We start from the raw sequence: 230,686 nt of genomic DNA, 5'->3' as shown, positions 1-230,686 counted from the left end.
TCCTATTTACAGCTTTTTGTCTATAAACAGACCTAGATATTCTGTCATTTTCGCATACATATCCAATATTTCTTTATCCGGGATTTCTCGCACTACTTCCTTCGTCTCTTTATCAATGACTTCTACATAATAGCGATCCAATTCCTCATGGAGTTTGAAGACGACCGAAGTGAATTTCGGTTGTAAAAATTCATTCATCCCTTTTACGATATGTTCTACCTCTTCTTTTGAAAGCTTGCCATTATGCTCTTCTTTTATTTTGTCCTGATGTCTGTCGTGATGTTGTTCTGATTGTCTTACTCGCCCTGTTCGGTTAGTTGGTATCTCCTTTAAACCAGCAGAAGCTGTAAGAGAAGATGAATTCGCAGTAAGGGAAACTCCTCCAATATTCATAAGAACAACTCCTCATTTTTATCCTAATTATTATATCGGACAAGAGAAGAGAATTTTTAAGTATTATTAGGATATCTATTTCCAAGTTTTAATTATTTATCTTGCACCAATAATAGCGGCACTCCATTTTGGTATTTTATATTATAGATAAATCTTTCAGTTACTATGGTATTGCTCTGTAAATTTAAATCCCTTGAGCTCTCGAAAACTCTGTTTTTCATTACAAGGTCAAACAAATTAATAAAATCAGCGTCCAAACCATGACTCGTTGATCTAAATGTTTTTCCGTCTACTTCCCCCTGACCGATTTGAATAAACTTACAGCCCTCAACCTGTTCGCAAAACTGCTTCTTAACATGATGATTAATTAAATTATCATTTGTGCCATGAAAACAAATGATATTACAGTTATTGTCTACTTGTTTATAAAGGTCTGGCAAATACAGGAGTCCTTTATCGAAATCCAATCTTGAAGCGAGGTAAGAGAATTCCGTATTTACTCTCATTTGTCCAATATTACTAAATAAAAAACGAGAACTCTTTAGATACTCGGGGTATAACCAAGAAGAATTATCAATTAACAAAGTAAATAGATTTGGTGCGAAGGCATTACAAAGGTAGCATAAATATGCCCCATGCGAGTGACCGTACAATATAATTTTTTTTGTATTGTATGGCAAATTGTTCTCTTTTAAAATTTGGACTATATAAGACAAAGATGTCACGTGATCCAAGGCTTGCATAATCCCCATATCATTAAAATTTTCAATTTTCTCATCTAAATCCTCATTAACATTGAGCTCTATATTATATTTACTCCCCACCTGAAGAAATTTATCGCTATTAAAACCTTGTCCAAAAACTTGCTTCATCTCAATTGAGGTAAAAATATTGCTAACTTCTTCTTTCGAAATTTGAGTTGTAATTCGGTTACTTCCTTGCATAAATTCTTGTCCAAAATAGTGACATTGTATGGTGATTAAATTGTATTCATCAGCAAATCTAGTACGCATTTTTTTGTATACATTGGATTGTGCATTTGCTCCAAAACCGGGTATAAGCAAGAGCAAACCTGTGTTTTCATTCACTATCTCTGGAAATGAAAAGTAAATTTTCATCTCCCTCTGACTATTATTGTTGTATATATTTGGGTGCGCCGGAACATTCATTTCATAATCTGTTGACATATTGCTACCTCTATTCTCAATCAAATTTCCAAGTCTACCAATAGGTATTTTTATTATTGATAATGATTAATCACTTTTCGAACAGCCTCAATAACTGATTGCACATCTTCATCAGACATTTTCGGAAAGAGAGGAATCGTTATGGCAGATTCGTACCATTCTTCCGCAATCGGACAAAGACCTTTTTCATACCCTAGCCCCTGATAATATGGATGGTGATAAACGGGCAGATAGTGGACATGTACACCGATATTTTCTGCCCGAAGAGCTTCAAAAATAGCTCTTCGTCCAGCCTTAAACTTCGATAAATCCAACTGGAGCATATATAAATGCCAGCTCGAATCCGTTGACTGCAACTGATAGGGAATTTGCACACCGTCAAGTTTAGAAAATTCTTTGTTGTAATTAGCAACGATCATTCTTCGTCTCTCGATAAAAGAATCCAGTTTCTTCATTTGCGAAACACCTAGAGATGCCTGTAAATCGGTCAAACGATAATTGTAGCCTAACTCAATCATCTCATAATACCAAGGGCCTTCATCCTTAGATAAATGAAGGTTGGTAATCCCATGTGAACGGAACCGTTTTAATTTCTCTGCATACTCCTGCGAATTCGTGACAATCATTCCTCCTTCGGCAGTTGTCACGTGTTTGACTGGGTGAAAGCTAAACATTGTCATATCAGCAAGCGTTCCTATCTTTTGACCTTTGTAACTTGCACCTAATGAATGAGCCGCATCCTCAATAACGACTAGCTTATGTTCTGCTGCTATTTCTCTAATAGCGTCCATATCTGCAGGTTGTCCCGTAAAATCAACAGCAACAATGGCTTTTGTATTTTCAGTAATAGCCCTACTGATTTTTTTTGGATCAATATTGTACGTGCGTTCATCGATATCAACAAATACCGGTCTTCCTCCACAATAAAGAACACAATTACTGCTTGCTGCAAATGTAATAGGGGAAGTAATCACCTCGTCACCCTTCCCAATTCCGGCTGCAAAACAAGCTCCGTGCAAAGCTGCTGTCCCATTAGAAAAGGCAACTGCATACTTTGCGCCAACATATTCGGCAACAGTACGTTCAAATTGTTCGATTGCAGGTCCCTGCGTAATAAACGCTCCCTTCAATGTATCGACAACGATTCGAACATCCTCTTCATCAATCCACTGTTGACCATAGGATAAATAGTTGGCTCTCACTGGTTGACCACCAAAAATAGCAAGTGTCATAATGTCTCCTCCAAAAAAGTCACCCTTAAATAAGGTGACTCGTTTTAATCCATTGTTCAGTTCGGCGCAATCCCTCTTCGAGACTTACTTTTGGCTGCCATCCTAAAAGTTTGTTTGCTTTTTCATAGTTACACAGTAGCTTTTGAATTTCACTTTGAGGATGGATATGCTCCACATGTTCAATTCTCGCTGAGTCTTCAACAATTAATTTCGCTAAATCATTGACTGAAATATCTCTGCCAAGGCCTGCATTGACGATTTCTCCATTCACCTGCTCCGAATAACCAGTTTGGACAACAAAATCAGCACAGTCATCTACAAAAAGTAGATCTCTTGTTTGCGTACCTTCGCCATAAATGCTTAATTTCTCACCAGCAAGCTTCTTCTTAATAAAAATGGCGACAACACCACCTTCGCCTCCTGTTTTTTGGAAGGGACCATATGTGTTAAAAGGCCGTATCACCACAGTCGGCAAGCCGTAAGCATGATAATAGGACAATACCATATTTTCGGCAGCAATCTTCGAACCAGCATAAGGTGAAGCTGGTTTAATAGGATGCTTTTCCGTAATTCCTGTCTCATCAAAACAACGATCATAAACCATGCATGTACTCATAAACACGACCTTGACGTTATGCTTTCGGCATTGTTCCAGTATGTAAAAGGTTCCTACCGTATCATTATTAAAAGTTGTACGAGGGTCATCGATTGAATCTTGGACATTAATGGACGCACCAAGATGATAGCAAATATCAAAAGCGTTCTTGGAAAAGATCTCTTTCAGCAACTGTTCATCTTTAATATCCCCGATGATGAATTGTTCAAGTTCCTGTTTAAATTCTGCGATATTCTCTTCACGCCCATTCGACAAATCATCTAAAATCCAAACTTTATGCCCATCTGAGAGTAGTTTTTTCGCAACGGCACGACCGATAAATCCAGCTCCACCAGTAAGTAACACGTTCATTTTTGTCCCACCTTACTTTATACAATGTCCCACGATAATGGGGTTCCTTTTTTCACATCTACTTTCGCCTGTTTTCCTAATACATTTTTGTAATGCTTTGGAGGCAGACCAAATCCTGGTCGGATAGCACGAATATTGTCCTTCGTCAACATTTCACCCGCTTTTATATCGTTGACAACGTATAATGAACGGCGATCTTTTAACGAACGCTCCTCCGCTTTTGTTGGCCCATAGCTAATTTGACCAAGACTTTGCCATGCTTTTTCAGTCTCTTCTACGAGTGCTTGCATTTCCTCTGGCTCCATAGAAAACGCAGCATCTGTTCCACCTTCAGTTCGAGAAGTCGTGAAATGTTTTTCGATCACAGTTGCACCTAAAACAACGCTCGCAACGCCAACTCCTATTCCCATCGTATGGTCGGATAAACCAACCTCACATTGGAATAACTCTTTCATGTGAGGAAGAGTCAACAGATTCGAATTCTCAGGAGAAGCCGGATAAGTACTCGTACATTTTAACAGGATAATATCTTTGCATCCTGCAGCGCGGGCAGCACGAATAGATTCATCGAGCTCAGCTACTGTTGCCATTCCTGTAGAGATGATGAGTGGCTTTCCAGTAGAAGCTGCCTTTTCAATAAGAGGGATATCCGTATTTTCAAAGGATGCAATTTTATAACATGGTACATTAAGCTCTTCAAGAAAATCCACTGCTGTCTCATCAAAGGGAGAACTAAAAGCAATAAGTCCTAGCTCCTGACATCTCCGAAAAATCGGTTCATGCCACTCCCAAGGGGTATAGGCTTCTTTATATAGGTCATAGTAAGACGTTCCCTTCCATAAACTTTCCGGGTTATCTATATAAAATTCTCCTTCTTTTATATCTAAAGTCATAGTATCTGCTGTATATGTCTGCAATTTCAATGCATCAACCCCAGTCTTAGCTGCTGCTTCTACAATTTGCAACGCCTTTTCTAAAGACTGGTTATGGTTCCCTGACATTTCCGCTATAATAAAAGGCTTATGTGCAGAACCTACGAGACGCCCTCCAATATTAATCGCCATTTCCAACCTCCATAATTGCTTTAACAACAGGGTGTATTTCATGCTTTCGATTTGCTTGCATGAGTAATGTTGATTTCGCTGAAAGCTCCCTTAATTTCTCAGGGGATTCCATTGCTCTATTTATTATATCGACAAGTTCCCTTTCTTTTACACCTTCATGCCAGCCCAGACTCCATATTGCTCCATACTTAGCTGCTGCAACGGTAGACTCCAGTTGGTTTTCAGCAACAATCGTCACAATCGAAGGCACCCCAAGATAGCAGCGTTCCCACATCGTAACACCTCCGGCCCCCAACGACAAGTCGGACTCTCTCATTAAGTCGGCAAGATAATTGATTTGTTCATAATAGCGGAAGCCTGATTTCTTACATATTTTTGCAATTAAATCTTTCTTTAGGTTTGATAGTCCAACTACTACATGAACCTGGACATTCCCCTGCACTAACTGACTAAGGGCATACAGCGCCTTCACCGTTTCCCCTGTCGGGTCAGAGCCACCGTAAAAAACTAAAATATTGCCAACCTGAGCATTTGTCCGAATCCTATTTTCTTTATAGAACTCCGGTCTGAGAAGTAAATAGGATGGTCCCAATAACTTTTCACATTGCTTTGGCACTAAAGCATCGTATCTGCTCTCAAAATTCTCTTGATAATTCTGATCTAAAAGAAGATCGCAATCATGCTTGCGATTCGCCAAATCATCAATCACCATAAGCTTAAGCTTACTTAATTTTCTTTTTAAAACACTTTCCCATTTTTCGTCTATTTGATAATGATCAACAATCACTAGATCACATTCTTGTTCTTTCAATATGGCTACTGTACGCATAGCATCATACTCAAATTTCCCACTAACAGCAATCACTTCAAAACCGAAAGACCTCACGTACTCGATCATATTACCAGCTAGCTCAGCACAAATAAAAGTAACCCTGGCTCCATTCCCCTTTAAAAAATTGGCCAAGGTAAGACAGCGCATCATATGTCCAGTTCCTATTGTAAACGAAGCATCTACGCGAAAAAAAATATTCATCTCTACACGACCGGTTTTTGCTCGATATGAGCGTTAATTTTCGCAATTTCAGGATGGTCTAAAAGAAAACGTACGACCTCTACTGAAGGTACAAGTAAATCCCCTTTGAAATGCTCAGCAATCTGCTGACATAGTTCATAGTCTTCTTCTGTGTCTAAGGTAATTCTAAGATGAGGATGGCTGAGCCCTTGAGGTAGAGCTACATAAGACCACGAAAACTCATGATGCTTTTCATACGCATAATAAGTTACATGTTCTATATGACGCTGCTCCTTACCATGCTTCTCAATATATTTCAGTGCAGCAAATGAGAATAATTCAACTGCTAACCCTCTTGGCAATTCTCCTCCAATTTTTATAAAATCACTCGGAAATTCTTCCATTCTCATAATCATCTCTGATGCTAATTGAAAATCAACATACGGACAATCAGCGGTTACTCTAATAACATAATCGGGATTATATCGTTCCGCTGCTTGCACATAACGAGAAAGGACATGTTCTTCAGAACCACGAAAATAGGCAATATCTTTTTGTTTACACCACTCTTCCACAATATCGTCTTGTGCAAGGGTGGACGTTGCCACTACTACATCACTCACTCCGTTCATTTTTTTACATCGCTCGACCACATATGAAAGAACATCTTTTTTGCCTAAGGGCTTTAAAATCTTACCAGGCAATCGGGAAGAACCCATTCGTGCCTGAATAATGACCATTGTTTTCATAAGCCGCCACACCTATCAAATAAATTTATTGTACTTCTGGAATATAGTTAGAGAATTTGCTTCCGCATGTATCCCACATATTTTTCGTCATCTCATATATATAAACATGATGATATTTGTTATATTTAAAAATATGTTCTGAAAAATACCCCACTTCTCTAGCACCCTGTTTCAAATGAAGCTTTCTGACTCCCTCGTTTTCTTCCATTACTTCTCCTACAAGCTTATTCAATCCCATCGTTTTAAAAGCGTAATTATAGACATACGGACCGATAAAGCCACCTAACATACTAAACTTCGGATTCCCAATATAAAAGTTCCAATAAGCTCTCTTATCACGAGAATGAATATCCGTTATGGAAACAAGTCCGATCGGCTCGTCTCTATAGATCATAATCCAATAATAACTGTGAGGATCTTTTTTAATGGACTCAAACCAGCTTCTCTGTTTTACTAAATCATACTCAATGTCGGTATACATATACCTCGTTACAAATTCGCTCGTCCGCCAATTTAAAATTAATTCTAAATGTTCTTCTTTAATAGAAACAAATTGCATAATATCACCTAATAACAAGTTCTCTAGTAAAATGCATCATTAAATCATAGCCATCCCAAACTCCTCCAAAAGCTAATGACTGTCCTACAGGTACAATCCGGTCAATACTCCTATTTTCAATAGCGTTTGCAAAATCTATCAACGCCTCTCGCGTAAAACCAAAATAGGATAAAGTCTGATCCTTATCATCAAGTAGAGAATTTAAATCCTTTAATTTCGGTAATTCTAATTCATAAAATAGTCCCCCACCGCAATGCCTTTCTTTCATTTCCCTATTAATAGCTTCCAATTGGACACGAGTGAAATTCTGTTGATGCATAAAAGAAGTCGTTTCATTATCAATACTTAATAAATAACCTGTCGTTAATTTCTGCACCTGCATTGCTGCCGATAGCTCTTCCAGATGAGCATCTAAATGGTCATTTAATTCGTTCCAAAAACGCTTTTGTGCAAGGGCAATTAAATCTGGACTTCCAATCCATGCGATCAAGCGAGGGGATGAACAGGCCATTTGCGAAAACCAAAAACCATCATTATAAAACTGATGAACAAATTCTTTCATATCGGACTCATTTGCATTAATGACTTCCTTTGCCTCAAAGGCAGACAACGAAAAACGATCGGGAAAAACCAACTCAGTGGCTAATGGCGCCAGCGGTATAGAACGAATTTTCCGCACCGTCTCATCTCCGCCCCAAACAATTCTGATATGACAACGCTCTGATAAAAAACGGGTAATTTCATCATTATGTTCATAAGTAACAATTGCAGTTCTACTAGCAACCTCTGGATACTGAGCAATCTCTTTTAATATTGCCGCAATAAGCAGATCAGTTTGCTGCTGTTCACGTCCGGAAACTCGCAATATATTGTTATTTCCCGCAAGCATCGAAAGCACCCACGAATAAACAAATATTGTATCAACATTGGAAGGGGCAAAATGCAATGCAACTCCCCGTGCCCGTAACAGTCTATTGTCAGCTCTTTTTAAAAAGGAAGCTTTCATTTCCTCGATATGTGCCCTTCTCAACCAATAGGCGAGTGTAATTAATTCTGGGTATCTTCGATAAGTATGATCCTTTAAGATCGTTTTTGATAATGATTGCAGAAAAGCAACCACTCTTTGATCAAATGGTTTTAGTGGCTTCATCTGGATAACAGACTCTATCTGGGTTTGCCATCTTTCCGAGGTAGCTGGCCAATAAAATCTCATATCGTCTTCCCCACCTTTTTGTCGAAAGCGAATGTATCACTACATCCGCGTAGCTCTGCTTTTGGTATTCTACCTGCGACAGAAAAATACTTTCCCTTCCAACCGCATGAGCAATCATCTTCACCATGAATGGTCCCTAAATCTTCTGTCAACAAACTGTGCCCTGGATAACTTTTTGGTAAAGTACTCAGCACTTGAATCAATCCTTGTTCACCAAAGGGAAGCGGCTGAAAAGAAAGGGGATCTCTTATAATAACATCTGCATAAACGGGTGTATGAAGATGCCCCTTTGGACATTCTACAAAAATGGAGCCGACTTGCTCGACCATTCCATAATAATTATGAATCGATTGAATACCAAATTGTTGGAAAAGCATGTCCTTAAATCTCTCATTACTAACAGACTGATCTTTTAACTTTTTCCAACCGCCACCATGAATCAGCACACTGTCTTTTAAATTTAATTTAATTCCTTTGCTTAAAGCAGCTTGATAAAAATATTGCCAAATCATAAATGTAAAGCCAAATAGAAGAACCCTTTCATCCTTGTGTTGTTCCAAAAATTCATTTAAACCGTCCCAATCGATCGTCATATCATCATGGAGCAAGTAAAAATGCCTTCTTCCAAAATTGGAAAATCCTAAAATCCCTGCCCCTCTGGCACTAAATGATTTTCGGTCCTTTAAAACATTTTTTGTGTCAATCATAATCATTGGTAAGCGTTTCTTGCCAAGCAAGGGGGTCATAACTTCTACAAGAGCTTTAGTCTGTGCCTTAGCTGTGTCTTTATCTAAATATATTTTGGATACTTGCTGACCTGTTGTACCGCTTGATGTTAAAACCTTAAAAATATCGTTCTCTTCAATGGAGTGCAATGCCAGCATTTTAAAAAGTTGAACTGGCAAGAAAGGAATCTCCTCTAAGTTTGTTACTTCTAAAGCATGATTCGATTTACTTAGCATTTGTTTATATGGTTCACAGTGACTATAATGAAATTTCGTCAGCTCATTTAATTCTGCTAATAAGTAATTCTGTTTGTCAGCACTTTTCGTCATAAAAGGTTCCACTATAACATCATTTCCTTTAACACTACATAATTTACTTTACCATTCGCTAGTCTTGGGATATCCTCCACCACTTTAACTTGAAAAGCACTTCTATGTAGCTTATATAAATCTTCCATTAGCCTCTTTATCTCTTCCTTCAATTCCATCACATCGGTTACTACGAATAATTTATCATCCGTACCTACACAGAAAACGTCCTTTCGCAAGGTTTTTTCAAGCTGCTTTTCGATCTCGTCCAAATTTAACCGTAGCCCAAATAATTTAATAAATCGCTTCATGCGGCCCTTAATGTAAAAGTAACCATCTGCATCGACTTCCGCAATATCTCCCGTATGCAGCTTGCCGTGTAGCTCATCACCTCTTGCTAAATCGTTAAAATCTTTGGCATAGCCCAGCATCACATTAGGACCCTCATAGATTAATTCTCCCGTTTCTTCATCAATCGTTAACTTTCCATTTGGGATCGCCTTTCCTATGCTTCCTATTTTGTTAAGAATCTCTTCTGGAGGTACATAGCTAATCCGTGGTGCTGCTTCAGTTTGACCATACATCACATAGAATTTTTTAGCAAATCTACTCGCATACTCAGCATAAACGGAAATGAGTTTTTCGCTTAACCTTCCCCCCGCTTGCGTAAAGTATCTCAAATGAGGCAGCTCCATTTTTTGAAAACCAATTCTCAAAAGTGTTTGATAAGTATAAGGCACCCCTGCCAGTGAAGTGGCTTTCTCATTTTCAACAAACTTCCAAAATTCTTTCGAAATGATGCTATCATTGGTTAATAAAATGGATGCTCCTACGTGAAGGTGGCTATTTATGATGGAAATACCGTACGAATAATGGATGGGTAGGTTAACCAAGCCTCTGTCATCTGTTTGTAGATGTAAATATTCGGATATCGATTTTGCATTAGCAGCAATATTTTCATATGATAATTTCACAAATTTCAAGCTTCCAGTAGTACCAGATGTACTTAATAAAAGAGCGACATCTTGAAAAATCTCATAGTCTGGAGCCACACTTCTTCTTAAAATACCAGCTTCAATTGACTTATAATCTTCATGATGAACATCACCAATTATATATGCCGGCTGATACGAATCAATAATCGTTTGTAAAAGGCTTTCCTCCAGATCTGCATTAACTAACATAACTGCATCTTTATTTTGAAGGACAGCCAAATAAGAGACAATATACTCATAGTTGTTTTTGGCCAAAATCAGAATTAGTTGTTTATAAGAGGCTCTTATTTTCTTTTGCAATCTCTCCATATCCTGTTGTAATTCACTGTAAGTATATGCCTTACCTACCTGTTCGACTACAGCAACGCGATCCTTATATTCATTGAAATTATTCCAAAATGTATGCATGATTTCTCACCTGTCTATTTACGAATTATATTAGATTTTAAACTATCGCGACTAAAGAATCTCCATTCTTCTTTTTCATCGGCCAAAAATAAAAAAAGTGTAGATAAGGAGCCATTAAACGACCATGCCCCCATCTACACCGATCACCTGCCCAGTAACATATGAAGATAAATCTGACGCTAGAAAAAGAAAGACGTTCGCCACTTCTTTCGGCTCTCCAATTCGCTTCATTTTAATACTCTCGATCACTTTTTCCAATCTTTCGTCTTTATAATGACCTATTAAATCCGTGTTTATAAACCCAGGTGCTACCGCATTAACTCGAATATGATACGGTGCTAATTCTTTCGAAACCGATTTTGTTGCACCTATCACCGCAGCTTTGCTTGCTGAATAAGCAGAATTTCCTTCAATGCCATTCGTCCCTGCTATTGAACTGACATTTATAATAGAACCTTCCTTTTGCTTCATCATGATACGCGATGCATACTGCATATGGTACAAAACAGAATGTACATTCGTTTCCATTGTTTGCCCTATAAGCTCATCACTAACCAAACCAAGCAGTGATTCATTCATCACACCTGCATTATTAATAAGTACATCAAGTCTGCCGAACTCTTTCTTGATTGCCTTAAAGCTATTTTTTATGCTCGGAAAATCTTTAACATCATAGGTTAGCACATACGGACTAATTGAACTAACTTTCGCTACCTTCTCTATTGTCTCCGTTAAAGAAGCTGCATAGCGAGCATGCAATATTAGTCGTGCGCCATGCTCCGCAAATAAAAGAGCTGCTGCTTGTCCTATTCCTCTCGAAGCTCCCGTAATAAAGACTACTTTATTCTTTAATAACATTTGCATCGGACCTATTCAAATCGAATATCATACTTTTGTAGAATTTCTTTTGCTTTTGCAAAGGAACTCAAATCAAGTACATCATCCGTATCAAGCATAATATCAAACTGGTCGTCAATTTCTGCTACCAACGCCATATGAGCAACTGAATCCCATTCGGGGATAGTATTGTAGGCTAGAGTATCTGTTACTTGGCTTTCTTCAATACCTAATGCTTCTGCAAAGATGGATTTTAGTTTTTGCTGGTTCATAATTTCCCTCACTTCTATTCAAATGTATTTAAGTTCATCTAAGAACAAATTTTTTCAATTCAAAAAGACACTTAAAGCTATTAATAGTTCTCTATACCAACTTATTTTGAATAACTTAGAAGAACTTTCCTTAGTTCTCTCCAAGTAAATCGAAAATTTCCCTCTTCATTATTCATGAGAATTCTTAAATTTAATTCAGCATCCATATAACCTGGAAAAAGTTTTAAAGCTCGTTCAAATAATTCCTTTGCTTTATTTCTTTCACCCGTATAAATATACAATATACCTAAATTGTTTACTGAAGCACCATGCGAAGGTTCACATTCTAAGGCTTTAATTAAGCAAGCTTTTGCCTCAACATAATTCTTTTTCTTAATATAATAAAGCGACTTTAAAAAAAACACACTATCTCCCGAATGATAATCTAATTTAGAAAATTCTTCAAAAGCCTCTTCCCATTTTTCTAGTCGATATAGCATTGAAATATAGTCTAAACGATTTCTATCTTTAGTCTGTCTTCTATTAAATAATGCGCCTTTTATTTCTGTTAACTCGAATTTCCTTAAAATATCTATCTCTGCATTTGCCGTTTTATTAAACTCATTCGTTGTATTATTAGGATGCCTCCTTACCTTTACTAACGGCTTATCAACATAGGCAAAACCCCATTTTTTTGCTAACCTCAGCCATAAGTCCCAATCTTCATTATATTTTAGTTTTTCATTAAATCCCCCAACATCCATCAGTGCCTTTTTATTAATTAAAGCTCCTGAGGGTGTTACAATTTGATTCCTAAAAAGTTCATAACCAAATATTTCGCCAGTGCCATATTGCTTCCCTCTTAAAATTCTGTCCAAACTTTCTCCGTTTTCATTTATTTGTAAATAAGCAGGGTGAACAAGAGCCCACTTATTGGGACTGCTTTTTTCAAGCTTCTTCAAATATTTGATTTCTTCCTCCACTAGAGTGGGATGAGCAATATCGTCCGCATCCATAAAAAGTAGCCACTCACCGTGTGCAGTTTCTATTCCTTTATTACGTGCTGTTGAAACTCCCAGATTACGACTTTGCCTAAGTATCTTTATACTTTTATCAGTATTTGCATATTTTCTTATAATTTCTAAAGTGTTGTCAGTACTACAGTCATCAATGATTAAAATTTCGTCTAGTTTAATACTTTGCCCAATTAGGCTCTCTATTGATTCATCAATATACTTCGAAGCATTATATGCGGGCATTATCGCTGTTATTTTCATTATTAATTTCTCCCTTTATGAATATAGTTCTAGGAAGATATCTTTTTCAAATTCTTTATTGCTCTTATACAAAGGATAAATAAAAATATTGTTATATTTTTTTACTAGCTCGTCATAAATTTCACTTTCATAAGCCTCTGATGAAATAATAATCACCTTCGGGTTTAGTGTTTGAATCATATTTTTAGGATAAATTTCTAAACCCATGATTCTCTTTCCATGTTTTTGTTTATCATTATCAATAATTCCAATAATATTAAGGTTTAAATTACTTACTTTTTCTAATAAACACTTTGTGTGTTCACCAGCTCCAAAAATAACCATTCCTTCATTTAAATCAACTCTATTTATAATATCTCTTTTGATAATAGATTCTAATCCACAATAATCTCTATTAAAATGATTAATGATATAATTTGGCAGCTCAATTTTCTGATTTTCAACAAAATGAATTATAGCATCACTAGCTCTCTTACTTGCTGTTCCATCAGCAAACTTATAAACAGCATTAACTGCTTTTTCACGTTTTTGCTTTTGAGTTTTACTATCTATAAGAGCAACTTCTATATTTTCTATTAGTTCCTCAGGTTCATTACAATTCACACCAACATCTGCATGTTCCCAATATCTTAAACCATGTTCTACGTTTCTTCGATACCATGGTGCATTTAAGACTACAACCGGCCGATTCGTACTGGCAAACTCATAAAGAGTTGACATATGATCACAAATGTAAAGATCCGCTCGAGTTAAAACTTCATGAAAATTTTTAACAATTTCGAATCCTAGTTCTTTATAATGTGGAATGAGTTCCTCTATCATTTGGGGATGACCATGACCCAATATTTCCCATCCGCGTTTTTTTGCTTCTAAAGCTAACTCTGGTAATGCCTTCTGAAAATGTGGAAATGAGGTTCTTGTCTCTGGTACAAGCATGCGGTCATAATGAAAGGAAATAGCAATTACTGTTTTCTCATTTTTATTCTTTTTAAAATTTGTATGCCAATAATCCAATTTAGGGCACCCTACAACTGCCACATTATTATTTTGATAAACATGCTTTATAATACTTGCAGTATAATCATTTGGTAAAATATCCAATATTACATTTTTTCTTAGCGGAAATAACAAATGTTCTTTCCCTTTATAGTATTGTCCTGCTCCATGCTCTACTAAACCGATCGGTCTTTTTAATTTCTCTATAAAACCATCAAAAATACTTGCTGTAATTAACAATTGTTGACTCTTTTCCAAATAATCCAATACACTATTTAAATCATCAAACTTTTTAATAGAATACTCTTCTTTTGACAAGTTATAATCTGAAATCGAGTGCTTATAATTATAGATAACAAATTCTCCTTTATACTCCCAAGGGATTTCTTTCCAAATAGGCAGTAAATGATCAAAATGATGTGGTCTCCACGCAAAGAAATCAATAATCTTGTTCTTATCATTCATTTTTCCGCACCTCAAATAATTAATATGGATCACTAATTACAACAAGAATCACAAATAGAACTGTGTCATACTATATTTTCTTACCGTCTCTTCCAACCTAGATTAAAATGTATCGACTCGATAAAGTTTAATTTCTCAAGTTGCAATTTAATTTCTTCATAGTACATGCTAGCAACCAGTATATAGATTTCTTTTTTATTTTCTGTTGCTAGTTTTTCCAGACCATATATCTTTTTATTATAAAACGTACTATTCCATTGTTCTTTGTTGTTATCCACATAATATTCTATACTATGTCCAAGGCATATTAATCTCTCTGTAAGTAACTGACTCGCTTTGCCTGTTCCAAAAACCACTAGTTTTTTACTTAATAACTTTATCATTTCCTTTTTTTCAAGTGGTTCATAGTTTTTCCATCTACTCTTCCTCAAATACCTTTCATATACATCTGAAAAAGGTTGTATGCTTAAATAATGCCACGGTTTAGAATAACCAGTGTAGTGAAGTATTGCTAACTCATTTTCTCTCTCACTAAAAATATTCTCATTACTTAATTTAAAAGAATCCATGAGCTGATATTTCGAGGTACGTTGATTCCAATAATTAGGAAGAGGCAGCCAAGCTTTATCAACAAGTACAGCATTGAAAGCATCTTGATCATGAAGTTTAATCCTGCTAGACATCTCTACCAAGTAATCCAATGCTTTTTCCGACACTTTATTCTCTCGCCACAGTTTTAAGTTAATCAGCATTACTCCAGAATTGAAATATTTGGAGGTTTTTGCTATCTTTATTTCGCCATGTCTATTAAACTCAGGTTCAACTACAGCTGCCAATATGTAATTACTAATATCAATGTCCCATAAACCTTTAATATCTCGATTTACAATTAAATCACAATCTAAAAACAATACTTTATCATTCAAAAAATGAAGTGCCTCTGGTATTGACAGTTTATAATATGCTGCATGACTCATGTTATCCTTTACTGCCAATTCTTTGTACTTTTTTTTATCAATTTGAACAAAAAAAATGTCTGAACCATATTCTTTCACTGTCTCAGTCAAGTAACTTTTATTGATAGACGAGATACCTCCATCAATTATATAAATTGAAATTAACTTTCTTGAGGTGGTTTGTTCAAATAAAGATATTAACATTACACCTAAATGTTGCGCATAATTATCATCAGAAACAGCAACTATTTGAATTTTTTCCATTAAGTTCTCCTTATAATTTAAATAGATTTTAGGTTACTTTTTTCACCAGATTTATTGTTAAAATCACTCATAAAGTATCAACTCTTTAATTCCAAAATTATATCTGTGTGGAAATTCTTTTCTAAAAGAATTTCTCTTATTCTCTTCATTTCACGAACTATTTCATTATTCATATCAAAAATTGAAATCCAAAATGTTTCAGCAAGATATCTTAGAAAGTCCTCAGCGTTTACTTTATTTAATTCCAGTAACCTTTTATCAAACTCTATATAACCAGTAGCTTTTTTAACCTGTGATAGGATATTTTTCATACCTTTAATTACTTCATACTCAAAACCTTCAACGTCTATTTTGAAAAGCAATACTTTCTTCTCACTATCATTTTTAAGCAAATCATCTACTTTAATTGTTGGTATAACAACTCTTTTATGATTATCAAGTGTTTTAAAAGCTTTTGATTCCCCTGAAGAATATGTATTAATATAAAAATCTTGAGTTTTTCTTTCACTATTACCTGCAAGAGCATTAACTATATGAACATTTTTCCTGTTTTGAATTTTTATAGTTCTCTCTAAATACGGAATTAACTCTGGATTAGCTTCAATACCATATACTTTACAATTAAAATCATATTCACTAGAAAGAATACATTCTCCATAATTTACACCTATATCTAACACTAGATCTGGTTTTATTTCAGTAACCTTTTTTGCCCAAAATTCCATTAATCTCTTTTGAGATGGGAATTCCTTAGTTAAAAGATTAATAATCCTCTGGTCAGCTAAATTCACAGCAAAAGGCTTCCCTTTCAAGGTAATTTCAAAGGGATACTCTCCCCATTCACCGTTGCCACCAAAAAAATGAACATTGTGTTTAAATCCCATTTGCGATAGTTGTTCCTTAATTTCTTCATGAAAAGAACTTGATATAATAATTAGAGTTTGTTTTACATCAATTTCTCTTAATTCTGTAGGTGATTTTATTACAGCACCATCTATTATTTTACCCCATTTTTTACTATCGTTATCTACAAAGAAGCTAACTGTTAGTCCAAATTTATTGAGTTTTTTTTTCGCTTGTTCTCCAAAACTAGATGCTCCAAACAATACGATATCTTTATTCTTATCAATCATTTTTATTTCAGCTCCAACACATTATTTATTGTCAAAATGGGGCGAAAACCAGTAGTACTTAAAACTTTGTTTGATAAAGAGTTTTTAGATGTAATATAGTACGGCCTTTTTAACATTCTTCTCATTTTTCTATTTTCGGTGCCCTGGATAGGAGAATTTGTCCACGAAGCTATATCTTTTATAGTACTATTTTGAAAATGCCAAATATCATCTCTTCTTGGAAATACACCATTTTCATCAGATACTAAATACTTATCCCAATCGTTATTCTTATCATTCTGAGATACTCCACCAGTCATTAATTTCACTTTTGAACTATAGCCCTTTATATCTTTAAATATTTCCCTTCCATTTGAAGTCGCAATTCCATTTTCATAAAGTTGATCCCAAGAAATACTGTGCTGCACATTTCGATCAGCAATCAATTTCTTTTTACCATCAACCTCATCAACCATAATGAAATAGAAATCTCCATCTGGAAATGCGCTAGACTCAGGTGGAATAAATTCCTTAGTTTCTTTTCCTAAACCTAGAAACTCACCGACCTTATTATATGTAGCTTTATAGTGACAGCGAATTCTCTTGCCAAGTTCTAATTCCTCAATGTTGCTCACTTCATGTACATGGCTGATCCGGCTATTTGACGCAGTTTCTATTCCTGAGAATACGAAATTTCCTTCATCTAACACTTTTAACTCAATAAGGTGTTCTTCATTTTTTAAATAATGCTTTTCAAACAAGATTTGCTTGAAATTTGCCGTTTCAAAATTATGTAGATCTGAATTTCTTACTGAAACCTTTTCTGTGCTCCCGTCAATCGTAATCTCAATTTGTTTTTTTGAGCTGTCTCTTCTCATTGAACCTAAAATTTTTAATGAAGTTCCTTTAAAACGAAATGTTACGGAAGCATTGTTTCTTCCATTCATTTGTTTCACGGAGTAGTCAACAGAGTAACCAGCCGTCGGATTTTGCTTTTCCCATTCTCCAATATAGTGAAAAGCCCCACAATCGCTTGCGTAAAATTTACTTAGCGGCATTTCAACTTTATTCGAAAGTTCCCAATGAACCCTATAGATATTTCCAGCTACCTGTTCTAACGTTTGCTTACATTGGTCTATAAAAGGAAAATACCCTTCTATAATCAACTTTGCTCTCTCAATTTCACTTGTCAGTTTCCGGATATTTGCCGCTTTAATCGTCAATGCTTGAAATTGGGTCCGAAGAATCGGTTGAACAACATAAAAATAGATTTCATTACCAATGAATTTCTTCATTAACTTGTTAAACTTCTCTATAATTTTTGTCAACTTATCTGTTTTTTTATTTTCGACTCTTGCTTGCATTTCTACTAATCCTGAACGAACTTCCTTGTAATCTTTTCGAAACCGATCAATAGAGCGTTCAATTTTTTTACAGCATTCAAGTAGATAATTAAGATCATACTTATTTTCAATCCCTAAATACCAATTCTCGTCCACGACTTCTTTTTTAAATTCTTCATGGATTAACTCTTCTAGTGATTTAAAAATAGTCCCCTTTATAGCTGCTCCGCCTTTAGTTGTATTAAATACTTTTACATTAGGGTATTGGCTAATTTGATTCTCAAGAAATTCCCTCATACTATTAAAAGAAGAATTAGTCTCAACGCTGTTTCCATATACGTCTTCAACAAATAAAGTGAATTGGCGATCCTTCTCTTCTACTTTTATAGAACGATTTTTTTGTTGGTATTCAACATCCTTTGAGTAGTACTGCTCATTTTTAAAAGCCAAGTTTTGCCCGACAAACGCTATAGGATTACATCCTAGTTTTGCTCCAAGTTGGAAAGTAACTGCGGCAATGGTTGGCGAGTCCTGTACCACATCAATTTCGCCCCCATTTGAATTTCTTAAATAATACTTTGCCACCGTGTCTTGACTTGTAACCATATGAAGTTTTGGACCTTGATACATATCTAACGTTTCATAACCAACACTTGTTCCGTAAATCATTGGTATGCTTGTAATCCCTTGTTCAATCATACTTGCAAACACCTGATGATTATGTTTTTGAGGATCATAGGTACAAACAGCATCGGGCATAATATTTTGTGCTACTAACGCACGATTAGCTGAGCCAACTGCAAAAATATAAGCTAGTTTTTTTTCTTTAATATAGCGAAGATGTTCATATTCATCCTCTAAAGAGGGGCCAGCAGATACGATAATTAGAGGCTTATCACGAAATCGAAGCTTAAATTCATCACTTAATATATTGGGAGTATGAGCAGTTTTTGGCAAATTTACTAAGCTATTTAATGTCCATCTTGTACTATAAGCACTGTCTACATACAAAGTTTGTCTTTTAGAAGAAACGGCCGCTTTAAAATTTTCAGAAAATAGCACGAATTTCTCTTTAAATATCTGTTGATAGCTAGGCAAGACTACAAGTAAAATCCGCTCTCGTATATTATGTGTTAACTGTTCTAAAAAAAACTTCCCATCCTCGTTGGAGCTCTCGACAAAGATATTTTTTAATTTGTGAAGGGGAAGCTCTTTTAGTGACTGTTCATTTATAAACTCGTGAAAAATGTCTATACTTGGTTCATAAATAGAAAAATTAAAATTAGGATACCTCTTTAAAAACTCCTTTACATGATAGCCTAGTCCGACACCATAAAATAGCACATGCTCATAATCGTTAATATCAATATTTAGATTAGCTTGATCGATTAGTTGTTCTGCTTCTCTTTCAGGATCATATTTACTATGGACAAGCATGTTGCTTTCATCAAGTGTGATTTGGATAGTCGGCTTCCCTTTTCTTGACTCGATCGTCCGACAGGAAATTTCTTCTTTATTATCCCATCTGTTTTCCAATTTCTTTACTAGCTCAGGGTAGTTTAGTTTTAAAAAGGATAAATTTTCAGCTACCATAAGTAAATCGCCTCCCTCTTCAACAGAAAATCTAAGTTGCTGACGGAATCAACTGTATAATATTCAAATCCACGCTTTTGTAATTCTTCCATTGATAGACAATAACGCCCGTCAAATACAATTGCCGTTTTCATTAATAGCTTCATTTTCGCCAGATCAATTTTTTTGAACTCGTCCCATTCCGTTAAAAATAGACAAGCATCCGCTCCCTTTATAGCCTCATAAAAGGAATCTTTATATTGCACCTCATAAGGAAGAACTGATTTCGCCTTCTCCATTGCAATTGGATCATATGCTACTATTTGAGCACCATGACTGATCAGTTCATTAATAATCTTAATTGAAGGGGCCTTACGCATATCATCAGTATTAGGCTTAAAAGAAAGACCAAGAACAGCGAGTTTTTTATCTTGCAAATTAGAAAATCTACGAAGCACTTTTTCTACCAATTTTAACGGTTGTTTTTCATTGACATGAATGACACTATTCAAGATTTCTAATTCATAGCCATTTTCTTGTCCAATATGCAACAACGCATTCGTATCTTTCGGAAAACAAGAACCCCCATAGCCTATACCTGCATTTAAAAAAGCATGGCCAATTCGTTGATCCATTCCCATGCCCTTTGAAACGTCTGTTATATTCGCACCAACTTTTCCGCATAAATTTGCTATTTCATTTATAAAACTTATCTTAGTTGCTAGAAATGCGTTAGAAGCATATTTTATTAGTTCAGCACTCTCAATATCAGTATGTACTACAGGGAGGTTAAACGGATTGTAAATCCTTTCAACAAAATTAGCAGTTTCCTTTGTATCTGCACCAATGACAATTCTGTCCCCATGAAAAGTGTCAAATATTGCATGACCTTCTCTTAAAAACTCGGGATTCGAAACTATTTCTACTTCCACATTTACCTGAAGATGTTCGATAATTGTTTTCTTAATAGTTCTGTTTGTTCCAACAGGTACTGTACTTTTTGTAATAACTACGATATTGCTTTTTAAATGTCTCGCAATATCCTTGGCTGCCTGCAAAATATAAGTTAAGTCCGCTGATCCATCCTCACTTTGCGGCGTATCTACGGCAAGATAAACTGCGTCTGCATCATCGAGTCCTATTTCATGACTTAAAGTAAACCGCAGTTTTTTGTCAGATATGTTTTTCTTTAACAGCTCCTCTAAACCGGGTTCATAAATAGGAGATATTCCACTGCCTAGTTTTTTAACCTTCTGTTCATCTATATCAATACATGTAACATCATGACCGATCTCCGCAAGACATACGCCGGTTACAAGTCCAACATAACCTGTCCCAATGATTGCAATCTTCATTTTTTTCACCTGCAAATTTTATTAAATTCTCCAGAACTTCAATAACGGTTTTCACTTTCAAAGCATCTCGATTAAAGCAAAATCATTATAGTAGTTTAACCTTTTGCTTAGAACAGACAGCTTTTATAAACGATAGGGCTTAATCTGTGTGAATAAGTGGTTTACTCGAAACCTATTATTTCGGACAATGTCCATTCCGTTCTTCTCCGGACAATCCCTCACATGAAGAACTATTGATTGTCCACGAGTCCTTCTTCTAAAATCCAGCTTCTTAATGTTTCTTTATCAATGGCAGCATCCTCTCTAACACGAGGAGGATTATGAATTGGATGGGCATCCTTGTACGAATGGCCCCCAACATAAGGTGCCTGAATAATATACATATTGCTCGTTTCTAAGCCCACTCTAACTTCATCTTCAGTCATTAATTCTTCAAACATTTTCTCGCCTGGACGAATACCGATTTGTTTGATTGCAACAGCTTTTGATAAGTTATACTTTTGAGTTACCTCTTCTATTAGAACATCAACAAGATCACATAATTTAATAATTGGCATCTTTAAGACAAACACTTCTCCGCCCTTAGCCATTTCATTTGCTTCAAGAATTAGATTTATTGCTTCGGTTGAGGTCATCATATATCTCAACATGTTGGCGTCCGTCACCGTTATTTTATTCTCTTTTAATATTTGTTTAATAAATAGGGGAATGACTGAACCTCTTGACCCCATGACATTCCCAAACCGTACTGAGCTAAATATAGTTTGCTTTGGTCCTTTTTGGTATTGTGCCGCCGATATTAATCTTTCAGCGGTTAACTTAGTTGCCCCATAAGTGTTTGTTGGGGCAATTGCCTTGTCGGTACTAGTAAAGAGAACCTTTTTAACATTTGTTGTCAATGCGGCCTGAATAACATTTTGCGTCCCTAACACATTTGTTTGAACCGCTTCGAAAGGATTATATTCACAAGCAGGAACTTGCTTCATTGCTGCTAAATGGAAAACATAATCAATATCCTCCATTGCCCTCAACAGTCGATTTTCATCGCGGACATCGCCGATTAAATATCTAATATTTTTATGTCTATGAAGCTCTTGTTGCATTTCAAACTGCTTATATTCATCCCTGCTAAAAATTCGGATTACTTTCGGGTTCTGTTCAAGCAATTTTTTTGTCAACCTGCGCCCGATAGTGCCCGTTCCACCTATTATTAAAATGTTTTTATTCTTATACATAGTTGTCCGCATTATCTTACCTACTTCATTGGATTTATTTCACTGCAAAATTTTTCTTAGTCTCGCCATTAATAATCTCAAATTGAGGTAAAATTTCATATTGAATAATGTCTGCTATCAGGATTGAATCTTTATTTTCTATTGCTTCCATTAAGTTCGGTAATTCCACCTCGAAAACAGCAATACTTTTTACAAATTTTCCCCAATTCACAATGGAATGTTTTATTTGATCAATTTTTTTCAATGATTGGTAAAGCCAATCTATCCCATCTAATAAATAAGTTAATGAGAGCCATGTATTTTCAGATGGAATTTGGTAAAATTCATTAACAAGCCTTTTGATTTCAGGAATTGCTCGACTAGTATAATCATCTAACGTAATCAGTACGTCATCAATAAGCTCTTGCACTGTTTTTACTATCGCCTCTATTTCTTTAACATCTTCTATTTTAGCTAGCATATATTCCTCATGATCCTCGTATACTTCTTGACCATCAATGATTAAATGGCTGAAAAACAAGTTCTTTTCAGAGATAATACTATTAATTTTTTCAATAATTTTTTCAGTTACATTTGTTTCGTTGTCAAACATGTATATTTGATCTAATATCGTTAATTTCATTATCGTTCCTCCGTCTAATTAGATACTTATAATATCGACATTTTTCAACAAATGTTAAGACGACTTGATAAGGGAATTATTGGTAGTTATCTTATTGAAAAAATTTAAGAATTTTTTAATTTAAAAAATGAAGCACAAAAAACCCCAGACGAAATTTCGCCCGGGGAATTCAAATAATTAATTATTGAAGTAATTGTAATACTGATTGAGGCTTTTGGTTTGCTTGAGCAAGCATTGCTTGGGAAGCTTGTCCTAAGATGTTTGCACGCGTCATTTCCATTACCTCTTTCGCCATATCTACATCGCGAATACGAGATTCAGCAGCAGATAGGTTTTCAGAAGAGTTATTTAAGTTAGAAATCGTGTGCTCTAAACGGTTTTGGTATGCACCAAGATTAGAACGTTGAGCAGATACAGCTTCAATAGCACTATTGATAACTTCAATTGCTGCCGCAGCATCTTCATGAGAAGCAACACTTAATGCTGCTCCTTGAGCAGTGCTATCTGTTCCGTTAGTAACTCCGCTTGCCGCCGCATAAACAGCTCCATCTACAGCTCCAGTTCCAACATTCAATCTTCCAGAAGCAAGAGATGCACCTTCAGCATGATTACCATTTGCAGTACCTTCAAGTCCTAGAGCTTTAGCACTCATATCATAAATTTTGATAGACATGCTTTGACCATTGTTAGCACCAACTTGGAAAGTAGCAGTAAAACCAGCACCACTTGTATTTAACATTTTTTGAGTGTTGAATTCAGTTGTGTTAGCAATACGGTTAATTTCTGAAGTTAACTCGTTGATTTCTTTTTGGATCTCATTACGGTCAACATCAACGTTTGTATCGTTCGCTGCTTGAGTAGCAAGCTCACGCATACGTTGTAGAATGTTTTGTGTTTCTTGTAATGCACCTTCAGCAGTTTGGATCATGGAAATACCGTCTTGAGAGTTGCGGCTCGCTTGATCTAAACCACGTACTTGCGCACGCATTTTTTCAGAAATTGCTAGACCTGCAGCATCGTCACCAGCACGGTTGATACGAAGACCTGAAGATAATTTTTCCATAGCTTTTGCACCAGCGTTGTTGTTAACACCCATTTGACGGTAAGTGTTTAACGCTGAAACGTTAGTGTTGATAATCATGTATAAGTTCCTCCTTGAAATGGTTTTATCCCACATCCATGTGGTTTTGTATGTTCAATCTAGTCATTTGGTCGGCCGCCCGAATGACTAGATTGGTTACAACCATTATATCGACATTTTTCTTAGGTTGTGAAGGGTTAATTTCATTTTTTTATTTATTTTTTAGTTGATCGGAGAATTTTGTCAAAAGATCCATTGTTGTGTCTATGGCCTGCGAGTTTTCTTCTTGAATTGCCAAATATACTTCTTTTCGATGAATTTCGACATTTTTGGGGGCGTTGATACCAATTTTAATTTGTTCACCATCAACAGAAAGAATTTTGATTTCGATGTCATCGCCGATTTGAATCGCTTGGTTAAGTTTCCTTGTAAGTACAAGCATTGTTTAGCCCTCCTTACCGGTTGCTGCTGCAGTTTGGACTAAAAGATGCTTCGTCGTGTAGGAGCTGTCACTAAGAATCACTTGCTTCCCTAATTTTTTCTTATTGTTGATCACTATAGGACCTTGCAGGTTCGCAGTTGTGTTTTGGAAGGGTTCCTGAACTGTAAGAATAACAAATGTTGCAACATCCTCTGCTTGCGCGATTTCCAGAGCTTCTACTACATGCTCCGGCAACTTTAGTTCATATCCTGGAAAAAACTCAAATGGACTCACGATCACAAATGCAAGACTTGGTGTTTGAATCGATTGTAATATAAAGAAAGGTCCATCATCTGCAAATGGTAATACGTAAAACTGTTTTTCTTCTAAAAAGCTAGGTATACCGCTATTAAAGTGAATGATATTCGCTTGATCAATTTCGATTTCACCATGATACTTCGTTGCAATTTTCATTTTTCGTCACCACTTCTAGATTTTTTGGTCGAGGGCGGCTCCCACCGCTCTTATTTGCATGGATGCCTTTTGTTTTAAGTAAATCTGCAGGTTTCCTGGGTTGTATTTAATGATAGGTTCATTCGGTTTAATATCAATATTGAAATTTCCTCTATGTACTTTTATCTCTATCGTTGATGGCTGATAGCTGAATTTCACCTTATCAGCCGAGGAGGGCATATACCCAATATTAAACTGCATTTGGTCAGGTTCACTGTTCTCCCGGGCAATCTCTGGAATGGCACTTTTGCGCTGACCTTCAATCCTCATGAGACGATTCCCTTCTACTGCATTCTCGGCAATGCTTTGAAGGGCCTTTTGTTTTGCCTTTGCTGCCCACTCTTTCACCACTCTTAGCGGATTCTTTAAGTTGGCATCAGCAAAAGCTTCCGTCTGGTCAATTTCCAATTTACTGTCCGTCTTCATGTATTCTACTTCCGGCTGCGGTTGATTCAGACTCATATCAGCTTTAGGCTGCCTTATTTCAATTGTTGATCGGCTCTTATTTAGACCTAAATAAGCGAGCTGACTATCAATTTCTAATCGAGGTAGCTTCATCGCTAGTCCTCCCTTAAGGATTTATAATTCTATTTTAGCTAAAGATGGTAACAATTAAAACCTTCGTTTTATTTTAAAAAAGCATTGCTATATGAGGCGATATTCATATTTGACTCATCTTTTCGCCTTTCAATTTAACTGAAAGGGGGGCGAAACCATGATTTCACACGAAATGAGCGAAAAATCATTGTATCAACAAAGCCCTTTAAAAAAAGCTACCCCCGAAGGAATAGCTTAGCGTAGAAAGTCCATTAATGTTGGCTGAATGATTCTGGCCCCAGCCGCAAGGGAAGCACGATGGATACTTTCTTGAATAGTTAGGTTAATGATGGCTTCTTCAAAATCCATGTCCTCATTAGTAGATATCGTATTTTTCGCAATTACTCTCTGATCAAGAAGGCGGCTGTCCACCATCTCAGCTCGATTGATTTGAGCCCCTAGCTCTGCTCGTGTTGAAACAATATTATTAAGATAGCTATCAATCGAGTCAAGTGCTTTTGTAATTTCTTCACCTGTGGTTTCTGGGTCTGTTAACATCTTTTTAATGGATTCTAAGCCACTAAACATCTCTATAGAAAATACATCTTGTGAATTAACGTTAATTGGAATTTTAACACCCTTCATGACCTCAATTTCAACTTTTTGCGTGTTGGAGGAAATCGCTCCTATGTTGGAAACAACGAGATCATTTACTTCTAAATCTCTGGTGCTTCCAATCACCGCACCATTGAGACCCTCTTGCTCTTCTAGTTGAAACTGTTTAATCGATGGTGGTGTTGTAGATGTATCAATCGAAATCGTGGCTGGCGGGCCCGTTTCTTCGATCTCATTTCCATTAGCATCAATCGTTTTATACTTAATGTCAGGCTGAACCGTAAATGTTGTCACATCACCGTTCGTAGAATCATATTTATACGTTTTTCCCTTGTAGCTAATCACATAATCATCCACATTGGCAAGATCGCTCGCAAATTTAGTAAAATCGACATTAAATTGGTTTTCATTAATAGGACTTGAGACTGTATCCGTTCCGTTGAAAATGTAATTTTCCCCAATCTTTGTATTCGCTAGCGCGACAATATGCGCTTGCAAGCTACTAATCTCTTTTTCAATATTTTTACGCGCCTCTTCCTCATAGCTATCGTTAGAAGCTTGTACAACCAGTTCACGTATTCTTTGCAAAACTAAGTTTGTTTCATCAAGAGCTGAATCCGCATTATCCATCCAGTTAAAGCCTTCATTTAAATTACGGCGGAACTGGTCAACTTCAACCAAATCAGTTCGATAACGCATCCCTTTCATCGCAATAACAGGATCATCCGATGGTCTCGTAATCTTCTTTCCTGTTATAAGCTGATCCTGCAGCCTGGCTAATTGATTATAGTTTTGACTAATATATTTCAGATTACTGTTTGAAAGCATTGATTGAGTAACACGCATATTCATTCACCTACCTATCTTCCAACTATGCCCATGCCGTTAATCACCTTATCAAGTAATTCATCAATAAGGGTCACCTGTCTTGCTGCCGCATTATAAGCATGCTGATATTGAATCATATTTACCATTTCTTCATCTAAAGAAACACTGCTCTCTGACATGCGTCTTTGTTCAACTGAACCTTTTAATGTTAGTGCGGTTATCGCCATTCGATTTGCTTCAGACGCATTATCGCCAAGCTTTCCAATCATTCCTTGATAAAATGATTGGACATTTGTGAGATTGCCTCCAAAATCAATTAGAGCGTCCTTCACATTTGCCAATGCTAGTGCATTCGAGCCATTTCCAATAAATGCCTCATCTGTAGATTTAACTCCTTCAGCTTTGAAGGTTAAAGACCATGTATCCCCATCCGTTAATGAAGATAATGAGCTTGTATCAAAGTTGATTCCGAATAATTTCACCGTTTTATCCGATGTAGAATGTGTTGCAGTAAACGTATTGCCATCCGCATCAACGGCTGTAAAAGTATAATTCCAAATACTTGGGTCTACATCTGAATCGTATTCGACCTTCACATTTATATTATCAAGTCCTGCTGGCCATGTAACAGTTGCTCCGGTTGAGTCTGTAATTGTTAAAAGGGAGCTATCAGCCGAATCATAAATTCCAGTAAAAGAAGGGTTCCCTACTGCTTTATTATTAGCATTTTCCCTTTTCATCGCACCAGCTATCACATTTCCCTCTGCAGCCGCTGCAATATTTTTTACATCATCAATGATATGGCTCGCAACAGCAATTCTGGAGGCTGCTCCCTTCACAGAAGTGCCAATTGCAAAGAAATCCCCAAACGTATCATTCTGTGCACCATTTTCAATTTCATTCAAGCTCCAGCCTGAACCGTGAACAAGATTGAAATGGGTAGCAAATGTATAAGCCATTTGATCGAGGTCTGCGAGCATATCATTGTATTTTCCCTTTACTTCATCTCCTATTTTATAGCCAAAGCCTTCGATATAGCCTTTTAATGCGCCGTTTGATTTAAACGCATTAAAATCCTCTAAAATATAGCGGGGATTTGTTGACTGATCGGCAACTGTGTTGTTGGCCATTCCGGCAAATCCGCTATCGTTTTCATTTAATTGGAAAAACTTGATTTGGGTCATCGGACTATCAATCTCTGAACGATTTTCAAATTGAATATGGATGCCAGTGGCAATCCCCATTGTTGCATCTACAAGTTTAATAGGTTTCCCATTAGAATCCTTTAAAATATCCCCTTCTGGTGTTGCTAAATAGACATCCAATTTGCCTTCCGCATTAGCAGATGCTAGACCTCCACTTGATTTCGAATCAACCCTGATATTCATATAAGTTGATAATTCATCAAGCAAGCGATCGCGCTCATCGTATAAGTCATTCGGCAAATAGCCATGAGGTTCAATCGAACCAATTTCTTTATTGATGGCATTAATTTGTCTTAAAATCGAATTAATGGAATCTTGAGACGTTTCAATCTCTTTGCGATAATCTGCTTGTATCGTCTTCAAGGAATTAGCCATGTAGTTAAATGTGTCCGCAAGGGTGATTCCCCGCTCACGCACGACTCTTCGCGCACCGTCGTTCTGTGGCTGCACAGCTAAATCCTGAAGAGCATTCCAAAATTGATTCATCGTATTGGCAAGACCGATATCAGAAGGTTCATTCATAATATTTTCCATTTGGCTCAACATTTCGACTTTAGATTGCCAATACCCTAGTTTGCTACTTTCTGTACGAAATTGCATATCGGTAAAACTATCACGAATTCTCGTAATATCTCCCGCCTTCACACCTGTTCCGAGCTGACCTGGAATTTGTGGCCTGTTTAATGATGGAGAAGGGTAAGGTAGGGTCGTTTGCATGTTTACGCGCTGTCTTGTGTAGCCAGGTGTATTCGCATTTGAAATATTATGTCCTGTCGTATAAAGAGCCGATTGTTGTGTCGCAAGTGCCCTCTTCGCAGTTTCTAATCCAAAAAAGGTTGAAGTCATAATAAATATCCTCCATTAAGCGTTGGAATCAAAAATGGACCGTTTCGGATGAGGCGATTCTTGGTTCACCTCAGGACGGTTATAATTAAAAGAATCGATATCCGGCTGCAATAGTTCCAAATTCATCTGAACAAATTGCAAGGATTGTTCTAGTAAATCTTGATTCAATAAATTTTGTTGACGCAAAGCCTCAATTTGAGTTTCAAGCTTCGTTTTTTCTGTCACAAATGACGTTTTATCCTCTACTAACTCGATTACTTTAGATAAGCTAGGAGAATCGGGGAATGCCCCATTTTTTTCTAAAAAAGTTTGTGTTTCTTGTACGAGTTTGCCCTCTGTTTGGCGAATCTGTTTAATATAGAGATTTTCTTTTTTGAGGAGTGATTGCAGACCGTCTAAATCTCCCTTTTTAACAATCTCTGTTTTTTGAAGGGCTATCGTGTGCAAACCTTCATGTAAACTGGTTAATTCCTTTACAGATTCAAGTATTGTTTTCGCAGGCAATGGATTCACTCCTATTTCAAGTCATCCCAATAAGAATACATTTTTTCGGCCACTTTCTTTGCATTCAGCTCGTATTGGCCAGATTGAACTTCCCTTTTAAGCGCATCTACTTTTTCTTGTCTTTCAAGCTCGATATTGCCAATCTTTTGGAGCTTGATTGCCTCTGATGAAATTTCAATTTTGTCTTTCGACTTTGCTTTTTGTGTTTGCTCCAATTTTTCCACTTGCTTGTTATACGGATTAACATTTATATTGCGCAAATGATTGATTTTCATTTTTTTCTCACCTCTTACATACACAGTTCCGTTACTAAGTTTATCATCTATACTATATATCGGCAGCATTTCTAGTTTGTAAAGACCTTATTTAATAAAAAGGCTGCGTGAAACATTATTTATTACTAAAACGATTTTTGCCTCATTTCGTGTGAAACCTTGGTTTCACACGCCTTTCAGTTATAATGAAAGGTTCTCTGATTCCATGAAACGATAGGAGAAAGCGAGATTTCTCCTATCGTTTCATGGAATCAGAAAGAAAATGAGTCAAAAATCAACACCGACAACATCCAACAAAGCTAATAAAAAAGCTATGTGAACAGTATTGTTGCCCAAGCGACTTTAAATCATTTTTAACGTTGATGAGTTCTCGGCACAAAACCCTTAATAAAAAATCATGTATATATATTGATTAAAAGTCCTTGAATTTCCCCTACTTGCTTTAAAATATCAAGTCCATTCTTTTCTTTGTTTAACACATCGTTTGCAAGGTCTATTAGCTTTTTGTCTACTTCCTTTACAATTTTGTAAATCTTTGTGCGTCCCCTGCGATTAAAGCCTCTTTGTTCTTCGAGCTGAAGCCCATTTTGTACCGCTTCTTCCATAAACTCTTTGACCATTTTTTTATATTTACGCAAGTCATCAACCGTGCGGTTCTCTGCAAGAGTCTTCCCTTGTTCCTCAATTTCTTCAACCATTTTAGTTAACTTGTCGTATACTGTTTGTTGACGTCCCTTTGCCATCACTTCCTGAAAGGATACGCTTTCAGCGGGTACGTTATTTTTTGCCTTCACTCGATCAAGACCGGCTTTATTTACTTTTTGGATCTCCATTGATTAATCCATCCTTTTAATTGTGTTGATAGCAATATTTTATCATAACGATTCACTCGATCGAAAAATCTTCTTATCGCATCGCTGTCATAAAAAAGAGAGGAAAGACCTTTACAGATAGCCTTACCTCTCTTGTGAAATTTATCCTTGTAGTAATTGAAGAACACCTTGTGGCAATTGATTTGCTTGAGCAAGCATCGCTTGTGCAGACTGATTAAGGATATTATTTCTAGTGAACTCAGTCATTTCAAGAGCCATATCAGCATCGCGGATACGTGACTCAGCAGATGTTAAGTTTTCATGTGTTACTTGCAGGTTATTAATCGTATGCTCCAAACGGTTTTGCGTCGCACCAAGCTTAGAACGAGTAGATGAAATTTGATTGATCGCTTTTTCAAGCTTGAAAATGGCTTCGTTAGCCGATTTATGATCAAGCACGTTAATTTCGTCAATACCAAGCTTGACAGTGCTTAACTGTGGAACATCAATCATGACGTTTTGGTTTGTGTTAGCACCGATTTGGAAAGCCAATGCTTTGTTCGTTAACGTAAACTGCGTTACGCCTTCAGCCATTTGACTGTCAAATTTAAGTTCCATTCCACCGTGTTTAATAACACCATTTGATGTTGTGATTGTTTTATCAAATGTAATATCCTCGTAGTCTGCACCATCCTTCTTTTGGATCGATACAGTCGCATTATATTCAATTTTTATCTTTGCTGTTCCAGCCTTTGTGATTTTTGATGTGTCAATTTCAATTTGTTTACCTGGTTCTCCGATTGCAATAACACCAGCATTTCCTGAATTCCCAATTTCCGCCGCTTTCGAGCCGATAGAGAACCCGTCTGGATCAAAGACTTCAATCGTCGCACTCATTGTACCGCCTTCAGTAGCATAGTTCGTGACAACAATTGAATATTCACCTAATTTTAAATCTTGTGCTTGGAAATCTGCCAATTCACTACTTATTACAGAGGCATCCTGCACTCCTGCCTCAGGTTGAGTTAATTTTAAATTTAAGGCGATGGAACCAGAAGCCACAGTAACTTGATAGTCACCTGTTTTCATTGAAGCATTCGTTACAACAGGCACATCAACTAAACCAGTCTCATTCGTAAGTGCAAATTGAGTGTCGGCAGCACTTGAACCGTCAAGTAATTTACGAGTGTTGAATTCAGTTTTCGATGCGATGCTGTCGATTTCCAATCGCAATTGGTCGATTTCTTTTTGGATTTGCTCGCGATCTTCAGTCGTGTTTGTATCGTTTGCCGCTTGTACAGCAAGCTCACGCATACGTTGTAGCATGGAGTGAACTTCTGTCATCGCTCCTTCAGCTGTTTGCATGAGGGAGATTCCATCAAGCGAGTTTCTTTCCGCCTGCTTTAAGCCGCGGATTTGTGAACGCATTTTTTCTGAAATCGCAAGTCCTGCAGCATCGTCAGCAGCGCGATTAATACGTAATCCAGAAGATAGTCTTTCAAGGTTTTTAGAAGTTGCCGCTTGGTTTTGATATAAGTTGCGGTAAGCATTTAAAGCTTGAATATTATTATTGATTTTCATTTTTTATGCTCCTTTTATTTTAATATTCTTCAGTTAAAACACTTTTTTCATAAGCAGAAGCTTTCTTTCGAATGCCTGCTGCTGGGTCAGCTGTTTTATTTTTCATTGCCTGATTCCAGGCAGCTGAGATTTCTTCCAATGAATGAAGAACTTCTTTAATAATCTTGACATCTTTATTTAAATTCGCTTCAACAATCTTATCTGCCATATAGTTATAAAGTACATCTAATTGGTCAGCGATGATGCCAGCATCATAATTGAGTCCAGCACCAAGACGTTGAAGGATATCATTCGCGTTTTGGAGCTTTCGATTCGCTAAGACATAATCTTTGCTATTAATAAAATCAATGGCTTCTTCTAAGTTTGTCATACACCCTTCGTATAAGAGCGCGGTTATTTCCTGTGGTGATTTTTGGTGAATAGCTGATTCTGTAAAGATTTCAGTCACCTGTTGTACACCTCCAATTGGTTATCTAACTTATTTATCGGAAAAAGTCGAAAAGTGTTTAATAATTTTTTTCCATTTCCTCGATTAATAGTAAAATTTCGGCCATGACTGAATATAATTGCGGGGGAACATTGTCCCCCAAGTCCATATCCAATAAATTGGCCACTAATGTTGAATCCTCTTGCATATGAACATGATTCCTTTTGGCCAGTTCAATAATTTGCTGCGCAACCTGCCCCTTTCCTTGTGCAACAATGGTCGGTGCCTGATTAGAACCCTCGTCATATTTAATAACAGCAGCAGAAGGGCCATTCATTTCTTTGCGTCTTTTTTGATTATAGAAAGCAGACGATACCATCATATTCTAAAATCCATTCCCTTCTCTGTAAAAATAGGTTTTTGCGGTTTTTGTTCAATCGTTTGATCAGGTTGACTTTGAGTTTTAATCGGTGTCATTCTCGTGAAATGAAGGGCATTGACGTTGTAGCCAATTTCATTTAGCTTATCCTTTGCCATATTCGCTAACGGCTCCATTTTTTCTTTAAAACCTGGTTTATCATTTTTAATGGTAATCGTTAAATTCCGTTCGGTCGCCGAAAGCATGATTCCGACATCACCTAGCTTCTTCGTTTCGATAAGGAAATAGAGATTGCAGTTTTCCCAATCGACCTGCTGGCCTTCGTTTTTAGAGTTGACAAAGACCTGTAAGTTTTCCGGCTTTCCTCCAAGCAGCAACGGCAGGTTAAAGAGCATGTTTTGCATCGTACCAGGCGAATCTGCCTTACTTAATAACTGCTGGCCTGTCAAATTGTTCAGTGCTTGTTCCGCTTGCTGGGCCACACGAGGGTTAGCTTCTTCTTGCTGAAGTTTCATTAAAGCAGCCTTCATATTATTTTGCTGCTCCTGCTGGTTGTGCTCGCCATTTTTAAACACAAGCGAGTTTGCTAAATCACTATCATGGTTTAGCCCAAGCGAGCGAACCATTTCGAACATTTGCCTTCCTGACGGCTCCTGTAAAGAGAAGCCTCTTGCTCCTGCCTCTAAAGGGGCATGGCGATTGTCCATCGCAAGGCTTTCCTTGCTGACAAAATGCATGATCTTTTGTTCTGAAGGCTTGAAATTTAATTTATCAATCAATTCTTTCACTTGTCCGACAATTTTCGAAGCTTCAGAGAAATTGCCTTTTGCTAAAAGTTTTTTCGCATCAGCTAATTGGGAGCTTGCTTGTAAAAGCTGCCTTTCTGTTTTCATGTCCGTAAATAACATTAAATCACTTTTTAAAATCGCATTATCCAGTTTGCTAATAGCAGTCTCCAGCATTTTGCTCGCTTGCGGCTGTGCGCTTCCTTTAAAAGTGTCAATCGTGCGCTGGACACTATCTAAATTTCTCGTAATCTCTCTTTTTAAATCCCTGAATTCATGCGTCGCTTCGGCGAGCTTTTGTGTAACCCTTGTAACTAAAATATCTTTAGATTGAACTTGCATGGATTGAAGAAGCTCATTGACGTCATATTGGCTGTTCATCCCTTGCGTTGGCTCCACTTTCGGTTCTGACAGAGAAAGGGACTTCTGGATTTGGGTTAATTCATTGGCTACATGCTGCCTTGAGGCAATTTCCCGCCCTCGATCATTCAATTGTTGTGCCCGTTCTAGCGCCTCTTCAATTTTTGCGATATTTTTGACATCTATATTTGGATTGCTAGATATTTCTTTTCTGACTAGATTCAAAGCCTTGTCCACATCCGGTTCATTGTGGAATTGCTTTAAAGCCTGCTGCACGGTTTCGCTTGGCAGCTTCGGTATTAGCACGGGCTTCATTTCTCCACCGCTCTGCGATTCAGTTTGTTGAATATTCTGATTTGCTTGCTGGCCAGCTTGAGCGGTTTGCGGCTGCGACTTTAAAGCATTTGCCTCTAATTGCAGCAATAGCTTCGTTAACCGTTCACGCCCCGCCTCGCTAAGCTGGTCTGCTTGATTCAACGCCTTTTCGATATTTCTGGCAATATCCGGATCAATGCTTGGAGATTTTAGCACCTGTTCCTGAAGGACCTTTTTTACATCTTGACCCGCTTGAAGCTGCTCACGTACTTGCTTAATCGTTTCCTTTAATTCAACGGTTTGAGAAGCGGCCCCTTGCTGTGTCTGCACCGTTTTTGCATTAGAAGAATGGTTGAGCTGTGATTCCATGCGGCGGGAATCTGGTTGCACAGTTTCCTGAGAACCTTGCCTTACCGGTGCCGGTGCCTCACTTCGCTGCCCTTCTCTTGATACTGATTCCGCTTCAGCACTGCTCAGCGCTTGAACAATTCGCTCTCTTCCTGCCGACTCCTGACCTGACCTTTGCAGCTGGCTTGCTTCCTGCAAAGCACGCTCGACCTTTTGCGCTATTTCACGATCGATTTTCGGATTTTGGACTACCTGTTCACGCACTTGCTCAATCGCTCTTTGCAGGCGCGGTTCCTGTTGCACCGTTTCTCGTGCTTGGCGAATGACTTCAGAAGGTTTTAAATCAATGGCGTCATGTTCCACGCTTGCCAATGCGGAGCTGAGCACTTCCTTCCCTGTCGTAATCCGCCCCTGCTGCATTAACGCTGTAGCCTCCGTAATTGCTTTGGCAATTCTTCCTGAAGCATCTGCCGAAAGATTGCGATTGTTTAACAATTCCGTTTGAACTTTTTCAATTGATTTTTGCAAATTCGGATTGGAGCTGACTTGATTTCGCAGCTCTCTAACAACTTCACTTAAACTAGCATTTGAAACAGGTCGGCTTTGTTCAGCCCTATTATCCACTGCAACCGCTTTTGGAGCGACCATTTCAGCTTCAGAACGATTTAAAGTCTGAACTAAACGATCCTTGCCGATAGATTGGAGTTTTTCCGCATCAGAAATGACCTTGTTAATCTCATTAACAATCTCTCTATCTATTTTTGCGTTATTGGCAATCACCGTTTTTACAGCCTGAATTGCTTTTTGCGGATCTGCCTCTTTTTCTAAAATAGAGCGAATTTGGCTGACAACCTCTCGAACTGCCGTTTGATTATAGGCTTTTTCGTTGGAAAGAGGGGCTTTGACCACGCTCTCTGCTGCCTTAGCTGTTATGGCTCCTTCTTTCACATTGGAAAAAACAGCCTGTTCTCTTTTACCAGAAGTATCAAGATTCAGTTCCTTTGCCAGATTTGTCAGCACTTCATTTAATGGCTTTCCGTGCAGCGCTTCATGGATAGATCGGAGATGCGTTTGAGTAACCTCCAAGCCCTTATTCACTAGTGCTCTGACTGTATCACTTTTTGTTTCAAACGAGCCTTGCCCTTTTTCAAAAAATGTCTTCAGCTCAGAAACTACTTCTTTTGATAGCGGATATCCCTTATCTAACAATAATCTCGCTGCTTCTCTTAACTCCGGGGCATCCTTTGAAGTTAATCCTACCTTTTGCAATACTGCAGAAAGTTCTGGCGCCTTCAAGTTCAATGATTTAGCTGTCTCACTTTGAATCGCCTTCACATTCAGCTTATCTTCTTGATGACTGGTGACTTGAACCGTTGCTCGCTCTCCAGCTGGTACCTTCCCTTCAAATTCAGCGACAAATTCCTTCCCTCTTATTTGCAGAACAGCTTCTTTATCTGAAATTCGTTGTTTAATTTGCGCAGAGTAAATTTCATCATTTTTAACATCAAATGAAAGATCCATACTTGCTGTATTAGTCAGCCCTTGATTGGTGATTTGCATTTATGCCACTCCCCGTACAAACTTCTAATTCTAATATCGGTTAAGTTGCAGACATATTAATTGGAATGTTTTGTTTACACTACTATTTTTTTGAGTGGCTAGCTTTTTACAGATCAAAAAACCCGCATGCATCAGCATACGGATTCTCATTTCTTTTCATCTAAAGTAAAATAAGTTATTTGTTTTTCTCGTTTTTCTAATTCTTTTTTACGTTCTTCTTCCATATTATGAAGATCCAATTCTTTTTTCAACGTCTCTGTACACGCGTTACAAAGCTTGCCCTTTTGAATCAATTTCCCACATCTGTCACATGGGTAGCCAAGATTCGGAAATTGTGCCAGTTTTAAACGCCCTGTTTTGATGAATTTGAGAATTAGCGCTTCTTCCACCCCTGTGCCTTCTTCAACCTGATGCATCGTGGCCATGCGATTTTCTCGTTTACGAATAAACTGATACACCTTCTCATATGCCGCTTCTTCCTCCTGCCAGCAAGCTTGGCAAATATCACGAAATTTATTTTTAACAAAGATTTCTCCGCATTTTGGACAGTTCGCTAATTGATCCATTTTTTGCTCCCCCTAAAAAGTTTACATCCTTTTGCTACCATTATAGCGTGAAGATCTGTGGAAGAATATGAAAAATTAGAGACATTTGATGGAAATCGTCGAATACTGGCACTGAGCTGCTTGTTCTCGACTAAAATTTCTCTGCTTTTGTGGGCGATATCGGTCTTAAATGAAATATATCGGTCTTTGTTTCATTTTATCGGTCCTTATCAAAATATATCGCTCTTTCGCAACAAAGAGCAACTCTAACTCCGGGCCAAGGTCAGTGCAAACACATAGTCCGCTCCTGCCTTCCTAAGGAGCTTCGCAGCATGCCTTAATGTTGAGCCGGTCGTGTAAATGTCGTCGATGAGGAGAATCCGTTTGCCACTTATCACGAACGAATCAGTTAGCTGAAAAATTTGCGAGAGGTGAATCCTGTCTTCACGCGACTTTTTCGATTGCTTTTCACCATGGGTTCTTTGCAGTAAATGGGTTGAATGGAGGCCGGCTTCGCGCAGGAGGGCTTCTGCTTGATTAAAACCGCGCTCGAATTGGCGCTCTGTGCTCAATGGAATCGGAACAAGATAATCAGCATGCAGCATACGAATGGAGGTTTTAAGCTTTTGAGCAAACACTTTAGCTAATAGATAATCGCCCCGGAATTTATACTGACTAATGATTTCCTTTAAGAAATCATTATATAAATAGATGGAGAGATTTCCTGCTAAATATCCCTGCCATTCTGAATCGTTCTCCCAGCGAACACAGTCGGAACAACGAGTGCCCACTACATATTGAGCATCTATTCTCTCTAAAGGGCGGCTGCAGATATCACATCTTTTCCCCGTTATTTCCTCCAATTGCTCCTGACAAGAGGGGCAAACTAATTCCTCTTCTCTTTTCGAAAAAAAGGTTGACCAACTAATATGCTCAATCAATTCTTCATGACAAAAAAGGCAATATTCACTCAATGTCGATCATCCCTTTCTTTGCCGCTTCCGCATTCATATTTTGAATCTGCTTTCTTGCTTGAAGCATCGCTTCTGTACGTCCAAAATGAAAAAAAGTTATATTGCCAGTAGGATATTGTGCACTCCTCCCAACACGTCCGGCAATTTGTACGAGAGCACTAGCTGTGAAAATTTGCTCCTCTGAACCGAGAACAGCTACATCCAGATTGGGAAAAGTCACCCCCCTTTCTAAAATTGTCGTGGTGACGAGAATGGGAATGTCTTTTTGCCGCATAGATTGAACCTTTGCTTTGCGCTCAGGATCTGCCGCATGCACTGCCTCAATTCGCGAATCAAGCTTCTGTAAAATCGCCAAAAGCTTTGGGATTAACTCAATTTTCGGAATAAAAAGGAGAGCCTGTTTTTCCATATCTAAACGAATTTTTAACCATTTCATTACATTAGGCGGAAGCTTATTCTGCTTCAGCTTCTTGTCCCAATTCCCGCACCACTTAAGTTCTGGAACTGGTAAAGGCTTACGATGATAACGGGCCGGAATTGTCACAAAATTCCTTTTTCCTTGACGACAATCCTTTTGCCATTGTTGATTGGGAGTTGCAGAGAGATAAATCATTGAGGACCTTTCTTTTCGAGCATTTTGGACGGCATATTGTAAAGTTTCATCCATCGAATAGGGAAATGCGTCTACTTCATCCACAATGACAACATCAAAAGCCTGATAAAAACGAAAAAGCTGATGAGTGGTTGAAATCGTTAAGGGGGAATATTTGTGGCGGTCTGGTGAGCCTGCATATAAAGAGGCAACATCTATCTGGGGAAATACCGCCTGAAGGCGCGGGGTTAATTCCTGAACGACATCGGTGCGTGGGGTTGCGATACAAACTCTTTTCTGAAGCGATAATGCATAGCGAATCCCTTCAAACAGCAGCTCAGTTTTTCCTGCTCCACAAACGGCCCAAACTAATAGGTCATCATTTGTAGAAATGGCTTTCACCACTTCGTCTGAGGCAACTTGCTGTCCGAACGAAAGCGTTCCATTCCAAACCAAGTTGGCAGTTTCCCTCGCGCTTTGACACTCAGAGTCACTCCAGCTATAGAGAGGTGTACACGTACTGACTCTGCCCATCATAATGCATTTCCGACAATAAGTGCACAGCTCCCGACACCTTGAGCATGGAAAGCTGGAAAATAAATGGGGTTTTTGATTACCACACCTCTGACAGCGGGGAGTTCCTTTTTCAAAAACAATTCCTTTTCGCAAAGTAATATATCCCTGTTCATAATGTTGATGGATTTCATCTAAAGTATGGGGGATTTCATCAAGGAGTAGTTGTTTTCCAATGAGTCTTTTTCGTACGTCATTACAATACTGAAAATGCAGGTTTCGAGAAGGTTGGGGAATTTCGCCGATTTTGGCGATCGTTTGCGTGGTTTGAGGTTCTGAAAGCAATGGCTCTGGAACAAGCTTTTTGTCAAAAATGGCAAATCGCATGAAAACACCTCTCTATATTGGATTGATTTGGCTGTTTTCCGGAATTGGTGGTCGTTTTTCCGGAATCACTGCTGCTTTTTCCGGAATTATTGTCAGTTTTTCCGGAATTCAAACAAACGAACTATATTTCACAAATGCACCACACTCGCGCTTTCCTATAAATAGCAAACGCCATTCAATATTCATATGAATGGCGTTTGTTCAAACAATTGATCACTTGCAGTTGACCTGCTTATTTTTTCACCCAGCCGAGTCCCATCGAACCTTCGCCAAGATGAGTACCAATGACCGGTCCAAAATAACTGAGAAAGAACTCAACATTTGGTAGCTTCGCTTCTAGTTCGGCCTTCCATTCATTTGCCTCATCCTCACGTTTAGCGTGGATGATGACTGCTTTGTATTCAGCTCCACTTTTCGCATCTTCTTCAAGAAGTTCGACCATTCGCTTCATCGCTCGCTTCCGAGTACGAATCTTTTCGAATGGGACGATCAACTTATTTTCAAAATGCAGAAGCGGTTTAACCTGCAACAAGCTGCCAATGATCGCCTGAGCGCTTGAAAGACGTCCCCCACGCTGTAAATGGCTAAGATCATCAACCATAAAATAAGCGCGGATTGATTGCTTCATTTCCTCTAGCCGTGCGAGGATTTCCTTATAGCTTTTACCAGCTTTGGCCATTTCAGCAGCTTCAATGACGTAGAAACCTTGAACCATGCAACTGATTTCAGAATCAAAAGCATGGACATCAATTCCTTCTACCATTTCTCCTGCCGATACTGCTCCTTGGAATGTTCCACTAATTCCGCTGGAAAGATGAATGCTTATCACAGTATCGTAGTCCTTTGCCAGCTGTTCAAATAGCGTAACAAATTCCCCGATCGCAGGCTGGGATGTTGTAGGAAGTTCTTTTGTTTTTACTTCTTCATAAAAGTCATCTGTTTGAATCTCAATCTCTTCTTTATACGTTTCGTTTCCGAAATTTACACTCAAGGGAATCATATGGATATTTAGCTGTTCGCGCAATTCCTTCGGGATGTACGCAGTACTATCCGTTACAACTGCCGTTTTCATAAATGGGATACCATCCTTATTCATTTTGTCCCAGGCTTTTTCGCATAGATAGTTGTAAAGCTACTTCCTAATTTACTTTTTTGAGAAAAACACAGTATGGAAATGTTAAGCTGATAAGCCGAATTTGTTTTGAACTCTACGAAGCTTAGGCGGCCCGCACACTTCTGGATGGGATTAGGAGGTAAAAACAATTATCTAGTAGAAAAAGAACCTGCTTCTTACTATACGTTTAGTATCCATTTTATATGAAAACGAATGAAATTGCATTAATTTAAATAATCCCTTTACGAGGAAAGACAAAAAGCCTGCTATTAGCTTATCTCTATTCCCCTGTTTTTTAATTCAATATTTAGTAGTTCGATAAAATCCTTCTCTAAATTTTTCTCGATTGCTTTGTAGAAAACCATTTTTAATTGATAATCTGAGAGTATTCGTAAAGAAGTCATGCTAGAATCCTCCTTTAGTCTTGTGTCCTATATCCCATTATCACCTATTTTAATCGAACATGTAAACTGATAACACCATTATTTAACAATTTGTTCATTAATTTATCGTGATTTTTCATTTTCTTAACATAAATAGGCTGAAAATTGAAGTTCATTGACCTAATTTCAGCTTAGTAATCTCGAATTTTTTGTTTGCCGATGTTAATCTTTGACTCCATGAAGCGGGGAGAAAAAACGATTTTTCTCACAGGACTTTTCAACATAACTGAAAATCGTGTCAAACTAAGGTATCACCAGGGGCTAGGGCACTTTTATCTCCCTTTGCCATTGTATAGCTACTCCATTCACTTTGGATAAGGAGAGAATTTAACATAAAATAAAAAAACGCCTTTTTGTCGGCGTTTTTTCATGAATATATGGTTTATCTTACTTCAACCCAGCCATTTTTGATTGCTTCCACAACAGCTTGAGTACGATCGTTAACATTCATTTTTTGCAGGATATTACTTACGTGGTTTTTAACTGTTTTTTCACTTATAAATAGTGCTTCGCCAATTCCGCGGTTGCTTTTTCCGTCTGCTAGAAGCTGAAGAACCTCGCACTCACGACGCGTCAGCAGATGGAGCGGACGGCGAATCTCAACCTGTTGGAGATAGCCGCTGCTTACTCCTGCTGCCTCTACCGCTAGGCGGCGGTATTCTTTGACAAGATTGTGAGTAACCTTTGGATGGAGATAGGAACCGCCATCTGCGACTACCTTTACCGCTTCAATCAAAGCGTCTGCATCCATTTCCTTGAGTAAATATCCGGTTGCACCCGTTTTTAATGCGTGCTGCACATAACTTTCATCATCGTGAATTGATAAAATAATCACTTTTGTTGACGGGTATCTTTCAACTAATTGACGTGTTGCTTCCACACCATTAATTGTTGGCATATTAATATCCATAAGGACTACATCAGGCTGATGCTCTTCTACCAAGGAAATGGCCTCAGTACCGTCATCTCCCTCTGCTACAACCTCAAATGTTTTTTCAAAATCAAGTATTCTTTTAACGCCTTCTCTAAATAATTGATGGTCATCTATAATGATAATCTTCGTAGTCATGCGTGTCGCCTCCCCAAATGATTTCTCTCTCTTATTTTGGTAATGGAACCTTGATGAGAACAGTAGTCCCTTTGCCTATTTTTGAATTAATCGAGAGTTTTCCTCCTAAAAGCTCTACTCTTTCCCTCATCCCGATAATTCCAAAGGACTCATCCTTTCTTTCATCTATATTAAAACCTTGTCCATTATCCTTTACTAAAACAGTTATCTGTTCTTGAGCCATCTCCAGCTTAACTTTAATTTCCTTTGCATTTGCATGCTTTAGGACGTTTTGCACAGACTCTTGTACAAGGCGAAATAGTGCCACCTCGTATTTGGTCGGCAGTCTTTTTTCTTCCCCCACATTTTTATAAGAAATCGATGTTGTACTATGATACTCTTCGATCGTCTGTAAATATTTTTTGAGGGTAGGAACTAGACCTAGGTCGTCAAGGGCCATTGGACGTAGGTCGTAAATGATGCGGCGAACCTCATATAAGGCATTTCTGACCATGGTCTTGAGATTTTTCACTTCAGCAAGCGCTTCAGTGGCACCGTATTCCTTGTAAATTCTTTCAATTAGGTCAGAGCGCATCATGACGTTGGCCATCATTTGCGCAGGTCCATCATGAATTTCACGAGAAAGTCTCTTCCGCTCTTCTTCCTGGGCCTCAATAATTTTTAAGCCAAAATCCTGTTTCAGCTTCGCATCCTGCAGGGCCTCGCCAACCTGTTTTAAGTCACTCATCAAATAATTCATCACGACGGTTATTTGAGAAACAAGATGTTCTGCTCGTTCAATCGTTCGCGTCAGACCGACAAGCCGTCTTTCAATATCATCTCTTCGATCCCGAAGCTGCTTTTCCGTCTGTCGATTCAAGGTTAAATCCATATGAATTTGATGGGCCTTCTCATAAGCTTCCCTTACTTGAGCCTCAGTGAAATCCTTAAAATGCATGCTCACTTCCGAAAGATGTTTTCTCGCTGCTCGTGATTTGATTTCTAATTGATCTCCCTCTTCAATGATTTGGCCAACCATTCTTCGCACATCTTTTAATTCATCAACTAATGATTCATAATCACTTCTACATTGTTCGCCAATGCGAAAAATTTCATTTTTGCTATCACCTACGGTTTCCACCATCTTGTCCAAAATCATATCAAGAGTTTTTGTATCAAATTTTTTAATCATCTACTAATTCCTCCAAGTGAAGCAAAAACCCTTTACATTTTTAAAAATTTTTTTCGAATATTCTATGTCTTTATCCATTGTTCATGTTTGTTTCATTCATAAAATAAAGACATATCTCCATTTTTCCAATTAGAAAAACAAAGCAACTCTTAAATCATTTTACAATATTTTACCTTGAATTGTTAAAAGTTACTATCTTTCTAACTTGAAAATGTTCGAAAACCTGTAAAAAATCGTTAAAAAGAAGGAGAATAGGAATTAATAGACAGGACATTTGACCCATTCCTAATAGGCTCTTATGACCCATTAAAAAGGAACCGTAATTAATGTTATTCTAAAATATCTTTTTTATTTCTTTTCATTATAACATGACAAAAAGACAGGACTGTTAAAGTTTCGTTACAGAGTGATGTTAATTTGAAACCGAGGCTCTTGTCGAATTATAATAGAAATGTCGAATTTTTATGGTAAGCTTCTTTAAACCATATAGTTGATTTGACGGGTTTCGCCTCATTTCGTGTGAAACCTTCATTTCACACGCCTTTTAGTTCGGCTAAAAAGTACCGCAAGAACATGAATCGGAACCGCAATGCCGATCCATTATCAAAATGAAAATGCAGTTTTAGACTCCAATACAAACCAGATAAGGAGTGGTCTTATGCTCCCAAGCTACTTAACCGTTAAAGGGTATGGGGAAAATGAAATTATTATCGATAAATCCCGATTTATCGCTCATGTTTCAAGAGCTGAAACCGAAGAAGAAGCACAGGAATTTATTCAAACGATTAAAAAAGAACATTGGAATGCTACTCATAATTGTTCAGCATACTTAATTGGAGAGCATGATGAAATTCAGAAAGCGAACGATGACGGAGAGCCTAGCGGAACCGCTGGGGTACCCATTTTGGAAGTACTAAAGAAGAGGAAGCTAAAGGATACGGTAGTTGTCGTGACCCGCTACTTTGGCGGGATTAAGCTTGGAGCAGGCGGCCTTATTCGCGCATACGGAAAGGCAACATCTGAAGGAATTAACGCGACCGGAATCGTGGAACGAAAGCTCATGAAAGTGATGCATACAAATATCGACTACACTTGGCTTGGCAAACTTGAAAATGAGCTCAGATCGTCCATTTATAACGTGAAAGAAATCCATTACCTTGATGCAGTAGAAATTGAAACATATGTCGAAGAAAGCCAAACAGACGCTTTTAAAGAATGGATGGTGGAGCTAACGAACGGCCAATGTAAAGTTCGTGAAGGTGAAATATTGTATTTAGAAGAGCTGAAAGAATAGATCATTCTCCCTCATAAACTACCACTGAAGCGTCCATTTTAAAATGTATTTTACGGAATGCAAAAAAAAATGTAAAATAAAATTTATATGTATAGTAATTTAGTCCAATGAGAAATAGAATAAACTAACAAATAATCTTACTTAAGGAGAGTAAATATGTCTGTAAATAGACAAAGCTATAAAGCTATTAAAAAGAAAAAGAAGCGTAGGAGACTTGCGCTATGGGTATTAACTCCTATTCTTGTTCTTATATTAGGAGCAACCAGTTACGGTGCCTTCCTATTCAACAAGGCGCACTCCGTTATGAATGATTCCTATCAGCCGATCGATCGCTCTGAAGCCTCCGGCAGCAAAGTAGACCCAAAGGTTGAAAACACATCTATGCTCATTATCGGGGTAGATGATAGCGACACTCGAAACTTTAATAGCGGCTCAAGATCAGATGCTTTAATGCTCGCCACCTTTAATGAAAAGGCAAAGTCGGTCAAGCTCGTCAGCATCCCTCGCGATTCTTATGTTTACATTCCTGAGGTAGGATACGAAGACAAAATTGCCCATGCCCATGCCTTCGGGGGGCCTGCCGCTACGATTGAAACCGTTGAAGAATTATTTGACATTCCTATTGATTATTATGTCAAAATGAATTTTAATGCGTTTATTGATGTTGTTGACGCATTAGGTGGTATCGACGTGGAAGTACCCTATACGATAAATGAAATGGACTCGAAGGATAGAAGAAATGCGATTCATCTTGAACCTGGCTTCCAGGAATTAGACGGTGAAGAGGCGCTTGCATTGGCAAGAACGCGGAAAAAAGATAACGACATTGAACGTGGAAAAAGACAGCAGGAAATTATTAAAGCAATCGTTAATAAAGCTGTGTCAGTGCAAGGAATTACAAAATACGCTGACATTATCGAAGCAGTGGGAGAAAATTTAGCAACGGATTTAACATTTAAAGATATGAATGCCTTTATCGACTATGCTCTAGCTGGTACAAAGCTAGATATCGATACCATTAACCTTGATGGTGAAGACGATTATATTGATGGAGTGTACTATTATCAGCTGGATGAATTTTCTCTGGATGACTCGAAAAGGATCTTAAAGACCCATTTGGGACGACCGGATATTGCGCAAAATTAACAAAGTTGAGGGGTGTTCTAGCTACTAGAACACCCTTTATAACGGTCTTATTTAGCGACCACCTGTAAATATCCATTCTCTCTGTATACTCCCCCCTGTACTTGTGTGCCACTCAATCTGTGTTCCAACAAACTCGCTGCTTCATCTTTGGATGGCGGATGATTGGTTACCGTAAGTTCAGAGCTTTCTTCCCTTTGATTTTCCCTCCCCGTTTCGGCTAACAGACCATTTCAGAATTGGCTACATAGGTTAGCGACCCGTCTCCAGTGTATTCCATTCCTCCATGCTCATAGAGGTTCGAATCGGTCAGCTCCTATATGAGCTGCGCCTTCCAATATTCTCCCTCACCTTTCGCTTCAATCGTGTTTTATTGAAAGCATCCTGCCAATAAAAATGCTACTATCCATCATTTGATACATGAAAATTCTCTCTCTTTTGAAAACCGAGAAATTTATTTCGGATTTTAACATATCAATTGACTACAAAAAAACCTCGAATCATAAGATTCAAGGCTTCTTGACATTTATTCGCTTTTCTTCTGACTAACCATTTTTAACAATGGCTTATAATCATGGTTAACAAGGCCAATCTTTTCAACAAACACTTCAATAACTAAAACTAAAACAGCGATAACAACTAGCGCTCCCCACATGGTCGCTTGCGAAAAAATGACTGCGGCAAGACCAAACATCGCTGCCATTGCATATATGATGAGCACCGTTTGGCGATGGGAATAACCTAATCTTAGTAGGCAATGGTGCAAATGGGATTTATCTGGCGCTGATAAAGGCTGCTTATTCACAAAACGTCTAATAATCGCAAAAAATGTATCCGATATCGGCACTCCCAAAATGATAACCGGAATAATCAATGAAATCATCGTGACGTTTTTAAATCCTAATAAGGACAGAACGGCGATCATGTAGCCGAGAAATAAGGCTCCTGTATCCCCCATAAAAATCTTTGCGGGATGGAAATTATAGAATAGAAAGCCTAATGTGCTAAATAATAAAACCAAGCCGACAGCTACAACGAAAGGATCCCCTTTTAAAACCGCCATCCCTGAGATCGTGATTAAGGCGATGGAGGAGACACCCGCTGCTAAGCCGTCTAAACCATCAATTAAATTTATGGCGTTCGTAATCCCGACAATCCATAAAATCGTGAGCGGAATACTAAAAATGCCGAACTCAAGCGTGCCGCCAAATGGCAAGTTAATGTATTCAACATTGACACCGCCAAGGACAACCGTAAGAGCTGCAAGCAATTGACCAATCAATTTCACTTTTGCCGATAATTCGAACAAATCATCAAGCATACCTGTGATGATAATAATGATACTCCCTAAAATAATTGGAAGGGCGTATTCATCCTGTGGACGCAAGATCACAATTCCCAAAATAAACGTGATATATATCGCTAAGCCTCCAAGACGGGGCATGATTTTTTGATGAACTTTTCGATTGTTAGGCTTGTCAACTGCGCCAATTTTCAAGGCGAATTTTTTAATGATCGGTGTTATAATTATCGAAGTAATAAAACATATTAACAAGGTAAGGTATAACATGAAGTACCTCCTCAACCATTAGCATAACCAATGAATTATTTTTTAAAATCAACAAGTGCTCTTTTTTAGACTAAAAATGGTTACTGCTTTTCAGCAAAATCTCAATACATACGCTTCAATTTCAATATTATAATGTTTACTTAAGATTTTTTCCAGACATTTTTAATAGATGTAAAGAATTGTATGTACTCCAAAATCTCATCAATCGCATTTTTTCCCCATTTATTTAGACGTAATTCGCCAAAAAAAGTTGCAAATATTGTTAGTTTGACAATCTAAGTAGTAATAGAACTATTAATTTGATAAGATTAATAGTTGTGGATAGTTTACATTTTTCCAAAAATCAAATCATTCGCTGCTACTCCACAAAAAAACGAAAACCATTGACTACGAAGGAGCGTAAAACATGATCACGTTTCTCAAAAATACATTTGGAGACACAAACGAAAAAAGATTAAAAAAATATTACAAAATAGTCGAAAAAATAAATGACTTGGAACAGCATTATGCCTCACTAACTGATGATGAATTAAAAAATAAAACGGTTGAATTTAAAAAGCAATTAAATGAAGGAAGCAGCCTTGATGATATTAAAGTCGATGCGTTCGCAACTGTCCGTGAAGCCTCTAAACGGGTTCTTGGCATGCGCCACTTTGACGTCCAGCTTGTAGGTGGCTTAGCCCTTTCTGACGGCAATATAGCGGAAATGGCTACTGGTGAGGGGAAAACCCTTGTCGCCTCCCTTCCAAGTTATTTAAGAGCACTTGAAGGCAAAGGAGTACACGTTATAACGGTGAATGAATACTTAGTAAGACGAGATCGTGAAATTATTGGACAGATCCATGAATTTCTCGGATTAACAGTTGGGATCAATGTCCCACTGATGCAGCCTGAAGAAAAAGTTCTTGCTTACCAAGCTGACATTACTTATGGTGTCGGAACAGAATTTGGGTTTGATTATTTACGGGATAATATGGTGAGAGACGTAAGAGAAAAGGTTCAACGACCATATCATTATGCGATTATCGATGAAGTCGATAGTATCCTTATTGATGAAGCGAAGACCCCTCTCATTATTGCTGGGAAAATGCCCTCGAGCACAGACCTGCATTATATTGCAGCACGCTTAGCAAAACGGTTTGTGAAGGATGTTGATTATAACTATGATGAAGAAACAAAAGCAACCAGCTTAACGGAAGAAGGAATTGAAAAAGTCGAGAAGGCTTTCGGCGTTGATAACTTATACGAGTTAGAGCATCAAACCTTGTACCATTATGTCATACAAGCGGTGCGCGCCCATGTTATGTTTACGCTGGATGTTGATTATATCATTCGTGATGGAAAAATCATGCTTGTCGATATGTTTACAGGCCGAGTCATGGATGGTAGAACCTTAAGTGATGGACTGCATCAAGCGATTGAGGCCAAAGAAGGGTTAGAAATTACCGAAGAGAACAAAACGCAAGCTTCGATTACGATTCAAAATTATTTCAGAATGTATCCAAATCTATCTGGTATGACGGGAACTGCGAAAACGGAGGAAAAGGAATTTGAGCAGGTTTACGGAATGTCCGTTTGTCAAATTCCAACGAACAAACCGAAAATCCGAATGGACTTAGAAGATAAGGTGTTCAAGACTGCGCACGAGAAATATGTGGCCGTTACTGCTGAAGTAAAGAAGCGCCATAAAACTGGACAACCGGTACTTGTCGGCACCACTTCGATTTTACAATCGGAGAAAGTCGCCGAGTATTTTGATAAGGCAAAGCTTCCATATGAGATTTTAAATGCGAAAAGTGTTGAGCAGGAGGTACAGCTCATTGCCAATTCTGGACAGCGTGGTCATATAACCATCGCTACCAATATGGCCGGACGCGGTACGGACATCATTTTAGGCGAGGGTGTTGCTGAACTTGGCGGCCTTCACGTTCTTGGAACAGAAAAGCATGAAAGCCGAAGAATTGACAACCAATTGCGAGGCAGAGCTGGACGCCAAGGTGATCCAGGTTCAAGCCAGTTCTTCATCTCCTTAGAGGATGACATGTTTAGACGCTTCGCCAAAGATGATCTGGAAAAACTGCAGAAGAGTCTTAAAGTTGATGATAATGGCTTGATCTTGAATAGTAAAATTGATGAATTTGTCACAAGAGTTCAGCGCATTGTGGAAGGCGCCAATTTCTCGATGCGAGAGTATAACTTAAAGCTTGATGACATTATTAATGAACAACGAAGAATTATTTATACACTGCGCAACCGGATGCTTGAAGAAGAAAATCAGGTCGCCATTTTCATTCCAATGCTTAAAGAAGCAGCAGAACATGAGATGGAGCGAATTTGCATCGATGAGCTGGATGCTGACGAATGGAATCTTTCCGAGCTCTCACAAACCATCAATAGCCTAATTGCTGGAGAAGAGATTTCACTTGCAGGAAATGAGTCCATTAGCAAGCAGGAGATTCAAGAAAGTATCACAACAGCGCTTGAGAAGTATGAAAAGATCATTGATAATTATAAAGAGGATGACTCCTTCCAAGATGCGTTAAAGGGAACCATGATTGCCGTGTTAGATTATAATTGGATCCAGCACCTTGAATCGATGTCTCGATTAAAAGAAGGCATCGGACTCCGGCACTATCAGCAGGAGGACCCAATGAGACTGTATCAAAAAGAAGGATTAGAATTATTCACATATACATTCCACAAAATCCAAAAAGATAGTGCTTTGCAAATAGCACAAAGAATTGTTCCAGAATTTAATCAAAGTAAACAAATCTAGCTTTACTCTAAAAGGAGAATGGCAAATGCTTTCTATTTTTAAGAAAAAAGATCCAAAAGATGTAAAAAGAACAGGCTTAGATAGTAGTGTTTCTTCCGATGAACTGATGAACGAAAAAGAAAATTCTGTTGATGAAGAGATCCATACAGAATTATTTGTCCATCCTTCGTGGAAACTAAGTAATGAGGATTCTTATGTACTTCGTTTTTTAAATAATGAATTGCCTCCACTAAAGGCAAACCAGCTTTCCATTTCGGGAATCGAATTAAACCTTGCGGAGGGTGGGATTGAGGCGACCGCTTTCGTACGCAATAGCTTAAATAAAGGAATACGGTTTTCAGACATTGGACTTATCCTGTTAGATTCTAAAAATGAAATCATTGCAAGACATAACTTTGACTTAAGCAGCATTGGAGAATTGCCTGGAAAGAGCAGTTTACCATGGAAATTTTTATTTCCTGCTAACTCGATCAAAAAGTCTGAATTTAGCAAAGAAAATTGGACATTAGCTTTTGAATTGAAAGCAAAGCATGCTCTTGATTTAGATCCAAATTGGGAGTCTGCCCTTCCGCAAGAGGAAAAGGATAAACTTGTGAAGCTTGTCGATTCTTTACAGCCGCCAAAAGATGGTGAAGTGAATTTCATGGGTTTGCAGGCAAGATTTAATGAAAATGGCGATTTACACGTAACCATTCTCATTCGAAATGGCAATGAAAAGACCATCAATCTTCAGCAAATTCCATTAAAAATTGAGGATGCGGCCAATGAACTTGTCGCTCAAGGCGGATTTAAGCTGGAAAACTTTGAGGTGAAAGCAAACACTACGAAACCTTGGACGTTTGTCTTTCCAAAAGAGCTTGTGCAAAAAGACAACCCAGATTTTTCAAACTGGAGAGCGTCGATCGCTCAATAAATGGATTATCCCATTTATAACGGACCTGCCCGCTTAAACAGAACACATACTTACATGGTGTTCTGTTTTTTTATATTTATTAGCTCACTCAGCAAGGGCACAGGCCTCTGGAAGGCTTGTGGACGTTCTCTAGTAGGCGGTACGTGCGCGGGAGTGCGGAGAGGCATGGGAAGACAACACGCTGAAAGTAGCAGATATCGCCAGTTCCTATCAAAGGATATCGCTCAAAAATACAAAAGGAAGTGGAGAAAACGAACTGTTTTTCTCCACTTCCTTTGTTTTAAGGACTGGTCAGAAAGCCCCTTTAGCTTAGTTTGTTTTAAAGAGGACGTAGTAATCCTTCTTCATTGGAGCTCCTTCCGTTGATTTTACGCCTCTTGATATGACGAGACGATAGGCTGTACTTTTCGCATAGCCGTCTTTTGGAGCTTCCACGATGACTGATTTTTTATCAGCAGCAAGTTTTACCGTAGCCGGTAGGCGATTGCCTCGGACATCCTCGACAAAGATCGATTTGCTGTTAACAGATTTTTCATCCAATTCGATGTTAAAAGCGACTGTCCACTTCTTTTCAGTACTAACCGTGCTGGTTGCCTTGCTTGCGTCAAAATAGTTTTCTGTATATGGGGTATGATAGATCGCCTGCAGTTTATCAAAGTAAATGGTTCCTTTATTTTTGTTTGTATCCTTTGTTTCCGCAACATAAATTCGCTCAAAAGAGACAGGATACTTAACATTTTTTGGGATTGTTGCTTGGACAAACTTCCAGCCGATCCAATTTTGCGTGCCCTCTTCTGTGAAGTTAACAATCACTTCTTTTCCTGCTGCATCATATAATCGTCCGCGGATCCAATGATTATTGCCATCACCGTAAACCCATAAACCGATGGAATGAGGCATTCCATCCATTTTAATGCGGCTGGCTGCCACTGCATAAGAAGCTGCTGTACCTTTCTGATTCGTAAAATCATAATTCAATTTTAAGTAACCAGTTCCATCCTTTTGGATGCCGTCTTTCATAAGTCCAATAGATGTTTTGGCACGCACGCTATCAGATTTCCATTTTGCGGTCGATTCAAAGCCATCAAGAAGTGCTGGTTTATTCGTCACGGATACAGGAATCTCTACCTTTTTAGTCCCGTGCTGGGCAATAATGCTGCCGCTTGCCGGAGCAGATGCTGCTTTAAACGCCCCATTGCTTGAGAACGTCCCAACATTTCCTTTTGTAGTCCATTTGACATTGCCTTGATTAATTTTCAATTCTTTTCCACTTGAATCAAAGGCTTTGACTGATAAATTCTGTGTTTGATTGATTCCGATTTTAATAGAACTTGGTTCAACCGTAATTTTGGCAGGGGCCGTAACCGTAATCGGGATTTTCTTTTGTGCTTTTCCATATTTAACGGTGACAGAGCCTGTCCCATCTTTTTCTGCAATAAATTTATTTCCCTCTACTCTGCCAATTCCACCTTCGACCGTGTAGGAAACTTTATCATAATTAACGGTAAGGAGATTGTTATAAGAATCTAAAGCATTTGATATCGTAAAGGTTGTTGAACCACCCATTGCCAATTTCCCACCTGCTGATGAGGCTGCACTAAATGAAACGGCGTCTCCATATGGAGCCGTACTAATAGCTTCTAAAATAGCAGATACAGACCTCTGTCTTCCATCTGACGGCTTATTAATTAAGGTTGCATAACGGTTCCCTGGCAATCTAGCAGCCATCGTCGTAGAACCGCCCCCATCTAAATTGATGGCTTGATAGGCTCCCTTGCTCAATAAGTAATTGCTAAATTCTTTCAGCGTCATCCCTGCACTATGGTTTTTCTGTCTTCCATCAACAGTAACTAAGAAAACACGCTTACCCGTTTTATCGACTGCTACCGCACTGCGTGGCTCTCTTTGCGTCGCACGTGGACTCGTTGGGTTAATACTCATGTTCACTTTTCCGCCTTGAACTAAAAGTGGGCCGCTCGCTAGCATAAATTCAGAGCCTTTCCACTTATCCTCGATATCGACAGTAATCGAGATTGGATCGCCAACCTTTAACGCTCTAATTTGATCTACCTTCGAACCATGGGCCGATATAACAAAACCATTTTTTGGAATCGTCGCACTTGTCGTTCGTCCATAAGGTCTAATAGATGTTACCTTACCCGTTATCTTTTCCCCAAAGGTTGCTCCTGGATCAAGGTTCTTATCCAATCCGGTTACAACTACTTCTAAGCCGGTGGCATTTGTTCTCGTATTGCTGTAACGGAAACTTTTGGTGAAGAGTATACTTTCATTTGGATTACGCTGACGATTGAAATCCGTAAGCTCATAAGTTTTATTATTGTGTGAAATCGATATTTTCAGCTTAAACTTATCAATAATCGCTTTTCCGTTTTTATCGATCCCAAAAGCGGCTGGTGTATACATATACCCTGTATCAGCACCGGAAACAGCTCCTAAATTATTAATCTTATTTTTTGTCGCTAATAAATAAGAAGGATTGCCATTATCCATATGGAAAAAGGAAGCATTAATCGCTCCTACGACATGATGTTTGTCGCGAGTATGTAATTTTGCTAAAGTAGTAACAGGATTTAATTTCGTAATTGGGTCTGATACGCCAAAATTCACGGTCGTGTAAGGGTCATTTAAATTAACATCCAATATATTAACCGACTGTTTCTGCTTAGAAATCGTTGTGCTTTGTTTCGTTAATTTAATTCCGGGCGTTAATTGCTGATTCGTTTCGGCGGCAGCTACATTTGTATTTGTCGGCAGCATAAAAAGTAGTGCAAGACCTAGTATGAGATATTTCTTTTTCATTTGGTGAAACCAACCCCTCTTTTAAACTTCAATAATAAAAACCTATCATTTTCCAATTATAACCTAGTTTTTCATAGATCCCAATACTTCGACAAATTTTTTTACAAAAAGATTTCACGGTGTAATGTTATTTTAAAATTTCGTAACATTCAAAAAATAATTAACAAGATCGGGAATAGTCCTATAAAGACAAAAAGATATCTGCTTTAAGCAAGCAGATATCTTTTTGGCCAGAACCAACCATCGTCCCACATCTATCGCCTTAATGGAAGATATATTACATAACTATTTTACCATATAAGGCATATGTTACAAGATAGAATAAGAAAATTTTTCTTATTTTGGATAAATTATTAGAAAAAAAATGTCTTGCATTTCAGAGATATCTTGTTCTATTAGATTTTGTTATTTTTTTTGAGCCTGCTATATTGACGTAAAATTTTTCTCCTAATTGTGAACAAAAGTAGGAACATGAATTTTTATCTTTTCTTGTTCGGATCGTTAAACCACCTATACTTCATCCTCGACAATAACCTATCAGTTTTTAATATTTCAGAGAAACCGCCTGCTCCTTTTTGGTTAAAGGATGTGCGAAAGTTTGTATTCTTTTTCATGTACTCCTATATCGTGTTCAGGCTCCATTTATCCACCACATTTCTCTCCTAAAAAACATAGGCAGATCGTTGTCTAGTAAATCAAAGCCCTTGACCACATTGAATGGAAAATCTCCTTTTCCATGACCCACCAATTAAAAAACTGACTTCCTGTTTGCTTAATAGAAATTTCAAATGGGGCAAGAGATGACCGCTTTTTTTCTTCCCATCTGTCTTGTCCTTATATTTAAACTTCACGTTCTGATCAGCCTATGCTTCGAGCCGATTCAATCCAATTGCGGGGCGACGAATACGAAATGGAGCTCTTTTGTGGATATCGGTCTTTTAAAAAAAATTTCGGTCTTTTTTCCATTTTTTCGGTCTTTATACAAATATATCGGTCAAAACAGTCCATTTATCGGTCTAGGCATGATGTTCATCAACTAGACATCATAATACAACTGCTTGAAGCACTATGGTATCCCCTCTTATCTTTGAACAAAAAAACCAACTTCAAGTGTCCAAATTGGAACTTGAAGTTGGTTTAGTATAATCAGATCATTCAGCTGTGTTTACATCGACAATACGACCTTCAACTGTAGGATTTACCTCAGTAAAAGTTTGTAAGTAATCTCTAAACATTTCATAATCAACAAAACCTGGCTCACTTACGCGACCATCTTCGTAAGCTGCTTTAAATACATCATAGTTGTCTCCACCCTTAGCAGTAAAGGTATTCGTAGCAACGAAATAGGAAACCGTTTCATCGATTGCAACGTAGCCACCGTTTCCATCACTTACTTCGACTGTGACAACTCTTTCACCTGCAGGCTTGCTGCTGTCATACGTAAATTTCATCCCTGAAACTTGCAGGAATCCACCGTTTTCATTCGGTGCTTGACTAACGCTATGCTCAAGAGCGGCAATAATTTCTGCTCCTGTTAAATTCATAATTCCTAATGTATTACCAAAAGGCATGGTTGTTAAAATTTTACCGAGTGTAATATCGCCTGCTTCAATAGAAGCACGAATGCCTCCACTATTTTGGACAGCAATTACGGTGTTTGGATTAATGCTTTTAGCTGTTGCTAACATACCGTCTGTAATCAAATTACCAAGGTTTGTTTCCTTCGTACGGACATTAGAGCGTTCACCGTCTAAAGTAACAACCGCTTCAACCCCGATTGATTCATTTTCCATTTCCTCAACACCGGCTGCATATGGCGCTAAAATGTTGACCACATCTGCATCTTCTGCTTTCGTACTTACATCAATAAGCTCTCCATCATAATGAGTCACGATTCCAGCTTCATCAAAGACAACATCGAGAACACCGAGGAACTTGCTGTATTCGTTCGCTTGGACAATAACCGTTGGCTCAGTGCCTTCTTTAACGAATGTTGGCTCATTTAATGTTGAATGCGTATGACCACCAACAATAACATCAATGCCATCCACTTGCTTAGCAAGCTCTAAGTCATTATCGAACTCAAGACTATCATCAAATCCTAAATGGGTTACGGCAATAATTTTGTTAATGTCATAATCCTCTTTAAACGTTGAAACCATTTTCCGTGCTTCTTCAATATAATTCGTAAATTCGATAGAACCAGGGCTAGAAATTCCAACCGTTTCCTCAGTTGTTAAACCGAAAATCCCAATTTTCTCACCGTTAACTTCCTTGACAATTCCATCGAAGATTAAGCCGTTGACTTCAGCACTAGCATCACCAATACCAGCTTTGTAAATATCATTAAATAATGGGTCCTTTGAAAAATCAACATTCGCACTAATAAGCGGGAAGTCTGCACCTTTCACAAATTCCGCTAATGCTTTATGTCCATCCTCACTTGAACCTAAATCAAATTCGTGATTTCCAAAAGTCATCGCATCATATTTTAAGTAGTTCATCACTTCAAGATCGGCTTGTCCTTCGTACTTATTGAAATAAAGAGTACCTGAAAAAACATCACCTGCATCTAAAAGAAGGGCATCTTCATTTTCCGCTCTAACTTCTTTAATGGCTGTAGCACGTTTTGCCGCATTTTCTAAATGAGCATGTGTATCATTTGTATGCATAATCGTTAAGGCAAATCCGTCCATTTCTAGTTGGGAAGCTTTATGCAGAAGCAGTGCATAATCGCCACGCTTCGCTGCTTGACCTGTGCCAAAATTTGTTGGGGAAAATCCAACAGAAATGTTGTTTGCAACTAAAGCTTTAACAGCTTGTGCATATCTTTCACTAACATCTGTAAAGGTAATATTCACATCGCCCTCTAGCTTATAGGCTCTATGAAGCCAAATCGCGATTTCACCTCTTGTGATCGTGCTATTTGAATCAAATTTTGTCGCTGTTTTTCCATTTGTAATCCCTGCAGCTTTAAGTGCATTTACAGCACCTACAGCGCGAGACGGAACATCTGTGAAGTTAGAAGCAGGAGCATTTTCCGTATTAAGGCCTAACGCGTTTGATAATAGAACGGCTGCATCCACACGCTTAATCCCCTGATCAATGCCAAAAGATGTTTTAGTTAAGCCGTTTGCCCCTTTGGAAACTAAGAAATCCACTGCCTCTTGGTATCGTTCTGGTACATCTGTAAATCCGTTAGATGAAGCAGAAACACTGGCTCCAACCGCCGTAACCAAAGCTGCAGTTGTAGCAGTGGCTAGGAATTTTTTAAGTAATGTTTTTCCGTTACTCATCCGTTATCCTCCCTTTACCGCGAACGTTTTTTTGATTCACCCACTACAAAACAGTGTAAAATTTTGTAGAGGATTGGCAAATACCATCTATTATTATAGCAAAAATGGTTTGCAAGAGGATAAACTTACTTAAAATTTACACAATTCGCGAAAAAAATTTATATTTTGTTGATATGCTATATTTTTCCAATTAGTACGGTTGCTACATCATTGACAAATACCTCCAGATTTATTCCTCCACTGGGATTATTTACTGATATTCCGATTTGTTTTTTTTTGCTAATATAAATGAGCAAGACAAGCTTCACAAAAAATTACGATATTTCCAGGGGGAAACAATTGAATGCTTAACTCTCATAAAAAATTCATCGCTACAAGTGCAACAGTAGCTCTAGCTACAACTGCGATCGCACCTTTTGCATCGGCTGAAGAAATTAGACAGCATCAATTTACGGATGTCGGTCCTCGCTATGATGAAGCCGTAAGTTTTCTTTACCATTATGAGATTGTTCAAGGGAAAAGCACCACTTCGTTTGGTGTAAACTCAAGCTTAACACGCGGTGATGCTGCGGTGATTTTAGCAAATACCTTAGGTCTAGACACAGAAAATGCTAAGGATGCTGGCTTCAAAGATTTATTCCCAAGAGTAGCCGGTGCTGTTAATGCTTTAGCTGCAGAGGGCATTGTTAAAGGCTTTACAAGCGAAAAATTCGCTCCTAATGAACCGATTTCTCGTGGGGCAATGGCTCAAATTCTTGTACTTGGCTTTGGATTGGAGGATTTTGCGGCTCCTTCTCCTTTCACAGATGCTGGCGGCACTTTCCAAAAGTCGATTGAAGCATTATACGGAACAGGAATTACAAATGGAGTAACAAAGACATCGTTTGGTGCTGTACAAAATATCAAACGTGGAGATTTTGCAAACCTTCTTTATAATACGATTCAGTTTATTTTTGATAACTCTTATTTCTTCTATGCAGAGTCAATGGAACTTATTAATTCATCCTCTCTTTCTATTACATTCGACGAAGAACTTGCGGAAGATTTAACTGAAGAAGATATTGCTGATCTCTTATTATTAGAAATGGAAGTAGCAGGCTCTGATGAAGTAGTGGAGCTATTGCCAACGAAGATTACGATTTCTGAAGATCGCACATCGATCATTGTCGAGCATGCCGATCTTGCTGGAAAAGAAGGAACGATTTTCGTTGACGACATTCAAGCAGCATTCGACTATGCAAAGCCTGTTGCCACAACTGGTTCTGTGACATTAGAAGGTTTTGACACACCATTCACATTTGATTTCGACGGTGCTACAGAAACAACTATTAAACTACCTGCTACTGACGGCGTAGCTAATTTAAACGCTCTTGAATTAGAAGTAGTCGACCAGTTCACAGACAGACAAGAAGTAACAGTCATTCTTGAAAGCACTGACGTTGAAGCTGCAAAGCCTGGTGAAGGTCTAACATGGGGAACATTGGTTTATGAAGATAGCAAGTGGAAGCTCGTTGACCACCCTAACTATGACATCATTCCAGCTGGAAACTATGTCCTACAAGCACCATTCACAGATAAGAGCAACAACACCGTTACTTTAACAATTGACATTACCGTTGAATAAACGAAACTGATTTTTTCAGTTCATACACAGAAAGCGCAGACCCGTGAGCAAATAGGGTCTGCGTTTTTTTATAATGAAATACGGGAGGATGAAAGATGGATGGGTTAGGAGTTAGATTAAATCTTGGTGCGATTGATTCAGTCGGATGCGAGTTTTTTTACTTTGTTCCGCCTCTAGTGTTGCTGCGATTTGAGCGAAAATTCGGGGAGGAGGGTTGACTTCGCTTAGCGTCTAATGCTGCTCTGATTCGGCGGGAACACTGGGGATTGGATTGACTTCGTGTCCAATACGACTTCCATTCGACCGCAAGCTCAGGAGATTGACTGCGATTCATGTCTAATACGACTTCGATTTGACCGCAAGCTCGGGAGATTGACTGCGCTTTATGTCCAATACGTCTTCCATTCGACCGCAAGCTCAGGAGATTAACTGCGATTTATGTCCAATATGACTTCTATTTGACCGCAAACTCGGGAGATTGACTTGATTTATGTCCAATACAGCTCTCATTCGACCGCAAGCTCGGGAGATTAACTTCGATTCATGTCCAATATGACTTCTATTTGACCGCAAACTCGGGAGATTGACTGCGATTCATGTCTAATACGACTCCGATTTGACCGCAAGCTCGGGAGATTGACTTGATTTATGTCCAATACGACTTCCATTTGACCGCAAGCTCGGGAGATTGACTGCGATTTATGTCCAATACGTCTTCCATTCGACCGCAAGCTCGGGAGATTGACTTGATTTATGTCCAATACGTCTTCCATTTGACCGCAAACTCGGGAAATTAACTTCACTTTATGTCCAATACGTCTTCCATTTGACCGCAAGCTCGGGAGATTGACTTGATTTATGTCCAATACAGCTCTCATTCGACCGCAAGCTCGGGAGATTGACTGCGATTTATGTCCAATATCACTTCGATTTGACCGCAAGCTCGGGAGATTGACTTGATTTATGTCCAATACGACTCCTATTTGACCGCAAGCTCGGGAGATTGACTTCACTTTATGTCCAATACGACTTCTATTTGACCGCAAGCACTGGAGATTGACTTGATTTATGTCCAATACGACTCCCATTTGACCGCAAGCTCGGGAGATTGACTTCATTTATGTCCAATATGACTTCTATTTGACCGCAAGCTCGGGAGATTGACTTCATTTATGTCCAATACAGCTCTCATTTGACCGCTAGCTCGGGAGATTGACTGCGCTTTATGTCCAATACGACTTCCGTTCGACCGCAAACTCGGGAGATTGACTTGATTTATGTCTAATACGACTTCGATTTGACCGCAAGCTCGGGAAATTAACTTCGATTTATGTCCAATACGACTTCCATTTGACCGCAAGCTCGGGAGATTGACTGCGTTTTATGTCCAATACGACTTCGATTTGACCGCAAACTCGGGAGATTGACTTGATTTATGTCCAATACGACTTCCATTCGACCGCAAACTCGGGAGATTGACTTGATTTATGTCCAATACGACTCCTATTTGACCGCAAGTACTGGAAATTAACTTCGATTTATGTCCAATACGACTTCCATTTGACCGCAAGCTCGAAGGAACGAATTGTTTCGTGCCTAATCCCTAAAGTTTGTTAGCCAGCCAAGCACCCAAAAAAACCCTTGCAATCTTTAAAAACGGATTCTTGGGGCACGTAATAAGAAAAAGCCAATAAATTGTCAAATGGATGACAATTTATTGGCTTTGTTTGACTTATTTTAAAACGAGTCGATATGGTTCTGTGCTAGCGGAGCCCATCACATCTTCGACTTTGATGTAGTAAGTTCCTTTTTTCAGGTTTAGCGGTAGGACTTCATCGTCGCCTTTGCCGTAATGATCAGCACTTGCGACCGCTTTGCCACTTGCATTGTAGACCGTGACTTTGCCATCTAAATCTGATGGTAATTCTAAAGTAAGGGTGAGCTTAGTATTTTTGCTTGCCACAAACTTGTAGTAATCGACGTCCCCTTTGTTAGAGGTCATGTTCATATATCCGGTTGCGTAATAGCGATTTGGTGCCGGACGCTTAAGTGATAACGGCTTCGATGGGATGTTGTTCTTAACTACTGAACCGCTATCCTCATCCTTTTGATTTGCCTCGGTCACTTTTAGCACGTATGGAGTTAATGAAGAATTGTTTCCATCATAATCGTACGTAACAATGAAGTAACCAGCATTCTTTTTCGCACGGAAGCTTCCACGCTCTTCTTCATTATAAAGAGTGTTATCAATTAAAGTGATTCTGCCCTCTTCATCTGGATCGAGCTTGCCGTTTCCATTCGTATCTTCCACAATCGCTAATACAGGGTCGATTTCTGATTTTTGTGCATCTGGTGCATTTTTATACTTAGCTGGGATTGCACCTGGTGTTACGCTAACCCCATAAATGCCCTCTTTCCCTGGTTTGAAGTAATAAATGTCCGTGTCACCAACAAGTGAATAATTTGCCGTGATTCCTTTTGTTGTAATCTTTGTTGCATTCTCAAACGAATCGTTTGATTCAAATGCATCTGCAACATTTTTAATTTTTGACTTAATCGTGAAGCGATATGGATTGAATACAGGACGGTACATTGGGTCTACAGCCACAAAGTAGTATGTTTCTCCTTCCTGTAAACCTACAGTGAATTTATCTTTATACGTTACCGGACCGTCAAATGGCATCGACATATTTGTATAGAGATAAGTCAAATCTTTCGCATCTGGATCATATTTATAAACTTCCATCCCTACAGGACTGTAGCTGGACGAATTGTTCATAGACAATTCAAAAATAGAGCTTTCCTCTGGAGTGAAGGCAAACCAATCTTGGTCACCACTCATTTGAAGAGAGCCTGTAACTGTTTCATTTTCCTCAAAAGGAATCGCTAAATCCATAATCATTTGCAGTTCTTCATTTACTTCATCATCTACTGCATCTTCTGTATCGAATGCATCTATTGCTTTTTCTCCAGATAAAGCTTTTGAGCGTAACTCAGCTTTTTTCTGTTGATACCCTTCAAAATCATCTTCAAATAAATAATCTTCCGGATATCCCATATCAAATGGAAGACCATCTTCATCTTCTGTTGCTTCCTTATAATCGATGGAAATTCCATAAGGTTTTAAAGAAGAAAAGCTTCTTTCCTTATCGATTACCGGTTCAGCACCAAGAAGGAAGAAGAAATCAGAGAAATATGATCGGTTTGTAATTTCAGCGACAAACTTTTGTCCTGGATAAGCAGTAAATGTCAAGGACTCACCTTGGCCAAATCCTCGATCTGACACCATATCCATTTCATATTGGAATTCCTCACCATCCATTTCTTCAATCGCATGAAGTATAATCGTTGAGTCAATTCCAGGTACGCCAGATAGATCAATTTTCACTAACTGCGGACCAGCTTCTTCACTTCCAGGGATCGTGAATTGGAAAAAGTCAGAATCGCCATTTTCCTCTACTTCTTCATCCAGTTCTTTTTCATCTACAAAGTAGTATTTAAGTCCACTCTTATGCGGAAGACTATCAATGACTACTGGATTATCGAAAGTGTTTGTATCCTCTGGTAATTGCTCACTCTTTTCCAATTGTAGCTTATACGTGTATTGACCATCTTCCAGATACTTTCCGAAGCTATCCTTTACAGCTACAACGAGCGTGCCGTTATCAGGAGCTTTGAATAAAGTCCCTTCTGTTGCTCCCTCAATAGCATCGTTGATTTCTTTCACTTTGGCAGGCTTTGTTTGACCTTCTTTGAAGAACAGAAGCTCGAACTTAAGATCAAATTTCTTTGCCCCTTCAAGGCTAATTTGAACATACTCATCTTTGTTAACAGTCGTTTTATACAAATCTTCTTGCTTTAACTTTGTAATTTTTCCTGTTAAATCCTTCTCTTCGAAATCACCAAGATCTTTTGCTTTTGAAAGTTTTTCACTTTCTTTCACAGAAGGATCTGCGGGAATTTTCTTCGGATCAAATGATAGCATCTTCTCTAAATCTACCATTCCATAACCATACTTTAAGTCATATCCTTTGTCTCCAAGATCTTTAGCCGTCTTCGTTAAAATATAGTTTACTTGGTATGGTGTGAGATTAGGATGTTTCGATAATAAAAGTGAAACCGCACCTGCCACAACAGGTGATGCCATGGATGTTCCGCTCATTTCAACAAATGAAGCGCCTTTATCTGGATCAAATACTGGTGCATAAACCATATGTCCTGGAGCGACGACATCAACTGATGGCCCATATGTAGAGAAAAATGCAAGCTTATTGCTTGAATCAGTTGCCCCAACGCTTATGACTCCATCAAATGACGCTGGATAGTTTTGAATGCTATCTCCATCATTACCCGCTGCCGCAACGATCACAATGCCACTGTCAATCGCTTTTTGAACAGCGTCCTGTAGAATCGGTGATGGCATATAAGTACCTAAACTCATGTTGACAACTTTTACCTTTTGGCGAATGGCTTCTAAAATCCCTTCGGCAATAACATAGTCTGTTACGAACATTGAACGGTTGAACACATCGATGGAGACGATATCACTATTCGGCGCAATTCCGTAACCACCCACTCCATTGTTCTTTTCCGCGCCAATAATCCCAGCGACATGGGTACCATGCGTATCTGCCAACCCTTTTTTCATTGGGTCCATTGCATTTTTATTGGCAACAATCTGATTTTTCAGTTCAGGATGGTTTGCGTAAACTCCTGTATCAATGACCCCAACCTTTACTTTGTTTTTGCCAGCCATTGATTGTGCTTTGGCCACATTTAAATTTTTCAAATGGTACATTGATGATGCTTTTGGATCAACGGTTCCTAAACGCTTGGCGTATGCACTTCTGGAGACAGATGTAACGTTCGGCAGTTTCGCATATGCCTTCGCAACCGCCTCTAGCGTATTTTTCCCCTGAACCTCGATAACATCATAACCTAAGCTTGAGAATCTTTTCACTTGCTTACCGCCAGCTTTGCGATGATCACTAGCAGAAAGAGGAGTTGTGTACTTAATGACGAGCTGGTTATCCGCATACTTTTGCTCTTCACCCTTTGTCACATTGCTAGCTTTCACTTCGTCTTGTTTAAGACCTAAGCGCTCAAGCTGTTCGTAGGTTCGTTCACCAACTCCCTTTTCAGCAGCGAGAGAAATTCCCGGCAGGAATGAACTTATGACTAACGAAGCTGCTAGTCCAACTGCCAGTCCTTTCCCTTTGATAGATTTCTTCATTTTCTAGCCTCCTTGAATGTAATAGATACGAGAGTCCAGAAACAAAAAATGGTTCCGGAATGACGCATACATATAATTATACGTTATTTTACAGTTAATAGTTTCATAAATTTACCTATATTTACTATTATTTTATTTTTTGGTTAAATAGTTTCATTGTTTATCGCTAAAATACTAGTATTTAATTTGGTTTGCATGAGCGTTTCGTGCGGGATTGCGCTGATTCTTGCAATGATTAGGCGTGCTTGGCCCAGAATTGCACTGATTTTCTTGAGGATTGCGCCGATTGACACGGGATTGCACTGGTTTAACGCTCTATTGCGCGCTTGACTCCGGATTACGCTGATTCTCGCAATGATTGCGCATGTTTGGCACCGAATTGCGTCTGTATAATAAATAATTGTGCCGTCACCAATTAAGAGTACGTTGGGCGGCTGACACGACATTGCTCAGAAACAAGCTCATGGGGCTTAGGATGATTTCACACGCAATTTCGTGCACTCACCCCAACAACATCCACTTTAAAAATACTGACGCCCTGACTTTGCCAAGATTCATTCCGCCTACAATAAGGAATAGTAAAAAAAACAACACAAGCTCCATGCTTGTGCTGTTTCTGGACTATTATATTTCACCCCATATGTCTTCTGCCCACTCCGGGTAATCGATGAAGGGATTGCGATTGTGTTGCCATTTTTCATAAATTACATCATTGCGGTTGCGTTCATAGTCATCGACCGGGTCCTGTTCGTGCCATTGCAGGAGAACGGACAATTTCCCGTGGTAAGGCGTTGAACCGTTGTTTAATGAATCATTCAGTTCTAAATCTACCCGATCATCGCTTTCGTAGCGGACAGCCATGTAGAAGAGCATTCGTGCGACATCGCCTTTGACGCGATCAGGGGGTTCCCATGATTGCGATGTGCGCAAGCAGCCGTCGCAGTTTTTAACGGGATTGCCACCATAGTCAAAATCTAAATTTCCTCTTGCGCTGTTGACTTGGACATCTGTCGGGCGCAAATGATGAATGTCGGTTCCCGGTCCCATGCTTGTCCCAAAATTTCCGTGCGATTGTGCCCAAACATGCTCCCTATTCCATTGCCCGACATTTCCGCCATTGCTTGATTTTGCACGGGAAATGCCCGAATAGAAGAGGATAACATGATCCGGGTTGTTCGGGTCTTCATCGGTTTCCTTTAACGCTTCCCAAACCGTACTGTAAGGGAGCATCGTATGATCGTTAATAATATTGTGAAGCGTGGTTTTCAGCTCAGCACCTGTTTTGCCAAAGGCTGCTTGATAGTAGGCAGCTTCCGGTAAAGAAGGAGAGCTAATAAGCTCTCCTTTCGAATCTGTGAACTTAATCGCTTCTGGAGTAGCACCATTTTTGTATTGAATGTGATCGATAATCTGCTCGGCACCGCGTATTTCTTTCACATTCGTTCCGTCAATCATGACCTGCTTTACCTCACTGCCGTTAAAATCGAGAATGGCATTTGGCTCAGCTGGCTGAACGATAATCGTTGTTTCTTTCAAGCCTGCACCTTTTAACTCAGCGTATTGACTGTGTAGATAGATCGCCTCTTTGATTTCTGATGAAGCAGCTAATGTTAGGGCGACACGTTCTGATGAAATCGTTAATTTATTTGTTTTAAATGCCACCAGATGGTACGTTTTTTCTGCCTCAACCATGTCGCCGGCGAGATCCACTTGAATCATAACCGGATCATGATCACTGGCTCGTCCTGCCATATCCGTAAAATCCGCATTGATATGAAGAATATCGACTTCTGTTTTTGCAGCAAGATGATTTGAGACGAGAATATGGTCCAATACTTGTGAGTTCCCCTGATAGACATATGTGTATCGCTCAGCAGCAGGAACCTGATTAATCATGTTCGTCATTAAATCGCCTTCATGAATCTTCAACGACTTGGAAAATGGATAATCATTGAAGTCACCAAGTGAAATGACATTCGCTTGCGGGTCTTTCTCCTTTATGTCGCGGATAAAATTGTAGACTATTTCGGCAATCTGCTGCCTTTGCACTTCGCTTTTATATTCAGGCGGCTGAATGGCACCAAATAACGGCGTGTCACCTGATTTTGAATTCCAATGGTTGGCGATGACGATCACATCTTCACCGTTAAAACGGAATTGGGCTGCAAGCGGCTTTCTGCTACTGTTAAAGGCCGGATTCGTCGGATCAATTCGCCCTGGGTTAAGCGTTAATTTGCCATTTTCAAAGCCGACAGCCGTTGTTGCATCTCCGTGAGGAATGCCATCAACGAGTGAAACTCGTTCAGGATTATACAGGAATCCGACACGGATATTAGCATCTGGTGCGCCCCCATCTTGGTTATTGATCGGGTTAATATTGACGTAATCGTACTCGACACCACCTGCCTTTTTAATCTCAGCGATCAACCGTTGATAACTCTCGGAGGCATCTGAATCCCCTTCGTTTGTCCCGTTGTTATCTTGAACTTCTGTGACCCCGACAATATCGGGATTTTTCATATCGGCAACAAATGCCCGCGCTAATCTCTGTGCTTTATCATTAGAGGTTTGGCTTATGTTGTTGGAAAAATTCTCGAGATTATAAGAAGCCACGGTTAGTTTCCTCGGATCTTTCACAATCGATGTTGTTTCCGGCTCTGTTTCTCCTCTTTCAAAAGCATCTTCCATTTCAGCCAATGAAGTGTAAATTTTGTAATTTTGATAAGAGTATCCGACGACACCTGTAATCGGACCATTGAAGCGATCACTTGTCGCTACTTCAAAATTGCGGGCAGGTCCGTTCGGCTCAAGGCGGAAATGGATGCGATGGGCGTTTTGATCATCTTCCTCGTATAATACACCGCCATGAATCGTATCTGTTGGAGCACTTTCTAATACGGTGACCAAATCGCCATGCTCCTGCGGGGCAACCGCTTTGACGTTGCCAACTTGGACCCTCATCGCCTCAAGACTTTCCCAAAAATCGATCGCATCTACATCTGGGTTAAAGACTTGTAAATGATCACTATCAATATGTTCCGTCGGTAAATTGCTTTCATCAATTAAAATCGGCTCAGGCAACGGAACATTTTTTTCAATGACGTCTACATTTCCGCCGCGATCATCACGAACATTGATTTGCGTCATCTTTAAATCTGTTTCCTGACGATCATTATAACCATCAATGGCATACTCACTGACCGTTCCCGTAACCGAGACTAAATCCCCGACTTCAATCGGCCATTCCTTATTGCCACTGTATAGAACGATGGCCTCAGATGTGGCAGGGTCATCGTCCATTTGGTCATCCGGTGTTTGAATATGATAATAGTTGGAGCCATTTAAAAAGAATGAATACGTGACTACTCCTTCAATTCCTTCCACTGTTTGTCGATCATACTCACTTACATGTCCCGCTCCTTGAATGTCATGTATTCTCAGGGCATCTGTTATGTTGTATTGAAAGGTCTGCACCTCTCCCCATTGCCCATCAACGGTTTTGATAACGGCTTTAAGAGTCGTATCTTCCTGTATGTCTAGTGGAGAAGTGTACTCTATGCCATTTTCAATCGGATCGCTGCCATCCAATGTATAATAAATGGTCGCATCCTTTGTGCTTGTCGCCAGTGCGACCGTTGTGCCGTTCACAAATGTTCCGCTGCCCGGTGAAGCAACTACTGGCTGGATGACCGAGCTATCCTCTACAATATCGGCGATGGAGCGCGGAAGAATTTGATAGCTTTGATTATATTGCTGGACAATTCCAGTAATCGATTCATATTTGTTGCCTTTCATTAAGCCCAAATGATTGTTTTCATCACGAACAAGAAATTCGCCCGTTCCATCTGTTGCCGTAAAATTAACCCAAGCACCGCCGTCATCAACCTCTGTTAACTGGACATTTTTTACGACAACAAGCTGTGATTCTAAGTCTTCGTTCAATTCATTCCCTTCCACCTCAAGTGGTGCAGGAGTTCCGACATTCTCGACCTTGTTAACGATGACAGCGGAATCGAGCTGCAATAATCCACGGTAGTCAGCCAGTTTCCCTGTTACCGTCATTTCATCACCGACCGCAGCATTCAAGCTCGTCGGTCTGACAGCAATTCCACCTGTCTCGTCCTGAATCGAAATCGTATTCTTCAGCTTTGCCGCAACAACTCCCTTAACCGTTACAGTCGAGCCTAATGAACGTTGACGTGCATCTGCAATCGAAAGAATCGCAGGCTGTTCAGGTTCTTCATCCGGATCTTCCGCCCCAAATGTGTGACGACCAAGATTAGAAGCGTCATCTTGAGGAAGAGAAATCCACTCGACACTCGGGTCAAAAGAATCGTCAATGATTTTATCGCCAGTTGTGATATTCGGTTTTCTGACAAGGGTGACTTCAGCCATGTTATTGACTCTTTTCCCAACTTGCCCGATGGAATCGACCACTTCACCCTTTTTTCGAAGAACAACGGCATCATCGCCATTAAAATTTATAACACTTGAATTCTCGAGATCACTAACAGCTTTAATTTCTTGATCTGCAGACGAATGGGATATAACATACGTTTCCCCATTCTCCAGTGTCCCTGATAAAGCAAGCCTGTTTCCGGCTGTTGCAGCACCATTTGAATAAAGTTCCAACGTATAATCACTTAAATCAACCGCCGTGCCTGTCCCATTATAGAGTTCAAGTGCTTTATTATTATGACTTCCCTCAATATACTCCGAAATCAGCAAGTCTTCTGCCACGACTGCTGCGGTTGCGGCGGAGGAATGAACCGGTATGATGAGACTGACCGTGATAACGAATGACAAAAACAAGTTAAAAGGCTTCTTCCATTTCCTTTTGTTCATTTCTCAATCTCCCTCATTTTTTATTAAAAAATGGTTTCTCCGGCGACTGTTACATTTGTCAACTCAAAATTGACCTTATTGCTGAGCTTTGATAAATCGAGATCCCCTTCAACGGTTATATTTGTCAAAGCAAGGTTCGACGCCGCTGTCCCGCTTAGAGAAAGATTCCCTTTTACGAGCGAATGGCTAAGCGAAGCTATATTCGCTAGATTGACGGTGACATCACCGTTATAAATTTTCGGGCTGGCAGCCGTTCCGGAAAAATCGTTACCGGTATAGCTCCCGCCAGGTCGCTCTCCACCTGGATTGCCCGGGTTGCCTGGGATTCCTGGATTACCCGGATTGGTTGGCGTATCTGTCGTTGGTGGTGTTGTGAAAGACAGATCACCCTTTACTGGGAGCAGACCAAAGACGATTAGTTTATAGGTTTCCCCTGGTTTCTGAAGGGATGTCGTTAATTCGACTGTTGTTTCTTCGCGATTGGCGCTAATGCGAGCCTCTTTTACGTCAAGTCCCCCAGTAAATTGAAAAAGGGATGGGCGCACGATCGTCAATTTGCCCTTTATTTTTACCTGTACGGTAGTGCCATTGATTGATTTTAATTCAAGCGGCTGAGCTTTCGAATATTGATTAGCAATGAAGGACTTATAGGCAAGAATAGAGAAATCTCCACGTTTAATCGGAGCGTTTGTGCCAAATTGATGATTTGAAATTCCATTTGTAATCCGATTCGCTAGGAGCGCTGAAACTGCGGATTTGTATCGCGGCGAAACATCTGTGAATGGAGCACTTTCTTCGCCAGTTAACTGAAATCCTTTTTGCAGCCAAAGCGCCAGCTCTCCACGGGTGATCGAATTCGCAGAACCAAAGCTTGTTTTCGTTTTCCCAGAGGTAATTCCCTCTGCCTTCAAGGCATTAACAGCTCCTTCCGCTCTTTTCGGAACATCGGTGAACCCTGAAGCTGGCGCTTTCTCGCTATCAAGCTGAAGCATGTTGGCGATTAATACGGCTGCATCGACTCTCTTAATTTCCTCATTCACACCAAATGTACGCTCAGTCAGTCCTTGTGCGCCATTTTCAGTTAAGAAGCTGACCGCTTCGGCATACTTGGCAGAGACATCGGTGAATGATTGTGCAGATGCCGATTGAACACTTGTAATGAGGAAACCTGCTGCAAGAGCAGAAGCAATGAGAAATCTACTACTCCGGCTTTTCGCATACTTTTTCAAATTCGTTAAACCTCCTTTTCTCCTCGTCGAATTTTTTTCCATGACGTTTGTACAAGATCCATTGCTTATTCTAGCAAATGAACGATGATTCAACCACGATAATTCGAACTATTAATAATATTTTAAATATATTTACTTCGCTGTAAAAATTTCTCATCAATCTTTACTTGCGCTGATCGTATCTATCTATTCACAAGTGTGAAATCGCCTACTTTTGTGCATTCTAATGAAAAGGTATATGAGTTTTTCTATATTATTTTCATGAAATTTGATATAGTTCAATTATACTAACCCGTGGAGGAATTCGTTTATGGAAGGGCGCTCAGCAAAGGCAAAAAAGAAGAGGAAAAAATGGGTAAAGATCATCGGAGTTTTCTCCCTTTTACTTCTAGTTGCGGTGGGAGCATATGGCTATTCTGTGTATAAAGCTTTGACAGACACGGTCGATACGATGCACGAACCTATCGAGCGAGAAGTGTCTGAGAAGAGAGTCGAGGATCTTACTCTAAAGGATAAGGAGCCCTTCTCGGTTTTAATGCTGGGAGTCGATGAAAGAGAAGGGGATCGGGGGCGCTCCGATACGATAATTGTATTAACCGTAAATCCTACGTTGCAATCAGTCAAAATGTTAAGCATTCCCCGCGACACGCGCACAGAAATTATCGGGCGTGGAACGGAGGATAAAATCAACCATGCTTACGCCTTTGGCGGAGTGAAAATGTCGATGGACACGGTTGAAAACTTTTTAGACATCCCGATCGATTTCTATTTGCAAGTAAATATGGAGGGCTTTGAAGACATCGTCGATGCCGTCGGCGGAGTCACGGTTGATAATGATTTGGATTTTACAATTGAGGGCGTCCACTTCCCGAAAAGGGAAATCACCTTGGACGGAGAAAAAGCATTGTTGTATACGCGGATGAGATACGAAGATCCGAGAGGTGATTTCGGGCGCCAATTAAGACAGCGGCAAATCATCGAGGCCGTCATTAAAGAAGGGGCGAGCTTATCCTCCTTGACCAATTATAAAAATATTTTCAATGCACTTGGGGAAAATATCCGCACGAATCTTACCTTTAACGAAATGATCGATATTCAAAAGAATTATAAGGATGCAGCGAAGGAAATGGAGCAGCTGACGATTACCGGTGAAGGAACACGTATCCATTCGATTTATTACCTCATTGTTTCTGATGAAGAGAAAGAAACGATTCAGAAAGCGCTGAAAGAGCATTTAGAAATCGTTGAAAGCAAAAAGAATCCATAATTGACATGTGGCAAAGTGGACGCAAACGTTCCCTGTTTTCAGTGCTTCACTGCTCCGAAGGCTTTTTACCTTAGCGAGTTGGCAACACGCTGAAGCTTGCAAAGTAAATAGGCAAGCTTCTTTGCTTTGCGTGTGTCTTCACTGATGGAAAATGGCTTGAGCCGTCATGTTCATGGTGTGCCTCTTTACACATCGTGTTTCAACAAAGGAAATTCACCCGTTAGCCCCTATACATAAAAGAAGTTTGATATACTTAAATCGTCCATTCGTCATCATTCATTATTCATTCATCCACTTCGCTAGTTATGGACAATTTAGATCGTAAGAGGAGGTTATGTGCGCAATGAAAGTATCAACCATTTTAAAATGGGTCACAGGAGGGCTTGAAGCATTTTTAGGGATACCGATTATCGGTGGTACTATTGTCCTTGCATACCTGTGGACACCTTTAATGCTAATGGGGATATTGCATATTATTACGTTAGTTTTTTCTTTGCGAGATAATGAGAGTAAGCATGGGAGCATTCTTGGCATTGTGACATCTGCGATTGCATGGATTCCGTTTGTAGGAATGGTCATGCATATTATTACTGCTATTTTACTCATGGTTGATGCAGCTAAAGCGAATAAAGCTGAGGCTCTCTAATCCATGTACGCTCTATAATAAGCTCGAAAATCGTCAGCGCTTGATTATCTTGTGATGACTGCGAGATGTGTTGCTAAAAAAACAACCTTTTTGGTTCTTGCTCTCTTTATGTGAGAAGCCATCCCTTTTCTTGAAGGCAAACAAAAGAAGACGGTCTCTATGTTTAATTTCTATAGAGATCGTCTTCTTTTTATTTTTAAAAATTTACTATTTTTGTCACATTTTTACTGTTTCATTTGCTGATTTTTCTTCCAAATAATAGTATTTTGGTATTGAGGTATTTAGACCCATTTTCACTAATTTAGAAGAAAAGGAGTTATTGTATAGGCTAATTATCATATTTTTTAAGAGTGATGATAACCAGTTAAGTGCGGATGGGGCTAATAAATTTAAGGAGGATGAAACCATTGTACTTAAAAGAAAGTTATCGAATATCGCCAAAAATGATCTGTATTTCAAGCATTTTTGATCGACAAGGGAACCACTATTCCCTCGTCAGAGAAGTAGATCGTCTATTTGTTGTCACTCTTCCCCCGCTGAAGGTCATTGATTACAGCATTCGCTGCAATGGCTATAACTTAAAAAGCGCCCTTGATACCGCTAAATGGCTCCTTGGTAAAAACCACCTTTGCCCAATTGTCGTTGACCCGATTGAACAAATTATCCTTTTCCCAACAAGATCGCGATTTCATGAAGATAATATCTGGTTCAACCCTGATCATATTAAACGAACATTCTTTTTACGAGCACGTACATTGATTTTGTTTATGAATGACTTATCATTCTCGATTCCAGGACAGCAGTCTTCTTTCAACCACAAGCTGACGACAGCCGACCAATATAAACGATTAACCGTTGGCCCTGATCGCTACCCGATCACCCAATACTTAGTGAAAAAGCAAAGATTATTGTTAAAGCTGAAAAAGGAAATGAATAAGGCGGAGAAGAAATGAAGATAACGATGTTTATATAGTCTACATATGGAATAAGTTGTGTAAATGATAAGCAATTTAGTTAGTGTTTTGTACAGAGCATGATCACTTTTACATTTGTGATTGGAGACCTTGCTCAGTGAGGTCTTCAATTGTTGTTTTTAGAAGGTTGAAGCATGCGGATATTTTATGTAATTTAGTAGGTTCATGGTGGCAGACTTTTCTAATCAATATTAGTAATGCTATTGGTGTATTTTGCAATAGAAAAGTGCAGATTTGCGCAATCAAAAATGCAGAGTTTTGCCACCCGGGGAGATTACCTTCTTTTTGATAGAGCGTTTGAAAGACGGTAACTTTCCCCCTGAAAAGTGATAATGTGAGCGTGATGTATTAAACGATCAACTAATGAAGCTGTTAGTCTAGAATCGGCAAATATCCGATTCCACTGACTAAATTCTAGGTTCGATGTCAGAATAAGACTTTTCTGCTCGTAACACTCAGAAATAAGTTGAAATAATAGCTCGGCTCCTTCCTTACTAAAGGGTAGATAGCCCATTTCATCTAGGATTACCAAATCTAAATTATGAATTTTATTTCTGAAAGAAGAGAGTCGATTTAACTTCAAAGCCTTCTCCAATTCTTCCACGAGATGTGAGACACGATAGAATCCTACCTCATAACCCATTTCACATGCCTTTCTGCCTAACCCGGTTGCCAGATGTGTTTTACCTGTTCCGGGAGTTCCTACGAGTAAGACATTTTGTTGTTTCTCTATAAAATCCAGCCTGAATAATTCCTCTTTATCAAGATGAGAGGGCATATGGATTTGCTCTGTCCACTCATATTCTTCTAAACTTTTTTTATCTAGAAATCTAGCTTTCTTAATAAGACGATGAGCTTTTGCTATTTCTCTCAAATGTAACTCCTCATCTAATAGATCACTCAAAAACTGCTCTTTCGTATCAAAAGGGATCTGTTCATAGACTTCAGCTATATAAGCTAACCGTAATGATTTACACTTATTTCGGAGTTGCTCGCTCATGGAGTAACCTCCTTACTTGCGGTCAAGGAATCGTAATCTGACCAATTTATCTCGAATGGATTCTCTTCTTTTCCCAGTCGCTCTTCAGCGATTAACTCGTAGAATTCCTCGTTAATACGCTTCATATCATGTGTAACAAGTAAGCTTGCCACTGCCTTTAAGCGTTCTCTTCGTATGACCAAGTGTTCAACAAGTAGGTAACTCTTAACCCTTCCGGGTAAATATTCTTTATACCTAGAATAAGCGACGGACCTCGGCTTATTAATCCACGTTTTAAAAATTGAAATCCACGGAAGCGCCTTTCGCTTTTTCATATAAGGTCGATAGTCATCTAATAATATCTCGCCGTCAGGTGAGATGACCTTGACTGAGTTCCATGTTAATTGAACGTGAAGCAAACTATAATTGGACGCCCTTGGAACATGAACAAGCACCTGATCTAGTTTTATTTCATTGTATTTATTCACTTTCCCCATCTCTTCTTTAAATACGGGATACTCTACTTTCGGGAGCTGCAGTAAGTACTTTTTCTCATCCTCCCACAGTTCATTTATTAATACATTCTTTTCGTAGTGTAGTCGATTTCGGTCCTCAATTAGTTGCTTCTCTAATTGAACGGTTAAATCTTCAAAACTAGTCATGATGGGAGCCTTATTAAAAAAGTTATATCGAATATAACCTACTTTGTTTTCAACATTTCCCTTTTCATGGCCACTTCTAGGATTACATGCCTGAACTTCAAAACCATAATGATTCTGAAAGGCCATGAACTCATCTGTTAGTTGGACTTCCTCTGTTTTTGTACGTACTTTTTTTACGGCAGGTGACAAATTATCAATTCTTAATTTCATTGGGACACCCCCAGCTTGTTTAAACAATAGCTGAAGTCCATGTAGGAAACATTCTTGATTCTCTGCTGGGAGAGGTACTGCAAATCCAGCATTACTATTTGGATAGGACATGATGAGCAATCTTATATCTACTAGTTCCCCATCTTGAACAGCTTCCATTACGCCAAAATCTACTTGTGCTTCCCCTGGGGGATGTTCTAATCGTTCAAAGCCTTTATCTTTTTCATGGTGATGGGTATTGTTCCAATCTTGAACAAAATAGCATAGAGTCCGATAGGACCCCTTGAAACCTAACTCCTGTAGTTCTTGGAATAATTTCTTTTTAGTTCTTCTTTCTTTTCTTCTTAATTTGGAATCCTCAAAAAGCCAATCCGAAACAATTTCTCCTCAGTTCTCATCATGCATCATTCCCTTTTTAGGAGAGATCTTTGTTGTTGGTAATTGCTCCTCATCTGCATACTTCTTTGCTGTTCTCCAGTTTATTTTTAATGTTTGTTGTATTTTGGTAATAGATAAGCCTTTGTTGTTTCTTAAGTGTTTGATACAATTAATATCAGACATTGCTAGCATCCTTTCTTTTCCTCCACTCTAAATTGATTCGACACCAATTACAGTAGAGGGACTTGGGGTGACTGGCAAGTCTTTTTTTATTTTCCCTGCCTATAAAAATAGTGCAGGACTCTGCATTTTCCTCTTGCAAAGCTCTGCACTTCTATTTTGCAATAAACAATTGGCAGTAATAAAGAAAGTCACTATGCCTTTTACCATGTTACTGTTGCTATAAAAAAGATGGAATACGTCACTTACGATTATAAGACAATAACAATCAATGCTGAATTTTTATGAAGTTTTTTCATTATTTTTTTATCAAAATGCCAGAATTTTTATACAATTCCTTAATTTATTGATTTTCCCGATAGAGCATTTTTATCTAAACATTGCTGCAACGAAATTCAAAATGGACCGTCATTTTTCAAAAATGGATTCACTTCTTCAAATCTTTTCCCACATTTACACGCAAAACGGCTTATGTAAAATATCCGTGTGTGACACTCAAAAATCTTTAAATACATGATTTTTTCAAATTCGAACATCATGTACCTTAGATGTTAGTGCCCCACAGTTCACATAGGAATGTTCTTTTACAAGCATTTCACATAGAAGCAATACTTATCCTCTACTATTTCTGTCTTCTTAATGATCACTTCTTCAAATCTAGGTAAAAATATGTTAGAATTCATCATGCACGTATCCCCACTCTATACTTGTTTCTCGTCAATTCAAGTATAAAAGAATGGGGGATATCGTGCTCTTTTTTTGCACAATTAATGGTGTATTAACCCCAACAAATATTATAGAACCATATTATAGAACAAAAAAAATAAAGCTCTGAATAAGAGTGTCCTCTCATCAGAGCTTTTAAAAACTAAGTTTTTTGATTGTTATACTAACCTAAAATTACTCTTTACTTATTTAACATCTACTTCTACAGATTTAGTAGAAACTACTGGCTTAACAGAGTCTGAAGAAGTTTCATCAGTAATTACAAAGTTCAAGTAACCTTTAGCAGGAGTTCCTACAGCCAATGAAGTTTTTTCTGTACCATCAACTGGAGATCCAATTAGAGGTACAAGTGCTCCAGTCGAAGTAGAAGTTGCACTATAAGTTAATTTACCTATTAGTGTATCTCCAGCATCTGCAACACCGTTGTCATTACGGTCAATGTAGATATCTCCAACTTCAAACGTACCTGCTGGTGAATTCTCAGCAATACGAATTGCATTTGCTACTGGTGAAGATAAAGTAATTCCTTTAACGATTGAATCTGTTCCATTAACACCTTCAGTAATATCTAAAACAGTTTTGTAGTTAATTTCTGTTGTGTAATTAATTACAGGAACAGTCTTCCAGTTAACAGAAGTAATCTTAGTAGCAGCTTGCTTAACTGTTACAACTTTAGAATCAACTAACTTACCACTAGCATCAAATACAGATACTGTAGTTGAACCAGCTCCAGTAATTGCTAGATGAATATTTTCATCTGTAGCAGTTAGGGTATATTCGCCAGTTGTATCACCATTCACTGATACAACAGAACCATTAAATCTCACAACATAATCTGTATAATCAGCTGCACCATAACTCTTCACAACTACATTTTCAGAAGTGTAGTCTCTTAAAATGTAAGTTAAAGTATTATCACTAGCTAAGTCAGCATTTAAAATTTCATCTTTAGATTTTGAACTGCTTGCGATAGCTAGTTTTGTAGATGCAACACTATCCTGAGCAGTAGTTTTAATTAAAAAGCTTCCAACAGTAGCCTTAGTATTTGCGTTACGAACCACAACAGTTCCAGATTGACCAGCAGTTGTAGGTGTTCCGATTGCTACAGTAGCTGTTCCTTTAGAAGCTGTAACTGGCTTTGGATTTGCATCGAAACCTGCTACACTTACTGGGGCAACAACTTCTAAATCTGTTACACCATCAAATGGATCTCCATATTGGTCTACTACATCAAAACTTTTAGAGATAGCTCTATTAACAATATGAGTTGAATTAGATGCGTTAACTTTGACAGCTTTTCTTTGTTCACCTTTTACAGTGATTGTAAATGTTTGTGATACCTTACCTACAGTCATAGTAATTGTTGCTGTACCTACACCTTCAGCAGTGATAGATTTCGAAGTTGAATCAACTGAAACTACAGCAGGATTAGAAGACTTATATTCTACGATTGAACCTGTTCCAACTCCACTGATTTCTGTTGCAGCAGAACCCACACCTAGTGTCACTGTACCGATGTATGCTTTCTCACCAATTACAAGTGTTTTACTATTTAATTCAAAATCTTCTGTACTAACTCCTGCAGCACCTTTATCTAAAATGAATTCATATTTAGTTATTGCAGTTGCAGCATTATCAATATTACGGACAGTAATTTTAGCAGCTTCTGAAGTAAGAATTGTAGAGCCTTTAGCAATTACTACAGTTACTGTATACTCACCTAAATTAATTGGACTATTGTTCTTTAATTGTCCTGTAGTGCTTGCAACGTCACCTGTTGTACCAAACAATTCAGTATTTGCAACTTTTCCATCCTTATCATATGCGTTAAACACTACAGAATAACCAGCTGATAATAGGTAATCTACAGATGTTTCCACACCATCAACAAGAACTGTAAGCTTTTGACCATTTGTATCGTCATCAAAAATTGCATCTTTTATAGCAACTTTTTTAGCTTCTAGGGCATAGTTTACAGTGAATTCTTTAGTTACCTCACCAGATTTTACTGTAACCTTAACATCTTTACTAACTGGAAGCGTCCCTCCAAGTGATACAGTAGCAGTTTTACCATCAGTAGAAGATACAGCTGTTACAGTGTTACCCTCAACAGTAATATTCTCTGCTTTAAGCGATTTTAACCCTGTACCAGTAAATGATAAAGTAGTAGGGTTAACCGCTGTTACACCCACAACTTCTGGAGTTGCTGGAGATTGTGCTTGGTCTGCTCTATGTAAGAAGATCGCATAGTCTCCACGCTTAGCGTTGTCAGCTGTTCCGAATTGTGTTGGGTTTTTACCTTGAGTGATTTTGTTCGCTACTAAAGCAGCAACTGCTTCAGTGTAACGAGAACCTACATCAGTAAATTTAATATCAGCTTTTCCTTCTAATCCAAATCCTTTTTGAATCCAGATAGCAAGTTCGCCGCGAGTGATTAAATCGTTAGCACCGAATTTAGTGTCTGATTTACCGTTTGTAATACCAGCAGCTTTAAGTGCATTAACAGCACCTTGAGCACGAGCAGGTACATCAGTGAAACCAGCAGCTGGAGCTTTCTCAGTGTCTAGCTCAAGTACGTTAGCAAGCAATACAGCAGCGTCAACACGCTTGATGTTTTCACTAACACCGAATTTTGTTTCAGTTAAACCTTTTGCTCCTTTAGAAACTACGAAATCTACTGCTTCTTTGTAATTGTCTGAAACATCAGTAAATCCCGCAGCAGCAGCTGGAGCAACAGCAGATGCAACTAATGTTGCAGTAGCAGCAGTTGCTACAAACTTACGGTAAGACTTTGGTTGGTAAGCCATGTAATATTTCCTCCTTGTTTTGCAAAAAAATTATTTTATCAATGATTGCTCATTGACGGGTAACACTAGTTGAGTCAAAATCCCTATTCTACTAAACTATACGGTAAAAATAAGAAATGAAAGTACATTTTAGCAAAAATGGAATGTTTAACATGTTTCCATTCTACCAAAATTCTACTATTTTTCAACTGTTTTTTACAAAATTCACAGTCTGTAAATATTACCAGTATAAAAGTCTAATAGGAAAGAAGACTGAAATAGTGCCATGTACCCAATATATAGGTTGCACTACTATATTATACATATATGGATTAAAAAATGGAAGTTTTTTTATTAAAAAGTTAATCTAGGAAATAAATTATCTATATTTTCCTCATGTATCAAAATATAACACTTTTGAAAATATGCTTGAGAGTGCTTTCAGATCAATAAAATAAGCACCCTAAATGGGTGCTTATTTTAAAAATGTATCCGCTCTTGCTCCTGTTTGTTTTTATGCAGGAAGGCTAACATTAAGCCGGCGGTTAACCAGAAGGTAACGTTCAGCTGCGGTATAAAGATTAAGTTGTTCGACAGGTTTTGTACCATGTAACAGACGCTTCCAACAAATAAACCGATTGCCAGTACTTTTCCTAATAGGTTCTGTTTAAAATACAGCTTGATTAGGGTCAGGAAGTACATGATATAAATAAGAAGAAAAGCGGCTAAGCCGATAAAGCCGGTTTCTGCTCCCACTTTCAGATAGGAGTTGTGAACAGAGTAGCTGTCATGGCCAATATATAGCTCTGGATACTTCTCTACATATTCCTTATAGTTGGCGGTGTAATTTCCCATTCCAACGCCGAGAACCGGGTTATCTCTAAGCATAAACCAGCCCGTTTTCCATAAGGTTGTTCTCGAGACAACCGCTCTGCTTGTCGTCGCATCCTCGATTTCGTCCTCTTCTTCCAGCAGTTCACCATCATCACCTTCTAGGTCTTCCGGATCTCCTTTGGCAATGTTGAGGGAGACGCCGCTAGGCAATAATTTCTCGATTGCATATAAGGCCGAGTTTGCCCGCGACTGAAAGTCCGGTAAAAAGAAGACGACAGTGATTAAAATGACAAAAGAAATGAAAATATGCGGCTTGATCACATTTTTTAAGAACTGCTTTGGAATTAACAGGACCATTAAGATAAAGGCGCAGGCCATTGTGACCCAAGCAGCGCGTGTATACGTTAAGATGACGTTGACAACATAAATGCCATAGACGGCAAAAATGAGCAATTGGACAGTACGATTCTTGAAATAGACAACAGAAAGCAAAATTAATGTTGGAATAATATAATTTAAGAACGCAGAATAATAATTGGGATTAACAAGGGTTGAATCGACTCTTCCCTTTGCTTCTTGCAATGCGTAAAGCCCTGCTGTATTAAGGGAGATGCCAAAGATGTATTGAATAATCCCGAATGCGCCAATGATGACAACAGCGGCACCAAATGCCAGGCCAAAGCCTAAATATTGCTTCTTCGAAAAATCAACCTTCGCGACAATCAGAAATAGAACGACGTAGGATAAGTAGCGCGCTATTTCCATAACGGCTGATTTTAAATCGACCGCATGTATGACGGAGATGGCCGAGATGATGAAAAACAACGCAAATGCTAACGCTAGAGGCAACACCTTGAAATCATTTAAGCGAATTTTCCCCTTTAGAAATTCGTAAATGGCAGCTAGTGTTACAAGTGGAATTAAAATAATCTCAATGGAAAGTGGGATGGGGCCCACATACGTTTTAAAATAAACAATCGGTATTAAAAATAAACTAAGTACTACTAAATAGTAAGTTATCGTGTTTTTATTCTCCATTCTGTTACTCCCTTATTCAAAATCACGCATTTCCTTGTATAGCTTACATGAATTTATGCGTCTAGACAATGATCATTTTTTCATATGTTTCGATTATCTCTCTATATAGATGGTTTAAAGAAAAATGTTGGGATGCGTGATCGTATAGTCTCTCTCCCATCTCCGTTAGTATCCCTTCTTGCCAACGGGCATATGCACTATTGATCGCCGCAGCGAGCGCCTCCGCATCTTTAATCGGAACGATCCAACCTGTTTCATCGGTACGGACGAGTTCACGGACGCCGCCAACATCTGTTGTAATGAGCGGCAACCTTTGATTCGCTGCTTCAAGCAAGGCGAGTGGAAAGCTTTCACTATATGAAGCCAGCAGCGCGAGATTCGATGTCGCATAAAGGGCATCAACATCATCACGAAAGCCGAGGAATTTCACCTCAGTTTCGATATTTAAAGCTTTCACCTTGGCGTGCAATTCTTCCTTAATCGGACCATCGCCCACAAGGAGCAGCTTTACTTGCGGCAATTGCACTTCCTTTAACGCCTGAAAGACGACTTCATGGCCTTTGACCGGATGCAGTCTCGCCACCATCGTCATGACAAAGTCCTCTTCGCCTATGCCCAAACTTTCCCGCTTGATCGGGGTAGCCGACAGTTCGTTAAACTCAATTCCATTATAAATCGTTTTAATTTTCTCGGAAGGGATCCCCATCTTCACTAAATTTTCTTTAAATAATGCCGATACAGCAAAGTAGTAATCCATTCTTTTTAATGCGAGAAGATGAAGCTTTGTAAAAATCGTTCCCTTTAGCCCAGACTTCATGAAGTCGAGCATGGGATCACTGTGAACGGTCGTGACCCATTTAATCTGGGAACGCAATGAAACGTAAATTCCAAATAAATTGGCTCGCGGACCATGGGTATGAAGGATATCAAAGTTTTCCTCTTGCACAAAACGGACAAGGCGGTTCAGGATCGAGAGGTCGTATCGTGAAGACTGTTTGAACACTTCCACTTGGATGCCTGCTTCCCGCGCTTCTTCGGCGAGAGCCCCTTCTTGAAAGACAGCCAATGTCACCATTTCTTTCGGAAATTGTGCAAGCAGCGTGACGAGATGCTTCCTCGATCCTCCGGTTTCTCCACCACTAATGACATGTAATATCTTCATGCTCCCTTTGTCTCCTTATGACGATTGCCGTAAATTTGTTTCTTTAATTCTAAGTTTTTAAAGATTCCCCACAAGAGGGTGACCGCTTTATTAACTTGCTTAAAAAGTTGTGAATAGCGGTGCTTGTCCTTGTCGACCTCTTGAAATTGAGCAGGATAGTGGACAGCTGGAATTTGTAAAAAGGTTTCAACTGCACGAACATTGGCTTCCTTTGTTAGCTCTGCTTTTAGTTTGCTCAATTCAATAAAGCCATCAAAATCAATTGCCTGCGATTGGAAAATTTCCACAGCCTCTTCCTTTTTCGCCAAGGAATCCGTAATATTGACGACAACATTGATTTCATTCGGAGGAATCGGGCAATTGATTTCATATAAACGAACCGACTGAACAGTCGTGCTGTCCTCGCTGGCGAGCACATCGGCTAAGATCCTGCCCGTTGCGACATGATCAGGGTGACAATCCACAAAGGTTGGACAATAAACAATCTCTGGACGAACGTCCTCAAGCAGTTCAAGCATGAGCGTGCGAGAGTCGTCGTTGCTTTCAATCTTGCCATCGGGCAAATCTAAATAGCGGATGCTTTGAAAGCCGAACAGCTTTTGCACCGCTTCCGCTTCTTCCTTCCGCTTCCGGATCAACTCTGCTTTCGCCAAGGAGCTGACGCTGCCTGAGCCATCCGTTATATAGGCCACGGTTACGTGCCCGCCCTTATTCAGATGCTCGTTCAGCGTTCCGCCAAGCCCGATCGTTTCGTCGTCGACATGGGGCGCCAACACCAATACTTTTTCTGTGCCGATCGGTGTGAGAGGTAGGGTTCCCTGATAGAAACTTTTTAATTTTGCTCTTGTAACCGGAAGGACGATTGGCTTTGCTAAATTCAAAACCGCCCTTTTCAGATTCGATGCCATCTCTCATCCTCCTAGAAAGAATCCACATCCGCTGGTGTAATATACCAGTTTTCAATAGAATCTGTCGTCTCTGATTCATGTAAATCTTCATTTATATATTTGCCCACCAAGGACATGGGACTATCCTTATGAACGAAGCGCTGCTGTTTCAGCAATGGATAAAGCTCCGTATGCGGCAATGCCCATGTTTGGATAATGTCCGCTTGGCGGAGTTTTTGTAAAGTTGCACGGATTAACGCATCCCAAACAGCGCGCTTCTCAATCGCCAACAGATCGACGATCGTCCCGTTTAGCACCGTTCCTTTGCCGAACTTCTTTTCCTCTACATGAATAACGGCATAACCGAGAAGTGTGCCATTTTCAAATAATCCGAGCATTTGATAGTTCCGATCTGGATGATTGTGAAAGCGCCAGTTCAGAAATTTCGCATCGCGCTTGAGCAAAATCGGGGCCACATTTTTCGCCTGCTCCCATAGCTGATCAAATTCCGAACCGCAGTGGGTAATCGATTTGATCTCAAATGCTGCAGGAGGCTTCGACTCTTTTACCGTAAAAAAACGATCAAGCAATAAGAAAATCGGTTTTGCCAGCTTTAATAATGGAATTCGATTCATGACTAAAGCTGACAAACGATTAATTCTCATCAGGCGCGGAATTTGCGCTATTTCCGTCGCATCGGTATAACGGATAAAGAGCTTTTTTGCTTTTTCTGCCGGGTAGCCGTATAAATAATCGTAATCATGTTGTTTTGAGGAAGAAATTAATGCCTTGTTCAGGTCGCCATAAATTCCTTTCCCACGAAATTTCGGGGAAACCATTGTGTCATTTCTCGCCCCAAGCTTCACTTCTCGATCATGCCATTTCGCTTCACTTGGAACTAAGGCAACATGTCCAGCTAGTTGCCCCTCTTGCTCATCGATAAGGATGAGGGATTGCTGCAAATGGTTGTCCATAAACTTCCAATTCCAATGCAAAAGGGAGCGCTGTTTTCCAAATACTTCGAAAAACAGCGCATTGATTTCATGTTCGTCGCCTTTTTGATAGAATCGAATCATGCTTTCTACTCCTTAGCGATCCTTTAAAACTCTCCACAAGAATCGAGGTAAATTTAGTTGCCGCTTCAACCTTTTCGGTTCCTTCATGAGACGGTAGAACCATTCTAAGCCAAGCTTTCTAAAGAACAGGGGCGCTCTTTTGACTTTTCCAGCAAAGACATCAAAGCTTCCACCAACTCCTTGAAAGACTTTAACATTGAGCTTAGGCATATGCTCGCGTATCCATAATTCCTGCTTTGGACTTCCTAATGCAACAAATAAGAGGGTCGCACCCGATTGATTGATGCTTTCGACCAGTTTTTCATGATCGGTCACATAGCCATTTTCATAGCCTACAATCTGTAATGATGGGTAGCGTTCTTCCAATTTCCGCTTCGCTTCTGAGACGACTTCCTCTTTTGCGCCGTAGAAAAAGACGCCATGTCCTTCTTGTGCGGCAAACTGGAGCAGTCTTTCCATCATGTCAACCCCTGTGACGCGTTCCTTTAGCTTGCCGCCTTTTAGCTTTGATGCGAGCAAGATGCCAACTCCATCGGGAATTTGAAAGGTCGAGCCGTTAATAAGCTCCTTTACGAGCGGATCTTGATTGGCGACAATCACTTTTTCAGGATTGACGGCAATAATGGTCGACTGCTCCCCTTTGGCAATTCGCTCTTTCGTAGCAGCAAGAATCTCATCGTATGTTAAAAGGGAGACGTCAACGCCTAAATATTGTTCTTTCTCCATATAGAATACTTCCTATTCCTGTATTGTTCTAAGTTCTCTTAAGTTTCCTAGCTTAAGCACTTGAACCTTTTCAGACTGTAAATGCAAACAGTTTTTCGTATCAAATACAACCGCTGTTTTCATCGCAGCAAAGCTGTCCTCGGTCAGCACTTTAAACTCTTGGTGATCAGCAAGGATTAAAACGAGATGCGCTCCCGTTACCGCTTCTTCAAATGAATGTAAATCAAAGCCCACTTGCTCCTGCTTGACATGGGGATCCCATACGTTAATATGAAAACGCGGGTTGCCCATGAGCATTTCGACAATTTCAAGCGCCGGGCTTTCTCGTACATCATCAATATTTCCCTTATACGTTAACCCAAATACCGCAATTTTTGGCTCCTTTAATTCAACCGTCAGCTTCTCCACATTTTCGACGACAAAGTGCGGCATTGAATTATTAATATCCCTTGATAATTTAATGAGCGGAGATTCCTCACGGGCCTTCTCAACAATGAAATAAGGATCAACGGCAAGGCAATGTCCACCAACGCCAGGACCTGGCTGGTGAATATTGACGCGCGGGTGCTTATTAGCCAATTCAATGACTTTATGGGCATTGACGCCAAGTCGACTTGAAATTTTCACCAATTCATTGGCCAATGCAATGTTCACATCTCTGAAGGTGTTCTCCATTAATTTCGACATTTCCGCTGTCACCGCTTCGGTCTCAATCACATCACCTGTCACGATCGTACGATAAACATCCGCTGCCCGCTTCGCTGCTTCAGGCGTTGTTCCCCCAACAATCCTCGTGTTTTCAATAAGCTCAATTAAAATACGTCCTGGAAGTACCCGCTCTGGACAATGAGCTAAATAAATATCATCCATTGTATTGAATCCTGCTTCCTGAAGAATTGGCGCAACGATATCATCCATCGTTCTCGGCGGAATCGTTGATTCGACGATGACGACATTGCCCTTCTCCAAAAATGGGACAATTGCCTTTGTCGCATCGATCACGTAATCGACATTAGCCGAGAGATCTTCGTGAATCGGCGTTGGCACAGCAATAATGAAGACATCTGCTTTCTCCGGTGTTACAGATGCTCTTAATTTGCCTTTTTCGACAACTTCCTTCACCAATTCAGGCAGACCAACTTCTTCTATATGAATTTCACCTTGATTCAACATATTCACTACTCGCTCGCTAATATCAACACCAACAATGTCATAACCAGCGCGAGCAAAGACCGCCGATGTTGGTAATCCAATATATCCTAAACCAACAACACAGATTTTCTTCATCCTTTAGGACCTCTTTTCAGTCAAGTTTCTCTATTCATTAATTTGGTTTTAATCCTAACATAGTATAACAAATTCCGCCAAACCTTGCACCAATTACATTGAATGTCACGTATTCTGATGATAAAATAAAGGTTGGCTTTCTATTGAACTAAATTTATTTTTATCCGTAAGGAGGATTCCTTTTTTGAAAGTTGTTATTTCAGGTTTTTACGGTCTTGGGAACACTGGAGATGAGGCGATTCTTGAGGCAATCGTCGATAATCTTAAGGAAGAATTACCCGATCCAGAGATCACGGTTTTTTCATTGTCCCCAAATAAAACTGCCGAAACTCATCAAGTAAAAAGTGTCTATCGTGGTTGGCGTCATGATTTTAAAGGAAAAGTTAAAGCGTTAAAGGAAGCTGATCTGCTGATTAGCGGTGGCGGCGGCCTTCTTCAAGATACATACCCGACAAAATTTCTGTTCGGGCCATTGCCGTATTATTTATTAATTGTATTCTTAGCGAAACTATGTGGAACAAAGGTCATGTTTTTTTCCCAAGGGATTGGTCCCGTTAATAGTTTATGGGGAAAAATTTTAATGAAGATTTTTGCCAATATGGCTGATTTCGTTACCGTGCGTGATCAGTTCTCGAAAGACTTGCTTCATAAGCTTGGCGTCAATCGCCCGGAATCAAAAGTCACGGCAGATATCGTCTTCGCCTTTAAAAAGAAGGAGGATGACGCCTGCATGAAGAGCCTTCCTTTACGGGGGGATGAAAAAATCTTGGCCGTTTCCGTTCGTCCATGGTTTCAGCACACGGCTCATTATGAGGAAATTGGCAGGGCATTAGACGAGTTAATTGAACAAGACGGCGTTACTCCTGTCTTCGTTCCGATGGAAGGGCATCATGACGTACGCGCATCGAACCATGTGTTAGAGCAAATGAAGTATAAAGAGCATTGTCATGTGTTAGGACCCGATTTTTCACCAAATCAATATTTAAATTTTATTGCCGAGTGTGAGATCACAATTGGATTAAGGCTCCATTCCCTGATCTTTTCTGCTTTAGTAGCTGTTCCCCATATCGGCATTAGCTACGATAAAAAGGTAGAAAGCTTGCTGAAACGTTCAGGAATGTGGGAATATTCCTTCCAACTAGAGGAGCTTGACGGGCAAAAGCTAGTGGATAATGCTCGCACTGTCTTCAGCAAGCGAGCTGTGCTCAGCTCCCGCATCGAAGAACAGGCAGCTAAAATGCGTCAAGACGCAATGGAAAATATCGATTTATTGAAGGAACACTTTTTAAAATAGGGCAGGTTTTTGTGTAGCGAAGGAGGCCGTTTCACACGAACAATACCTGAGGAGAAGATAAAATGAAAATTTTAATTACAACCGTTTTTGATTACCCCCATGCTGGCGGCTTATCTACCCATGTCACCACGTTAAAAGCCGGGCTTGAAGCAAGAGGACATGAAGTGGATATCGTTTCATTCAGCGACGCACCAAGCTGGAAAAGAAAATGGTATGCGCGAGGACCTAGCTTCGTTCTCAATAAATTTAAAAAAGGCAAAGGAATTATTTGGAGCCGTAAAGCGAGACAGAAAATGCTTGAGGAGCTGATTGCAGAGCGAAAGGGTCAAGGCTACGATATTATCAATGCTCAGGACGTCTTTGCTACCTTCGCTTCGATTGAATCAGGGATTCCGACCGTTTCAACGGTGCACGGATATATGGCTTTTGAAGCAGTAAGTGCCGGCTCTGTGAGCGAAAACAGCGATGAGGCGAAATTCCTACAAGAGATGGAGAAAAAAGCCTTTAAAAGCACTAGAAAAGTCATTACTGTCGATCAAAGAATTAAGGACTATGTGTATAACCAGGCAGGCGTCGAAGGAAATGCGATTCGAAATTTCATTGATATCCATGATTTCAAGCCAGCAGTTGAGAGAAAAAGTGAACTTCGCCGCCAATACGGCTTTAAGGAGGACGAGCAAATTTTCTTCGTACCACGCCGTTTAACGAAGAAAAACGGGGTGATTTATCCGGCTCTAGCCTTGCCGAAGGTATTGGAGCAATTTCCCAATGCGAAGCTTGTCTATGCAGGAATGGGCGAAGCATACGAAGAGTTGAAAAACCTGATTGCGGAAAAAGGACTAACGGAGAACGCGCAATTATTAGGGGCGATTCCCCACAGCAAGGTCAAGGATTATTTTGCCCTTTCTGACGTCGTTCTTGTGCCAAGCATTCACTCGGCAGGGGTAGAAGAAGCGACATCGATCTCCGCCCTTGAGGCAATGGGTTCCGGTGTTCCCCTTATCGCCTGCGCAGTCGGCGGCTTAAAAGAAATCGTCGAGCATGAAAAAGACGGTCTCCTCGTGGAGGAACGCAATGTGGAACAATTAAGCGAGGCGATGATCGCTCTGCTTGAAAACCCGACTAAAGGAGCAAGCCTAGCGGAACAAGCACGAAAAAAGATCGAGGAACAATATTCCCATTTAGCCGCAGCGGAGAAGTACGAACAAATTTATCTATCGGCTTTAGAAAAGTAATGAGTGCTTTGGACGTTTCGCCGATATAATTGTTTTTTCGCCGATATATCTTATGTTTCGCCGATAAATCTTATGTTTCGCCGATATATTTTCATAAACGCCGATAAATTCCGTTTTTCGCCGATATATCGAAAATATCGCCGATAACATTCAATTACATGTTTTTTCAAAGGCAGATGAGACGGGGCTAATGCTTATTGGTTGAGGGTGTCCCCTAAAATTTGGGGGACACCCTCGTTTTGAGTGATTAAATACAAAATTTCCCTCGGAAACTGAGTAGGAAGTGAAGGAATTTGCCATCATTAAAAAAATCAGCCCTGCTGATTACTTTATTAGCGATTGTTCTGAAACTGTCCGGATTTCTCCGGGAGAGTATTATCGCCCGCCAGTTCGGGGCGACCGAATATACGGATGCTTACATCCTTGCTTTTTCATTTATCACCCTTGTAATCGCGATGATTAGCGGAGGGTTTAACAACGTCTTTCTTCCATTATATGTACAGAATCGAAAGGAAAAACCAGTAGAAACGGAACAGAACGCAAACGGCGTCATGAATTTAACATTTTTAATCTTCTTAGTCGTGACCGTTGGCGGCTATTTCTTAGTTCCGTATTTTGTTCCTTTTATTTATGGGGACATGAGCCCAACGACTGAAGAGGTGGCCATTAGCATCACGAAATTCTTTTTCCTCTTCATGAGTGCCATTGCCTTAAACGGCATTCTCGATTCCTATTTACAAGGAAGAAGAGTGTTCGTGCCATCGCAAATTTCCAAATTGCTGGCGACTTTGATGGGTGCCGTATTCGCCCTCTTGTTCTCAGAAAGATGGGGCATTAATAGTTTAGCGTACGGTTTTATTTTCGGAACGATACTCGGTTCCGTGATTCAGTTTTACTATTTACATAGAAGTGGATACAAGTGGAATCCAACGCTCAAAGTGGAGAAGGAATTTGGGAAAGCCTTTCTTGTCCTTCTCGTCCCTTCTCTCCTGAATTCTGTCGTTGGACAAATCAATATGTTTGTCAATAAAACATTTGCTTCCGGGACAATCAATGGTGCGGTAACCTATTTAAATAACGCGTCACTGCTCGTCAGTATTCCGCACACGATTTATGGAACGACGATCGCGGTGATCATCTTCACGCTGCTGTCAGAGCAGGTTGACAATCTGAAAAAGTTCCAATCCACTGTTTTCATGGGAATGCAAATCTCTTTGGTCACGTTAATGCCCGTTGCTGTAGGATTATTTCTCGTCGGGGAACAGGCGATTTCCTTTATTTATGAAAGAGGAAAATTCTCTGCTGAGGATACCCATGCGACCTACATTGCACTCGTCTTTTACTTGCCGATGATTGTCACACAAGGGCTGCAATACATTATCTCTAAGTCGATGTACGCAAGAGGAAAAACAGCGATTATTTTCCGAGTAAGCGTAACGACCATTGCCTTGAACGTCCTTTTAAACTGGCTTTTCGTGAAGCCTTTTGGCTATCCTGGGCTGGCATTATCGAGCGCCTTCGTTTCTCTCTATTATTTAACCGTGACGACGTTCATTGTTTATAAGGATTTCGATCGCTCTGAGGCAGTAAAGCTGTTCAACCTAATCATTCGTGTGCTCATTCCAACATTGATCATGGCCGTGCCGTTATACATGCTCCAAAAGATTACGCCAATCGGAGAGCTCTACTCACTTGTTCAGCTCTTAATCCTGATTCCACTTGGTGTTGTCTTATATGTAGCTGGTGTATACATCTTTTACCGAGAAGGCTTCACCCGTTTGCTCGGAATTGTCAAAAAGAAGGCTAGAAATTAAGGTGGTTGTTTTTATGAAAAGGTTCTTTTTATGTTCTTTGTTTCTCGTTTTAGCTGGCTGCCAATCCTCTCCAAAGGAACCTGTTGAGGTTCCACTTCTGGAGGAGGCTTCAATGAGAATTACTTCTGAGGATTATTCATTCGTTGAGGTAAAAAAAGAGAACTCTAGCCTCTTAAACGTATACGATGACATCCGTTACGAGTTTGACGTGAAAAAGGGGAGGAAGGAAGCCGGTTCATTACATGTAAAAGTAAGAACGATCGATAACGGCGATCAACTTGTCTTCCTGCAATTAGAAGGAGAGCTGGAGAAGAAGGAAGTTCCCATCCAAATTCATGTTCCTTTTCACCATATGAACGATTATGAGTTTACAACTTGGGATGCATTTGAATTTGAACGAACCCATGATGGCAATACAGGGATGGATCGAACGACGCAGCCAATCGGCTTGTTTGAACTGTCAGGGGAAGGAGAAGGTGCGCTTCAGCTTGTGTTAAGCAAGCAATACACCTCTATCCCCCTTCAAAAAGAATACGATAATGGGTTGAAAAGTGATGTGCGAGAGCTTCATGATGAATTTGCCGAATATGATCTTAAAACGGAGGATGAGCAACTGACGCTATCTTTCCCTCTAACTGCCAGTAAGGGAGAATTAGCAGAAGGATGGTTCATGCTTGCGAATGAAGAACTGTTTGCCGAGCCGAAACACCATGAAAGCTGGATTCACTACCAAATCGAACAGTATAAAGAGGCAAACGGCTGGCTGACGATTGGCGGGCCGCTCAAAAAACTGCCATGGTCGATTGAGCCCTACACACAGGAAGGATATGGGCGAAATCTTGGCGTGATGGTCGATCGTGAAGCGATTGACCGCTATTTCACAGAAAAAGAAAGATATTTCTATAATTTGTCGGTAAACTCTGTAGCTGATTTATACGAATACCGGAAAGAAAAGGATACTTCCATATGGGAAACAGAGTACACCAGTACCTGGCTCCAAAAAGCCTATGGATTAAATGCGCCATACATCGATACGCGTCATAACGAGTTTATCGCGCTCTATTTACATAAAATGGGCGAAGAGCTGCAAATCCAAGAGTTAACAGATGCCCAGCTCCATTATGGCGACTACTTAATTGAACAGATCGCGATCGAAAATGTTATTCATGCAGGAGACGGCCTCTTTATTTCCGACTATTTTTCCCCTTATGATCCGAGTCAAAAAACTCACGCCTCCTTGAACCATATTTTAGGAGGAGCCAATTTATTGTTAGAATGCTACGAACAAACAAAGGATGAAAAATATTTGCAGGCTGCGAAGGAAATCCGCACAGCGATTGAATATATCGGTGAAGATTGGATCAGGGAAACGGGAGATCTCTGGTATCAAGTCAATCCCGATTTAACTTTTGCCGGCAATGATTATGAACAGTTAACCTTAGTCGATTTACTTAATCATCAAGCAAAATGGGAAAGCATCGGCGAAACAAGAAGCGCGCTTATCGACGTATTAATAAAGTCCAAGCTTGAATACTTAAAATCGGAAAATATCCAACTTTTGGACAAGGTCACGATTCAATTGGAAGCGCAAGGCTTAGAAGAACTGCTGTAGAAATTTACGACATTGTTATGAGCAAGACTCGTATAAAAATTTGAAAAGGAAGTGGAGAAACACAGTGTGACGTTTCTCCACTTCCTTTTTTGAGTTTCACTTTTTCGGGAATACGTTTCTTACGCAATCTTGCGACAAACTGACGCAATCCTGGCCATAATCGGCGCAATTTTCATAAATACAGGCGCAATTCCACACTAAACACACGCAATCTGGAATTGAGCGCGCAATTGAGCGACAAACAGGCGCAATCCAAAACCAAATCAGTGCAATTTTTATGGAAACTCGCGCAATCATCGTGAGAATCTGCGCATTTCCCAATCGAGCGCGCAATCCAAGCAGCGAACTTCCTTCCTTGCAAAAAAAATAGCACAGACCATGCTTTTTGGTCTGTGCTACGAATATTCGGATGTTGTTATCAGATTAGTTGACAGGTAGTTTGTCAACTAGATCGGATCTGATATAGCCATTTACCGTTGTTTTATCATCTGTTAGAACTTTATACCAAACCCAACCATCACTTGCTTTTTCTTCACCAGTTATGATCACTGGTTTGTTCTTTGTATTATAGCGATAAATTAAGTTGGCGTTGCCAAGGCTTGAATTTGCAGAAGAGCGTACGGCTGTGTTATCTGTATTAACCATACCGATTGTCTTGTACTTTCCGTAATCCTTGCTTCCCATTTCTTTATCGATACGATACATATGGCTCGCTACTTTCGCACCCCAATAGGCATCTGATGCGTATTTAACATTGAAGCCAATCATTTTGTTTCCTGGTACTGCGCCATTTGCAGCCCAAGCATTAGGAGGAATATAATTCTTCCCTAAATAATCATTGATTAACGCATCAACACTTGCTTCTACAGAAGGATACGGCTTTGCTGTATTCGTGCTGTCATAAGCGCCGATTCCAAACACGTTATTGTATTTAAACGATTTTTCACTCATGCCGTAGTCACCTTCGTGGAAGGCCATTGCTAAAATAAGCAGCGCATTGACACGATGTGTTTGCTCAACTTGCTTCAAATAAGTGCCAAGACCGATTATTTTACTGCGCTTTGAAGCATCTTTATACTTGCTCAATCCCGTTTTCTCTAAATCTAATAATCTCTTATTGATATATTGATTCAATTCTGCCGCTGTGTACGAAGTTTGCACTCTAGCAGGCAAATATTGAAAATATGAATAGGATTGACCTACATAGGATGTAGACAAGCCCGTTGAATTTGTATAGAATTTATTTCCATCCCAGCTATAGTATCTAGTTCCTTGCTTTAAAATGCTTGGTGCTTTGCCAATAACGATCGAACCATTCATATTGGACGTTTTAGAGTAAACATTCAATACCAGTTCGTTACTGGCGTTGACGCTATAATAATTTTGTTGCTCTACCATTGAGAATGGCACAAGTTCTATGTCCGCTTGCCTAGCAAATAATGTTTGCCCACCAATATACACTTCGACAGCATTTTCATCAGATGAAATATATTTCATCTCTTCCCCACGTTGTACGTACGTAACAGAACCACCACTGAAGCTAGATGTTCTGTATAATTCCGTCACATTTGAGGAAGTACTAACAGAAGGGTTCCCATATGCTAACCCTGAAGCCATTTTAATGATTTTTCCTTTATATGTGATCACTTGCGTACTGCTTTTGTTCCATTGAGCCAGCGCTTCATTGTATGTTTTGAATTCTTTTGCTGGTTCTAATTTCCGATCACTTCCAATGTTTGCAATCGCAAAAGGAGTTTCACCTGGGATTGGAGTTGGAACTTCCACTTCCTCAATCGCATGAATCATGCGAATAATAAACGCTGCCGCTTCAGCGCGTGTCGCTTTATTTTTGGGCGCGAAACGATATGTTTTCCCATCCGCATTCGGGAAACCTACTGTAATGTTTAACGAAACACTGTTTGCAATCGCCGTTCTAGAAATGGACGACGTAATCTCATTAAAATCAGTTAAAATTGTCGGTATTTGATACTCAACATTTACATTTTGAAAAGCTAGTGCATTATTGATCATAATGACCATTTGTTCTCTTGTAATCTCTTGATCCGGACCAAACTTTCCTCCGCCAAGTCCTTGGACAATTCCTGCGGCTGCCGCAGAATTAATTCCAGGAGCCAAATTGGAGTTACGTCCTACATCTGAAAATACATGGTCTGCCTCCGGAAGGTGCAATGCCCTTGTAATAAAGGTGGCAAACTCAGCACGAGTAACTCTGTTGCCTGGCTTATACACACCGTCACCATAGCCATAAAGAATTTCCTTATTAATCGCTTCTCTCAATTCTTTTTCTAAACTAATTCCCGTTATATCATCCGCATATGTCGTTACCGCTGGAAATACAGCTAATAGTAGTAGGAACGAAAGTATTACTTTTACTGCTTTATTTCTCAATGATCTTTCTCCTCTCTATTGCACTCGTTTTTTTACACTTGTTACCTTTTCTCATTCTAACAGAGAACGCATCGATTTTTAATAGTAGATTTGTAGTTTATTGCTGAAAATATTCAATTTTTGGTAGTAAATAGCAAAAAACCCGGGACAATGTCCTGGGTTTCGCTTATTTTCCTACTGTATTCATAGAATTGTAAATAGAGACAGAAAATATCGCTCTACTTGCAAATTCCCCCGTATTATATCGATTTCCAGCAAATAGAGTTGTCGAGTCAATAGACCTTAATGTTTCAATTGCCTCATATGCCCAATAGTCCGGTTTTACATCGATATAGGAATGGCTACCAATTGTTAAGTTTTGTTTGCTTAACTCAAATGCCCCGTGTACAATAAGGGCCATTTCTGCCTTTGTCATATAAGCATCCGGTCTAAAAGTGCCATCTTTAAAACCATTAATGATTCCCGCTTCTTTAATTGCGGCAATATCCTTGGCAAATCTTGACGTTGTCGGAACATCAACAAAAGCATTTAAATTCTTCGGTTCTTTTTTTAAAACCCGATTGATAATGGCTGCAGCTTGTCCACGTGTGACAGGGCTTTCAGCTCTAAATGTGTTATCTTCAAAACCGTAGATAATCCCTTGTTGGCTAAGCATCATAATAGCGTTATACGCTGGATGCCCGTTGGCAAGGTCCGTAAATCCACCGTCCTCCAAAATACGCTTTGCTCCAACATATTTCGGTTCCCAATACGTATTGCTTAAAGAGTCAATTTTAATTCCTTTGCTTGATGTGGCACTAATAAACTCATTATTGCCAACATAAATTCCTACATGCGTAATACCCGGCTTGTTCATTGTTTTTTCAAAGAAAACTAAATCACCTAGCTGCAGATTCGCCTTATCGACACTCTTCCCAATCGTATACTGGGAAGCAGCGATGCGAGGAATAGTGACTCCTACCAAATTATAGACGAAATAGGTAAAGCCTGAACAGTCAAATCCGCTTGGGGTAGCACCTGCATCAAGATACGGAACGCCAATATAATTTTTGGCAATCCTCACTACATCCTCAGGCTTCGAGGCAGCCTCCACTGAAGAAAATGGCAATAGGATGAAAACTAAACTCAAAGTTAGTAATTTTTTTGCTATTTGTTTCATTTGTCACCCCGTCATTTCATGATTTCTTTGTCTAATCATAGCGAACTATGTATTTACTAAAAGTATTTTATCAGAAAACAGCAGAGCCTTACTTTACGATTTGATTACATTGGTGATTTATCGATCAATTTTGTAAAAGTATGCCATTTTTTTAGTCGATAGTCCCTATCTCAACGCCTATTTAGCACAGAACAAACAAAAAATCGTCTGTACTACTTAAACGAAGGTGCATTCCGGAAAAATCGTGATTAATTCCGGAATTTTTCTGCTTAATTCCGGAAAAAGCAGATATATTTCCGGAAAAATTGCATTAATTCCGGAATTTCACCCTACAATTCCGGAAACATAAGAAAACCGCCCGGACCTTTTTTGTTTAGTTTGTATTCTATTCCATGTACTCCATTATCGTACTCAGGATACATTTGTCCACCACATTCTCGCATGAAAACATAGGGGTCGTTGGATCTCCATCATCTAGTAGATCAAAGTCCCTGACACATTTAACGGAAAATCCTCCTTTCCATGATGCACCAAACAAAGCTGACTTTCTGTTTGCTTAATAGGCATTTCGATGGGGTTGGAGATGACAGCTTTTTATCTTTTCCATCTGTCTTGACCTTATAGTTAAACGTCACGTTTTGATCAGCATATGCTTCGATCCGATTCACCATTGCGGATCGACGAATACTAAATGAAGATCTTTTCTCGTTATCGGTCTTTAAAAAAATATTTCGGTCTTTATTTCATTTTATCGGTCTAAATCGAAATATTTCGGTCTTTATACAAATATATCGGTCAAAACAGGTCATATATCGGTCTAGGCTTGATGCATGGTATCCCCAAAATTTTATACTTTCTTATCTTTCAAATAAGCATCCGATAGGTGATGCGGATGCCTTTGTCTATATTTTGGAAAAATCTGGACCGACTTCTTTTTTGTCAAAGCAAAGTTTCACACGTCTTTCAGTTGTGCCGGATGGATTCCATGAAGCATTGGGATAATGAACCAAAGAGCAGCGCCGACATCTAACAAAGCTTTTCTTTAAATCCTGTCATGAAAGCAAATTTTACTAAAAAGCAGTTGAAGTTAATTGAACCCGCCGGTGTCTTTATTATCTCCCATCATATAGTTCGAATCTTCACCAGACTTCACGTTCGGATTAGTTGGGATATGAGGGTTATGATTATTCTTTTTCCGTTTTATATCTATAAAAATAGAGAGTGCTAAGATGGAAATAACAAGGATAAAAATAATAACCATGAAATCACATCACCACCTTATATTTCCATTTTATCATAGGTCAAGTGAGAAGCGTCTCCTGATTTAAATAGGAATTTAGGAAATGATCATTTTCGGGTTTTTATCTTTATTTAACCACTTTATTAACGTAATGAGATCCTCCTCATTTAAGGCGATACAGCCAAGAGTATATTTCGTTGTGCTATTTTTCATATGCAGGAAAATAGCGCTTCCCTTGCCTGCAATAATTGGGTCCTCATTATAGCGAATGACTACGCCATATTTATAAAGAGGATGGTTCATTCGTTCAAATGAGCTCCATCTTTGACTCGGATTGCCACTGTACGTAACCCACTTATTGTAGTCCTTAGACTTCACATCATCGACCCAATAATCGTTGCTCGTCACCTTTTTGAATGGATATTGCAAATTAGGCAGGGCTTCACCCCAGCCAAATGCTGTTCCGAGCGAATAAGCTCCAATTGGTGTTTTGCCATCGCCTTCTTTTGTTTTGCCAGTACCATTTTTTCCAATCAGCGCTTCATACGTTTGGACATTCTTCCAATTTGCACCGTCCAGCTCCTGAAGCTGCACTTGCGCTTTGTTTAAAGAAGTACTTTTCACTAAAATTCTTTGCTTCACTGTAGGCACCATTACATCCACCTTTCGAAACTGCGTATCTAGCACTCTCGCAAGCAATGCTGAAAATTGAGCCCGAGTCACCGGCTCTTCTGACCGATAAGAACCATCCGGATAGCCAAAAGCAATTTGATTCGAAGTGAGATTATTGATTGCCTTCACATATGGACTCGTTTGCTCCAAATCATAAAATGGGAAAACTGCGCCAGTATTAAAATCGAAAGCTCCGTCTAAAAGAACAGCAACTTCTCCTCTCGTCAGCGCCTTCTTTCCATCTCCTCCCATCACCGGTGAAGGTACTTTTTTCTTTACTACCCTTTCAACCATGAGCATCCCTTGGGTAACCGTAATTGAATCATTCACTCCAAACCTGCCAGTCGTATACCCTTGAACAATTCCTTTACTGGATAAAAAACTAATTTCCTTATATGCCCAATGGGTTGATCCAACATCCTTAAAAGAGGCTGCAGATGTACTCGAACCAAGAGGAACTATAAAAAGACCAAGTAAAAACAGAGCTGTTATGTATATTTTTCTCATCCATTTTCCTCCTCTTACTGGCAAGTTTAACAGAAAGCCGATTTACATTACACTGTACAAATTCCTAATAAGAGGTGACGCTATCGACGCATTTTTCGCTTTTATCTCGAAAATTCCGACAATAAAATGCCTCATTAAGCATATGTGATTTTGAATAACGAATGGATGAATAAGCGCTACGTTAATTAGCACCAGCATTTGCAAATTCATTTTCTGAAACTACTTCAAGTTGCTGCTCGACAAATTCTTTATATAATGGATGCTTATGATAAAGTTCATGATGAATATCATCTGATTTATCGTAGCATTTGTTCCTATTTCAAAAAATTAGCATTACATAGGGAAAAGAATGACCATGCCAATCTATATTAAAGTGATACCCCTGGATTGATCTTCAGGGGTTCCTATTCACATTAATTATTGAATGACCTTCTTTTCGGTATCTTATCAGGATCAGTATAAATTCAAATATGCTGCAACTTCATCGGGCACTTGAAAATATAAATCAATAAAAGATACGGGATTTCTTTGTATATGATAAGTCTAGCAACCTCCTGTAATGGCGAAGGATTGTCTTTTTTTTCACCCAATTTGATCGTCTTTGATTGCAGGAAAACATATTCATATTGTTTTTTTGCACCTTTTGGTAAAGTCGTTACACTCTCCCACTTTTCTAAATTTTGTTGCATTATGAACGTTTCGATTCGTATAAGCCTTTAATGCCTTACCGTTATCCTCTTTTTCTATTTTTTATGCCTTTGCCATAGTTTGAATATTTTGCAAATAACAAAAATATGTTAACAAATGTAAAATATACACCCAACTTAAAACAAAAAAATAAGAGGTGCCTAACACATGATTAGGACCTCTTATTCTATAGGTTTCGTTTTTATTTTTAAATTAAGACTGCAAATTCATCGGAAAAAATCGTTTTCCGCTCTTGCTAGAAAAACAGAAAACGTGGCACGAGTCATATATTCATACGGTCTAAAGGTGCCATCCGGATAGCCTAACGTTATCCCTGAACCTGCAATATTGGCTATTTCCTGTGCACCGGTCACATTCCCATTTACATCGGAAAAGCTTGTGTTATGAGAGTTCGCGAGACCAAATCCTTTTGAAAGGAGGATTGCCATTTCCGCTCTTGTTACAGGCTGGTCTGGTCTAAAGGTGCCGTCTGGGAAACCAGAGAGATAACCTTGCTCTGCCGCTGACTCAATATATCCTGATGCAAAATTATTTTTCCCTACGTCTGAAAACCTGGTGTTTCGCTGCGTCTTATTAAGTTCTAGTGCTCTGCCCATCATGGCCACTGCCTGTGCTCTTGTAACCTGCTGAGTTGGACCCATGAGCTGATCCCCAAGCCCCAATAAAATCGATTGAGAATTTAAGTAGATCATGTGTCTGCTGTACCAAAGAGAATTTGTTAAATCTTTAAAGTGAGGGGCTGTCAACGTAACCTCTGCCTTAAACTTTTTACTCGTTTGTTCCATTCCATCTTCAACAGGGTAAACCGTATACTCTATATCTCCTTGTACTCCATAATCATAAACAGTAGGATTGGTAGAGTTTGAGACAATTAACTGATCAAAGCGATATAAATTGTAAGACGGATATTTGCTTAAAAAATCTTTAAGGTCCAGCTGAACGGAGCCATCTGAGCCTATTACTGGTTCTGGTAAAAAATGTGCGGAATCAACTTGCGCCAGTCCATATCCATAGAATCGATCTCGGCCTGGAGTCCCCAGATCTAGTGCATTTTCCCGTAACAATTCCCTAATTTCCACATTAGATAGATGGGGGTATTTCTCCATATACAATGCGGCAAGTCCGGAAACATATGGTGCTGCCATTGAGGAACCTGTCATATACATATATCCACCTGGAACTGTGCTATAAATGGCATCCCCAGGAGCGGCAAGTTCAACGCTGTCTCCAGTTCCCGAAGTCGGCAAGCGCACATTGTTCTTATTTACCGCTGAAACTGCAATAACACTGTCAAATCTTGCCGGATATTGAACCGTGTCGGTGTTACCACTTGCTGTGCCTTCATTCCCAGTAGCTGCGATAATTAGAATTCCATTTTTATAGGCTTGATCGAGCAGCGTCTTCATCGCTGGATTGAGATTTGGTGTGGAAAGACTCAAGTTAATGATGTCGACTTTTTGACTGATTGCCCAATCTATTCCAGCCATAATCGTCGTTAATGTACCTTCCCCCTTCCGATCAAGGGCCTTTACGGCATAAATCTCCACTCCAGGAGCTACTCCTACTGTTCCAATATCGTTATCAAGCGCTGCAATAATTCCAGCTACATGTGTACCATGGCCATTATTGTCATGGTATGAATTATAACAATCCGAACTGTCTAAAACACAGACTCCCGCTTTAATCTTTAAGTCCGGGTGTGTCGCTACTCCTGAATCAATAACGGCTACCTTGATTCCTTTTCCTGTTAGATCCTTTGGATACTTATTTGCCATATTAAGATTTGTAAAAGCGTATGGTGTTACTTGGGCATTAATTTCCACAATACTTTCCTTCTCAATAATTTGAACAGCTTTGTTATCCTTTAAAGACTCCAACTTTGAATTTTCTAACTCAATGGTTGCGCCGTGAATATTTTCATATTCCCTTATCAGCTTAACCCCTGATTCTTCAATATCAGCAAAATCATGTTCGCCATTAAAAATGACCACATATCTTGATGAATCCTCCAATGGCTCTTGAGCTTCTGCATTCATTTCTATAGGAGCTACGAATAGAGAAAATGACATAACGATGGCAAGCCATAACAAATGCTTTTTTTTCACTTTGTATACCCTCCATTTTCTCGATAGATTTCACTGTCTAACTGACGGTTTCCCCTGTTCCGTTCGTAAAGTAGGTTCTTTCCGCTTCTGCCCCCACTTTCCCGACCAAACAAAAGTCGTTTTAAAAAGATACGATTATAGTAAACTAGTAAATTATCATCTCACACCATTGTTCATTCCATTGTAGTGAGACCCATTTGGTATCTTGATAGAAAAAAATGAGTCCGCTTAGTAACTGGACTCATTTTTTGACAAAATTTTAGAAATTATAATAGGAATTGACGTTATAGCCCTTTTCTTTATAATAATCTAAAATTCCTAAGTAAATCGCTTCTGCCGCTCGCTGCCTCCATGTTGCAGAGGCTAATTTTTCATTATCGGATTTATTTGTGATAAACCCAAGCTCTACCAATGCAGCAGGCATCGTATTTTCACGAAGCACATGGAAGTTTCCATGTTTAACGCCTCTATTATTCAGCTTCCATGCATCTAGCATTCTACTTTGTATCTTCGTTGCCAGCAGCTTACTATCTTCCGATCTCGTATTTTGTGCGGCAGCATAATAGTAGGTTTCTGTACCATTGGCCGACTCACTAGTAAATGCATTGGCATGAATACTAACGAAAATATCAGCATTTGCCCTCTTTGCAAAAGCAACTCTATCTGATAATTCCAAGAAAACATCTGTTTCACGGGTTAGCTTAACTTGAAAAGGCGTTTTCGCTAATAATGTCTTGAGCTTAAGGGAAGTATCGAGAACAACATCCTTTTCCCTTAGACCAAAACCAACAGCACCTGAATCCTTACCGCCATGACCCGGGTCAATAACAATAACTTGCTGAGCAATTGGACTTTCGTCTTTCGGTGGTGCAGGTAGGTTTGAACCACTTACATAATCCTGATGAACGAAGCCTTCTAATGAACCAGAACGGAAATACAACCACGGTCCAACGTTGTAGGCCACTTCGATTTTCGCACCTTGCTGAAGCGTTCCTGTTCTTGCATAGTTCGTTGATGGGCCTGAGCGGACATTTAGGCTTGAAGCTGTTACAGTTGCAGAAAACTTAAAATCTACTGATGGATTCAGTCTTAATTTGTAATTGATTGTTCTCGCTAAGAAAACAGCGAAATCTGCTCTCTTAATTTGCTGATCAAAACCGAATGTCCCATCTTTCAGCCCTTGGGCGATTCCACGTTGCAAAAGGGCGTTGGCCGCTCCTGAACGAGTTCCTCCATATTCAAAGCCAAAAGCTTTGCTAATAAGAATTGCCATTTCTCCTCTTGTTACATTGGCATTCGGTCTAAACGTACCATCACTGTAACCTGAGAGGATATTTTGGTTTGCCATTGACTGTATGTATCCAGATGCAAAATTTTGACTGCCTACGTCTTTGAATTGCGTATTTCTTTTGTTACCATCGACATTAAGCGCGCGACCAACCATAGCAGCGGCTTCTGCTCTGGTGACAATTCCATCTACATTAAATCTACCAGACAGATCTCCGTTTACGATCTTGCCTTCTGCTAAATAATTAATTTCTTTCGCAGCCCGATATGTGGTTCCCACATCTTTAAACATTGCCGCTTGAGATTGAATTTCAGTAAGCGGTAGGAGTAAAAGAAATAGTAGGATCGTGAGAACTATTTTTTTCATTAAGTGTATGACTCCCCTTCCTTCCTTTTTTCTACATTTTATCACAAATAATCTAGTATTAACTCCTCATTTTTGATTTTTTTGTCGAATTTACATTCTTGATTCGTCTAAAAAAGGGATGACGTTGAAACGAAGATTGGCAGCAAGTGCTTTCCTGATTGCGGTATTTGGGTTATGAAGAAGACGGCTCAACAAAGTAAAATTTGCTAAAGGAAATGATTCAAGTTGGTGCAGGGCATGAAGCACAAACCTTGACTGAAGAAAAAGGATGGTGGAAATGAAGGATTTTGGACAAAAATTCTCTCCTTCTTGACTAACCTATTTGGGGCAGTAACCTCAGCCCCTTACTAGCAGTGATTTTTCTCTTTTTTGCACATTTGCACCTTTTTTTAAAGCACAGCCCCTATTCTTTCTCTTATTTGTTAAAAGAATTTTGAACCAAGAAGTGCCCCTTTTTTTATTTCCACATAAAGGAATTTATGGAATTAGACCTTCGCCCATGTTCCCGTTATGTTTAGGCTACCTAGGAATACTAAAGGATCGTGCACTTTCCTGAAAGGGAAAAACATTGGAAGATTTTGTGGAATTGGAGAAACAATACGGGGCGATGATTTGGCAAGTAATCCACTCACTGCATATATACAAAAACCAAGAAGAGTTTTATCAAACTGGACTCATCGCCCTTTGGCAGGCAAGTGAACGTTATGATCTTGCGAAAGGGAGCTTTAGCAGCTTTGCTTACTCCTACATTCGTGGGCGCATCCTTACAGAACTAACGAAACATCATAAACATGAAGAAAATCACGTTGCACCTGAGGAAAATTATTGGAATATGCTCGAGGATCACTCATTATGTACTCCATTGGAAAGAGAAACCATTCTCACATATTGCCAAAATTTAACCGCCAACCAAAAGAAATGGGTTCTTTACACCATATTTGCTGACCTGTCTGTTAAGAAGATTGCTGAAATTGAGAATGTGTCCATTTCAGCAGTTAAAGCATGGCGGAAGGGGGCCCGTGCAAAACTGCTCAAGGAGCTGCAAAAAGATAAATAAAGTTCCATTAAAAGGCAATATGAAGCGCTGCATATTGCCCTTTTCCTCAAGCAGCTTTTCCTTTCAATTTTTAACTAGGTCGTTATTCCCCATCACACATTTATCAATTTACTTGCTAGTCGTTATAGACTATACTTTTTATATACTGTGGGTAAAATATAATCATTATAAACAGAATTATTAGAATTATCATACAATTAATCAATTGAATCTTGCATGTTTTTTTAAAATATGGCTTTGTTAAATAGAATGGTTGTTAAAATGATTTTTGGGCTTATTTCATGTGAAACCAAAGTTTCACATGCCTTTCAGTATAGCTGAGAGGTCAGAGAGAAAATGAGCCAAATATCAACACCGACATATAACAGAGCCTAAAATATATGAGATGGACATGTATACTTTCTTCTTCAATCATAGTGAGTTCTTAGCTAAACAGCTGAGCCTGATTACGGTCGCATGGTTTCTCACTGTGTGGGTTGAAATTAATCGATTCGCGCTCCAGACGAAATCATTCGTTCGGTTATCAAAGCAGCCCTTATTCATGATGAAGTTATTTCCTTTTTTACAGAGGATATTGTTTCAAAAAACTACCCCACTCATCATTTAGGTGGGACAAGTATCCCACCATAAGAAAGGAGAAGCTGTATGGCTGATTTTTATTCGATTAGTCAACTATTGAAGCATCCAACTCTAGAAAAAAAAGGTGGACATATTTTGTATATGTTCACAGAAGAAGATAAATATATTGGCAATGCCGTCCACTATATTTATGAGGGCATCCAAAAGGAAGCCGTCATTTTTTTCATGGAAAACGAAGAAACCTTTAGAATTATTCGAAATAAGTTGGCTGAGACAGGTATTCCTGATCACCAGTTAAATTCAATTATATACGTTAATAGCTACGAGTTTTATTTAGAAGGCACTTCCTTTAACCATAATGGAGCCGCCACCAAACTAATGAAGCTGATTAAGCCACTTCTGGACAAAGGCCAGCATATCCGAACTTGGGGGCAGGTTCCTTTCCCTTTAGAAGAACCACTGAAACATTTAATCACTTATGAGTGTTCCTGTGATGAATTTATTAACGAAAATAGAGTCATTTCTGTTTGTTGTTATAACGGAATTTCCACTCCAGCCTATGTACAAAATGAACTTTTAAAAACACATACACATTTCATGACCGATGGCGAACAGCAGGTATCCCCATTCTATAATAAAAAAAATCACCAGTCCCTTTCACTTGCAGAGGCAGAAAGATTTCACAAAATTGAGGAACAAATTAAGCTGTTGCAGAAAAAAAATACGCATTTGGCTTTAGAAAATAATTCAATAAAAGTAAAAAATGAAGTAATGAAAGAAAATGAATTAAAGCTCCGCACGATTATAAATGAACTTCCAATCCCTATTATTATTCGAAATCGAACTCATATTTTCTTTTATAACGAAATTGCAGCGGAAAAGTTATATATTCATAACCATCATTTTACGAAAGAAACCCCTTTTAAAAATTTTTTTGATGAGTATCAATGTAAGTTTACGAAATCTTCAAGAAGTGAAATCCAAGAACACCAATTTATACATATAAACGGAAAAGAGAATTTTTACTTAGTAAAATCAATTACGATATTGTTCAAGAGTAAGCCTGCCATTCTTCATGCATTTGTTGACATTACGAAGGAAAAGGAAAATGAAAGTCTCTTAATTCGCGCTGAAAAAATGAATATTGCTGGGGAACTTGCTGCTAGCATTGCCCACGAATTGCGGAATCCGTTGACTTCTGTTAAAGGCTTTTTTCGTATGTTAAGAGATTCTGGGGAAGGAAAAGAGTTATACTACAGCATTATTGAAGATGAGCTTTCTCGAATTGAGCAAATCTCAAGTGAATTATTAACACTAGCAAGGCCGCATTCTGAAAATCGCAAAAGCCATAATATTGTGCAAATGATTGAAGAGGTTAAGCTGCTGCTCACGTCGGAGGCAAATATGAAAAATATCGAATTGCTGCTCGAATGTACGAATCGAGAACTGTATGTCTGTTGTGAAGATACTAAAATCAAGCAGGTTTTCATCAATTTGATCAAAAATGCCATTGATGCGATGGAAAACGGAGGAAATATCATCCTTTATGTTATGGAAATAAAGGAGTCCATTCAAATTCAAGTTATTGATCAAGGCTGTGGCATCCCAAAGGAGCTTCTTGATAAAATCGGTGAACCTTTCTATACAACGAAGGAGAAGGGAACAGGAATCGGCCTAATGGTTTGTTACCAAATCATCGAGAACTACGGTGGTGTTATTGAAATGGATAGTACAGAGGGAATTGGCACGACATTCACGATTACACTTCCGACTGCAGCTAAAAGCTTACCGGTGTAATTCATTCCAGCATTAGTCCGGGAGAGTGGGCGGCATGCCCCTCACTCCCCCACCTCTGCTATCGCTTTATTTTTCAAAATCATTTTGATCAATCGTTTGATCTAGTCGTTTAAACAACTTACCTGCTTAATTAGCATCGAACATACTTCCGTTTAAATCCAAGTCTTCCCCGATCTAATTCCTTTTGGATGTTTTCAGCAGCGTGTAAGATGCTACTCTTTTTTTCATCCCGCTTCATTTCAACCGGGCCTATTGCCTTGGCGATTTCAACCGCCTTTTCATGGCGGGGTAAATAGGAAATTGCAACCGTGTATACAAAATTGTTCATAGCAGATTTTGTCCGTTCCGGAGCATCGCGGATCTCATTTTTTACTTTCTCGAGCATTGCCTCCATTTTATCCGCAGCAAATTCAGTATCTTTGCGATTTCCCAACAGCCAGCAATAACAGCTCCATCCTGCCGACATCTTTAGCTCTTCACCACTTGCGATCCATTTATCAGCTACTTTTTGCGCGATTGGCGATTCTGACAAGGTCACTGCTACGACATAATCGGAAATCATATAAAAATATGCACCGTCAATCCAACGCTCAAAGTCGTCCTCCGTCATCAGCAGCGGATCAGCAATAACACCAGCAAAGTACATGGCGTCGTAATTGCCCGTTGCATAAAGCTCCTCAGCCAACAGCTGATCTTTCTTAATTCTCCTTGAAAGAGGCTTCATCGCACCTGTCGCCACACCAAAAAGCGGCTCCTTCGCCCCGTTACTCATATATGATTTTTTCGTTCGCTCCTTGCCTAGTGCTTCCAACTCTTGCATAACCGTTTCAAAATCCATGATTCCACACTTCCTTTCTAACATCACTACAGTAAACTTTTTTAATAGACTGATCATCCCACAACGCAGCACTCCTTTTCAACTATTATTATGTATGAATATGATCTGAAAATTTTGGAAGAGGATAGAATTTATTTCGTTGAAGCGTTGAGATTACGCTGGATTGTGCCAGGTTTGTTGGAGATTGCGTGTGAATTTGGCATGATTACGCGGGGGCGCCGGGGATTGCGTTGAGATTACGGTTGATTGCTCATGTTTTGCCGGAGATTGCGCTGAAATTAAGATTGATTGCACTTTATGCCGGGATTGCGCTGAAATTAAGATTGATTGCACTTTATGCCGGGATTGCGCTGAAATTAAGATTGATTGCACTTTATGCCGGGATTGCGCTGAAATTAAGATTGATTGCGCCTATTTCGCAGAGATTTGCGCTGAAATTCAGCTTGATTGCGTGCGTTTCACCGGAGATTGCGTCAAAATCATTTTTGATTGCGCCTACCTATAATTGCGCAGCCGATTTGCTTTGGGAGAAGGTTGCACAAGAGCTCATTTCGATCAAAAAAAGCAAATGAAGGAAACAACCATGTGTCTGTGTCTTCACTTGCTTTTTTTGAACGGTATTTTTCGGGCAGGGTTTTCTTAAATAAAAGCCGACTTTTAAGGTGGCGTCTTTTACTATACTGCAACAAAGTCAACTCTTTCACTAATAGATGTCTCAGTTTTCATTGAGGTTGGTGACTTTTTCTTGCTCTACTAACGCTCTTAAGTATGTTAATAAGTCATCCCTTATACCCTCATCTTGTAAGGCAAACTCTAAGGTTGTTTTCACAAATCCAAATTTCTCCCCGACATCATAACGTTTGCCCTCGAATTCATAGGCAAATACACGCTGAATTTGATTGAGTTTTTGAATAGCATCGGTTAACTGGATCTCTCCACCTGAACCTTTTTCTTGTTGACTTAAAAACAGAAAAATCTCCGGTGTTAAAATGTATCTTCCCATTATTGCTAAATTGGAAGGGGCTGTACCCGGGGCCGGCTTTTCAACAAAGTTTTCAACTTGATATCGTCTATTTAATTGTGTAGATGGCTCGATAATGCCATAACGATGCGTCTCATTTTCTGGAACTGTTTTCACACCAATGACTGAGGAGCGCGTTTCATCATGTTGTTCAATCAATTGCTTTAAACACGGTTTTTCACTTTGAACGATGTCATCCCCTAATAAAACTGCAAATGGTTCATCCCCAATAAAATTCCTCGCACACCATACGGCATGTCCAAGTCCCTTTGGTTCCTTTTGACGGATGTAGTGAATATCTGCAAGATTAGTAGCATACTGGACTTTATCTAGCAGCTCGGTCTTTCCTTTTTCCCGCAAGTTTTGCTCCAGTTCAAAAGCAAAGTCAAAATGATCTTCTATCGCTCTTTTTCCTTTACCAGTGACAATAATGATATCCTCGATACCTGAAGCTACTGCTTCTTCAACAATGTATTGAATCGTTGGTTTATCGACAATCGGCAGCATTTCTTTTGGCATCGCTTTTGTCGCTGGGAGAAACCGAGTTCCTAATCCTGCTGCTGGAATAATTGCTTTCCTAACCTTTTTCACATGATCCCTTCCTTTTTAAAATAAATTATTCCTATGCTAGTTGCTACCGTTTCCCTAAGGGCAGGGAACGAGCACAAACAGATTTTCTTTATTTCCAGTATAGCATAGCGCATTTGTAAATGATTTTATATTTTTGTCATTTTTTGGTCGATCAAACTATGAAATCACCAACACTAACAAAAAAGGGAAAGGAGCATATTCCTAACCCTTATGTGACTTTTATCGTTACTCTCTTCCCTCCCCTTGAAAAATCGTAACTTTAAAAGTCTCCTTGTAGTCATAGCCATTGAGATAAATGTCGAGATCATGGAAATAGCGATGGAGATTTCTCATCGCCTCTCGATCATCTTCTTTAGCAACGATTTCAGCATATTCTTTTATTCTATCAAAATCCATCTGCACAGCTGCGTCCATCACTTCAACGCTCTCAAGGGCCTGGATGATAAGTTCTGCTTTTTCCTGCTGTTGGGAGTAGCTAGTCGTATCGATTCGCCCCCACCCTAATGTTTCATTATAGAATTTATGCAGTTGACCGATAAAATCATGTCCATTTTTGAATCCCAGTTCATCATCTTTAAAAACAATTATCGATTCAGACACAGGAGTATTGACCACTTCGGTAGAAAAATCCTGCTCCTCCTGTGTAACAGATGGATCCGATTCACTTGCCCCAGTACTTTTTGAATGATTTGAAGCTCCTAATACTGACCATCCGATCCATACGCTTAGACCTAACACGATAAACATTAGTGGGATCAACCATAGCCACAGCTTTAGTTTCATTTCTCCACTCCTTTTTCAAATACTTTGTCGGCGCACTCATTTATGCTTCTCTCTTTATTATAGAAACAGTTTCTATTTTTAAGAACCTAAAGCACGAAAAGGCATTATAAAACTTATCTGCTTAATAGCCCTCTTCCTACAGATTTAAAAATTTCTTTCTTGCCTAATTTTTTAAGATCGCCTTTTCTCATTTCACTAAATTCTATTGGCGTAAAAAAGGTTGTATTGTTGCGGATATTCGATGGCTTATAAATAACGAGCTCGCCTTCTTCTGCCTCACTCGTAATTTCATAAACGCCATTGACCTTTATGCCGGTTTGCACTTGGCGTTTTTCAATCGTTCCGTCGCCTTTTAACACATAAATATTTCCAAGACGGTTCGTTTCATTCGGGAGGGTTAGTGCATCCTCGACCTCCTTTTTGATCATTTTCACTGAAACATGAGAACCTGTGTAAATCGCCTGTTCGCTGTCGTCCTCTTCCACTTCTCCCTCTTTCCCATTCTCTTCAGTGGAAGCTTCTTCGTCATTTTCAGACTCCTCATCCAAGCCTTCTTCAAACTCGACAATATACTCATACTCACTCTTGGCCCCAACCTTCGGATCCGCTTCCGGAGTAGTGGCTATTTTCGCTATCACCCCATCCTTCTTCCCAAATGATCCCGTCACAATGACCTCCATCCCCTCTTCTATTTCTAAGAGGTCTTCTTCCTCAAGAATTCCTTTTACATGCTGATCAGAGGAAATGATTGTCACAACAGGATTCTGCAGTTCATGGGAAATTTCCTTCACCGTACCAGAAATTGGACTTTCTACTGTTAATGTTCCTAAATGATTTCTAGAATTCGAGATCAACTCTTCGTACTTATCAATTTCCGCTTCTATTCTGCTTAAATGCAATTCTTTTTCATAAATTTGTGCTTCAATATTGCTGACAGTTGCCTGACTTGTAAAGTTTTCCTCTTCGTCTTTTACCGCTGTAGACAAACTCATTTCAATACTTTCTAGGCTGCTAATATTGTCTTCAAGTGCCTCTTGTTCCAATTGCAGTCTCTTGATTTCCGCTTCAAATTGTTCTATCGCAGCTTCAAAGTCACGAGGTGAATAGGAAAAAAGAGGAGTGCCGGATGAAACTTCATCCCCTTTTTTTACGAAAAATTGTTCAAATTCCCCTGCACCGTGCTGGAAGTATACATATTCCTCTTGCGCTGGTGTAACAACTCCCGCTCTTTCGGTTGTTAAAACAAGATTTTGCCTTTGAACCAATCTCCATTCGTCAATATATTTCGATCTCGCAATTTCGCTGTCTTTTTTGAAAATCAAATAAAAGTTAACAGCAACAAAGAATGCGATGAAGATTATAATCGTCCATTTTTTCCAGTTCATCTTTGCTGCCCCCTTTAAAATAACACTTCAAATTTTATATACGAAAACAGTGCTGTAAAAATCCAGAGAAATAATTGAATAGATACGATTAGTAATAATATGATTCTCGGACTTTTCTCGGTTATAACACGCAAATATTTATATTGGATAAACATTACCCAGATAGAGAATAGTGAAATTTCGCCAAAAAAATAACTGAGTAACTGATAATCTGTGATATATTGTGCCAAGATCCCCAACGAAAACGGAGAGGATGCGTGATCCAAACCAAAATAAAATTGCAGCGGGAAAAAGACGATTTTTTCTATAAGCCATATCCCGGCAACAAAAAGCTGAACGACAACAAGCTTATAGTATTCAATATCGGTAAATATCCAAAAAATTAAGGCTGGCAAGAAAATTAATATTGCTGTCGTTACTGTTGATTGAACAACTTGTCCAATCGCAAAAAAGCCCTTAATCGTTTGGAATTCCGATGGTGTCGTGTCATAGATTAGCTTTGATAGAGACTCATTTCCAATTCCCAAATAAGCGGAAACTCCCGATAGAATGAGGGAAATCAGCAACAACCGTACCGTCCACTTCCAAATACCGTTCAATTTCTCCGCTTTATTGATCTGATGCGCACTCACATAAGGTGAAGTAAGCCCCTTCCAAATTTGCACCTGGTAATACATGTGTTATCCCCCAACTATTTGTCATAATCTGTCTCTACTATTTTACAACAATAATTGGGAATCGGCACGCAATTGCCGACACTACCAAAAAATAGTTCTATCTATTTAGTTGATTGTCATTTTTTAGCGAAAAAAATAGGAGATTCAGAGTAAAATCACATGTTTTTTATGAATTGAAGTGTCCAGGTAGAGAATAGTTTTTGGGGAGGACTATATTCGAGCATTTTTGCGATTGAACAATATTTTGGAGCTAACACGATTGACTTGGCGTTTCAGCCCAAGACCTTGGTTTGGTGAGATCCAAAGCAATGCTGACTCGTTTCGGAAAAGAGTGTCCTCTTTGGATTTCAGAATTGAACAGGGATTGCGCACGTTTTGGCGATGATTGCGCCGATTTTTGCCCTGATTGCGCGTAAATCGCAATGGATTGCGCGGGTCGCTCTTGATTGCGCCTGTATCGTCTTGATTTGTAAGGGAATCGACTACGATTATGCCAGTTTCAACTTGGATCGCGCGCGAATCGATCATACATATTTTCCAGCTTGCAAAGCTCGTTCACCTTTATCATTGATGATAAAGCATTTTGGGCTTTATTTCGGTAATCTTTCCATATCACCTTCTGATTCGATAGAAGGAAAAAATTTCGTGCCATGGTATGAATGAGAAAATGAGCCAAAAAAAGGCACCCCAACAAACTGGAGTGCAAAATAATGGAGATTGATTGGTTATTCAATGAAATTTAATGTTCATTGAATAATGGCCGCAAACCAACGTAGATATCAGTATGCAGTTTCATAAACTCATTAAAACATATTATGGTTTTATGTGAATTCCTCAAATTCGGCCATTTCATAGATTTTTTCCTATGTTTGCTCCATTATTCTACCTTTCTTATTATGAGCTATAACAATAGGAATAAAAAAGGTATCGCAATTCGGATAAAATGATCATTCATTTCAGATTTTTGCATTTAAATGAACTCTTGACTTGATCCTCCACTTTCCCCTCCTAACTCCATTTAAATTTTGGTATAATATAGGAATACGTTATTTTTGCATTCTTGTTGTACACTACCCGTAAATAAAGTATAAATGATGGTATGATGTTGCCATTTCTACTGAGAAATTGATTAAAGTAATCATGTTGGGGGTGTCGATCTTGTCATCGATTCCAGATAAATATAAAGAGCTTTTGCAAGCGGCAGCAAATGATTTAAAAAGCATCCTATGGTCTGAGCGGGAGGACGATGCAAAGCTCGTTCAGAAAGGACTGCTATTATACCGACAAGGCCTCGTTTCTAAAGTTCGCCTTGAGAATGATAGCATTGTTGCCAACGTTCAAGATGTAACCCGTGTCCAAGTAGAAGTGAATCTTAATTTTTTCCAAATAAGCAGTTGTAGTTGCCCTGCTGAAGGAATTTGTCGCCATCAGCTTGCTGCCTTTTTCCAAGTCTTTTCTCAAATATCCCGCGTAACGGAATGGGTCGAGCGCTGGAGACAACCGATTCAAGAAAGAAGAACAGCTAAAACTTTAGGAATTCAGCGGGCGAAGGATTTATTGAAAACAGCCGGTTCAACAAAACCTGATTATGAACAATGGGTGGAGGCTTTTCAATCTAGCTTTTCCTCCATAATGGGAGATCCAAAAGCAACCAAGCCTTATCTCGTTACAGAATTATTTCAAGTGTATTCTCGAAAAATTCGGGCGAGTGCACCTGTTGAACAGGAATGGAAACAGCTCTATCATTTGATTGCCTCCATCCATTCCTTTCAATACCTTTTGAAGTTTAGCGAAGAACAGGATTTTGCATTAGAAGACATTATGCGCTATTACGAAAATCTGTTTTACAATTTAATAGATGATATTGAGGATTTAGTTGAAAGACTAAATGTCCATGCTCTGCCCTTTGCTTTTGACAGCTTTATGGAGAAGCTGAAGGATGATACATATTTATTGATTACAGGAGAGCCGATGTTAGAATTTGAATCTGCTCATCTTTATATCATTTTATGGACAAAGTTATTTAGAAAAAAACAGTGGCATGAAGAAGAATTGCCAAAGGTGTCTGAACTGATCCGCAAAAAAGAAACACTTCCTGGCCTAATCGCTTATATCCACCAGCATGTCATGTTAAGAAAGGACGAGAAAGCACTGCAAACATTGCAGCTCCTAAATGAGCAGGCGACGCCTTTTATGATTTACTGGTTAGAAAAATTAAGTTCAGGAAAAGAGTGGAAACGAATGGGTCTCTATGTTGACACCTTTTCTACCATGGTTAGACCTTATATTCAAACATTACATGACCATTACGCACGAATGGATTTTACAAGGGTTGCCATCAAAACAGTCGGGGCTTATGCCAAAGAGACAAAAAAGCATGATCTATATGAAAAAATATTAATTCAAGCTCTGCCTTATAGTTATCGGGGCTATGATGAATTTCTATTTGATCAAGGTCTATATGAAAAATGGTGTGATCTCCAAGGATATATCGGCTTTGACATCAGTTCCATTCCAACGGAGAAAATTCGCTTGCTCCAAAAGGAACGTCCCGATGTACTCCTTCCCCTTTATCATCAGTCCATTCAGCAGCATATTGAGATGAAAAACCGGGGAAATTATCGTGAAGCTGTAAAACAACTGAAGAAATTAAGAACCTTGTATAAGAAGTTAAAGCGCCCTGATGATTTCCAGCATTTTTTGGAGCTTCTCTTAGATAAAACAAAGCGACTCCGGGCCTTTCACCAAGAGTGCGAAAGGGGAAAATTAACCCATGCTTAAAACGAATGCCTTAACAATATTGATTGAGCCCGTCGAAAATGGCAAATTCTTTCTAACGGTTCAAAGTGAAGATGAACTTCTCCCGCCCTCTGAATGGAAAGGACTTTTATTCAACCGGCATGAAGAAAGCTATTACGGCACGTTAATTGAAAATGGGGCAAGCGGTGTAACAGTTGATGGCTGGCAATTGGTGACTCTATTGGCCAAGGAACAATTCAATCGGCTGATTGACTGGGATTGGGATGAATGTGGGCAAATTTGTTTAGCTGCTGCCCAGCCTTTATACGATTCCATTCAAGAAAAAGATTGGTTTCCTGATTTTGAGGCGCTTGCAACAAATGAGTTCAAATGGAAGCTCCCTGAGAGGGTGATCAAGGAATTCGCCCCCTCCTTTTGGGAACAATCTATTGGAAATCAACCATTGCAAGCATTCATATCCAATTGGTTCAACGCTTCGTTAAATACTTTTTTTGAAAAAAATCGCGAATGGAAGACAAAGGTTGGTGACAAGCTTAATGCTCTACGAACTCAAGCAGTTTCTCCTCAAGCATTGTCTGCCTATTTCGATGAAGAAACTTGGAGTGAGTGGATTGGTCTGAAAGAAAACAACTGTCCTTTTACGATCGGGCTGCGTTTAGAAGAGCCTGCTGATATCGATGGAACTTGGGATTTGCAAATTTTTTTACGCGGAAAAGAGAAGCAAGACTATATCGTCGATGCTCGGGACGAAACCAATATGCCGAAAAACTGGCTCCATTTTCTTGATCAGGTTGAACGGGAAGAAGAAAGATGGAGTAAGCTTTTTCCGATGCTAAAAGGAAGAAAAGGAATTGTAAAAGAGCTTACAGAAGATGAAGCATGGATGTTTTTAACAGAAGCAAGTGAGATTCTCCTTGCCATTGGCGTAGAAATATTACTTCCGTCATGGTGGCAAGCGATGAAAAACGCCAGCATGAAAGTGAAAGCAAGGCTAAAAGGAACGTCCAATAACCGTCCTTCATTTGTTGGGCTGCAAGCAATGCTTGATTATAATTGGCGCTTTTCCATGAACGGCATTGAGCTTTCGGAAGAGGAGTTTAATCACCTCGTGGAGGAAAAACGTCGCCTCGTAAAAATTCGCGGCCGCTGGATTAAGCTCGACCATCGTTTTATTCATCAGATTCAAGATTTAATGAAACGGGCTGAAAAAGAAGGCTTGCATGTCCGTGATTTAATTGAGCAGGAGCTCCTTGTCGATGGATCGGAAAGAGAAGCTTCTGAAGATGATAAGGCTTTTGCCCGAGTTCAAATTGAATTGAATCGTCAGTGGAAGCAAATGATTAAACAGCTTCGCGACATTCATTCCATTCCTATCGCACCGGTTCCCTCCGGCTTTGAAGGTGAATTGCGTCCATATCAAACATTAGGGATGAGCTGGCTTCTATTTTTGCGAAAATATGGCTTCGGCGCTTGTTTAGCCGATGATATGGGGCTCGGAAAAACGATCCAGCTTATTTCCTATCTGCTCGCCGTAAAGGCGCATGAAGGTAACGGATCTGCACTTATCATTTGTCCGACGTCGGTGTTGGGGAATTGGCAGAAAGAAGTGGAGAAATTTGCTCCCGGTTTAACTGTGCATTTGCATTATGGGCCTGCGAGGCTTAAGGATGAAGCCTTTATCGAAGCAGCAAACCGCGCTGATATCGTCCTTACCTCTTACGGCTTAACCCACCTCGATTTGCCCCAATTCGAGAAAGTGCAGTGGAGCACGATCGCCATTGATGAGGCGCAAAATATTAAAAATGCTCATACAAAACAGTCGAGAGCCGTTCGTCAGCTTAAAGGGAAACATCATATTGCCCTTACTGGTACACCAATGGAAAATCGGCTTACGGAGCTTTGGTCGATTTTTGATTTTACGAATCACGGTTACCTTGGAAGCCTAAATCAGTTCCAAAGAAACTATGTTGTCCCAATTGAAAAAGAGGATGAAAAAGGAAAAATTGAAGAACTGCAAACTTTAATTCGGCCGTTTTTATTGCGAAGAACGAAGAAGGATGAGGAGGTCGCTCTCAATTTACCTGATAAGCAGGAGCAAAAGGAGTACTGTCCGTTAACAGCGGAGCAAGCATCTCTGTATGAGCAGCTTGTCCAAGATACCTTTGCCCAAATTGAGGCGTTGACAGGTTTTGAACGAAAGGGCTTAATTCTCCAACTATTAGGGCGACTAAAGCAACTTTGCAATCACCCTGCCCTTTACTTAAAAGAAGAAAAACCAAAGGATGTTCTCGAACGCTCGCTTAAAATGGAGAAGCTTGCTGAGCTAATTGAGGCCGTTCTCGAGCAAGGCGAAAGCTGTTTAATTTTCACCCAATATATTGAAATGGGGGAAATGATCCGAACATTACTGAAAGAAAAGTTTGCCGTTGAGGCACCTTTCTTGAACGGAAGCATCCCAAAAGGAAAGCGTGATGAATTAATTTCGCGCTTCCAAAACCGTGAATTTCCGATTTTTATTTTGTCCTTAAAGGCCGGAGGAACTGGCCTAAATTTAACAGCAGCCAATCATGTCATCCACTATGATCGCTGGTGGAATCCTGCTGTTGAAAATCAAGCAACAGACCGCGCTTATCGAATCGGCCAAAAGCGCTTTGTCCACGTCCACAAATTTATTAGCACAGGCACACTCGAGGAAAAAATCGATGCCATGCTTGAAAAAAAGCAGTCATTAAACGATCAAATCATCCAAAGCGACAGTTGGATCACTGAGCTTTCTACCGACGAGCTCCATGATTTGATTCATTTGTCGTCCTAAAATAAATACGGCGGGTTTTCCCGCCGTAAAAATGAGGGTGCATGAGGATTTGATTGATTCTCTCTAGTGCGGATTTATGGGGGATAAAAATCAGTTTTCGGAATTAGGAAATAAAGGTTTTTTTCTCCTTTTCTCCCTGAGAGGATTCTTCTAAGAGGATGCGTTCTAGTTGAAGGACACGTTTGTGAAGATGTTCTGCTCTTTCGTTCGATTTTCCAACCATCATAATCAGACGTTCAAGTAAAATTTCCAGGCTTTTTTCCCGGCTCACCATCTCGTTCAAGTCTGTAACACCTCTTTTTCCACGTTGGCCACTTGATTTCTTTTACCCTCAAGAAATCTAACGGATTCTGCAATAACCTCCGTGACATATTTGCGACCATCCTCGCTTTCATAAGTTCGCGTCTGTATTCTTCCCATGAGTCCAATCAAAGTCCCCTTTTTGCAATAAAGGGAAAGATTTTCAGCATTTTTACGCCAAATGGTACATTGAACAAAGTCAGCATCGATTTCCCCTTTTTGATTGCGATAGTTGCGATTGACTGCAAGGATAATATTAACGACTGAATTGCCTTCTGTAGTTACCCTCAACTCCGGATCCTTTGTTAGCCTCCCAACTAGTGTTACTTGGTTAATCATGTTCTCAACTCCTTTCATCTGTAATGTCCACATTATAATGAAAGTTTTTAGGTAGGTAAAATAAGGAAAAATACAACTTTCGATAGAACTTTGGGGTAAAATGTTATTTTTCCATTAAAAACGGCCTTGAAGTTGACCATTTCCGTGAAAAATAACAAGAAAAAGGAAAGTATCGACTTTCGACAAGAATCGATCGACACTATTCGACACATTAAATTTGCCATATTTACCGCTTACTTCATCGCTACTTTGCAAAATTTGCCAAAGGAGACATGCGCATAAAATGGGCTGTATGTTATAATTTTTTAAGGAGCTTTGATTGGAGGGTAAAGATGAAGACGTTTAAGTTGATCTCGCTGCAGCTCGTAAAGAAAGAAGAATGGTATGATGTCCCGTTGGTTGATGGATTGATTATTAATAAGGAAGATGATCATCATTCATGGCTCATAGAAGGATATGTAGACAAATCCTTTTATGATATATTTCATGAAGCGAGCAAAGAAGAAAAAGAACTATTGGTACAGGTCGTCATTTCGAAAAAGGAAAACGAACCTGCCCCTTTTAAAGTAAAAATTCGTTCATTGCAGACCTTTGACAACCACATCAGTGTACTCCTCGAAGGAACCTTGAAAAGATCAAAGAATCAGTATGCCGAGCTACTCTTGGATAGTCTCATTCAAAGAGGTTTGTCTGGTGATGAGCTTATGAATGAGTTTCGAAATGGCATGGTGCGCAAACCGAGATTCAATCAAACAAAATAAGTTTTAGCGTTTCTCAGCTTACAAAAGGACAGGGGCGTCTGTCCTTATTTTTATTTAAACAAAAAAGAGGTGGGTTTTATCCCGACCTCCTTTAATGTAGATATTCCGTTTGAAAAATTTCAACATCTTCTTTAATCTTCAGCTCTAATTGCTGGATAATATAGTCTATGTCTTGTTGTGTATAGTTATAATTGGGAAGTTCTACTCCATAGATTTGGTGGTACATTAAAGAAGCCAATGTTAGCTTTTTCTCACTAGCAGGCATTAGTTGTTCTGCTTTTTTTTTAACAATTCCTTATACTTTTCAATGACATATTTTGCTTCTGTCTTACAAGAATAGTCGAATTCTTCTCCCCATTCCTTCTGTAAACTTTCAATCTCAGCCATTTGTTCCTTTGTTGGTGCTTCGGACAATATTTTATCAATCGTTTCATTGATTTTTTCGGCTAATTGCTCATGGAATGCTGGATCATTTTTCACTTCGTCGCTAATCTTATCATACCAAGATGAACTTCCAGTGATATAGTGTTTCCATTCCTGTACAAATTTTTCAATATTAAATTTTTCTTCGTTCCAGCCAATATCATTCATATATTTTTCAAAAGAAGTGGTAATGGAACGCGTAATACTTATCTTAATGCCAGGTGAAAATTCTTTAAACATCTAGTAAAAGTACCTCCCAAGATTTATCTAAACCGGATTTGATTAAGCTCATCAATACATAAAAAAGCTTTTTATCCATTGATGAATTTAATCCTTACTTTTTCCACTGTATCACAATTGACATAAAACGACAAAATTTTTTATAACTCCAATATTAAATATTAACATATGTTAGTAAATAACACAAAGATTACTGCTAAAAGGTGATGGAAAAAGGACAGGCATTACCCTGTCCTTTTCTCATTATCTATCCTGATTATCTTTATCTCTTACGTCGCGATCATCTTCCATGATTTCTTCATCTGGAGTGTTGTTGTCTTCCACAACATCGCCATCGTTATTTGTGTTGACATCATTATTCCTAGTTCCATTATCATTTGTGATATTGTCATCTACTTGATCTTCCATGTTTCCGCCATTCTCTGGCGGTGGGTCCTGATTGTTATTATTGGCACAGCCAGCAAAGACGAATACAGATAATAGAGCACAACTAAGAAGTGCTAAAAGCTTTTTCTTCATAAGTAAAAGCCCCTTTCAAATTTTTTGGATTTTGACCTCAAATACGGTCTGATGTTAACATGCCCAAAAATTAGAAAAAACTTGCATCTTATGAGAAAATTTTCTCGATTGTGCATCGAATACCAGAAAAAGTAGTAAAATCGCAACGAATTTGCCCGTTAGAGCCTTTTGTTTGAAGAATTGTAATGATTTTATCCTTTTACAGACAAATTTTCCGGTACATTCGGCATATGCTTAAAATTCGTAAATATGTTTTTACTATTTCGGTCTTTGTTTCATTTTATCGGTCTTTATCAAATTATATCGGTCTTAAAATAAATATATCGGTCTTTACGCAAAAATTATTCCTGTTTCGCCCCGAGGGCAAACATAATCTCCGCTTCGACCGCCAGTTCTCCATCAACCGTTGCCGTCGCCTTTCCTTTACCAAAAGAACCACGAAGCCGCGTCATTTCTACCTCCAAACGAAGCTGATCACCCGGCTTTACTTGGCGTTTAATCCGACAATTATCAATTCCCGTAAAGAAGGCAAGACGTCCTTTGTTCTCCTCCATCTTCAAAACGGCGACTGCTCCAACCTGAGCTAACGCCTCCACGATAAGTACCCCTGGCATAACGGGATAGTCGGGAAAATGCCCATTAAAAAATTCCTCATTTGCCGTGACATTTTTAATTCCTACCGCCCTTTTCCCTTCTTCAATTTCAATGATTTTATCAACAAGCAAAAAAGGATAACGATGAGGGATTATTTCTTTAATTTCATTAATATCAAGCATTTTATTAGTACCTCCTACTAATACTAGGTTTTATATTTATTGTATGGGAACTAGTCTATGAAAGCAAGTGTTAACTTGCCACGTAAAAATTAGACCTAGCCTTCGATAATTTGCCTTATTCGAGGCAGCTTGTATCAAGTCTCATACTAGTTTGTAACAGCACAATTAATGAAAGAATGCCTTTAAATTTGGCATCATATAAGAAAAATACCACAGGATTAAGTTCTGTGGTATTTTTCCTATATGCGTCAGTTTCATACAATGAGTCAAAAAAGCCAGCAATATGCCGGCCTTAAATGGTTTATTCGTGCTCAATCAAATCAATAATATGTGTCCATGTTGACTTTTGAAAAATGTCCGTTGCTTTTCCTTCGCCAATGACACTATAACCAAACATCGCTCCAAGAATAACACATACCACTAATGATAAGGCGATTATAAGAAGTCTAAGCCACAGCGGAATAAGGCGAATGCGAATTCTTCTTCGCTTTCCTCCACTGTTTGCTTCTGCTTTTACTTTTTCCTTCTTTTCTTGCCTTACCTGTTCTCTTGTTTCTGCTACCTTTTGGTTACTATTGTTTAACGACATGTTCTTTCTCCTTCTAACGAATTCCGTTCACAAGCCCCATCATCTGATCTGCAATGCTAACGGATCTGGATTGGAATTGATAGGCACGCTGAGTGTTAATCAGATCGGTCATTTCCTTAGCCATATCGACGTTAGATGACTCTAATGCACCTTGTTGAATCCCAATTTCAGTTCGTAGTGGTCCTACTAAGTCAGTGAGAATGTCATCGATTCCAACATTCAGTTGATCAAAGTTTGTCGGGAGACCATATAAGTTATTACCCTTAGCAATCAAGAATTGCGGCTTGTCTACCTGCACCACTCCAAGATTGAACACTTGCGGCAGACCGTTATTCATCGTAACCGTCATTTGCCCCATGCTATCAATGGTAAAATCTTTTGCATCCGCATTTATATAAATGGGATTATTATTTTCATCGACAATCGAATGTCCATCTGCTGTAACTAATGCAAGTTCATTTTCACTGATTGGCGATAAATAAAATGCTCCATTGCGAGTGTATTGTATCTCTGCTCCCGCATCAGTTTGGACTAACACCTTGTACAATTGACCTTCTTTTGTCAAAGCCGTATCAAGAAAACGGTCTGAAGGCTTAATATTCCCCTGCGTCATGACCAATTGTATTTGAGCAAGCTTGGCACCCGTTCCTTGACGAATCCCATTTGGAGTCAGACGGTTCACCTCGGCTTGAGCCCTTCTCTGGTTGTTAAACTGCTGATAAATCAACTCGGTAAAAGTCGCTTCTCTCCTTTTATATCCGTTCGTATCAATGTTGGCCATGTTATGAGAGATAACGTCCATTTGTTTTTGTAATTGTGCCAATGTGTTCGTTGCTGTTATCATTGTGCGATTCATATGTTTGCCTCCCCTCTTCCTACATTTCTTTTAAGGATTGTTAGCCAATTCGGCCGACTTCGTTCGCTGCTTTTTCCATGCTTTTATCATAAGCTTGCAGCACCTTCTGATTAGCCTCAAATGCCCGGTATGCTGTTAACATATCGGTCATCGTCCGACTAACATCAACGTTGGAAGCCTCAAGAAAGCCTTGCTGAATAGAAAACTCTGTACCTGCCACTCCTCTAACATCAACAAGCGCTGCCCCCGCTTCATTGCGCAGAAGGCCATCGCCTTCCTTGACCATTTGAAAAGGATCTGCAGAATAACCGATCCCTAAAAGGGCTGTTTCGCCGGCCGCTCCTTGAACGAGACCATTAGCATCAACTGTAAAATCTTCACTTGAAAGTTGAATTCGATTTCCTGCCACATCAAGGACATAATTACCGCTTGCAGTCGTTAAGTAGCCTTGTCCATCCAATGTAAAATCGCCATTTCTTGTGTAGCGAGTTTCTCCCGCTGCATTTTGTACGGTAAAAAAGATCGAACCAGCATACCCTGTTTCTTCATTTTGCGGCATCACGATATCGAGTAAGGCAAGATCCGTTTTTTGTCCCGTTTCGCGCAAGTCACCTTGAATAAACTTTGGCATCACCTCTTGCATATAGACGCCTGTATTAATCGATCCTACTACATTGCTCCCCGGAAGGTTCAATCCTCTTTCAGTTGGAATTCTCTCCTTATCAAAACGCTGCAACAGCATCTCTGGAAAAGCACGCAGCGATGATTGATCCGCTTTAAATCCCGGAGTATTGGCATTTGCCATATTATTCGTCAACATTTCTGTCCGTCTTTGCTGAGTCAACATTCCTGATGCAACCGTATAAAAACCTCTAAACATTCGATTCACCTCTTATGTAAGGTCGTTTCCTTCGCAATCTTCGTCTGCACTATCATAAATTCATTCATCTTCTATTATAAAAAAAATTCGGCGAATAAACATTAAAATTTTGTTGAAAAAAGGCAAAAATACGAAAATGGTGACAAGTACCAGTTCTTCCACTGATTCTCATCACCACGTTGGATAGGCGATAGAGTTAGTTAGCTTCTAACTCTGGAAGCCCCCGTTATTTTCGACTATGCAAAGCGGTAACCTTTGATCTTGTCGATATTGTCAAGCATAATTCCCGTTCCGACAGCAACGCAATCCATCGGATTCTCCGCTACTAGAACTGGAACTTTTAACTCCTCTGCTAGCAATAAGTCAAAACCATGCAGAAGTGCGCCTCCACCTGTTAGGATCACACCACGGTCGATAATATCAGCCGAAAGTTCAGGAGGTGTTCTCTCGAGAACGCTTTTTGCCGCTTGTACAATGACAGACACAGATTCACGTAAAGCAAGTTCAATTTCCTCGGAATTAACTGAAATCGTTCTTGGCAATCCTGATACCATATCACGACCACGAATCTCCATTGATTCGTTTCGTGCTCCAGGGAAGACCGTACCGATTTGAATTTTAATGTTTTCAGCAGTACGCTCTCCAATTAAAAGCTTGTATTCACGTTTGATATACTGAAGAATTTCACTATCAAATTTATCTCCAGCCATTTTAATAGAAGAAGACGTGACAATATCACCCATGGACAGTACAGCTATATCTGTTGTACCTCCACCGATATCTACGACCATATTTCCACTTGGTTGAAAAATATCCATTCCAGCACCGATCGCCGCCACTTTTGGCTCTTCTTCTAAATAAACTTTCTTTCCACCGCTTTTTTCCGCTGCCTCTTTTATTGCCTTTTGTTCAACGCTTGTAATGTTTGTTGGACAGCAAATTAAAATGCGCGGCTTCGAAAGGAAACCTTTCACATTAAGCTTGTTAATAAAGTGTTTAAGCATGGCCTCCGTCACATCAAAATCGGCAATAACTCCATCCTTTAATGGACGAATCGCAACAATATTGCCCGGGGTACGCCCGACCATACGTCTTGCTTCCTCACCAACTGCCAAAACTTTATTATTGTTCTTATCAATTGCTACCACTGATGGCTCATTTAAAACAATACCTTTCCCTTTTACGTGAATCAATACATTCGCTGTTCCTAAATCAATTCCAATATCCCTAGCAAGCATTCCCAAAAATCCTCCTTGAAAAAATGATCCATATCTATTTCTAAATGCACTTAAATCACTAATTCTCCTGATGTTACTACTTTTTTTAATGTAGTCTACCCTAATTTTCAATTCTACCATATTTGACTAAAATATCGTAGTAATTTGTCAAATTTTGAGGGATTTTTAATTTATTTGTCATTATTCCAAGGAATTGTTGAAAAAGGAGCCTTTTATTTGATGGGTTCGCTTTCTAGCTCTTCCTTCTTATACTTCAATTTTGTTGCTTCTCCACCGCGTAAATGGCGAATAGATTTATGATAATCTAAAATTTCTTTCACTTCATTTGCAAGCTCTGGGTTTATTTCAGGTAGCCTTTCTGTTAAATCCTTATGGACTGTACTTTTGGATACGCCAAACTCTTTCGCAATTACGCGAACCGTTTTTTTCGTCTCCACGATATACTTTCCAATCTTGATAGTTCTCTCTTTGATGTAATCGTGCACACCACTCGCCCTCCCTAAATTGGATGTGAGAAGTGTGAAATGAGACTCGCTTTCTCGCTTCATTAAGTACTGCTTCTCCGCATCCTGTAAAAAGGATGCGTCAGAAAGCCATTAGCCCTCTGGTTATCAGGAAATATACATGACCCCAACTATATATCCAATTTTCATTCTCAAACGATTGCTCACCTCAAACACTCTCTTTGTAAGGTTTGTAACAGTTTATTAGCTTGGATAACGGAATATGCACGAAAACCGCAATAGGGACAAGATATATGATATTTTTTTTGAAAAATTTGATAACATCATGAACAAAAGCGCGGGGAGCCTTCGAAACCATTAAAATTCAAAATGTTCCTGCACTGATTATTCAAAGTTGTTTTCCTACGTGTCATCAACGTACAACCCTTGAAAGAGTCGATTAAGGAAACTAGAATTCTTCTCGTAGGTTGTAAAATCCAAGGACGAACGTTCAGGATTTGGCTGCTTAAAGCTAGGTGTAGATAAAAAATTCTCTTCAACAAATGAATTTTTATAATTTCTGAGAAGATAAAAAAATCCAGCTCAATTACTGAGCTAGACCATATGCAAACAAATACGCAAGCTGTTACGGTCCTGCTTAACAAGACTTTATCCATGCATTTTGCATGGACAAAGTGTTAAACCTCCTCCATTTTCTTCGTTACATCCATCAATTCACCCCATGTATCATAACCACGTTGCTTAAATTGCCAGAGTAGTTCAACGAAGAGGTACGCTGTCGTTAACGCATCGCCTAATGCTGTATGCCGCTCGTAAATCCTTGTACCAAAAATTCTCGCGTACCGTTCTAAATCCCTCATATCATATGAGGGAGCGATAAATCCAATTAAATCAAGAGTATCAATGGTATATAAATGTTTTAAATTAAATTTTTCTCTTTTTAATTCGGTTTTTAACACAAGAGCATCAAAACTAATATAATGTCCGATAAGACAAACCGTCTCTTCCGATTCGACAAAGTCGAAAAAGCGTTCTATTGCTTGTAATGCGGTTGGCGCATTCTTTACTTTTTCGTCTGTTATCGACGTTAACTCCGTTATTTCCCGAGAAATTTGTCGCTTCGGATTCACATATGTTTGAAAAACTTTATCCTCACGAACATTAAAACCTTCAATCATCACTGCCCCTATCTCAATTAATCTGTCTCCCGAGGATACGAGAAAACCTGTCGTCTCCGTGTCGAAGACAATATATTTTAAGCTTTCTAACGGAGACGCTAATGGAATATCACGATAGATTAAAGGGCAGGAAATATTTCTTCGTTGAAAAAACATATATCCTCCTTGATTATTAAAGCGAAAAATGATTGAAAACAAGAGTTTGCAACTCTTTTAATGTTTTAAGACTTAAAATCAATTCCTTCTTCTCTCGTGAAGATAATTTTGCAAATTGGAGAACAGAAGTTAATTCCTCGCCGTTTTTCACTTGTTCCCAACGCTGCTTCACATATAAGGACAGAACATGGTTTGCCGCTTCCTTTAAATCACGAGAGAAGCTTTGAGAAATGACGCCTCTTTCTGTCAACTTCACCATTTTTTCAAAGGAGGTTCCTGATGGGCTTCCATGTAATAAAACAAGAATTTGCAAGCTGTGGTGATAAGGAAACAGGACTGACCTTTTTATATCAAGTTGCTTTCTTTCTATCCGAAATAGAACTCGAAATGGCTGCTCAAGAGTGGAAATAGGATGTTCTCTTTCAACTTGTGCCAACCGATAGAGAAAGATTTTCGCTTTTTCCAGCAAATTGATCATCATTTTTTCAAATTGACGGTGAAGTTCTCTATTACCTTCTATGAAACGATAGGAAAAAAAGTTTTGCGCAAGCAGCAAATTATCGCGAGTAGATTGCAAACTCCATGTCCGTAGCCGTTCTTCCCAATCAGCAATTCTTCCTCTCCATTGTGCCTCACTGCACATCATCAATCCTTGGCAACGGGCATAACCGGCCTTTTCCATATAGAGTGTAATTTCCATTCCTAATAATTGGTAATACTCATCTTCATCCCCTTCATAAACAAGGAAATGATCCTGATCAGTTAAAATAAATTGCTCGCCGCGGCCACTGCTTCCCATTTGATAAAAGGCAAAGTTGCCTTTCGCCTTATAGCCTTTCTTCTCAAGCGTTTTGATTGCCAGTTCAATAAGGCGAATGACTAAGCGATCATATAGCTTTGTGACAATATCTAAAGTTCGTTGAATAGGAATCTTCTCTCTTAAAAGAATATCCAATACAGCATAAATAGCATTTTTTATATGACTTATATTGGATTCATCTGCTTCAGTAATTTGTTTAATTGTCTTCATGACACTTTCGTTTTCTTTTCGCAGTAAATCAGACAAGGTGACAATCCCAACGACCTCGTCATCCTCTATAACCGGTAAATGCTTCACTCCCTTTAAAAGGATGAGCGAAAGGGCATCATCATAATATGCTGTTTTTGCTATCGTAATTGGCTCCTTCGTCATTATCTCAGCGACTTCCTCAGTTAAAGCCACTCCCTCTGCCACTACTCGTGCCACAATATCTCTTTCTGTAATAATCCCCCTTAGTTTTTTGCCATCCATCACAAGAATGGAACTCGTCTTTTCTACATCCATCTTTTTAGCTGCTGCTGCAATCGTTATTTTCGAGGGAACTGCGATGACTCGCTCCGTCATCACATCCTGAACTCTGGCCATGTATGAGTGATGTTCATCGCGAGCCTGCGCTGTTTTGATTTGTTCAGCCAATGATGCGTACACATCACGCAAACGAACCGCAACCTGTGTCAATAAATAATCGCGGACATAAGAATCTTCCCACCTTCGCGCAATCACAGTGAAAGGAATATGCAGTGCTTTTACATCACTGAGCGCACGAACCTCGACGGTCACCTCCTCCTTCATTGGCCGAGGAACACCTAGAAAATCAGCTAAGCTCGAAAAACCGATCAACTCACCTTTTTGAACAATCTCCAAAACCTCATGTTCAGCATTGAGTTCGTTTTCAATATAGACCTCTACCGTTCCTTCTAAAATTAATATTAACCCCTCCCGATGTCGATCCTTGCGGAGGAGGATCCTTTCCTTCTCATAAATCTTATATGAACAATCCTCAATAAGGGAAAGGGCTGTGCCAACCTCCACCCCTTGAAAAAAGGGGTGGAATTGCACAGCCTCAAGCAACTCCTTAGCCTTGTTTTGGTTCTCCATCATGCATCCAAACCTCGCCATCTTTATAGACCATCTGCTCCGGATAACGTAAATTGATTACTTCATCCTGTAGCTTTTGCGCTGGTGCTTCAGTTGATAAAGAAACAATAATATTGGCTAAAAATCCGGCTGCTGCTCCAAAGACCCCAGCACCTGTATCAATGATTCCTAGAATCGTAAAACCTCCATATTTAGCAGCAAAAATATAGCTTAAGGTTACCGCTAATCCAATTAATAGACCGGCAATAACTCCTTTCGTGTTGGAACGTTTCCACCAAACTCCAAGAACAAGTGCCGGGAAGAAGGTTCCGGACGCAATCGCAAATGCCCATGCGACAATTTGGGTTATCACTCCTGGCGGATCTAAAGCGATAAATCCTGCCAATAACGTGGCGATAACGATTGACCAACGGGCAACTAATAAACGGTTTTTCTCAGTTGCTTGTGGCTTCCATACACGATAGTATATATCGTGAGCGAAGGAAGAGGATAGCGAAATCATCAATCCACCGGCCGTTGAAAGGGCAGCCGCCATTGCGCCAGCAGCTACAAGGCCGATGACAAACGCTCCTAAGTTGGCAATTTCCGGAGTCGCCATTACGACAATATCATTGGAAATAATAAGTTCGCTCCATTGCAAGATACCATCACCATTCGTGTCAGCCACTTGAAGCATTCCTGTATCCACCCAGGATTTTGTCCATGCTGGAAGCTGACTAATTTGGCTTCCTGCCACCTGTGTCATTAAAATAAAACGGGAGAAAGCCGCGTAAGCAGGTGCCGATAAATAAAGAAGACCTATAAACAGCAATGCCCAAGCTCCTGACCAGCGAGCCGCTTTCATTGTAGAAACCGTGTAGAATCGAACTATTACATGTGGCAACCCAGCAGTACCTGCCATTAACGTAAACATTAACGCAAGAAACTGCCACTTTGTTCCATTCGTGAATGGAGCAAAATATTCAGAGATACCAAGCTCTCGATCCAGCTCTCCTAATTTGCTAATAACTTCCCCGTATGATATCCATGGAATGGGATTTCCCGTAATTTGCAGTGCCATAAATATGACTGGAATTAAATAGGCAATAATCAAAATGAGATACTGGGCCACCTGCGTCCATGTGATTCCTTTCATTCCTCCAAAAGCTGCGTAAAAAGCAATGAGTACAACCCCGATCATCGTACCAATTTTTGCGTCAATTTCAAAAAGACGACCAATCACAACACCTGATCCTGAAAGCTGTCCGATTGAGTACGTAAAACTGATAATGATGGTACACACCGCCGCGATCACACGAGCAGTATGACTGTCATACCGATCACCAATAAATTCCGGCACTGTGTACCGACCATATTTCCGTAACTGAGGTGCTAATAAAAATGTGAGAAATAAATATCCTCCGGTCCAACCCATAATATAGGCTAAACCATCATATCCTAGAATCATCACCGTTCCAGCCATTCCGATAAAGGAAGCGGCGCTCATCCAGTCAGCACCGATCGCCATCCCATTGAATATCGGTGGAACGCCACGTCCTGCTACATAAAATTCAGATGTCTCCTTAGCCGTATTATAGAGTGCAATTCCAATATATAATGCAAACGTTGCTAGAATAATCGCTAATGAGATAATGAATTGTCCATCCAAATGAATTCCCCCCATACAATAGCACTATTCGCTGATTACTTATTTTATTTTCTTTTCTCACCATCTCAGAAAAAGATACTATTAATGCTCCAATGTTGTTCCTGAACTGATTTGCTCATTTTTGCTTTCATCAATGCCATATTTTTGATCAATTTTATCTCCAAGCTTGGCATTGACAAATAGCAAGATAATAAAGGTTAGGATTGCACCTTGAGCTCCCATATAATAATGAAGCGGGAAGCCCATAAACGTAATCGTACTCAATGGCTCAGCAAATAAGACCACACCATAAGAAACAATAAACCAAATAATAAAATAAATAATGATGTTACGATTTTTCTCTCGAAAATAGCGATCGGCAACAGCCTTATCGATTTTCTTCATTTTTCCACCTCCAAGATTGTCTTCTTTGTAAAAGTACTCCAAAATGACAGACCTCTCCCTTTTTTAGTCCCCCTTTGCTTTAATATTTATAATTCTTCAAAAGCATTTTAAAGCGCTTTCAAAGTAATTACTTTTTTGAAAATACCTTTAATTCAAGCTAAAAATGAACTTCAACGTTTCAATGAATGGTAAGGGAACTAGGGCTACTTGAATAATGAAATAGACGATGATGGATAGGAATGGGATAACTAAGAAGATGGTTTTTTTCTTACGTAGTGCGACTATTAAGCATATGGCTGTCAGTGCAATAAAAAAATAAAATGCCATCAAATTCCCCCTTTGTTTTGAAAATGCTTATTGTGGATATTAACTAAAAGTTCTGGATAAATTAAATATTAAGAAAATTTCGTAATATCATTATCTATTTAAATGAATTGAAGGTCAAGCAAAAACTTGTAAAAAAATGGTCAAATTTTTAAGCAGGTATTAAAAGGAGGTACTATTACGAAACACGAAATTTTTTGCTAGTGTAACTTGCCATTCTGCTAAAATGCAAAAAACCCGCCAAGGGCGGGTCAAAATGACAAATTGTCTTATGCATCAGAAGACTTTGTTGTTTCTGTCTCTTCATCATTCGAAGATGCACCATCTTCTTCTGCTTCATCTTCTGTTGAATCGTTGTTATCTTTTTCTTCGCCGTTGTCAGGATTAACGTCTTCTTCTTCAGAAGCACCTGTGGACTCATCAGCCTTTCCGCTGTCATCAACATTTTCTGTTAAGCTTGCTTCCTGTAGAGCACTTAATGGCTTATTGAAATAATCAAGCGGATTGACAGCTATTCCATCCTTGCGAATTTCGAAATGCAGATGGGTACCAGCTTCTTCGTTATATAAGCTTTTCCCAGCTTTAGCAAGTGTCTGTCCTTGGTCTACTTGGTCCCCAACCTTCACATCAATATCGGTTACAGATTGATATTGTGTTACAATACCTTTGTCATGCTCAATTTCGATTACGTTTCCTAATAAAGCATCTTCTGCAACATTTGTAACCTTACCACTTAATGCGGCTACAACATCAAACGATTCACCGTTTTCCATCGTAATGTCAATACCGGTATTCGGATGAAACGTATTATTATAGAACACCAATGCCGCTTCCTGTTTATCTTCCGAAGCATCGTAATCATAAAATTCTTTTTGAATGACTACAGAATCCGGATCCATAACAGGCATTGCAAAGTTTTCCATTGATCTGTTAACTTCCAAAGCAGGTTCATCATATTTGCTTGAAAGATCAGTTGCCTCGTAATCGATTTGATCATCTGTTGTATTATTGTTACTATTTTGGAACCAAAGAACCGCGGTTAGAATGATTGCAGCACTTGCAATATAAACGCTAGGGTAAACCCAACGCTTTTTCATGAAGCGCTTAATCTTTGAACCTTGAGAAGATTGTTTCTTTTCTTCCTCTCTCATTTATCATCACCTCAGCAATCATTCTGAACAGATCATGATAAATATATACATTTCGAAAAAAATTTTTTAATCTTATTTTTCGACAAAGAGTTTGGAATTATACAAAGAAATGAAAAAAAGTTTTAAAAAAAATCAAATCAAAGGGGAAATCTTTCTTGCAGAGCATCTTAAAATGGTTCATTCGTTTTTTACCTTTTATTTATATGATGATGATTTGGGTGATGTCGAGCATGCCAGCAAACGCTATTGTCGAGCTTCCCCACTCTTCGACCGATCGCTTTATAAAAGAATCGCTACACTTAGTAGAATTCGCGATTCTTTATTTACTATTGGTCGCTGCACTTCTAACAACGGGAAAGTTTTCGCTGCGCTGGAGCTTTATTTTTGCTGTCATCGCTTCTTTATACGGTTTGGTCGACGAGATACATCAATCCTTTGTCCCTGCTCGCTCAGCTACGGTAATTGATGTCGTTAAGGATGTTATTGGGGTCATTGTCGCTGCTTATTTTGTTCATCGTTCTTATCGTAAGCACAAGTTCGAACGAATACTGAAATATTTTTCATAAGCGGTCGTTTTCTTTTTATGGCCTTCGCAGAATTACTTCGTTTATTTTCGTAAAAAAAGGCAATAAAAGTTCGAATTGGACATATTCAGTTCCGGAAGACAAAACCGAGTACCCTTTTCGAGTACTCGGTTCTTGCTTCTTTATTTACTTGCCGTGATTTTCGACAACAATGTTTTCGTCGTGTCAATCGTTGCTCCACTGTAATAGTGTTCGACGATTTCCTTGTAGGTTTTCCCTGCCTTCGCCATTTCGTTGGCGCCAAACTGGCTCATTCCCACTCCATGTCCGAAGCCTTTTGTATTGATCACGATATTATCGCCTTTTCTCTCCCATGTAAAATCGGATGATTTCAACTCTAGTTTAACCCTGATATCCTTGCCTGTTAATATTTTTCCGTTAATGTCGACCTTGCCAACGCGATTTCCTTTTGTTTTCTCAATAATTTTCCCTACTTCGGAAGCATCTGTTAATTGAACACCTAGCTTTTTCTCAAAGTCGGCGACAGAAATAATCTTTTGCCCATTGAATTTCTCTGTATTTACGTCCCAGGGACTTTCCACACTTTTTAAATAAGGAAGCGGGCTGCTCCAATAATCTTCTGAGTTTTCTGTATAGCCATTGCTTGTGGAGAAAAAAGCAGCATAGATCGGTTTACCATCGTAGGTTAATACTTGACCACTCGTTGCTGCTACGGCCTCTTTAATTTTCTTCATTCTCCATTGGTAATCTTTATTCCACTCTTTTCTTAGTTCTTCATCACTTTTAAAAACTTGGTGATTCTCTGTATCTGTTACATCTGCTCCTTCAGGAACCCCTGATTTTTCACCACTCATTAAATGATAAAGGTAATAGGTTCTTGCCGTAAGAGCCTGGGCTTTTAAAGCCTCTAATTCAAAATCAGTCGGCATTTCTGCCGCCACTACACCTGCAATATAATCCTCTAGTGGGAGGTTTTCAATTTTTTCCTGGCCTACACGGTAGACAGCCACCTCAACAGCAGGCTGATCGGCAATTGCCTCTGTTTCTTTTAACGCTAGCTCTTCTCCTAATTTCCCTGTTGTTTTTTCCATAAAAGGGAGGACGAGTAAAGTAGGAATCATGAGGGTGACAGCAAATAATACAGCAGCTAGAACTACGATTGGTTTCATTTTTAACATTCTTCTTGAGCCTCCATATGTAAGTTTCGTTAGAGTAGAAGTACTCTCCTTTCATACATATGGGGGTGGACAAGCTAATATGTACAAATTTTTAAACCTTATAAAAATTAAGGGAAAATGCATAATTTTTTCAGTCATAAACCAAAATAGTCTATGTTGGTATTTAGAGCAAGGATCGCCTTCGGAACAACTCTCGCGAGAATGCTTTCCTTTGTGCTTCTGAAACTTGCGGAAAATCTCATTGGGGTTTTTCCGTTCATGGCCCAGACGTTAACTACGATAAAAAAACCGCAAAAATGGAATTCCATTTCACGGTTTTTGTTTTTATTATGCATTTAAGTCAGCAACAAACGCTTTCGGAAAGGATGGCGTTTCTTCCACTGCTGAAACTCGTTCAATATCGGCACCTAACGCAGCGAGCTTTTGATGGAAGTCAACGTACCCCCGATCAAGATGCTTTAATTCTGTCACTCGAGTCACACCGTCTGCCACTAATCCGGTCAAAATGAGAGCAGCAGCAGCACGGAGATCTGTGGCAGCTACTTCTGCACCTTGTAAATTACACGGTCCGTTTAAAATGACAGAACGACCCTCAATTTTAATATCGGCATTCATTCTGCGGAATTCCTCCACATGCATGAAGCGATTTTCAAATACGGTCTCTGTGATCATACTTGTTCCATTTGCATGTAATAGCAAAGCCATCATTTGTGATTGCATATCTGTTGGGAAGCCAGGATGCGGCATTGTCTTAATATCAACTGCCTTAAGCTTCTCAGGGCCAATAACCCTTAGGCCGTCTGCTTCCTCTTCAAACATAACACCCATCTCTTCCATTTTTGCAATAAGAGATGTTAAATGTTCTGGAACTGCACCTCTCACTAATACATCTCCTCCCGTAATAGCCGCTGCAACCATAAATGTTCCAGCTTCAATCCGATCAGGAATAATTGTGTGATCAGCACCAAATAGAACGTCAACACCTTCAATGCGAATCGTTCCAGTTCCAGCGCCACGTACTTTTGCACCCATTTTATTCAAGAAGTTAGCTAAATCAACAATTTCCGGTTCTTTGGCAACATTCTCGATGATCGTAGTACCTTGTGCTAAAGTAGCAGCCATCATAATATTTTCTGTAGCACCAACACTTGGAAAGTCCAAGTAAATCTTGGCACCTTGTAATCGGCCATTTGATTCTGCTTCAATAAAGCCATTTCCCACTTTGACCGTTGCACCCATCGCTTCGAAGCCTTTTAAATGCTGGTCAATTGGTCTCGATCCAATCGCACAACCGCCAGGAAGTGCCACACGAGCACGGCCATTTCTTGCAAGTAATGAGCCCATTACTAGAACTGAAGCACGCATTTTACGAACATATTCAAATGGTGCCTCGACTTTTAACTCTCTAGATGCATCGACAGTGACTTCATTATTTTTAAACGTCACATCGGCGTTTAAATAGCGTAATACCTCATTGATCGTGTATACATCGGAGAGAGTTGGCACATCACGAATTACGCTTTTTCCGTCACTTGCTAATAATGATGCGGCAATAACTGGCAAAACTGCATTCTTTGCTCCTTCAACTTTAACAGAACCGCTTAGCCTTCTACCGCCGCGGACGATGATTTTTTCCAAGTGTATTCCCCTCCGCGTCCAATTTCTCTATATTAATATTCAATCGTTATGATTGGTGTGCCAACTACAAGGGTAGTCTTTGCGCCCAATCCTGTAGTTCGGATTCCAAGTTGTAAATTCATATCCTGATTATTCGTTGTTAACCCATTGGTAAATTTTGGTGAATAAGCAGATGTCGAGATAAAATCTGTTTCATTTAATGATTCAATTTCTGTTGCCTCAAACTTGTCAAGTAGTCGATTTACAGTAAAAGGCAAAGACGTATTTATCTTATCATTGAAATCACCTTTTACACAAGTGAAAATTGTGGGTTTTTCTCGAAATATGTCAGATAAGAGTGCATTAAGGTCCTCTTTTATAAATTGCTCTGTTTTTCGCGTAAAATTCTTGCCTTGGATTTCATAAATAATGTAAGTTTGTGGGTTTTGATCTGTGAGGGTAGATAAAATCTGAATGCTCTCTTCCATTGTTTGATTCGATGTTTTGCTCGCTTTTGATTCCCATTTTTCAGAATCAGAATTAGTCTCCCATGCCCAATCTGGAAAGACGTTCTTGAGGTGTCGAACAAGATCCTGAATATCCTCTGGGCTGTTTGCCGTTATTTTTTCTCTTGCATGTAAAGACCATTCATTAATATCTATATTCTCACCCTTTAAAACTGTCACTATTGATAAAAGGTCGTGCATATTTTTGGTATTTGCGAATTTTTCCCCAGCTTGAACAAAAGTAACTCCTATGATTACCACTACAACAATAAACGCCATCCAATTTCTCTTCATCTTTTAATTCCTCCCCTTAGTACCATTGTTACCAAGAAGAGAATAAGCATACTGAAGAGTTATCGTCACTTTTTGACAAATATGCAAGCTTTTAAAAAATGACGTATTGATTATGTTCCAACGAAGGTTGTTTCTTTTTTCATTCACCTGAATCGATTTCATAATATACAACCGGTCTTTAAAAAACGAACAATATTGAGTTTAAAGTCATTTATATCCGCATAATACGAATTAAATATCTGTAATAGTTCATTCATGTTCGTTTTTTAACTTGAAGTGCGCAAGTATGAAATTGACTCACCTAAGTATCACAGGATGGCTTAATATGTTTAATTTATCACACAAGGAGAATTGTATCGAATAATCCCATAAATAAAAAAGGCAGGATGACCTATCTTTTGTAAGATTATTTCCCCATTTATCCAAGCTTAAAGCCCTGTTTTGAAAAATATTTTCCAAATAGGCAGTCTTCTGTCGTGTTTTTTCGAAAAAAGGTTTCCATGATTTGTGTTCGATTTGCCTTGTCTAAAATTGCTCAAGTATGAACATTTTTTTACATTACTGAAAAATCATTGGCAACTGCTGGGACCACAATAGGTAATCCAGGAAAAAATTGCTTACGCTAGAACCAATAATAATAGACAATAATATAAATAATACTCGTGCTTGAAAAACATGGTTTGCTCGCAAAAATTTATCAAAATTTAAGCTCTGCAAAGCCCACCAAGCTAATGCAATAAAACAGAGATGTGAAATAATACTGATCAGTGCTTGGTGCCCAAATCCTGAAGTCATGGACTACTCCCCCTTCTTTATCAAGCTAGCATACATCGTTCACATTCGCAAACGTACCCTTCTATTTGACGTTTATGTTACAAAAAGGTTTCAGTTATTTTTATTTTTTACAAAATTTATTTTCGATCCTATTTTTACTGTTGTCCTCATATAGGAGGCAAGTTTTGTCGACATTTGGCGTAGGATACTCTCAGCCCTTCTTTCCTCGGTCTGAATGTGTGCTTCAACCAAAGACCTTCAGCTCTTCTTTCCTCTGATCGAATACCCGCTCTAAAAGGCCGTGGGCACTCCAACTAACGCTGTCTGAGTGAGTATCAGAACTTAATTGCTTTTTTGTTGACTCACTTTTTCCTCTCAATTGACTCTTACATTAGGCAGCACGACAGCTGCTAACGTTATCAACATGAAAAGAAGGGGCCCCCTTCCCCTTCTTTTCGCGTTCTATTATATAAATCCCCTTGTTCATTTTCTGATTCCCCCAAATCAGAAAATACCCGTTATTGAAAACCACCGAAGTTGGTGTGGAAGAAATCAAGCGCCGTATTTGGAAAAAGTCCAAATGCAATCGTTGCGAGGACACATATTCCAATTGCTACACCAATACCGACTGGTATTTTCTTTTTTTCCACTTCCCCATCTACCGGAGATGGTCTAAAGAACATTTGCGTTAAAATGCCAAAATAGTAGAAGTAAGAAACGACCGTTGTGGCAATCATTAGTGCTGCCAGAATATAGTGTGCTGGTTCTGATATTAACGCTCCCATGAAAATGTTTAATTTTCCGATAAACCCTGCGGTTCCCGGAATGCCTGCCAGTGAAAGGATAAATACTCCCATTGCGACAGCGAGCCATGGTGTACGTTTGTACATTCCTGCAAATTGGGCAATATCCTCGTTGTCGTTATTTGCTGTCATTAATTGAATCACAGCAAAGGCTCCTACGTTCATGAAGAGGTATGCTCCTAAGTAGAACCAGATGCTCTCGAACATAAAAACCGACATCGAAGTGACAGCGACTAATAAATAACCGGCGTGGGCAATACTTGAATAAGCAAACAGCCGTTTAATATTGCGCTGACGCAAAGCAATAACATTTCCAACAACCATCGTGACTCCTGCTAGAACAGCAATGAAATCTTGCAGCTTGAACAGCAACGGAGTAACTGAATCAACACCAGTAGCTCCAGCCTGCGTATTGGAAAACACGATGACAACCATTCGAATTAAAATGACAAATCCTGCTGTTTTTGACACAACACTTAAGAAAGCTGTAACAGGAGTTGCCGCCCCTTGGTAAACGTCCGGTGCCCACATATGAAACGGAGCTGTGGCCAGCTTAAAGGATAAACCAACTAGTAGCATGAAAAAAGCAATCCCCATTAAATAGCTGTATTGAGAATTATTCAATTGCGGTAGAACGTTTGTCATTTCCGCTAAATTCGTCGTTCCGGTAATCCCGTAAAGATAGCTCATTCCAAAAAGAGTAACGGCTGTGGCAATACTTCCATTAATGATATATTTCATCGCTGATTCATTTGATGGCAGATGCTTCTTCCGAATTCCCGCTAAAATATAGGAAGAAAGGGAAAGAAGCTCTAGACCAACAAACAACGTAATTAAATCACCACTTGAGGACATGATCATCGTACCGAGCAAACCGGCCAATAATAGGTAGTAGAATTCCCCTTTAAACTCTTCCATTCCTTCTTTTGGTCTATAGCCTATCGCAAGGAGCATAATTAGAGCCGCTCCGATGAGCAAAAGAAGCTTGAATACCTTCGCAAATGCGTCTAGCTTAAATGTATCGTATAAAATGGTGACCGTATCTACGGCAAATAAATTCATTAACGCTGCAAGTGCTGCAAGTATACCAGCAAAACCGACCCAGCCAAGAATCCTTCTATCAAAACGCTTCGGTGCGAAAAGGTCTACTATCGATAAAATGGTCGCAACTCCCAAGATGATAAATTCCGGAGCCATCGCGCCCCATTGATATGATAAAAGCGTATCTAGATCCATCTCATCAACCCCCTAACCCAAGCATGATAGTTTCAAGTGTGGAATGGAGCGGATCGCTTAGTACACTTGGGTAAACACCAATCAAGACAATTAGCGCCAACAGCGCAACAACTGGAATAAATTCAACTGACTTTAAATCAGACACTGCTATAAAATCACGATTGGCTCTTCCATAGGTCATGCCAAGGACAGCTCGGAGTAAATAAACTGCCGTCATAATAATCCCTATACAGCCAATGGCAGCGAGAATTGGCATTTCCTCGAACAGTCCGAGAAAGGCCATAAATTCACTAACAAAACCCGACATTCCCGGCAAACCTAACGACGCCATAGCACCGGCTAACAAAAAGCCTGCAGCCAGTGGCATTCCTTTCGCCATCCCACCAAGGTTTGCAATCGTCGATGTGTGGAATCGTTCGTAAAAGACCCCTACTAAGAAGAAAAGAAGGGCGGAGATCAATCCGTGTGAGACAACTTGGAAAATGGCTCCTTGAATTCCTGCTTCATTGAGAGCACCTAAACCAATCAGTACGATCCCCATATGGGATATAGACGAGTAAGCAAGAACCATTTTAAAATCGCTTTGCTTAAAGGCAAGAAATGCCCCGTATAAAAGGTTCACGACTCCCAGTACGGCAAGTAGTACGGCGATAGATTTAAACTGCTCCGGGAAAATTCCCATTCCGAAACGAATCAAACCGAAGGCGCCAATTTTTAATAAAATTCCTGAGTGAAGCATCACGATCGCTGGCGGTGCCTGAACGTGAACCCGCAGCATCCATGTATGCAACGGAAAAATTGGCAGCTTTACACCAAAAGCAATAAGAAGGGCAATTAGCAAGCCAAATTTCAACGTCTCAGAAAACGGCGCAACAGTATTTGCATTCTCTACGGCCATCAGCTGTGCCAGCGCATCAATATTTGCTGTTCCTGTTCTTGCAAACAGAACCATGATCACGATTAAAAGGATGGCCGACCCTAAGCCGTTATAGATTAAATAACTATAGGCTGCTTTTTCCTTTTCGAAATAACCCCATTTTCCAATCAGGAAAAACATCGGGATCATCGTAATTTCAAAAAAGATGAAGAAAAGAATAAGGTTTTGAGCAGCAAATACTCCAAGCATCCCGACCTCCAATAAAAGGAATAACATGAAGTAGCCTTTCCATTCTTTTTTAATATGAATGGAGGCAATGGCGGCGAGTGTAGAAATAACTGCCGTTAAGACGATTAGTACTAAGGAAAAACCATTTAAGCCTAATTCATAGTCAATTTTAAATAAGTCAAAGGCCTCATAATCCCCAAAGCGAATCCATTCGATTTGAATATCGTATTTCTTTAAATGATCGCTCCCTCCAATAAAGGCGACAAGCGCTAGCACAAGAGCAGGGAGGGTTGCTAAAAAACCGACTGCTTTAATCGCTACTTCTTGTGTTTTTGGCATAAGAGCAAGAACAGCTATTCCTAAAAGAGGGGAAAACACTAGGATAGAAAGAAAATATTCGTTCATTTTAAGTACCCCCCTGTTAAAGCAAAAATCACAATCAGGACAGCCAATCCAACAAAGGCCACTGTTCCATATGCTTGTACCTGGCCATTTTGAATTTTAGAGCCAATGATGCCAAGCCCATGAACGATTCCAGCCACCAGCTTCACTAATCCTTCGACAATGAATGTTTCAATGAAGCTAAGAACCGCTGTGAAGCCTTTTGTTGCTTTCACTACGGTTAATTGATAAAACTCATCGATATAGTACTTGTTATACAGCACATTGTACGTAAGCGGCATTCTTACCGTCAGCCAGTCTCTTTGAATTGATTTTTTACCATAGATGAGCCATGCTAAATAAATTCCAAGTAGAGACACCACTGTTGCCACAATCATAATCCATGCTGGACCTTCAATATGACCATGCCCCAATGCGTCATTATCAGCAACAAGCCAGTCTCCGAGGAAGGTACCAAACCATGGGGTATTTACATAACCCGCTACAATCGCTAAAATTCCAAGAACGATCATCGGGAACGTCATGACAGATGGTGACTCGTGGACTTCTTTCTGCTTGCCGCGAGCATCCCCGGTAAAGACCATAAAGAATAACCGGAACATGTAGAACGCGGTAAAAAACGCAGCAATGACAGCTAGCCAAAACAAAAATGTATTCCCATGAACCCAGGTTGAAATTAAAATTTCATCCTTACTGAAGAAACCGGAGAATAACGGAACCCCGCTAATCGCCAGCGTTCCAATTAAGAATAACGGCCCCGTGAGCTTCAGTTTTTTCCAAAGACCGCCCATTTCCTCTATATTTTGCGTGTGTACTGCATGAATGACACTACCAGCAGCCAAGAACAGCAATGCTTTAAAAAAGGCATGTGTCATTAAATGAAAGACACCCGCAACATAGCCTGCCGATCCTAAGGCCAGCATCATATAGCCAAGCTGACTGACAGTGGAGTAAGCGAGTACTCTTTTAATATCCTTTTGCACTAAACCGATACTGGCAGCAAAAATAGCAGTGAACGCCCCGATGATGGCAATCGTCATTAGTGCAGCCTCACTTGCTGCAAAGAGCGGGAATAATGCTGCTACTAAATAAACACCAGCGGCAACCATTGTCGCAGCATGGATTAAAGCAGAAACTGGCGTTGGACCTTCCATTGCGTCAGGTAGCCAAGTGTGCAACGGAAATTGACCCGATTTTCCCACCGCCCCAACAAAAATCAATATGGCGGTAAGGGTGATCATTCCTGCTGAAATTGCGCCTTCATCTACTGCTTGGAAAATCTCATCATATTCAAAGCTTCCAACTTGCCAGAATAATAGAATCATCCCGATCAGCAAGCCGACATCACCGATGCGCGTCATGATAAAAGCTTTTTTGGCAGCAGCCTTTGCCTCCTCTTTATAAAAATAAAATCCAATTAAGAGGAAAGAACCTGCTCCCACTAACTCCCAGAAAATATAAGTTTGCAATAAATTTGGGGATACAACCAGCCCCAACATCGCAAATGTAAACAGCCCTAAATAGGCATAAAAAATGTGAAACCGCCCATCTCCATGCATGTAGCCTTTTGAATAAGTATGTACGAGAAAGCTAACAAGCGATACGATGACGAGCATTAACGCATTTAATTGATTGACTTCAAAACCCGCTGTTAATTGAACATCCCCTATTGTAAGCCATGTCACTTCGGCTTTATAAGTCGGGTGGTTGAAGCGCTCAAACAACACCACCAAAGAGTAGACCAAAGATGCAAGTGTGAGCACCATTCCGATGTACGCACTATTTTCCTTTAGTCTCCTCCCAAATAGAAGAAGGAACAAAAATGATAAAAGCGGGAAAAGCGGTATGATCCATGCATTCTCCATCAATATCACAATCCCCTTTTTAGAACGCGTTTGTTCTCACGCGTTTGATTGAGGCCCGCATTTTAAGCGGGTCGTGTAACAGATTATTAGTTTTTCATTGTGTCCATTTCATCGATATTGACTGTTTTACGATTGCGGTAAAGGGCGATTAAGATCGCGAGACCAACGGCGGCTTCCGCCGCTGCAACTGCAATGGTAAATAACGCAAAAACTTGCCCAGTTATCGATGGAATCATGCCAAATTTACTAAATGCAACGAGATTAATGTTGACTGCGTTAAGCATGAGTTCAATTGAAATTAACACGATGACTGTATTTCGCTTCGTTAGTGCACCGTATAGTCCGATACAGAATAGCACTAATGCGAGCGTCAGGTAGGCAGAAATGGGAACTCCACTCATTCCTTTTTCGCCTCCTCTTCATCATCTTTTTTGGCCAAAATAATCGCCCCGATCAGCGCTACTAAAAGCACAACAGACGTTAACTCAAATGGAATAATAAACTTCGTATACAGCGCTATCCCGATTTGTTCTGTATTATTTTCATGAAGGTTCGCGGCTGGCGAATTGAAGTCTAGATTGTAAATTCCAATATAGACAGCAAAAGCAAATCCAAGCACGCCCAAAAAGAGCAGCACTTTTCTCAGCCTTCCTCCCTTCACTTCGCTTGTGTCGTTATGGCGTGTCAGCATAATGCCAAATAACATAATAATCGTAATCGCGCCAGAATAGATGAGAATTTGTACAACCGCTACAAATTCCGCTGACAGCATGACGTAAATTCCCGCAAGGCTGACAAATGTAAAGACAAGGGCGACGACCATATGCACAACCTTTGATAAATTGAGTAACAGGACGCCTCCCATAACCGCTACAATGGCTAGAATAAGGAACGCTAATAATTCACCTGAAAATGTCATGCTTTATTCACCTTCCGAACATTCTCATCATTTTCGTCCAACCATTCAAGATTTTTAAAAAGATCATCGCGGCTATACTCAGCTAGTTCAAAATTATTGGTCATGACGATTGCTTCCGTCGGACAGACTTCCGTACATAAGTCGCAGAGAATACAAATTTCAAAATTAATATCATACGTATCGATAATTTTACCCTTTTTCGTCGGGTCTGGATGCTTTTTTCCAGTTAATTGAATACAATCAGTCGGGCAAATATTGGCACATTGATTGCAGACAATACATTTTTCCGGATAAAATTTCTGAATTCCACGAAACCGATCTGGCAGAGGAATTGGTTTTTTCGGATAATCGTAGGTTGGCTTTTCTTTTGTTAAGTTTTTCAGGGTATACTTTAAACCTTTCGCTAATCCAAGCATGTTTTTTCACCCCTTGTGATAAAAGTGATGTATCCTTTAAAAAAGGCTGAGAAGCTCTTTAATAATCGCCGTTAAAAAGATGTTCGCAAGCGCCACTGGTAAAAGCACCTTCCAACCAAATTCCATTAGTTGATCCGCTTTAATCCGCGGGAACGTACTGCGGAACCAAAGCAACATAAACACCACTAGGCTGAACTTTAATGCAAACCATACCGCTCCTGGAATAAAGTCTAGGAATGAGAAGATTGGCAACCAACCACCTAAAAATAGCACAGTTGTCAATGAGGCCATCGCAAACATATAGACATATTCTGCAAGCATGAAAAAGGCCCAGCGAAATCCTGAATACTCAACAAAGTATCCGGCTATAAGCTCATTTTCCGCCTCTGGAAGGTCAAAAGGAATCCGATTCAGCTCCGCCACTGATGCGATAAAAAACACTAAAAACCCAATAGGCTGAATGAGAATGTACCAAACGTTTTCTTGTGCCGCCACTATTTCATTCAAATTCATGCTTCCAGTTAATAGGATAACGCCAAGCACAGACATAACGAGCGGAATTTCATAAGAAATCATCTGTGCGGCTGCACGCATTCCCCCAAGCAAGGCGTATTTATTATTCGATGACCAACCAGCCATGACAACTCCTATCGTGGTCAACCCTGAGATGGCTATATAATAGAGAAGTCCCACACCAATATCGGCAAATTGCAATTTGTCCGTAAATGGAATCGTTGCAATAACGACAAAGGATGGAGCAAAGGCTATCACTGGAGCTAAAATAAATAGCGGTCTGTCAGCTAATTTTGGAATCGTGTCTTCTTTTAATAGAAGCTTTAAGACATCAGCCACGGTTTGCAGCAGTCCCCAAGGCCCTCCTACCTGATTCGGCCCATACCGAAGCTGCATAAATCCCATTACTTTACGTTCTGCCAAAATGGCATATGTAACAAATCCTAATATGACAAGTAGCAAAACTAAGGCAAGGATAAAAAAGATTCCAAAGTTTAAAATCCCTGGCTGTGAGTGCAATAAATCCTGAACCATTAGCCGTCCACCTCCCCTAGGATAATATCAACAGCTCCTAGAATGGCAATCAAATTGGAGATGCTTTCTCCTTCCAAAAGCTTCGGGAGAATTTGCAGATTGTAGAAAGATGGTCTTCTAAATTTTAAGCGGTACGGCTCCTTCTTGCCGTCGCTTGCGATGTAACAGCCAATTTCACCACGTGGAGATTCAATTCTAACGAATGCTTCTCCTTTTGGTGCCTTAATGATTTTTGGCACTTTTGCGATCACAGGACCTTCTTCTGGAAATTGTTCCACGCACTGCTCTAATATTTTCAAAGACTCTTCAATTTCAGCAAATCGAACATGATAACGAGAAAGAACGTCGCCCTCTTCTCTTGTTGGGACATCGAAATCGAACCGGTCGTAAATGGAGTATGGCTCATTTTTGCGAAGATCCCACTTCATTCCTGTACAACGTAGATTTGGGCCGCTTAATGAATAATTTAGAGCGTCCTCTTTCGAATACTTGCCAATTCCTTTTACACGGTTAAGAAAGATTTCGTTTCCTGTCACGAGATCATGATAGCCTTTTACTTGCTCTCGCATATGAGGGATAAAATCTCGAACTTTATCTACCCATCCTTCAGGGGCGTCCCATTTTACGCCGCCTACACGCATATAGTTAAAGGTTAAACGGGCGCCGGAAAGTTCATTTAGAAGGTTCAAAATCATTTCTCTCTCACGAAATGCATACAGAAGCGGACTTGTAGCACCTAAATCAAGGACAAATGTTCCCCACCAAAGTAAGTGGCTGGATACACGCCCTAGTTCCATTGCCATCACACGAAGATATTCTGCCCGTTCAGGAACTTCAATTCCCATCATCGTTTCCACCGCATGACAGATGACATAATTATTGGTCATCGCAGAAACATAATCCATCCGGTCCGTATAAGGAATAATTTGTGTATATTGAAGGTCTTCTGCCAGCTTCTCCGTTCCACGATGAAGATAGCCGATAACCGGTTTTGCTTCCTTAATGGTTTCTCCATCAATCTTTAAAATCAACCGAAATACACCGTGTGTACTAGGATGCTGAGGCCCTACATTCAAGAGCATTTCTTCTGTTCTAAGCATGTTCACACCTCCACATCATACGGCTCATAATCTTTTCTTAGTGGATGACCTACCCAATCTTCACCAAGCATAATGCGGTGCAAATTCGGATGATTTAAGAACTTAATCCCTAATAAATCATACGCTTCACATTCAGGCCAGTTTGCCCCAGCCCAAAGGGGGCATAGAGATTCAATCGTCGGTTCATCCCGGTCAAGCTTCACTTTTACAGCCACTGATTGACTGTTTTTATAAGAATATAAGTGGACATACACTTCCATATGGGTCTCGTAATCGACACCATGCAATTCTGATAAGTAATCAAAGCCTAATTGTTCGTTATATTTAAGAAATTGGACCACTTTATAATAAGTCTCCCGTTTCGCAACAAGGGTTGGAACGTCCTTGGAGAGCCTATTAATATAAGAATCTTCCAAAACATCGTTGCCAAGATGCTCTTCTATAACTTTCACATATTTATCAAGATAAGGTTGATTGACTGAAGGCTTTACCTCTGCAACAGGCGCTTCGGCTCCTTTGCTCCCAGCTTTTGCTTTTGCGGCGGCAATAGCCTTCGCCTTTGCATCATCGCTCGCTTCTCCACCTTCTTGTTTCGCCTTTGCCGCGGCTTTTGCTTTCGCGGCTGCTGCAGCCTTCGCTTTTGCGGCTGCGATTGCCTTCGCTTTTGCATCATCTCCGACGGCTTCTGGACTTTCCTGTTTCGCTCTGGCGGCCTTTGCCTTGGCTGCTGCGGCGGCTTTTGCCTTCGCCGCTGCGGCTGCTTTCTTCTTCGCTAAGTCTTCATCTTCTCGATCCTCTGACTCTGACCCTGCCTGTTGTTCCTCTGCCTTCTTCTTTGCCAATGCCGCCGCCTTTGCCTTCGCCGCTGCGGCTGCTTTCTTCTTCGCTAGGTCTTCATCTTCTCGATCCTCTGATTCTGACCCTGCCTGTTGTTCCTCTGCCTTTTTCTTTGCCAATGCCGCTGCCTTTGCCTTCGCCGCTGCGGCTGCTTTCTTTTTCGCTAGGTCTTCATCCTCCGCTGGGGCTACTGCTTCCGACACTTCTGTTTCTTGCTGTTCTCTTGCTTTCTTCTTTGCCAGTGCCGCTGCCTTTGCTTTCTCAGCAGCTTCTTTTTTTAACTGTTCTAAATCTTTCTCTCCGCTCATCGATTAGATCACCTTCTTCCCGGTCTTCGCCTCGTAACGGATTTTCTCTTTTAATTTATTAATTCCATAAATTAGGGCTGCAGGATTCGGTGGGCATCCTGGAATATAGACATCCACTGGAACGATTTGGTCAACCCCTTTAACTACTGAATAGGACTTTACATAAGGACCCCCTGCTGTTGCACAAGAACCCATGGCAATTACCCATTTCGGTTCAGCCATTTGATCGTAAAGGCGTCTTACAATTGGTGCCATTTTTTTTGTTACTGTTCCAGAAACAATCATGACATCCGATTGACGCGGTGAGTTGCGATAAAAGGTTCCATAGCGATCTAAATCATAATGAGCACTACTTGAAGCCATCATTTCGATGGCACAACAAGCAAGCCCGAATGTCATTGGCCACAATGAATTACTCCGAGCCCAGCCTTTTATTTGTTCAAGTGATGCCATTAAAACCGATCGCTTTACCTCTTCCATTTCTTCTGGTGAAATATTCTCTAGTCTTAAATCCATTTTAGCACCTTCTTCTTCCATGCATAGACAAGTCCGATAAGTAGCATAAATACGAAAATAAGCATTTCTATTAAAGCAAAAATCCCAAGCTTTTCATAGGCAACTGCCCATGGGTACAAAAAGACCGTTTCCACATCAAAAATGACGAATAACAGGGCAAAAATATAGTAACGAACATTAAATTGAATGAGCGAGTCATTAAATGGATCGTTACCGCTTTCGTATGTGGTATATTTTGCATCCGAAGGAACACTTGGACGTAAAAGTTTCGCTAAAAATAGCGCCACCACTGGTAATAATACCCCGAGACATAGAAACACCACTACAATCAGATAGTTATTCTGATATAAGTTTAAAAGTTCCATACCCCTTCCCCTCCAAAGTAGTATAACTTTTCAAAACTTTATAACTTGTAACCGAATTCATTATAACATTGTTACAAACTTGTGTCGATAAAGCCTAGACACTTTTAAAATGACATTCTTCCATTTTTTTGATAGTAAATATTTTCCTTGATGACTTCAAAAAAACACCTCTCTATCCAGTCTATGCACAGTTTCATTTTTTATTTAAAACTAGTTTCATAAACTTGTCTGTGAGAATTGTCAATAATTGTTCACTTTTTAACGATCTATTTTAGTAGGATGATTGTAGAAGTATGTTAGTGGGTAGTTTAGCGGAGATTGCGCTGTTTTTTTTAGTGATTGGGCTTGCTTTGCCGTTCATTGCGCACCATTTTTCAATTTTTGCGCTCATTTCGCCGATCATTGCGCTTATACCTGACATTTGGCGACGTATTGAATGGGCAACTTGCAGTTCTACCCATGTAAGCACCATTCCCTCAATGAAAGCTCTGTAATCACGATAAAAAACACCTTCCGACAAATCATCGAAAGGTGTTTGCTATTATTTATTTGCCTGCTACGCTGATACGGTTAAGAGCTCTTTGCAGAGCAAGTTCAGCACGTTTGTAATCAATGTTTTCTTGCTTTTGTGCATGCAGGCGTTGCTCGGCACGTTCCTTTGCCTTTAATGCACGATCTACATCAATGCTATCAGCGACTTCTGCTGCCTCTGCCAAGATCGACACTTGGTCAGGTCTGACTTCAAGCAGACCACCACTGACCGCAATATATTTTGTATTTCCACCCGTGATTAAACGAACAGCTCCTATTTGTAACGGTGCAACCATTGGAATGTGTCCTGGTAAGATCCCAAGCTCACCGCTTAGAGCCTTTGTGCTGACCATTTCCACATCTGATTCATACACCGGGCCATCGGGAGTAACAACACTGACTTTAATCGTCTTCATTTTTTACCCTCCTGGTCCTAGTTTAGACCTCTACGCCCATTTTCTTCGCGTTCTCGATTGCGTCTTCAATTCGACCTACGAGACGGAAAGCATCTTCTGGAAGGTGGTCCCATTTACCTTCAAGAATTTCTTTGAAACCTTTAACAGTTTCTTTAACAGGTACGTATGAACCTGGCTGACCAGTGAACTGTTCAGCAACGTGGAAGTTTTGTGATAAGAATACTTGAATACGACGCGCACGTTGTACGACAAGCTTATCCTCTTCAGAAAGCTCATCCATACCTAACATCGCGATAATATCTTGTAATTCTTTATATTTTTGTAATGTGGATTGCACTTCACGAGCCACTTGGTAGTGCTCTTCACCAACAATTTCCGGTGACAATGCACGAGAAGTTGATGCAAGTGGATCCACCGCTGGGTAAATACCCATTTCAGAAAGTTTACGCTCAAGGTTCGTTGTTGCATCTAAGTGAGCGAATGTAGTTGCTGGAGCCGGATCCGTATAGTCATCGGCAGGAACATAAATCGCTTGGATAGATGTAACTGAACCAACATTTGTTGATGTGATACGTTCTTGAAGTTTACCCATTTCAGTAGCTAGTGTTGGTTGGTAACCAACGGCTGAAGGCATACGCCCTAAAAGGGCCGACACTTCTGAACCTGCTTGCGTGAAACGGAAAATGTTATCCATGAAGAAGAGAACGTCCTGTCCTTGTTCATCACGGAAATATTCAGCCATCGTTAAACCAGTAAGAGCAACACGCATACGTGCTCCTGGTGGCTCATTCATCTGACCGAATACCATCGCTGTTTTCTTAATAACGCCTGAATCAGTCATTTCATGATAAAGGTCGTTACCTTCACGAGTACGCTCACCGACACCAGCGAATACCGAGATACCGCCGTGCTCTTGAGCGATGTTATTGATCAATTCCTGAATTAAAACGGTTTTACCTACACCGGCACCACCAAATAGACCGATTTTTCCACCCTTAATATACGGCGCAAGAAGGTCTACTACTTTAATTCCAGTTTCAAGGATTTCAACTTCTGTTGAAAGCTGTTCAAAATTAGGTGCTTCTCTGTGAATAGAGTCACGACGAGATTCTGCCGGAATTGGCTCATCAAGATCGATATTTTCGCCAAGTACGTTAAATACACGTCCTAATGTAATGTCCCCTACAGGAACAGAGATTGGTTTACCAGTGTCAGTAACTTCAGCTCCACGTGTTAATCCGTCAGTTGAAGCCATAGCAATGGCACGAACTGTATCATCACCTAAATGAAGGGCAACTTCAAGAGTTAAGTTGATAGCAACTTCAGATTCGTTACGCGCTTCGTTAACGATTGTTAAAGCGTTATAGATTTCAGGTAGCTGTCCGCTTTCGAATTTCACGTCAACAACCGGACCCATAACTTGAACAACGCGTCCTATGTTCATCTTTTTCCCTCCTAATCACGTTCTCATAGCAAATAGAGTAGGAAGTCTAGGCTTCCCAACCTCCAATAAAATTTATGTTCTAATTCTTGCTCAATAGCTCACTTTACTCGCCGACTAAGCTATATTATTCTAACGCTGTAGCCCCACCAACGATTTCTGTAATTTCCTGCGTGATGGCAGCCTGTCTAGCACGGTTGAATAAGAGGCTGTATGAATCGATAAGTTCTTTGGCGTTATCGGTTGCACTTCTCATCGCGTTCATCCGAGCCGCATGCTCTCCCGCCTTACTATCTAAAAGGGCACCGAAAATTAAGCTTTCCGCATATTGAGGAAGTAATACTTCTAAAATCTCTTCTGCTGAAGGCTCGAATTCATAAGACATCGGCTTTTTAGAGGTAGCAATATCAGTGAGCGGAAGAATTTTCTTCTCGACAACATCGTTTTGAATAGCACTGACGAAATGATTGTAGTACATGTATAATTCATCAAACGCACCGTCAGCAAACATACCAATTGTTTTATTCACCGTGTCTTTTACCTCGTTAAACGTTGGCTGATTTGCGATTGCTGTTAAATCAAGGGCAATATTCATATCGCGCTTTCGGAAAAATTCGCGTCCTACTTTGCCTAAAGCAATGATGACAAATTCATCATTTGATTGATGGCGTTTTTGAATCGCTTGTAACGCTGCACGCAATACGTTACTGTTAAACGCACCTGCAAGTCCACGTTCGGCAGTAATGACCAAATATGCCGTTTTCTTGACGGGCCGTTTGACCAACATCGGATGGGATGCATCACTGCTACCAAGCGCAACGGATGCAGTAACTTCTTGGATTTTCTCCATATAAGGGACAAATGCCTTTGCGTTACCTTCAGCACGACTAAAATTAGATGCCGCAACCATCTCCATCGCTTTCGTAATTTGGCTCATTTTCTTAGTAGAAGTGATTTTATTTTTTATATCACGTAATGATGCCACTCAGTTCTCACCACCTTATCAAGATTGTTCGGTTAAAGCACCTTTTAGGTTACTCCAACTCCTTTTTAGACGATATTACTCAGAAACTGCGAAAGATTTCTTGAATTCGTTAATCGCTGCCGCCATTTCTTCATCGGTCGGAAGCTCTTTCGTAGTAGCAATATGGTCTAACACATTCTTGTGATTGTGGTCTAACCATGAAAGGAATTCAGATTCAAAACGACGAATATCCTGTAATGGAATATCATCTAAGAAACCACGGGTTAACGCATATAGAATCGCAACTTGTTTTTCAACCTTTAATGGCTTGTTCAGATCCTGTTTGAGAATCTCTACTGTACGGGCACCACGATTTAATTTTGCTTGTGTTGCTTTATCTAGGTCTGATCCGAACTGAGCAAATGCTTCAAGTTCACGGTATGATGCAAGGTCTAGACGCAGCGTACCAGATACCTTTTTCATCGCTTTAATTTGCGCTGATCCACCAACACGCGATACTGAAAGACCTGGGTTAATCGCTGGACGAACACCAGAGAAGAATAGATCAGATTGTAAGAAAATTTGTCCATCTGTGATAGAGATAACGTTTGTTGGAATATAAGCAGAAACGTCACCAGCTTGTGTTTCGATGAATGGTAGTGCTGTGATTGAACCAGCACCTTTTGCATCGCTAAGCTTAGCGGCGCGCTCTAGCAAACGGCTGTGCAAGTAGAAAACATCCCCTGGATATGCTTCACGACCTGGAGGACGACGTAATAACAAGGAAAGCTCACGATATGCTGCAGCTTGCTTTGTTAAGTCATCATAGACAACTAATACATGTTTTCCGTTATACATAAATTCCTCAGCCATTGAAACACCAGCATAAGGAGCTAAGTATAGTAATGGAGCTGGTTGAGATGCAGAAGCTGTTACAACGATCGTGTAATCAAGTGCACCGTTTTTACGTAAAGTCTCAACAAGTCCACGAACGGTAGATTCTTTTTGCCCGATCGCTACGTAAATACAGATCATGTCTTGATCCTTCTGATTCAAGATTGTATCTACAGCAACGGATGTTTTACCAGTTTGGCGGTCACCAATGATTAACTCACGTTGTCCACGACCGATTGGCACTAGAGCGTCAATCGCTTTAATACCCGTTTGAAGCGGCTCATGAACGGATTTACGATCCATTACTCCTGGAGCTTGGCTTTCGATTGGACGAGACTTCGTTGTATTGATCGGCCCTAGACCATCCACTGGCTGACCGAGCGGATTAACGACACGACCGATTAACTCTTCACCTACAGGGACTTCCATGATCCGGCCTGTACGACGTACTTCGTCGCCTTCGCGGATTTCTGTGAATGGTCCCAAAATGATAATACCGACGTTATTCTCTTCAAGGTTTTGCGCCATACCCATAACGCCATTTGAAAATTCAAGAAGCTCCCCAGCCATGACATTGTCGAGGCCATGAGCACGGGCGATACCGTCACCGACTGTGATAACTGTACCTACATCACTCACTTGAATTTCCGACTGATAGTTTTCAATCTGCTTTTTTATCAGCGCACTAATTTCTTCAGCATTGATGCTCATGAGTTTCACCCCTATCTACGAATAGAATGCGTCAACATGACGCAATACGGTTCTAATAACAATAGGTTATTAACCTAAAAGTTTACGTTCCAAGCGCTCAAGTTTACCGCTTAAGCTGCCATCAAATATACGATTCCCAATGCGGATTTTAACTCCACCAAGCAAATTAGAATCGACAATATTATTAATACGAAGAGCTGATTTGCCTACTTTTTTTGCAAAGGTCGAAGACAAAGCTGCACGTTCCGCCTCTGTTAAAGGGCGAGTTGTAAAAACCTTAGCCTCTGCAATCCCTCTTTCTTCATTTGCCAATTGAATAAATTCATCGGCTATCGCTGCAATTTCATCTTCACGATGACGTTCAATTAATAGCATAAGTGTATTTAACACGAATGTGTTCATTTTAGAGAATGCCGTTTTTAAAATCTCTTTCTTCTGTTCAATTGGAAGCTTGGGAGATTTCAACACAGCATGCAACTCGGCATTATCTGCTACTACCTCTTTTACTACACGAAGCTCTGCTTCCATCTGGTCAAGAAGTTGATGTTCTTTGGAAAGCTGGAAAAGAGCTGTTGCATAGCGTTTTGCTACACTTGAGCTACTCATCTTTATCTCCCGCCTTCTTGAATATATTCATTAATCAACTTTTCTTGGTCTTCGACAGAAAGTTCTTTTTCAATCACTTTAGAAGCGATTAAAACAGATAAGGAAGCAACTTGATCACGGATTGCTGAAACAGCTTGTTCCTTCTGCTGTTCAATTTCAAGCTTGGCTGATTCTTTCATGCGATCAGCTTCAGTTCGAGCCAACGTAATAATTTCTTCACGTTGAAGATCCCCTTGCTTTTTCGCATTTTCAATTAAGATTTGTGCCTCTGTACGCGCTTCCTTTAAAAGATTGCGCTGCTCTTCCAATAACTTCTTCGCTTCGGCACGACTTTGTTCAGCCGAATCTATTTCATTAGCAATATGTTCTTCACGCTGTTTCATGATGCCCATTAATGGACCCCATGCAAGCTTTTTCACTAAAAAAAGCAATATCGCAAACATTGCGATTGTAAATAGTATATCTCCACTATTAAAAACACCCGCAGATGCGCCTAAAACAAAAGTATTACTTAACAACACGCTTGATTCACTCCCTTCAGAAAACACTGAAACATTAAGGAAAAGATTTAAAATTGATATAAGGATGAGTCAATTTCATTATTGCGCACATTAAGTTAAATAACGAACGTCTTTCAAATTAGTAAAAAACGTAGATTTATAACTGGTGGCAACCCATTATGAAATCGATTCAGACAGTTTTAATTTAAGATATAAGATAAAGGAAAGGCGAAGCTCCTAATATAGATCATCTTCGCCATTTGCTAAAACTATATACCCTATTATTGACCTATAGCCATAAACGCGATAACAACGGCCATAATAGGAATCGCCTCAACGAATGCTACCCCGATAAACATTGTTGTTTGTAACATTCCACGTGCTTCAGGTTGACGTGCGATCCCTTCAACTGTACGAGATACGATCAAACCATTTCCTAAACCTGCTCCTAATGCTGCTAAACCAATTGCGATTGCTGCTGCTATTGCACCCATTATTTTTCCTCCTTGATAGTTAAAGTTATTAAAGTTTTAGTTCAATTTATATTGAACCTATATTATTAATGGTCATGACTTACTTTGTGAGAAATATAGACCATTGACAATAAAGTGAAAATAAATGCTTGAATGGATCCGATAAAGACTGAGAAACCTTGCCATACGATGGTAAGCGGAGCTGCCGCTAGTACACCGATAAAACTTGATGTGGCTAAACCTGCTAGTAAAGATAATAAAATTTCACCTGCGTAAATATTTCCATAGAGACGAAGACCGAGTGTAAGCGTATTAGAGAATTCCTCGATTATTTTAAGTGGAAATATAAAACCTACTGGCTGGAAGTAAGAGCGCCCATATTCTTTTGCACCTTTAAGTTGTATGCCGTAATAGTGTGATAAAGCCACGACCATCGCCGCTAATGTAAGTGTAACGACGGGATCTGCAGTTGGCGATTTCCACCATAATGTGTGGTCTACTATAATTGCAAATGGTAAACCTAGCATATTGGAAACAAAAATAAACATAATAAGGGTTACCCCTAGAACATGAAATCTACCACCAGTTTTCCAATCCATAGAGCTATTGATGATATTCCTTACAAAATCCATTACCCATTCCATGAAGTTTTGTTTCCCAGTTGGTTTCATAGAAAGGTTGCGTGTGCAAACTACTGCAATAATTAATACAATGATACTCGCAACCGTAATCATGAGTACGTTTGATAGATTAAACCATAAGCCCATTATATTAATCATTGGAGATTCATGATTCAACAGTTATCACCTCTCTTTTCTCTATTTAGAAAGTAAAAATTTTGTAAAAAGAAAATCTATCATAATGACTATATAAGATGTCATTAATCCAAATATCACACTATAAAAATGAAACATTTCTGGATACTTCAAGGCTATCATTACTGCTAAGACGGCTGTTGCCATTCTTGAAAACATTCCGAGGGAACGAACTCTTTCTCCTCTTACAACAGCCTCTCCGAACCTTTCCATTCGTTTGGCCAAGAGCCACAAATTAAACAGACTCAAGGCTGTACCTAAAATCAGCCCAAGAAATATTGGCTTATAGTCTGTAAAACCCCAACCAAGTACATAGAAGGATAACAAAAAAAATAAGCTCCTTCGTTGCCTCATGTATGTTGTTTTAATATCCTGCATTATCTATTCTCCCGAAAAAAAATGTTGGATTAAGCGAATCGTAGAATATACCCCGACAGTTAGACCGATGAATAAGCCTATGATCAAAAAAAGAGGCTCGGTCTCTATTCGGCTGTCGATCCATCTACCTGTGAAGATACCAATCAGAACTGAACCGACTAATTGAGAAAGAATCGCGGACATTAACGCCATCGCTTGAAACGGGTGGCGGTTGCTTTGTTTCATAGTAACGCATCCTCTCTATTATTAAAGAGAACGGTAGGAAGGCTGTCAGGTGATTTCATATAAAATCAAAAGGTTAAAAACTTTCTTCTATGCGTGTGTTGAAAACCTTATCATTTATACCCTTTGTAAGCATACAATAGCGACTATTTAATGTCAATTGGTTTGTAGGGAAAAAAAACACACATTCGAGTGGCAAATTTATGCATGTTCACAAAATTTTCAAAAATACTTTTCGATAGATATTGCATTCTTTCTCCCTACTTGTTCCACATATCATTTTTCAATAAAAAGAGTGGTTTCAATCATATCTTCTTGACCTGATTTTTTCGCAAATACCTGCGCAAGATAAAGTCCTTCTTCTGGTAGATCCTCCACTTTTATCTCTTCCTTTAATAAACCTTTTCCTACCTTTCTTTTTGCATCCAAAAATCCAATAAATTGATACGTATCTGGATCAAATAAAGCAATGCCAAATTCTTCTGCCCCTCCAGGCAAATACACCTCATATTGATATATTCCTTCCTTATCTCCCACACCAAAATCAAATCCCATTACACGTGGATAGTTCGGTTCTTCTAGTACATACAAATAAGGAATTTGAATCTGTTGGGAACCCGCACGTAGACTTAAGTGACCATCATAAATTTTCTTTGAGAATGCAGTTGGGTCTACCATCATGTTAATTTCTAGCTGCTTTTTTTCCTTTGGTTTTAGAGTAAAAGAAAGAGGCAGGTCCCATTCGATTCCCACTTCATTTTTAGGGATGACGAAGGAATATGATAATGTTTTGTTGCTGACATTTTCGACTGTTATATATTGCTTATGTTTATGCTGATTTTCAGCCAGCTTGAATTTTCCAAACTTCAGTGAGCCAGGAATTACAAGCGATTGTGTTTTGACAGCTTCATCCAGTTGAATTCTCCCAGCTCCTTGTTCGTACGTTCGATATGGCTTCCCCTTCATATTTGCCAGCGGTTTTGCCGTGTTCATTAAAGCGGCTTTGATTTGCTCCGGCGTCCAGTTTGGATGCGCCTGTTTTAGTATCGCACTAGCTCCCGCTACATGTGGTGCTGCCATGCTGGTCCCCTGTAAAGCTAGATAGCCCCCTGGAATCGTGCTTATAATTGCCACTCCAGGAGCGACCACATCAGGCTTAATTTCCCATGTTGATGTGACCGGACCACGGGAACTAAAATCTGCTATTAAGTCCTTTTCTTCGATTACATCTGTTTTTGCAAAAGCTCCACCCAGCGCAAGCTCCTTGAGCCTTTTCCCGTCTTTCTTCGAAATCGTTGCGACCGGGAGCTCCACCTCGCTCTCGAGATTGCCGATAAAGCTTCCATTAATGTGGTTATAAATAATGACCGCCACTGCTCCTGCTTGCAAGGCATTATAAGCTTTTTCAGTAAATGTCAATTCTCCTCGTTCTACCAAGGCTATTTTCCCATTAACCGCTGTTAACTCTTCCCTTTTCCCTAAACCTCCGAGCGCTAACGGATAAGAACGGTCGAACTTCCATTGCTTTGATCCTTGCATGGGCTCCAGTCTGATTTTTCCGTCAAGTCCTTCCACCTGAAGGTACGGAATTTTCAACGGCGGAGTTGACGCTCCTACAGAAATCGCCTTCGTCGCAGTCCCCGGAGACCCAACTGTCCACATATTCGGACCGGAATTTCCCGATGACGTAACTGGTACTATCCCTTTTTCCGCTGCTTTATTTAAAGCAAGGCTTATCGGCAAATCAGGACCGTTAATTTCATTTCCAAGTGAGAGATTAAGAACATCTACCTTATCTTTTATCGCTTCTTCAATCGCAGCCAACACTTGCTCCGTCGTCCCCGAACCGCCAGGACCGAGCGCTCGATAGGCAATGACGCTCGCATCAGGCGCAACTCCGTTAATTCGTCCATTTGCTGCAATAATCCCTGCTACATGGGTGCCATGCAATGTCACTGGACCATCTTCTGCCTCTGACTCCATCGGGTCCTCATCCCCATCGACGAGGTCATGTCCGCTTTTATAGCTCCTGCTTAAATCCGGATGGTGATAATCGATACCTGTATCAATGACACCAACGGTCACTCCTTTTCCTGTCAGCCTGTTGTTATGCTCATCGAATACCCCTCGAACGGTTTGCCCTCCAATAATATCAATATTCTCAAGCTGTGCTTTATATGTTTTAACTGGGGATACAAGTTCTACTTTGTTCGATTGTGCTAGCTGTGCGAGCGTTTCTTTGCTGCCTTTTACCGAAAAACCGTTTAGTGCATGTTTGAAAATATGTCTTAGTTCTAAGTCGGGATAATGGTTGATGATGTTGCGAATGTCAGTTTCCGTCATTTCTTCGGGTAGTGTGACAATCGCCACTTTTTCTGTAAGAGGAGATTCCTCTGGGAGAGAAGGGCGCTGAAGATTTTGGGCATTTGTAGTTGTCGTTAAGGGGAAAAGAAATATTAGTAGAAGTAATATGATTTTTTTCATGAAAACACCCTCTTTTTTCACTAGAATGTTCTGATTGAGAGTGGAGTATGCATGAAAGTTTGGATTTTGTGGTTGGGTTAAGAGGCCTTGTGCTGTTTAGACGGTTGGATTGCTGTTGTTTTGGTGAGGATTGCGGGGGTTTCAGGGGGGATTGCGGGTCTTTTGTAATTTATTGCGGGTAAATCCAACAGGATTGCGGGTAATTTATAGGTTATTGCGGATTTGCGTAATTCAGCGAAATTCAAGTACTTATTTTAGGTAACTACTTTGTGGATCACCAATGATAGATCACATTTTTGGTCGTTCCCGATTGTTCAAGTTCCATTCTTAATAGGAGTTCACGAACCACATGCCTAGACGACATATGAAGGAAGTCACGACATTGTTGATTATTTATGGTTTCCCCAAACAAATAGAGATAATCTTCTATCGCTTTTTTATAAGCTGTTTTTGAAGATGTAGCACAGGATGGACATGACCAGGTCCCATAACGATAATTCATCGGAATGAAATTACAGTTCGGGCATTGCACACCTGAATTGACTTCTGATTTTTGTAGTTTATATATCTCGAAAACATCTTGCTTTGATGGAGTGTGGTTTTTAATCATGGTCTTAGTAAGGCGCCGATAATCTTTTTCACTAATCTTTTGTTTATGCAAATTTTCAAATGGTTTTATTTTGCTTGGCAGGTGCTCAGCATGGAATACTTTCTTAAAAATTTCTGGATTATTGGATTTAATTATTGTTGAGGGGTTGCTAATGACTGCATAGCATTCGAGCGGAAGGATTGGAAGTTTACGCTCAAGAATCCATTTATTTAATTGTATTTTGTGCCTTTCCGCTTGAATGATCGGATTAGGAAAGCCTTCTTCAACCCCATTAAATGTTCTCGTGAATTGTTTCGAATGTTTATCAAAATATAAGGTTCCTATCATATTTTTGGTTTCAAGGCTGAGGAAAAAGTAAGGGGATACGACCAAGCTATCAATCTGAAACGTTTGTCCTGATTTAATTTTGAGGCGGATATCATGGATAACATCATACTTTTCTGGTAGAAACGTAAGGTGGTAGGATACATTTTGCTCACCACGTAAACCCGCTTTCCGCTTTGCTTGATCATCTAAGATAGATTGAATTTTCGGATGGTCTTTAGGTAACCTACGAAGAAGTACATCATTTTGCATAATTCTAAAGGGTTTATCTCTTTCTTTTAATATCATAATGGGTCTTTCACTCCTTATTATTAGATTAATAATGAAATTCGCTTCATATCCAGATTCTCCTGTTTAATTTCTGTGAACAGTTTACGAATTAGGAGTCAATTTAACTTGTTTAATAGGTACCAGCGGTAAGGATTGCGGGTGATCCGTGGGTGATTGCGGGTCTTTTGGCCATGATTGCGGGCATTTTGAGATTATTTCGGGTAAATCGAACAGGATTGCGGGTTAGTTGTAGTTGATTGCGGATTTGCGTAGACTCGAAAATTTTAGATACTAATTTTCAGAGATAAAACACACCTTCAAATTGAAGGTGTGTTCCTTTTACTTGTCTAATGGATTATATGGTTCAGGTCGTGCATTCGTTTTGTCGAAATAATAGCGAATCGCCTCGCATATTCTGCGGGAGGCTTCGCCGTCACCGTATGGGTTTGTTGCTTTTGCCATTTTTTCATATGCCGTAGCATCGGTTAAAAGTTCAGTGGCGAGAGAGTAGATCGTTTCTTCATCAACGCCTGCAAGCTTTAATGTGCCTGCTTCAATTCCCTCTGGTCTTTCGGTCGTATCACGAAGCACTAATACAGGTACGCCCAAAGATGGGGCTTCTTCCTGGACCCCGCCTGAATCTGTTAAAATTAGATGGGCACGGGCAGCTACATTGTGAAAATCAATGACATCGAGAGGTTCGATTAGACGAATGCGCGGATCATCTCCCAAAATCTCAGCCGCCAACTCGCGGACAACAGGATTCAAATGGACTGGGTAGACAACTTGAACATCCTTTTGCTCGTCGACAATGCGTTTGACAGCACGGAACATATTGCGCATCGGCTCACCTAAATTTTCACGGCGATGGGCTGTTAAAAGAATAAGTCGATCGCTGCCAAGACTTGACAGCACTTCATGATGATACTCTTCTTTTACCGTTGTCTTTAAAGCATCGATCGCTGTGTTTCCTGTAATGAAAATACTCTCTTCTTGCTTGTTTTCCCGGCGTAAATTTTCAGCAGATTTAGATGTTGGTGAAAAATGCAGATCCGCCATTACACCTGTTAACTGCCGATTCATTTCCTCTGGAAAAGGAGAATATTTATTCCACGTTCTTAACCCCGCCTCCACATGACCAACAACGATCTGATTGTAGAAGGCTGCCAAGCTAGCTACGAAGGTAGTCGTTGTATCGCCATGAACCAGGACAATATCCGGCTTCACTTCTTTCATAACTTTATCTAGACCTTCTAAGCCTCGAGTGGTTACGTCAATCAGCGTTTGGCGGTCCTTCATAATATTTAAATCATAGTCAGGAGTTATGCCAAAAATCGCCAGCACTTGATCTAGCATTTGACGATGTTGAGCAGTAACCGTCACAATCGATTCAAAGTACTCTGGGTATTTTTGCAGCTCTAAAACCAATGGGGCCATCTTAATTGCCTCAGGTCTGGTCCCAAAAATCGTCATTACTTTAATCGGCTTGTCCATTATGCACACTCTCTTTCCTTCTCATTCATGCCCCTATCGCCTTACTTCGTACCAAATAAACGATCTCCTGCGTCTCCTAAACCTGGGACGATATAGCCCTTTTCGTTGAGCTTTTCATCCAATGCCGCAATATAAATATCTACATCAGAATGAGCTTCTTTGACGGCTTCGACCCCTTCTGGAGCAGCGATTAGACACATAAATTTAATATTTTTAGCTCCGCGTTTCTTCAAAGAGTTAATTGCCTCGATCGCCGAACCACCTGTTGCAAGCATTGGGTCAACCACAATGAAATCTCTCTCTTCGACATCGCTTGGTAGCTTCACATAGTATTCAACTGGCTTTAACGTTTTCGGGTCCCGATAAAGTCCAATATGGCCAACTTTTGCTGCAGGAATAAGCTTAAGTACACCATCGACCATTCCAATTCCAGCACGTAAAATTGGAATGACACCAATTTTTTTCCCTGCCAATACCTTTGATTTCATAGTGCTGACTGGTGTTTGAATTTCAATTTCCTCCAAGGGCATGTCACGTGTAATTTCGAAAGCCATTAACGTTGCCACTTCATCAACTAGTTCACGAAATTCCTTTGTTCCAGTGTCCTTTTCACGGATGTATGTAAGTTTATGTTGGATTAAGGGGTGGTCAAAAACGTATACTTTTGCCATGCTACACTCTCCTTTTCTATTCACACTTCGTCTAATTTTACAGAAAAAGAGATCCAAGAGCAACTCCTATCCTAAATTGTTAAAGAAATGACATCTTCCCATATTACCATGCGGGATAAAGAAAACGTCTGGAAACCAAACGCTTTCTAAAATTCTTATTCAAGTGTATCTTCGAGGGTGATTTCAAGAATCTCATCATTCAGTTGGTAGTTAATAGTCCATTCATCTTGATTCTTATTATAGGAAATCTCTCGTATTTCTACAACGGCAGCTTGCCCTATTCGACTGAGAAGCTTTCGAATAACCTGCGATTCGGATAGAGTTGCATCGTCTGGTTTGTATTCAGGAAGCACGTCTACATAAAGGGCCGTTCCTTGAGCTGGGTATGATTCCATTATTGGTCCCGAAGACTCCACTTTGACTCGTTGACCAATTTTTAATTTCGATTGGGCATCAGGATATTGATAGTATATAGCATTGTATATTGTGTCCCCAGTATTGGTAGAATCCTTAGTTGGCGCACTTACCAATAGCATTTCTGTTGCTGAAAGACTAAGAACATAATAACTACCATCATTGGTTAACGAATTGGTATATTTCTCTTCAGGATACGTAATATCGGGTTCACCTTCTTTTGGAGCTAGACGTCCATCCTGTTTAATCACGGTTTCTCTATCAGAAAATTTCTCTCGTAATAATTGTTGTTGTTCTTTTGTTAAAAAATTATGCTCAATTTCTATAGTTCCGGTTTTCCCATCGACGCTCACACCTAAAGAAAGACGTTCAGGTGTTGAATGCTGTTTGGCTATTTCGTTGACAGCCTTATACACTTCGTCCACTAACTGATTATTTTCAGCCGTCGTGTGTGGAGTATAATAAATATAAATATATTTAGCCAGTATGTCTCCGCTATCTACTTTTTCTTGTAGAGCATCCACGAAACGTTGAAGTTTGTCATCCGCTTGTTTTATCCCAATCCAAATACCGTTTGGCTCAACACCTGTTGCTTCATTTCCAAAGAAAACTACACCATTTTTTTCAAATTCTGCATTTCCACCATATATTTCTTCTAATAAGGGCAGAACAGTCATTGCCTCGACTTCTTGAACAGCTGACATCTCAACGAGCTTTTCTTTCGCCGATTCATCAGATGGCTCGTTCGTAAACTCTTCCCTTTTCTTTATTTCTTCTACTACCTTATCTCGCTTTGACGTATCATTTGTCGTTTGATCTAGTTTTGCAATAATACTTCGATTATTCACCACTTCAATCGTTTCCCAGCCTGAGTTGTTTTCAGGATTTTGCGATTGACTTTTCAACTGCCCTCCATCCTCTTTCGGCTGCGTGGACGCTGTACCACATGCAGTTAAAAACAGAATGATAAGGAGAGAGGCGCTCCATTTCCATTTCATCATTATCTCCCTCGATTCTATTGACTTATATTAATTTAGACGAAGGAGTGAATATTTAAGTTACTATTTACTTCCAGTTTTTCTCCTGTTTCGGAGAAAAGACACGTTTCTGCAAGGATGAATCAAGAGGCCTCTCTTTGTGCCCACACAAGATTACGGATGCTAACTTGCCCAATACACTAACTGCAAATCAAATGTCCCAAAAAATAAAAGAGCGAAATTCCAGCAACAGAACTTCGCTCTTCTTCCATAATTATTGTTGTTGATATAACGGAAATCTACCTGTTAAGGCTTCCACTCGTTGTTTCGCCTCTTCAAGCTTTCCTTCATCTTCGTGATTTTTCAATGTAAAACCGATGATGGAGGCGATTTCTTCCATCTCTGCTTTACCAAAACCGCGAGAGGTAACGGCAGCCGTTCCAATTCGAACGCCACTTGTTACAAACGGGCTTTCCGGATCATAGGGAATGGTATTTTTATTAACAGTGATTCCAACTTCATCGAGAACCTTTTCAGCGACTTTACCAGTAAGACCTAGTGAACGTACATCCACTAATAGAAGATGGTTGTCCGTTCCCCCAGAAACAAGGTTGAGCCCTTGCTTTTGCAGTTCTTCTGCTAAATGCTTAGCATTGGCAATAATATTCGCTGCATAATCCTTAAAGGAATCTTGTAGTGCCTCCCCAAATGCCACTGCTTTCGCAGCGATTACGTGCATAAGTGGACCGCCTTGAATTCCCGGAAAAATCGATTTATCAATCTTTTTCGCAAATTCTTCTTTGCAAAGAATCATGCCCCCGCGAGGACCGCGAAGGGTTTTATGCGTTGTTGTTGTAACAAAGTCAGCATAAGGAACTGGGTTTGGATGGAGACCAGCAGCGACAAGTCCTGCAATATGAGCCATATCCACCATTAAGTATGCACCCACTTCATCCGCGATTTCTCTGAAGCGTTTGAAATCGATCACACGAGGGTATGCACTTGCACCAGCAACAATCAGCTTCGGCTTATGTGTCCGTGCTTTTTCTAACACATCATCATAATTGATGGTGTGAGAAACTTCATCTACACCGTACTCGACAAAATTGTATTGAATACCAGAAAAATTAACAGGGCTTCCGTGTGTTAAATGGCCACCATGGGAAAGGTTCATTCCCAACACTGTGTCCCCTTGCTCTAGGATCGTGAAATAAACAGCCATATTTGCTTGAGCACCTGAGTGAGGTTGAACATTTACATGCTCTGCACCGAAAATTTGCTTTGCACGATCACGGGCTAAATCCTCGGCTATATCCACATATTCACAGCCACCGTAATAACGTCTGCCAGGGTAACCTTCTGCATATTTATTTGTTAATACAGAACCTTGCGCTTCCATCACTGCTTCACTCACAAAGTTTTCAGATGCAATAAGTTCGATTTTTGTAAGTTGTCGACCTAATTCTTTTTGAATCGCTTGAAATACTTGCTCATCCTGCTGTGCCAAATGCTTCATCATAATCCCCCTCATATGTTTTATTTCTCCTGCCACATGCTTCCCATTTTAATCGTTAATAGAAAAATACGCAAGATGATTTACGAATAAAATCCGAATAATATTATATGGTTATAATAAAAATGTTCGTTATTCCTCCCAATTCCAATACTCGAGCTCTCCAAGCCTTTCCCCTCGTATTTCGGGTACATCCTGAAGCTTCAGCAGTTCTTTTACCGGACCGGTCACTACTGCTCCATAGACGATAAATCCATTCTCCCGCAAATAATCATAGCGCTCTTTAAGATAGTCCAGCCCTAAAAACCCTTCATAGTATCTCTTCGGCTCTTTGGTGAGGAGGTTTTTCATATTGGTTAGCATCATTTTTTCATTTTCTTCTAGGTGTTCCTCTGATATAACGGTTATTTGTCCTTCCGATAAATAATCATCATCTATCTCTCGTCCTCCCGTAAGCCCAAAGGGACTCATAATTGAGATTTCTTCTCCTCCACCCCATCCTCCTGGTTGAAAAACGGTGAATTCACCTGTATAAAGCGGGGCCCATAATATATCAATATCATACGGTTTTAACAAATCAATAAGTTCTTCAGCTGTCATGAAATCAGTCGTTGAAAAGGCGAGCTCCCCTACCGTTCCTTCATGAAGTTTAGCTAACGTATCCCAAACCCTCGGATCCTCGTTAGCCTTTAGCCTGTCTCCTGTTTTAGGGTGTTCCGGTAAGGAAAAAGAAAAGTGATTGTCCTCAGGGATCGTCACATTGTCCAACGGCCGCGATGAAAACAACAGCGATTTACGAATGTTCATTTCGCCTACTTGCTTCTCCTCCTTCCCAATCGTCTTGAACAACGGGTAAGAGATCTTTTGCGTCAGAAATGGCGTAATTTCACTATCCACAAATCCGTCTATATCCCCATTTATGTTTGGATTTGTCCACTCCAAAGCAACTTTACTATAATACGCATGCTTTCTATCCAAATGTAGAGATTCATAACTAATGGAGACAATCATCATGTAGACCACGTACAGCAAAAAGAACACAATTAAGATGCGCAAAATTTTCATCGTTAACATAAAGCGATACTTTAATAAAATTTTTTTCTCCTTCTCCTTATTCCACTCATTCACGTTCTTCCCTCCAATTATTCTCTTTCGCTAATTGTAATAATTTCTTTCGCGCCCTGTGAATGGTCACTTTTACTTGACTTTCCGTCAAATCAAGTGCCTCGGCGATTTCTTTATAGCTAAATGATTCAAATTCTCTTAAATATAAAGTTGTTCTATATTGCTCTGGCAAAAATTTCAAGAAAGTATGTAGATCTTCCCTTTCCTCCATCTTTAATGCTTCTTCCTCAGGCAATCCATAAGGGCTGAGGATCTCATTTTCTTTTGTAAAAATTTCTGCAAAGGGAATTTTCTTTCTTCTCTGCCGCTTTCTCCACTCATCTATATAGACGTTTCTCGCCACTTTAAATAACCACGCTCGGACGTCCTCGCGATTATACTCTGACAGAGAAATCGTTGCTCGCACGAAGGTTTCCTGTGTTAAATCCTCTGCCAGTTCTTTCGAGCCCGACATTTTTAATAAAAAAAAGTACAGGGATTTCGCATATTGCCTGTATAAAATTTCAAGTTCATTTTTTCGAGTGCGCATGCTTTTTCCCCTTTAAAAAGTAATCCGTAAGGTACACGTCTCTCTTACTTTAAAGTTACACTAAAAATAAAAAAAGCTTCTACCGAATAGTAGAAGCAAAAAAATGTAGATGTATGCAAATTTTTTTAGAGGTTTTTAACATGATTTGTTTTCAGTTGTTCGTTCATATACCGCACGAGCACCACCAATTAGCTTCGGACGACTCGTTGCCAATGTAATATGAGCGTTTCCAAGCGTTTTTAATGAGACACGGACAGGAACAGCAACATGTTTAATATGCATACCAATCAGTGTATCGCCGATATCTATCCCTGCTTCTGCACGGATGTGTTCAACTAAAACCGGATCAGCAAAATGATGATAAGCATAGGTTGCCATTGCACCACCTGCATTACGAACAGGAATCACGGTTACTTCCTCAAGCCTTCGACTGTCTGACGTCTTTCGCTCAACAACGAGCGCCCGATTCAAATGTTCACAACATTGGAAAGCAAGCTGAACCCCGGTTTCATCAGCGAATTCTTTCACTTTTCGAAAAATCATTTCCGCAACTTCGATTGTCCCAGCAGTACCAATTTTTCGACCGACTACTTCACTTGTACTGCAGCCAATCACGAAAAGATGACCTTTCGCTATCGTTGTCTGCTCTTTAAATTCTCGTAAAATGGTTTCTAGCTGCTTTTCCCATTGCGATAATTCCATTACCATGCCCATACCTCCTTTTTAGGAAACTTAAAGTTGGTCCTCGTAGGCTGTAATTTTCCCGACACGTTTTTCATGGCGGCCACCTTCATAATGAGTGGACAACCACACCTTGGCAATTTCACGAGCCAATCCTGGTCCAATAACGCGCTCTCCCATCGCCAAAATATTACTATTATTATGCTCTCGAGTTGCCTTCGCACTAAACACATCGTGGACAAGTGCGCAGCGAATGCCTTTTACCTTATTTGCTGCAATGCTCATGCCAATTCCTGTTCCACAAATTAAGATGCCTCGATCAAATTCACCAGAAGCCACTTTTTCAGCAACTGGCAAGGCATAATCCGGATAGTCAACAGATGTTTCGCATTCGCAGCCAAAATCTTCATATTGAATACCCATCTCATCCATTAATTGCTTTAACTCTTGGCGGATATTCATTCCGCCGTGATCTGATGCAATTGCAACCTTCATATCTGTTTTCCTCCCATGCGCATTGTTTCCGAAATTAATATCGATTATATTTTGACACAATCCGCTATTTTTAACAATGAAGCTCGTCACTTACTTACTGTTTTCGCCCAAGAACTGATTTATACTTTGGCTTTAACTTAAATATCCATTTTGTTCGGTGCGTCCATAACCAATAAACAATTTCAAGATTTTGTGCATTTGCAGTCCAAGGATACTGCAAAAAGACGATTAAAGTCTTTGAACCTACCAACAAAAAGCACTAATAAAGGCAGAAAGTACCTCAAACCTTGAAACTAATGACGGCTTAAATGGATATATCGGCGAAAATCGGAATATATCAGCGAAAAAATCAATATATCGGCAAAACATCTAAATTGCACCAACCTAAAAAAGGCTCCGATAATCGGAGCCGTAAACACATCATTTATAGCTTAAAACGAGTAATTGTATTTTTTAACGCTTCAGCTTGTCCTTTTAATTCGGAGGCAAGCTTTTCAACATTTTCAATAACCGCTGCCTGCTGGTTTGTTGCCGTCGTAACCTCTTGTGCACCGGCAGACGTTTCTTCAGCAATTGCGGCCACTTCTTGCGATTGGGTGGAGGTATGAACGATGCTTTCCATTTGTTTGTCGACTAATGCTGTAATTGCTGTGACCGATTCAGCCATTTCATTGACTGTTTTCGTCATTTCCTCAATGACATTATTTGTTTTAGCACCTTTTTCTGCTTCTGCATTGGCCACTTCAACTTGGTTGGCAATTTGTTGAACGACATTTTGTACTTCTTCCTGAATATTTTTAATCAGTTCAGAAATACCCTGCACGGCTTTTCCACTTTCGTCAGCGAGGGTCCGGACTTCCTCCGCTACGACAGCAAAGCCCTTGCCATGTTCACCAGCCCGCGCCGCTTCAATGGAAGCATTCAACGCTAATAAATTCGTTTGAGCTGCAATATCGCCTACAAGCTGAATAATTTGTTCTACTTTTGCAGCGTTATCTTCCAATCGTTTAACCGTTTGCAAGGAATCTTCATTTTCCTTTGCAAGACGTTGAATACCGGATACTAATGAATGAATAATATCTTTTGATTCTTGAAGATCCTGTACCAGTTCGCGCGAAACATTTCCAGAACTCTTAGCTGTCTCCTGAACCTCTTCTGCAATGCGGATTACATCTTCAACAGACTCTGCTGTTGCTTGAATCGACACTGCTGAATTATCTGCTCCCATCGAAATTTCGCTAATCGTTCTTGCAATCGCTTCTGCTTGTTCAGCAGCAGCAGAGGATTCACGGGAAATGGAGATTACTTTTTCATTCGTCGCTTGGAAGTTTTCATCAATTTTTTGCACCATTTCTTTCAGGTTGAAAAGCATGTGATTGAAAGCAACTCCTAGAGCACGAATCTCATCATCGGATTTTGAAAGTTCAACATCAACGGAGATATCGCCATGGGCCGCCTTCAACGCAACCTTTTCCAATTTTTGCAACGGTTTAATAATAAATCCGGCTGCTAGAAAAGCCAAGATACCAGACCAAATAATCCCTAAGCTTAATGTAATAATCGTGAATGTAATTTCTCCGAATGGCAGCATATCTTGAATAATTGGATATAAAAAGTAAATAAATAGTCCACTCGTTGTATAAGTAATGAGTGCAAGCGTCGTAATAAATAAGACCAATTTTTTTCTTAGGCCAAACTTATATTTCTTTTTCTCCTCCATCTTCTTCCTCCCTAAATGTCTCCGAGACCATTAATTTCTCGATTATTTTCTTTATATTCTCACTGATGTCAATATAGGTCTTTCTATATGTTTCTAAGGAGCCACCAAATGGATCGTGAATATCACTATTTATTTTTTCACCTGCAAATTCCTTTAAAGTAAATACTTTCCCCTCAGAGTTTGGAAACATAGAGAGAACAGTTCGCTTATGGCTTTCCGTCATCGTGAATATATAAGAAGCCCAATCCACTAACCCCTTCGTAAGCATAGACGACTGGTGAACGTGCTCAATACTCTCTTCTTCCAATATTTTTTGTACATGCGATGATGCAGGTGCCCCATCCATTGCATATACTCCAGCAGATTTCACTTCAATTCCAGGAATTTTTTTACTTTTTAAAATAGCTTCTGCCATTGGACTTCTGCAAGTATTACCTGTGCAAACAAATAGTATGCGAGTCACCCTGGTTCCCCCTTCTTTCTACATTATAAGACATTTTTATTAGAAAAGAAGAATTTTTTTACAAAAAAAACACCATCTATAGTCCTAGTCGAATATTTATGTCCTGAATGAAACCTTTCCCATCATTAAGATAAACCATTCAAGCCTGTTGTATTTCCCTTTCTAATATTTCTCATTATATCCTCTATCTCTCTGAAACAAAATAAAAAAAAGCTGCCATTTTACAGCAGCAGCAATTTTATTCCAAACGCAAGCAAAATGCCGCCACCAAGGGCTTCGCTATACGTTCCCAACCAGCCTTGTACTTTTCTTCCTAGCAATAAGCCAAGCCATGTAAGAATACATGCTCCCAACCCAAAACAAACAAGAACTAACACCGTTTTTGCCCCGTAAATTCCTAAGGTCAAGCCTACGGAAAAACTGTCAATACTCACCCCTAGCGCAAAAAGAAGGAGCCCTAAACCAACGGGTGTGAACCGTGATTCTTCCTCCTTTTTAAAGCTTGATAAAATCATTTGTACTCCTAAAAGAAGCAATAGCCCCCCGCCAAGCAGGGCTGCAACCTCTCCAAATTGTTTTGACAGAAAGCGACCAGCCACCATTCCCAGCATTGGCATTAGCACATGGAAACAGCCGATTGTGATCCCGATTTTAAGGATTTGCTTCAATCTTATTGGGATCATTCCCATTCCTAACCCTACGGAGAATGCATCCATCCCAAGAGCAAATGCCATTATCATTAGTGTGATCATTTCTCCAATTATTTCAGACATCCATGCGCCCCCTTTGGATCTGCTATTTCAGCATATGCATGTCCATAAGGGGACAAGAACTAGAAATCATTTTGTAACATAAATGTAATATTCTAATTTTCCGGGATCACCTTATGCCCAGCTGCTTTCAAAAGGCGATTCATAATCGCTACACCAACTCCTTCATGAACGAAGGTTTCACTAAAAATAATGTCCACTTCCGATTTGTTGAAGCTTCTAAGCGCATCATACAATCCACTCGCTACAGACTCTAGTCTGCTTCTTTGTCCACAAACCCGAACGATGTCACTATCATAATATTCTCGGTTCTCTTCCGTGGTCAGCACACCGACCTTAAGACCCTCTCGTTTCTTTTCAGAGATGAGCTGTTGAATATATTCTCGACTTCCTTTTACTAAAAAAAGAGGCGCATCAGGTGCATAATGGGTATATTTCATTCCAGGTGACTTTGGCGCCTTATCCTGATTTGTCAACGCTGGATCAACCTTGATGAAACCAATTTCCGCTTCTAGCTGTTCCTTTGTAACACCGCCAGGCCGCAAGATTTGTGGAATGTCACCCGTGCAATCTAAGACGGTTGATTCCACTCCAATACCCGTTGGCCCACCATCCACAATGGCGGATACTTTCCCATTTAAGTCTTCCCAAACATGCTCTGCCGTTGTCGGACTAGGCCTGCCAGAACGGTTTGCACTCGGCGCTGCAATGGGGAGACCTGACGCTTGAATGAGCGCCAAAGCAACCGGATGTTCAGGCATGCGGATTGCAACTGTGGATAACCCCGCAGTTGCAAGTTCAGACAGTACCCCTGCTTTCTTTTGAAAAATAATCGTTAAAGGACCTGGCCAAAACTTTTCCATTAAAAGCTTCGCCGTCTGCGGAATGTCCGCAACAAACTCCTCAATTTGCTGAAATTCACTTATATGAATAATTAACGGATTATCACTCGGTCTTCCTTTTGCTGCAAAAATCTTCCTCACCGCAGCATCTGACTTTGCGTTTCCACCCAAACCATAAACGGTTTCCGTCGGAAAGGCGACAACCTCATTTTTCGCTAATCTATCTGCAGCATCTATTATTTGTGGATATGTTGACAGATTATCCACATTTTTATCCACTTTCAAGTATAATGTATCCATAATCTTCCACCTTCTTTTTCCTTCCATCTAAACGGTACTTTCCTACTTTATCACGTAAAAAAGTATAAGAGAAGGGGATATGATTCTCAAGTTTTATCCACAAATTGTGGATAAAACTGTTTGAAAAGTGGATAACTTTGTGGATATATCCACATTATTCAAGTTTTAAACACATAAATAACGAATTGTCCACATTCATAATATGTTTCACATGCTCTGAAGCAAATAATCCTTTAGGCAAATTCTCTTTATCTTCTCTGTCAAAACCCAATACTGAAAATAACGATAGCGCAGAGCGTTTGTTTGTTGCAAGATATAGACTTTCAAACTTTTTTTCCCGGGCAAGCTTAAGCATTTGTTCAAGAAGAAAAAGTAAATCATTTTCACTAAGTTTTTGCGTCATTGCTAAAGAACGTAGTAAGCCATATGCCCCTAACGGCTCTATCCCTATTGTTGCCAGGATTCGTTCATCCTCATCTTCCAGAATTAAAAAGTAATCGATCGCTGCTTCGACCCCTTCTGTTCCAAGGTTCGCCTTTTCTAGAAATGCTACTAACTTATCCTTATCTTTCATTCGGGCACAACGTACTAATGCTTCCACCTACTAACACCTCTTTTTTTAATATCTACTCTATTAATATGTGGATATGTTGTAGATAGAACACTTTTTGCTAGAATACATTGTACTACGTTCATTTGCATTTTCTGTACGTAATCAGAAGATCCGAATCCTATTATCCAAAGATCTTTTCAAAAATTTCTACTAGGAAGAACTTTACTTTCACTTCTTCTTCTTCATCCTCGACGAAAAGCGGCTCCTCTTGATTCTCTTGATTCTCTTGTTCGACTTCCACCGATTCTTCGTCTATCCCTTCACTTACTGCTACACTGTTGGAAAAATCAAGGAAGCATAGCGGGGGAAAAAGAACACACCACCAGTTCGCACCTTGCCCTTCTCCAATCGTAACAAGAATTGCCTCGTATTCACCTGCTGGATAGAGAAACTCACCGTATAGCTTTGTTGGAAATTCGACTTTTTTATCGTAAGCAGCTTCCACTTTATCGGTGCTGCCGTTATCACGTACTACGTTTTCTGCAATCTTTTGAATGTCCGGCATTCTTGACTCTATTAATCTGCGTGCTGCTTCTACAGAAGTTAAATCCTCCACCCATGCTGTAATTTCTGCATTAATGGCATCGCGGACTTTTCTTTTCATCTCTTGATCTTTTTCATGATCACTATTTGCTAAAATACGCAACCGAATCGCTTCATTCGGAATCACAACTAAGTCATTCGCAGTTACTTCATTTTTAGGAATATATAAACTAAAAATTGTTCCAATTGACAGAATTAAAATATATGCCATTGCTACTGTTTTGGCTTTCATGTTTGACCACCCCTTCACCACACAGTGTGGACAGGAGTTGAGAATCTTAAACTATTAAAATTAAAATTTTTTACCAGTCGTGTTTTTCCGATTTCGGTCTTTAATTAAATATATCGGCCTTCATTGTGTTATATCGGTCTTTATCAAATTATATCGGCCTTAAAATCAATATATCGGTCTTCATCCCGTTTTATCGGTCAAACAAAAAAGGGCTTCCTAAGAAGTCCTTCTCGTCATCCCCATTCAGCAAACACCATGCGATCCTTGCCATTAATATCATGGATAATTTCAACGCTTGCCTGCGAAAAGGCATCCTGCACCAATTGCGCCACAAGCTCACCTTGCCCAGCCCCAACTTCAAAAGCAATCATTGCCTTTTCATTCATAACAAATGGCAATTGCTCCAGTAAGCGGCGATAAATGTCAAGCCCATCGTTCCCTGCAAAAAGAGCTCGATGTGGCTCGTGCTCTGTAACTACTACCGACATCGTTTCCCGATCCCCTTCAGGAATATAGGGGGGATTCGAAAGAAGAACATCAAATTTTTGCCCTTTTTCCATGAAAGGTGTTAGTAAATCGCCTTCAACAAAAGAAATCTCCGCTCCTAGCTCAGTTGCATTTTGCTTCGCTACCTCAAGAGATTCCCTGGCAATATCTGTCGCTGTGACGATGAGGTTTTCCCTTTCCAGCTTCATCGTTATCGCTATAGCCCCACTGCCCGTCCCGATGTCCACAAGAGAAGCGGCCTTATCCCCAAACTTTTCCTTTATCCGCTGTAGAGCATGATAGACAAGCTCTTCCGTTTCTGGTCTTGGAATAAGAACTTCTCTATTAACTGAAAAAGTTCGACCGTAAAATTCCTCGTATCCGATTAAATATTGTACCGGCTCCCCTTCACCATGTTGATGGACTGCCTTTGCAAAAGCTAGCCAAACGTCCTGCGGAAGCTCATCACGGAAGCTCGCAAACAATTTTGCTCGGCTCGTACCCATATAATGACGAAGCAATAATTCCCCCGCATTTTCATCGCGACCCCGTTCCGTTAAAAAAGAAGAAGCCCACTTGAGGGCTTCGAACACTTTCTTACACATCTGAAGCACTTTCCAATTTTGCGGACTGATCTTCTAGAATTAAAGCGTCAATAATTTCATCCAATTTCCCTTGCAAAATTTGATCGAGCTTTTGAATGGTTAATCCGATACGATGATCTGTCACACGATTTTGCGGGAAGTTGTATGTGCGAATGCGCTCTGAACGATCGCCTGTTCCAACAGCAGATTTCCGATTTTGGTCATATTCTGCTTGCGCTTCTTGTTGAAATTTATCGTATACGCGAGCACGCAATACTTTCATTGCCTTATCCCTGTTTTTATGCTGGGACTTTTCATCCTGACAAGTAACAACAATGCCGGTAGGAATATGGGTTAAACGTACAGCCGACATGGTCGTGTTGACGCTCTGTCCACCCGCACCAGAAGAAGCGTATGTGTCAAAGCGAATATCTTTATCATGGATTTCAACTTCAACATCTTCTGCTTCTGGCAAAACAACTACTGTCGCTGTAGAAGTATGAATACGTCCACCAGATTCAGTCTCAGGAACACGCTGAACACGATGTGCTCCATTTTCAAATTTAAGCTTTGAATAAGCACCATTTCCATTGATCATAAAGATAATTTCTTTAAATCCGCCTACACCAGTGGAGCTGGATTCAATTACTTCTATTTTCCAGCCCTGTGCTTCTGCAAAACGGCTGTACATGCGATAAAGATCTCCTGCAAACAAGGCAGCCTCATCGCCACCAGCAGCCCCACGAATTTCCATTATTACGTTCTTATCATCATTTGGATCTTTAGGAATCAGAAGAATCTTTAAACGAGCTTCAAGCTCTTCCACCCTTTCTTCTAGTTCACTAAGCTCTTCCTTTACCATTTCACGCATTTCAGGATCGAGCTTTTCCTCAAGCATCGCTTTTGCATCTTGAAATTGCGAGCGCACCTCTTTATATTCGCGGTAAACGTCGACTGTTTCTTGAATATCTGACTGTTCCTTAGAGTACTCTCGTAATTTCTTCGGATCATTAACAATTTCCGGATCGCTCAGTAGTTCATTTAACTTCTCATAACGGTCTTCTACCGCTTGTAATCGATCAAACATGTGTTTCACCTCAGGTTTATTTCCCTTATAAAGGGTTTGACATCCATTCATTTATAAAAACTTTACTAATTGGCATTTTATCATTAGTTTTCAATTATTGATTTGTGGACTCCATCAAATACCCATAACATTCTAATTATAGTATAGAGGTAAAACATCGTCAAAACCAAACAGAAAAAAACATGCCCAAGTTTGAGCATGCTTTTCATTAATCCTCATTAACCTTGACTTCGATATCATAACTAGGGAGTGCGGCAATCAAAATTTTATGGAGTTTAGCCTGCGCCTCCATTTTTTCCTTTGCGGAAAGATTTTTATCTGTATGAGCCGTTACCCATAAATCTTTGCCGTTAATCCAAACAGAATCAGGAGTGAATTCACCAGTATCAGAAATGACCTTTTTCGCATGCTCGATATCCGTTCCTTGATTACGTTCTGAACCTGTATGAATTAAATTCGGATTTTGGTCAGACATTGTCCTTCCAGGAAGTTCACGATTCATTACATTCGTTTCGGTCGGATTTTTATCTTCAACCAGTTCATTTTGCAGTGCGCCATTACAGGCCGTTAAGCAGAAAAGAAAGACAAGCAACGAAAATTTCTTCATTCATCTCACATCCTTCACTATTCTCTTTTTAGAATGCCCAATTTTCGAAAATGTGAAGAAGAAGTTATTTCCTTTTTGTTTAATCGCGATATGTTTTTATAAAAATCAATATTTTTAATTCAAAATGAAAAATAATTAATTAATTTTATTTAAAATATCAATTTTTATTATTTACTATTTAAATTATTTGATATATAATCAAAACAAACAAAGGAAAGGGTTTTAATAATGACTTATAAAATCATTACAAACTGTCCTGTCTGCAGTAAAACATTGAAGGTTACAAAGCTACACTGCTCCCATTGTCATACAACCATTGAGAATGAATTTGAATTGTCTAAACTAGCTTCATTGTCAAAAGAACAGCTTCATTTTGTTGAGATATTTTTAACATGCCGAGGAAATATCAAAGAAGTTGAAAAAGAACTGGGGATCTCTTATCCAACCGTTCGCGGGAAATTAACCGATATCATTTCGGCACTTGGATATGAATCAAAGAAGAAAAATGAAGTAGATGAGAAGAAAGTTGTAACGATGTTAGAAAATGGAGAGATTACTGCAGAAGAAGCCATTAAGCTGTTAAAAGAAGAATAGGAGGAATGAGCGATGAGAGAGGAAATTGCCAAAATATTAACAATGGTTCAAGATGGAAAAATTGATGCCGATAAGGGGGCAGAACTGATTCAAATTTTACAGGACAAAGAAGAATCTACAGAGTTGTTTGTTGAAAAACCAAAAACGAACAATTACTTAGACAAAATGCTCAAAGTTCGAATTCAATCAACGGATAACGATAATGTAACAGTCAATTTGCCCCTAAAGCTTGTTAAGGTCGTTTTAATGGCCGGTCACAGCATCGCGGCAAGCATCCCTGAGTCCGAGAAATATATAAAGGATATTGATATAAATCTTATTATTGATGCAATTGAAAATGAATTGGATGGCCCCATTGTTGATGTGAAGTCAGCAAACGGCGATACCGTTTCTGTCATCATTGAATAGTGAGTGATTATGATACATTTAAAAGTGAAAACAAAGGACATCCATTTTTCCATCCCCATTCCGTATGCTATATTAGACATCGGCATCTCGATTTTATCTTCAAAATTGGTTCAACAACAGCTTAGCAAGCGGACAAAAGAACACTTTGAAAGAAAAAAAATGGACTATACCCTTCCACCAATTGAAAAAGAAATGCTTAAGCCAATCATCAGAGAGTTAAAAAATTATAAGGGCCTTGTTCTCGTGGATATTAAAGATAAGGACGGTACGGAGGTTCATATAAGATTATAATCAGCAACGGACAGTGGTTTTTCACCAACAAAAGGCAGCGGGACTGATGTGCCCCGTAAAGTTAGACACCATTCTAATTTACGGGGTGTTTTTTATGGTTAAATTTACTGCGGAAGACAAGCGTGGGCCTCGGTCGCAGGCGCTCCCGTGGGATCCCACCTGTTCCGGCAAATTCACCCGGAGTCAAGGCCCCCCAAAATGATTCTTTTAAAAGCAGGTTGACATGTCCAAGTGGTCATCTTCTTTAAATTCATGGCAGCAAACGTTCGCATCGCCTACAAGTGGCTTTCTTACCTTTTCCATAATCTTCTCAACAAAACAAAAGCACAGAGCGCCTTCGTAATAATTCGGAAAGCAGATTTCCTGCGAAAAATAAAAAACAAGGAAAGAAACACACGCCATTTCCTTTACCTGCTATAGTTAAAAGATCTCTTCAAATAGTTGCCGCACTACGTCAAACTGACTTAGATATGTTTTTTTTTGCTAGCACGTTCGGCGACTTTGGAACTTCATGATGATGGCGACAACGGGCCTCATATGCTTCTGCTGCTCCTACTAAAATAATAGGATCATCATAGGAAGCAGGACTGCCGTTAATTAAACGTTGTGTGCGACTAGCCGGCGAACCGCACACTGTGCAAACTGCTTGAAGCTTTGTGACCGATTCTGCAATCGCCATTATATTTGGCATTTGCCCGAAAGGCTCGCCGCGGAAATCCTGATCGAGCCCCGCAGCAATGACACGATGGCCACTATCTGCTAAATGCTGAATAACGCTCACGATCTCTGAATCAAAAAATTGAACTTCATCGATGGCCACTATCTCTTCATTTGATTCAATATATTTAAAAATATCTGTTGAATGAGCGATTGGAATAGCATTGAATGATGTACCATTATGAGAGACAACAGCATCGCTGCTATAGCGGTTATCAATTTTCGGCTTAAAAACAACCACTTTCTGTTTCGCGTATTCAGCCCTACGAACGCGGCGAATCAGTTCCTCCGATTTACCAGAAAACATGCTTCCGCACACTACTTCCACCCAGCCGTGATGATTTACTACATACATGTACAGGTCTCTCCTTCCATGATACATACGATTCGAACCAATGTCACCATGTTCTAGCTTCAACTAGGAGAAGCTTCCTTTCCACTTGCACAATGACTTGGACTCAATCTATGTAAAAATGATCGATATAAATCCTTGGAAATTTGGCAAAATTGAAATAAAAAACAGGCAAAGGTTCTGCCTGTTTAATGATTGATTATTGTTGTTGTGATTTAAGGCCATATTTCTTATTGAAACGGTCAACACGTCCGCCAGCTTCAGCGAATTTTTGACGTCCAGTATAGAATGGATGGCACTCAGAACAAGTTTCAACACGGATTTCTTCTTGAACAGAACCTGTTTCAAACTCGTTACCGCAAGCACATTTCACCGTTGCTTTTTTATAATTTGGATGAATTCCTGATTTCATTCCTTTTCATCTCCTTCCGCCCTGAATCTTTCGAAACAGAGTTATCATATACAGCATAGTATGGCCATGCTGTCTAAAAATCATAAACGCACAAAATCTATTATAACAGCGAGAGATCTGTTTTGCAATATGAGAATTTTTTCACACCATATAGATTTTGTCTTATGCCAACCTCCCTTTAAAAGATATGCATTTTTTCAGGAAAATGCTTAAAATTAGCTTAAGAATTTAAGATCGCTTCGCTTTAATCTCCTCATCAAGCTTGGCAAAGAACTCTTCATTCGATTTTGTTGATTTAAGCTTACGTAAAAATTTATCCACAAAATCTGGACTATCCGTCATTGATTTACGGATTGCCCACAGCTTATCTAAATGATCCTTCGGAATAAGTAGTTCTTCTTTACGTGTACCAGAACGACGAATATCAATCGCAGGGAAAATCCTTCTCTCGGCAAGGCCGCGATCAAGGTGAAGCTCAAGATTCCCTGTCCCTTTAAATTCTTCGTAAATAACATCATCCATACGGGATCCTGTATCGACAAGAGCTGTCGCTAAAATCGTCAAGCTGCCGCCCTCTTCAATATTTCGGGCTGCCCCAAAGAAACGCTTTGGTCGATGAAATGCAGCAGGATCAATTCCTCCGGAGAGAGTTCGTCCACTCGGCGGGATGACAAGATTATAGGCACGGGCAAGACGTGTAATGCTATCCATTAAGATAATAACATCTCTTTTATGCTCAACAAGCCTCATTGCTCTTTCAAGGACGAGCTCTGCAACTTTAATATGGTTCTCAGGAACTTCATCAAAGGTCGAGCTGACAACATCACCTGCGACAGAACGCTCAATATCTGTTACTTCTTCCGGACGTTCGTCAATGAGAAGAACGATTAACTCCGCTTCAGGATGATTCGTGGTGATACTATTGGCAATTTGTTTTAATAACACTGTTTTACCTGCCTTTGGCGGCGCCACGATTAAACCGCGCTGTCCAAATCCAACTGGTGCGATTAAATCCATAATTCTCGTAGACATGTGCTTCGGTGTTGTTTCAAGCTTCATTTGTCTATCTGGATAGAGTGGAGTTAAGGCCGGGAAATGAACACGTTCTTTCGCTGATTCTGGGTCATCTCCATTCACTGCTTCAACATGAAGAAGGCCGAAATAACGCTCATTTTCTTTAGGAGGGCGCACTTTACCTGAAACTTTATCACCGTTTCTTAAATCAAATCTTCTAATTTGCGATGCAGAAATATAAATATCTTCTGAGCTAGGGGAATAGTTTATCGGGCGCAGGAAACCGAATCCTTCAGATTGAATAATCTCAAGTACTCCCTCCATGAAGAAATAACCTTCCTGCTCTGCACGTGCTTTGAGGATGGCAAATATTAGTTCTTTTTTTGTTAGTTTACTGTAGTAAGATACTCTATAAGTTTTTGCAAGTTCATAGAGTTCTTTTAGCTTCATATTTTCTAAGCCTGAAATTGTTAATTCCATCATTACACCACTCTTTAATTTTTATAAATTGGATTTTTTATCTTGAGCCTCTAGTTTGACGAACTATTTTTTATTTATTGATCACGGGACTTCGCTAAAAAATAAGGAAAGAATTCATTTTGAGGCTATAAGAAGCATGAGAAGAGATAAATTCACTTATTTTCAGTCAATTTCATCGATCAGAAAAATGCCTTGGTTTGGAAAATCCCGATTGGGAAAACGAACGTATAAATATCGTTTTATATACTTCGCCTAAATTGTGAGAACTTGACTTCAATAAAAAACAATTTTTATTTTACCCTGTTTTATAAATAGTAATCAATATAAATTTTTAATTTGGTTGTCATGTTAGGAAGGTTTTTTGTTTTGGAAGGAGTTGATGTCTTCCTGTTGACCTCAACTTTCTTAAACCTTTGTTTTGATCTCTCGTTATTCTAGGTTGCAGCTCTGGCTCAAATATGGGAGGAGCCAGAGCGTGAATAGGTTATTTTATCACTAAATGAGGTTTCTTTTTAAGGCTGTGGCGACCCTCAACAAAGCGTACTGTTCCCGACTTGGCTCTCATGACGATTGAGTGAGTAGAACCGTATGCCCCATTGTATTGCACACCTTTCAGTAGTTCACCGTCTGTAATACCAGTTGCTGCAAAGATGGCATCATCCCCCTTCACAAGGTCATCCATCCGCAGCACCTTATTCACCTCGATCCCCATCTTCTTGCATCGTTCTAATTCTGCATCGTCCTGAGGAAGAAGTCTTCCTTGAAGTTCACCACCTAAGCATTTTAAGGCGACTGCTGCAAGCACTCCCTCCGGGGCTCCACCTGTGCCGAATAAAATGTCTACCCCCGTCCGATTAAATGCCGTATTATACGCACCAGCAACGTCTCCATCATTAATTAATTTAATACGCGCACCAGCTTCACGGATCTCTTCAATGATTTTGGCATGGCGCGGACGATTCAATACCGTTGCCACAACATCCTCGATATCTTTATTTTTAGCTTTTGCAACCGCTCTTAAATTATCAGTGACAGAAGCATTAATATCAACTTGACCGACAGATTCCGGACCCACAGCAATTTTGTCCATATACATGTCTGGAGCATGAAGCAGGTTGCCCCGGTCAGCAATTGCAATTACTGCCAGCGCATTCCATCCTCCTGAAGCGACAATATTCGTCCCTTCCAGAGGATCGACAGCAACATCCACTTCAGGTCCGTTTCCAGTTCCTAGCTGTTCACCAATATAAAGCATCGGCGCTTCGTCCATTTCACCTTCACCGATTACGACTGTACCTCTCATCGGGATCGTGTTAAAAACATCTCTCATCGCTGTTGTCGCAGCATCATCAGCTTCGTCCTTTTTTCCTCTACCCATCCAACGAGCAGATGACAATGCAGCCGCCTCTGTGACACGAACCAATTCCATTGATAAACTTCTTTCCATCGGTCTTCCTCCCCCAACTATCCTCCAGCATATGAACGACTGAAGTAACAATCTGCCATTTCTAGTTTGTTTAAGCTTGTTTCATTTGCTCCATCTCTTCTTTCGAAAGCTGCTCTCTCCAAATTGTTGCTCCTAAGCCTTCGAGCTTTTCAACTAGATGACTATAGCCTCTATCTATATGGTCGACTCCAGTAATTTCGGTGACCCCTTCTGCAATTAATCCAGCTATTATTAAAGACGCCCCTGCACGCAGGTCACTTGCCTTTACTTTAGCTCCTTGAAGTTTGACCGGACCGCTAACAATTGCCGAACGCCCCTCCACCTTAATATTAGCATTCATTCTTCGCAACTCATCAATATGCTTAAAGCGGGCACCATAAATCGTATCCGTGACAACGCTCGTTCCTTCTGCTTTTGTTAACAATGAGGTAAAAGGCTGCTGCAGGTCAGTTGGAAACCCTGGATATACAAGCGTTTTTATATCTACCGCTTTAAAAATATCCGCTTTTCCAACAAAGACCTGATCATCCTTCGTCTCAATCGGAACGCCCATTTCCCTCAATTTGGCAATTAATGATTCAAGGTGTTGAGGGATAATGTTATCGATAAGAATTCCTTCACCCACCGCTGCACCTAAAATCAAATATGTGCCCGCCTCGATCCGATCAGGAATGATCGTATGTCTGCAGCCATGAAGCTCATCAACACCGTCGATACGGATGACATCTGTACCTGCTCCCTTAATCTTAGCGCCCATATTCGTTAAAAGGGTGGCGACATCAATAATTTCAGGTTCTTTCGCTGCATTTTCAATAATCGTACGTCCTTTTGCGCGGACAGCTGCAAGCATAATATTGATGGTCGCTCCAACACTGACCACATCTAAATAAATTCTAGCACCAACTAATTCGTCGGCACGCAAATAAATGGCTCCCTGCTCGTTTGTTACACTCGCACCCAATGCTTCAAAACCTTTTATATGCTGGTCAATCGGTCTCGGGCCTAAATGGCATCCTCCTGGCAAACCGATGACGGCCTTCTTAAAGCGTCCGAGCATCGCTCCCATTAAATAATAGGAGGCCCGAAGCTTTTTCACTTTCCCATTCGGCAATGGCATGGAAATCATTGAAGAAGGATCTACGGTCATTTCATGATTAGAAAACTGCACAGATCCACCAATCTCCTCTAGAAGACTTTTCAGTAACTCGACATCAGAAATCTCCGGCAAACCTTCAATCGTAACAGGTGAATCGGCTAATATAGTCGCCGGGATAAGAGCCACAGCGCTGTTTTTGGCACCGCTTATCCGCACTGTCCCTGTTAAAGGGTAACCGCCTGCAATTTTGAGCTTATCCATCTCTGACTCCCTTCTAAGTATGATGTTGTCATTTACAGGTAGCTTCCTCCAAACATCACGACTTTGATGATGAAAGAATATGGGTCAATCAATCTACTCGCTTATTTAGCAATATAGACATGTTCAAGCAAATACATTCGTTGTTTTTAAAATGATTATTTCATTAACCACTTTACCATAAATGTAGAGCTTGGCACCTCGCCTATGTTTGTAAAAAATACATGTATTATGTTGTTTCTCGATTTTTCCAATCTGCTAAAAATGCCTCAATTCCTTTATCCGTTAAAGGATGATTGCACAGTTGCAGAATTACCTTATAGGGAATAGTTGCGATATGGGCACCTCGTAAAGCTGCCTCTGTTACATGTTGTGGATGTCTAATAGATGCTGCAATAATTTCAGTTTCAATATCGTGGATAGCGAAGATTTCAGAAATAGTGGAAATAAGCTCTAAGCCATTATGACCGATATCATCAAGTCTTCCGAGAAATGGCGAAACGTAAGAAGCTCCAGCACGAGCTGCTAACAAAGCTTGATTAGCACTAAATATCAATGTCACATTCGTTTTAATTCCTTCTTTCGAAAAAACAGATACTGCTTTTAAACCTTCCGGTGTCATCGGCACTTTGATCGTGATGTTTGGTGCTATTTTTGCCAGTTCACGCCCTTCGCGGATCATTCCTTCTGCCTCAAGCGAGATAACCTCTGCACTAACGGACCCTGGAACGAGAGCAGTAATTTCACGAAGGCGTTCCTCGAATGTAACATTTTTCTCTTTTGCTACAAGCGATGGGTTTGTTGTCACACCAGCGATAATACCAATGGAAAAAGCTTCTTTAATTTCTTCTATATTTGCCGTATCAATAAAAAATTTCATCGTCCATTTCTCCTTTTTCATTATATGTATGCTATCAAGCACTACTATTGACTCAATTAAGCAAAAGAGCATATCCTCCCAAAATAAGAGGCAAATTCAAGAATAATGAAATTAAAACCGCCTTAAGGGAAAAGGCGGTTTTATGTCGACATGTTCATTGTTTTGGAAATATTACGCTTTTCCTGAAGAACCAAATTCACGCATTTTGCCAATAACCGTTTCTTTAATTGCTTCACGTGCTGGTCCAAGATATTTACGCGGATCGTACACTTCAGTGTCTGCCGCAAGCACTTCACGTACTTTTTTCGCAGATGCAATTTGGTTTTCAGTATTTACGTTAATTTTGGCTGTTCCTAAAGATACTGCCCTTTGAATATCCTTTGTTGGAATACCAGTTCCGCCATGAAGAACTAGAGGCAGGCCTGTTGCTTTGCCGATTTCCTCCATTTCTTTAAAGCCAAGATTAGGTTCTCCTTTGTAAGGTCCATGAACGGAACCTAATGCTGGAGCAAGGCAGTCAATGCCTGTTAGCTTCACTAGTTCTTCGCACTCTTTTGGATCAGCATAAATAACGCCGTCTGCCACGACATCATCCTCTTGACCGCCAACTGTGCCAAGCTCAGCCTCTACAGAAACACCTTTTGAATGTGCATATTCAACTACTTTTTTCGTTGTTTCAACATTCTCTTCAAAAGGGTGATGTGAAGCGTCGATCATTACAGAAGTAAAACCTGCATCAATCGCTTCCTTACATTTATCAAAGCTTGACCCGTGATCTAAATGAATCGCCACTGGAATTGTAATTTTATAGTCTTCTAAAAGCCCTTCAACCATTTTAACAACAGTTTTAAAGCCTCCCATATAACGACCTGCACCCTCAGATACGCCAAGAATTACTGGAGATTTCTCCTCCTCAGCAGCTTGTAAAATCGCTTGTGTAAACTCTAGATTATTAAGGTTAAATTGGCCGACAGCATAGCCGCCCTCTTTTGCTTGAATAAGCATTTCCTTCATTGAAACTAAAGGCATTTTTCTTCCTCCTTTTACATGATCTATTCTCCCAACAGCTGAATTCTTTAAGAGTTTTCCCTTTATAAATCCCGGTTATGTACTTATCATTCAAGCATTGTGAAGAATGACCCTGTAAAACATTCTACCAAATATGCTCAAGAAAAGCTATGCAGATTGTGGACAAAGGCAAAAATATGTAAAAGACAAAAAACTATCAAAGCAATTGAAACCGTTGTCTTTGAGCGCTCAAAACAAAGAAATCCTATTGCAGCAAGCACCCATTCCAAAACAGTATTGTTCATAAAAATTTAATATCATTTTACTCTTCCGCAACAGAAATATATTTTTTTACGGCTTCACGAATATCATCAATGTCAAACGGCTTGGCAAAATGAGCTAAAGCACCCAAATTTTTAGCCTCTTGGATCATATCCAATTCTCCATATGCAGTCATAATAATGACTCGAATTTCATTATTCATGAGCTTCATTCTTTTAAGAATCTCAATTCCATCCATCCCTGGAATTTTCATATCAAGTAACACAAGGTCTGGGCAGTTATTTGCCACAATATCTAAAGCCTGTACTCCATTCGCCGCCTGATGGGTTTCGTAACCTTCTTTTTGCAACACCTCATTTAGCAGAATACGAATGCCAAACTGATCATCAACAATTAAAATCTTCCCTTTCATAAAACCACCTCTTCCTCAATTTAGAATCTACTTTGATGCTGTTGTGACAATTTATGTATATGAATTTCAGCATGGCTCAAGTTGATAAAAACAAATAATAGAGGAATAGTTCATTCCTTTTTCCAAATTTTTTAACACCATTCTGAAAGACATTCTGTGTTCAGTTCTTTTCCCCTGATGTAAGAGAAAGAAACCAATAAGAGAAGTGGGCAAATTCTTTTTAAGATATTGCCTGACTATTGATGGAAAATGTTGATAATCCTTCCACCTCATTAAATTCTATTTCTTCCATTCAGATTCCTGCATAATAAATCATTATTTTGCCTTTTTCCAAAAAGCTTGATTATAATCTAGACGAGGAGGTTTTACGATGTTAAAAATGTTTTCCACCCAATTAACGGGTTTATTTAATCGAATACATGAAAAGGAAGAATTTTCATTCGAAGATGGAGCGAGATTGCTCGCACAAGCCGCGGTCGGAGACGGGCTCATTTACCTGTATGGAAAGCAGGAAATGGCAGCTATATTAGCCGAAGCATTTCATAGCAGCGAACCGTTAAAGAATGCTAAGCCTTTGGAAGGTCATGAGCAGGAAGTCACTGCAGCAGATCGAGTTGTTATCTTTTCAAGATATTCCAATGACGAAGAGGCGCTGAAAGTTGCCAAGTGGTTACGGGAACAGAGAATTCCCTTTGTCACCGTTGCAACAAAATCCAACGATGAGAAGGAGTGTATTGCCGCACTCTCTGATGTACATATTAATTTACACGTAACAAGGGCCCTGCTCCCTGATGAAGATGGAAGCCGTTACGGCTATCCAGCTTCCATGGCAGCCCTTTTTGTCTATTACGGATTAACCTTAACCTTAAAGGAAATTTTGGCAGACTACTAGGAGGGCATGTTCGATTAGGGGCCACGATTTGACCGGAGTATTTCCGGATTGTTGCCGATAACGAGGCCGATTCAACCGGAACGAACGCAGGTATTCTCGAATAGACCGAATTCGAAGTCCATTCGTCCGGAACGAACGGGATGGTACCGAGTAGCAGTCAATACGTATGATCGCCGATTTACCTCTTCTCCGACCGTATACTTCTGTTCAGCCGAATACACATACTCGCACAAGCGCCGGTTTGGAGTCGGTCGAGATAAGCTGATATGAACCATTCGCGCACTTTATCCAAACCAAAAAATGGCGTATAAACTGGATCCAGTTATACGCCATTTTCATATTATAATACTTTCGTCCTACTTCTTAATTTTCATGGATGCTTCTACGAAGTCTCTAAATAATGGCTGTGGACGATTTGGTCTTGATGTGAACTCCGGATGAAATTGAGAAGCCACGAACCAAGGGTGGTCTGCTAATTCAATAATTTCCACTAAGCGTCCGTCCGGACTCGTACCAGAGAAAATGAAACCAGCCTCTTCCATTTCTTGGCGATATTTATTATTGAACTCATAACGATGACGATGACGTTCGTAGATTACTTCATCAGCATAAGCAGCATGCGCTTTTGATCCTTCAGTTAGCTTACATGGATATAAGCCGAGACGCAGGGTTCCCCCTAAATCTTCAATATCTTTTTGCTCAGGAAGCAAATCGATAATCGGATGCGTTGTATTTGGAGCTATTTCAGCTGAATGTGCATCTGTATAACCAAGAACATTGCGGGCATACTCTACTGAAGCTAGCTGCATTCCTAAGCAAATACCCAGGAACGGAATCTTATTTTCACGAGCAAACTGCGTCGCAAGGATTTTCCCCTCGATGCCACGGTCTCCAAATCCACCAGGAACAAGAATACCGTCTGCATCTTGAAGAAGAGCCCTTACATTGTCTGCATTCACTTCTTCTGAATTAATCCACTTAATGTCAATGTCTGCATCAAAGGCATAGCCTGCATGCTTTAATGCTTCGACCACAGAAATGTATGCGTCTTGAAGCTCGACATATTTCCCAACAAGGGCAATTTTTGTTGTTTTTGACAAGTTAAGGACTTTATCAACCAATGCTTTCCATTCAGTCATTTCTGCCTCTGGAGCTTGAATTTTTAAATGCTCTAACACAATTTGATCCATATGCTGCTCTTGTAATGTAAGAGGAATCGAGTATAAAGTGCTTGCATCTGGACATTCAATAACAGCTCTTGGATCAATATCACAGAACAGGGCAATTTTATCTTTCATATCTTCAGCAATTGGCATTTCTGTACGAACAACAATGATGTTTGGCTGAATTCCTAAGCTCCTCAGCTCTTTCACGCTATGCTGCGTAGGTTTTGTCTTCATTTCACCTGCCGCTTTAATATAAGGAACTAAGGTGCAGTGGATATACATGACGTTATCACGTCCGATGTCGCTTTTGATTTGGCGGATCGCTTCAAGGAAAGGCAATGATTCGATATCGCCAACCGTTCCCCCGATTTCCGTTATCACGACATCAGCATTCGTTTCTTGACCGGCACGGAACACTCTATCTTTTATTTCATTCGTAATATGTGGAATAACCTGTACAGTTCCTCCTAAATAATCGCCACGACGTTCCTTTTGCAAAACGGTTGAATAAATTTTTCCTGTTGTTACATTGCTGAACTTCGTCACATTAATATCTACAAAACGCTCGTAATGACCAAGGTCTAGATCCGTTTCTGCACCATCATCCGTTACAAAAACCTCTCCGTGTTGGTACGGGCTCATCGTTCCAGGATCCACATTTATATATGGATCGAATTTTTGAATTGTCACGCTCAGGCCTCGGTTTTTCAACAATCTGCCAAGTGAAGCAGCAGTAATTCCTTTTCCTAGCGATGACACCACTCCACCAGTTACAAAGATATATTTTGTCATCAAAAAAATCCCCCTTTAGATTAATTTTTCCTACTTGCATATCCACAAAGCGAAAATAATGATGAAAAACAGTTCTTAATACTTAAACTAAAAATTGCCCGTTTTTCATAAAATAAAACCTCTTTCGCATCGCCTGTGAACCGTTGATATATTTGATATTGCTTGCGTTAGGGGTAATAGATATCTAGAAATTTGCCTATGAAAAGATCAGATGTACCACCTGCACCCATTAGTTTTCTCAATCTTTATTTTTCTTATCGCTGAATGCCAAAAATTGATAAGCTATTTATTTTGGACTACTCTTCATAAAGCTCGCGAGACTCTTCTATGGAAATAAAAGAGTCTCCCTTTTAGATAAAATAAAAACGCCCCACTTACAAATTATTGTAAGGGAGCGTAAATCATATCACTATTGTCGTTCCTTTTTTAAGGAGCCCAAAAATGATTCTACAAGCCTCTTATAAAAAAGTCAAGATTATAAATCCTCTTCCTCGTCTTCATCCAGATCATCATCTAAATCATCAAAGTCGTCTTCATCGTCATCAGCCGTTAGAAGATCATCATCGTCATCCTCAAAATCTTCATCGAAGTCCTCATCGTCTTCGTCAAGATCTAGTAGATCATCGTCATCTTCATCAGCGAGAATATCATCATAATCGATATCGTCTTCATCGTCATCCTCTTCGAACTCAAGGTCTTCATCCAATACTTTCTTAGCCTTCTTCTTCTTTGGCTTAGTTGGTGTGATCACTTCTTCTTCAGATTGATCAACTGGATACCAAACTCGCAGTCCCCAGCGGTTCTCACCTAACGAGAGAAAACGACCATCAATATTTAAATCGGTATAGAACTGAGCAATTTTTGCTCGTACTTCTTCTTCCGTTAACCCTAATGTTGCCGTAATTTCATCCATGATTTCTTTAAATGAAGCTGGCTGCTTCTGACTATTCAATAATTCGTAAGCCATTTCTATTAATGACATTTCTTGCAATTGTTCTTTTGAGAATTGTTTAAGACTCAATATTTGCACATCCTTTCACCATCTAAACACTGTAAACCTAGAGTTATCAGCACTTACGACTGATATTACTTCTGTTGACACTCTGAATAGCATATTCTCCATTATAAACAAAATATAGCCCTTTATGCTAGTTTCAGTTAGTCAATCTGTTACTTTTTTCTAAAAGTTGTAACTTCATCTATTTTAAGGTAATATCTCAAGGTGATTTTTGCTTCATTTTTTGTTTCCTTTTCTTCTTTGACGGATCGGACAACTGATCGTAGGCAAGCGTAAAAAAAAAGATTGCCAATAGGAAAAAAGAAACAGCACCCAACTGCCGCTCATATAAAAAAACAAGGGTCATAAGGATGACACTTAATGTCAAAAAAATGATAATCCGTCTTCTCAACGTCGCTCACATCCCAATCTGCATACTATCTTGATTATAAAGTAAAATGATTGATAATGTGAAAATTCCTCTAAATATATTTTGTAAAGAAATGTAAAGATCCTGTCCTATTTTCCTTCATTACTTGGGAAAACAAAATAATTCAGACCAGAGAAAACCGTTTCCCCTGGTCTGATCACTCACATGTTCCTGCGATATTGTCCGCCTACTTCATAAAGGGAACGGGTAATTTGTCCCAGACTTGCTACTTTCACTGTTTCCATTAATTCAGCAAAAATATTGCCCCCGCTAACCGCGACTTCTTTTAAGCGTTTTAAAGCAATCTCTGCTCTATCTTCATTCCTTTTTTGAAACTCTTGCAAATTCCGGATTTGCAGTTCCTTTTCCTCCTTAGAGGCCCGGGCCAGCTCCATATTATCCAATTCCTCTTCTGATGGCGGGTTTGGATTTAAATAAGTATTGACGCCAATGATCGGAAGCTCGCCAGTATGTTTTTTCATTTCGTAAAACATTGACTCCTCTTGAATTTTCCCTCGTTGATACTGAGTCTCCATCGCTCCTATCACACCGCCGCGATCATCCATCCGCTCAAATTCCTGCAAAACGGCTTCCTCAACTAAATCCGTTAACTCCTCGACAATAAAAGAACCTTGCAGCGGATTCTCGTTTTTCGTTAATCCGTGTTCCTTTGTAATAATCATTTGGATGGCCATTGCCCGTCTTACCGATTCCTCTGTTGGCGTCGTAATGGCCTCATCATATGCATTTGTATGAAGAGAATTACAGTTATCATGGAGAGCCATTAGAGCCTGCAATGTCGTCCTTATATCATTGAAATCAATTTCTTGGGCATGGAGGGAACGGCCTGACGTTTGTACATGGTATTTAAGCTTTTGACTACGTTCATTGGCCCCGTACTTATTTTTCATAACAGTCGCCCAAATTCGCCGTGCTACACGACCAATTACCGTATACTCTGGATCCAATCCGTTCGAGAAAAAGAAGGATAAGTTTGGTGCGAAATCATCAATATGCATGCCACGGCTCAAGTAATACTCCACATAGGTAAGGCCGTTGGCCAGTGTAAATGCGAGCTGCGAAATCGGATTTGCTCCCGCCTCGGCAATATGATAGCCGGAAATAGAAACAGAATAGTAATTACGAACTTTATGGTCAATGAAATATTGCTGGATATCACCCATCATTCTTAAGGCAAACTCCGTGGAAAAAATACATGTATTTTGCCCCTGATCTTCCTTAAGGATATCAGCCTGCACCGTTCCCCGCACCGTTTGCAATGTTTTAGCTTTTACATCTTCAAGCTCCTTCTCACTCAAAGGACGGTCCAGTTCTTCCTCTTTCCTGTCTACCTGCTGTTGAATGGCCGTGTTCATGAACATCGCCAAAATAATTGGTGCAGGTCCATTGATCGTCATTGATACTGAGGTTGAAGGATGACAAAGATCAAAGCCTTTATATAACTTTTTCATGTCATCAAGGGTACAAACACTGACACCGCTTTCCCCAACTTTCCCATAAATATCCGGTCGATAATCAGGGTCTTCTCCGTATAATGTGACCGAGTCGAAAGCCGTGCTCAAGCGCTTTGCCGCATCATCCTTTGACAAATAATGAAAACGGCGATTTGTTCTTTCAGGTGTCCCTTCTCCGGCAAATTGACGCTTCGGATCCTCACCTTCCCGTTTAAAAGGGAAAACCCCGGCAGTGTAGGGAAAGCTGCCTGGAATATTTTCTTTATAGACCCATTTGATAATTTCGCCATAATCTTTGTATTTCGGTAAAGCAACCTTTGGAATATTAAGTCCTGACAGACTTTTCGTTCTTAAAGCTGTCACGATTTCCTTATCACGAATTCTTGTGACAAACTGTTCTCCAGCATATTTTTCTTTTGTCGCTTCCCAATTTTCTAATATATTTTTTGATTCAGGGGTGAGCTTACTTTCCACCTCTTCCTTTAAACGTTGGAGAGCAGTGAGGGCTTCGGCATTTTCTTCTCTCTCTTTCAATGCCTCCAATGCACCTTCTATTTGGAATAGCCTTCTTGCCAGCTCCACTTGTTCCTCCGCTGTTTGGTGATATTTTCGAACTGTGTCGGAAATCTCCCTTAAATAGTAACGACGCTCATTAGGAATGATGATATTTTGCTTTTCAACTTTCGCATTTTTACTGAAGGAGGTGCCCCAATTCGTAGCCATTTTTTCATTAATCGTTTCGATTAATGCAGCGAATAGAGCATTCGTTCCTTGATCATTAAATTGACTAGCGATCGTTCCAAAGACCGGCATATCATCCAACTCTTTTTCAAAGAGCATACGACTTCGCTGATATTGTTTTTGCACTTGCTTTAAAGCATCCTCCGAGCCTTTTCGCTCAAATTTGTTAATGACGATTAAATCGGCATAATCAATCATATCAATTTTTTCGAGCTGGGAAGGCGCGCCAAAGTCACTGGTCATGACATACATCGAAACATCGCATATCTCCGTAATGCCTGCATCTCCTTGACCAATCCCACTTGTTTCGACAACGATTAAATCGTAGCCTGCCGCTTTGACAACAGCAATCGCTTCCTTAATTGCCAACGACAGCTCGGATTTCGACTCCCTTGTTGCTAAGCTCCGCATATAGACGCGTGGTGAGAATATGGAATTCATGCGAATACGGTCACCAAGAAGCGCGCCTCCTGTTTTTTGCTTCGTAGGATCGACCGACAAAATGGCAACCTTTTTTTCGGGAATCTCATTTAAAAAACGACGGATTAATTCATCGGTTAAGGAGCTTTTCCCGGCACCGCCAGTTCCTGTTATTCCAAGGACTGGCGCCTGTCTATCCATCGATTTTAATTGTTCTAATACAGCTGCTTCAGTTGCCGTCGCCACTTCAATTGTTTGATGCTCTGCTAACGTAATCAGCTTTGCCGTCGCCACTACATCTCCTTCCGACACCTTGTTGATATAGTTCGAGACATCTGCTGCGATCGTTGGAAAATCGCATTCCTGCAGCATCAAATTAATCATGCCTTGAAGACCGAGCTTCCGGCCGTCTTCCGGAGAAAAAATTCGCGCAATTCCATAGTCATGCAGCTCCTTGATTTCACGCGGAATAATTACCCCGCCGCCGCCGCCATAAATACGAATATGGGAGGCTCCTTTTTCTTTTAACAGATCGTACATATACTTAAAATATTCAACATGCCCACCTTGATAAGAAGACATGGCAATCCCTTGGACATCCTCCTGAATAGCCGCATTTACCACTTCTTCCACAGAACGATTATGCCCGAGATGAATCACTTCTGCTCCACTTGCCTGAAGGATGCGGCGCATAATATTAATTGAGGCATCGTGCCCATCAAACAAGCTGGAAGCAGACACAAAACGGATATGATTTTTCGGCTTATAAATAGTCTGCGTACTCATCTTTCTCCCCCTTAGTTAGAAAAGCGCAGGACGCCTCGGAACAATGAAAGCCCGAATTGTTCCTGCGATGATTATTCAAGCCACCCTTTATTCATGTTTAAAGCTAGCTCCATTCATGGTGATGAAACTTCTTTGTTCTTAATCCCCTCAAAAATAAGCTTGATTTGAATTTCGATATATTCCTCTAGAGAGTACATCTTTTGAATATTCCAACGGCGAAACGCCCACATTTGCCCTAATACAACAATATTATGTGACATGAGCTTCACCTGTTCTGCCGACAGTTCCAACTCACCATTTTCAACGCAACGATTAATAATATCCTCAATGATGAGCGCCATCTCTGCTTCCTTTCTCAACACATATGGAAGTGCATCCTTGGAAAGAGATTTCGCCTCCTGATACATGACAAGCACTTCGTCTTGAAGATCATCTACGACTCTAAAATAGTTGCCGATGCCAAGTCGAAGGCTTTCAAGAGTTCCGCGTTTTGTATCAATATCCTTTTGTAGGCGATTGTGTACCTCATCATAAATACTGTCACACACTAAATACAAGACATCTTCCTTCGAACGAATATATTCATATAACGTTCCAATGCTAAACCCAGCTGCTTTTGCAATTTCTCTTGTTGTTGTTCGGTGGAATCCCTTTTCTTTAAAAAGCGTGACAGCCCCTTTAATCATTTGATTTCTCCTTTTTATGACAAGACGCTCATCTTTTACGGATGCATGAACCTCACGCTTTTTCATTCATGATATCCTCCCTCCTTTTTCAGGAGATTTTTATTTTGTTATCATTCTTGAAATAACAAGACGTTGAATTTCCTGTGTCCCTTCATAAATTTGCGTAATTTTCGCATCGCGCATAAACCGTTCAACTGGATAATCCTTCGTATAGCCGTAGCCGCCGAAAATTTGAACCGCTTCTGTTGTCACGTTCATCGCTGTGTCCCCAGCAAATAGCTTTGACATCGCCGATTCCTTCCCATATGGAAGCCCTTCCGATTCAAGCCATGCCGCTTGATAGGTTAATAGTCGAGCCGCTTCAATGTTCGTAGCCATATCTGCTAATTTAAAACCGATGCCTTGATTGGCAGCGATTGGTTTGCCAAATTGATGACGTTCCTTTGCATAATTGGCCGCTGCATCCAATGCCCCTTGAGCAATTCCAACTGCTTGGGCGGCAATTCCGTTACGCCCGCCATCTAATGTCATCATCGCGATTTTAAAGCCTTCGCCAACTCGGCCTAGTACATTTTCCACCGGCACACGGCAGTCTTCAAAAATGATCTCCGTCGTTGGTGATGAACGAATCCCGAGTTTTTTCTCCTTTTTCCCCACCGAAAAACCTGGAAAACCACTTTCAATAATAAAGGCTGTCGTTCCCCTAGTCTTTTGGGCTGGATCGGTTAGGGCAAAGACGACATAAATGTCTGCTACTCCGCCATTTGTAATAAAAATTTTCGAACCATTTAAAACATAATGATCACCTTCAAGGCGAGCAGTTGTCTTCATACCACCTGCATCCGAGCCGCTTCCTGGTTCTGTTAATCCGTAAGCACCGATTTTTTCCCCCAAAGCCATCGGGCGTAAATACTTTTGTTTCTGTTCCTCACTGCCAAACTTATAGATTGGCCAGCCAGCTAAGGAAGTATGGGCTGAGAGAGTTACACCGATGGATGCGTCAACTCGGGACAATTCCTCAACCGCAATACAATACGCTAAATAATCACTGCCAATTCCCCCATACTCTTCTGGCCAAGGAATTCCTGTTAAACCGAGCTCCGCCATTTGTGTGAAAATTTCCCGATCAAAACGTTCCTCTTCATCCCGTTCAGCAGCAGTGGGGGCGACTTCATTATTTGCAAAGTCTCTTACCATTTTACGAATCATTTCATGTTCTTCGGATAATTGGAATCTCATTTTTGCTCCCTCTTTCTTTATAAATTCTTGCTAATCACAATACGCTGAATTTCACTTGTCCCTTCATAAATTTCCGTTACCTTTGCATCGCGGAAATAACGCTCTACCGGATAATCCTTTGTATAGCCATAACCGCCAAATACTTGAATCGCCTCTGTTGTTACGGAAACTGCCGTTTTTGAAGCGTAAAGCTTGGCCATCGATGCTTCCTTTCCACATTTCAATCCATTTGCTTTCAAATCAGCCGCTCGGTAGATTAATAGTTTTGCTGCTTCAATCTGCGTAGCCATATCGGCAAGTTTAAATGCTATCCCTTGCTGAGTGGCGATTGGCTTGCCAAATTGATGGCGCTCTTTTGCATAATTCGTCGCTGCTTCAAATGCGGCTTCTGCAATACCAAGTGCCTGAGCTGCAATGCCAATTCTGCCAACTTCTAAATTCCCCATCGCAATTTTAAAGCCGTGGTCTTCCTGGCCAAGGAGATTCTCCCTTGCTACCTTCATATCTTCAAAGGTCACCTGAACAGTCCTCGATCCGTGCAGGCCCATTTTATGTTCATCTTTGCCGACAATAAGCCCTGGAGTATCCTTTTCCACGATAAAAGCTGAAATCCCCCTTGCACCTGCCGCTGGTCTTGTCGAAGCAAAGACGATGTAGATATCCGCCTCTCCACCGTTCGTAATAAACACTTTTGAACCATTTAATATATAGTGCTCACCGTCTAATACCGCCTTTGTCTTTATACTCCCTGCATCTGAGCCCGAGCTTGGTTCCGTTAGGCAAAATGCCCCTAAATATTGACCAGAAGCAAGCTTTGAAACATATTTTTCCTTTTGCTCCTCATTTCCAAAATAAAGAATCGGATTCGTCCCAACGGATGTGTGGACAGATAAAATGACGCCAGCCGTCGCACTAACCTTGGAAATTTCATGGATTGCTAATATATAAGAGATAAAGTCCATATCTGCCCCGCCATATTTTGCTGGAACAGGAATTCCCATCAAACCAAGCTCGCCCATTCGCTTGACAATGCTGCGTGGAAATTCACCTTGCTCCATCCTTTCAATAAATGGGGCAATCTCTTTCTGTGCAAAATCCTGAACCATTTTTCGCAACATTTCCTGTTCGTCTGTCAATCGCAAATTCATACTTCTCCCCCTTTCTTGATGTAATTCCGGAAAACTTGGTGTTGATTCCAGAAATTTAAGCCTTAATTCCGGAAAACGAGTGCGAATTCCGGAAAAGTGAGTACGAATTCCGAAATTTTCAGTGTTGATTCCGGAAAAGTTCAATCCTTATGCATATTCGTAAAATCCTCTTCCTGACTTCTTACCAAGCCAGCCTGCCTTGACGTATTTGCGCAGCAGCGGACATGGGCGATATTTATCATCACCAAAGCCTTCATGAAGCGTTTCCATAATGTAGAGACATGTGTCCAATCCGATAAAATCGGCGAGTGTTAACGGCCCCATCGGATGATTCATACCGAGCTTCATCACTTCATCAATCGCTTCTTTCGTAGCCACGCCCTCATACAAAGTATAAATCGCTTCATTAATCATCGGCATTAAAATTCGATTGGAGACAAATCCAGGAAAATCATTCACCTCAACTGGAACTTTATTTAATTTTTTGGTAATATCTTCAATCGTGTTGTACACTTCATCTGCTGTTGCAAGTCCGCGAATAATTTCAACGAGCTTCATAACTGGAACAGGATTCATAAAATGCATCCCTATCACTTTTTCCGGCCGTGTCGTAGCGGCGGCGATCTCTGTAATTGGCAAGGAGGATGTATTGCTTGCTAAAATCGCGTGAGCAGGTGCGAGTTGATCTAGCTCCTTAAAAAGTTCCGCTTTTATTTCCATATTTTCCACAGCCGCCTCAATGACCAAATCGACAGTACCGGAATTGCGGAGCTCGGTGGATGGCGTGATGTTTCCTAAAATATTCTCTAGCTCTGCCTCAGTCATTCTTTCTTTCGCGACCTGTCTCGCCAGATTCTTTTTAATTACACTTAGCCCCTTCTCCACGAATTCCGTTTTCAAATCATGCAATAGCACTTTAAATCCGGCCTGAGCGCATACTTGGGCAATACCTGAGCCCATTTGCCCTGCACCAATCACCATTATTTTATCTATTTTCATTAGGCTTCCCCCTTTGGAACTTCAATCATAATGGCATCCCCTTGACCACCGCCGGAGCATATGGCTGCGACTCCTATACCGCCTCCACGACGCTTCAATTCATGCATAAGCGTGACAATGATTCTCGCACCACTCGCACCGATTGGGTGTCCTAAAGCAACCGCACCACCATTTACATTGACCTTTTCTGGATTTAGCTGGGCGATCTGACTGCTGGCAAGGGCAACCGCAGCAAAAGCTTCATTAATTTCAAATAGCGCGATTTCCTCAACGCTTTTTCCCGTTTTTACCAAAAGCTCATTAATGACCATTCCAGGGGTTTTCGGAAAGTCCTTAGCTTCAACCGCAACTGCTGCCTGCCCAATAATGTAGGCTTCCACCGTTCTTCCTTCTCTTATCGCTCGTTCCTCACTCATGAGCACGAGGGCAGCAGCTCCATCATTTACCCCCGGGGCATTACCCGCCGTAATCGTTCCATCAGCATCAAATACGGGCGGCAATTTCGCCAACCGTTCAAGTGATGTATCTTTCCTTGGCGCCTCATCGGCGGAAACCGTCACCGCTGCCCCTTTTCTTTGCCGTACTTCGACTGCTATGATTTCTTCAGAGAGCTTTCCTGATTCAATCGCCGCTAATGCGAGCTCATGGCTGCGCAAAGCCCACTGATCCTGTTCTTCCCGGCTAATTGCTAGCTCCTCGGCAACCCCATTTCCGTATGTCCCCATATGGACGCCTGTAAAGCTACATGTTAATCCGTCATGCACCATTAAATCCTTTACAACGGAATCTCCCATTTTCAGGCCAAAGCGGACATTCGGTAAAAAATACGGGGCATTGCTCATCGATTCCATCCCACCGGCTACGATTACTTCCTCATCTCCTGCGCGAATTATTTGATCCGCCAAAGTGACACTCCTCATCCCAGATGCACAAACTTTATTAATTGTCTCTGTTTTCACACTCCAAGGAATACCAGCTTTTTTAGCCGCTTGCCGTGACGGAATTTGCCCTTGACCACCTTGCAGGACATTTCCTAAAATAACTTCCTGCACTTCTTCCCCCTTCACTTGCGCCCGTTCCAAAGCTGCTTTAACGGCAATTCCTCCTAAATCTGAAGCTGTAAGACTGCTTAATGCTCCTCCTGATTTGCCAAAAGGCGTTCTTACCCCGCTGAGAATGACTGTTTTCCCCATCCTAGATTCTCCTTTTCTATTAAATTTTTAATGGAATTCATAAGATTTGATTGATCTTGGTAGGTGTTGAACATAACTGACTGAACGCTCGCTCGAAGTTAAACGTGAAGAAATGGAAGCTTTTCGTTTCCATACTGCCTTGCAGACTTTGAAAACGCTTTATTCACACTCATTTTACAGTATCCACTGAAAAATTTGAATATGTTTTTAAAAAATCAAAAATTCCGAATGATTATAGCAAAAAAAATTGGCATTTCCAGCGAGCTGATAACTCGCTGGAGCCATTCTTTACGAAGCCAGTTCTGCAGCCTCGCCGCAAACTGCCTTTTCTAGAAGTTCTGCAACATCATATGTGGAAACTTGCTCTTCTACTTCTTTCGCTTTAGTACCATCGGAAAGCATTGTCAAGCAGTATGGACACCCGGAGCTAATAACAGTCGGATTAACCTCTAATGCCTGCTCTGTGCGAGCAACATTAATGCGGTGCCCGGTCTCCTCTTCCATCCACATCAGACCTCCGCCAGCTCCACAGCACATCCCCGTATCACGGTTCCGTTCCATTTCCACTAGTTTCACACCTGAAATCGCTTTAAGAATTTCACGCGGCGGATCGTAGACTTCATTGTAGCGCCCTAAATAACAAGAATCATGGAAAGTAATGGTTTCATTGACCGCATATTTCGGTTTTAAGCGGCCATCTTTCACCAATTGGTACAGGACTTCCGTATGATGATAGACTTCTGCCTCTAATCCAAAATCAGGATACTCATTCTTAAAGATATTGTATGCATGTGGATCGATCGTCACGATCTTTTTCACGTCATTTTTTTCAAATTCTGCAATATTATTGGCAGCAAGCTCCTGGAAGACAAACTCATTTCCAAGGCGACGGGCCGTATCGCCAGAATTCTTTTCCTTATTGCCAAGAATGGCAAATTTCACCCCTGCCTCATTTAATAATTTTGCAAATGATAAGGCTATCTTTTGACTACGATTATCATAAGAACCCATAGAGCCTACCCAGAAAAGATATTCGAACTCTTCACCTGCCTTTTTCATTTCTTTCACCGTTTTTACTTCTACATCTTCTCTAGCATCACGCCAATTTTCACGTTCTTTCCGGTTTAACCCCCATGGATTTCCTTGACGTTCAATGTTTTGCATCGCACGCTGAGCATCCGCATCCATTTTTCCTTCCGTTAACACTAAGTAACGGCGAAGATCGATAATTTTTTCTACATGCTCATTCATAACAGGGCATTGGTCCTCACAATTTCGGCAAGTTGTACAAGCCCAGATCTCCTCTTCGGTAATCACCTCACCTATTAAGCTCGGGCTGTAAGCAAGGGACGCAGCACTCTCCTCAACACCTTTTCCTGCAGCGGCAAGAGCAAGCTGATTCCCTTGTGTTTTTGCAAAAGCGAAGGTTGGAACCCACGGCTGTTTCGAGGTTACGGCCGCACCGTGGTTTGTTAAATGATCGCGAAGCTTTAAAATAAGATCCATCGGTGAAAGCATTTTTCCCGTACCGGTCGCCGGACACATATTTGTACAGCGTCCACACTCTACGCAAGCATATAAATCCACTAATTGAAGCTGTGTGAAGTCCTCAATTTTCCCTACGCCAAACGTTTCTTGCGTTTCGTCTTCAAAATCAATCTTTCTTAATTTCCCTGGTTTTTCAAGGCGATTAAAGTAAACATTTGCTGGACCCGCAATTAAATGAGCATGCTTCCCTTGCGGCACATAGACGAGGAAAGTTAATAAGAACAGTAAATGGATCCACCAAGCGAGGTAAAAGACAACGATAGAAGCAGTCTCTCCCATACCCGAAAACGCTGTCGCAATGAGAGAAGCAACAGGCTCCGTCCAAGTAGCCTCATGCCCATGCCAGATCATACTCATACCATTCCCCAGCAGTACTGAAAGCATTAAACCGCCAATAAAAATCAATACCAATCCTGACTTAAAACCTCTTTTTAGCCGAACGAGCTTTTCAATATAACGTCTATGGAAAGCCCAAGCAACCGCCACTAAAATGATTAAAGTGACAATTTCCTGGAAGAATGTAAAGCCACCGTAAAGGGGGCCAAATGGTAAATGGGCGCCAGGATAAATCCCTTTGATAATGAAATCAATCGCTCCGAATTGTACAAGGATAAAACCGTAAAAAAACATTACATGAATGATTCCGCTCTTTTTGTCCTTAAGAAGCTTTTTTTGCCCGAACACCATCACCCATATTTTGTTCATCCGTTCTTTCACATTGTTATCAAACTCTTCTTTTTTCCCGAGCTTAATGTATTCGATCCTTGTTTTCACAACATACACAAAAAGGCTCACTCCGTAAGCGATTACAAAAAGGGTTGCAATAAGATTGATCCATAATAATCCATTCATTTGAAATGAAACGCTCCTTTCTTTATTCGAATATTGTTGAGTGAGGAAAATTTTAATAACAGAGCCCTTCACAATCGAAGCTTTACCATGAGTGAAATGGTCCTAACATGTAAAATTTTCAGAATTTATATAATTCCATTATATAATGAATGAGCATTCAGTCAATATTTTCTTTTTAAATCAGACTTGAAAAACCGTTATAGAAGGTATTATTTCGGGGACAATATGATTACCAATCAGATAAAGGAGCGGATAGCATTGAAAATCCTAATTTTTATTTTAATTGCTATCTTTGTCATCGGTGCATTTTTGACCTTTGATTATAAATTTGGAAGAAAAAAGCAATTGCCGACGATAAAAAGCAATGCCTTTCCGTTCCGTGAAAGCAATCTTGAAATCTTCACTCATGGGACTGACCTATTTAATCATATGTTTGATGATTTTAATCATGCCAAAAAACATATCCACGTCTTATTTTATATTTGCAATGATGATCGGTTCGGCAATGAATTTCTTTCTCTTCTTAAAAAGAAAGCAGAGGAAGGTATCGAGGTCAGACTTTTACTCGATTGGGCTGGGAGCCTAAAGGTCTCAAGAAAAAAGATTAAGGAACTGCAAAGTGCTGGAGCAGAGTTTGCTTTTTCCAACGTACCAACATTTCCTTTTTATTTTTATTCTTCCCAAGTACGCAATCATCGCAAAATTACTGTGATCGATGGGAAAATTGGCTATATAGGTGGCTACAATGTCGGCAATGAATACATTGACTTAGATCCGAAGCTTAGCCCTTGGCGTGATTATCATCTTAAAATTACTGCCGAGGGCGTTCTCGATTTACAACAGCAATTTCTTCTTGATTGGCAAGAAGCAACTAAGACCAACTTACGGCAAAACAAAATCTATTTTCCACCATTGGAAAAAGGCAGAAGCCGACATAAAATCATTTCAACAGAAGGATTTATTTTAGAAGACACTTTTTCAACTCTCATCCAGCAAGCCAAAAAATCGATCACTATTGGAAGCCCTTATTTTATTCCAAGTAAAAGAATTCTCGACGACCTTCTTGATGCACTGAAACGGGGAGTGGAATTAACAATCATTGTCCCTTATGTATCCGATCATATCCTTGTAAAAGAAGCGTCCTTTCCACACCTGAGAGCCATCATCGCTGCCGGCGCCAATGTATACCAGTTTAAAAATGGCTTTTATCATGCCAAGATCCTGCTATTTGACGATCAAATTTGCGACCTCGGAACAGCTAATTTTGATAATCGCAGCTTCTTTCTTAATCACGAAATAAACTGCTATATTTACGACCTGCAAGTGATTGAAGAAGTTAAACTTATTTTAAAAAAAGATTTACAGGATTCAGTGAAGCTTTCATTAGAGGATTTAAACTCCCTTAGTCTCTTCTCGCGTATTAAAGAAGGAGTTGCAAAATCGATCTCCCATTTTTTATAAGACTTCGTTTAAAGTCATTGGGTACAGACAATAATCAGTTTGTACCTTTTTGAGGTTTTATTTGAGAAGCATTCGGACTCGGCTGGCCCCCCCCGGCAACTGTTCACCAGCCGAATCTGCAAACTATTCTAACTAAAATCGTTATTGGACTCTTCTTGCTCGCGCGGGATCCCTTTTCTGTCCGAATACACTCTCTATTCGGACTCTTCTTGCTCGCGAACTCCCTTTTCTGTCCGAATACACTCTCTATTCGGACTCTTCCTGCTTGCGGGATCCCCTTTCTGTCCGAATACACTCTCTATTCGGACTCTTCCTGCTCGCGGGCTCCCTTTTCTGTCCGAATACACCTTCTATTCGGACTCTTCCTGCTCGCAGGCTCCCCTTTCCGGTCGAATAGTCGCTCTCCATTCGGACTTTCCAAACTTGGTATCCTCTTTTTCTGTGCAAATATGGCTACAATTCATTTTAGATAACGGAATGGTTGTTTCTTTCCTTTAGCTTTTTCCACCTATGATAGTAAGTTGCAAATAAAGTCATGAGTGCCGGAATCGTTAGGACGAGAAAGAAAAGGAAAATCCCTCGACTGACGCTTTGAACAATCCCTGAGGCAAAGGTGAACAATAACCAAAATGCAAGCATCATTCCGACTAGAAATAGTACAACCATTTTTATTGGGTTTGCCAAGCGATCAATCTTGTCTATCTTGGACTCTATATCACTATAGATCGGCGCTGTTCCTGGCTCTGCTTTAAAGATATGCCTATCGTACTCAGAACAAACATGAGTCCAGCCTGCTGAAGAGAACATTTCAAAGTATTCCGCTTCTTCATCAGGCGCCAACAAGCGATAATCAATGCTATAAATGACATCCTCTGGTTCCCCATATTCAAGTTTATAGCCCATGAATCGAAAACCCTTTAAGTTCCAGCCTTTTAACGCCTTTTTCCTAAGCGTTTCCATGTCCTTTTGTTCTGAAAAGGCGAGTCCGTTTGACATTAGATATTTCGTTTGCGCCATTACTCCCATCTCCTCTCAAGTCCTTTTTCCGCCAGTTCGACCATGATTTTGCGCCGTTTAATATCCTCACGTAAAATATCGCATCCTTTTTTGGTTAATACGTAGACTTTTCTGCGTGAATCCGTATCATCGTGGAGGCTAATTAGTTGTTCGTTTAATAGTTTTTTAATAATCGTGTAGAGCGACGCAGGCCCGATTACAACCTGTCCGTTTGTCGTTTCTTCCACTAAATTCATGACTGCATAGCCGTGCCTTGGCTCCGTTAATGCTGCCATAATGTAAAATACTGAATCCGTAAGCTGTTCTAATGATTTCATTTCATCCTCCTTTTATATCACTTTATGATATATCACATTAAAAATATATCACAAAATGATATATTAAGCAATCATGATTAATTATTTTGGTTAAGTCGTCCCATCACTATCGTATTGTAGAAATTCCCATCTGATAAACGTTTATCCTTCTTTAAAACACCTTCAACCGCAAAACCATTTTTCTGATATAAGCTAATCGCTTTTTCATTTGTTTCAATAACGTTCAATTCCATTTTGATGATTCCATTGCTGTCAGCCCATTGAATCGATTGCTGCAATAAATTTCTTCCGATGCCAAAGCCCCAATATTCTCTTAAAACACAGATTCCGAATTCGACTTTATGTAAGCTTCTCTTCAACTTGTTTCCTTCACACCTCGAAAATCAAATAATTTTCCCATTCGTTTCGGTAACAAGAAATAGGTTTTTTTCTGCTTGGAGATCCTCCGCAATGATCCGCTTAAATCCTTGCTCATCTATGTATCCCTCGCCTTGCTCCCGAGCCATATTTTCAGTTTCACCATCAATTTGCACTCTTACTTCAGATAGTTCTTTTGCATCCTCATCATTTGCAGACCTAATGCAATAATGTAATTGATTAATAAAAAAATCAGTTTGTTCCGCTTTCATCTTCAGGTTCCTTTCAAATGGAAGTACAAAGGAGGGAAGCCATAAAAAAAGCCGCCCCTCCGCATTTCCTAGCTAAAAATTCGCTGTAACCACGGTGATATTTGTTCATATACTTTAAATCCAAAATAAATCCCAATGATCCCTGTTACCCCGGCAAGTGCAGGCGGTGCAGGGATCGGAAGCTTAAGCAAAGCAAAAATAAAGCCGACGATAAATCCTGTGAGAATTGATAAAAGTACAAGCTTCATGTTATCCTCCTTCAAAATCATAGGAATCTAACATTATTTTTCCCAGAATAAGCTCAATTATCTAGACTAAGCTTTTCGGGTGAGACGCGAATCTCTCTTCAATAAAATCCATAATCTGTTTTGCTGCTTTTTCTGGCGACTCAAATTGAACCTCTAGAGCTGTATTCAAGCTTTCATTAATTTTGTTATCGTATCTCGGATCATAATAATGAACAATAAGTAACTGAATCATTTCACGATAGTTCTTCTCTGCCAAACAGTGCTGAATTTTCTTTTGGATTTCCTCTGGCTTAATTCTTTTTATAATTCTTCCCAAGGCATACTCCACTCTAGCGTGGAAAACGTCTGTTTCTTCAACATATTGTTCATAAATCCGCTCGACCCTTGATTGCAAATCTGAAACGATGCGAATATGAATGCCATTCTCCTTCTTCTCATAAAGCTCTTGGGGCTGAACAGCATGGCCAATTCGTTTGCTTTCTCCCTCCATAAAAAAATATGGACTGTTTGCAATGCATTGTAAGTCTTCAAACAATAAAGCATCAAACATTTTTTGATTATATGGCTGATGCCCATCAATCGCTCCGAAAACAGAACCTTTATGATTGGCATAGCCTTCTAAATCAAGAACCGGATAACCGAATTCCTTTAGACGATGAAGAATCTCTGTCTTTCCTGTACCCGTTAAACCATAAATGACAACTGCCTGTTTTGGAAGCATGGTCGGGATGCGGTCAACAATATACTCGCGATAGGCTCGATAGCCACCTTCTAGCCGTTGTATATGTAAACCAGACATCATGGCAAAATGGGCAATCGACTGACTTCTCATTCCTCCACGCCAACAGTAAAGAAGAGGCTTCCTATTTGTTTTTTCAATTTCTCTAATTTCCTCTAATAGCGACGGAAGCTTCGGAGAAACCAATTCCATTGCTCTCCATTTAGCCGCCTTTTGACCTTCATGCTTATATAATGTACCAATTTCAGATCGTTCTTCATCCGTAAATAGAGGAACATTAATTGCATTCGGAATGCGGCTGTCCTGAAATTCACCGGGAGATCGCACATCGACAGGAATGTAAATCTCTTGATGATTTAGAAATTCCTCAACTGTTCGGTCATAATTCATCGTTATTGCCTCCATCTTGCCTCATCCTTGTTCTGCTAATTTCAAAAGGGTCTCCAAAGGAGACCCAGCTGTTACATCTTTTCAGGAGCTGATACTCCGATTAATGATAATGCATTGTTAAGAGTAATTTGAACTGATTTAATAAGAGCAAGACGCGCCTTCGTCCGTTCCATATTTTCCACATCCAGTACCTTTTCCGCATTATAAAAGCTATGGAAGGTTGATGCTAATTCAAAAATATAGTTCGTAATACGATGCGGCATCCGCTTTTCTGCCGCCTCAGCCACTGCTAATGGGAATTCACCGAGCTTCTTTAACACTTCAATTTCTTTTTCAGCCGTAATTTGTGCTAAATCAACCTCTTTGCTAATGGTGATATTTTGTTCCTCGCCTTGACGTAATATGCTGCAAATTCTGGCATGGGCATATTGAGCATAGTAAACAGGATTTTCATTTGATTGGGAAACTGCTAAGTCTAAATCAAAGTCCATGTGTGTATCGGCACTTCTCATCGCAAAGAAATAGCGGACCCCATCCAATCCTACTTCATCGACTAGATCGCGCATCGTGACAGCTTTCCCCGTCCGTTTGCTCATTTTCATTTTCTCACCGTTTTTATAAAGGTGCACAAGCTGAATAATCTCGACTTCAAGTGCATCCTTAGAATAACCTAATGCTTGAATCGCTGCTTTCATCCTTGGAATATAACCGTGGTGGTCAGCACCCCAAATATTTATCAGCTTTTCAAAACCGCGATCTAATTTATCCTTATGGTAAGCAATATCCGGTGTTAAATACGTATACGAACCGTCTTGCTTAATGAGCACTCTGTCCTTGTCGTCCCCTAATTCCGTTGATTTAAACCATGTTGCTCCGTCTTTTTCATAAATATAGCCATTATCTCTGAGCTTTTGCAGGGCGGTATCGATTTTTCCATTATGGTAAAGGGATGTTTCAGAATACCAAACGTCAAAGCGGACGCGAAAATCTTCCAAGTCTTTTTTAAGCTTTTCCATTTCATATTGAAGACCGTATTGGCGGAATGTATCGAAGCGTTCCGTTTCCTCGACATGAACGTACTTATCACCAAATTTTTCCGCTAATTTTTTCCCGATGCCAATAATATCTTCCCCATGGTAACCGTCCTCCGGCATCTCTTTCTCTAAGCCAAGCGCCTGAAAATAACGGGCCTCTACTGACAGAGCCAAGTTATTGATTTGATTTCCAGCATCATTAATATAATACTCTCGAGAAACATCATAACCCGCTTTAGCTAGAATATTACATAAAGAATCTCCAACCGCCGCTCCGCGTGCATGTCCTAAATGGAGGTCTCCTGTAGGGTTCGCTGACACAAACTCAACTTGGATCTTTTGGTGATTCCCTACCGTGGTTTCACCGTAGTTTTCTCCTGCCTGAAGAATGGTTGGGATTAAATGGGTCAAGTAGCTATTATCCATATAAAAATTAATAAATCCAGGACCGGCTATTTCAATTTTTTCAATGGAAGCCTTTGTTTTATCAAAGTGATTGATAAGTTCCTCTGCGATCATACGCGGTGCTTTCTTTGCCACTCTTGCTAATTGCATGGCCATATTTGTTGAGTAATCACCGTGCGTCTTATCTTTCGGAATCTCTAAGACAACGTTCGGCAGCTCATTTTCTTGTGCCAAACCTGCTTTAATGACAGCTGCTCTGATTTCATCTTTTAATTTACTTTGTACTTCCTCGACGATATTCATTTTTTCTCCTCCTCAAACTTAATATCCAATTGATACATTCCTGCAAGGGCTCCGTGCATATGTAAATCATAAGAAATAGAGAGCCTTCCCGCTTCATTTTCCAAACGATGCACAAGGCTCTTTGTTTTCGTGGTTATTCCCAACGTTCCAAACGGAGTTTCATACCTACCTGGGTGCTTTTTATTCGCTTCAAACACCATTCTCATATTAACGGCGCCACTTCGTAAAATTAGCGTTTCATCCTTTGAGATCTTTACGATCGATTTAACGGTGCCTTCTTCCATAATCTCTTCATATTGGAGAAAGGCAGAACCCCTTTTTTCATAGTATCGTCCAAATGTCGTTAATTCAAAAGTTTCCTTCTCACCGTTGTCCCAAATCGTCGTATTTACATTTATTTTCACAGGCTTTTGCTCTGTTGGACGTCCTGACAACTGCGACACATCCTTTTTATTGAAATCATAATTATTTTGACGCCCTTCACTTCCAGTGAATGACAGAGTACAATGACTCAGGGTCGTATACTATTATACCACTACAAGTCCCATTCAACAGGATAACTATATCACGATTTAGATTTTGTCAAAACTACTCAAATCATCGATATATTCTCACTGAAAAAACCTCCCGTGATCATTCAAATCAACAGAGCAGTTCTTAATTGTGCCCAACAAAGTTGAAAGCAAAACTACTAGAAACAGAAAAAATACAATCAGTCAAAGACCGATTGTATTATTTAACAAAGCCCAAAATCATTTCTCGAATAAGCTTGCTGGCGGTGTTAGCCGTTTGTTCTGAAGCGTCATATATCGGGGCAACCTCGACTAGGTCAGCTCCCACAACATTGAGATCAGAGCGAGCGATTTCATGAATTGAGGCAAGCAGTTCTCGTGACGTAATTCCTCCTGCATCAACTGTTCCTGTTCCAGGCGCGTGCGCTGGATCGAGCACATCGATATCAATTGTCACATAAACAGGTCGTCCAGCCAAAACCGGAAGGATCTCCATTAGCGGCTTATGAACATCAAATTTTGAAATATGCATCCCTACTTCCTTCGCCCATTGAAATTCTTCCTTCATCCCAGACCGAATCCCAAAAGAGTATACATTCTTTGGACCGATCAATTCCGCTGCCTTGCGAATTGGAGTTGAATGGGATAATGGCTCTCCTTCATAATCGGTGCGCAGGTCCGCATGGGCGTCAATATGGATGATTGCTAAGTTCGGGTACCTTTTATAGACCGATTTTATAACGGGCCATGAGACAAGATGTTCTCCTCCCATTCCTAGTGGGAATTTCCCTGCGGCTAATACTTTATCAACGAAATTTTCAATTTCATCAAGGCTCTTTTGCGCATTCCCAAAAGGAAGGGGGATATCACCCGCATCAAAGTATTTCACTTCCTCTAATTCCCGATCTAAGTAAGCACTGTATTCTTCTAGCCCGATTGAAACTTCACGAATTCTCGTGGGACCAAAACGAGAACCTGGTCGATAGCTTACGGTCCAATCCATCGGCATTCCGTACAGCACCGCTTGGCTTTCTTCAAAATTCGGGTGACTTTTAATAAAAACATTGCCTGAATAAGCTTCATCAAAACGCATTCACTTTTCCTCCAGTTATTTCACTAAATCTTGTACAAATTTCGGCAGAACAAAGGCTGCCTTATGCAATTCTTTTGTATAGTATTTGCTGTCAATTTCATGGAACCGCTCCGCGGGTACCTCTAATGGATCATACTTCTTTGAACCAATCGTAAACGCCCAAAGTCCACTAGGATAGGTTGGAATATTCGCTGTATATAGACGAGTTATGGGAAAAATTTCTTTGACATCCTTTTGAACACTGCGAATTAAATCTGCTTTGAACCATGGATTATCGGATTGGGCAACGAAAATCCCATCGTCCTTCAGCGCTTTCGCAATTCCTGCATAAAAACCCTTTGTGAATAAGTTAACGGCAGGACCCACTGGTTCAGTAGAGTCGACCATGATGACATCATATTCGTTTTCGCTTTTAGCAATATGCATAAACCCATCGTCAACACGGACATCGACACGTGGATCATCTAGCTTACCTGCAATTTCGGGAAGGAATTTCTTAGAGTATTCAATAACCTTGCCATCAATGTCAACGAGCGTCGCCTTTTTCACACTTGGATGCTTTAATACCTCACGAATAACGCCTCCATCACCACCGCCCACTACTAAAATATGCTCAGGATGAGGATGTGTAAATAATGGCACATGGGCAACCATTTCATGATATACAAATTCATCCTTTACAGACGTCATCACCATATCGTCGAGAAGAAGCATATTGCCCCACTCCTCTGTTTCAATCATATCAAGTTTTTGAAAGTCAGTCTGTTCCGTATGTAAAGTTTGTTTTACTTTCATCGTTATTCCAAAGTTTTCCGTTTGTTTTTCCGTAAACCAAATACCCATCTGCTTCAGTCCTTTCTATATTGGCATGTGAGCCGTTGAGCGACTGCTACAAAATCAAACTTTTACAAGCTTTTACCACATTAAACGGTGCCAAAACCGCCCGAAAGCTTAGCATCAGACAACAGTGTCTCTTCACTATGTCCAACTTGGGATGCAGCTGTTGGATCTGCAGTTGCTATTATTCCCCAACATTTTGCAAACATGAGAAAAGTATAGTTGAATCTAGCAAAAATGCAAGAAAAAAATTAGAAAATCTGCCGTCCGCTAAACCTTTGCTTAATAGAATTGTAAATTTTCGACTTTCATGTTTAAAACGATGCCATTTTTTTCATACTAGACATAACGAATAAATAGATGGCAAGGGGGGATGAAGCAATGGAACTTATGACAGATCAAAGGTTTAAGAGAACGCTAAAATATTTGCGAGCCCTACTCATTATCGGCTCAATCTTCCTAGCTTTTGCATTGATCGTTTATGTGAGCATCCTTATTTATGCGAAAATTCTAGGCCCTCCACCTTTGGCCGTTCCACAATCATCACTCTACTATTCTGATGATGGAACAATTATCGGAGAAAGCCATAGCGGACAAAAGCGATATTGGGTTGCGCTTGAGGATATTGCTCCAGAATTGGTCGATGCCACTTTAGCCATTGAAGACCGGAGTTTTTACCGACATCATGGCTTTGATTATAAACGAATCGCCGGAGCGGTAGTAGCGGATATTAAAGCGATGGCGAAAGTGCAAGGTGCAAGCACGATCAGTCAACAATATGCACGGAATCTGTTTTTAGAGCATGAGAAAACATGGAAAAGAAAGCTATTGGAAGCTTTTTATACGATTCGCATTGAGATGAATTATACGAAAAATGAAATATTGGAGGGCTACTTAAATACAATCTATTACGGTGAAGGTGCCTACGGCATTCAAGCAGCCAGTCAGTTTTATTTTGGAAAAGATGCTGCCGATCTTAGTTTGGCGGAGGCGGCGATGCTAGCGGGAATTCCTAAGGGACCAAGCCTTTACAGCCCTCTAGCCTCCATGGAGAAAGCAACGTCTCGTCAACAGCTTGTTTTAAAAATGATGGCCAACAACGAACTGATCTCAGAGGAGGAAGCTGCTGCTGCGTCACAAGCAAAGCTTGACATTATTGGCGAACATAGTCACTCCATCGGAAAAATTGCTCCCTACTTTCAGGACGCGGTTAAAAGTGCCTTAAAAAATGTTCTCCATTTAGATGAACGTACTATTGAATTGGGAGGCCTAAGAGTCTATACAACACTCAATACAAAGCAACAGGAGGATGCAGAAAAAAATATTGATAAGTTAATTGCGACAGATTCCGAGATTCAAGTCGGATTGGTGGCCATGAATCCTGCCAATGGCCATGTGAAGGCAATGGTTGGCGGTCGCGATTATGAGAACAGCCCTTTTAACCGGGCAACACAGGCGGTGAGACAACCCGGTTCGACGATGAAACCTTTTTTATACTATAAAGCGATTGAACAAGGGTTTACCCCGTCGACAACGATGCGCAGTGAAATTACAACTTTTAAATTTGATTACAATCGAGCAGATTACACTCCGCACAATTACAATAATTTGTATGCAAACAAGGAAATTACGATGGCTCAGGCACTCGCTCTCTCTGACAACGTTTTTGCCGTGAAAACCCATTTATTTTTAGGCGAAGATGCTTTAATAGAAACAGCGAAAAGATTAGGAATTTCAACAAAATTACAGGAGGTTCCATCATTGGCACTCGGCACTTCAGGAGTGCGGGTCGTCGAGATGGCCAATGCGTACAGCCACTTTGCCAACGGTGGAAAAAAGGTCACACCTGTGTTAATAACAAGAGTGGAAAACCATCGCGGCGATGTTATCTATGAGCATAATCCAGTGGATGAAGAAGTATTGCGCCCGGACGCAGCCTTTGTCACGACTCATATGATGACGGGAATGTTTGATCGTAAATTAAATGGTTATACAAGTGTAACAGGCAATACTGTCATTAATGATATGACGAGAATCTATGCCGGTAAATCAGGTTCGACCAATACCGATAACTGGATGATCGGCTTTACTCCACAGCTTGTCACCGCTGTATGGACAGGCTACGATCAAGGAAAACCGATTGAAATCGTCGCTGAAAAAAGCTATGCAAAAAACATTTGGCTTCATTTTATGGAAGATGCTCTTGCAGGTGAAGCAGTTAAACCGTTTAAAGCACCTAAAGGTACAGTCGGCATCTATATTAACCCGGAAAATGGAAAATTAGCGACAAAAGACTGCCCTGTAAAACGGCTCACCTATTATGTAGCCGGAACGGAACCAACCGAATATTGCATTGACCATATTCTCGAAGATGAAGAGCTCCCTAAAAAAGAAGCCCCTCATGATCATGAGGAAAAAGTACCATGGTATAAGAAAATTTTTATGTGGGGTTAAATGAGTGCTGGTCTTTGATTGTAGTGAATGGAGTAACTTTTGCTCCATATGGCTAAGCGTGACGTCCAATTCACAAAAAATAAATAATTGTGTCCATCGGATGACTGCCACATGCCACTCCATCCGCCCTACATTTCTTAAATAACTTATAGAAAAGCCTCGAACCTTTAATAAAGGCCGAGGCTTTTCTTGTCCTAGTTTTATAGCGTGTTTCGCTGACCATAGTGTACTTTTTTTATAGAAAAACAGCAAGTCCTCTTAGAAAAATTCAGAAAACCGTCACATTTTAGACACAATTTCAATAAAGCCTGTACTGTTACGCTTAAATCAAACTTTTTATCCAGTCCAAAGTGAAGCAAAGTCAAAAATAATAGCTATCATCATTGAAAGCATTTGACGCATTACCACGCGAAGCTTTAGAGGAGCGGAATGACCATGGTAGATAAAGAAATGGTAGACAAGCAAGCACCAAAGAAAACGGCGGTTATCAACCGCCTGATACCATTAAATCATCCTTCAACTGTTGGGATGACCTCTCCCACATATCTTCATTATGTGACCTTAGAAAGTCAGCTAAAACCCGTTTCGATTTCTCATCCATATGCTCCACAATAATATGGCGCTTCAGCGATTTATCCATACGATTCACATGTTCGGGAAGGGATTTATACCCTCTGCGAATTTCCTGATCAACAGTCATTTCACAAGCAGTAACCCCTGCATAATAAGGTCCTTCTTCATTGCGATCGATGGTGACCCATACTAACCAGTAAGGCTTTCCGTTCGGAACTTCCTCTTTATTTTTTAAAAATTTAATTCGTTTTTCTACTGCACTTCGGGCATGCAATGCTCCAATATCGACGACCGCTTCTCCTGCCTCAACATCAATAATAACTGGTGAAATATTATCTAAACTTAAAGTTCCAACACCAAATCCTTTATGACCATCCATCGGATCGCTTTTAATAATATTGAAACCAACCTTTTTTTTCTTCTCAGTCATCGGAATTCCTCCCTTTCAAGCATTATGTTAATAAGTAATAGAAAAAGTCATTTAGTCCTCCGACAATTGCCGGGTAAAAAGTATTTAAAATGGGGTGAATCGTATATTGATCCAACGGAGTAATGACTAAAATTAAAAAAATAATGGAGCCGTATTGTTCGAACTGCGTCAGCTTCGGTCGAACGGTCGCAGGTACTAAATCCTCAATAATACGATAACCGTCGAGGGGTGGGAACGGCAATAAGTTAAAAACAAACAAGAGCAAATTTAACTTAATAAACATATCAAGAAACTCTGACACATAAATAGGCGCTTCTACAGCAAGTCCTGTTCCCACAAGGACATACCAAATAATAAAGCCGATACAGCCCATAACCAAATTACTCAACGGCCCTGCAATTGAAACCATAATACTCGCTAGGCGCGGCTTTTTGAAAAAGAAACGGTTCACAGGGACAGGTCTTGCCCAGCCAAAACCGGCAATAAAAATGAGGATCGTACCAATTGGGTCAAGATGATGAATGGGGTTTAACGTTAATCTCCCTTGATTTTTCGCTGTAGGATCACCAAAACGGTACGCTACATAGGCATGGGCAAATTCATGTACCGTAAATGCAACCATTAAGGTAATCACCACATACGGAATTTGATTTATGGGAAATGCTAAAAATTGTTCCAACCGTAAAACTCCTCCATATTCATTTTATGTATTCAATCTCTTTCCTACACAGTTTGCCAAAATATTTAATGTTTGAGATATATGACAGCCGCCACTTATCTAGTTAGTTATTGGTGACTAATAAATAAAAGAATTTATTCCATTTAAAGTATACATGATTCTTTTCAGAAAGGGAAAAGAGGAAGTTTCACAGCTGCCCCTTGCATATCCACTGAAAATATGGAACACTACTTGTGATTGAATTACATAAGAGGAGGAATGATCATGCCATACGTAACAGTGAAAATGCTTGAAGGTCGTACTGAGGAACAAAAAAAAGCGTTGGTGGAAAAAGTCACTGAGGCGGTAAAGGAAACAACAGGAGCTAAACAGGAAAGCATCGTTGTCTTTATTGAAGAAATGTCCAAAAATCATTATGCCGTTGCCGGGAAACGTTTAAGCGATCAATAAGCATTATTAAACATTACAATAAAACACTGCACGAACATTAATGTCTGGTGCAGTGTTTTTTCCTAATTTAACGTAAAAGCAGCTATATGCTATTACTTATTTTAATTCCTCTATGCGTGAGGCTTGGCTTTTTGGTGGAGCTGTTCAATATATGCATATGCTTGATCGATTTCTTCCCCCGTATAATTTTGCTTCTTTTTAAGAGTATGAACTTTTTCCTCGACCTCTTTTCTATCGAGGCTGTCAAAATAAAGAATGGTCGATACAAGTTCAAGAAATCGTGCACTTTGCTCATTCATGTCGGTCATGCAATCCTCAAGGCATGGCATATCAATTTCATTTAAACTAAGAAACTCTTTACCTGTTTCCGTTAATGTATAACGATATTGATAATATCCACCTTTATTCTCTTTCACTTCATCGACAAAACCCATATTACAAAGCTCTTCCATGCGTAAGGTCAGTTCTTCTGAATATGGCCCGTAAAAATGAAATTGAAATCGTTCCTGAAATGGGAATGTTATTTTCTTCGCAATATATATCATCTTTTGCAGCTTCTTCCGACCAGTTATTTCACCTGAAGCGGCAAGTGCTTGCATCAGCTTGGCATGATCTTTTAACAAGACAAGGTCAACTCCTTATAATTCTAAAAGCGTTCGTATTTGCTTTTTTATATTTTTCTTTGTCGTATCATCGATTAATAAATCCTCTGGATAATAGAGCTTATGATCGGTTCTTCTTTTTCCAGAAATCGCATCGACAATCTCAGACTCACGGGAAAGTTCTCGAATGTCCCCATTGCCCATAAGTAGTTGAATAGGAAGCCTCTCCTCCTCTTCTCCTGGTCGATAGAAGTCATAAGGAAGGTCCGATGAGGAATCGACAACTAAATAATATTCTGGGTCCAATCCAGCCTTGATAAAAAGCGTCGAGAGTTCTGCCAGCTTCTTATATTCCTTCGCAGGATCAAATTCCACATACTTAAATAGATTTCGATTCACAAATCGCTTACATAAATCGCTTAATATGTCATCCTCTTCATCCTGCCACATTTGAAAATAGTAGAGTATAATGGATTCATCCAACTTTAAATAGTCTTCTAAGGTGAGAGTGTCTTCAAAAATGGAGGTAAAATGGGTTGGTTCTTGCTGAAAAATGTATTGATCATGGTACAGTTCTTTTGCTCGGTGCAAGATTTTCGTCAAAATGACTTCCGCACTCCGAGTCACAGGGTGAAAGTATACTTGCCAGTACATTTGATACCGGCTCATAATGTAATCTTCTACAGCGTGCATCCCAGTTTTTTTAATGACGACCTGATCCTCATGGGGGCGCATCACACGCAAAATTCTTTCCATATCAAAATGACCGTAGCTCACACCGGTAAAATAGGCATCTCTTTGTAAATAATCCATTCGGTCTGAATCGATTTGGCTCGAGATTAAACTGATCACAATTTTGTTCTCAGACGTCTTTCCAATTACCTCTGCCACACGTTTTGGAAAATTGGGCTCCACTCTGGAAAGGACAGTATTCACTTCCGTGTTCCCTAAAATAATGGCCTGGGTGAAATATTCATGATCGAGGGCAAATACTTTTTCAAAGGAATGGGAGAAAGGACCATGGCCAAGATCATGAAGTAACCCTGCGCAAAGAGACAGCAAGCGATCCTCTTTATTCCATTTCGGCCTATCGACGAAAACATCATCGACAATTCTACGGATAATTTCATACACTCCTAGAGAATGATTAAAACGGCTATGTTCTGCGCCGTGGAAGGTTAAAAAGCTTGTCCCTAATTGTTTAATTCTTCTAAGCCTTTGAAATTCCTTTGTACCGATCAAATCCCAAATCACTTGATCCCGAACATGAACATAGCGGTGTACAGGATCTTTAAATACCTTCTCTTCCTTCAGCTTTTGCTCAGCGTAATGCATTTTCTACCTCCTTTCCACAAAACATTCCGGCATCGATTCTAAACAAACTTATCTAATAATACATTATATCCTTGTTCCATTTACAGATCATTACAAAATGAGAAAAACAGAGAAAATTCGACAAAAGTCCTATAATCAAAAAAAAATCACCTTTAATGAAGATGCAAGAAAGGTGATTGAAGTTTGGAAATAACACATTATTTTTTTAATTTTTTATTCACTTTTTCCATTAATTCCTCTTCTGTTAACGCAGCCAACGGACGATTATTAACAAAAGCAAAAGTCTTCTTTCGCCCAGGGCCACAATAAGATTGACAGCCAATATCAATTGTCGCATCGGGATCGATGGCTTTTAGTTTCGGAATCAATGTTTTTAAGTTCACGGCCTGACAATCATCGCAAACTCGAAATTCGTTTGCCATAGTATTACAACCCTTTCTATCAATCGATCATCTATACGGATATAATTATACTTTTTTGCCAATCATAAGGCTTAAATAATGAATTTACACATTCGCCATTTTACCTCTTCTCTTAGCCGATTGCAAGTTCACACATCTCTATCGATTTGGAAAAATTTTAAAAAATCTACTATCCTTTTAATCACTTTTGTATAAACCTTTGCAAAACTGGTCATCCTGTGACTAAGCACGATAAAAAATTAGAATTAAACACATAAGGGGTTGAAAAAAATGAAGGTTCGTCAAGACGCATGGACAGACGAAAATGATTTATTGTTAGCAGAAACTGTACTAAGACATGTACGCGAAGGAAGCACACAGTTAAATGCATTTGAAGAGGTTGGTGATAAGCTTAATCGAACTTCGGCAGCATGTGGATTCCGGTGGAATGCAGTTGTTAGACATCGCTACGAAAAAGCGCTGCAGTTAGCAAAAAAGCAACGCAAACAAAGGCAAAGAATGCTAGGGAAGGAACAAGGTGGAAAAAAGAAATTACTATATTCACCGCCCACTCCTTCGATGGACGAGATGACCTTTTTGTCTCAAACAGCAGAGACAGACGTACAACCAAGCGGCGAAATGAGTGTAGCAACACCTGTTGCAACACAAACATATACTGGACAACTAAATTTGGAAATGGTGATCTCCTATTTACAGAATCTAGATAGTTCTAATTTTCAGGTTGATATATTAAAAAGTGAGAATGAAAGATTGAAACGTGAAAATGCCGAAATGCGTAAAACAAACCAGGAACTGCAAGCAAAAATCGAGCAGTTGGAACAAAACACTGTCACCATCCAAGAAGATTACGAGACCCTCATGAAAATCATGAATCGGGCAAGAAAACTTGTTTTATTTGAGGAGGAAGAGCGTCCTGCCTCCACATTTAAGATGGATCGCAATGGAAATCTAGAAAAAGTAGCTGAGTAATGAAGTAATGGGACGAAGAATACGTCTGAACTTAGCCATAGGCCTCGTTTAAACAAAATGGGTGATAAATCTTTTATTGGTTCATGTTGTATGAAACCTTGATTTCGCACATAAGCCAAGGAGCATCACCGACATATGACAAAGCTTATCGATAAAAAGATTTTCTTTCAAGGAGAAGGGTTGGTAACAATATCTTTCTTAAGAAAGCCGTAGCAAAACAAAATGCTACGGCTTTTTTACTGTCCGAAAAGGATCTTTTGATTGCGTTCGACTACCCTTTCATAATAACTCTGATATAGCGGCAGTTCTTCTTTAGTTAAGGTTCCTGCATATAAATGTTCACTTTTCTTTCGCAGAACTTGCAATAAGCGCAACATGACATCTTCTACCTTTAAATTCTGGTGCGTTAATTCTGCTAATGAGGCCATAACAACCGGATTAATTTCTGGATATTCAAACTTTGTTTCAGAATGCCTTTTTCCTAATCGATAAAACGCTTGAATGAGGTGAGCCCGTTCACCTCCGCTCCCATTGACACAGAGATAAATTTGCACAGCAACTCCTCTGCGCAAACGTCTTTGCGATATGCCAGCGAACTTTTTTCCGGCAATGCTTAAGTCATAGCTACCGGGGCAATATGAGCCGACAATTTCCCGTGCCTCAATTTCTACATTTAGATCGGCAAACATCGCTGCAACTAATGTGAGCATTGCATCATAGCCGCGATTTATATCTATGCCCTTCTCTGTTTCTGGGAAAATAAGCGACACATTTAAGACACCCTCGTCGAGGACAACTGCCAACCCACCTGAATTTCTCACAATGTAGCGGTAACCACGTTCCTCCAAGTGCTTCAATCCATCCGTTAAATACGGCAGCTTCGTATCCTGTATCCCCAAAACGACCGTATTATGATGAACCCAGGACCTCGCTGTTGCTGGTGACAGGCCTGATCCAACCGAAGCACATAAACAATCATCCATGCCAAAAGATTGAAGAGCATTTACATGCAAGCCAACAACCGATTGGTCTATCACTCGCCACACTTTTTGACTTAATAAGTCTTCCTGCATCCCTTTGTTTTCTCCTTCTACTCGCTTTTATTGATCCATTTATTATATTATGTTTTCTTTTTGATGAAAAAACAACACATATAAGGGAGGCAAGTTAAAAGCTTGGCTCCCTTCGGCAGAAATAACTGGCAAAAGGGTATCCCATTAAGCATCTGCCCCTGTGGAATACCCTTTTGCTCTTCTTGCCACCTCCCTTAAAGAAAAGGCAGCAAAGAAATTATTGTTCTAAAGCTTGCGCCGCAGTAATAAGAGAAAGCTTGTATACATCTTCTTCATTACAACCTCTTGATAAATCATTAACCGGACGATTTAATCCTTGAAGAATTGGTCCTACCGCTTCAAAATTTCCAAGGCGTTGCGCAATTTTATAACCAATGTTTCCAGCTTCTAAGCTTGGGAAAACAAATACATTTGCGTCACCTTTAAGAGGGGAATTTGGCGCCTTTTTCTCCGCAACTGACGGAACAAAAGCAGCATCAAATTGGAACTCACCATCCAAAACAAGTTCAGGGTTTAGTTGTTGAGCTATTTTAACCGCTTCTGATACCTTTTCAGTTTCCGGTGATTTTGCTGAACCTTTTGTTGAGAAACTTAGCATTGCTACGCGCGGATCAATATTAAACATTTTCGCTGTAGCTGCGCTCTCAAGAGCTATTTCCGCTAAATCTTGACTGTCTGGGGAAATATTAATCGCACAATCAGCAAAGACATATTTTTCATCGCCACGAACCATGATGAATACACCAGATGTCTTTTTCACTCCTGCTTTTGTTTTAATAATTTGTAGTGCCGGGCGAACGGTGTCCGCTGTTGAATGAGCTGCACCACTCACTAGACCGTCTGCTTTATTCGTATGTACAAGCATCGTTCCGAAGTAATTTTCATCTAAAAGGATTTTTCTGGCATCCTCTTCGGTTGCCTTCCCTTTTCTTCTTTCAACAAAAGAAGCAACTAACTCCTCCATATGCTCATAAGCTTTCGGATCGTAAATTTCCATTCCGTTTAGGGAAGCTTTCAAGCTTTTTGCCTTCTCTTCAATTTCTTCAACGTTCCCAATAAGAATAGGTGTTAATACTTTTTCGTCTGCTAATCTAGCTGCTGCTGCAATAATTCTTTCATCCAAGCCTTCTGGAAAAACGATCTTCACTTGCTTGCTGCTTACCTTTTCTTTTAACGCTGAAAATAGATCACTCATATGTCATCCTCCTTATATTTAGGCTCTGTTATATGTCGGTGTTGATTTTTTGCCCATTTCTCTCCTACCTTTCAGTTATACTGAAAGGCATGTGAAACTTTGGTTTCACATGCAATGAGCCCAAAATCATTTTAACAACAATTCTATTTAACAAAGCTTATATTTAAAAAATAATTTCAATTATTCATCTGCTTAAACCTATCTATATTTTTTCACGGGGCAAAAAGAGCCGCCTTCATTAGCATACCCTTCTCATATAAATTTTCAAGAAGTCAAGCAAATGAGAACGTTTACTTCATAAAAGTTTATATATTCTTAAAAGTTGAATATTTAAATGTTGAGTTTCTTTTTTACTATTCACAAAAAATCATGGATTTAACCAACTAAAATTCCCTTATTTCCCCTGAAATGGAAATGGTTTTCACATTCAAGGTTTATTCATATTTTTAATGGTGAAACTATGTTATAGTAATTTTAATTAGTGAATCGATTTCTATTGAAATCGCCACATTTTAGTATATATTTTAGGAGTGATTAGTATGAGTGAAGCGGTTAAAACGCTCGATGGTTGGTATTGCCTACATGATTTCCGTGCAATGGACTGGACGACTTGGAAAATGATATCGCCAGAAGAAAGACAAGCAGCCATTCACGAGTTTTTAGGTCTAATCGAAAAATGGAACCGTACACAAGACGATAAAAAAGGGAGTCATGCACTATATACGGTTGTTGGTCAAAAAGCAGATTTTATGATGATGATTTTACGCCCAACAATGGAAGAATTAAATGAAATTGAAACAGAGTTCAACAAAACAAAATTGGCTGAGTTTACAGTACCTACTCATTCGTATGTTTCAGTGGTAGAGTTAGGCAATTATTTACCATCTGATCAAGATCCATACCAAAACCCTGAAATTCTGGCTCGGCTTTATCCAACGCTTCCAAAAGCAAAATATATTTGCTTCTATCCAATGGATAAGCGCCGCCAAGGGGAAGACAACTGGTACATGCTTCCAATGGAAGAAAGACGCAGCTTAATGCGCAGCCACGGGATGATCGGACGAAGCTATGCTGGTAAAGTAAAGCAAATCATTACTGGTTCTGTTGGTTTTGATGACTATGAATGGGGTGTAACGCTTTTCTCTGATGATGTTCTCCAGTTCAAAAAACTTGTTTACGAAATGCGTTTCGATGAAGTGAGTGCACGTTACGGAGAATTCGGTTCATTCTTTGTTGGAAACATTTTAGAAGTTGACCGAATTGAATCATTTTTACACGTAAATTAATTATTTTCGTACAAAGGGCGTCTTAAAAGCGAAGGCTTTTGGGCTGCCCTTTAAAAAATTATACCCTGAAATAAATCATTATGTAGACGTTCCCCGTTATTAGAACAATCTTCATGAAATCCGTAGAAAATGATGCGTGCACTTAAATGCGCGCATAAAATTGTGTATTTTTGCGGTATAATGCTGCTTCAGTAAAGACGACACAATGACCTTCAGTAGGCTCCAGTTGCTCTTTAGTACATACTAAAGATCCTTTTTTGCCTTAAATCTTCTAATTTCATCATAACATTCCCAGCTTGTCTGTTGTCATAAAAGAAAAAATAGAATCATAACTATTCATTAGGATCTAATTTATCATAGCTTTCATATGTAAAAAACGAACATATTCTTCACATGGAAAAATATATATAGTGATAGCTCAACTTTTTTCTTAATAGCAATGCTTCATTAATGAAGATCCGTCCAAAATCGTTTCGTTTTTTGTCTAGTGTAAGAAAATATTAAAATTACATTCATATTTAGGAGGGAAGTCAATTGACGTACAATCCCAATTCTTATTCAAAAACACCCTATTATGGATACCAGCAGCCCAACTACGGATATGCCGCTCCGACAGGTCAAGCACCGACAACGCCTCCTGTGCAGACAGGAACCATGTTTCCAACTGCCGGAGGACAACAGCCGACACAGCAGATTCCAGGAATGCTGCCGCTGGAACAGTCTTATATTGAAAACATTTTACGTTTAAACAGAGGGAAATTAGTCACGGTGTATGCAATGTTCGACACAGTATCTGCTGAAGGTCCATCAACACGAACCTTTAGAGGAATTATTGAAGCAGCTGGAAGAGACCATCTGATTATTAGTGATCCGGAGTCTGGAACGCGCTATCTGATTCCAATGGTTTACTTCGGCTATGCCACATTTGATGAGGAATTAGAGTACGACTATCCATACGGAGTACCAGGGGCAACCGCCTACCCTCCGAGATAAAAAAGCGTATGCACCATCTTAAAACTTTATGAAAAGGCTTTGTTAAACAGAGTGGTTGATAAAACGCTCATTTCGTGTGAAACCTTAGTTGCGCTCGCCTTTCAATATATATTGAAAGAAAACATGAGCCCAAAATTAACATTGAAAGTCTATGTAAAAACGGGAACTCCCTTGAGGTTCCCGTTTTTACATTATTTTTACAGCTGCAATCACAAGCAATAGCCACGCTGCCAAAAAGGCTATACCACCCAATGGAGTAATTGCCCCGAGCACGGATATTTGCGTTACAGCAAGGATGTATAGGCTCCCCGCAAAAAGAATGATTCCGATAAACATGAGCCAACCAGACCACGTTAAGAGCGCACTTGCAGGATATTTGCCAAGCAGTAGTGCAATAATAAATAAGCCTGTTGCGTGAAACATCTGATATTTAACCGCTTTTTCCCAAATATTTATATATTTTGGTTCAAGCTTCCCCTCTAATCCATGCGCTCCAAAAGCACCTAATGCGACTGCTAAAAAGGCATTTATCGCACCTAAAATAATTAATATTTTCATGTTCATTCTCCTTTGACGCAAAAATTGCAAATTTTGATGAATAGAATGGCGTTGTTCCTTAACCATTATCAGCACTCTCCATTACAATGCAGCTCTTGCAAATTAAGCGGCACAGAGCAATGCTAAGCGTTTAAAAATCAAACAGGGAATCACCGTTTGCTTCATCGTCTACTTTCATTTTTGCTGGCTGTTGGTATTGAACTGCCCGCTGAGGTTCTATTATAGGTGCTGGGGATTGTCGACTTGTCTTCTGCTCCAATACCAACTCACACAATGTTTTAATCGCATAGATCTTTTCTCTTGTTCGCACTTCCGAGTCGCTTTGTTTCGCCTGCTTTAATTCTTCCTCTATTTTACCAAGCAATGATTGCATCGAAATATTCATCTTACCACCTCACAGTTATCTACTTTACCATATCATATCTTACAGAACTGGATTTTCAAAAAAGACCTAGATTCCATGAGGGAAACGAACAACGCAATGCTTATTTCTTCTCGTATCTCAAACAATTATGTCCTGAAGCTTGCAAAACCTCTTGAGAAGGAAGCCTGCTTGTTTTAAATTGGAACGCCCGACAACCCTTCGGAAATTTCTTATCCCACGTAACGTAAAAATGTTTGCAGGCAAAACAATTGATTCGTTCTTCCTTCAATATCGTCAACCCTTTTCATTTTAACTCATTTTCTACTGTTATTTCAGAAACAAAGCTCAGTTCCCAATCAATTTCTTCGCTTTTGCTTTTTTTCAATAATTGATTTATTTGCGAGAACGGCCTACTTCCAAAAAAGCCTCTATGAGCCGATAAAGGACTTGGATGGGAAGAAGCAATAACAAAATGCTTCTGCTCATCAATCAGACTCCGTTTTTTTTGAGCCGGCTTCCCCCAAAGCACAAAAATAATCGGAGTTTCCCTATCATTTAGGCATGTAATAATCCTATCCGTAAACGTTTCCCAGCCTCTTCCTTGATGGGAGTTGGCCTCCCCTGCTCGAACCGTTAGAACCGTGTTTAAAAGGAGAACGCCTTGCTCCGCCCATTTTTTTAAATAGCCATGATCTGGAATGTTACAGCCCAGATCTGCCTCAAGCTCCTTGTAAATATTTTTAAGTGATGGCGGAATCGGAACTCCGGGTAAAACAGAAAAGCTCAATCCATGTGCTTGATTTGGACCGTGATAAGGATCCTGACCTAAGATCACAACCTTCACATCATCAAATGAGGTTAAGTTAAGTGCCTGAAATATATTTTCTTTTGCTGGATAGACGTTCGTACGATCATATTCCATTCGCACAAAATCGATCAGCTCTTGAAAGTATCGCTTTTCCATCTCCGATTTCAATTTCTCGCGCCAATCGCGATGCAAGAGACTATTCATGTTCATAGTGTACGGTCACCTCATAGCCCATTTGTTCAAAAAACTTCTGCAATGTTTTTTCGGCATTTGCCTCAGCCATTTGCAACAGCCCCTGTGCCATCGCCTCTTCCTTCACGAGTTCCTTCGCTTCTGCAGCCAGTTCAAAAGCTTCCTCCCAATTGACCTCCGCACGAAAAATTCCTTCGACCGAAAAAGCTTGTACATGATTAAAATCTAATGCTGGCTCTTGAATAATGGTCGCAGAAGGCAATGTGATTTCTAGCGTCTTTTCTTCTTCGTCTATTATTAAATTCTCGGCAGCCACATTTTCTAAGTCTACTCCTGCAGTCACCGTTCCAGGTACAACTAATAATAACTTTCTTTTTGTCCCAGGAATATTCGTTGAAATTTCCTTCCCAAATAGCTGGTTGTCCTCTTTTTCAATCACGGCCTTTACAAATGCTTGGGAAGAGGCAAGTGAAGAGAGCTCCTTCATCTGTTCTATGAAACTACCTTTTTCCACCTTTGCTTCTGCTCCAGAAAAGAGCTTAAAAGTTCCAATTCCAATTACAGTTCCAACCAATAATAGCGCAACTAAAATAACGATTATTTTCAAATACCACTTCCGAAGACCTACTTTTAAAAAGCCTTTAAAAGTTGGCGTTCTTTTATTTATATCTAAAGCAGCCGTAGTTGCCGTCTGCTCCTTACCTTGCTCAAGTTCATTCATGATTGCATCAAGCTGTGCCAATATTTTCTCATCATCTCTCTTTTCCATTATCCTCGCCCTCCTAATCCTATGTCCTTCTACCTATTATAAAGGAAAAAGAAAGAATCGATAAGGTTAATAGATTTTCCATTTCGTATAGATTGGCAGCAATACTGCTGCACCAACTTCTTAACCGTTAGGTCTTGTTATATTGACTCATTTCGAGGGTGTCCCACAAACTTAGCTTTCAGGACACCTCTTTTTAAAAAACCTCCTTGCCATTACAGCAAAGAGGTACATCATTTACATTATCCAAGCAATCTTTGGTAAATGGAGCGGGCCTGTGCTAAATCTTTTGTTCCATGGATAAGGGCTCGTCCATCTTTAAAAATCACGATTCGATTAGCTTCCATTTCGATTGATAATAAGTATGGATTTCCTTTCACTTCATAGTGAATCGAGCTTAAATGAGCGGCGAGCTCATTGAGATCCACCTCTCCTTCCTTTGACGGACGGATCTGCACCGTGTCTCGACCACATAAAACTTCTGATTTCATCAGATTCTCTCGACTTAAGTATGGATACGTTCGCTCACTACCACAGGATAAGCAGCTTTCATCCTTTGCTCTCGACATTTTCATGCTGCTATATTGATTCCTCCATAAATCGAAGCTGACGAAAGAGTGACGCAGTGCCTCCCAGTCTTCCACGAGAATTTTTAATGCCTCAGCCGTTTGATGGGCCACAACCATCTGCACAGTTGGGGCAATAATCCCAACTGTATCACAAGTCATTCCCTGTACAGGAAGAGACTTAAGCAGGCAATTAAGACATGGCGTCTTTCCAGGGATAATCGTGAAACTCATCCCAAAGCTTCCTACACAAGCACCGTAAATCCAAGGAATTTGATATTTATGGGCAATATCGTTAAGCGCCATTCTTGTCTCAAAATTATCAGTTGCATCAAGGATGAGATCGACGCCCTTCACGAGTTCATCAAGCATTTCAGGAGTCGCATCACCAACTACGGCACAAAGCTCTACATCAGAGTTAATCGCTCTTAATCGCCGTTCTGCAGCCACAGCCTTCGGCAGTTTTTGTAGCACATCTTCCTCCGTATAAAGCTGTTGTCTCTGGAGATTGCTTGCTTCCACATAATCCCGATCGACAATCGTTAATTTCCCAACCCCTGCCCGAGTCAATATTTCACCATTGCTGGAACCGAGTGCGCCTGCACCAATCATGAGAACATGCTTTGCTCGCAGCTTCTCTTGTCCATTTTTCCCAATCGGAGCAAATAACATCTGTCTTGAATAGCGTTCGTACATCACTATCCCTCCTTTCCAGGTAGAAAAAACTGCCCAACGGACAGTTTAAATGAAAATCATTCTAAAAGGCTGATTGTAAAGCACACACACCCTTGAGAAATGCGAAGTTACTCTAACAGGGCATATATGTAACTTTACAATGAAAGCAATTTGTATCCAGACAAAGGCAAGCAACGAAAAATGCGAGCGTTCGTCATCTGTCTGGAAATTAACCTCCGCTCACAGGAGGAATAAACGCAACTTCATCGCCTGCTTCAATAACATTCTCATTTGAAGCAAATTCTTCATTTATCGCTGTCATCGCAGAGTCAAGCTTCTGAAGGTTATATTCCGCTGCAAGTAATTCCTTCACTTCAGCAACTGTTCTCCCCGCTACATCGATGCGAATATTTTCTTCACCAACCTCATCCTTTAAATGAGCGAAAAATAGAATTTTATTCATATAAATCCTTCTCCTCTGGTTTTCCTGTAGGATATGCAACCTTTTCGAGCTGATCACCAATCCACTCTTCTCCGTCCTCCCAATGCTCCTTCTTCCAAATGGGAACGATTTCTTTAATTCGCTCGATCGCATGGCGATTGGCTTCATATGCATCAGCACGGTGAGGGGTTGACACAGCAATCACTACCGCTACATCGGTAATGTCTAATCTCCCAACACGATGGGTGATAGCTACCTCCGCGCCTGGCCACCGCTCTTTAATTTCATCACCAATTTGCTCAAGCTTTTTGACAGCCATTGACTCATAGGCCTCATAAATTAAATAAAGGGTCTTTTTCCCCTTCGTTAATTCCCTGACTGTCCCAATAAATGTCGTAATTGCCCCTGCATTGCGCTGTACAACCTTATCAATTACTGCTTGTATATTAATTGGTTCTTTTGCAATTTCAAAATTCATCTTCTAGCACCCTCTTCAACGTCATTGTAAATTCCTCGGCTCCGCATTTACTACAACAGAATAGCCACCAATTGCCTCCACTCTAGCCTGAAACTCCTTTGACTGAATGATGCCTACTAATTGCTGCCCTCGGTCACTTTCAAAGAAAGACTTCGTCATGAGCAGATCGTACTCTTCATCAGCGATCGCAATAAAATCTAAGCCCATCGCCTTTGCTGCCGGGTAAATTCCAAGACCGACCGCTTTCGGACTGCCCTTCACCTCAGCTGCAACACTAAGATGGGAAAACATCTCCCGATCATAACCATTGATTTGTTCTGGCTCTATCCCGTGCTCTCTTAATAATAAATCAAATAAGATTCTCGTGCCGGCACCTTTTTGACGATTTACGAACAATGCTCCTTTTTCGGCAATATCAGAAACATTTTCGATATTTAACGGATTTCCTTTTGGCAGAAGCCACCCTTGCTTCCGTCTCAAAAAAGGGTAAAGAACGACTTCTTGCTCCGCAAGAAACTTCTTCACATAAGAAAGATTATATTGCTTCGTTACAGGATCCAATAAATGAACCCCTGCCATGTGAGCTTCCCCTTTTCTGATTGCCATAATCCCAGCCATACTTCCGACATGTGAGGAAATAATTTTGGCACTGTTCGATTGTGCTCGTAGGTAAGATGAGAGAATATCAATGGTTAAATCGTGGCTGCCATTAAACACCACTGCGGATTTTATTTCCTCCTCGGAACGAAGAAGCTCTATTTCAACATATTCCCCTTGTTCATACCCCAATTGTTCAGAAGGGACAACTAATAACCCGTCTGCTTTCACAAGAGACATTGTTACTCCTGCCGCTCTTGTTAGGGGATTAGCAATATATTCGCCTCCTACATAGCCAATCGTCATGCGCACAAAATCTTCGGCCCCCATTGTTGAAACAATCCTGCGCCCAAGTTTTACCCTTAACGTCTGCCTTTTCGGTTCTGTTGTTCCTAAATATGCACAAACAAGCGGGCGCACGAACCATTCAAGGGATAAATACGCGGAGACAGGATAGCCTGGAATTCCAACGACAATAGTGTCTTTTATTTTCCCTAAAATAACTGGCTTGCCCGGCCTTGTAGCCACACCATGGGTAAACACTTCTCCAAGCTCTTTGATTAAATGAACAGTATAGTCCTTTGAACCTGCTGATGAGCCAGCATTGATGACAACGATATCGGAAGTTTCGACGGCATGTAGCAAAGCTTGCTTAATTTCTTCCGGTTGATCCTTTACAATATCATGCAGGATCGGGGCCCCGCCCCACTCATAAATGTAGTTGGCGATTACAGAACCATTAAATTCGATTAATTTTCCTGGTTCAGCCCCTACACTCGGAGCAATTAATTCGTTTCCCGTTGGAATAATCGTTACAACAGGCGGACGCATCACCTTAATTTTTGTCGTTTGCGACGCCAATAATACCCCTATATCTACCGGTCTAATTTTATGTCCTTGCGAAAAAAGCATTTCTTCTTGGACGATGTCTTCACCTATCGGACGAATATGCAACCATGGAGAAGCCGGTTCAATAATTTCAACGACATCCTCCGATAACTCGTCCACATTTTCAATCATAATCACTGCATTGTATGGAGAAGGAATAATATTTCCTGTGTCCACATAGACAAAATCTTCATTTCGTTTTAGCTGAATTGGATTCTGTTCATGAGCCAAAAAAGTATCCTCAGCCCTTACAGCAATTCCATCCATAGCAGAAGCATGGTAGTGAGGCATTGAATTTAATGCAAATACTGGCTCCGCTGTTATTCTTCCTAATGCCTTATTGCTATCAATCCACTCCGTTTCCCTGCGCGGACGAAAATGGGTGAGAAGCTCTTCTACTGCCACTTTTCGAGGTTTATCCTGGAGGTATACTTTTCGTTTGTATTTTTTCATTGTTCCACACCTCATTGAAATAATATAACAGGTACTCGCTCTCCTTTATGGATCCCTTCACTCTCGGAAGCAATTTCCAACATCCCATCACTTTTTACAAGAGTAGAGATGAGCCCTGATTTCCCCAAAATCGGCTCGGCATACCATTCATTATTTTCTTCAAAAAGTCGAATGCGAATATAATCAGTACGACCTGGAGCAGAAGGGATATTTTTTGTTACCTTCGCAAAGGTGAGACTCAAATGATTCACGCTTCCTCCTCCAAGAATATCGAGAATCGGTTTGCCAAATAACGAAAAAATAATCATCGCTGAAGCTGGATGTCCAGGGAGACCAATAATCGGTTTTATTCCTGCTTGTGATAAAATCGTTGGTTTTCCTGGTTTAATTGAAATTCCATGGACATATACACCCGGATCTCCCAATGCTTCTATCACCTCGACCGAATAATCCTTCGTTCCCACTGAACTGCCACCTGTAAGGATAAGACAATCCGAAATATCGAGCAATTCTCTCGCTCGTCTTTCCAATTCATCTCGGCTATCTTCGACAATCCCGCCATAAATAAAATCAAGCCCCCATTGCTTAACTAATGAGCCAATGGTTGCCCCATTCATATCACGGACTTCTCCCATTCGCAAATCTGGCGACTCCATAGGAACAATCTCATCTCCCGAAGATAAATATCCTACCACCGGCTTTCGCCAAACTGAAACTTGATGAATTCCTTGGGAAGCAAGAGCGCCAATTTCTTGCGCACGCAGTTTAGTTCCTTTAGCTAAAAGCACCGCACCTTCTTTTAAATCTTCTCCGATTGATATTAAATTTTCCCCCGGTGCAACTTGCCGATATAAATTCAAAAGGTGACTTATTTCTTCGCAATGTTCAATCATAACAACAGCATCACTGCCATCCGGAAGCATTCCTCCAGTTGGAACATACATCGCTTCTCCGCTTTGTATTGGCCTTTCTGGCACCTGTCCCATCTTTACTTCCCCCACTACAGTTAAAAAGCCTGGCATGCTCTCTGATGAGCCAAATGTATCCTTAGCTCTAACAGCATAGCCATCAACAGAAGAACGGCGGAAATTTGGAACATTCTCTCGTACAGTTATATCTTCAGCTAAAACGAAATGAAGTGCATGATCGAGAGGCATTGTAATGGCCTCTGTCAGCGGTTTTACCATCTTATGAATTAACTTTTGAGTTTCTTCCACTGATTTAACCTGGAAAAATTTCATATCATCTCTACCCTTTGCTTATGCCATTTTTCATACTCATCTTCTTGGCCTGCTCATACTCTTCCGGATGATTCATATTAAATAAGTCAGATTCACTCAGCTTAATGCCGTAATCATTCAATTCTTTTTCATCCATTATTTTAACATGAATATTCCGAAACATCCCTCTTATCCGCAATTGCTTCTGTTCCAGCGCTGCTTTTGCCTCTTCTTTTACTTCCTTTCGATAAGCGGCAAATAAAGGATGGATCTTATCAGAAATTTTAGGTACTGCTACTTGGTACTCTGCCAATTGCCCAAGAAGCACGGAACCAAGTTGCGCCGAAATAAACGGCATATCGCAGGCAACAAGCAAATTTTGCTCTGTTTTAGTTGCGCTTAGTCCAGCATGAATACCTGCAAGCGGCCCCATACCCTTCCACTCATCTTCCACCATGGGAAGATTTAAAAAAGCATAATCTTCAAACGAGTTAGTAACAATGATAATGTTGTTAACTATCGAATCTAGCTCTGCCACCACATGCTCAATCACAGATTTTCCGTCTATCCTTAATAATGCTTTATTGGTACCCATTCGACTCGATTTACCGCCGGCTAATATTATTCCTGTCGCTTCCATTTCTCCACCTCATCAAAAACATAAGCTCCGTATATTAATTTACTTTCGTATCGTCAGGCATACCATATCCGTTTTCTTGCGCAATGAAATCTAAATGAATGGATTTAATATCAAGAAGGGCAATGGAGTCCTTTTTGATCATTTTGCGAACATCAATTACCTTTGTATAGCCGTTGCAGTCATGACAAACATGAATCTCCGCACTATCATCCTTTTCAACCTTGAGGATTTCCAATTTTCCAGGTTCCTCACTGCCGCAATGGGCACAGTTAATTTTTTTCACTTCCCAAGCATAATGACAGCGGGGACAAGTAACTTCTTTTCTTCCTTTTTTGTTAATAATAGCAAGGCGAGGAGCCTCTCCACAAGCTGGACAGCAACCATGAACATCAGCTTTTTTTAATTCGTCTCTTATTTCAGCGGTAGCTCTTTGGAGAAATGGACGGATCGCGTGCTCAGCCACAAAATAAGGAAGCCAGCTTGCAATATGATGTTCTTCTGCAAATGCTTGAAAATAACGCTGATGAACAGTTAGCACCTCGGGATGCCACTGTTCCAATATTTTTGTTGAAATTCTTGATTTTAACGCTTTAGTATCAGCCTCAAGTGAAGGCTGCTTCTCTTCTAATAGTGTAAGCAGTTCTTCAATAAAACGATGATATTGTTGAAAATCGACCGACAGCTGCACTTGAGGAAGCACAGGATACTGGGTCAATGCCCTTACTTGTTCTATATCGATCAACTTCTCGGCCTCTAATTGCTGACTCCATTTATCATTTAACAATTGAATCTGTTCTTCCAATTGTTGATATTCTTTATTGAGCACATTCATATTATTCACCTCTTCATTAATAGAGGAAAGGCTACCCAAAAGTTGGGTAGCACTTTCCACATCATGATCATTCAATAGCCCTCTATCCTGTTATCAAGTTTCGAATGGTTCTTCTTAGGCATGCTTTTTTGATTTCTTCTTTTCTTCTTCCTTCAATTCATCGTACCAGCGACCATGATGATGTTCTGCATAATCTTCCGTTACATCACCCTTGAAGATGCCACGCAAAGATGGTTTTGCTAGTGCCACGGACATATAAATATGGCCGATCGCTACCGCCGCAGCAAGACCAAGTCCAATATTATGAATAGGGTAGGCCCACATGATGATTCCCTTTGCGAAATATTGCGGGAACCACATGACAAGACCCGAACAAATCAACATAATCGTCGTAATGATCATGAGCCAAGAAT

205 protein-coding genes and 1 pseudogene are annotated in these 230,686 nt (G+C 39.9%); 32 read left to right on the top strand and 174 right to left on the bottom strand.

Annotated elements, in window-relative coordinates:
* Positions 1 to 6: 6 nt before the first annotated feature.
* From flaG to FCJ93_RS09305, 41 genes are all read right to left on the bottom strand, one after another.
* On the bottom strand, positions 7 to 393 hold the full coding sequence (flaG, locus tag FCJ93_RS09505; RefSeq protein ID WP_137743558.1) for a flagellar protein FlaG: 387 nt from the start codon (positions 391 to 393) through the stop codon (positions 7 to 9).
* A 92-nt stretch (positions 394 to 485) separates the two neighbouring features.
* Positions 486 to 1,580 carry a DUF2920 family protein gene (locus FCJ93_RS09500; RefSeq protein ID WP_137743557.1) on the bottom strand — a complete coding sequence of 365 codons (1,095 nt, stop codon included), beginning with the start codon at positions 1,578 to 1,580 and terminating at the stop codon, positions 486 to 488.
* A gap of 53 nt (positions 1,581 to 1,633) precedes the next feature.
* Positions 1,634 to 2,812, bottom strand: coding sequence for a UDP-4-amino-4,6-dideoxy-N-acetyl-beta-L-altrosamine transaminase (pseC, locus tag FCJ93_RS09495; protein WP_137743556.1), 1,179 nt, complete (start codon positions 2,810 to 2,812; stop codon positions 1,634 to 1,636).
* A gap of 25 nt (positions 2,813 to 2,837) precedes the next feature.
* A complete protein-coding gene (locus FCJ93_RS09490; RefSeq protein ID WP_137743555.1) occupies positions 2,838 to 3,779 on the bottom strand; it encodes an SDR family NAD(P)-dependent oxidoreductase in 942 nt (313 codons plus the stop codon).
* 17 nt (positions 3,780 to 3,796) lie between these two features.
* Entirely contained in the window at positions 3,797 to 4,843 is a 1,047-nt protein-coding gene (pseI, locus tag FCJ93_RS09485; RefSeq protein ID WP_137743554.1) for a pseudaminic acid synthase, read from the bottom strand.
* On the bottom strand, positions 4,833 to 5,876 hold the full coding sequence (pseG, locus tag FCJ93_RS09480) for a UDP-2,4-diacetamido-2,4,6-trideoxy-beta-L-altropyranose hydrolase (RefSeq protein ID WP_137743553.1): 1,044 nt from the start codon (positions 5,874 to 5,876) through the stop codon (positions 4,833 to 4,835). The genes pseI and pseG overlap by 11 nt, the downstream gene beginning before the upstream one ends.
* Positions 5,877 to 5,878: 2 nt before the next feature.
* Positions 5,879 to 6,604, bottom strand: coding sequence for a cytidylyltransferase domain-containing protein (locus tag FCJ93_RS09475; RefSeq protein WP_137743552.1), 726 nt, complete (start codon positions 6,602 to 6,604; stop codon positions 5,879 to 5,881).
* Between the two features lie 25 nt (positions 6,605 to 6,629).
* Positions 6,630 to 7,163: a UDP-4-amino-4,6-dideoxy-N-acetyl-beta-L-altrosamine N-acetyltransferase gene (pseH, locus tag FCJ93_RS09470; protein WP_137743551.1), complete on the bottom strand. Its 534-nt coding sequence runs from the start codon at positions 7,161 to 7,163 to the stop codon at positions 6,630 to 6,632.
* Between the two features lie 4 nt (positions 7,164 to 7,167).
* A complete protein-coding gene (locus tag FCJ93_RS09465) occupies positions 7,168 to 8,376 on the bottom strand; it encodes an acyl-CoA reductase (RefSeq protein WP_137743550.1) in 1,209 nt (402 codons plus the stop codon).
* Complete coding sequence (locus FCJ93_RS09460) at positions 8,373 to 9,431, bottom strand: LuxE/PaaK family acyltransferase (protein WP_137743549.1); 1,059 nt, start codon at positions 9,429 to 9,431, stop codon at positions 8,373 to 8,375. Before FCJ93_RS09460 ends, FCJ93_RS09465 begins: the two co-directional genes overlap by 4 nt.
* An 11-nt stretch (positions 9,432 to 9,442) precedes the next feature.
* Positions 9,443 to 10,813: an AMP-binding protein gene (locus FCJ93_RS09455; protein WP_137743548.1), complete on the bottom strand. Its 1,371-nt coding sequence runs from the start codon at positions 10,811 to 10,813 to the stop codon at positions 9,443 to 9,445.
* A gap of 114 nt (positions 10,814 to 10,927) precedes the next feature.
* Complete coding sequence (locus FCJ93_RS09450) at positions 10,928 to 11,671, bottom strand: SDR family NAD(P)-dependent oxidoreductase (protein ID WP_137743547.1); 744 nt, start codon at positions 11,669 to 11,671, stop codon at positions 10,928 to 10,930.
* Positions 11,672 to 11,682: 11 nt separating this feature from the next.
* Entirely contained in the window at positions 11,683 to 11,922 is a 240-nt protein-coding gene (locus FCJ93_RS09445) for an acyl carrier protein (protein ID WP_137743546.1), read from the bottom strand.
* A gap of 101 nt (positions 11,923 to 12,023) precedes the next feature.
* The gene (locus FCJ93_RS09440) at positions 12,024 to 13,178 is read right to left on the bottom strand and encodes a glycosyltransferase family 2 protein (protein ID WP_137743545.1); all 1,155 of its coding nucleotides are present in this window, start codon (positions 13,176 to 13,178) and stop codon (positions 12,024 to 12,026) included.
* 15 nt (positions 13,179 to 13,193) lie between these two features.
* Positions 13,194 to 14,639: a CDP-glycerol glycerophosphotransferase family protein gene (locus FCJ93_RS09435; protein WP_137743544.1), complete on the bottom strand. Its 1,446-nt coding sequence runs from the start codon at positions 14,637 to 14,639 to the stop codon at positions 13,194 to 13,196.
* Between the two features lie 80 nt (positions 14,640 to 14,719).
* On the bottom strand, positions 14,720 to 15,859 hold the full coding sequence (locus FCJ93_RS09430; protein WP_137743543.1) for a glycosyltransferase family 8 protein: 1,140 nt from the start codon (positions 15,857 to 15,859) through the stop codon (positions 14,720 to 14,722).
* Between the two features lie 77 nt (positions 15,860 to 15,936).
* Positions 15,937 to 16,992, bottom strand: a complete 1,056-nt coding sequence (locus FCJ93_RS09425) for an FkbM family methyltransferase (RefSeq protein ID WP_137743542.1) — start codon at positions 16,990 to 16,992, stop codon at positions 15,937 to 15,939.
* A gap of 2 nt (positions 16,993 to 16,994) precedes the next feature.
* The gene (locus FCJ93_RS09420) at positions 16,995 to 19,907 is read right to left on the bottom strand and encodes a 6-hydroxymethylpterin diphosphokinase MptE-like protein (RefSeq protein WP_137743541.1); all 2,913 of its coding nucleotides are present in this window, start codon (positions 19,905 to 19,907) and stop codon (positions 16,995 to 16,997) included.
* A complete protein-coding gene (locus tag FCJ93_RS09415; protein WP_137743540.1) occupies positions 19,901 to 21,241 on the bottom strand; it encodes a UDP-glucose dehydrogenase family protein in 1,341 nt (446 codons plus the stop codon). Before FCJ93_RS09415 ends, FCJ93_RS09420 begins: the two co-directional genes overlap by 7 nt.
* A gap of 230 nt (positions 21,242 to 21,471) precedes the next feature.
* On the bottom strand, positions 21,472 to 22,488 hold the full coding sequence (locus FCJ93_RS09410) for a UDP-N-acetylglucosamine 4,6-dehydratase family protein (RefSeq protein WP_137743539.1): 1,017 nt from the start codon (positions 22,486 to 22,488) through the stop codon (positions 21,472 to 21,474).
* A gap of 22 nt (positions 22,489 to 22,510) precedes the next feature.
* Complete coding sequence (locus tag FCJ93_RS09405) at positions 22,511 to 23,098, bottom strand: hypothetical protein (RefSeq protein WP_137743538.1); 588 nt, start codon at positions 23,096 to 23,098, stop codon at positions 22,511 to 22,513.
* 181 nt (positions 23,099 to 23,279) lie between these two features.
* The gene (locus tag FCJ93_RS09400; RefSeq protein ID WP_137743537.1) at positions 23,280 to 24,239 is read right to left on the bottom strand and encodes a flagellin N-terminal helical domain-containing protein; all 960 of its coding nucleotides are present in this window, start codon (positions 24,237 to 24,239) and stop codon (positions 23,280 to 23,282) included.
* 151 nt (positions 24,240 to 24,390) lie between these two features.
* The gene (gene csrA, locus FCJ93_RS09395) at positions 24,391 to 24,621 is read right to left on the bottom strand and encodes a carbon storage regulator CsrA (protein ID WP_137743536.1); all 231 of its coding nucleotides are present in this window, start codon (positions 24,619 to 24,621) and stop codon (positions 24,391 to 24,393) included.
* 3 nt (positions 24,622 to 24,624) lie between these two features.
* On the bottom strand, positions 24,625 to 25,074 hold the full coding sequence (fliW, locus tag FCJ93_RS09390; protein ID WP_137743535.1) for a flagellar assembly protein FliW: 450 nt from the start codon (positions 25,072 to 25,074) through the stop codon (positions 24,625 to 24,627).
* 15 nt (positions 25,075 to 25,089) lie between these two features.
* On the bottom strand, positions 25,090 to 25,671 hold the full coding sequence (locus FCJ93_RS09385; RefSeq protein WP_137743534.1) for a DUF6470 family protein: 582 nt from the start codon (positions 25,669 to 25,671) through the stop codon (positions 25,090 to 25,092).
* A 234-nt stretch (positions 25,672 to 25,905) separates the two neighbouring features.
* Positions 25,906 to 27,111, bottom strand: coding sequence for a flagellar hook-associated protein FlgL (flgL, locus tag FCJ93_RS09380; protein WP_137743533.1), 1,206 nt, complete (start codon positions 27,109 to 27,111; stop codon positions 25,906 to 25,908).
* A 14-nt stretch (positions 27,112 to 27,125) separates the two neighbouring features.
* Positions 27,126 to 29,144: a flagellar hook-associated protein FlgK gene (gene flgK / locus FCJ93_RS09375; protein WP_137743532.1), complete on the bottom strand. Its 2,019-nt coding sequence runs from the start codon at positions 29,142 to 29,144 to the stop codon at positions 27,126 to 27,128.
* A gap of 15 nt (positions 29,145 to 29,159) precedes the next feature.
* On the bottom strand, positions 29,160 to 29,648 hold the full coding sequence (locus FCJ93_RS09370) for a flagellar protein FlgN (RefSeq protein ID WP_170211273.1): 489 nt from the start codon (positions 29,646 to 29,648) through the stop codon (positions 29,160 to 29,162).
* An 11-nt stretch (positions 29,649 to 29,659) separates the two neighbouring features.
* Positions 29,660 to 29,923 carry a flagellar biosynthesis anti-sigma factor FlgM gene (gene flgM / locus FCJ93_RS09365; RefSeq protein WP_137743530.1) on the bottom strand — a complete coding sequence of 88 codons (264 nt, stop codon included), beginning with the start codon at positions 29,921 to 29,923 and terminating at the stop codon, positions 29,660 to 29,662.
* A gap of 395 nt (positions 29,924 to 30,318) precedes the next feature.
* The gene (locus FCJ93_RS09360) at positions 30,319 to 30,756 is read right to left on the bottom strand and encodes a YaaR family protein (protein ID WP_137743529.1); all 438 of its coding nucleotides are present in this window, start codon (positions 30,754 to 30,756) and stop codon (positions 30,319 to 30,321) included.
* A 141-nt stretch (positions 30,757 to 30,897) separates the two neighbouring features.
* Positions 30,898 to 32,316: a flagellin N-terminal helical domain-containing protein gene (locus FCJ93_RS09355; RefSeq protein WP_137743528.1), complete on the bottom strand. Its 1,419-nt coding sequence runs from the start codon at positions 32,314 to 32,316 to the stop codon at positions 30,898 to 30,900.
* 19 nt (positions 32,317 to 32,335) lie between these two features.
* Positions 32,336 to 32,764, bottom strand: a complete 429-nt coding sequence (gene fliS, locus FCJ93_RS09350) for a flagellar export chaperone FliS (protein WP_137743527.1) — start codon at positions 32,762 to 32,764, stop codon at positions 32,336 to 32,338.
* A 58-nt stretch (positions 32,765 to 32,822) separates the two neighbouring features.
* Entirely contained in the window at positions 32,823 to 33,122 is a 300-nt protein-coding gene (locus FCJ93_RS09345) for an EscU/YscU/HrcU family type III secretion system export apparatus switch protein (protein ID WP_137743579.1), read from the bottom strand.
* A complete protein-coding gene (locus tag FCJ93_RS09340) occupies positions 33,122 to 36,490 on the bottom strand; it encodes a coiled-coil domain-containing protein (protein WP_137743526.1) in 3,369 nt (1,122 codons plus the stop codon). The genes FCJ93_RS09345 and FCJ93_RS09340 overlap by 1 nt, the downstream gene beginning before the upstream one ends.
* 146 nt (positions 36,491 to 36,636) lie before the next feature.
* Positions 36,637 to 37,056: a TIGR03826 family flagellar region protein gene (locus tag FCJ93_RS09335; protein WP_137743525.1), complete on the bottom strand. Its 420-nt coding sequence runs from the start codon at positions 37,054 to 37,056 to the stop codon at positions 36,637 to 36,639.
* Between the two features lie 245 nt (positions 37,057 to 37,301).
* The gene (locus tag FCJ93_RS09330; RefSeq protein ID WP_137743524.1) at positions 37,302 to 38,009 is read right to left on the bottom strand and encodes a ComF family protein; all 708 of its coding nucleotides are present in this window, start codon (positions 38,007 to 38,009) and stop codon (positions 37,302 to 37,304) included.
* Complete coding sequence (locus tag FCJ93_RS09325; protein WP_137743523.1) at positions 38,002 to 39,501, bottom strand: DEAD/DEAH box helicase; 1,500 nt, start codon at positions 39,499 to 39,501, stop codon at positions 38,002 to 38,004. Before FCJ93_RS09325 ends, FCJ93_RS09330 begins: the two co-directional genes overlap by 8 nt.
* Positions 39,502 to 39,733: 232 nt before the next feature.
* Entirely contained in the window at positions 39,734 to 40,573 is an 840-nt protein-coding gene (locus tag FCJ93_RS09320) for a DegV family protein (RefSeq protein ID WP_137743522.1), read from the bottom strand.
* Positions 40,574 to 40,884: 311 nt separating this feature from the next.
* Complete coding sequence (gene sda / locus FCJ93_RS09315; RefSeq protein WP_095311898.1) at positions 40,885 to 41,019, bottom strand: sporulation histidine kinase inhibitor Sda; 135 nt, start codon at positions 41,017 to 41,019, stop codon at positions 40,885 to 40,887.
* A 421-nt stretch (positions 41,020 to 41,440) separates the two neighbouring features.
* Positions 41,441 to 42,127 (bottom strand): response regulator, encoded by a 687-nt coding sequence (locus tag FCJ93_RS09310; RefSeq protein WP_095311905.1) that lies wholly within the window; start codon positions 42,125 to 42,127, stop codon positions 41,441 to 41,443.
* 31 nt (positions 42,128 to 42,158) lie between these two features.
* The gene (locus tag FCJ93_RS09305) at positions 42,159 to 43,298 is read right to left on the bottom strand and encodes a sensor histidine kinase (protein WP_137743521.1); all 1,140 of its coding nucleotides are present in this window, start codon (positions 43,296 to 43,298) and stop codon (positions 42,159 to 42,161) included.
* A 658-nt stretch (positions 43,299 to 43,956) separates the two neighbouring features.
* Here FCJ93_RS09305 and FCJ93_RS09300 point away from each other — a divergent pair.
* Together FCJ93_RS09300 and FCJ93_RS09295 are read left to right on the top strand one after the other, a co-directional pair.
* Entirely contained in the window at positions 43,957 to 44,592 is a 636-nt protein-coding gene (locus FCJ93_RS09300) for a YigZ family protein (RefSeq protein ID WP_137743520.1), read from the top strand.
* 156 nt (positions 44,593 to 44,748) lie between these two features.
* Complete coding sequence (locus tag FCJ93_RS09295; protein ID WP_137743519.1) at positions 44,749 to 45,738, top strand: LCP family protein; 990 nt, start codon at positions 44,749 to 44,751, stop codon at positions 45,736 to 45,738.
* Between the two features lie 523 nt (positions 45,739 to 46,261).
* Here the strand turns inward: FCJ93_RS09295 and FCJ93_RS09290 are convergent.
* Positions 46,262 to 47,305 carry a glycosyltransferase family 4 protein gene (locus tag FCJ93_RS09290; RefSeq protein WP_137743518.1) on the bottom strand — a complete coding sequence of 348 codons (1,044 nt, stop codon included), beginning with the start codon at positions 47,303 to 47,305 and terminating at the stop codon, positions 46,262 to 46,264.
* A gap of 406 nt (positions 47,306 to 47,711) precedes the next feature.
* Here FCJ93_RS09290 and secA2 point away from each other — a divergent pair, with 406 nt between their 5' ends.
* Entirely contained in the window at positions 47,712 to 50,081 is a 2,370-nt protein-coding gene (gene secA2 / locus FCJ93_RS09285; RefSeq protein WP_137743517.1) for an accessory Sec system translocase SecA2, read from the top strand.
* 25 nt (positions 50,082 to 50,106) lie between these two features.
* Positions 50,107 to 50,994: an accessory Sec system S-layer assembly protein gene (locus FCJ93_RS09280; protein ID WP_137743516.1), complete on the top strand. Its 888-nt coding sequence runs from the start codon at positions 50,107 to 50,109 to the stop codon at positions 50,992 to 50,994.
* A gap of 309 nt (positions 50,995 to 51,303) precedes the next feature.
* On the opposite strand, the gene FCJ93_RS09275 is transcribed toward FCJ93_RS09280, so the two are convergent.
* Complete coding sequence (locus tag FCJ93_RS09275) at positions 51,304 to 53,814, bottom strand: phosphodiester glycosidase family protein (protein ID WP_137743515.1); 2,511 nt, start codon at positions 53,812 to 53,814, stop codon at positions 51,304 to 51,306.
* Between the two features lie 1,151 nt (positions 53,815 to 54,965).
* A complete protein-coding gene (locus tag FCJ93_RS09270) occupies positions 54,966 to 57,110 on the bottom strand; it encodes a 5'-nucleotidase C-terminal domain-containing protein (RefSeq protein ID WP_137743514.1) in 2,145 nt (714 codons plus the stop codon).
* Positions 57,111 to 57,453: 343 nt separating this feature from the next.
* Between FCJ93_RS09270 and FCJ93_RS09265 the strand changes: the two genes are divergently transcribed.
* Positions 57,454 to 58,734 carry an S-layer homology domain-containing protein gene (locus FCJ93_RS09265; protein ID WP_137743513.1) on the top strand — a complete coding sequence of 427 codons (1,281 nt, stop codon included), beginning with the start codon at positions 57,454 to 57,456 and terminating at the stop codon, positions 58,732 to 58,734.
* 95 nt (positions 58,735 to 58,829) lie between these two features.
* Positions 58,830 to 58,952 carry a hypothetical protein gene (locus tag FCJ93_RS25655; protein ID WP_268951580.1) on the top strand — a complete coding sequence of 41 codons (123 nt, stop codon included), beginning with the start codon at positions 58,830 to 58,832 and terminating at the stop codon, positions 58,950 to 58,952.
* A 312-nt stretch (positions 58,953 to 59,264) separates the two neighbouring features.
* On the opposite strand, the gene FCJ93_RS09260 is transcribed toward FCJ93_RS25655, so the two are convergent.
* From FCJ93_RS09260 to FCJ93_RS09245, 4 genes are all read right to left on the bottom strand, one after another.
* Complete coding sequence (locus FCJ93_RS09260) at positions 59,265 to 59,705, bottom strand: hypothetical protein (protein WP_137743512.1); 441 nt, start codon at positions 59,703 to 59,705, stop codon at positions 59,265 to 59,267.
* A 761-nt stretch (positions 59,706 to 60,466) separates the two neighbouring features.
* The gene (locus tag FCJ93_RS09255; protein WP_137743511.1) at positions 60,467 to 63,967 is read right to left on the bottom strand and encodes a S8 family serine peptidase; all 3,501 of its coding nucleotides are present in this window, start codon (positions 63,965 to 63,967) and stop codon (positions 60,467 to 60,469) included.
* 624 nt (positions 63,968 to 64,591) lie between these two features.
* Positions 64,592 to 68,812, bottom strand: a complete 4,221-nt coding sequence (locus FCJ93_RS09250; RefSeq protein ID WP_137743510.1) for an endonuclease — start codon at positions 68,810 to 68,812, stop codon at positions 64,592 to 64,594.
* A gap of 23 nt (positions 68,813 to 68,835) precedes the next feature.
* Positions 68,836 to 70,041 (bottom strand): S-layer homology domain-containing protein, encoded by a 1,206-nt coding sequence (locus FCJ93_RS09245; protein ID WP_170211272.1) that lies wholly within the window; start codon positions 70,039 to 70,041, stop codon positions 68,836 to 68,838.
* Positions 70,042 to 70,351: 310 nt separating this feature from the next.
* On the opposite strand from FCJ93_RS09245, the gene tagU reads away from it, so the two are divergent.
* The 3 genes from tagU to FCJ93_RS09230 all read left to right on the top strand — a co-directional run bounded on the left by tagU (position 70,352) and on the right by FCJ93_RS09230 (position 72,907).
* On the top strand, positions 70,352 to 71,308 hold the full coding sequence (tagU, locus tag FCJ93_RS09240) for a polyisoprenyl-teichoic acid--peptidoglycan teichoic acid transferase TagU (protein WP_137743508.1): 957 nt from the start codon (positions 70,352 to 70,354) through the stop codon (positions 71,306 to 71,308).
* Positions 71,309 to 71,651: 343 nt separating this feature from the next.
* Positions 71,652 to 71,954, top strand: a complete 303-nt coding sequence (locus tag FCJ93_RS09235; protein WP_137743507.1) for a hypothetical protein — start codon at positions 71,652 to 71,654, stop codon at positions 71,952 to 71,954.
* A gap of 407 nt (positions 71,955 to 72,361) precedes the next feature.
* A complete protein-coding gene (locus FCJ93_RS09230) occupies positions 72,362 to 72,907 on the top strand; it encodes a competence protein ComK (protein ID WP_170211271.1) in 546 nt (181 codons plus the stop codon).
* Between the two features lie 295 nt (positions 72,908 to 73,202).
* Here FCJ93_RS09230 and istB read toward each other — a convergent pair whose 3' ends face one another.
* The 10 genes from istB to FCJ93_RS09185 all read right to left on the bottom strand — a co-directional run bounded on the left by istB (position 73,203) and on the right by FCJ93_RS09185 (position 85,859).
* Positions 73,203 to 73,928, bottom strand: a complete 726-nt coding sequence (gene istB, locus FCJ93_RS09225) for an IS21-like element helper ATPase IstB (RefSeq protein WP_137743505.1) — start codon at positions 73,926 to 73,928, stop codon at positions 73,203 to 73,205.
* Complete coding sequence (gene istA / locus FCJ93_RS09220; RefSeq protein WP_328592001.1) at positions 73,925 to 75,160, bottom strand: IS21 family transposase; 1,236 nt, start codon at positions 75,158 to 75,160, stop codon at positions 73,925 to 73,927. The genes istB and istA overlap by 4 nt, the downstream gene beginning before the upstream one ends.
* 6 nt (positions 75,161 to 75,166) lie before the next feature.
* On the bottom strand, positions 75,167 to 75,340 hold the full coding sequence (locus FCJ93_RS25760; protein WP_328592000.1) for a hypothetical protein: 174 nt from the start codon (positions 75,338 to 75,340) through the stop codon (positions 75,167 to 75,169).
* Between the two features lie 908 nt (positions 75,341 to 76,248).
* The gene (locus tag FCJ93_RS09215; RefSeq protein WP_137743504.1) at positions 76,249 to 78,870 is read right to left on the bottom strand and encodes an S-layer homology domain-containing protein; all 2,622 of its coding nucleotides are present in this window, start codon (positions 78,868 to 78,870) and stop codon (positions 76,249 to 76,251) included.
* Positions 78,871 to 79,329: 459 nt separating this feature from the next.
* On the bottom strand, positions 79,330 to 80,721 hold the full coding sequence (locus tag FCJ93_RS09210) for an O-antigen ligase family protein (RefSeq protein ID WP_137743503.1): 1,392 nt from the start codon (positions 80,719 to 80,721) through the stop codon (positions 79,330 to 79,332).
* A 61-nt stretch (positions 80,722 to 80,782) separates the two neighbouring features.
* On the bottom strand, positions 80,783 to 81,883 hold the full coding sequence (locus FCJ93_RS09205; protein ID WP_137743502.1) for a glycosyltransferase: 1,101 nt from the start codon (positions 81,881 to 81,883) through the stop codon (positions 80,783 to 80,785).
* A complete protein-coding gene (locus FCJ93_RS09200; RefSeq protein ID WP_137743501.1) occupies positions 81,880 to 82,791 on the bottom strand; it encodes a PIG-L deacetylase family protein in 912 nt (303 codons plus the stop codon). Before FCJ93_RS09200 ends, FCJ93_RS09205 begins: the two co-directional genes overlap by 4 nt.
* 11 nt (positions 82,792 to 82,802) lie before the next feature.
* Complete coding sequence (locus FCJ93_RS09195) at positions 82,803 to 83,846, bottom strand: GNAT family N-acetyltransferase (RefSeq protein WP_137743500.1); 1,044 nt, start codon at positions 83,844 to 83,846, stop codon at positions 82,803 to 82,805.
* 12 nt (positions 83,847 to 83,858) lie between these two features.
* Positions 83,859 to 84,572 (bottom strand): WecB/TagA/CpsF family glycosyltransferase, encoded by a 714-nt coding sequence (locus FCJ93_RS09190; protein WP_137743499.1) that lies wholly within the window; start codon positions 84,570 to 84,572, stop codon positions 83,859 to 83,861.
* 12 nt (positions 84,573 to 84,584) lie between these two features.
* Positions 84,585 to 85,859: a nucleotide sugar dehydrogenase gene (locus tag FCJ93_RS09185; RefSeq protein ID WP_137743498.1), complete on the bottom strand. Its 1,275-nt coding sequence runs from the start codon at positions 85,857 to 85,859 to the stop codon at positions 84,585 to 84,587.
* 184 nt (positions 85,860 to 86,043) lie between these two features.
* Here FCJ93_RS09185 and csaB point away from each other — a divergent pair, with 184 nt between their 5' ends.
* The 4 genes from csaB to FCJ93_RS09165 all read left to right on the top strand — a co-directional run bounded on the left by csaB (position 86,044) and on the right by FCJ93_RS09165 (position 91,814).
* Positions 86,044 to 87,153 carry a polysaccharide pyruvyl transferase CsaB gene (csaB, locus tag FCJ93_RS09180; protein WP_137743497.1) on the top strand — a complete coding sequence of 370 codons (1,110 nt, stop codon included), beginning with the start codon at positions 86,044 to 86,046 and terminating at the stop codon, positions 87,151 to 87,153.
* A 62-nt stretch (positions 87,154 to 87,215) separates the two neighbouring features.
* Complete coding sequence (locus tag FCJ93_RS09175) at positions 87,216 to 88,388, top strand: glycosyltransferase family 4 protein (RefSeq protein ID WP_137743496.1); 1,173 nt, start codon at positions 87,216 to 87,218, stop codon at positions 88,386 to 88,388.
* A 293-nt stretch (positions 88,389 to 88,681) separates the two neighbouring features.
* Positions 88,682 to 90,202, top strand: a complete 1,521-nt coding sequence (gene murJ, locus FCJ93_RS09170; RefSeq protein WP_137743495.1) for a murein biosynthesis integral membrane protein MurJ — start codon at positions 88,682 to 88,684, stop codon at positions 90,200 to 90,202.
* A 13-nt stretch (positions 90,203 to 90,215) separates the two neighbouring features.
* Positions 90,216 to 91,814, top strand: coding sequence for a hypothetical protein (locus FCJ93_RS09165; RefSeq protein ID WP_137743494.1), 1,599 nt, complete (start codon positions 90,216 to 90,218; stop codon positions 91,812 to 91,814).
* 423 nt (positions 91,815 to 92,237) lie between these two features.
* Here FCJ93_RS09165 and FCJ93_RS09160 read toward each other — a convergent pair whose 3' ends face one another.
* From FCJ93_RS09160 to FCJ93_RS09140, 5 genes are all read right to left on the bottom strand, one after another.
* Complete coding sequence (locus tag FCJ93_RS09160; RefSeq protein WP_137743493.1) at positions 92,238 to 94,223, bottom strand: S-layer homology domain-containing protein; 1,986 nt, start codon at positions 94,221 to 94,223, stop codon at positions 92,238 to 92,240.
* 166 nt (positions 94,224 to 94,389) lie between these two features.
* Complete coding sequence (locus FCJ93_RS09155) at positions 94,390 to 95,382, bottom strand: C40 family peptidase (RefSeq protein WP_137743492.1); 993 nt, start codon at positions 95,380 to 95,382, stop codon at positions 94,390 to 94,392.
* Between the two features lie 1,336 nt (positions 95,383 to 96,718).
* On the bottom strand, positions 96,719 to 97,801 hold the full coding sequence (locus tag FCJ93_RS09150) for an S-layer homology domain-containing protein (RefSeq protein ID WP_137743491.1): 1,083 nt from the start codon (positions 97,799 to 97,801) through the stop codon (positions 96,719 to 96,721).
* A gap of 914 nt (positions 97,802 to 98,715) precedes the next feature.
* Positions 98,716 to 100,614 (bottom strand): S8 family peptidase, encoded by a 1,899-nt coding sequence (locus FCJ93_RS09145; RefSeq protein ID WP_137743490.1) that lies wholly within the window; start codon positions 100,612 to 100,614, stop codon positions 98,716 to 98,718.
* A gap of 259 nt (positions 100,615 to 100,873) precedes the next feature.
* Positions 100,874 to 102,268, bottom strand: coding sequence for an N-acetylmuramoyl-L-alanine amidase (locus FCJ93_RS09140; protein WP_137743489.1), 1,395 nt, complete (start codon positions 102,266 to 102,268; stop codon positions 100,874 to 100,876).
* A gap of 568 nt (positions 102,269 to 102,836) precedes the next feature.
* Here FCJ93_RS09140 and FCJ93_RS09135 point away from each other — a divergent pair.
* Both FCJ93_RS09135 and FCJ93_RS09130 read left to right on the top strand, forming a co-directional pair.
* Entirely contained in the window at positions 102,837 to 103,325 is a 489-nt protein-coding gene (locus tag FCJ93_RS09135; protein WP_095311956.1) for a sigma-70 family RNA polymerase sigma factor, read from the top strand.
* 645 nt (positions 103,326 to 103,970) lie between these two features.
* Positions 103,971 to 105,701 carry an ATP-binding protein gene (locus tag FCJ93_RS09130; RefSeq protein WP_137743488.1) on the top strand — a complete coding sequence of 577 codons (1,731 nt, stop codon included), beginning with the start codon at positions 103,971 to 103,973 and terminating at the stop codon, positions 105,699 to 105,701.
* 130 nt (positions 105,702 to 105,831) lie between these two features.
* Here FCJ93_RS09130 and FCJ93_RS09125 read toward each other — a convergent pair whose 3' ends face one another.
* Positions 105,832 to 106,539, bottom strand: a complete 708-nt coding sequence (locus FCJ93_RS09125; protein ID WP_137743487.1) for a DNA alkylation repair protein — start codon at positions 106,537 to 106,539, stop codon at positions 105,832 to 105,834.
* A 230-nt stretch (positions 106,540 to 106,769) separates the two neighbouring features.
* Between FCJ93_RS09125 and FCJ93_RS09120 the strand changes: the two genes are divergently transcribed.
* Positions 106,770 to 107,111 (top strand): hypothetical protein, encoded by a 342-nt coding sequence (locus FCJ93_RS09120; protein ID WP_137743486.1) that lies wholly within the window; start codon positions 106,770 to 106,772, stop codon positions 107,109 to 107,111.
* Positions 107,112 to 107,254: 143 nt separating this feature from the next.
* On the opposite strand, the gene galU is transcribed toward FCJ93_RS09120, so the two are convergent.
* The 4 genes from galU to FCJ93_RS09100 all read right to left on the bottom strand — a co-directional run bounded on the left by galU (position 107,255) and on the right by FCJ93_RS09100 (position 110,996).
* The gene (gene galU, locus FCJ93_RS09115; protein ID WP_137743485.1) at positions 107,255 to 108,151 is read right to left on the bottom strand and encodes a UTP--glucose-1-phosphate uridylyltransferase GalU; all 897 of its coding nucleotides are present in this window, start codon (positions 108,149 to 108,151) and stop codon (positions 107,255 to 107,257) included.
* 225 nt (positions 108,152 to 108,376) lie between these two features.
* Positions 108,377 to 108,934, bottom strand: coding sequence for a hypothetical protein (locus tag FCJ93_RS09110; protein WP_137743484.1), 558 nt, complete (start codon positions 108,932 to 108,934; stop codon positions 108,377 to 108,379).
* A 113-nt stretch (positions 108,935 to 109,047) separates the two neighbouring features.
* Positions 109,048 to 110,319, bottom strand: a complete 1,272-nt coding sequence (locus tag FCJ93_RS09105; protein ID WP_137743483.1) for an efflux RND transporter periplasmic adaptor subunit — start codon at positions 110,317 to 110,319, stop codon at positions 109,048 to 109,050.
* A gap of 14 nt (positions 110,320 to 110,333) precedes the next feature.
* Entirely contained in the window at positions 110,334 to 110,996 is a 663-nt protein-coding gene (locus tag FCJ93_RS09100) for a hypothetical protein (RefSeq protein ID WP_137743482.1), read from the bottom strand.
* A gap of 375 nt (positions 110,997 to 111,371) precedes the next feature.
* Between FCJ93_RS09100 and FCJ93_RS09095 the strand changes: the two genes are divergently transcribed.
* The 3 genes from FCJ93_RS09095 to FCJ93_RS09085 all read left to right on the top strand — a co-directional run bounded on the left by FCJ93_RS09095 (position 111,372) and on the right by FCJ93_RS09085 (position 116,571).
* Positions 111,372 to 111,659, top strand: a complete 288-nt coding sequence (locus FCJ93_RS09095; RefSeq protein WP_137743481.1) for a hypothetical protein — start codon at positions 111,372 to 111,374, stop codon at positions 111,657 to 111,659.
* Between the two features lie 495 nt (positions 111,660 to 112,154).
* Positions 112,155 to 113,777: an SWIM zinc finger family protein gene (locus FCJ93_RS09090; protein ID WP_211344102.1), complete on the top strand. Its 1,623-nt coding sequence runs from the start codon at positions 112,155 to 112,157 to the stop codon at positions 113,775 to 113,777.
* Positions 113,770 to 116,571 carry a DEAD/DEAH box helicase gene (locus FCJ93_RS09085; protein WP_137743480.1) on the top strand — a complete coding sequence of 934 codons (2,802 nt, stop codon included), beginning with the start codon at positions 113,770 to 113,772 and terminating at the stop codon, positions 116,569 to 116,571. The genes FCJ93_RS09090 and FCJ93_RS09085 overlap by 8 nt, the downstream gene beginning before the upstream one ends.
* Before the next feature lie 103 nt (positions 116,572 to 116,674).
* Here FCJ93_RS09085 and FCJ93_RS09080 read toward each other — a convergent pair whose 3' ends face one another.
* On the bottom strand, positions 116,675 to 116,854 hold the full coding sequence (locus FCJ93_RS09080) for a hypothetical protein (protein ID WP_137743479.1): 180 nt from the start codon (positions 116,852 to 116,854) through the stop codon (positions 116,675 to 116,677).
* The gene (gene ssb, locus FCJ93_RS09075) at positions 116,851 to 117,210 is read right to left on the bottom strand and encodes a single-stranded DNA-binding protein (protein ID WP_095311999.1); all 360 of its coding nucleotides are present in this window, start codon (positions 117,208 to 117,210) and stop codon (positions 116,851 to 116,853) included. Before ssb ends, FCJ93_RS09080 begins: the two co-directional genes overlap by 4 nt.
* 332 nt (positions 117,211 to 117,542) lie before the next feature.
* On the opposite strand from ssb, the gene FCJ93_RS09070 reads away from it, so the two are divergent.
* Positions 117,543 to 117,971 (top strand): YwpF-like family protein, encoded by a 429-nt coding sequence (locus FCJ93_RS09070; RefSeq protein WP_137743478.1) that lies wholly within the window; start codon positions 117,543 to 117,545, stop codon positions 117,969 to 117,971.
* Positions 117,972 to 118,062: 91 nt separating this feature from the next.
* Here FCJ93_RS09070 and FCJ93_RS24960 read toward each other — a convergent pair whose 3' ends face one another.
* From FCJ93_RS24960 to FCJ93_RS09000, 15 genes are all read right to left on the bottom strand, one after another.
* The gene (locus FCJ93_RS24960; protein WP_170211270.1) at positions 118,063 to 118,236 is read right to left on the bottom strand and encodes a hypothetical protein; all 174 of its coding nucleotides are present in this window, start codon (positions 118,234 to 118,236) and stop codon (positions 118,063 to 118,065) included.
* A complete protein-coding gene (locus FCJ93_RS09065) occupies positions 118,236 to 118,634 on the bottom strand; it encodes a hypothetical protein (protein ID WP_095312003.1) in 399 nt (132 codons plus the stop codon). Before FCJ93_RS09065 ends, FCJ93_RS24960 begins: the two co-directional genes overlap by 1 nt.
* A gap of 243 nt (positions 118,635 to 118,877) precedes the next feature.
* Positions 118,878 to 119,153: a hypothetical protein gene (locus FCJ93_RS09060; RefSeq protein WP_095312005.1), complete on the bottom strand. Its 276-nt coding sequence runs from the start codon at positions 119,151 to 119,153 to the stop codon at positions 118,878 to 118,880.
* Positions 119,154 to 119,494: 341 nt separating this feature from the next.
* On the bottom strand, positions 119,495 to 119,929 hold the full coding sequence (fabZ, locus tag FCJ93_RS09055; RefSeq protein WP_095312007.1) for a 3-hydroxyacyl-ACP dehydratase FabZ: 435 nt from the start codon (positions 119,927 to 119,929) through the stop codon (positions 119,495 to 119,497).
* Positions 119,930 to 120,230: 301 nt separating this feature from the next.
* Positions 120,231 to 120,518: a DNA-directed RNA polymerase subunit beta gene (locus tag FCJ93_RS09050; RefSeq protein ID WP_137743477.1), complete on the bottom strand. Its 288-nt coding sequence runs from the start codon at positions 120,516 to 120,518 to the stop codon at positions 120,231 to 120,233.
* 13 nt (positions 120,519 to 120,531) lie between these two features.
* Positions 120,532 to 121,374 carry a flagellar hook-basal body protein gene (locus tag FCJ93_RS09045; RefSeq protein WP_095312012.1) on the bottom strand — a complete coding sequence of 281 codons (843 nt, stop codon included), beginning with the start codon at positions 121,372 to 121,374 and terminating at the stop codon, positions 120,532 to 120,534.
* 40 nt (positions 121,375 to 121,414) lie between these two features.
* On the bottom strand, positions 121,415 to 122,254 hold the full coding sequence (locus tag FCJ93_RS09040; protein ID WP_137743476.1) for a flagellar hook-basal body protein: 840 nt from the start codon (positions 122,252 to 122,254) through the stop codon (positions 121,415 to 121,417).
* A gap of 236 nt (positions 122,255 to 122,490) precedes the next feature.
* A complete protein-coding gene (mreB, locus tag FCJ93_RS09035; RefSeq protein WP_095312016.1) occupies positions 122,491 to 123,492 on the bottom strand; it encodes a rod shape-determining protein in 1,002 nt (333 codons plus the stop codon).
* A gap of 212 nt (positions 123,493 to 123,704) precedes the next feature.
* Complete coding sequence (spoIIID, locus tag FCJ93_RS09030) at positions 123,705 to 123,977, bottom strand: sporulation transcriptional regulator SpoIIID (RefSeq protein WP_095312018.1); 273 nt, start codon at positions 123,975 to 123,977, stop codon at positions 123,705 to 123,707.
* A gap of 656 nt (positions 123,978 to 124,633) precedes the next feature.
* Positions 124,634 to 125,290 (bottom strand): 3'-5' exonuclease, encoded by a 657-nt coding sequence (locus FCJ93_RS09025; RefSeq protein ID WP_095312020.1) that lies wholly within the window; start codon positions 125,288 to 125,290, stop codon positions 124,634 to 124,636.
* Positions 125,291 to 125,306: 16 nt separating this feature from the next.
* On the bottom strand, positions 125,307 to 127,211 hold the full coding sequence (locus FCJ93_RS09020; protein ID WP_235879439.1) for a DUF294 nucleotidyltransferase-like domain-containing protein: 1,905 nt from the start codon (positions 127,209 to 127,211) through the stop codon (positions 125,307 to 125,309).
* Positions 127,186 to 128,856: a sodium:solute symporter family protein gene (locus FCJ93_RS09015; protein WP_095312022.1), complete on the bottom strand. Its 1,671-nt coding sequence runs from the start codon at positions 128,854 to 128,856 to the stop codon at positions 127,186 to 127,188. Before FCJ93_RS09015 ends, FCJ93_RS09020 begins: the two co-directional genes overlap by 26 nt.
* A gap of 81 nt (positions 128,857 to 128,937) precedes the next feature.
* Positions 128,938 to 129,240: a DUF4212 domain-containing protein gene (locus tag FCJ93_RS09010; RefSeq protein ID WP_095312024.1), complete on the bottom strand. Its 303-nt coding sequence runs from the start codon at positions 129,238 to 129,240 to the stop codon at positions 128,938 to 128,940.
* A gap of 147 nt (positions 129,241 to 129,387) precedes the next feature.
* Positions 129,388 to 129,567 carry a hypothetical protein gene (locus FCJ93_RS09005; protein ID WP_095312026.1) on the bottom strand — a complete coding sequence of 60 codons (180 nt, stop codon included), beginning with the start codon at positions 129,565 to 129,567 and terminating at the stop codon, positions 129,388 to 129,390.
* Between the two features lie 266 nt (positions 129,568 to 129,833).
* Positions 129,834 to 130,715 (bottom strand): M23 family metallopeptidase, encoded by an 882-nt coding sequence (locus tag FCJ93_RS09000; protein ID WP_095312027.1) that lies wholly within the window; start codon positions 130,713 to 130,715, stop codon positions 129,834 to 129,836.
* A gap of 155 nt (positions 130,716 to 130,870) precedes the next feature.
* On the opposite strand from FCJ93_RS09000, the gene FCJ93_RS08995 reads away from it, so the two are divergent.
* Positions 130,871 to 131,281, top strand: a complete 411-nt coding sequence (locus tag FCJ93_RS08995) for a VanZ family protein (RefSeq protein ID WP_095312250.1) — start codon at positions 130,871 to 130,873, stop codon at positions 131,279 to 131,281.
* A 140-nt stretch (positions 131,282 to 131,421) separates the two neighbouring features.
* Here the strand turns inward: FCJ93_RS08995 and spoIID are convergent, their stop codons facing one another.
* The 15 genes from spoIID to FCJ93_RS08920 all read right to left on the bottom strand — a co-directional run bounded on the left by spoIID (position 131,422) and on the right by FCJ93_RS08920 (position 146,548).
* Positions 131,422 to 132,438 carry a stage II sporulation protein D gene (gene spoIID / locus FCJ93_RS08990; RefSeq protein WP_095312029.1) on the bottom strand — a complete coding sequence of 339 codons (1,017 nt, stop codon included), beginning with the start codon at positions 132,436 to 132,438 and terminating at the stop codon, positions 131,422 to 131,424.
* A gap of 327 nt (positions 132,439 to 132,765) precedes the next feature.
* A complete protein-coding gene (gene murA, locus FCJ93_RS08985; protein ID WP_137743475.1) occupies positions 132,766 to 134,076 on the bottom strand; it encodes a UDP-N-acetylglucosamine 1-carboxyvinyltransferase in 1,311 nt (436 codons plus the stop codon).
* Positions 134,077 to 134,108: 32 nt separating this feature from the next.
* Positions 134,109 to 134,855, bottom strand: a complete 747-nt coding sequence (locus FCJ93_RS08980; RefSeq protein WP_137743474.1) for a YwmB family TATA-box binding protein — start codon at positions 134,853 to 134,855, stop codon at positions 134,109 to 134,111.
* Positions 134,856 to 135,413: 558 nt separating this feature from the next.
* On the bottom strand, positions 135,414 to 135,650 hold the full coding sequence (locus FCJ93_RS08975; protein WP_095312034.1) for a DUF1146 family protein: 237 nt from the start codon (positions 135,648 to 135,650) through the stop codon (positions 135,414 to 135,416).
* Positions 135,651 to 136,147: 497 nt separating this feature from the next.
* Complete coding sequence (nuoN, locus tag FCJ93_RS08970; RefSeq protein ID WP_095312036.1) at positions 136,148 to 137,668, bottom strand: NADH-quinone oxidoreductase subunit NuoN; 1,521 nt, start codon at positions 137,666 to 137,668, stop codon at positions 136,148 to 136,150.
* Positions 137,669 to 137,672: 4 nt separating this feature from the next.
* Positions 137,673 to 139,178, bottom strand: coding sequence for an NADH-quinone oxidoreductase subunit M (locus FCJ93_RS08965; protein WP_095312038.1), 1,506 nt, complete (start codon positions 139,176 to 139,178; stop codon positions 137,673 to 137,675).
* Positions 139,175 to 141,043 carry an NADH-quinone oxidoreductase subunit L gene (gene nuoL, locus FCJ93_RS08960; protein ID WP_137743473.1) on the bottom strand — a complete coding sequence of 623 codons (1,869 nt, stop codon included), beginning with the start codon at positions 141,041 to 141,043 and terminating at the stop codon, positions 139,175 to 139,177. Before nuoL ends, FCJ93_RS08965 begins: the two co-directional genes overlap by 4 nt.
* An 83-nt stretch (positions 141,044 to 141,126) precedes the next feature.
* Complete coding sequence (nuoK, locus tag FCJ93_RS08955; RefSeq protein WP_095312042.1) at positions 141,127 to 141,441, bottom strand: NADH-quinone oxidoreductase subunit NuoK; 315 nt, start codon at positions 141,439 to 141,441, stop codon at positions 141,127 to 141,129.
* On the bottom strand, positions 141,438 to 141,959 hold the full coding sequence (locus FCJ93_RS08950; RefSeq protein ID WP_095312044.1) for an NADH-quinone oxidoreductase subunit J: 522 nt from the start codon (positions 141,957 to 141,959) through the stop codon (positions 141,438 to 141,440). Before FCJ93_RS08950 ends, nuoK begins: the two co-directional genes overlap by 4 nt.
* Entirely contained in the window at positions 141,956 to 142,375 is a 420-nt protein-coding gene (nuoI, locus tag FCJ93_RS08945) for an NADH-quinone oxidoreductase subunit NuoI (RefSeq protein ID WP_019153948.1), read from the bottom strand. The genes FCJ93_RS08950 and nuoI overlap by 4 nt, the downstream gene beginning before the upstream one ends.
* Positions 142,376 to 142,411: 36 nt before the next feature.
* Positions 142,412 to 143,422 (bottom strand): NADH-quinone oxidoreductase subunit NuoH, encoded by a 1,011-nt coding sequence (nuoH, locus tag FCJ93_RS08940; protein WP_095312046.1) that lies wholly within the window; start codon positions 143,420 to 143,422, stop codon positions 142,412 to 142,414.
* On the bottom strand, positions 143,422 to 144,522 hold the full coding sequence (locus tag FCJ93_RS08935; protein WP_095312048.1) for an NADH-quinone oxidoreductase subunit D: 1,101 nt from the start codon (positions 144,520 to 144,522) through the stop codon (positions 143,422 to 143,424). Before FCJ93_RS08935 ends, nuoH begins: the two co-directional genes overlap by 1 nt.
* 2 nt (positions 144,523 to 144,524) lie before the next feature.
* Entirely contained in the window at positions 144,525 to 145,667 is a 1,143-nt protein-coding gene (locus FCJ93_RS08930) for an NADH-quinone oxidoreductase subunit C (RefSeq protein ID WP_137743472.1), read from the bottom strand.
* Positions 145,668 to 145,670: 3 nt separating this feature from the next.
* Positions 145,671 to 146,147 carry a NuoB/complex I 20 kDa subunit family protein gene (locus tag FCJ93_RS08925; protein ID WP_373315125.1) on the bottom strand — a complete coding sequence of 159 codons (477 nt, stop codon included), beginning with the start codon at positions 146,145 to 146,147 and terminating at the stop codon, positions 145,671 to 145,673.
* A gap of 26 nt (positions 146,148 to 146,173) precedes the next feature.
* Positions 146,174 to 146,548 carry an NADH-quinone oxidoreductase subunit A gene (locus tag FCJ93_RS08920; RefSeq protein ID WP_019153953.1) on the bottom strand — a complete coding sequence of 125 codons (375 nt, stop codon included), beginning with the start codon at positions 146,546 to 146,548 and terminating at the stop codon, positions 146,174 to 146,176.
* 293 nt (positions 146,549 to 146,841) lie between these two features.
* On the opposite strand from FCJ93_RS08920, the gene FCJ93_RS08915 reads away from it, so the two are divergent.
* Positions 146,842 to 147,042, top strand: a complete 201-nt coding sequence (locus FCJ93_RS08915) for a hypothetical protein (RefSeq protein WP_137743471.1) — start codon at positions 146,842 to 146,844, stop codon at positions 147,040 to 147,042.
* 51 nt (positions 147,043 to 147,093) lie between these two features.
* On the opposite strand, the gene FCJ93_RS08910 is transcribed toward FCJ93_RS08915, so the two are convergent.
* From FCJ93_RS08910 to FCJ93_RS08765, 29 genes are all read right to left on the bottom strand, one after another.
* Positions 147,094 to 147,495 (bottom strand): F0F1 ATP synthase subunit epsilon, encoded by a 402-nt coding sequence (locus FCJ93_RS08910; protein ID WP_095312054.1) that lies wholly within the window; start codon positions 147,493 to 147,495, stop codon positions 147,094 to 147,096.
* A 22-nt stretch (positions 147,496 to 147,517) separates the two neighbouring features.
* Positions 147,518 to 148,939 (bottom strand): F0F1 ATP synthase subunit beta, encoded by a 1,422-nt coding sequence (gene atpD / locus FCJ93_RS08905; RefSeq protein ID WP_095312056.1) that lies wholly within the window; start codon positions 148,937 to 148,939, stop codon positions 147,518 to 147,520.
* A 124-nt stretch (positions 148,940 to 149,063) separates the two neighbouring features.
* A complete protein-coding gene (atpG, locus tag FCJ93_RS08900) occupies positions 149,064 to 149,921 on the bottom strand; it encodes an ATP synthase F1 subunit gamma (protein WP_095312058.1) in 858 nt (285 codons plus the stop codon).
* A gap of 75 nt (positions 149,922 to 149,996) precedes the next feature.
* Positions 149,997 to 151,505 carry a F0F1 ATP synthase subunit alpha gene (gene atpA, locus FCJ93_RS08895; protein ID WP_095312060.1) on the bottom strand — a complete coding sequence of 503 codons (1,509 nt, stop codon included), beginning with the start codon at positions 151,503 to 151,505 and terminating at the stop codon, positions 149,997 to 149,999.
* Between the two features lie 69 nt (positions 151,506 to 151,574).
* Complete coding sequence (locus tag FCJ93_RS08890) at positions 151,575 to 152,111, bottom strand: F0F1 ATP synthase subunit delta (RefSeq protein ID WP_095312062.1); 537 nt, start codon at positions 152,109 to 152,111, stop codon at positions 151,575 to 151,577.
* 2 nt (positions 152,112 to 152,113) lie between these two features.
* On the bottom strand, positions 152,114 to 152,629 hold the full coding sequence (locus tag FCJ93_RS08885; protein WP_137743576.1) for a F0F1 ATP synthase subunit B: 516 nt from the start codon (positions 152,627 to 152,629) through the stop codon (positions 152,114 to 152,116).
* 263 nt (positions 152,630 to 152,892) lie between these two features.
* Positions 152,893 to 153,105, bottom strand: a complete 213-nt coding sequence (gene atpE / locus FCJ93_RS08880; RefSeq protein WP_095312064.1) for a F0F1 ATP synthase subunit C — start codon at positions 153,103 to 153,105, stop codon at positions 152,893 to 152,895.
* 65 nt (positions 153,106 to 153,170) lie between these two features.
* Positions 153,171 to 153,881, bottom strand: a complete 711-nt coding sequence (gene atpB, locus FCJ93_RS08875; RefSeq protein WP_095312065.1) for a F0F1 ATP synthase subunit A — start codon at positions 153,879 to 153,881, stop codon at positions 153,171 to 153,173.
* A gap of 21 nt (positions 153,882 to 153,902) precedes the next feature.
* On the bottom strand, positions 153,903 to 154,277 hold the full coding sequence (locus FCJ93_RS08870) for an ATP synthase subunit I (protein ID WP_095312067.1): 375 nt from the start codon (positions 154,275 to 154,277) through the stop codon (positions 153,903 to 153,905).
* A gap of 3 nt (positions 154,278 to 154,280) precedes the next feature.
* Positions 154,281 to 154,502 (bottom strand): AtpZ/AtpI family protein, encoded by a 222-nt coding sequence (locus tag FCJ93_RS08865; RefSeq protein ID WP_095312069.1) that lies wholly within the window; start codon positions 154,500 to 154,502, stop codon positions 154,281 to 154,283.
* 273 nt (positions 154,503 to 154,775) lie between these two features.
* A complete protein-coding gene (locus tag FCJ93_RS08860; protein ID WP_137743470.1) occupies positions 154,776 to 156,983 on the bottom strand; it encodes a S8 family serine peptidase in 2,208 nt (735 codons plus the stop codon).
* Between the two features lie 274 nt (positions 156,984 to 157,257).
* The gene (locus tag FCJ93_RS08855) at positions 157,258 to 158,205 is read right to left on the bottom strand and encodes a nuclease-related domain-containing protein (RefSeq protein WP_095312073.1); all 948 of its coding nucleotides are present in this window, start codon (positions 158,203 to 158,205) and stop codon (positions 157,258 to 157,260) included.
* A 321-nt stretch (positions 158,206 to 158,526) separates the two neighbouring features.
* Positions 158,527 to 159,681 (bottom strand): non-hydrolyzing UDP-N-acetylglucosamine 2-epimerase, encoded by a 1,155-nt coding sequence (gene wecB / locus FCJ93_RS08850; protein ID WP_095312075.1) that lies wholly within the window; start codon positions 159,679 to 159,681, stop codon positions 158,527 to 158,529.
* A 41-nt stretch (positions 159,682 to 159,722) separates the two neighbouring features.
* Positions 159,723 to 160,352, bottom strand: a complete 630-nt coding sequence (upp, locus tag FCJ93_RS08845; RefSeq protein WP_095312078.1) for a uracil phosphoribosyltransferase — start codon at positions 160,350 to 160,352, stop codon at positions 159,723 to 159,725.
* A gap of 155 nt (positions 160,353 to 160,507) precedes the next feature.
* Complete coding sequence (locus FCJ93_RS08840) at positions 160,508 to 161,764, bottom strand: DUF3221 domain-containing protein (RefSeq protein WP_170211269.1); 1,257 nt, start codon at positions 161,762 to 161,764, stop codon at positions 160,508 to 160,510.
* Between the two features lie 253 nt (positions 161,765 to 162,017).
* On the bottom strand, positions 162,018 to 163,259 hold the full coding sequence (glyA, locus tag FCJ93_RS08835) for a serine hydroxymethyltransferase (protein ID WP_137743468.1): 1,242 nt from the start codon (positions 163,257 to 163,259) through the stop codon (positions 162,018 to 162,020).
* Between the two features lie 129 nt (positions 163,260 to 163,388).
* Positions 163,389 to 164,384, bottom strand: a complete 996-nt coding sequence (locus FCJ93_RS08830; protein ID WP_137743467.1) for an anti-sigma factor — start codon at positions 164,382 to 164,384, stop codon at positions 163,389 to 163,391.
* Positions 164,377 to 164,910: a sigma-70 family RNA polymerase sigma factor gene (locus tag FCJ93_RS08825; protein WP_095312088.1), complete on the bottom strand. Its 534-nt coding sequence runs from the start codon at positions 164,908 to 164,910 to the stop codon at positions 164,377 to 164,379. The genes FCJ93_RS08830 and FCJ93_RS08825 overlap by 8 nt, the downstream gene beginning before the upstream one ends.
* A gap of 135 nt (positions 164,911 to 165,045) precedes the next feature.
* Positions 165,046 to 165,618: a TIGR01440 family protein gene (locus FCJ93_RS08820; RefSeq protein ID WP_095312090.1), complete on the bottom strand. Its 573-nt coding sequence runs from the start codon at positions 165,616 to 165,618 to the stop codon at positions 165,046 to 165,048.
* A gap of 24 nt (positions 165,619 to 165,642) precedes the next feature.
* Entirely contained in the window at positions 165,643 to 166,086 is a 444-nt protein-coding gene (rpiB, locus tag FCJ93_RS08815) for a ribose 5-phosphate isomerase B (protein ID WP_095312092.1), read from the bottom strand.
* A gap of 424 nt (positions 166,087 to 166,510) precedes the next feature.
* Entirely contained in the window at positions 166,511 to 167,806 is a 1,296-nt protein-coding gene (locus tag FCJ93_RS08805; protein WP_095312093.1) for a methyl-accepting chemotaxis protein, read from the bottom strand.
* Positions 167,784 to 168,269 (bottom strand): low molecular weight protein arginine phosphatase, encoded by a 486-nt coding sequence (locus FCJ93_RS08800; RefSeq protein ID WP_095312095.1) that lies wholly within the window; start codon positions 168,267 to 168,269, stop codon positions 167,784 to 167,786. Before FCJ93_RS08800 ends, FCJ93_RS08805 begins: the two co-directional genes overlap by 23 nt.
* Positions 168,270 to 168,490: 221 nt before the next feature.
* Positions 168,491 to 169,042: a manganese efflux pump MntP gene (locus tag FCJ93_RS08795; protein ID WP_095312097.1), complete on the bottom strand. Its 552-nt coding sequence runs from the start codon at positions 169,040 to 169,042 to the stop codon at positions 168,491 to 168,493.
* Positions 169,043 to 169,134: 92 nt separating this feature from the next.
* Positions 169,135 to 170,181 (bottom strand): L-threonylcarbamoyladenylate synthase, encoded by a 1,047-nt coding sequence (locus tag FCJ93_RS08790; RefSeq protein ID WP_095312099.1) that lies wholly within the window; start codon positions 170,179 to 170,181, stop codon positions 169,135 to 169,137.
* 154 nt (positions 170,182 to 170,335) lie between these two features.
* Entirely contained in the window at positions 170,336 to 170,782 is a 447-nt protein-coding gene (locus FCJ93_RS08785) for a GNAT family N-acetyltransferase (protein ID WP_095312101.1), read from the bottom strand.
* A gap of 133 nt (positions 170,783 to 170,915) precedes the next feature.
* Positions 170,916 to 171,569: a stage II sporulation protein R gene (spoIIR, locus tag FCJ93_RS08780; RefSeq protein ID WP_095312102.1), complete on the bottom strand. Its 654-nt coding sequence runs from the start codon at positions 171,567 to 171,569 to the stop codon at positions 170,916 to 170,918.
* Between the two features lie 233 nt (positions 171,570 to 171,802).
* Complete coding sequence (gene prmC, locus FCJ93_RS08775; protein ID WP_095312104.1) at positions 171,803 to 172,660, bottom strand: peptide chain release factor N(5)-glutamine methyltransferase; 858 nt, start codon at positions 172,658 to 172,660, stop codon at positions 171,803 to 171,805.
* Positions 172,653 to 173,726: a peptide chain release factor 1 gene (gene prfA / locus FCJ93_RS08770; RefSeq protein WP_095312106.1), complete on the bottom strand. Its 1,074-nt coding sequence runs from the start codon at positions 173,724 to 173,726 to the stop codon at positions 172,653 to 172,655. The genes prmC and prfA overlap by 8 nt, the downstream gene beginning before the upstream one ends.
* Before the next feature lie 208 nt (positions 173,727 to 173,934).
* Positions 173,935 to 174,333, bottom strand: coding sequence for a hypothetical protein (locus FCJ93_RS08765; RefSeq protein WP_137743466.1), 399 nt, complete (start codon positions 174,331 to 174,333; stop codon positions 173,935 to 173,937).
* 228 nt (positions 174,334 to 174,561) lie between these two features.
* Between FCJ93_RS08765 and FCJ93_RS08760 the strand changes: the two genes are divergently transcribed.
* Genes FCJ93_RS08760 through FCJ93_RS08750 form a run of 3 tightly spaced genes read left to right on the top strand, consistent with a single transcriptional unit; the run spans position 174,562 to position 175,626 of the window.
* Complete coding sequence (locus tag FCJ93_RS08760; protein ID WP_095312110.1) at positions 174,562 to 174,927, top strand: DUF2089 domain-containing protein; 366 nt, start codon at positions 174,562 to 174,564, stop codon at positions 174,925 to 174,927.
* Between the two features lie 12 nt (positions 174,928 to 174,939).
* Positions 174,940 to 175,335 (top strand): SHOCT-like domain-containing protein, encoded by a 396-nt coding sequence (locus tag FCJ93_RS08755; protein ID WP_095312112.1) that lies wholly within the window; start codon positions 174,940 to 174,942, stop codon positions 175,333 to 175,335.
* Positions 175,336 to 175,344: 9 nt separating this feature from the next.
* Positions 175,345 to 175,626 (top strand): hypothetical protein, encoded by a 282-nt coding sequence (locus FCJ93_RS08750; protein ID WP_137743465.1) that lies wholly within the window; start codon positions 175,345 to 175,347, stop codon positions 175,624 to 175,626.
* A gap of 454 nt (positions 175,627 to 176,080) precedes the next feature.
* On the opposite strand, the gene FCJ93_RS08745 is transcribed toward FCJ93_RS08750, so the two are convergent.
* The 8 genes from FCJ93_RS08745 to FCJ93_RS08710 form a co-directional block, all read right to left on the bottom strand.
* Positions 176,081 to 176,698, bottom strand: a complete 618-nt coding sequence (locus FCJ93_RS08745; protein ID WP_137743464.1) for a thymidine kinase — start codon at positions 176,696 to 176,698, stop codon at positions 176,081 to 176,083.
* Positions 176,699 to 176,894: 196 nt separating this feature from the next.
* The gene (rpmE, locus tag FCJ93_RS08740; protein WP_095312119.1) at positions 176,895 to 177,107 is read right to left on the bottom strand and encodes a 50S ribosomal protein L31; all 213 of its coding nucleotides are present in this window, start codon (positions 177,105 to 177,107) and stop codon (positions 176,895 to 176,897) included.
* Between the two features lie 228 nt (positions 177,108 to 177,335).
* The gene (gene rho / locus FCJ93_RS08735) at positions 177,336 to 178,601 is read right to left on the bottom strand and encodes a transcription termination factor Rho (RefSeq protein ID WP_095312256.1); all 1,266 of its coding nucleotides are present in this window, start codon (positions 178,599 to 178,601) and stop codon (positions 177,336 to 177,338) included.
* Positions 178,602 to 179,085: 484 nt separating this feature from the next.
* Positions 179,086 to 180,048 (bottom strand): class II fructose-bisphosphatase, encoded by a 963-nt coding sequence (gene glpX / locus FCJ93_RS08730; RefSeq protein WP_137743463.1) that lies wholly within the window; start codon positions 180,046 to 180,048, stop codon positions 179,086 to 179,088.
* Positions 180,049 to 180,118: 70 nt separating this feature from the next.
* Complete coding sequence (locus FCJ93_RS08725; protein ID WP_095312123.1) at positions 180,119 to 181,405, bottom strand: UDP-N-acetylglucosamine 1-carboxyvinyltransferase; 1,287 nt, start codon at positions 181,403 to 181,405, stop codon at positions 180,119 to 180,121.
* A 226-nt stretch (positions 181,406 to 181,631) separates the two neighbouring features.
* The gene (fsa, locus tag FCJ93_RS08720) at positions 181,632 to 182,282 is read right to left on the bottom strand and encodes a fructose-6-phosphate aldolase (RefSeq protein WP_137743462.1); all 651 of its coding nucleotides are present in this window, start codon (positions 182,280 to 182,282) and stop codon (positions 181,632 to 181,634) included.
* Positions 182,283 to 182,453: 171 nt separating this feature from the next.
* Positions 182,454 to 183,311 carry a class II fructose-bisphosphate aldolase gene (locus FCJ93_RS08715; protein ID WP_095312127.1) on the bottom strand — a complete coding sequence of 286 codons (858 nt, stop codon included), beginning with the start codon at positions 183,309 to 183,311 and terminating at the stop codon, positions 182,454 to 182,456.
* A 301-nt stretch (positions 183,312 to 183,612) separates the two neighbouring features.
* Positions 183,613 to 183,984, bottom strand: a complete 372-nt coding sequence (locus tag FCJ93_RS08710) for a response regulator (RefSeq protein WP_095312129.1) — start codon at positions 183,982 to 183,984, stop codon at positions 183,613 to 183,615.
* A 370-nt stretch (positions 183,985 to 184,354) separates the two neighbouring features.
* Between FCJ93_RS08710 and FCJ93_RS08705 the strand changes: the two genes are divergently transcribed.
* Positions 184,355 to 184,876 carry a DUF2529 domain-containing protein gene (locus FCJ93_RS08705; protein ID WP_095312131.1) on the top strand — a complete coding sequence of 174 codons (522 nt, stop codon included), beginning with the start codon at positions 184,355 to 184,357 and terminating at the stop codon, positions 184,874 to 184,876.
* Positions 184,877 to 185,232: 356 nt separating this feature from the next.
* Here the strand turns inward: FCJ93_RS08705 and FCJ93_RS08700 are convergent, their stop codons facing one another.
* The 9 genes from FCJ93_RS08700 to FCJ93_RS08660 all read right to left on the bottom strand — a co-directional run bounded on the left by FCJ93_RS08700 (position 185,233) and on the right by FCJ93_RS08660 (position 199,348).
* A complete protein-coding gene (locus FCJ93_RS08700; RefSeq protein WP_095312133.1) occupies positions 185,233 to 186,834 on the bottom strand; it encodes a CTP synthase in 1,602 nt (533 codons plus the stop codon).
* Positions 186,835 to 187,309: 475 nt separating this feature from the next.
* Positions 187,310 to 187,855, bottom strand: coding sequence for a DNA-directed RNA polymerase subunit delta (rpoE, locus tag FCJ93_RS08695; RefSeq protein ID WP_095312135.1), 546 nt, complete (start codon positions 187,853 to 187,855; stop codon positions 187,310 to 187,312).
* A gap of 567 nt (positions 187,856 to 188,422) precedes the next feature.
* Complete coding sequence (icmF, locus tag FCJ93_RS08690) at positions 188,423 to 191,683, bottom strand: fused isobutyryl-CoA mutase/GTPase IcmF (RefSeq protein WP_095312139.1); 3,261 nt, start codon at positions 191,681 to 191,683, stop codon at positions 188,423 to 188,425.
* A 113-nt stretch (positions 191,684 to 191,796) separates the two neighbouring features.
* Positions 191,797 to 192,435 (bottom strand): TetR/AcrR family transcriptional regulator, encoded by a 639-nt coding sequence (locus FCJ93_RS08685; protein WP_137743461.1) that lies wholly within the window; start codon positions 192,433 to 192,435, stop codon positions 191,797 to 191,799.
* Between the two features lie 33 nt (positions 192,436 to 192,468).
* Positions 192,469 to 193,608: an acyl-CoA dehydrogenase gene (locus FCJ93_RS08680; RefSeq protein WP_137743460.1), complete on the bottom strand. Its 1,140-nt coding sequence runs from the start codon at positions 193,606 to 193,608 to the stop codon at positions 192,469 to 192,471.
* 17 nt (positions 193,609 to 193,625) lie between these two features.
* Entirely contained in the window at positions 193,626 to 194,756 is a 1,131-nt protein-coding gene (locus tag FCJ93_RS08675) for an acyl-CoA dehydrogenase (protein ID WP_137743459.1), read from the bottom strand.
* 147 nt (positions 194,757 to 194,903) lie between these two features.
* The gene (locus FCJ93_RS08670) at positions 194,904 to 195,755 is read right to left on the bottom strand and encodes a 3-hydroxybutyryl-CoA dehydrogenase (protein WP_095312150.1); all 852 of its coding nucleotides are present in this window, start codon (positions 195,753 to 195,755) and stop codon (positions 194,904 to 194,906) included.
* Positions 195,755 to 196,948, bottom strand: a complete 1,194-nt coding sequence (locus tag FCJ93_RS08665; protein WP_137743458.1) for an acetyl-CoA C-acetyltransferase — start codon at positions 196,946 to 196,948, stop codon at positions 195,755 to 195,757. Before FCJ93_RS08665 ends, FCJ93_RS08670 begins: the two co-directional genes overlap by 1 nt.
* 288 nt (positions 196,949 to 197,236) lie before the next feature.
* Positions 197,237 to 199,348 (bottom strand): heterodisulfide reductase-related iron-sulfur binding cluster, encoded by a 2,112-nt coding sequence (locus tag FCJ93_RS08660; RefSeq protein WP_095312156.1) that lies wholly within the window; start codon positions 199,346 to 199,348, stop codon positions 197,237 to 197,239.
* Positions 199,349 to 199,606: 258 nt separating this feature from the next.
* Between FCJ93_RS08660 and cls the strand changes: the two genes are divergently transcribed.
* On the top strand, positions 199,607 to 200,809 hold the full coding sequence (gene cls, locus FCJ93_RS08655; protein WP_095312158.1) for a cardiolipin synthase: 1,203 nt from the start codon (positions 199,607 to 199,609) through the stop codon (positions 200,807 to 200,809).
* 465 nt (positions 200,810 to 201,274) lie between these two features.
* Here cls and FCJ93_RS08650 read toward each other — a convergent pair whose 3' ends face one another.
* The 9 genes and pseudogenes from FCJ93_RS08650 to speE all read right to left on the bottom strand — a co-directional run bounded on the left by FCJ93_RS08650 (position 201,275) and on the right by speE (position 208,339).
* Positions 201,275 to 201,826, bottom strand: a complete 552-nt coding sequence (locus FCJ93_RS08650; RefSeq protein WP_137743457.1) for a DUF2812 domain-containing protein — start codon at positions 201,824 to 201,826, stop codon at positions 201,275 to 201,277.
* Entirely contained in the window at positions 201,826 to 202,143 is a 318-nt protein-coding gene (locus FCJ93_RS08645; protein WP_095312164.1) for a PadR family transcriptional regulator, read from the bottom strand. Before FCJ93_RS08645 ends, FCJ93_RS08650 begins: the two co-directional genes overlap by 1 nt.
* A gap of 77 nt (positions 202,144 to 202,220) precedes the next feature.
* Positions 202,221 to 202,772: pseudogene (locus FCJ93_RS08640) on the bottom strand (N-acetyltransferase family protein).
* Positions 202,773 to 202,840: 68 nt separating this feature from the next.
* Positions 202,841 to 203,020 (bottom strand): XapX domain-containing protein, encoded by a 180-nt coding sequence (locus FCJ93_RS08635; protein WP_095312167.1) that lies wholly within the window; start codon positions 203,018 to 203,020, stop codon positions 202,841 to 202,843.
* A gap of 61 nt (positions 203,021 to 203,081) precedes the next feature.
* Positions 203,082 to 204,149, bottom strand: a complete 1,068-nt coding sequence (mnmH, locus tag FCJ93_RS08630; RefSeq protein WP_137743456.1) for a tRNA 2-selenouridine(34) synthase MnmH — start codon at positions 204,147 to 204,149, stop codon at positions 203,082 to 203,084.
* A 71-nt stretch (positions 204,150 to 204,220) separates the two neighbouring features.
* A complete protein-coding gene (gene argS, locus FCJ93_RS08625; RefSeq protein WP_137743455.1) occupies positions 204,221 to 205,891 on the bottom strand; it encodes an arginine--tRNA ligase in 1,671 nt (556 codons plus the stop codon).
* Entirely contained in the window at positions 205,888 to 206,334 is a 447-nt protein-coding gene (locus FCJ93_RS08620; RefSeq protein WP_328591999.1) for a DUF1934 domain-containing protein, read from the bottom strand. Before FCJ93_RS08620 ends, argS begins: the two co-directional genes overlap by 4 nt.
* Positions 206,335 to 206,623: 289 nt before the next feature.
* Positions 206,624 to 207,496 carry an agmatinase gene (gene speB, locus FCJ93_RS08615; RefSeq protein WP_095312176.1) on the bottom strand — a complete coding sequence of 291 codons (873 nt, stop codon included), beginning with the start codon at positions 207,494 to 207,496 and terminating at the stop codon, positions 206,624 to 206,626.
* A 15-nt stretch (positions 207,497 to 207,511) separates the two neighbouring features.
* Positions 207,512 to 208,339, bottom strand: coding sequence for a spermidine synthase (gene speE, locus FCJ93_RS08610; protein ID WP_137743454.1), 828 nt, complete (start codon positions 208,337 to 208,339; stop codon positions 207,512 to 207,514).
* 375 nt (positions 208,340 to 208,714) lie between these two features.
* On the opposite strand from speE, the gene FCJ93_RS08605 reads away from it, so the two are divergent.
* Positions 208,715 to 210,787 (top strand): transglycosylase domain-containing protein, encoded by a 2,073-nt coding sequence (locus FCJ93_RS08605; protein WP_137743453.1) that lies wholly within the window; start codon positions 208,715 to 208,717, stop codon positions 210,785 to 210,787.
* Positions 210,788 to 211,274: 487 nt separating this feature from the next.
* Here FCJ93_RS08605 and FCJ93_RS08600 read toward each other — a convergent pair whose 3' ends face one another.
* Together FCJ93_RS08600 and FCJ93_RS08595 are read right to left on the bottom strand one after the other, a co-directional pair.
* Positions 211,275 to 211,790, bottom strand: a complete 516-nt coding sequence (locus tag FCJ93_RS08600; RefSeq protein ID WP_137743452.1) for a YwhD family protein — start codon at positions 211,788 to 211,790, stop codon at positions 211,275 to 211,277.
* 22 nt (positions 211,791 to 211,812) lie between these two features.
* Positions 211,813 to 212,469 (bottom strand): site-2 protease family protein, encoded by a 657-nt coding sequence (locus FCJ93_RS08595; protein ID WP_137743451.1) that lies wholly within the window; start codon positions 212,467 to 212,469, stop codon positions 211,813 to 211,815.
* Positions 212,470 to 212,733: 264 nt separating this feature from the next.
* Between FCJ93_RS08595 and FCJ93_RS08590 the strand changes: the two genes are divergently transcribed.
* Positions 212,734 to 212,919 (top strand): 2-hydroxymuconate tautomerase, encoded by a 186-nt coding sequence (locus FCJ93_RS08590; protein ID WP_137743450.1) that lies wholly within the window; start codon positions 212,734 to 212,736, stop codon positions 212,917 to 212,919.
* Positions 212,920 to 213,029: 110 nt separating this feature from the next.
* On the opposite strand, the gene FCJ93_RS08585 is transcribed toward FCJ93_RS08590, so the two are convergent.
* The 3 genes from FCJ93_RS08585 to FCJ93_RS08575 form a co-directional block, all read right to left on the bottom strand.
* On the bottom strand, positions 213,030 to 213,542 hold the full coding sequence (locus FCJ93_RS08585; protein WP_137743449.1) for a YwgA family protein: 513 nt from the start codon (positions 213,540 to 213,542) through the stop codon (positions 213,030 to 213,032).
* A gap of 15 nt (positions 213,543 to 213,557) precedes the next feature.
* Entirely contained in the window at positions 213,558 to 214,856 is a 1,299-nt protein-coding gene (locus FCJ93_RS08580; RefSeq protein WP_137743448.1) for an HD domain-containing protein, read from the bottom strand.
* A gap of 197 nt (positions 214,857 to 215,053) precedes the next feature.
* Positions 215,054 to 215,278, bottom strand: coding sequence for a DUF1450 domain-containing protein (locus FCJ93_RS08575; protein ID WP_095312200.1), 225 nt, complete (start codon positions 215,276 to 215,278; stop codon positions 215,054 to 215,056).
* Positions 215,279 to 215,548: 270 nt separating this feature from the next.
* On the opposite strand from FCJ93_RS08575, the gene FCJ93_RS08570 reads away from it, so the two are divergent.
* Complete coding sequence (locus tag FCJ93_RS08570) at positions 215,549 to 216,247, top strand: RsfA family transcriptional regulator (RefSeq protein ID WP_137743447.1); 699 nt, start codon at positions 215,549 to 215,551, stop codon at positions 216,245 to 216,247.
* 236 nt (positions 216,248 to 216,483) lie between these two features.
* Here FCJ93_RS08570 and FCJ93_RS08565 read toward each other — a convergent pair whose 3' ends face one another.
* Together FCJ93_RS08565 and pta are read right to left on the bottom strand one after the other, a co-directional pair.
* Complete coding sequence (locus tag FCJ93_RS08565; RefSeq protein WP_095312205.1) at positions 216,484 to 217,320, bottom strand: lipoate--protein ligase family protein; 837 nt, start codon at positions 217,318 to 217,320, stop codon at positions 216,484 to 216,486.
* 217 nt (positions 217,321 to 217,537) lie between these two features.
* On the bottom strand, positions 217,538 to 218,515 hold the full coding sequence (gene pta / locus FCJ93_RS08560; protein ID WP_095312208.1) for a phosphate acetyltransferase: 978 nt from the start codon (positions 218,513 to 218,515) through the stop codon (positions 217,538 to 217,540).
* A gap of 539 nt (positions 218,516 to 219,054) precedes the next feature.
* Here pta and hemQ point away from each other — a divergent pair.
* The gene (hemQ, locus tag FCJ93_RS08555) at positions 219,055 to 219,801 is read left to right on the top strand and encodes a hydrogen peroxide-dependent heme synthase (protein WP_095312211.1); all 747 of its coding nucleotides are present in this window, start codon (positions 219,055 to 219,057) and stop codon (positions 219,799 to 219,801) included.
* A 534-nt stretch (positions 219,802 to 220,335) separates the two neighbouring features.
* The gene (gerQ, locus tag FCJ93_RS08550; RefSeq protein WP_095312215.1) at positions 220,336 to 220,794 is read left to right on the top strand and encodes a spore coat protein GerQ; all 459 of its coding nucleotides are present in this window, start codon (positions 220,336 to 220,338) and stop codon (positions 220,792 to 220,794) included.
* Between the two features lie 186 nt (positions 220,795 to 220,980).
* Here gerQ and FCJ93_RS08545 read toward each other — a convergent pair whose 3' ends face one another.
* From FCJ93_RS08545 to FCJ93_RS25415, 12 genes are all read right to left on the bottom strand, one after another.
* Complete coding sequence (locus FCJ93_RS08545; protein WP_095312261.1) at positions 220,981 to 221,352, bottom strand: DUF423 domain-containing protein; 372 nt, start codon at positions 221,350 to 221,352, stop codon at positions 220,981 to 220,983.
* A 130-nt stretch (positions 221,353 to 221,482) separates the two neighbouring features.
* Positions 221,483 to 221,737, bottom strand: coding sequence for a YwdI family protein (locus tag FCJ93_RS08540; RefSeq protein ID WP_095312218.1), 255 nt, complete (start codon positions 221,735 to 221,737; stop codon positions 221,483 to 221,485).
* Positions 221,738 to 222,020: 283 nt separating this feature from the next.
* Entirely contained in the window at positions 222,021 to 222,728 is a 708-nt protein-coding gene (locus FCJ93_RS08530) for a uracil-DNA glycosylase (protein WP_170211277.1), read from the bottom strand.
* Positions 222,721 to 223,485 carry a DUF4230 domain-containing protein gene (locus FCJ93_RS08525; RefSeq protein WP_137743444.1) on the bottom strand — a complete coding sequence of 255 codons (765 nt, stop codon included), beginning with the start codon at positions 223,483 to 223,485 and terminating at the stop codon, positions 222,721 to 222,723. The genes FCJ93_RS08530 and FCJ93_RS08525 overlap by 8 nt, the downstream gene beginning before the upstream one ends.
* A 239-nt stretch (positions 223,486 to 223,724) precedes the next feature.
* Positions 223,725 to 224,744 carry a thiazole biosynthesis adenylyltransferase ThiF gene (locus tag FCJ93_RS08520; protein WP_095312229.1) on the bottom strand — a complete coding sequence of 340 codons (1,020 nt, stop codon included), beginning with the start codon at positions 224,742 to 224,744 and terminating at the stop codon, positions 223,725 to 223,727.
* A gap of 208 nt (positions 224,745 to 224,952) precedes the next feature.
* Positions 224,953 to 225,186 carry a molybdopterin converting factor subunit 1 gene (moaD, locus tag FCJ93_RS08515; RefSeq protein WP_137743443.1) on the bottom strand — a complete coding sequence of 78 codons (234 nt, stop codon included), beginning with the start codon at positions 225,184 to 225,186 and terminating at the stop codon, positions 224,953 to 224,955.
* Complete coding sequence (locus tag FCJ93_RS08510) at positions 225,179 to 225,643, bottom strand: molybdenum cofactor biosynthesis protein MoaE (protein WP_095312234.1); 465 nt, start codon at positions 225,641 to 225,643, stop codon at positions 225,179 to 225,181. The genes moaD and FCJ93_RS08510 overlap by 8 nt, the downstream gene beginning before the upstream one ends.
* 21 nt (positions 225,644 to 225,664) lie before the next feature.
* Positions 225,665 to 227,581, bottom strand: coding sequence for a molybdopterin biosynthesis protein (locus tag FCJ93_RS08505; RefSeq protein ID WP_137743442.1), 1,917 nt, complete (start codon positions 227,579 to 227,581; stop codon positions 225,665 to 225,667).
* An 11-nt stretch (positions 227,582 to 227,592) separates the two neighbouring features.
* A complete protein-coding gene (locus FCJ93_RS08500; RefSeq protein WP_137743441.1) occupies positions 227,593 to 228,822 on the bottom strand; it encodes a molybdopterin molybdotransferase MoeA in 1,230 nt (409 codons plus the stop codon).
* A gap of 7 nt (positions 228,823 to 228,829) precedes the next feature.
* On the bottom strand, positions 228,830 to 229,441 hold the full coding sequence (mobA, locus tag FCJ93_RS08495; protein WP_137743440.1) for a molybdenum cofactor guanylyltransferase: 612 nt from the start codon (positions 229,439 to 229,441) through the stop codon (positions 228,830 to 228,832).
* Positions 229,442 to 229,475: 34 nt separating this feature from the next.
* Positions 229,476 to 230,273: a formate dehydrogenase accessory protein FdhE gene (locus FCJ93_RS08490; RefSeq protein ID WP_137743439.1), complete on the bottom strand. Its 798-nt coding sequence runs from the start codon at positions 230,271 to 230,273 to the stop codon at positions 229,476 to 229,478.
* Between the two features lie 114 nt (positions 230,274 to 230,387).
* On the bottom strand, positions 230,388 to 230,686 hold a 299-nt coding region (locus tag FCJ93_RS25415), incomplete at its 5' end, for a cytochrome b/b6 domain-containing protein (RefSeq protein WP_328591998.1).

Source organism: Robertmurraya siralis, from assembly GCF_005502275.1.
Classification (GTDB): Bacteria; Bacillota; Bacilli; order Bacillales; family Cytobacillaceae; genus Robertmurraya; species Robertmurraya siralis.
The sequence above is the reverse complement of the archived record's forward strand: the minus strand, read 5'-3'. Positions and strand labels throughout refer to the sequence as shown.

Bases quoted from the DNA above. Each gene is read 5' to 3' on its own strand.
- flaG (WP_137743558.1), bottom strand. From the start codon at position 393: ATGAATATTGGAGGAGTTTCCCTTACTGCGAATTCATCTTCTCTTACA.
- FCJ93_RS09500 (WP_137743557.1), bottom strand. From the start codon at position 1,580: ATGTCAACAGATTATGAAATGAATGTTCCGGCGCACCCAAATATATAC.
- pseC (WP_137743556.1), bottom strand. From the start codon at position 2,812: ATGACACTTGCTATTTTTGGTGGTCAACCAGTGAGAGCCAACTATTTA.
- FCJ93_RS09490 (WP_137743555.1), bottom strand. From the start codon at position 3,779: ATGAACGTGTTACTTACTGGTGGAGCTGGATTTATCGGTCGTGCCGTT.
- pseI (WP_137743554.1), bottom strand. From the start codon at position 4,843: ATGGCGATTAATATTGGAGGGCGTCTCGTAGGTTCTGCACATAAGCCT.
- pseG (WP_137743553.1), bottom strand. From the start codon at position 5,876: ATGAATATTTTTTTTCGCGTAGATGCTTCGTTTACAATAGGAACTGGA.
- FCJ93_RS09475 (WP_137743552.1), bottom strand. From the start codon at position 6,604: ATGAAAACAATGGTCATTATTCAGGCACGAATGGGTTCTTCCCGATTG.
- pseH (WP_137743551.1), bottom strand. From the start codon at position 7,163: ATGCAATTTGTTTCTATTAAAGAAGAACATTTAGAATTAATTTTAAAT.
- FCJ93_RS09465 (WP_137743550.1), bottom strand. From the start codon at position 8,376: ATGAGATTTTATTGGCCAGCTACCTCGGAAAGATGGCAAACCCAGATA.
- FCJ93_RS09460 (WP_137743549.1), bottom strand. From the start codon at position 9,431: ATGACGAAAAGTGCTGACAAACAGAATTACTTATTAGCAGAATTAAAT.
- FCJ93_RS09455 (WP_137743548.1), bottom strand. From the start codon at position 10,813: ATGCATACATTTTGGAATAATTTCAATGAATATAAGGATCGCGTTGCT.
- FCJ93_RS09450 (WP_137743547.1), bottom strand. From the start codon at position 11,671: ATGTTATTAAAGAATAAAGTAGTCTTTATTACGGGAGCTTCGAGAGGA.
- FCJ93_RS09445 (WP_137743546.1), bottom strand. From the start codon at position 11,922: ATGAACCAGCAAAAACTAAAATCCATCTTTGCAGAAGCATTAGGTATT.
- FCJ93_RS09440 (WP_137743545.1), bottom strand. From the start codon at position 13,178: ATGAAAATAACAGCGATAATGCCCGCATATAATGCTTCGAAGTATATT.
- FCJ93_RS09435 (WP_137743544.1), bottom strand. From the start codon at position 14,639: ATGAATGATAAGAACAAGATTATTGATTTCTTTGCGTGGAGACCACAT.
- FCJ93_RS09430 (WP_137743543.1), bottom strand. From the start codon at position 15,859: ATGGAAAAAATTCAAATAGTTGCTGTTTCTGATGATAATTATGCGCAA.
- FCJ93_RS09425 (WP_137743542.1), bottom strand. From the start codon at position 16,992: ATGATTGATAAGAATAAAGATATCGTATTGTTTGGAGCATCTAGTTTT.
- FCJ93_RS09420 (WP_137743541.1), bottom strand. From the start codon at position 19,907: ATGGTAGCTGAAAATTTATCCTTTTTAAAACTAAACTACCCTGAGCTA.
- FCJ93_RS09415 (WP_137743540.1), bottom strand. From the start codon at position 21,241: ATGAAGATTGCAATCATTGGGACAGGTTATGTTGGACTTGTAACCGGC.
- FCJ93_RS09410 (WP_137743539.1), bottom strand. From the start codon at position 22,488: ATGCGGACAACTATGTATAAGAATAAAAACATTTTAATAATAGGTGGA.
- FCJ93_RS09405 (WP_137743538.1), bottom strand. From the start codon at position 23,098: ATGAAATTAACGATATTAGATCAAATATACATGTTTGACAACGAAACA.
- FCJ93_RS09400 (WP_137743537.1), bottom strand. From the start codon at position 24,239: ATGATTATCAACACTAACGTTTCAGCGTTAAACACTTACCGTCAAATG.
- csrA (WP_137743536.1), bottom strand. From the start codon at position 24,621: ATGCTTGTACTTACAAGGAAACTTAACCAAGCGATTCAAATCGGCGAT.
- fliW (WP_137743535.1), bottom strand. From the start codon at position 25,074: ATGAAAATTGCAACGAAGTATCATGGTGAAATCGAAATTGATCAAGCG.
- FCJ93_RS09385 (WP_137743534.1), bottom strand. From the start codon at position 25,671: ATGAAGCTACCTCGATTAGAAATTGATAGTCAGCTCGCTTATTTAGGT.
- flgL (WP_137743533.1), bottom strand. From the start codon at position 27,111: ATGCGTGTTACTCAATCAATGCTTTCAAACAGTAATCTGAAATATATT.
- flgK (WP_137743532.1), bottom strand. From the start codon at position 29,144: ATGACTTCAACCTTTTTTGGATTAGAAACTGCGAAGAGGGCACTTGCG.
- flgM (WP_137743530.1), bottom strand. From the start codon at position 29,923: ATGAAAATCAATCATTTGCGCAATATAAATGTTAATCCGTATAACAAG.
- FCJ93_RS09360 (WP_137743529.1), bottom strand. From the start codon at position 30,756: ATGGAGATCCAAAAAGTAAATAAAGCCGGTCTTGATCGAGTGAAGGCA.
- FCJ93_RS09355 (WP_137743528.1), bottom strand. From the start codon at position 32,316: ATGAAAATCAATAATAATATTCAAGCTTTAAATGCTTACCGCAACTTA.
- FCJ93_RS09345 (WP_137743579.1), bottom strand. From the start codon at position 33,122: ATGGTATCGTCTGCTTTCTATAATCAAAAAAGACGCAAAGAAATGAAT.
- FCJ93_RS09340 (WP_137743526.1), bottom strand. From the start codon at position 36,490: ATGCAAATCACCAATCAAGGGCTGACTAATACAGCAAGTATGGATCTT.
- FCJ93_RS09335 (WP_137743525.1), bottom strand. From the start codon at position 37,056: ATGGATCAATTAGCGAACTGTCCAAAATGCGGAGAAATCTTTGTTAAA.
- FCJ93_RS09325 (WP_137743523.1), bottom strand. From the start codon at position 39,501: ATGCGATTTGCCATTTTTGACAAAAAGCTTGTTCCAGAGCCATTGCTT.
- FCJ93_RS09320 (WP_137743522.1), bottom strand. From the start codon at position 40,573: ATGAAAACGGCAGTTGTAACGGATAGTACTGCGTACATCCCGAAGGAA.
- sda (WP_095311898.1), bottom strand. From the start codon at position 41,019: ATGACTTCTTTACGAATACTCTCAGATTATCAATTAAAAATGGTTTTC.
- FCJ93_RS09310 (WP_095311905.1), bottom strand. From the start codon at position 42,127: ATGACTACGAAGATTATCATTATAGATGACCATCAATTATTTAGAGAA.
- FCJ93_RS09305 (WP_137743521.1), bottom strand. From the start codon at position 43,298: ATGATTAAAAAATTTGATACAAAAACTCTTGATATGATTTTGGACAAG.
- FCJ93_RS09300 (WP_137743520.1), top strand. From the start codon at position 43,957: ATGCTCCCAAGCTACTTAACCGTTAAAGGGTATGGGGAAAATGAAATT.
- FCJ93_RS09295 (WP_137743519.1), top strand. From the start codon at position 44,749: ATGTCTGTAAATAGACAAAGCTATAAAGCTATTAAAAAGAAAAAGAAG.
- FCJ93_RS09290 (WP_137743518.1), bottom strand. From the start codon at position 47,305: ATGTTATACCTTACCTTGTTAATATGTTTTATTACTTCGATAATTATA.
- secA2 (WP_137743517.1), top strand. From the start codon at position 47,712: ATGATCACGTTTCTCAAAAATACATTTGGAGACACAAACGAAAAAAGA.
- FCJ93_RS09280 (WP_137743516.1), top strand. From the start codon at position 50,107: ATGCTTTCTATTTTTAAGAAAAAAGATCCAAAAGATGTAAAAAGAACA.
- FCJ93_RS09275 (WP_137743515.1), bottom strand. From the start codon at position 53,814: ATGAAAAAGAAATATCTCATACTAGGTCTTGCACTACTTTTTATGCTG.
- FCJ93_RS09270 (WP_137743514.1), bottom strand. From the start codon at position 57,110: ATGAGTAACGGAAAAACATTACTTAAAAAATTCCTAGCCACTGCTACA.
- FCJ93_RS09265 (WP_137743513.1), top strand. From the start codon at position 57,454: ATGCTTAACTCTCATAAAAAATTCATCGCTACAAGTGCAACAGTAGCT.
- FCJ93_RS25655 (WP_268951580.1), top strand. From the start codon at position 58,830: ATGGATGGGTTAGGAGTTAGATTAAATCTTGGTGCGATTGATTCAGTC.
- FCJ93_RS09255 (WP_137743511.1), bottom strand. From the start codon at position 63,967: ATGAAGAAATCTATCAAAGGGAAAGGACTGGCAGTTGGACTAGCAGCT.
- FCJ93_RS09250 (WP_137743510.1), bottom strand. From the start codon at position 68,812: ATGAACAAAAGGAAATGGAAGAAGCCTTTTAACTTGTTTTTGTCATTC.
- tagU (WP_137743508.1), top strand. From the start codon at position 70,352: ATGGAAGGGCGCTCAGCAAAGGCAAAAAAGAAGAGGAAAAAATGGGTA.
- FCJ93_RS09235 (WP_137743507.1), top strand. From the start codon at position 71,652: ATGAAAGTATCAACCATTTTAAAATGGGTCACAGGAGGGCTTGAAGCA.
- istB (WP_137743505.1), bottom strand. From the start codon at position 73,928: ATGAGCGAGCAACTCCGAAATAAGTGTAAATCATTACGGTTAGCTTAT.
- FCJ93_RS25760 (WP_328592000.1), bottom strand. From the start codon at position 75,340: ATGTCTGATATTAATTGTATCAAACACTTAAGAAACAACAAAGGCTTA.
- FCJ93_RS09215 (WP_137743504.1), bottom strand. From the start codon at position 78,870: ATGGCTTACCAACCAAAGTCTTACCGTAAGTTTGTAGCAACTGCTGCT.
- FCJ93_RS09210 (WP_137743503.1), bottom strand. From the start codon at position 80,721: ATGGAGAATAAAAACACGATAACTTACTATTTAGTAGTACTTAGTTTA.
- FCJ93_RS09205 (WP_137743502.1), bottom strand. From the start codon at position 81,883: ATGAAGATATTACATGTCATTAGTGGTGGAGAAACCGGAGGATCGAGG.
- FCJ93_RS09200 (WP_137743501.1), bottom strand. From the start codon at position 82,791: ATGGCATCGAATCTGAAAAGGGCGGTTTTGAATTTAGCAAAGCCAATC.
- FCJ93_RS09195 (WP_137743500.1), bottom strand. From the start codon at position 83,846: ATGATTCGATTCTATCAAAAAGGCGACGAACATGAAATCAATGCGCTG.
- FCJ93_RS09190 (WP_137743499.1), bottom strand. From the start codon at position 84,572: ATGGAGAAAGAACAATATTTAGGCGTTGACGTCTCCCTTTTAACATAC.
- FCJ93_RS09185 (WP_137743498.1), bottom strand. From the start codon at position 85,859: ATGAAGAAAATCTGTGTTGTTGGTTTAGGATATATTGGATTACCAACA.
- FCJ93_RS09175 (WP_137743496.1), top strand. From the start codon at position 87,216: ATGAAAATTTTAATTACAACCGTTTTTGATTACCCCCATGCTGGCGGC.
- FCJ93_RS09165 (WP_137743494.1), top strand. From the start codon at position 90,216: ATGAAAAGGTTCTTTTTATGTTCTTTGTTTCTCGTTTTAGCTGGCTGC.
- FCJ93_RS09155 (WP_137743492.1), bottom strand. From the start codon at position 95,382: ATGAAACAAATAGCAAAAAAATTACTAACTTTGAGTTTAGTTTTCATC.
- FCJ93_RS09150 (WP_137743491.1), bottom strand. From the start codon at position 97,801: ATGAGAAAAATATACATAACAGCTCTGTTTTTACTTGGTCTTTTTATA.
- FCJ93_RS09140 (WP_137743489.1), bottom strand. From the start codon at position 102,268: ATGAAAAAAATAGTTCTCACGATCCTACTATTTCTTTTACTCCTACCG.
- FCJ93_RS09130 (WP_137743488.1), top strand. From the start codon at position 103,971: ATGGCTGATTTTTATTCGATTAGTCAACTATTGAAGCATCCAACTCTA.
- FCJ93_RS09125 (WP_137743487.1), bottom strand. From the start codon at position 106,539: ATGGATTTTGAAACGGTTATGCAAGAGTTGGAAGCACTAGGCAAGGAG.
- FCJ93_RS09110 (WP_137743484.1), bottom strand. From the start codon at position 108,934: ATGAAACTAAAGCTGTGGCTATGGTTGATCCCACTAATGTTTATCGTG.
- FCJ93_RS09105 (WP_137743483.1), bottom strand. From the start codon at position 110,319: ATGAACTGGAAAAAATGGACGATTATAATCTTCATCGCATTCTTTGTT.
- FCJ93_RS09100 (WP_137743482.1), bottom strand. From the start codon at position 110,996: ATGTATTACCAGGTGCAAATTTGGAAGGGGCTTACTTCACCTTATGTG.
- FCJ93_RS09085 (WP_137743480.1), top strand. From the start codon at position 113,770: ATGCTTAAAACGAATGCCTTAACAATATTGATTGAGCCCGTCGAAAAT.
- ssb (WP_095311999.1), bottom strand. From the start codon at position 117,210: ATGATTAACCAAGTAACACTAGTTGGGAGGCTAACAAAGGATCCGGAG.
- FCJ93_RS09070 (WP_137743478.1), top strand. From the start codon at position 117,543: ATGAAGACGTTTAAGTTGATCTCGCTGCAGCTCGTAAAGAAAGAAGAA.
- FCJ93_RS24960 (WP_170211270.1), bottom strand. From the start codon at position 118,236: ATGCCTGCTAGTGAGAAAAAGCTAACATTGGCTTCTTTAATGTACCAC.
- FCJ93_RS09065 (WP_095312003.1), bottom strand. From the start codon at position 118,634: ATGTTTAAAGAATTTTCACCTGGCATTAAGATAAGTATTACGCGTTCC.
- FCJ93_RS09060 (WP_095312005.1), bottom strand. From the start codon at position 119,153: ATGAAGAAAAAGCTTTTAGCACTTCTTAGTTGTGCTCTATTATCTGTA.
- fabZ (WP_095312007.1), bottom strand. From the start codon at position 119,929: ATGCTTGATATTAATGAAATTAAAGAAATAATCCCTCATCGTTATCCT.
- FCJ93_RS09050 (WP_137743477.1), bottom strand. From the start codon at position 120,518: ATGTCGTTAAACAATAGTAACCAAAAGGTAGCAGAAACAAGAGAACAG.
- FCJ93_RS09045 (WP_095312012.1), bottom strand. From the start codon at position 121,374: ATGAATCGCACAATGATAACAGCAACGAACACATTGGCACAATTACAA.
- FCJ93_RS09040 (WP_137743476.1), bottom strand. From the start codon at position 122,254: ATGTTTAGAGGTTTTTATACGGTTGCATCAGGAATGTTGACTCAGCAA.
- mreB (WP_095312016.1), bottom strand. From the start codon at position 123,492: ATGCTTGCTAGGGATATTGGAATTGATTTAGGAACAGCGAATGTATTG.
- FCJ93_RS09025 (WP_095312020.1), bottom strand. From the start codon at position 125,290: ATGTTTTTTCAACGAAGAAATATTTCCTGCCCTTTAATCTATCGTGAT.
- FCJ93_RS09020 (WP_235879439.1), bottom strand. From the start codon at position 127,211: ATGATGGAGAACCAAAACAAGGCTAAGGAGTTGCTTGAGGCTGTGCAA.
- FCJ93_RS09010 (WP_095312024.1), bottom strand. From the start codon at position 129,240: ATGAAGAAAATCGATAAGGCTGTTGCCGATCGCTATTTTCGAGAGAAA.
- FCJ93_RS09005 (WP_095312026.1), bottom strand. From the start codon at position 129,567: ATGGCATTTTATTTTTTTATTGCACTGACAGCCATATGCTTAATAGTC.
- FCJ93_RS09000 (WP_095312027.1), bottom strand. From the start codon at position 130,715: ATGAGAGAGGAAGAAAAGAAACAATCTTCTCAAGGTTCAAAGATTAAG.
- spoIID (WP_095312029.1), bottom strand. From the start codon at position 132,438: ATGTTAAAAATGAAACCAATCGTAGTTCTAGCTGCTGTATTATTTGCT.
- FCJ93_RS08980 (WP_137743474.1), bottom strand. From the start codon at position 134,855: ATGAAGAGAAATTGGATGGCGTTTATTGTTGTAGTGGTAATCATAGGA.
- FCJ93_RS08975 (WP_095312034.1), bottom strand. From the start codon at position 135,650: ATGACTTCAGGATTTGGGCACCAAGCACTGATCAGTATTATTTCACAT.
- nuoN (WP_095312036.1), bottom strand. From the start codon at position 137,668: ATGGATCTAGATACGCTTTTATCATATCAATGGGGCGCGATGGCTCCG.
- FCJ93_RS08965 (WP_095312038.1), bottom strand. From the start codon at position 139,178: ATGAACGAATATTTTCTTTCTATCCTAGTGTTTTCCCCTCTTTTAGGA.
- nuoK (WP_095312042.1), bottom strand. From the start codon at position 141,441: ATGAGTGGAGTTCCCATTTCTGCCTACCTGACGCTCGCATTAGTGCTA.
- FCJ93_RS08950 (WP_095312044.1), bottom strand. From the start codon at position 141,959: ATGACATTTTCAGGTGAATTATTAGCGTTCCTTATTCTAGCCATTGTA.
- nuoI (WP_019153948.1), bottom strand. From the start codon at position 142,375: ATGCTTGGATTAGCGAAAGGTTTAAAGTATACCCTGAAAAACTTAACA.
- nuoH (WP_095312046.1), bottom strand. From the start codon at position 143,422: ATGGTTCAGGATTTATTGCACTCACAGCCAGGGATTTTAAACTTTGGA.
- FCJ93_RS08935 (WP_095312048.1), bottom strand. From the start codon at position 144,522: ATGCTTAGAACAGAAGAAATGCTCTTGAATGTAGGGCCTCAGCATCCT.
- FCJ93_RS08930 (WP_137743472.1), bottom strand. From the start codon at position 145,667: ATGAGCGGAGAGAAAGATTTAGAACAGTTAAAAAAAGAAGCTGCTGAG.
- FCJ93_RS08925 (WP_373315125.1), bottom strand. From the start codon at position 146,147: ATGGAAGAGGTAAAGCGATCGGTTTTAATGGCATCACTTGAACAAATA.
- FCJ93_RS08920 (WP_019153953.1), bottom strand. From the start codon at position 146,548: ATGGAACTTTTAAACTTATATCAGAATAACTATCTGATTGTAGTGGTG.
- FCJ93_RS08915 (WP_137743471.1), top strand. From the start codon at position 146,842: ATGTTAGTGGGTAGTTTAGCGGAGATTGCGCTGTTTTTTTTAGTGATT.
- FCJ93_RS08910 (WP_095312054.1), bottom strand. From the start codon at position 147,495: ATGAAGACGATTAAAGTCAGTGTTGTTACTCCCGATGGCCCGGTGTAT.
- atpD (WP_095312056.1), bottom strand. From the start codon at position 148,939: ATGAACATAGGACGCGTTGTTCAAGTTATGGGTCCGGTTGTTGACGTG.
- atpA (WP_095312060.1), bottom strand. From the start codon at position 151,505: ATGAGCATCAATGCTGAAGAAATTAGTGCGCTGATAAAAAAGCAGATT.
- FCJ93_RS08890 (WP_095312062.1), bottom strand. From the start codon at position 152,111: ATGAGTAGCTCAAGTGTAGCAAAACGCTATGCAACAGCTCTTTTCCAG.
- atpE (WP_095312064.1), bottom strand. From the start codon at position 153,105: ATGGGTGCAATAGCAGCAGCAATCGCAATTGGTTTAGCAGCATTAGGA.
- FCJ93_RS08870 (WP_095312067.1), bottom strand. From the start codon at position 154,277: ATGCAGGATATTAAAACAACATACATGAGGCAACGAAGGAGCTTATTT.
- FCJ93_RS08865 (WP_095312069.1), bottom strand. From the start codon at position 154,502: ATGAAACAAAGCAACCGCCACCCGTTTCAAGCGATGGCGTTAATGTCC.
- FCJ93_RS08860 (WP_137743470.1), bottom strand. From the start codon at position 156,983: ATGAAAAAAATCATATTACTTCTACTAATATTTCTTTTCCCCTTAACG.
- FCJ93_RS08855 (WP_095312073.1), bottom strand. From the start codon at position 158,205: ATGATATTAAAAGAAAGAGATAAACCCTTTAGAATTATGCAAAATGAT.
- wecB (WP_095312075.1), bottom strand. From the start codon at position 159,681: ATGGACAAGCCGATTAAAGTAATGACGATTTTTGGGACCAGACCTGAG.
- upp (WP_095312078.1), bottom strand. From the start codon at position 160,352: ATGGCAAAAGTATACGTTTTTGACCACCCCTTAATCCAACATAAACTT.
- FCJ93_RS08840 (WP_170211269.1), bottom strand. From the start codon at position 161,764: ATGAAATGGAAATGGAGCGCCTCTCTCCTTATCATTCTGTTTTTAACT.
- glyA (WP_137743468.1), bottom strand. From the start codon at position 163,259: ATGAAGCATTTGGCACAGCAGGATGAGCAAGTATTTCAAGCGATTCAA.
- FCJ93_RS08825 (WP_095312088.1), bottom strand. From the start codon at position 164,910: ATGCGCACTCGAAAAAATGAACTTGAAATTTTATACAGGCAATATGCG.
- FCJ93_RS08820 (WP_095312090.1), bottom strand. From the start codon at position 165,618: ATGGTAATGGAATTATCGCAATGGGAAAAGCAGCTAGAAACCATTTTA.
- rpiB (WP_095312092.1), bottom strand. From the start codon at position 166,086: ATGAAGGTTGCAATTGCATCAGATCACGGCGGAATGAATATCCGCCAA.
- FCJ93_RS08805 (WP_095312093.1), bottom strand. From the start codon at position 167,806: ATGGAGGAGAAAAAGAAATATAAGTTTGGCCTAAGAAAAAAATTGGTC.
- FCJ93_RS08795 (WP_095312097.1), bottom strand. From the start codon at position 169,042: ATGTCTGAAATAATTGGAGAAATGATCACACTAATGATAATGGCATTT.
- FCJ93_RS08790 (WP_095312099.1), bottom strand. From the start codon at position 170,181: ATGGATACATTATACTTGAAAGTGGATAAAAATGTGGATAATCTGTCA.
- spoIIR (WP_095312102.1), bottom strand. From the start codon at position 171,569: ATGAAAGCCAAAACAGTAGCAATGGCATATATTTTAATTCTGTCAATT.
- prmC (WP_095312104.1), bottom strand. From the start codon at position 172,660: ATGTGTAAGAAAGTGTTCGAAGCCCTCAAGTGGGCTTCTTCTTTTTTA.
- prfA (WP_095312106.1), bottom strand. From the start codon at position 173,726: ATGTTTGATCGATTACAAGCGGTAGAAGACCGTTATGAGAAGTTAAAT.
- FCJ93_RS08765 (WP_137743466.1), bottom strand. From the start codon at position 174,333: ATGAAGAAATTTTCGTTGCTTGTCTTTCTTTTCTGCTTAACGGCCTGT.
- FCJ93_RS08760 (WP_095312110.1), top strand. From the start codon at position 174,562: ATGACTTATAAAATCATTACAAACTGTCCTGTCTGCAGTAAAACATTG.
- FCJ93_RS08755 (WP_095312112.1), top strand. From the start codon at position 174,940: ATGAGAGAGGAAATTGCCAAAATATTAACAATGGTTCAAGATGGAAAA.
- FCJ93_RS08750 (WP_137743465.1), top strand. From the start codon at position 175,345: ATGATACATTTAAAAGTGAAAACAAAGGACATCCATTTTTCCATCCCC.
- FCJ93_RS08745 (WP_137743464.1), bottom strand. From the start codon at position 176,698: ATGTATGTAGTAAATCATCACGGCTGGGTGGAAGTAGTGTGCGGAAGC.
- rpmE (WP_095312119.1), bottom strand. From the start codon at position 177,107: ATGAAATCAGGAATTCATCCAAATTATAAAAAAGCAACGGTGAAATGT.
- rho (WP_095312256.1), bottom strand. From the start codon at position 178,601: ATGGAATTAACAATTTCAGGCTTAGAAAATATGAAGCTAAAAGAACTC.
- glpX (WP_137743463.1), bottom strand. From the start codon at position 180,048: ATGGAAAGAAGTTTATCAATGGAATTGGTTCGTGTCACAGAGGCGGCT.
- FCJ93_RS08725 (WP_095312123.1), bottom strand. From the start codon at position 181,405: ATGGATAAGCTCAAAATTGCAGGCGGTTACCCTTTAACAGGGACAGTG.
- fsa (WP_137743462.1), bottom strand. From the start codon at position 182,282: ATGAAATTTTTTATTGATACGGCAAATATAGAAGAAATTAAAGAAGCT.
- FCJ93_RS08715 (WP_095312127.1), bottom strand. From the start codon at position 183,311: ATGCCTTTAGTTTCAATGAAGGAAATGCTTATTCAAGCAAAAGAGGGC.
- FCJ93_RS08710 (WP_095312129.1), bottom strand. From the start codon at position 183,984: ATGAAAGGGAAGATTTTAATTGTTGATGATCAGTTTGGCATTCGTATT.
- FCJ93_RS08705 (WP_095312131.1), top strand. From the start codon at position 184,355: ATGTTAAAAATGTTTTCCACCCAATTAACGGGTTTATTTAATCGAATA.
- FCJ93_RS08700 (WP_095312133.1), bottom strand. From the start codon at position 186,834: ATGACAAAATATATCTTTGTAACTGGTGGAGTGGTGTCATCGCTAGGA.
- icmF (WP_095312139.1), bottom strand. From the start codon at position 191,683: ATGAGTACGCAGACTATTTATAAGCCGAAAAATCATATCCGTTTTGTG.
- FCJ93_RS08685 (WP_137743461.1), bottom strand. From the start codon at position 192,435: ATGAAAAAGCGTGAGGTTCATGCATCCGTAAAAGATGAGCGTCTTGTC.
- FCJ93_RS08680 (WP_137743460.1), bottom strand. From the start codon at position 193,608: ATGAGATTCCAATTATCCGAAGAACATGAAATGATTCGTAAAATGGTA.
- FCJ93_RS08675 (WP_137743459.1), bottom strand. From the start codon at position 194,756: ATGAATTTGCGATTGACAGACGAACAGGAAATGTTGCGAAAAATGGTT.
- FCJ93_RS08670 (WP_095312150.1), bottom strand. From the start codon at position 195,755: ATGAAAATAGATAAAATAATGGTGATTGGTGCAGGGCAAATGGGCTCA.
- FCJ93_RS08665 (WP_137743458.1), bottom strand. From the start codon at position 196,948: ATGGGGAAAACAGTCATTCTCAGCGGGGTAAGAACGCCTTTTGGCAAA.
- FCJ93_RS08660 (WP_095312156.1), bottom strand. From the start codon at position 199,348: ATGAATGGATTATTATGGATCAATCTTATTGCAACCCTTTTTGTAATC.
- FCJ93_RS08650 (WP_137743457.1), bottom strand. From the start codon at position 201,826: ATGGCGCAAACGAAATATCTAATGTCAAACGGACTCGCCTTTTCAGAA.
- FCJ93_RS08645 (WP_095312164.1), bottom strand. From the start codon at position 202,143: ATGAAATCATTAGAACAGCTTACGGATTCAGTATTTTACATTATGGCA.
- FCJ93_RS08635 (WP_095312167.1), bottom strand. From the start codon at position 203,020: ATGAAGCTTGTACTTTTATCAATTCTCACAGGATTTATCGTCGGCTTT.
- mnmH (WP_137743456.1), bottom strand. From the start codon at position 204,149: ATGAATTATGACCGAACAGTTGAGGAATTTCTAAATCATCAAGAGATT.
- argS (WP_137743455.1), bottom strand. From the start codon at position 205,891: ATGAATATCGTCGAGGAAGTACAAAGTAAATTAAAAGATGAAATCAGA.
- speB (WP_095312176.1), bottom strand. From the start codon at position 207,496: ATGCGTTTTGATGAAGCTTATTCAGGCAATGTTTTTATTAAAAGTCAC.
- speE (WP_137743454.1), bottom strand. From the start codon at position 208,339: ATGGGTATTTGGTTTACGGAAAAACAAACGGAAAACTTTGGAATAACG.
- FCJ93_RS08605 (WP_137743453.1), top strand. From the start codon at position 208,715: ATGGAACTTATGACAGATCAAAGGTTTAAGAGAACGCTAAAATATTTG.
- FCJ93_RS08600 (WP_137743452.1), bottom strand. From the start codon at position 211,790: ATGACTGAGAAGAAAAAAAAGGTTGGTTTCAATATTATTAAAAGCGAT.
- FCJ93_RS08590 (WP_137743450.1), top strand. From the start codon at position 212,734: ATGCCATACGTAACAGTGAAAATGCTTGAAGGTCGTACTGAGGAACAA.
- FCJ93_RS08580 (WP_137743448.1), bottom strand. From the start codon at position 214,856: ATGCATTACGCTGAGCAAAAGCTGAAGGAAGAGAAGGTATTTAAAGAT.
- FCJ93_RS08575 (WP_095312200.1), bottom strand. From the start codon at position 215,278: ATGGCAAACGAATTTCGAGTTTGCGATGATTGTCAGGCCGTGAACTTA.
- FCJ93_RS08570 (WP_137743447.1), top strand. From the start codon at position 215,549: ATGAAGGTTCGTCAAGACGCATGGACAGACGAAAATGATTTATTGTTA.
- FCJ93_RS08565 (WP_095312205.1), bottom strand. From the start codon at position 217,320: ATGCAGGAAGACTTATTAAGTCAAAAAGTGTGGCGAGTGATAGACCAA.
- pta (WP_095312208.1), bottom strand. From the start codon at position 218,515: ATGAGTGATCTATTTTCAGCGTTAAAAGAAAAGGTAAGCAGCAAGCAA.
- hemQ (WP_095312211.1), top strand. From the start codon at position 219,055: ATGAGTGAAGCGGTTAAAACGCTCGATGGTTGGTATTGCCTACATGAT.
- FCJ93_RS08545 (WP_095312261.1), bottom strand. From the start codon at position 221,352: ATGAAAATATTAATTATTTTAGGTGCGATAAATGCCTTTTTAGCAGTC.
- FCJ93_RS08540 (WP_095312218.1), bottom strand. From the start codon at position 221,737: ATGAATATTTCGATGCAATCATTGCTTGGTAAAATAGAGGAAGAATTA.
- FCJ93_RS08530 (WP_170211277.1), bottom strand. From the start codon at position 222,728: ATGAATAGTCTCTTGCATCGCGATTGGCGCGAGAAATTGAAATCGGAG.
- FCJ93_RS08525 (WP_137743444.1), bottom strand. From the start codon at position 223,485: ATGGAAAAGAGAGATGATGAGAAAATATTGGCACAGCTTGATGCAATC.
- FCJ93_RS08520 (WP_095312229.1), bottom strand. From the start codon at position 224,744: ATGTACGAACGCTATTCAAGACAGATGTTATTTGCTCCGATTGGGAAA.
- moaD (WP_137743443.1), bottom strand. From the start codon at position 225,186: ATGAATAAAATTCTATTTTTCGCTCATTTAAAGGATGAGGTTGGTGAA.
- FCJ93_RS08510 (WP_095312234.1), bottom strand. From the start codon at position 225,643: ATGAATTTTGAAATTGCAAAAGAACCAATTAATATACAAGCAGTAATT.
- FCJ93_RS08505 (WP_137743442.1), bottom strand. From the start codon at position 227,581: ATGAAAAAATACAAACGAAAAGTATACCTCCAGGATAAACCTCGAAAA.
- FCJ93_RS08500 (WP_137743441.1), bottom strand. From the start codon at position 228,822: ATGAAATTTTTCCAGGTTAAATCAGTGGAAGAAACTCAAAAGTTAATT.
- mobA (WP_137743440.1), bottom strand. From the start codon at position 229,441: ATGGAAGCGACAGGAATAATATTAGCCGGCGGTAAATCGAGTCGAATG.
- FCJ93_RS08490 (WP_137743439.1), bottom strand. From the start codon at position 230,273: ATGAATGTGCTCAATAAAGAATATCAACAATTGGAAGAACAGATTCAA.